This window comes from Clostridium sp. B9 (assembly GCF_050509515.1).
Lineage (GTDB): Bacteria > Bacillota > Clostridia > Clostridiales > Clostridiaceae > Sarcina.
In genome coordinates this window covers 2,933,401-3,164,086 of record NZ_JBNWKA010000003.1, presented here as the reverse complement: position 1 = coordinate 3,164,086, position 230,686 = coordinate 2,933,401, and the positions used below count along the sequence as shown (strand labels likewise).

Here is a 230,686-nt window from a genome sequence, read left to right as displayed (position 1 = left end):
CTATGTCTTATTAGTAGGGGCATCACCTTCAGCATTAAGAGCATTATTTATGATAGGAGTATTGCGTTTTTCAAAAAGACTATTTAAGACTTATGATCCAATGAGTTCAATATCATTTGCTGCGGTAGTTTTAATGATTTTTAGGCCATATAATATTTTTAGTATGGGATTTTTATTGTCTTTTGGAGGGACTTTGGGGATATTGCTTTGCTATAAGCGATTTCTAGAAGGTTTTTACATATTACCACCTAAGATTAACGAATATTTTAGTCTAGGTTTATCAGCTCAAGTATTTATTTATCCAATTTTAGTTTTAGCATTTAATAAGTTTTCTATAAATTTTTTAATATCAACTTTTTTAGTAACACCAATAATAGTATTATTACTACAAATATTATTAATTTCTATATTTCTAGGGAGAAATTTAATTTGGATTACAATAATTCCTATGAAAATAATCTTTGTAGTATTTAGAGGGATTTTAGTTTTATTAGATAATATAGCATGGTTAACTCCATATTTATCACCGGTGTTTGCTGTAGCATATATGCTCATGCTTTTATGCATTTACATGAGTTTAAAAGGATTTACTAAATTTAAAATAGGAGTATATCTAATAATTCCATTATTAATTTTAGATATTCATATTCTAGGAACTAAGATTAGATTTGTTGAAGATAAGTGGAATAAAGGAATAGTTATAGAGAAGGGCTTTAATAAAATTGCTTTGGTGAACAATAATAGTGATTATTTTAGAAAGTATATTATGAGAAATGAGTTTGTAAATAAAGTTATATATTTGAACAAGGATATTGAGTTTGGAATAGGCGAAGATATCTCAATATCTATAGAGGAGAATTTTAATAGTATAACCTTAGTGTCATTAAAAAATGATTATGATATAATTGATTTGATTCAAAAGAAAAGTGCGTATATACTTTAACTTATGTAATAAGTAGCTGGGATTTGAAAGGTTGATATTTTAATGATAGATTTAGAAGTTTTATATGATAATTTAAAAAAAGGAAAAATTGAAAATAGCTATATACTAGTTGGGTTAGATGAACTTTTAATAAAAGAGGGAATAGAGAGTATTATTGACAGTGTTTTAGATGAGAGTTTTAAAGATTTAAACCTAATAAAATTAGATGGGAACAACCTTAATTTTGATGATTTTATGAATGCTTGTGAAACATTACCATTTATGAGTGACAAAAAGGTTGTATTGTTAAATAGAACAAATATATTTAGAGATAAGCAGGATAAAGAAAATGAAAAGTTGTATAAGCAATGTGTGGAATATTTTCAAAATACACCAGAACATTGCGTTTTAATTGCGTATATGACTTTGAAAGATAAGAGAGATAGAGTAAATAGATTAACTAAGCTTAAGAAGTTAGAAAAAAATTGTTGTGTAGTTTCTGTAGAAAAACTTAAAGGAGCTAAATTACAACAAAAAGTAGGAAGAATATTTCAAGAGTATAATAAAAGTATAGGAAAGATTGAATTGAAATATTTCTGTGATTCAGTAGAAAACAACTTTGATATTATTGAAAGAGAAGTTGATAAGATAGTTAACTATGTTGGAGATAGAGAGATAACTAGAAAAGACATAGAATTACTTTTACCTCCAAGATATGAGGATGATATTTTTGATCTAGTTGAATTAATTTCTATTAAAAGAGCTAAGCAAGCAATAGATTTAATGGATGAGCTTATAGGAAGAGGGCAAGATCCTATATTTATATTAAGTCAGATTAGAGAACAATTCCAAAAGTTACATAGGGTTAAAATAAGATTAGCAGAACGATATAAAGTGGAGCAAATTAAAAAAGACTTTTTAGAAGTTAGTAGAATTAATCTGCCAGACTTTGTTATTGAGAAGTTTATAAATCAGAGTAAGAAGTTTACTCCTCAGCAGTTAAATAGGTGTATTAATTTATGTTTATATACTGAAAAAAAATTAAAGAGTAATTCTAATTTAAACAAGAAAACAGAGTTAGAACTTATGATTGTAAGTACGGTAATATAAAAAATCCAGATTAGATAATTCTAATCTGGATTTTTTACTTGAAGAAAAACTTCTAATAAAAGAAAATGGTGTTAGAAATTCTAACACCCATATAATTAAGCCATAGCGTTTAACTTAGCAGCTAATCTTGATTTCTTTCTAGCAGCCATGTTCTTATGAACTACTCCTTTAGAAGCAGACATATCTAAAGCTCTAGCAGCTGCAACGTATAAAGTTGTAGCTTCTGCTTTGTTGTTAGCTCCAACAGCTTCTTCAAACTTCTTTATAGCAGTTTTAAGAGCTGACTTAATCATCTTATTTCTTAAAGTTTTCTTTTCAGTAACTTTTATTCTTTTCTTTGCTGATTTAATATTTGCCATTCTAGTTCACCCCCTTCAACTTTTATAGCGTATCTGCAGTTTTGGGGAATCTGCGTACGAGTTCATTATTAACAAAGGTAATTATAACATCATAAATATATAAGTTCAAGTCTTTTTTCATGTTTATCGACATAATTATTATTTTTAAGGAAATTATATATAATATATTAATTTAAATTAAAAAGAGGTGGAAAAATGTACAATGTAAGAACTGATTTAGCTGTTGAAAGTAGAGAAATGTACAAAAGTAGATACAATAGAGATATAGATGGAGTGGTATTTGAGGAGAAAGTTGTAGATGAAGGAATTAAGGTGACTAATGTAGACATAACCAACATGGAAGGCGCAAAAGCCATGGGAAAACCAGTTGGAAGATATGTGACAATAGATATTCCAGAATACACTCATTATGATGGTGGACTTATGGATGAAGTATCCCATGTTGTAGCAGCATCATTAGAAGAATTAATTAAGTCAAATGAAGAAAAAACAGCTTTAGTTGTTGGACTTGGAAACTGGAATGTAACGCCAGATGCAATAGGACCAAAGGTTGTGGGAAAATTAATGGTAACAAGACATCTTAAAAAAGTTATGCCAGATGCCATAGATGATTCTGTTAGACCAGTTTGTGCTATTGCACCAGGCGTATTGGGGATTACAGGGATTGAGACTGGAGAAATAATAAAATCTTTAGTTGATAAAATAAAGCCGGATTTAGTGGTTTGTATTGATGCATTGGCCTCAAGAAGGTTAGAAAGGGTAGCAAGAACAATACAGATAAGTAATACAGGAATTTCACCAGGGGCAGGAGTTGGAAACCATAGAATGCAAATAAATGAAGAGACCTTAGGGATACCAGTTTTAGCATTAGGAGTGCCAACAGTGGTGGATGCAGCTACTATAGCAAATGATGCTATGGATTTAGTTTTAGATGAAATGATAAAACAATCTGAAGAAGGAAAAGAGTTTTATAACATACTAAATAACATTGATAAAAATGAAAAAGGGGTTATGATAAAAAGTCTTTTAAATCCTTATGTAGGAGATTTAATGGTAACTCCAAAAGAGATTGATGATGTAATAGAATCTGTTTCAAAAATAATAGCTAATGGAATAAATATAGCACTTCAACCTAATATGGTTCTAGAAGATATAAATAAGTTTTTAAATTAGCTTTAGTTTACAAAGAATAAAATTATTAAAAATAAATTTAGAGTAACATAATATTTATTCCCTACTCATATAAATGAAAATATGAGGGAGGGGATGATGTGAGAGGTATTAATAAAAGAGAGATACCCATAGGAATGCTTGTTCTTTTAGTTTTGTTAATTATGTTTATGTTTAGATTCATGCAGATTGCAGCTAGCAAAGATGTAAGAGAGAACTTGTCATATATACAGCTTTTAAATGCAGGTATGCCTGTGGCAAAGGGAAGTTACTATGATGAGGATGCTTATGTAGAAAGTAATATAACTTTGCAAAGTTTAGCTCTTGAGACTTTAAACATAAAACCTTTAGATCCTATAGAGTTAGTTATGAAGGAAATACCTTATTTTGGAGTGGCAAATGAGATTGCTTCAATTGATAGCAATTTAGGGTATGTTTCAGCAGAAGATGTGGATTCCTTTAATTTAAATAGGGAAAGCATAGATGAGCTTTCAGAAGAAGAAAAAAATGAAGTGGCAGAATCTAAGGTTAGTAAAGATAAGAATGTTTATGATTCAAACTTAAAAAGGGAGTTAAATCAGTCTAAGCCAGAGGTGCTTATTTATCATACACATAACTCAGAAGGATATAATGAGGAGAGAACATCAAGTAATGAAGCTCATAATGTTGTTGGAATTGGTAGCCTAGTGACTAAGGAGTTACAAGAAAACTATGGTATATCAGTTATACACGATAAGACAATTCACTCAGCGTCTTATGAGCAATCGTATAATAAATCAAGAGAAACAGTTAAAAAATACACTGATGAGTATGATGATTTTAAAATGGTAATAGATATTCATAGAGATTCAGTTGGAGAGCATAATAAAAAGAATCTTACTGCCAATATAAATGGAGAAAATGTTGCTAAAATTATGTTTGTAACAACTAGGAATAATCAATATTTTAATGATGCAGAAGCATTAGCCTACAGATTTATTGATAAAGCCAATGAGCTTTTTCCTGAGATTTTAAGAAGACAGGAAACCTATAAGTATAATAGGGGACAAAATGCGTTCAACCAAGATTTTAATAAGAATTCAATGCTTATAGAGGTTGGGGCAGAAGTAAATACATCAGCAGAGGCACAAGCTTCAGCTAAGTATATTGCTAGGCTAATAGCAGAAGAAATTAATAGAGAAGATGAATAAAATCAAAGCTTTTTGAACATCCTTATAGATATTAATCTATGGGGGTGTTTTGTTTTGAAAAAAATTATAAGTTTAATAATACCAAGCATAATATTTATAGCAATAATTTCATGGGGCGTAATGGGAGTGAATATAGAGAATACAGAGGCTTTTAATAACAAGGAATATGAAGTAAGTGAACAGATTGATTATGATAAAATAAAAGAAGAGACTGGAATGGACTTAACTGTATTTAGTGAAGATAATACTCCTATAAAAATATATGAAAATAAAGATGAGTTTTATTTGGTATTTAAAGAACATATTTTGAATCTAAATAAGGGTATAATAGGAAGTGTATTAGTAGGTACTTTCAATATTATGAATAACATAATAGATAATATTAATGAATTCATAGGAAACAATATAATAATGTAAAGCAAGTATATTGACAGTTTCCTGTGACATTGTGATATAATGTAACTTGACTTATTCTACAATGTGGGGGTGAAAACTGTTCAAGAACATAAAAAGTTTGGAGAGCAGGTTTAGATATGGATAAAAAGAAGTATATAAGAAACTTTTCAATCGTAGCACACATAGATCACGGTAAATCAACATTAGCAGATAGACTTTTAGAGAAAACTGGGACATTAACTCAAAGAGAAATGGAACAGCAGGTTTTAGATACTATGGAGCTAGAAAAAGAAAGAGGAATAACAATAAAGTCTCAAGCAGCAAGACTTATCTATAAGAGAGAGAACGGCGAAGAATATATATTAAATCTTATAGATACACCAGGTCACGTAGACTTTACATATGAGGTTTCAAGAAGCTTAGCAGCTTGTGAGGGAGCTATACTTGTTGTAGATGCTACTCAAGGAATACAAGCTCAAACTTTAGCTAACTGTTACTTAGCTTTAGACAACGATCTAGAAATAGTTCCTGTTATAAACAAGGTAGACTTAGCAAGTGCAAGACCTGACGAGATAAAACAAGAAATAGAAGATGTTATAGGAATAGAAGCAGAAAATGCTCCTCTAGTATCAGCTAAAACTGGATTAAACATAGAAGATGTTTTAGAAGAAATAGTAGAGAAAGTTCCAGCGCCATCAGGAGATGAAAATGCTCCACTTAAGGCTTTAATCTTCGACTCATACTATGATAGTTACAAAGGTGTTGTATGTCACGTTAGAGTTATGGATGGAGAAGTTAAGCCAGGTACAAAAATAAAATTAATGTCAACAGGAAAAGTTTACGAAGTAGTTGAAACAGGAGTATTTACACCAGCTTTAATGCCTTTAAAAGAAGGATTAAGCGCAGGTGAAGTTGGATACATCACAGCTTCAATCAAAAACGTAAGAGATGCCAGAGTTGGTGATACTGTAACTGAGGCAGCTAGACCTACAGAAGAAGCATTACCAGGATATAAGCCAGCTATACCAATGGTTTACTCAGGTATATACCCAGTTGACGGAGCAAAATACGAAGAATTAAAAGAAGCTTTAGAAAAACTTCAAATAAATGACGCTGCATTATCATTCGAGCCAGAAACTTCAGTAGCTTTAGGATTCGGATTTAGATGTGGATTCTTAGGATTATTACATATGGAAATAATTCAAGAAAGAGTTGAAAGAGAATTCAACTTAGATATAATTACAACTGCACCATCAGTTATATATAAAGTTACTAAAACTAACGGGGAGTCATTTGATTTAACAAACCCAACAAACCTTCCTCCAATGACAGAGATTGATTATATGGAAGAACCAGTTGTTAAGGCATCTATAATAACTCCAACTGATTACACTGGAGCTGTAATGGAATTATGTCAAGACAGAAGAGGTAAATTCATAGATATGCAATATCTAGAGGAAACAAGAGTTGTTATTCACTATGATATTCCACTAAATGAAATAGTTTATGATTTCTTCGATACACTTAAGTCAAAAACTAGAGGGTATGCTTCACTAGATTATGAACTAAAAGGATATGAGAAATCAAATCTTGTTAAGTTAGATATCTTATTAAATGGAGATAATGTAGATGCTTTATCTATGATAGTTCCAGAAGTTAAGGCTTACCAAAGAGGAAGAGGTATAGCTGAAAAACTTAAAGAAATTATACCAAGACACATGTTTGAAATTCCAATTCAAGCGGCTGTAGGTTCAAAAATAATAGCTAGAGAAACAGTTAAAGCTATGAGAAAAGACGTATTAGCTAAATGTTATGGTGGAGATATTTCAAGAAAGAAAAAACTTCTAGAGAAACAAAAAGAAGGTAAGAAGAGAATGAGACAATTAGGAACAGTTGAAGTTCCTCAAGAGGCATTCATGTCAGTATTAAAAGTTGACTAATTCTTTATTATTAAGCAGCTAGGCAATATAAGCCTAGCTGCTTTAATTTTAGCTTTAAATAAAAACTGAAATTAAATTTTGAATTTAGTCATTAAAAAGAACCTAACTCAATATATTTAAAGTAAATAATAAAACTTATGTTGAGAAGGGGAGTTTAGTATATGTTAGAAGCAAAGCTTAGAGATGTTAAAGTTAAATGTAGAAAGTTTAGGAATTCTGGATATGCAACTGGAGTTATAAACAGAAAAAATGGAGATAATGTTTGTATTAGCTTAAAAATTTCTGATTTAGATAAGTTTTTAGTTGATAATGGAGACCATAGCAATCTTGATGTAAAGCTAGGTGAAGAATTAATAAATACTTCAATAATAGAAGTTCAAAGAGATTTATTAGTTCATAATGCTATAAACATAAATTTAAGAGAACTATAAAAAATAAGAGTCATGGGTTTATTCACTCATGACTTTTTTTAGTGTACTATAGAAAAAAGAGTTTGTTTAAATACAGGAGGATAGATATGAAAAAATTATCTTTATATATACATATACCATTTTGTGCTCAGAAGTGTTTTTATTGTGATTTCCCTTCTTTTGCAAGAATGGATCATTTAAGAAAAGACTATATAGAGGCTTTATGTAAAGAAATTAAAGTGTTTAGAGAAAAATATGGAGACAGAGAAATAGAAACCATATTTATTGGTGGAGGAACACCAAGTGTACTTGATGCTAATGAATTAGAAATGTTATTAAAAGAAGTTGAAAAGCTAAATATATCTGATGATGTTGAGTTTTCTATGGAATGTAATCCAGGAAATTTAACAAAGGAAAAGTTAAGGGTAATGAAAGAACATGGAGTTAATAGAATTAGTATGGGACTTCAAGCTAAACAAAATAATTTGTTAAAAGGATTAGGAAGAATTCATGATTATGAGACTTTCAAAGAAAATTATCTTTTAGCAAAAGAAAGTGGATTTACTAATATAAATATTGATTTAATGTTTGGACTCCCAGATCAAAAGGTAAGTGATTGGGAAGACACTTTAAGAGAAATTATATCCTTAGAGCCAGCTCACATATCAGCATATAGTTTGATAATTGAAGAAGGGACAGCATTTTATAAGTTATATGATGATGATAAGTTAGATTTACCTAATGAAGAAGATGAAAGAAAAATGTATCATTTAGCTAAAGAAATTTTAGAGGAAAATGGGTTTAAACAATATGAAATTTCAAATTACGCTAAGAAGGGATTAGAATGTAGACATAATTTAGCCTACTGGAATATGGATGAGTGGATTGGACTAGGTTCAGCAGCAGCTTCATATATAAATGGAAAGAGAGTAAAGAATTATAGCAAGGTATCAGAATACATAGATGCAATAAATAATAATAAGGAAGCAATAGAAGAAATAATAGATAATTCTAAAAATGATAATATGGAAGAGTTTATGTTTATGGGGTTGAGAAAATTAGAGGGAATAAGTGAAAAGGAATTTGAGGAGAGATTTCATATGAATATAAATAAGGTCTATGGTGAAATACTAAATAAGTATGAAAATGAAAATTTATTAGTTAGAGAAAATGGAATGATATATCTTACTGAAAAAGGAATAGAAGTTTCTAATATAATAATGGCTGATTTTTTACTTTAGGCTCTATTTTAAAAAAAGTCTAACAATAGGATATAAGAAAAAAATAAGCATGGTTTAATGTGAAATTATTATGTTAACTTAGGAAATATTTTTAAAATGGTTTATATATAAAATGGTAGAAATTAAAAGTAAATCAAAGAAAAACAAGGATAATTTCAATTAAATCATTATTTTTAGAATAAAATGAAAAAATATGGAATTGACAAAAAACTTCATAAATAATATATTAATAGTGTACTAGTTAGCACTCGTTAATAGTGAGTGCTAATAAAGAGGTGAGATTAGTGATAGATGATAGAAAGCTTCAAATATTGAGAGCTATAATTCAAGACTATATATCTACTGGAGAGCCGGTTGGTTCGAGAACTATCGCTAAAAAGTATAATCTTGGAGTAAGTTCAGCTACAATCAGAAATGAAATGGCTGACTTAGAAGATATGGGATTTCTAGAGCAGCCTCATACTTCGGCAGGAAGAATTCCATCAAGCAGAGGATATAGATTATATGTTGATAGAATGGTTGAATTCGAAAGATTATCTTCTGAAGAGGAATTACTTATAAGGAACTCAATAATAAATGGGACCTTGTACGAAGTGGATAAGATAATCAAACATACTAGTGCTCTTCTATCGGAACTTACAAAAATGACTTGTATAGTTAAGGCTCCATCAGTACATAAGAGTTTTGTAAAATCAGTTCAACTTTTAAAAGTTGATGATGAAAGTATCTTATGTGTTCTAGTAACAGATAATGGAGTTATTAAAAATACAGTTATAAAAGTTAAGAGAGTTCCTTTATCTGAAGAACTTATTAAAATTAGTAAGATAATAACTGAAAGGCTTAAAAACCTTACTATTGAGCAAATAAATCTAGAGGTAATAAGTAATCTCAATAAAGCTTTAGAAGGATATGAAGATATTATAACTGCAGTTCTTACAACTCTTTATGAGAGCTTAAAAGATGATGTTAGTTCAGAGGTATTCTTAGAGGGTGCCGTTAATATATTTAATTATCCTGAATATAATAATATTCATAAAGCCAAGGAGATTTTGGAACTTTTACATGATAAGAAATGTATTTCAGAGCTTATAAGTGATAGTGATGATATGACAATAAAAATAGGTGATGAAATCTTTATGCCAGAGGCTAAGGAATGTTCAATAATATCAGCTGGATATCATGTAGGAGATAAATCATTAGGTACTATAGCTTTAATAGGTCCTAGAAGAATAAATTATTCTAAGGTTTTATCAATCATGACAGAAGTTATGAAAGAGTTAAATGAAACATTAAAGGATAAGTAAAGAAAAAAAGAGAAGAGGTGTAGCTGTTTTATGGAGGATAATAAAGAATTTAACGAAAAGTTAAAAGAAAATATCCAAAAAGATTTTGAGGAAGAAAATCCTACGATTGAAGATGAAGTAGAGGTAGTTTCAGAAGGAATCAAAGAGGATGAAATGGAAGACGAGATTCAAGAAGAAAAAGTATCAGAAGAAAACGTCATTGATTTTGAAGAATTAAAGGCTTTAAAGGAAGAAAATAATATGTTTAAGAGTAAAACTAAGAAATTAGAAAATGAATTAGAGGCCTTAAAAGATAGATTATTAAGAATTTCTGCAGAATATGAAAACTACAGAAAGAGAACAGATAAAGAAAAAGAAAGAATTTACACTGATGCTTGTGAAGATATTTTAATAAAGATGCTTCCAGTATTAGATAATCTTGAAAGAGCTTTAGCAGTAGATGGTTCAGTAGAAGATCTTAAGAAGGGTGTAGAAATGACGGTAAGACAATTTGAAGATGCTTTAGGTAAACTTCAAGTTGAAGAAATTGTTTCTGAAGGAGCTTTTGATCCAGAATTACACCAAGCAATGATGGTTGTAGACCAGGAAGGTTCAGAACCAAATCAAATCGCTCAAGTATTCCAAAAGGGATATAAGAGAGGAGATAAAGTTATCAGACATTCAATGGTAACTGTAACTAGATAATAAATTGCATTTAACAAATTTAAATATAGAAGAAATTGTTAGAGGAGGAATTAACAATGAGTAAAATAATCGGTATAGACTTAGGAACAACAAATTCATGTGTAGCTGTTATGGAAGGTGGAGAACCAGTAGTTATAACTAACTCAGAGGGTGCTAGAACAACTCCATCAGTAGTTTCATTCCAAGCAAATGGAGAAAGATTAGTAGGACAGGTTGCTAAAAGACAAGCAATAACAAACCCAGATAAAACAATAATGTCAATCAAAAGACATATGGGAACTGACTACAAAGTTAATATAGATGGAAAAGATTATACACCACAAGAAATATCAGCAATGATACTTCAAAAATTAAAAGCAGATGCTGAAGCTTACTTAGGAGAGCCAGTAACAGAAGCTGTTATAACAGTTCCAGCTTACTTCAATGATGCTGAAAGACAAGCAACTAAAGATGCTGGTAGAATCGCTGGATTAGACGTTAAGAGAATAATCAACGAGCCAACAGCTGCATCATTAGCTTACGGTTTAGATAAAATGGATAACGCTCATAAAATATTAGTATATGACCTAGGTGGTGGTACTTTCGACGTATCAATCTTAGATTTAGGTGATGGAGTATTTGAAGTTATATCAACAAACGGAGATGCTAGATTAGGTGGGGATGACTTCGACCAAAGAATCATGGATTATATAGCTGAAGACTTCAAATCACAATACGGTGTTGATTTAAGACAAGACAAAATGGCACTTCAAAGATTAAAAGAAGCTGCTGAAAAAGCTAAAATTGAGTTATCATCATCAACTCAAACAATAATCAACTTACCATTCATCACTGCTGATGCAACTGGTCCAAAACATATAGATATGACATTAACAAGAGCTAAATTCAATGAATTAACTCATGATTTAGTTGAAAGAACAATAAATATAATGAAAGAAGCTTTAAAAACAGGTAATGTTTCATTAAATGATATAGATAAAGTAATATTAGTTGGTGGATCAACAAGAATACCTGCAGTTCAAGAAGCAGTTAAAAACTTCACTGGAAAAGAACCTTCAAAAGGAGTTAACCCAGATGAGTGTGTAGCTATGGGTGCTGCTATCCAAGCTGGTGTATTAACTGGAGATGTTAAAGACGTATTATTATTAGACGTTACTCCATTAACATTAGGAATTGAGACTTTAGGAGGAGTTGCAACTCCATTAATCGAAAGAAACTCAACTATCCCAACTAAGAAGAGCCAAATATTCTCAACTGCTGCAGATAATCAAACTTCAGTTGAAATTCACGTAGTACAAGGTGAAAGACAAATGGCTGCTGACAATAAGAGCTTAGGAAGATTCAACTTATCAGGAATTGCTCCAGCTCCAAGAGGAATCCCTCAAATCGAAGTTACTTTCGATATAGATGCTAACGGTATAGTTAAAGTTTCAGCTACTGATAAAGCAACTGGAAAAGAAGCTAATATCACAATTACTGCATCAACTAACTTAAGTGATGCTGAAATAGATAAAGCAGTAAAAGAAGCAGAGCAATTTGCTGAAGAAGATAAGAAAAGAAAAGAGTCAATAGAAGTTAAGAATACTGCTGAGCAAACAGTTTACCAAACTGAAAAAACTTTAAATGAACTTGGAGATAAAGTTTCAGCTGAAGAAAAATCAGAAATAGAAGCTAAAATCGAAGAAGTTAAAAAAGTTAAAGATGGTGACGATATAGAAGCTATCAAAAAAGCTATGGAAGACTTAACTCAAGCATTCTACAAAGTATCAGAAAAATTATACCAACAAAATGGTGGAGCAGAAGGTCAAGGATTCGATCCTAACAACATGGGTGGAGCAAATGCTGGAGCTTCAACAAACAATGATGACAATGTTGTAGATGCTGACTTCGAAGTTCAAGACGATAAATAAGAATTAAAACTATCATAAGACTTAAAGCTTTGATATAATATAAAAGAATTCATAGAGGGAAGGCTCAATAGTCTTCCCTTTTTATAAGTAAACTTATAATAGGTGGTGAAAACTGTGGCTAAAAGAGATTATTATGAAGTGCTTGGTCTTCAAAAGGGTGCTTCTGATGATGAAATAAAAAGAGCTTTTAGAAAAATGGCTATGAAATATCATCCAGATAGAAATCCAGATGATAAGGAAGCAGAAGAAAATTTTAAAGAAGTAAATGAAGCTTACGATGTATTAAAAGACCCAGATAAAAAAGCTAGATATGATCAGTTTGGTCATGCAGGTGTAGACGGAAATGCTGGATTCGGTGGCGGCGGATTTGATGCTGGCGGATTTGATTTCTCAGAAATGGGTGGATTTGGAGATATATTTGAATCATTCTTTGGTGGTGGATTCGGTGGTGGCGGATCAGCTAGAAGAAGAAATGCTCCACAAAGAGGTGCTGATTTAGAGTATAGATTAAATATAACTTTTGAAGAAGCTGTATTTGGTTGTGAAAAAGAAATATCAGTAACTAGAACTGAAAATTGTGAAACTTGTCATGGAACAGGAGCTAAAGCAGGAACTTCTCCTAAGACTTGTCCAAAATGTAGTGGTTCAGGACAAATTAGAGTTCAGAGACAAACTCCACTTGGAAGTTTTGTTTCTACTACAACATGTGATCAATGTGGTGGAACAGGTAAGATAATCGATGATCCATGTCCAGATTGTAAAGGAAAAGGAACTGTTAGAAAGAATAGAAAGATAACAGTTAAAATACCAGCTGGTGTAGATACTGGTAATATAATTCCTTTAAGAGGACAAGGTGAGCATGGTGCTAATAATGGACCAGCAGGAGATTTATATATAAGAATAAATGTTGCTTCATCTAAGATATTTAGAAGAGAAGGATCAGATATATATTATGACTATAAAATAAGCATGGCTAAAGCTGCTTTAGGTGCTGAGATAACTGTACCAACAGTAGATGGTAATGTTAAATATAAAGTTCCAGCAGGTACTCAACCAGGAACTAAGTTCAGATTAAAAGGAAAAGGTGTTCCTCACGTTAATGGTGGTGGAAGAGGAGACCAATACGTTCATATGATAGTAGAGATTCCAAAACACTTAAACAAAGAGCAAGAGGATGCTTTAAAAGAATTCATGAGAGCTTCAGGAGAATCAATTGATAGCACTGAAGAAAAAGATGATGGATTCTTCTCAAAATTCAAAAAGAAAAAATAATGGATTTTAAATACCCTAGTTTTTACTAGGGTATTTTTTGTTTAATGAAAAATATTGAGTTAAATATTTACAAATATATGTACTAATGCTATAATACACATAAGCTTTATGTATTAATGATATAATACATAAATACATTAAAAATTGGTAATTAAATTTAGGGGTGAAAATATGATAGAAGTTACTGGGATTAGCAAGAGTTTTAGAAAAAGAAAAGTCTTAAACGGAGTTTCTTTTAAATTAAATAAAGGAGAAATCACTGCTTTATTAGGGGTTAATGGAGTAGGTAAATCAACTACTTTGAAAATTATTATGGGGCTTATTAAACAGGATAGTGGAAAGGTTCTAATTAATGGAGAAGAGTTAAGTTATAAAAACTTAGATAAATTAGCCTTTGTTCCAGATATTAAAAACACTTTTAGAGGAATGAAAGTTAAAGATAGCTTTGAATATATGGAATCTTTTTATGATAAGTGGGATAGCAATAGAGCTTATAAAATGCTTGAAGATTTTGAACTTAATAAAGATGATAAGTTGGATAAATTATCAAAGGGGAGTTTAGCAAAGGTTAAATTGATTTTAGGGTTTGCACAGAATGCTGATTATATTATTATGGATGAACCTTTCTCAGGAATTGATATTTTTACAAGAGAGGATATTTTAAAGTCATTAATAAGTTACATTAGTGAAGAAAGAGCGATACTTTTAACTACTCACGAAATTGGGGAGATAGAGGGAGTTGCAGATAGGGTTTTACTTCTTAATGAAGGAGAAATAAGAGCTGATTTCTATGTTGAGGATATGAAATGTGAAGAGGGTGTTTCCTTAATTGATAAGATGAGAGAGGTGTTTTTAGATGAATAAGAAAAATAAATTTCTTTCTTTACTTCAGTATGAAGCTAATAGGAATTTCAATGTTATAATTCTTAATACTTTACTTACAATGGTTTTATCAGTAATTCTTTATTTTAGTAAAATTATTGTTTTTATAGAACCGAATACCATAATATCAAATGATGTTATAAGAATGGGGGTAGGTAGATTAGGTATAAATGATGATGATGCATATATTTTCTTTTTAGAAATTTTCTTAGTTATAGTTTTTTCAATATTTATTTGGGCTAGAGAATTTTATTTTGAACATAAAACAAGCTATAGAACATTAAGTTTACCAATTAAAAGATGGAAAATAATTTTAAGTAAGAGTTTAATTATATGGCTTTTCTTTGGAATGTTTTTATTAGGGCAATTTTTAGCTGTTGTTATTGATTGGTTTATCTTAAAAATGAGGGTTATAAGCATAATGGATATAGGGGCAGAGTATTTATGGAAAGCTATTTTTACTAGTTATAGTAGTGGGTGGTTTTCCATGGATATTGTGAATTTAATAGTTATATTTATTATAATATTTGCAACAAGTTTAGTTGGTGGTTTAGTAATTTTATTAAAACAAAGTTTTGGATTCAAAGGAATTTTAATTTGGATTTTATATGGAATAGTTTCAGTAGCTTTATTTTTCTATATTCCTGTAATCAGAATGAATCTTTTTGCAGGCGAGTTTTTAATACTATATACAGTTGGAATTTTAATTTATATTGGGATTACATTTGGAATAAATAATTATTTAATAAATAAAAAGGTTAGTGTTTAGAGAGGAGGGAAAGTAAATGAATAAGAAATTTTCAAATATAATTTTTATAGGATCTTTAGTTATTCTTATCTTACTTATAGGGATAAATACAGCAAATAATTTTAAAAATATAAAAATTAATAATATATATGGTAATAGGTCTGAAATAGGAGATGTTGATATTTCTGTAACAAGGAGAATAGGGAGTTTCTTTGTGAGAAATTATAAGGTTGGAGCGGATTCAGTAAGTTCTGAAACTAAATTTATTGATGAAACTTATAGTGAATTACCTCTTTATGGAAACAAGGATGTTTTAAGAGGAGTTTATACTAATACTTCCAATTCTTATCATGGTGATGATTATTTAGCAGTTGTTGATATTTTAGATTATGACAAAGGAAAAATGAATCTTATTCTTAAAAATAAAAAGACTGGTGAGATTAAAGAAGCAAAAGTTAAAAATCCATATGGGCGAAGAATATTAGGTGTTTATGGAGAAAACAATAAGATTAAAATTTTGATGCCTGAAAATGATTATGATAATTCAAGCCCAATAATTGTTATGGAATATAATTTTGAGACAAAGGACTTTAAAAAGATTGCAAGTCATGGAGTTTACTCTGAAAAAATGGGATTAGAGTATAGAGACGGAGCGAATTATTATATTGGAAAGATGAGCATGACTTATGATGAAAATAAGGGCGTTGAAGAGGGAAAAAACTTTACTATATATAAGGCTAACTTAAAGGAAAATACTTTTAAAGATTATGATGTTAGAAAGATCTTAGAAGAAAATCAAATTGATTTAAAGGGAAAATCTTTAGAATCTTTAGAATGTGATGGGAATTTAATTTATGTAACAATAGCTGAAGCACCTAATTTTGAAGAAATATTTAAAGATGAAAAGAAAATGGCTGAATATGAATATGGAATATCAGAAGAGCCTAGGGTTTATTCTGTAGCCACAATAAATGTGAATGATCTTAAGGTTAATTACTATAAAGATATTATAAATGAGAAGGAAATAGAAGGATATTTAAAGGGACACTTTAAAAATGAAATAGCTTATCCTTTAAATTTAAGAGTTTTGGGGGATAAATTATACTTTGTACCATATGGAATTGAAAGTGATTTAGTAGTTGTTGGAGTTGCGGATTTAAAGAGTGAAAAGCTAGTTTACTTAGGTGAAATGAACAATGTAGTAATGAATGGATTTTATGAAAATAAAAAATAAGAATTGAGGTGGGAAAATGCTTCAGGTTAGGGGTTTAAAAAAGAATTTTAGAAGAAAACAAGTTCTAAATGATGTATCATTTGAGGCTGAAAAAGGGGAGATAACAGCTCTTCTTGGAATAAATGGAGTTGGTAAATCAACAATTTTAAAAATAATAATGGGACTCGTTAAGGAGAATCAAGGAGAGGTTCTTTTTGATGGAGAGAAAAGAACTTATAAGACTTATGAAAAAATAGCTTTTGTACCAGATGTAATAAACACATATGGTGGAATGAGTATAAAGGATTCCTTTGAATATATGGATGAAATATATGAAAGATGGGATATGGATAAGGCTTATGAAATGCTTAAAAAGTTTAAGCTTGATGAAAATGAAAAGATAAATTATCTTTCAAAAGGGAATATAGCAAGGGTTAAAATAATTTTAGGGTTTGCAAGAAATCCAGAGTATATATTATTAGATGAACCTTTTTCAGGAATAGATGTGTTTACAAGAGAGAAGTTTATTGCATCTTTAATTTCTTACATGAATAAAGATACAGGAATTTTATTAACTACACATGAGATAAAAGAAGTTGAAAATGTAGTTGATAAGGTAGTATTTCTAAGTGATGGGAAGATTAAAAGTGAGTTTTATGTAGAGGATATTAAAGCTGATGGATTATCCTTAGTTGATAAAATAAGGGAGGTGCATAAAGGTGGCAAAAAGTAATGGTAAGAGATTTTCCTATCTTTTAAATTCTGAAATATTAAGAGATTTTAAAATAACTTTAGGAACATCTATTGGATTAATGATTATAAATATAATTTGGTTTATATACGAAAGTAATAAATATATAGATAGTGGAGCTTTAGAGAATTTAGCTGAGAATGGCATGAACGGAACAATACTTGGATTTAGTGAGTTTTATGCAAGTAAGGTAGGTACACAAGTTGTTGTAACTTTAATTTTACTTGGATGTTTTTGCTTATATTGTTGTTATTTATGGTTTGGGGAGTTTTGGGGTGAAAATAAAAGTTCATATACACTTTTAAATTTACCTATATCAGAAAAACTTATAGTTTTATATAAATTTTTAGCAGCATTATTTTTTTATGTTGCATTAGTTTTCTTTCAATTGGTTGCAATAGTAGTAAATAAATTTATTTTTTATACAATGTTTCCAAAGGAGCTTGTATTAAAAGAAAGTTTAAGAGAAGTAATAATAAACACTCAATTTATTTTAGGGCATATTATACCAAGAGATTATACTTATGGAATTTTAGTGTTTATAAGTATATTTGCCTTGATTTTAGTAGTATTCTTATTCTCTCTTTTAGAAAGAAGTTTTGGAATACTAGGAGGAATATTAGGGGCTTTAATTGGTGGATCTTTAATATTTATATATGCTATAGCCCCTTCAATACTAATATTGTATGAGTCAGAAAGATTTTTATGGATGATAGGAACAAGTATTATTTATATAATAGTTGGATGGTTTGGTTCAACTTATTTATTAAAAAATAAAGTTCATGTGTAAAGGGGGGAGTAATTTGAAGAGAAAAATGCCACTTATATTAAGTTTAGTATTTATAGTTTTTATAGGAATATGGTCTGGAATAATAATAAAAGCTAGGGAGTCTAATATTAAGTTTACAGATTTATATGGGAATAGAAGTGAATTAGATAATGTTCAGTTTGATTTACAAAAGTCAAAGGGAGTAAGAATAGAGAATCTTGATATAAATAAAAATGGAATAGAAAGTAAAACAACATTAGAGGATGATGTTTTCTTTGGAAGAGATTTTGGAGATGATATCCCGTTAGATAAAGAGTTTTTCAGAGGACTATTCCCAACAAGAGAAACTTTCTTTCAAAATGAAGACATTATGGTAGATATTTCAAATAGGTTATATGAACAAGAACCTAATTTTGAAGTTAGAATTAAAAATAAAAAAGATAATAATTATGAAAAGTTCAAAGTTAAAGTTGATGGAGAGATAACAGATAATTATAGAATTAATGGGATAACTTATAAAGATGGAAAGATAAATATTTTACTGGCAAGTAATTATAAAGAAGATAGTATTAATTTTGGAGAAATTGATGTTAAATCTAAGACTTTCAGAATTTCAAAAACTATTAATTTAGATGAAGTTTATAAAGGAAATAATTCCTATCTTTATAATGAGTTTGATGGTATTTATGATGGTAAAATTTACTTTACTATGAATACTTATCATGAAGATAGTGGAAATAAAGAATTTGGATTAACAGGATTTTTAGAAGTAGATTTAAATAATAAGAGTATTGAAGTTTATAAAATTGATGAATCAGTATTAAATGATATTAAATCAATGAAGAAGCCACAGCAAGTAGGACAAATTGATTTTAAAAATGAAAAAATATATATGCAAATTCTAGGGGAATATGGAGATAGTACATCAGTATTAACATTTAACATGGAAACAAAGAAAGTAACTTTTTATAAAAATCTTATAGAAAGAGAAAGATTTGAAAGATACGATGTAAAATTTTCTAATATTGATAAGGTGTTTATTGAGGGAGATAAAGCTTATTTAAATTTAATTGCTTATAACGAAGAAGATCCAATTTGTTATAAAGGGTATATAGCTGTATTAGATATAAATAGTAAAAATCCAGTTTATATTGGTAAATATGATGATGGGATTTTAGATAATATTAAGATTATAGGAGGTAAGTAAAAATGTTTTTTGAAGTAAATGATAGGGAACCAATTTATCTCCAAATAATAAGGCATGTAAAACAGTCTTTAGTTATAGGAAGTATAAAACCAGGAGAACAAATACCGTCTAGAAGGGAGCTTGCAGAAATGCTAAAAGTAAATCCAAATACAGTTCAGAGGGCTTATAGAGATATGGAAACGATGGGGCTTATAGAAACAGTAAGAAATAAGCCAAGTACAATTACTGAAAATGAAGAAATATTAAAAAACATAAGAAAAGAGCTTGTAGAAGATGCTTTAGATGGATTTATAGAGAGCATGAAAGCAATAAAATTAACTAAAAAAGAAGTTTTAGAGATTATTAGCGAGAGATATTAAAGAAGTAAATAAAAGAAACTATATAAATTGATTACAAGAATTACTACATTTCACTAAGAATTTATAGTCGTTATTCTTTTCATACAATTTATATAGTTTCTTGTTATATTTAGCTGTTTTAAATTTAAAAAAGTAGAGAAATTAAGGGTTAGATGAAAAATAATAAGTTGTAATAAGTAAATTAAGAAGGTGGATTTTGTGTGGAAGAGGGTTATTAATGGGTTATTTTTTATAAGTTTTATTTTCTATGTAGGATTTGTTTTGTGGAATATTTTATTTAAGTATGTTGCTCCTTGGGAGGTTTTTGATGATGGTAGAGAGCTATTTAGGGGAGTTAACTTTATTCCTTTTAATGACATTTTAAATGGTAATTATAATGAAATGGATGTTGTAGGCAATGTTATTTTATTTGTTCCTTTAGGTATTTATATGCCTATGTTATTTAAGAAATTTAGTGTTTATAAAAATATAGGAATTATTGCTTTGGTATCAATATTTTTTGAAGTTAGTCAGTATGTCTTTTCATTAGGAGCAAGTGATATTACTGATATAATTACTAATACTGCTGGAGGGATTTTAGGAGTAGGTATATATTTAGTTATTAAAAAGATTTTCAAAGAGGATAGAAAGGTTAAAAACTTTGTGGCTATTTGTAGCACTTTAGTTATGATACCAGTAGCTTTTTTATTAATTGTACTTTTTTCATATAATTAGACTCCAAATACTTAACATATGGTGAATTTTAGAATGTGAAAAAGTTAATAAACAAGTTAATATTTTATATGAATCGCTTTGAAGAGTTAATAGATGGGAATATTTTAAGTTTAAAATTAGGGGGATTTATTATGGGGTTATTGGTTTCACTGTTTATTGGTAGTATTATATATTCTATTATTTTAATAAAGTATTTTAAGAAGGAGAATATAAAGTATTCTAAATTATTTGTAGGTGGATTATTTATTTTTGTATTATATTTATTCTTAGTTATTGATATTACAGGACCAGGTCATATATTGAGTATGGGAGTAGAGCGGGAAAGGGTAATAAGCTTAGTTCCATTTAAGTTTCAAGATAATATGTTTGGAATGATAGCTAATGCTATATTGTTTATTCCTTTAGGAGTATTTTTACCAAGTCTTTGGAGTAAGTTTGAAAGATGCTTAAATACTTTCTTAGTTGGATTTTTTCTTAGTTTAGCAATAGAATTACTTCAATTACTAAATATGAGAGCAACAGATATAGATGATTTGATAATGAATACTTTAGGAACTGTTATAGGATTTTTCATATATAAATTATTATTTAAAAAGGTAAGCAAAAGATTTGAGGTGAATAGTTCATCAAATAAGTTATGGGTAAAATATAATGGGGAGATATTCATAATTTTAATGTTGGGATTAAGTTTTTTTATAGCACCTTTTGTAGATAATTTATTAATTAAGATTATATTTGGCATTTAGAATAGGGTTAAATAGAAATTAAAGGTAATGTCAATAATAGACTATGACCTTTAATTTTTTTTATGGCATAATAAGGAGTGAGAGTTTAAAGTTATTTTTAATTTTATATTGGTGTAAGAATTTGGAATTTCATAGCTATATAAAATAGTACTTTAAGGAAACATAATATTCTTATAAGCTAGACAGATACTACACTAAAGTGTAAAATAAATTATTAGTCAAAGTAGCAGAAGAAAGGATTGATACATAAATGGAAGGAACTTGGATTGAAGTTAGAGTTATAACTAAAAGTGAGGCGTTAGAACCTATATCAGGAATATTTTACGGATTAGACTGTAAGGGTGTTGCCATAGAGGATCCAAATGATATATTAGGAAGAGAACAAGGACCTTTAACTTGGGACTTTGCAGATATAAACATATTAGAACATAAGGGGAAATTCGCTGTTGTTAAAGGATACTTTACAGAGGAAGATAACATAGAGGAAATTGTAGCTTATGTTAAAGACAAAGTTGCTGAGCTTAAAGAGTCAGGATTAGAAGTTGGAGAAGGAACAGTTGAAGCAGAAAAAATGTTTGAAGAAGACTGGGCTAACAACTGGAAGAAATACTACAAACCAATAAAAATTGGAGAGAAAATAGTTATAAAACCAATTTGGGAAGAGTACGAAACTAAAGGGGAAGAGATGGTAGTTGAATTAGACCCAGGTATGGCTTTTGGTACTGGTGATCATGAAACTACAAGAATGTGTGTAGAAGCTTTAGATAAGTATGTTAAAGCTGATACTACTGTATTTGATATTGGAACAGGTTCAGGAATACTAGCTTTAGTTGCATCAAAACTAGGTGCCAAGCATGTAGTAGGGGTTGACCTAGACCCAGTGGCTGTAGATTCAGCAAAAGAAAATATATCATTCAATAATGTTAATAACATAGAAGTATTATACGGAAATCTTCTTGATGTTGTAGATGGAAAAGCTGATATAGTTGTTGCTAACATAATAGCTGAAGTAATCTGTATATTAGTTGATGATGTTAAAAAAGCATTAAACAAGGAGGGTTTATTCATAACTTCAGGTATAATCCATGAGAGAAGACAAATGGTTATTGATAAATTAGAAAAAGAAGGCTTTGAAGTTATGGAAGCTAACAAAGATGGAGAATGGAACTGTATAGTTGCTAAGTTAAAATAATTTAGTAAGGGAGTATAAAGTTATGCATAAGTTTTTTACGCCAGCTCATATGTTTTCAGATACTCATGCAGTAATAACAGGGGAAGATGTAAAACATATATATAAGGTTTTAAGAGTAAAACCAGGTGAGAAGGTTGTTGTAAATAATCTTCAAAGTGAAGAGTTTTTAGGTGAGGTAGAAGAGGTCAATAAACAAGAGGTTTCTATCAAAATCTTAGAGAAGCTTGATGTTAATAATGAGAGTAATTTAAATATTACTTTATTTCAAGGGATGCCAAAGGCTGCAAAAATGGATTTGATTGTTCAAAAAGGTGTAGAACTTGGTGTTTCTGAAATAATTCCAACAATAACTGACAGAGTAGATGTTAAGTTAAAAGGTGAATTCAAAAAGTTAGATAGATTAAATAAAATAGCTTTAGAAGCTTGTAAGCAAAGTAAGAGGACTGTAATACCTACAGTTAGCGAGCCTATGAGTTTTGAAGATGTTTTAAATAAGATGGATGAGTTAGACCTTATGGTTATTCCTTATGAGAATGCTACTGGATACGGAGTTAGAGCTATGGTTAATTCTATAGATGATAAGAGTAGTATAAAAAATATAGGGATAATGGTTGGACCAGAAGGCGGATTTGAAGAAAGTGAAATAGAAGCCCTAAAAGAAAAAGGAGCTCATATTGTAACTTTAGGACCAAGAATTTTAAGAACTGAGACTGCAGGATTTACTTGCATGTCACTTCTTCAATATGAGCTTGGTGATTTAGGAGGAAATAATTAATGAAAGTTGCATTTGCTACACTAGGATGTAGAGTTAATACATACGAATCAGAGGCTATGACTGAAAAATTCGTTAGAGAAGGATATGAAGTTGTAGATTTCAATGAAATCGCAGACGTATATGTAGTTAATACTTGTAGTGTAACTAATATGGGAGACAAAAAGTCTAGACAAATAGTAGGAAGAGCTAGAAGACAAAATCCAGAGGCTATAATAGCTGTTGTTGGATGTTACGCTCAGATTGCACCACAAGAGGTTTCAGGAATAGAAGGCGTTGATGTTGTTTTAGGTTCAAGAAACAAAGGAGACGTGGTTTATTACGTAAATAAAGCTAAGGATGAAGGAAAGCAACAAGTTAAAGTTGGAGCTGTTTTAAAGAATAAAGTTTTTGAAAATTTAAAAATTGAAGACTATAACGACAAAACAAGAGCTTTCTTAAAAATCCAAGATGGATGTAATAGATTCTGTGCTTATTGTTTAATTCCTTATACAAGAGGAGCTGTTTGTTCAAAGGATCCTAAGAAGGTTCTAGAGGAAGTAAGAAGTTTAGCAGAGCATGGATTTAAAGAAATAATATTATCAGGTATTCACACAGCATCGTATGGTGTTGATTTGGAGGAGAAGGTAACGTTAGTTGATATCTTAGAAGAAATAGAAAAGATTGATGGTATAGAGAGAGTAAGGATAGGTTCAATAGAGCCTAGCTTCTTTACAGAAGATGTTGTCAGAAGAATATTAAATCTTAAGAAGTTATGTCCTCAATTCCATTTATCACTTCAAAGTGGATGTGATGCTACTTTAAAGAGAATGAATAGAAGATATACAGCTAAAGAATATGAAGATATAGTAAATCTTTTAAGAGATAAAATAAAGGATGTTTCAATAACAACTGACGTTATTGTTGGATTCCCAGGGGAAACTGATGAAGAATTTAATGAAACATATGAATTCTTAAAGAGAATTGCACTTACTAAGACTCATGTATTCAAATATAGTCCAAGAAAAGGTACTAGAGCTGAGAATATGCCAAACCAAGTTGATGGAACTAAGAAGGATGAGAGAAGTAAGAAGCTTATAGAGTTAAACAAAATTAATGAAGAAGCTTTTGGGAAAAAATATGTGGGTGAAATATTAGATGTTTTATTTGAAGAGGAAGTAGGAGAAGGTACTGGGGTTTATACAGGTTATACTAGAAACTACATAAAAGTAAATGCTAAAGCAGACTGTAATGTTTCAGGTAAAATATTAAATGTTAAGATTGATTCTTTTGAAGGCGAAATAGCTAAGGGAGAAATAATTTTATAAGTTTTAAAAATATATTAAATTTTATTTGTATTTTCAGATAGTCTTTTAAAATTATTTTAAAGGGCTATCTGAAATTTGTGTTGTTTAAATTTATATTATTTTTAAATATACTTTTATATGTATCAAAATATAAAAGAATTAGTTAAAAAATGAAATTATACTTTGTAAATGAGGTATAATATATAAGAATGGTTTTGGGAGGTGAGAATAATGTCAGATTGTATTTTTTGTAAAATAATTGATGGAGAAATTCCAAGTAAAAAGATTTATGAAGATGATAAAGTTTTAGCTTTTCATGATATAAGTCCAGAAGCTCCAGTACATTTCCTAGTTATACCTAAGAAACATATAGCTAGTTTAAATGAGGTTAATGAAGAAAATGCAGAAGTTTTTGCACATATCTTTAAAACTATTAATAAACTAGTAAAGGAACAAGGAATAGCAGAAGATGGGTACAGAGTTGTTACTAACTGTGGAGAACAGGGAGGCCAAACTGTAGGGCATATCCATTTCCATGTTCTTGGAGGAAGAAATCTACAATGGCCACCAGGCTAAAAAATAGATTTAACTTCTTGACATAAAAGAAATCTATGTTGTATAATATAGCGTGTGTTATTTAGCCCATGGCTGTGAATTACATTAAATAATTTACGCTAGCGGAGGGAGGGATAAAGAATGTCAGAAATCAGAGTAAAAGAAAACGAATCATTAGAGCAAGCATTAAGAAGATTTAAAAGACAATGCGCTAGAGCTGGAGTTCTTTCAGAAGTAAGAAAAAGAGAACACTATGAAAAGCCAAGCGTAAAGAGAAAGAAAAAATCAGAAGCTGCAAGAAAGAGAAAATTCAAATAGTTTTTGGTTTAAATTAATAGAATAATTTCTTTTGAAAGAAGGTATAACAATGCCAACTATTAAAGAAAGACTTCAAGAAGACTGGAAGCAGGCTTTAAAGGCTAAGGATAAATTCAAGGCTGGTGTTTTAAGTACTGCTAAGTCAGCAATACTATTAGTTGAAAAAACTGATGGTGTTAAGCTTGAGGATGAACAGGTTATAGAAATATTAGCAAGAGAAATCAAGCAAAGAAGAGAAGCTGCGCTTGAATTCGAAAAGGGAAATAGACAAGATCTTGTGGATCAAAATAATAGTGAGATTGCAATCTTGTTAGATTACCTTCCTCAGCAGTTAAGTGAAGAAGAAATAAAAGATATAATAAAAACCACAGCTGAAGAAGTGGGTGCAAATAGCATAAAAGACATGGGAAAAGTTATGTCAAAGGTTAGACCACAAACAGTTGGTAGAGCTGATGGTAAACTTGTAAGTCAATTAGTTAAAGAATATTTAAATAAGTAAGAGAGTTCAACTGGACTCTCTTTTATTCTATATTTAGCTAATAAAATATTTATTTCCAATTTTATATGGATTTAAAGAAAAAGGTCATTAGATAGCTTTATAAGCTACTTAGTGACCTTTTTCTTTTTATATTTAAGCATCTATAAAGAATAAAAAAATATAAAATTTCATAGATTAGTATGAAAATATTTTGTGGAGGTATAGATGTGGGAGATAAATTGAGACAGGTAACTAATAAAATTGCAGAAGAATTAGATTTGCCAAAGGAAATAATAAATGGTGAACCTAAAATTGTAGTTTATGGAAAAAATGAAATTGTTATAGAAAATCATAAAGGTATAGAGTCTTTTCAGTCAGATGAAATAAGAATAAATAGTAATTTGGGCATTATAAAAATTAGTGGCTTAAATTTAGAAATAAGATTTATTGGTAGTGAAACAATTGCTTTAACAGGAAAACTTAATAATCTAAGTTTTGGGGAGGCTTAAAATGAATTTAGATTTTTTGAAAAAAGGACAGGTAAAGGTTGAAATAAAGGTTTTTGATACCAATAAGTTGTTGAATGTGCTTTGGAAAAATGGAATAAAAGTAGAAAATGTAAGGAAAATAGATGTAGTTACGGTAACTTTAAATGTTGATTATTCAAATTACGGAAAGCTTAAAACTTATGTTAAAAGATTAAATGGTAAAGTTAAGATTATATCAGCTAAAGGTTTTGTATTCTTTTTAGCAAGGGCAAGAAAATCAGTAAGCATATTTGTAGGAGCTTTAGTTTTTTTTATAGGTCTATATATTTATTCAGATTTTATTTGGAGGATAGATATTGAAACGAAGAAAAATATAGCTCCTTTTGAAATAAGGGAAATGCTTAGTGAATTTAATGTTAAGCCAGGGGTTAAGAAGGATACTGTAAATGTATATGGATTAGAAAGAAAGCTTGAGAATGGGCATGGAGACATAATGTGGGTAAATGCTCGCATAGAAGGCGGAACTCTAAAAATAAAAGTTGAAGAGAAGGTAAGCCCTAAAATAGCTGAAGAAAATGAGAATGAGGCATTAAATAGTATTGTTGCAAAAATGGATGGAGAGATTAAAAGAATATATACTACATCAGGTTCAGCGGCTGTTAAAGAGGGAGATGTAGTTAAGAAGGGAGATGTACTTATTATACCTCAACAAGGTATTGAGGGAGGGGAATATGAGGCTCCAGCAGATGGGGAAGTTTTAGCTAATACTTTTTATGAAAAGTCAGTTGAACTACAAATAGAAGGCAATAAAGAAGAACGAACTAAAAATGAAGATAGTGAAATTTATTTGGAAATAATGGGTAAGAAAATTTATCTTAAAAAGGCTACTAAAGAGTTTGATAAGTATGATAAAATAGAAAGTAAAGGAAAGTTTGTCAATCGAAACATATATTATGAGAAGGTTGATAAAGATATAGTAGAGGATAAGGAAACCATAATAAACAATGCTGTGGAGCTTTTAAGTAATTCAATAAACAAAGAGATAAGCAAGCAAGCGAAAATTGTTGATAAAATAATTACAACAGAGGACATAGGAAATGGAAAAGTAAAGTTGCATGTTCTTTTTGTAGTTGAACAAAATATAGCTTTAAATTATTAGACAAAATTACGACCTAATGAGGAGAAGATGAGTAGTTATGGGGAAATTAAAAGAAAAGGTTCTAGGTATGTTTAAAGATTATAAAAAAATAATCTTATATATCATAACTTTTTTTGTTCTATACTTTACTTTAATGACAGGTATAGTAACTCAAAAATATGATTTGAAAGTTGGAGATATACCTAAATCTGATATTAAGGCTCATAGAGAGATAATTGATGAATCAGCTACAGAGGCTAGGAAAAAAGAGGCTGAGGAAAAAGTTGATAAACAATACTCTTTAAGGACTGATGTCCAGAAACAGAGCGAAGAAAAGATAAGAAGTTTTTTCACTAGTGTAGAGAAGGTAATTGCAGAGGATAAGACAGAGGAAGAAAAAGCAAAACTTATACCTAGAGTACCTTTTAAAATAACTGATGGAGAGGCTGAGGTTATTGCAGGGCTAGATGATGCTGGCGTAAAGAAATTAGAGAGTATATCCATCGAAGCTTTAACAAAGGCATATGAAACGCCTATAGAAGATGGAAATGCACAAGACTTAACTGATGCTAAAAAAATATATACAGACTATATAGCATCAAGTGATTTAAATGATTCTTTAAAGGGAATAGCATTAAAATTTGTTGTTGTTATAGAACCAAACTTTTTCTATGATAAGGAAAAAACTGATGAATTAATAAAAGAGACATTAAAACAGGTTCCGCCTGTTATGATAAAGAAGAATCAAATAGTTGTAAGTGAAGGAGAACCAGTTACAGCGCATCAATTAGAACTTTTAAATACATTAGGGGTTTTAAGCGATTCAAACTCAAGTCTTTATATTTACATTGCTTTAGGATTTTTAGTTGTTATAGTAATGTATCTTCAATACGGATATATAAATAAATATTATCCTAAAATTGATGAGGATTTTTCTAAGATAGTTATGATAAGTATATTAAATGTACTTCCAGTAATACTTGCTAGATTATTTGGTATAATATCAAACTATTTAATACCTTTAGCTTGTATGCCAATGCTTTTAACATTGCTTTTAAATTACAAAATATCATTGGTTACAAGTATGCTTAACGTAATTTTAATAGCAGGTGCGGTAGGATTTAGCCCTAACATAATAGTGTTGGCTGTACTTAATGTTGTTTTAGGTGGAACATTATTAAGAAAAATGCAACAAAGAAATGATATTCTATATTCATCAATAACAGTTGCAGTGTTAAGTTCAATATTAACGTTCTGTGTGGGAACCTTAACAACGAATAACTTTATGGAGATATTAGCTGATAGTACATTTGCAGCAGCTGGAGCTGTGCTTTCAGGTATTCTTACAATAGGGGTATTACCTTTCTTTGAATCAACTTTTGATATAGTTACAAATGCAAAACTATTAGAGTTATCAAACCCTAATAGTCCATTGCTTAAAAAGTTACTTATGGAGGCTCCAGGAACATATCATCATAGTATTTTAGTTGCAAACTTAGCAGAGCTTGCGGCAGAACAAGTAGGTGGAAATCCATTATTAGCAAGAATAGGAGCTTATTATCATGATGTTGGTAAAACTAAGAGACCTTATTTCTTCAGAGAAAACCAAATAGGGAAGAAAAATCCACATGATAGAATGAAGCCAGAAATAAGTAGTAAAATAATTTTATCTCATGTAAAAGATGGGTTAGAATTAGCTAAAGAATATAATCTTCCAGAGACTATACAAGAATTTATAGCAACTCATCATGGAGAAACTTTAGTTAAGTATTTCTATTTAACAGTTAAGAATAATTCTGAAAATCCAGATGATGTTAAAGAGGATGATTTTAAATATCCAGGACCAAAGCCTATGAGCAAAGAACAGGGAATATTAATGCTTGCCGATTCAACAGAAGCAGCAGTTAGATCAATAAATGAACCAACTGAAGAGAAAATTGAAAAAATGGTCAATAATATTATTGATGATAAGTTAGCAACTGGCCAGTTAGATAATTGTGATCTTACAATTAGAGATATAAATAAGATAAAGAAATGTTTCTTAAAAGCTCTAAATGGAATACATCACGAAAGAATAGAATATCCAGATGATAACAATAAAAAGGAGAAAAAATAAATATGATATTCATAGATAACAGACAAGATAAGTTTGATGTTACAGAAGATTTAACTAATAAGCTTGAAGAAGTGATATCATTTGTCTTAAAAGAAGAAGGCGTAAAAGAACAGTGTGAAGTATCACTTGTTTTTGTAGATAATGATGAAATAAGAGAAATAAACAATGAAACTAGAGGAATTGATAAGGCTACTGATGTTTTATCATTCCCTATGATTGATTATCCAGAGGATAAGGTTTATAAAGATGTTTATTTAGAACATGACTTTGATAAGTCTTATTTTGATGGAGATGAATTAATATTAGGTGATATAGTTTTATCATTAGAGAGAACAAAAGAACAAAGTATAGAGTTTAATCACTCATTTGAAAGAGAGGCTTGTTATTTAGTAACTCACTCAGTTCTACATCTTTTAGGTTATGATCACATGGAAGATGAGGAGAAGGTTAGAATGAGAGGAAGAGAAGAGGAATTACTAGGTAAATTAAATATAACAAGAGAGAGCTAAGGTATGATGATATTGGGTTAGGAGAATAATATGAAGGTAAGAAAACTTATAGATAGCTTTAATTATGCAATAGATGGTATAATACATTCTTTAAGAACTCAAAGAAACATGAGAATACATTTTATAGTAGCTTTGATTATATTATCAGCCTGTTTTGTTTATGATATAAGTAAAATAGAGTTTATAATATTAGCTATAACAATTACTATGGTAATATCAGCTGAACTTGTTAATACTGCCATAGAAAGTGCTATAGATTTAAGCACAAACTACTATCATCCTTTAGCGAAGATAGCTAAGAATACTGCAGCTGGTGCTGTATTAGTAACTGCTATAAATGCTGTTTTAGTAGGTTATATTATATTTTGGGATGAACTTAGCAATGTAACTTTTAGAATTATGGATAGAGTAAAGGCTACAGAGCCTTATATAATATTTATAGTTTTAGCAATTGTATGCATAGTTACAGTTGCCGCCAAAGCATATTTTGGAGAAGGAACTCCTTTAAAGGGAGGAATGCCATCAGGGCATAGTGCAATAGCTTTTTCAATAGCTACTGCAATATCATTAATAAGTAAATCGCATATTATAATTATACTTAGTTATTTAATGGCTCTAATAACGGCTCAAAGTAGGGTGGATGCAGAAGTTCACAGTATTTGGGAAGTTATAGCTGGAGCTATATTAGGAATGCTTTTAACAATTTTAATATTTAAAATATTTAGTTGATAAATTTAGTGTCTAAATTTAGAATGGAGGATGAATAAAATGGAAAAGGAACTAATAAAAAAAGCTTTAGAGGCAAGAGAACTAGCATATTGTCCATATTCAAACTTTAAGGTGGGTGCCGCTGTATTATTTGAGGATGGAAATATATACACAGGATGTAATATTGAAAATGCATCATTTGGAGCTACTAACTGTGCAGAAAGAACTGCTATATTCAAAGGAGTTTCAGAAGGAGCTAAAGTTATAAAAGCATTAGCTGTTGTAGGAGACTTAAATTCATACACATACCCATGTGGTATTTGTAGACAGGTAATTGTTGAGTTTGCAGAGAATAAAGATATAAAGATATTCATAATAAAAAGTGAAGATGATTATATAGTAAAAACACTAGATGAAATTTTACCTGGATCTTTTACTAAAGAAGATTTAGAGAAATAGGAGGAAGAATGTTTAAATCAGGATTTATAACAATAGTTGGGAGACCTAATGTAGGTAAATCAACATTAACAAACTTAATAATGGGAGAAAAACTTTCAATAGTTTCTAATAAACCACAGACAACAAGAAATAATATACAAACAATATTAACTGGAGAGGATTATCAAATGATATTCGTTGATACTCCAGGCATACATAAGCCTAAGCATAAATTAGGTGAATATATGGTTAATAGTGCTACAGATTCAATAAAAGATGTAGATTTAGTATTATTTTTAAGTAATCCATGTGATGAAGTTGGAAGAGGAGATAAGTTCATAATAGAACAGCTTAAAAAGCAAAAAGCTCCTGTAATATTTGTTTTAAATAAAGTTGATGAAAGTACTCCAGAGAAAGTTGCTAAGACTTTAGAGCTATTCTCAAAAGAGTATGATTTTGCAGAAATGATACCAGTATCAGCTATGAAGGCAAAAAATACTGATAAGCTTTTAGAGCTTATGATTAAATATTTACCAGAGGGACCAAAGTACTATCCAGAGGATATGATAACTGATGTTCAAGAGAGATTCGTAGTAGCTGAAATAGTTAGAGAAAAAGCTCTTAAGAACTTAAGTCAAGAGGTTCCACATGGTATAGCAGTTGATGTTTTACAGATGAAGCAAGAACCAAGTGGAAAGTACAATATAGAGGTTGATTTAATATGTGAAAAAGCTTCACATAAAGGAATCATCATTGGAAAGAATGGTCAAACACTTAAGAAGATAGGTTCAACAGCTAGATTTGAATTAGAAAGATTCTTAAGAGAAAAAGTAAACATAAAAATTTGGGTAAAAGTTAGAAAAGAGTGGAGAGATAATAACGCTCTGCTAAGAGAATTAGGATATAAAAAGCTTAAGTAGGAGGGATAGCTTCTGGCACTTATAGAGAGTGGTGGAGTTATCATTAAGGCTCAAGATTATAAAGAGAATGATAAATTGCTTTGGATTTTTACCGAGAAAATGGGTAAGGTAACAGCTATAGCTAAGGGTGCTAAAAAGAGTAAAAGTAGACTTTTTTCATTGACGCACCCTTTATGCTATGGCGATTATTTATTATTCAAGGGAAAAGGTTTGTATAGGTTGTCTGAAGGGAAAATAAGAAATTCCTTTCAGACATCTTTGACTGACCTAGAAAAGCTTACTTATACCTCTTATTTATGTGAGCTTATTGATATATCACTACAGGACGAGGAAGAAAATTTTAATTTGTATAGAGAGTTTATAACTTGTTTGTATCTTTTAAATACAGATGCCATAAATTATGAACTTTTAATAAGAGCTTTTGAAATGAAGTTATTAAAGTACACAGGATATGAATTAAGATTTGATAATTGTGTATTTTGCAAAAGTAGATTAAATGCATCCAATTATATCAGTTTAAGATATTTTGGAGGAGTTTGTGATAAATGTCCAAAGGAACATGGGCTTTATATAAACAAAGCAACATATAATGCTCTTAGGTTCTTAAATAATACTTCTTTGGATAAAGTATATAGATTAACATTATCAGATGATATAAAGGCTGAACTTTTTAAGGTTACTAGCTTTATAATATCTTCTGTATATTCAAGAAAACCAAAAAGTTTAGAGATGTTAAAGTTTATAAAGGAGTGATTTAAATGAGTGAAATAACTTTAGAAAAAGTGGATCAGGTTATAGAAAGAACTTATGCCACTTACGCAGAGGCAAAAGAGGCTTTAGAGGCTTGTGATGGCGATGTTGTAAATGCTTTAATATATATTGAAAAGAAAAGAGAAGAAGAGAGTAAAGTTCAAGAAGAGAAAATAGAAGACGAAAAAGCAGAAAGCTTTGAGGATATTAAGAGATTCCTTAAGGATTTAATAGATAAAGGGAATGTAGCTAGAGTGAGAATTCTTAAGGATGATAAGGTTCTAACTGATATTCCTGTAAATGCTGGTATAGCTGCAGGGGCAATGGCATTAATATTCCCAAGCTTTTTAGCTATAGGTGTAGTTGCAGCCATAGCTACTAAGATAACTATAGAAATAACTAAGACAGATGGAAGTGTTGAAGTTGTTAATAAAATAGTTAAGAGTGCAGCTAGTGATTTAAAAGGAAAAGCTTTTGAACTAAAGGACAAAGCTTTTAGTTCAGTAAATGAAATGAAAGAAAAAAGAGAAAATGGAAAAATAAATGAGAGTAAAATAAACAAATTCCATAAGCATAATAAGGTAGAAAACGAAACAAATTTCACTTATACAGTAAATTTTGATGAAGTTGACTAGTAAAAATATGTAAATTAAAGGAAAATGGAATAAAAAGGAAAAAACCGAAGGTATACAAGTGATAATTATCAGATTTGAGTGATTTTTCAGAAAATTTGATATACTAAAAAGATTTATGTTGTGTTACAATTAATATGTAAAAAGAATTTAATTAAAGCAATAAATTCCTTTTTGTTCCTAGTTTATTTAAGGAAGGAGCATTCAAAGTGAAATTAACACCTAGACAGGAAGAAATAGTTAGACTTGTAAAAGAGGGTCAACCTATAACTTCTGAAGCATTAGCTGGAAAGTTAGGGGTTACGAGAGCAGCGTTAAGACCAGATCTTGCAATACTTACAATGATTGGAGTATTAGATGCAAGACCAAAGGTTGGATATGTTTACTCAGATAAACCTTCAAACAGCTTTATTTATGAGAAAATAAAAAATATTAAGGTAAAAGACATTATGTCTAAACCGGTTACAGTTTATGAGGAAACAATGGTTCATGATGCTATTGTTCATCTGTTTTTAAATGACGTAGGAACTATGTTTGTAGAAAATGGAGGGATTTTAACAGGTGCCGTTTCCAGAAAAGACTTTTTAAAAGTAGCTATAGGGGGAACAGATATATACAAAGTTCCTGTTGGTGTTATCATGACAAGAATGCCTAATATAGTATGTGCTGTAGAAGAAGATTGTGCTTTTGACGTAGCAAAAAAAATAATAGAACATGAAATTGACTCCGTACCAGTTGTAAAGAGAATTGAAGAAAATGAGGGAAAAGAGAGATTAGAGATCATAGGAAAAGTGTCTAAGACTAACATAACTAAATTGTTTGTTAAGCTTGGTGAGAATTAAATTATGGTTAAAAAGAAATTTTAAATGGGTAACTATTAGAAAGGAAACTTTCTTTTAGATATAAAAATTCAACTATAGTATTGAACGGAGGAGTATTGAGATGGAGAAAAAGCAGTATGTTTACCTTTTTAGAGAGGGAAACGCAAGTATGAAAAATTTATTAGGTGGAAAAGGTGCTAACTTATCCGAGATGACTATTTTAGGAATACCAGTTCCACAAGGATTCACAGTAACAACTGAAGCATGTAATAAGTATTATGATGATGGCAAAAAAATATCTCAAGAAATAATTGAGGAAATTGAAAATAAAATGGCTGAACTAGAAGAGATAACTGGTAAAAAATTTGGTTCTTTAGAGAAACCATTACTAGTATCAGTAAGATCTGGAGCTAGAGCGTCAATGCCAGGTATGATGGATACAATTCTAAACCTTGGATTAAATGATGAAGCAGTAGAAGCTATGGCTAAGTTAACAAATAATCCAAGATTTGCTTATGATTCATATAGAAGATTTATTCAAATGTTTGCAGATGTTGTAATGGGAGTTGAAAAAAGACTTTTTGAAGATTTATTAGATGAAATGAAAGAAGCAAAAGGTTATAAATTTGATACTGATTTAACAGCAGATGACTTAAAAGAATTAGTAGGCCAATTCAAAGTGCTTTATAAAAAGGAAAAAGGAGAAGAGTTCCCAAGTGAGCCAAGAGAGCAACTTATAGAAGCTATTACAGCTGTATTTAGATCATGGAACAATCCTAGAGCTATCGTTTATAGAAGATTAAATGATATTCCAGGTGAATGGGGTACAGCAGTTAACGTTCAAGAGATGGTATTTGGTAACAAGGGAGAAACTTCAGGAACTGGAGTTGCGTTCTCAAGAAATCCAGCAAATGGAGATAATGAATTATATGGTGAGTATTTAATGAATGCTCAAGGTGAGGATGTTGTTGCAGGAATAAGAACACCTCAACCAATAAGTCATTTAGAAGAGCAAAATGCTGAGATATATAAACAATTTACAGATATAGTTAATACATTAGAGAATCATTATAGAGACATGCAAGACATGGAATTTACAATAGAGGATGGAAAGTTATACTTCCTTCAAACTAGAAATGGTAAGAGAACTGCTCAAGCAGCATTGAAAATAGCTGTTGATCTAGTTGAAGAAGGAATGATAACTAAGGAAGAGGCAATGCTAAAAGTTGAGCCTAAACAATTAGATACATTACTTCACCCAGCTTTCGCTTCAGATGGCTTAAAAGAGGCTACAGTGGTTGCTAAAGGTTTACCAGCATCTCCAGGAGCTGCATGTGGTAAAATAGCATTTACAGCAGAAGAAGCTAAAGAAAGAAAAGCTAATGGTGAAAAGGTTGTATTAGTAAGATTAGAAACTTCACCAGAAGATATAGAAGGTATGATAGCTGCAGAAGGTATATTAACTGTAAGAGGAGGAATGACTTCTCACGCAGCAGTTGTTGCTAGAGGAATGGGTACTTGTTGTGTAGCTGGATGTGGTGAGTTAAAAGTAAATGAAGATGCTAAAACTTTAGAAGTAGATGGTAAGGTTTTAACTTCAGAAGATTACATTTCAATAGATGGTTCAACAGGACATATCTATGCAGAGCAAGTTAAGACAGTTTCACCAGAGATTACTGGACACTTTGCTACTTTCATGGGATGGGCTGATGAAATAAGAAAATTAAAAGTTAGAACTAACGCTGATACACCAAGAGATACTAAGCAAGCAGTTGAGTTTGGTGCTGAAGGTATAGGTTTATGTAGAACAGAGCACATGTTCTTTGCTGAAGACAGAATATTAGCTGTTAGAGAAATGATCTTAGCTAAGACTGAAGAGGCTAGAAGAGTGGCTCTTGATAAACTTCTTCCAATGCAAAGAGAAGACTTCATAGGAATGTATGAGGCACTAGAAGAAAGACCAGCTACTATAAGATTCTTAGATCCACCACTACATGAATTCTTACCAAGTGAGGAAGCTGATATAGATGCATTAGCTAAAGAAATAGGAGTAAGCTCAGATGAAATCAAAGCTGTTGTAGCTGAATTACATGAGTTTAACCCAATGATGGGTCATAGAGGATGCCGTTTAGCAGTATCTTACCCAGAAATAGCTGAAATGCAAACAAGAGCCGTTATAGAGGCTGCTATAGAGGTTAAACAAAATAAAGGATACAATATAGTTCCAGAAATTATGATACCTCTAATAGGTGATATAAAGGAATTAAAGTATGTTAAAAATGTAGTTGTTGAAACTGCTAAGACTGTAATGGATGAAAAAGGTGTTCAATTAGACTATAAAGTTGGTACAATGATTGAAATACCAAGAGCTGCTTTAACTGCTGACAAGATAGCAGAAGAGGCTGAGTTCTTCTCATTTGGTACAAATGACTTAACTCAAATGACATTTGGATTCTCAAGAGATGACGCAGCTAAGTTCTTAAAAGATTACTATGAAAAAGGAATCTATGAGCAAGATCCATTTGCTAAGTTAGACCAAACTGGTGTAGGTGAGCTTATGAAGATTGCTTGTGAAAAGGGTAAAGCAACTAGACCAGATATTAAATTAGGTATATGTGGAGAGCATGGTGGAGATCCTTCATCAGTTGAATTCTGCCACAACTTAGGATTAAATTATGTAAGTTGTTCACCATACAGAGTTCCATTAGCAAGACTTGCAGCTGCACAAGCACAAGTTAAAAATAAAAGATAATAATTAAATTAAAATAAGAAAAGAGTATTCGAATTTCGAATACTCTTTTTGTTTATATATAAACATCATAATCAGTTTTAAGTAAAGCTCTAAGTTCTTCAACAAACTTAACCTGAGCATGAGTATAGTTTGCAACATCTTTTAATGAGTCTATAAACATTGATTTACTACATTTTTTTATATTATTATAATAGTCCTTAGATAATCTCCAATATTTTTGTGGGAATGCTAAATAAGAGAATACATATTTTAAGTCATCCTCTGTGAAGGGAGAAATTTTGTTATATTCTTTAAGTATATTTTTAGTTAAGTTTATATCCCAGTTAGTTGAACTTCTTTTTAAGAGCCGCCTCATAAAATAGCATAAATCATACATAGAGTAGTTTAGTGATGATTTATCAAAGTCAATAACCCAAACATCAGAGTTATCAATTATAATGTTTTTATTTACATAATCACCGTGGCAAAGTGATCTGCTGAGGTTCTTATCATTTATTAATCCAGAAACGAATAAGGCTTCTTCAGCTAAATATAAGTTTTCATCAAATATATTTAGGAATATAGATGAGAATTTATCTTTAGTACGTATTTTGGTTGCAATATTAAATGATGCCAATATTTTATTAAAGTGTTTTAAGGTGGATATGTATATGCTATCAAATCCAGTTTTTATTAAACTACCTTCAATGGCTTTGAAGTTTCTTGAACATGAATGCATTTCAGCTAAGTTTTTAACAGATAGTATGATATGTTCTAAATTATCAAAGTCACATTTCTCTCCTTCAACCCATGGAGATAACATAAAAAGCATACCATCAGCTTTAACGAACCTACCATTGTCCTTTGAAGGAAGCATTTTGGGAAGTTTAACTTCATTTCTAGCAAACCATTCCATAACAGAATATATGAAGAATAGTGGTCCTTCATCATAGTAAACCTTTTTTAAGCAAAACTTAGAATTTCCTTTGCTAATTTTATAAACGGCTCTATTTTTTTCTGTCTTTTTAAATTTTATATTTTCTACAGAGTAGTCTTCTAAATTATACATAGGCAAAACTATATTTTTAACAGTTTTTAAAACTTCATCTGCTTCGTTAAAGTTGTTAGAATGCTTTCCCATGATTGACCTCCTAATAAATTTCCTTAATATAAGCATATTATTTAAAACTTTAGATTATACTTTAAAATATGAAATAGTTTAGCTTATGAGAATAAAGCTTTGAAAAAATAATAATATTTTAGATTATTAGTAAAAATTTATTTTACAAGTTAAATAAAAGATTAATATTATGAAAGGAATTTAAACAGGTACATAGAATATATATAATAGGTGATGCTATGAAAATAAGAGAAAATATTGAAGTCTTTGAAAGAATAAAGTTAAATAAAGTCGCAAAATTTGCTACGGATTCACTTGGAAGAGAAAGATATGAGGAACAAGATGATATAAGGACTTGTTTTATGGTTGACCGAGATAGGATAATCCATAGTAAATCATTTAGAAGATTAAAAAGAAAAACTCAGGTTTTTATAAGAACTTATGGAGATCACTATAGAACTAGACTTATGCATACATTAGAGGTTTCACAGGTTGCAAGGACTATTGGAGTAGCACTTTCATTAAATGAATATTTAATTGAAGCTGTAGCATTAGGTCATGACTTAGGGCATGCAGCATTTGCTCATATTGGAGAGGATGTTTTAAATGATTTTTTACCAGATGGATTTAAACATAATGAGCAGAGTGTGAGAGTTGCTAAGAAAATAGAGAGGGATGGCAGAGGATTAAATTTAACTAGAGAAGTTTTAGACGGAATACTAAATCATAGTGGGTTTTCAAATGTTTCATCAAGTGCGGGAACATTTGAAGGACAAGTTGTTAGGTTTGCTGATAAAATAGCTTATGTAAATCATGATATAGATGATTCTATAAGAGCAGGTATTTTAAAAGAAGAGGATTTACCTAAGGAATTTGTTGATAAATTAGGTCATAGCGGAAGTGCAAGAATAGAAACATTGGTTAAAGATTGTGTTTTTACTACAATGAATAATATGGAGTCAGGAATAATGAAAGTGTCTTTAAGTGAAGAAATAGGAGATGCTTTTGTTCAGCTTAGAAAATTTTTGTTTAAAAATATTTATTTAGGAAAATTATTAGAAGATGAAAGAAAAAAAGCTGAATTTGTTTTAAATAAAGTTATTGATTATTATTATAAGAATTGGAGTGAAATGCCAGAGTTATATAGAAGCATTTGTGAAGATGAGGGAATAGAGCGTGGTGTAGCAGATTATGTAGCTGGTATGACTGATGATTATTGTATAAATGAGTTTAATAAAATTTATATTCCAAAGATTGTGATTTATTAAGTATTTTTGGAATAATTAAAGCTAAATATTGCTAAAATATAATTGTTATAGATTTAGACTTGAAAAATAATAAAAAAAAAGTTATATTTAAAATTTGAGAAGGAATTTATCAATTAGTGTCGAATAATAATTAATTGTCAAAAAATATTAAGAAGGTGAGTATGTTTCTTGCGAATTTCAGAAGAAATCATAGAAAAAGTTAAAGAACAGAATGATATTGTTGATGTTGTTTCTGATGTTGTAAGACTAAAAAGAGCAGGAAGAAACTTTTCTGGCTTATGTCCATTTCATCATGAGAAAAGCCCATCTTTTAGTGTTTCTCCAGATAAACAAATATTTAAATGCTTTGGTTGTGGAGAGGCTGGAAATGTAATAAGCTTTGTTATGAAAACTAAAAACTTAAACTTTGTTGACGCAGTAAAAGAACTAGCGGATAGAGCTAACATAATAATTCAAACAGAGGACGGAAAACAAAGTGAGGCTCAAAAAAAGAAGCAAGTTTTATATAACATAAATAAACAGGCTGCTAGATATTACTTTTCTAACCTACAAAATAACAAGGAAGCCAAAGAATATTTCGTAAGAAGAGGAATAAAAGAAAATATATTAAAAAGCTTTGGTCTTGGATACGCTAAGGAAGGGTGGCAAAATACCATAAACTATCTTAGAAGTCAAGGTTTTAGTAATGCAGCTATTGAGGCTGCTGGATTAGGAATAAAAAGTGAGAAAGGGACTTTTTATGACAGATTTAGAAACAGAGTTATTTTCCCTGTTTTTGACTATAAGGGAGCTGTTATAGGTTTTGGAGGAAGAGTTTTAGATGATTCTAAACCTAAATACTTAAACTCTCCAGAAACAATAGTCTTTCATAAAGGAACTAATCTTTATGCCTTAAATTTTGCTATAAAGCATGGGTTAAAAGAGAGAACATTAATAATAGTTGAAGGATATATGGATTGTATATCACTTCATCAATATGGAATTACTAATGTAGTTGCTTCTTTAGGAACTGCATTAACTGATAATCAAGCTAGATTATTAAAAAGATATGTAGACAGAGTAATAATATCCTATGACGCAGATATTGCTGGGCAAATGGCAACTATACGTGGACTTGAGATATTGCAAAATGCTGGATTAGATGTTAGAGTACTAACAGTGCCAAAAGGCAAAGATCCAGATGAATTTATTAGAGCTAATGGAAAAGAAGCCTTCATAAAATTAATACAGTCTGCAAAAAAACTTATAGATTATAAACTTGGAAGGGCTAGAATAGGCATTGATTTTTCTGATAATAATGGATTGATAAAGTATGCTGAAAGAGTAGTAGAAATTCTGTCAGACTTAAATCCAATAGAGAAAGATGTCTATATAAAGAGAATTTCTGAGGAAACATCTATAAAAGAACAAGCTTTTTATGACTTATTAAATAAAAAGTTAACAAATAACAATAAAAACTATGAAAATGTGAATAATAAGGAAGATTATGGAACAAAATTATATGTAGAGCCTCCTTATGTAAAGTGTGAGCGAAGTGTACTTAGACTTCTTAGTATGAAAGAAAGTCATGACTTAGTTCAAAAGCATTTAGAGGACGATTTAATAACAGAAAATATTAAATCTTTAGCAGATATAATAAATAATTCTATTGAAGAAAATGGATTTGATGGATTAGAAAATCACATAGAAGCTAAATGCGAAGATCCAAAAGTTTTAAAGGAATGGTTAGAAGTAAAGGAGTTACTTATTCTAGATCATTCTTCTAATATAGAAGTTCTTGTTAAGGATTATATAAGCCTTATAAGAAAATATAAACTAGAGCAGGAACAGACTACTGTACTTAAAGAATTAAAAAGATGCGAACAAAACAATATGTTCAAGGAATCACTTGAATTAGTAAAAAGAGCTAAGGAAATAAGTGATAAACTAAAAGAACTAGAAAGGAGTAAGTAGTTTTAATGGCGGAAGGAGGTAATAAAATGAAAGCTAAAACAACAAAAGCGAAGAAAAATGAAGGTAAAGAAGTAAAAGATAAAACAGATAGAATGGTCTTAGTAAAAAGGCTTATAGATAAAGGTAAAAAGAGCGGTTCATTAACTTACAAGGAGATTATGGATGAGCTTGATGAAATAGAATTAACTCCAGACCAAATAGAGAAAATCTACGAGGTGCTTGAGTCAATGGGTATAGAGGTTATAAGTGAAATAGAGCAAGAAGAGGAAGAGGAAGAAGAATTAGATCTTTCAGTTCCAGAAGGAATTGCTATAGATGACCCTGTAAGAATGTATTTAAAAGAAATAGGTAAGGTTCCACTATTATCATCAGAAGATGAAATAGAACTTGCTAAGAAAATAGAAGAAGGAAGCAACTATGCTAAGAAAAAATTAGCAGAAGCTAACTTAAGACTTGTTGTAAGTATAGCTAAGAGATATGTAGGTAGAGGAATGTTATTCCTAGACCTTATACAAGAAGGTAACTTAGGTCTTATAAAGGCAGTTGAAAAATTCGACTATAGAAAAGGATATAAATTCTCAACATATGCTACTTGGTGGATAAGACAGGCGATAACTAGAGCTATTGCTGACCAAGCAAGAACTATAAGAATACCAGTTCACATGGTTGAAACTATAAACAAACTTATAAGAATACAAAGACAATTAGTTCAAGAGTTAGGAAGAGATCCATTACCAGAGGAATTATCTAAGCAAATGGATATGCCTGTTGATAAGGTAAGAGAAATCTTAAAAATAGCTCAAGAGCCAGTTTCATTAGAAACTCCAATAGGTGAAGAGGAAGATTCACACTTAGGTGATTTCATACCTGATGATGATGCGCCAGCTCCAGCAGAAGCTGCTGCTTTCACAATGTTAAAAGAGCAGTTAATCAATGTTTTAGATACTTTAACTCCTAGAGAAGAAAAGGTATTAAGATTAAGATTTGGTTTAGATGATGGAAGAGCTAGAACTCTTGAGGAAGTTGGTAAAGAATTCAACGTAACTAGAGAGAGAATTAGACAGATTGAAGCTAAAGCTCTTAGAAAACTAAGACATCCAAGCAGAAGTAAGAAATTAAAAGATTACTTAGATTAATATATAAATTGAGGTTAGTGTATTATAATGCACTAACCTTTAATTTTTATTTAAATTTATATAGAATACTTTATGTATATAAGTGTAGTGGATTTAAGTTGGAAAACTATCACTGAATATTATTTAGCTTTTGTGTTATAATTATTCTGAGGTGAAGTGGTAAATGACAAAATTTAGGGCTAGAAGAGGTCATGGCGTTTTTGAAGTTATGGCGTATTTCATTGTAGGAAATCTACTATTAGCAATTCTAAATGACATAATGAATGGTTATTTGGAAAGGAATTTAGTAGTATTAGCAGGCATAATCTACAGTACTATATGCATTTATTATATTCTACTTGATTTATCCTTAGTTTATGAAGTTAATGATGATTATTTAGAAATAAACTGTTTTAATGGATTAAAAAAGCTTAGGATAGATTTTAAGGATGTAAATGGATTTTTAGAACAGGATAAATTTATAAATGGATTTAAATTATCCGGTTTTGGGAAGCATAAATATTGTTTTGGTAGATGTGTAGTTCATAATGTAGGGCTTGCACGTATGTTTGTAACTTGTGGGAAGAAAGTTATATATATACACACAGAAGAAATAAGTTATGGCTTATCTCCAGAGGAATTTGAAAAATTCAAAGAGTTAATAATTTCAAAAGGAATAAAAGAAGAAAGCTTTGATGTTAAAGTTAATAATGTTAGAGAAATAATAAAAGAAAAAGGCTTTTATGTTCCTTTTATAATAACAGCAATAATAATATTAGCAATTATTTTAATACCAGTAATACTATATTTAACTGGATATATGCCAGATAATATGCCATTAGACTTTGATTCTCATTTTATTCCTTGTACTTTTGGAAGTGCAAAGGATTTTGTGGGAAGACAGATTGTTTATGGTATTATGAACATGATTTTATTAGTATGTATGTATTATGCAGGACATTTTTGTGCTAAATATGATAAAAAATTAGCTAAGAGATATATTTATATTTCCTTGGCAATAGCACTAGTTTTCTTAGGTTCTCAAATACAAACCTTAATAAACTATTTTTAGAAAGTGGGATAGCATGGAACTAAGTAAAAGATTAAAAAGAATAGCAGAACATGTTGATAAGTGTGAAAGTGTAGCTGATATAGGTACAGATCATGGATATATACCTATATATTTAGTTAAAGAAGGAATTTGTGAGAAGGCGATAGCTTCAGATATAAATAAAGGACCAATAGAAAAAGCTAAAGTTAATGTAGCTTTTGAAGGAGTTTCTGAAAAGGTTAAATGTCTTTTAGGTCCAGGACTTGCTCCACTAAAAGAAGGAGAAGTTAATGGTGTTATATTAGCAGGTATGGGTGGAAACTTAACAAGAGATATACTTTTAGCTGATATGCCTAAAGTAAGAAAATATGATTTCTTAATATTACAACCAGCTCAGAATCCTGAGATTTTAAGAGAGTTTTTATATAAGGGAAACTATGAAATAATAGATGAAGACTTAATAATGGATGAAGGCAGATTTTATGAGTTATTTAAGGTGAAATATAACAAGGATTCAGAAAAATTAATTTTTGAAGATGAATTAGATTATGAAATCAGTCCTATGTTAAGAAAGAAAAAGCATCCTTTATTAAAAGATTACATAGAAGAAAAAATTAATAAATGCGAAACTATATTAAACTTTATAAAAGATGATACAGAAGCAGCTAAAAAGAGAAAAGTTGATTTAGCAGATAAGATAACTAAGCTTAAGGGGATGTTATAATGAAATTAAATGACATTATAAATATAATTGAGAATATTGCCCCAGTTAATTTAAAAGAAGGCTTTGACAATGTAGGTCTTATGGTTGGGGACAGAGAAAAAAATATAACTAAGATTTTATTAGCTTTAGATTGTACTAATGAGGTTATTGAAGAGGCTAAAGAAGTTGGAGCAGAGCTTATATTAACTCATCATCCACTTTTGTTTAGAAAGCCTAGTACAATAACTACAGATACTTTACTTGGTAAAAAAATTATAGAGCTTATAAAAAATGATATAAATCTTTATTCAGCTCACACTAACTGGGATTCTGTTAAAGGTGGGTTAAATGATACTTTGGTTAAAATATTAGGTTTTAATGAAGGAATTATAATGGATAAAAACCAAGTGGATCAAGAAGCTGGAATAGGCAGAGTTGTAGAGTTAAATAAAGAAATGACAGTTCTTGAAGTTATAGATCTTATAAAGGCTTCCTTAGGAGTTAAAAACTTAAGATACTCAGGTGATTTAGATAATACTGTTAAGAGAATTGCCATTGTAAATGGTAGCGGACAAGATTTCTTTGGTGATGCAAAGAAGTTTGGTGCAGATTTAATAATAACAGGAGATACAACATACCATTTTGTTTCAGACTATAATGAAATGGGGTTAAACATTTTAGATATAGGACATTTTAATTCAGAATGGCCTGTACTAATAAGTGTTAGTGAAAAAGTAAAAGAAAAATTAGATTCAGATGTTGAGTTCTTTATATCAAAAGCTTCAAAAGATCCATTTGAATTTGTATAATTATAGTATATAATAGGTATGGTGTAATAAACACCATACCTAAAATTTTATAATGAAAAATCCAATGGTTAAGTTGGTAGAGGTTCGGAACCATCCCTCTATAAAAAACTAGGGACTGTAACTGTATTATAGGATAGTTATACTCTTTAGTATGCCTGTAGTATAGTTTTTTATTATTTTCAAGGAATTTTACAAGGGATAGGAATGTTTTTGGGAGTAATAGCAGTACCTTTTGGTTAAGTTAAATCAAAGGGAGGAATTTAAAATGGATAAGAGAAAGGTGATTATTGATTGTGATCCAGGAATTGATGATGCATTAGCACTAATTCTTGCGCTAAAATCAGAAGATATTGAAGTTGTTGGGATAACAACTGTATCAGGAAATGTAGAAAGTATGCAAGGAGCTAAAAATGCCCTTAAGGTTCTTAAACTTTTAGATAGGTTAGATATACCTGTATATGTGGGAGAAAGTGTTCCTATAAAGAGAGAGCTTGTAACTGCTCAAGATACTCATGGTGATGATGGGCTTGGAGAAACATTTTTACCAGATGTTGATGAAAGTTATATAAGAGAAGGTGCCATAGATTTCATTCTTGATACATTAAAAAAAGATGAGGTTAGTATAATGGCATTAGGGCCTTTGACTAATCTTTGTAAGGCAATAAAAAAGAATTCAGAAGCTTTTCATAAAGTGAAGGAAATAATTTCAATGGGGGGAGCTTATAAGAGTCATGGTAATTGTTCACCAGTTGCAGAGTTTAATTATTGGGTAGACCCACATGGAGCTAAAGAATTTCTTGAAAATTTCCATGGTAAATTTACTATGGTTGGCTTAGATGTTACAAGAGAAATTGTTTTAACACCAAATTTAAGAGAAATGATACATCAATTTAATGATGAAATTGGTGATTTTATATATGATATTACAAGATTTTATGTTGATTTTCATTGGATGCAGGAAAGAACACTTGGTTGTGTTATAAATGATCCATTGGTTATAGAATATTTTATAAACAGAAATCTTTGTGAAGGCTTTGAGGCTTATGTAGATATAGCTTGTGAAGATATATCTATGGGACAAAGTGTTGTAGATGTAGCAAATTTTTATAACAAAAGAAAAAATGTTTTTGTACTTGAAAAAGTTAATAGTAAAGAGTTTATGCTGAGTTTCTTAACTAAGATATTCCCATCTCATAAAAATGATATTGAACTTGTTTTAAATAATGAGAAATATGGAATTATGTAGGGGGTATTAAGATGAGAAGTTCAAAAAGTTTAAAAATATCAATAGTTGGAATAGGAATAGCATTAAATATAATTGGAGCTTTCATAGCTTTAAATTTAAGATTACCTATATATTTAGATTCATTAGGTACAATAATGGCTGGGTTTGTATTAGGGCCTGTTTATGGAGTGATAACTGGAGTTTTAGGAAGTTTAACAAGTGGAATAACATTTGATATATATTCTTTATATTTTGCACCAGTTCAAATCTTTACAGGATTCTTTGCTGGATATTTCTTTAAAAAAGGACTTATGAACGGCAAAAAAATATTTTTAAGTGTACTTATAATGACTCTATTTGTTAGCTTTACTGGTGCAGTAATAACTGCTTATCTTTTTGGAGGAGTAACTTCATCAGGTTCAAGTTATATTATAGTTATATTAAATAATCTAGGGGTTAATCCAGTGGTAAGTGCTTTCATAACTCAGTTTTTAACAGACTATGCGGATAAATTAATAGCTTGTTTAATAATGGTTCAAGTGGTTAGAAGATTACCGAAGAATATTTTATTAAGAACACAAAATAAATAATTGGAGATGAAATGTTTGGATAGATATAATATTATAGATAATAAAAATAATAGAGAAATAGTACTTCTAAAATCTTTTCCTTGTGTATGGGGAAAATGTGCTTTCTGTGACTACATAGAAGATAACTCAAATAACACAGAAGAAATTATTAAGTTAAACAAAGAAGTACTTAGTAATGTAAAAGGAACTTATGGTGTTTTAGAAGTTATAAATTCAGGAAGTGTATTTGAAATTCCAAAAGAGACTTTAGAGGATATAAAGAGAATTGTTAAAGATAAGAATATAAAGAAACTTTTCTTTGAAGCTCATTGGTGTTATAGAAATAGATTGAAGGAAATAGAGGAGTATTTTGAAGTTCCTATAATATTTAAAACTGGAATAGAAACTTTTGATGATGAGTTCAGAAATGAAGTTTTAAATAAGAATGCTAGATTCAAAGATGTAGAGGATATAAAAAAATATTTCAAATCAATATGCTTAATGGTTGGAATAAAGGGACAAACAAAAGAAATGATAAAGAGAGATATGGAAACTCTTTTAAATAACTTTGAATATGGAACAGTAAACATATGGACAGAAAATACAACTAAGTTTAAGAGAGATGAAGAACTTATAAAATGGTTTGAAGAGGAATACTCTTTCTTAAAGAAAAATGACAACAATATAGAAGTATTATTTGAAAATACTGATTTTGGTGTTGGAGATTAATATTCAAAAAAAGCGCTTGTTTTATGAAAAAAAACAGGTGCTTTTTCATATAATAATATATAAACAATACTTAGGGTAGAGATTATGGGATCAAATCATAGAAAAAATTTTAATGATGATTGCTTTAGAGACTTAAAAAATGATTTTAATAGATTGATTCGGAATTTTAAGAGGAATTGTTGCAAAGGTAGAAGAGTTCCAAGAAAAAGATGTCCTAATGACAACATAAAATGGTTTGTTGTTGGAGGAATATTGTCATTATTAGTTATAAGTCAGATAGGTATACCTATAGCATTTTTTGCTGTTGTAATAATACTAATTGCAATGCTTTGGAACAGATGGTAAAAATTTTATTTGAAAAAATAAGTTTAATGTGTTAATATTAATCTTGCGAGTAAGCCAGACAATTGCTGCTAGTCTTTGAACTAGGAGAGGAAAGTCCGAGCTCCATAGGGCAGGATGCTGGATAACGTCCAGTGGAGGTGACTCTAAGGATAGTGCAACAGAAATAAACCGCCTAGCTTGTCTAGGTAAGGGTGGAAAGGTGAGGTAAGAGCTTACCAGGGTATAGGTGACTATACTGCTATGTAAACCCCATTCGGAGCAAGACCAAATAGGAGGACATATAGGGGCTGCCCGTCCCGTCCTCGGGTGTGTCGCTTGAGCCTATCGGCAACGGTAGGCCTAGATAGATGATTGTCAAATACAGAACTCGGCTTATAGACTTATCTCGTTTTTAAAAACACTAGGTTATTTACCTAAGTGTTTTTTTATTTGCAAAAAAGTGTAATTTAAAATGAATGAGATTAGTTTAAAACAGAACTTTAATTTAAAAAATCTTAAAAGTAACATATAGAAAGCAAGAATATACTAGTATTATATTTCCTAAATGACTTTTAACTTACAGTATTAATTTATTCTAATTGGATATATCTAATAAAGGAGATTACAAATTTGAAAGGAATTCGTAATCTAGAAAAATATGAAGATATATCAAAGAGAGATATACTTAATTTTGTAAGATATTAAAAGGAGATGTAAACTAATGAAGAAATTATTTGAGGTTATACAGGTTATATTTTATGTTTTATTTTTAGGATATGATGAAAGAAAATTTAATTTATAAAGATTTATATAAAGTGAATATTTAAAAGCTTATGATGGGATTTCATAAGCTTTTTTCTTGAATTTTGCATAAATAGTATAGATAAATTTCATAAAATTAAGAGATTGTAATTTTATTGTATAAAAAATAATGTATAATAGATAAAGTAATGTTAAAAAAGAGAAAATAAAAGGTTAAGAAAAAAGTGTTTTAGTCATAAATGTAAAATAGATGATTTTTATTAAGGAGGAACAATGGGGAAAGAGAGTAGAACTAAGAGGAGAAGTAAGAGAAAGTGGAAGACGCTAGCAGCTTTTCTAGCTTTTGAGGTAGTATTTACTGCAGTAACAGCACCCTTCGTACTTTTATATGGACCTTTTGAAAATGCTAAAAGAACTTATGTAGGAGCAGCTATGACTAGTTTAAGTCATCAATGGATGGCAACTACATTCTTATCAGAGAAAAAAATAAATGAGATATTAAATTCTAATATAGATGATGGAACAAGTGGGCGTAAAGTAGCTAATGCTAATGTAAACTTACCTACAAAACATGACAAGAGTATAGAACTATATTCTTTTGAAAACTTCAAATATAGTGGGTATTACATAGTTGTAAAAGATCCAACTAGAGTTAAGATTGGCGTATCTAAATACCTAGGAGAAGAGGGACAAACTACTTCTGAGATAGCTAAGGAGTATAATGCAGCTGCAGCTATCAATGGGGGTGCATTTACTGATAAATCAAGTACAGCTAAGTGGACTGGTAATGGAGGAACTCCTGCTGGTATTATTATGTCAGAAGGAAAAGTTATATTCCAAGATGTACCGAATGACAAAAAGGTAGAGTTAGTTGGAATAACTAAGCGTGGAGAAATGATAGCTGGTATGTATTCTGTAGATGAGCTTAAGGCATTAGATGTTCAGGAAGCAGTAAGTTTTGGTCCAGTTTTAGTTAAAGATGGACAACCTACACCTATGAAAGGTGATGGTGGTTGGGGTATAGCTCCAAGAACTGCAATTGGTCAAAGAGCTGATGGATCTATAGTTATGCTAGTTATAGATGGTAGAAGCTTAACAAGTGGGGGAGCAACTTTAAAAGAGTTACAAGAAGTATTAATAAATACTTGTGATGTAGTAACAGCTATAAACCTTGATGGAGGAAAATCTACTACAATGTATTTAAATGGAGAAGTTATAAATAATCCAGCTTCTAATGTAGGTGAGAGATCAATTCCTTCTGCCGTGATAGTAAAGTAAACAAAAGGAGAGTTTTATGAATAAATTAAAATTGTTTTTAAAATGGGCAGCTTTATCTTTAATTCTTCAATGTGCGGTTTTGTTTTTCTTTGATAGATTTTACTTTAGGTTAAATTCTAATGTTAACGTAAAGGCTATAGATATTGCTAGCCAATACACAAAAGAGAACAAAGATGTTAGATTGCCAAGTGATATGACAAATAGTAAGGTATCTTATGATGGTGAATATATAGCATATTTAGATAGTAATGAAGAATTAAAAGTTTATAATACAATGAAAGAATCACATGTAAGAATTAACTTAGACGGAGAAAATGTTGGATACTATCATTGGCTTAAAGATAGAAATAGATTATTATTAACAACATCAACTAGATATAATAATAGTAAAAATACAATTAATTTATATTCAGTAGACGTTGATAGTGATAGAACTAAAAAGGTAGATATAGGCAATATAAGTTCATCTTATGAAGTAACACAAATAACAGCTTCAACGAAAACAGGTGTTATTTATATAATGTTTACTGATAAGGACACTGAAACTTCTTTTGTTAAGAGAATAGATAACAATGATGAGATAACAGATGTTAATTTAGTAACAGAAAAACCAGATAAAATAGAAATAATGCCAAGAGCTGATAGATTAGTATATGATAGCAAAAAAGGTTCTGGAATTTATCTTACTCAGCCATATAAAAAATTAGGTATAAGTGATAGATTTAATGTAAGACTTTTAGGCGTTGATGAAGTTGGTAATATCTATTTTGGAGAAATAGAAGATGGAAAAGTATTTAAAATAGTTTATGGTGATGTTGAAAAACCAATAGATAGTTGGAACAAGATACCTTTAAGTACTCATTTAGATTTAAAAAATATATTCATTGGAGAAGATGGGGAAATATATGTTGTAGATGAGTCACAAAATTTAGTTAAAGATATTAAGAATGCAAAAGAGTACAAGTATGAAGGTCAGTTTATGCAAATGTACTCAAATGGATTCGCAACTATAATCAATGGGGATAAACTTCACAGAACATACTTCAAAGATGTAGAGCAAAAGTAAGCTTAGTTAAAAGATAATTAAGAATAAAAAATAAAAGGCAAAGAAAAGTTAGGTAAATAAACTTTTCTTTGCCTTTTTATTAGTTGTTAGCTCTGTTTTAAGTGAGTGTTGATTTTAAACAAAGCCAAACATTAAAATGCCCAGTTACCATCTACGAATACAGGAACTTCTACATTATCATGAGTTAATCCTGTTATTTTTAGATCTTTAGTTCCTATCATAAAGTCTACATGAGTTAATGAATCATTTGCTCCAGCTTTTTCTAACTCTTCATTAGTCATATTTTCTCCATTTTTCATACATAATGAATATGCTTTACCAAATGCTAAGTGACATGATGCATTTTCATCATATAGAGTATTGAAGAATATTATTCCTGAGTTTGATATTGGTGAGTCATAAGGAACAAGGGCAACTTCGCCTAGGTGTTTAGCACCTTCATCAGTATCTAAAAGATGTTTTAAAGTGTCATATCCTTTTTCAGCAGTGAAGTCTACAACTTTACCATCTTTGAATGTAACTGAGAAGTTATCTACTAGGTTTCCACCGTAGTTTAATGGCTTTGAGCTATAAACTATACCGTTAACTCCATTTTTATGTGGCATTGAGAAAACTTCTTCTGTAGGCATATTAGCTATGAATTCAACTCCATCTTGAGTGTATTCAGCTCCACCAGCCCATAAATGATTTTCTGGTAATTCTATTGTTAAATCAGTTCCAAGTGAATTTTCAAAATGTAATGATTTTAAGTTTTTATCATTTAAGTAATCCATATGAGCCTTTAATGTTTCTTTATGTTTATTCCAAGCTTCTACTGGATCATCAGCATCAACTCTAACTATTTTAAATATTTCATTCCATAATTTATTTACGGCCTCTTCTTCTGATAATTCAGAGAATATTTTTTTAGCCCAAGCTTTTGTTGGGATAGAAACGATTGACCAAGAGTTCTTGTTGCTCATTAAACGTTCGCTAAATTCTCTTAAAGCTGTGCTTGAAGATTTTCTAAATGCAGCTATTTTAGCAGGGTCTATATTTTTTAAAAGTTCTGGGTCAGATGCTGAGATGCTTAGGAAACAAGCTCCTTCTTTAGCGTAGCTTACTCTTGACTCTTTCATCCATTCTGGGAAGTTTTCAAAAACTTCTAATGGTGAGTATTCATATTTTAATTTACTACTTATTTCATCGCTCCATTGAACAACTACATCTTTAGCTCCTTTTTCGTAAGCTGATTTAACAAGCATTCTTGTAAATTCAGCACATTCTACAGGTGAAGATATAACAAGAGTTTGACCTTCTTGAACATTTACTCCTATATGAGTAGCAAGTTTTGCATAATTTTCTAACATGCTTTCAAATTTATTCATAATATCAGACCTTTCTTTACAAATTCTTACTATATATTATAATGCACTAAAATTTATAAAACAATTAATAAGAATTATTATTTTCATAGAAGTCCGTTAAATCTCATAAGAAAATCATAATATAAGTCACCTTTTTCTGAAGTACATCCATAATCAATTAAATAATAATTATCATTTATAAATCCCCATGAACTATGAACATATAAATCTTCTTTAAAAAGAAGAAATTTTTCTCCAAGTTCAGCTATATCTTCTTCAACGGATTCTTCATCTCTAAGGTCTGATAATTTAACAAAGGATTTTTTCTTTATATTGATATGGGTCTCAGCTCTTGGCATGATTAAAAAATTCCTATTATATACTAGGACGGGGCAAAGATATCTTTTAATGTGATAGGGTGAATTTTTAAAAATATATGATTCAACATAATTTTGGTGAAGACCATCTTCCCCTTTAGCAACTTTAACGACTAAGTTTTTATTTAATGCAAAAACTTTTCTTGAAATACCTTCACCAAGAAAAGTGAAATTCCTTTTGAAATCTTTAATTGAAAGAGTATCTAGATAACGGATAAGTATATTTAAATCATTTATATTCATAAATAAATAAACCTCAAAGTGCTTCATTATAGTTTATGAAGCTAGTCTAATAAAAGTTAATTTAAATTTTTCAAAATTTGTAGTATGATTGAGTTTCGGGCATTTAAAATATTTATAATAATTAAATTAAAATGTTATAATGTTTATAGATTATTAAATTATTGAATTATAAAATTTAAGACTAAGGAGCGAACAAAAGTGAAAAATTTTCTTGAAAATTTAATAGAAAATAATAGAGCATATACAGAGCATGGAAAGTTAGCATCATATATTCCAGAGCTAGAGAAAGCAAATAAAGATGATTTAGGTATATATATAGTAACTCTTGATGGAAAAGAGGTGGGGGCAGGAGAGTATGAAAAGAAGTTTACAATCCAGAGTATTTCAAAGGTTATAACTTTAATGCTTGCCATTTTAGATAATGGAAAAGATAGAGTTTTTTCAAGAGTTGGAGTTGAGCCAACAGGAGATAGCTTCAATAGTATTGTAAGTTTAGAGAGAAAACCTTCTAAGAAACCTTTTAACCCAATGGTTAATTCAGGAGCTATATTAACAACTTCTTTAATAGAAGGAGATACTGAAGAGGAGAAATTTGAGAGAATATTAAACTTTACTAGAAAAGTAACAGGAAATGATTCAATTGAATTAAATGAAGAAGTTTATTTATCAGAAAAAGAAACTGGGGATAGAAATAGAGCATTAGCATATTTCATGAAAAGTAACGGTGTTATAGAAGGAAATATAGATGATATTGTAGATTTATATTTCAAACAATGTTCTTTAGAAGTTAACGCTAAAGATTTAGCTAGACTAGGTGCTATGCTTGCAAATGATGGAGTATTACCATGGAACGGAGAAAGAGTAATATCTAGAGAAATATGCAGAATAATAAAGACTATAATGGTTACTTGTGGAATGTATGATGATTCAGGTAAATTTGCTGTACATATTGGTGTTCCAGCTAAAAGTGGAGTTGGTGGAGGAATAATGTCTGCTGTTCCAAGAAGAATGGGAATCGGAATATTTGGGCCAGCTTTAGATGAGAAGGGTAATAGTATAGCAGGAACTCATGTAATGAAGGACTTATCTGAAGAATTAGATTTAAGTATTTTCTAAAATGTGTTAATATAATTAAAACTAATGGAAAGAATTATTAGAGTATAAAAACTTTAATATTGTTATAGAAAATAAATTGGTTATTTAAATAGAATATTTGGAGGAAAAGAATGAAAAGATTATTAATATTGGACGGGAACAGTCTTTTAAATAGAGCATTTTATGCCGTACCTCTTTTGAGCAATAGCGAGGGTACACATACCAATGCCATTTATGGTTTTACAAACATGCTTTTCAAGATGAAAGATGATATAAAGCCTGATTATATAGTTTGTACTTTTGATAAAAAAGCACCTACTTTTAGACATCTAGAGTATGGTGACTATAAGGCGGGAAGAAAAAAAATGCCTCCTGAGCTTGCTGAGCAATTCCCAATAGTTAAGGATATGCTTAAGCTTTTCTCAATTACAACATATGAATTAGACGGTTTTGAAGCAGATGATATAATTGGAAGTTTAGCTAAATTTGCAGAAGAAGAGGGCATAGAAGTATTCATAATGACAGGAGATAAGGATGCTCTTCAATTAGCTTCTAAAAATATAAATGTTTGTATAACTAAGAGAGGAGTTTCTGAAACCGAGGTTTATAACTTTGATAGAATGGTTGAAGACTTTGGCGTTACTCCAACTCAATTTATAGATGTTAAAGGGCTTATGGGAGATAAGTCAGATAATATCCCAGGAGTACCAGGTGTAGGTGAAAAAACAGCGTTTAAACTTATAAAAGAGTATGGATCAGTTGAGGCTGTTTTAGAGAATATAGACAACATAAGTGGTAAAAAGTTAAAAGAAAACCTAACTGAAAATAGCGAACAAGCAATATTCTCAAAAAAATTAGCTACAATAATGACTAATGTTCCGATAGATTTTAATTTAGATGAAATAAAATCTAAGGATGATTACAATAAAGATGAGCTAAAAGCCTTATTTACAAGACTTCAAATGAAATCAGTTTTAGATAAATTATCAGATGGTGAAGAAGAAGAACCAGAGATAGATGTTAAATCTGAAAGTATAGATAATAAGGAAAAATTAGAAGATTTATTAAATAGTATAAAAGATGAAGTATATATTAATTTTACTTATTTAAATAAAGAAAAGTATTCTACTATAGAGATTGATAAAATATTTATAAATTATGATGAAAAGAATTATATAATTAATTTTAAGGAGTTAAGAGAAAATATAGATTCATTAGAATTACTTAAAAAATTCTTTGAGGATGAAAAAATATTAAAGTATGGATATAGCGTAAAAAATGCTCTAACTGCTTTAAGAAAAGTAGGAGTAAATTTAAATGGATTAGCTTTTGATTGTGAATTAGCTGCATATTTAATAGATTCTTCAAAAGGTGATTATGCACTTATGTCATTAATAAACAACTATCTTTCAAAATTCCCTAATGTAAAAGAGGGAGAGGAAGAGATAGTAGAGATATCATTTATGAAAGATTTAACTTCTGTTTTAAAGAAAAAAATAGAAGAAGAAAATATGGAAAAGTTAATGTATGAGATAGAGCTTCCGTTAGAAGTAGTTTTATCTTCTATGGAATCAATAGGATTTAAAGTTAATAAAGATATTTTAGATGAGCTATCTGTTAAGTTTAAAAGAGAGATTGATGAAACACAAAAAACTATATTTGAGCTTGCTGATGAAGAATTTAACATAAATTCTCCAAAACAATTAGGTAAAATATTGTTTGAGAAGTTAGATTTACCGGTTATAAAGAAGACTAAGACTGGATACTCAACAAATGCAGAAGTTTTAGATAAACTAAAAGATAAGCATCCAATAATAGAAAAGATAACTTATTTCAGACAATTATCAAAGATATATTCAACTTATGTTGAAGGATTAAAGGCTGTAATAGATGAGGATGGAGCTATTCACTCAACATTTAATCAAACTGTAACTACTACTGGTAGATTATCATCAACTGAGCCTAACCTTCAGAATATACCAGTTAAATATGAAATGGGTAGAGAGATAAGAAAGGTATTCATACCAAAGAATGAAGGAGATCTTTTAATTTCAGCTGACTACTCACAAATAGAACTTAGAGTATTAGCTCATATATCTGATGATAAAAACATGATAGATGCATTTAATCATCATTCAGATATACACACTAAGACTGCTTCAGAGGTATTTAAGGTTCCGGTAGAAGAGGTTACACCTTTAATGAGAAGCAGAGCTAAGGCTGTAAACTTTGGTATAGTTTATGGAATAAGTGATTTTAGCCTTTCACAAGATTTACACATAACTAGAAAAGAAGCTAAGGAATACATGGATATATACTTTGAAAGATACCCTAAAATTCAAGAATACATTTCAAATGTTATAGAAGAGGCTAAAACAAAAGGATATGTTTTAACTATGTTAAATAGAAGAAGATATATACCAGAAGTAAATGCTTCAAACAAAATAGTTAAAGCTTTAGGAGAAAGACTTGCTATGAATGCTCCAATTCAAGGAACAGCGGCAGACATAATAAAGCTTGCTATGGTAAATGTATATAACAAGATAAGAGAATTAAACTTGAATAGTAGATTAATACTTCAAGTACACGATGAACTTATTATAAATGTAGTTCCAGGTGAACTTGAGCAGGTTAAGAAACTTTTAAAAGAAGAGATGGAAAATACCATTAAGTTAAGTGTTTCATTAGATGTAGATGTTAATATCGGTGAAGATTGGTATAAGTTGAAGTAAGGGGGTATTACACTATGATTAAAGTAGGTCTTACTGGGGGAATATGTTCTGGTAAAAGCACAATATCCTCTATGATAAAGGATACAGGAATACCAGTTTTGGATGCGGATATTATTGCTAGAGAGGTATTAGAAAAATATCCTGATATACTTTTAAGAGTTAGAGCTACTTTTGGAGATCATTTCTTTGATTGGAGAGGAGACTTCAGAAGAAGAGAGTTTGGAAATCACATATTTAGATTTCCTAAAGAGAGATTGAAATATGAGGAAATAATTATGCCTTATATAAAACAAGAAATTGCTATTAAGCTTGAAGAACTTGAAAAGGCTGGAGAAAAAATAGTGGTTGTTGATGGAGCAACCTTAATAGAAAACAATATGCATACAGACATGGATATGCTAGTTTTAGTTTGGGTAGATAAAAATAGTCAAATTGAAAGGATAGGCTTTAGAGATAAGCTAAGTAAGGGCGAAGCTATAAACAGAATAAATTCTCAGTTAAGTCTTGAGACAAAGAAAGAGTATGCTAACTTCATAATTGATAATAGTGGTAATTTAATTAAGACAAAGGAACAGATAGATGATTTATTAGAGTTTTTTACTTTATATCAATAGGAGAGTTATATGAAAAAAATTATAAGGCTGGTAATAATAGCACTAGCCATATACTTATTGTTTTTAGGGAGTGGATATATACTAAGAAGTGTTATATTTCCACTAAAATATATGAATTATGTTGAGAGATATAGTGAACAGTATGATTTAGATCCGTACTTTGTTTTATCTGTAATGAAGGCAGAGAGTAACTTTAATGAAGATGCCAAGTCTAATAAAGATGCTAGAGGTCTTATGCAAATAACAAGCTCTACTGGTAAGTGGATAGCTGAAAAACAAGGAATTGAAGACTTCGACCCTAATTTATTAAATGAGCCTGAAGTTAATATAAGATTTGGATGCTGGTATTTAAATAATCTTTATGGAGAATTTAAAGACTGGGATTTGGTTATTGCAGCATATAATGCTGGTAGAGGAAGAGTTCAAGAGTGGTTAAAGAGTGATGACCATTCTGATGATGGTAAAAATCTTACCTATATTCCTTTTAAAGAAACAGACAAATATGTTAAAAAAGTAAATGTTTATTACAATATATATAAATCACTTTATACTTAAGAAATTTTAATATAGGTTGGATACTCTCCAACCTATATTATTTTTAGGAGGCGATATTTTGAAGAAGTGGTTAATAGCTATAGGAGTAATTATAGTTATAGCTATGGGAGGCTTATATTTAAATAGAGAGTATTTAAAACCTATAAATATCACTGTGAATTGGCAGAACAATTATAATCCACCAGAAGAAGAAAAGTTATTAAGCTTTATAGAAACTGATTTAAGCAAATCAGGATATGGTATTTATACGAATTATTTAGATGAAAGTTCAGAAGGTGATATAACCAAAGGACATTCAGTTTTATCAGAATCTGAAGGAATTATGATGTTATATGCAGTTAATGCAAACAAGAAGGAATTATTTGATGAACATTTTGATATAGTTAAAGAAATGAGACTTAAAAATGGGCTTATAAGTTGGAGAAAAGATGGGAACATTAATTCACCTTCATCAGCTACTATTGATGAACTAAGAATAATAAAGGCATTATTACTTGCAAACAATAGATGGGGTAAATTTTATTATAAATTTTATGCTATAAATATTGCTAATTCTCTTTTAAAACATGCAGAAGAAAATGGGTCTTTAGTAGATTATATAGATGAGTATGGTAAAGGAAAAACAACTACTTTATGCTATTTGGATTTACCAACTATGAAGGTGTTAGGTCAGTTAGATAATAAATGGAATTCAATATATGATAAATCTAATGAAATAATAGAGAATGGTAGAGTTTCTAAAACTATTCCTTTATATAGAAAAATGTTTTATCAAGATACTCAGAAATATGATGATAATAAAAATGTAGATCTACTACTATCAACCATAGTTATTTTAAATAGAGTTGAAGCTGGAGAGAATGAAGAGGCATCAATTAAGTGGATAAAAGAAAAGTTCAAAAAAGATGGGTTCTTAGTAGCAACATATGATGAGAATAGTGGAGAGCCTACATCAACAGTTGAATCCCCATCAATATATGCTAATGTGGCATTAATAGCTAATTATATAGATGATAAAAAGCTTTTTGATGAAGCTATAAATAAATTGAAGTATTATCAGATTAAGGACAAGAAAAGTGTGCTTTATGGAAGTTTTGGAGATACAAAGACTGAAAGTGTATTTTCTTTTGATAATCTAAATGCTTTACTTGCTTTTCAGAAGTATAAAAATGAATAAAGAATATGAGTAATAATTCAATTTAACATTGCATATAAATATATTGTTAAGTGTTTATATGCAGATATGGTGGAACGGCAGACACGGTATCTTGAGGGGGTATTGCTCTAAGGGCGTGCGGGTTCAAATCCCGCTATCTGCACCAAAAAAAGACTAATTTCTTTATTTAAGAGTTAGTCTTTTTTTTGTTTTTATTCTGTATAATATAACAAATACTTTTAAATAAGAGGGATATAGAATGAGTAGAAATTTTGATTATAGCTTACATTACATAAGCGATAATTTAGAGAAGGATCTAAGAGAATGTACCTACTTAGGAGAAGGTCATAATGGAGTTGTTTTTTTGCTTAAAGACAATAGAGCCATTAAGATTTTTAAGTATGATAAGGTATGGAAAGATGAAAGTAGTATTTTAGAGCGTGTCAGTAAATCGAGATTTTTTCCAAAGTTATATGAGACTGGAGAACGGTATATAGTAAGAGAGTTTGTTGATGGTATTTGTATGGATAAGTATTTAAGGAGAAATACGCTTAACAAGAAGCTTTGTGAAGAATTATATCTTATGATTTTAGATTTTGAAAAATTAGGATTTAAAAGGGTGGACATAAGATGTAAGGATATTTATATACAGAGTGATTTTACTTTAAAGATTATAGATCCTAAAAATAATTATAAACGAAAAGTACCTTATCCAAGGCACTTATTAAAGGGGCTATATAAACGAAAGGAGTTAGAAAATTTTCTTGAGTATGTAGGAGAAGTTGATGAAGAAAGAAAGTTATGTTGGGAAAAGAAATTTGATAAATATTTTCAAGAAAAGAACATGTTAATAAAGTTTGAATAGATGGATAATAAATGGTAAATTAATTTAATGCTCATTTAAAGATTATAATTTTAGTAGTATGGTTAATATATAAGAAGTTTTTATACTAAATAGTCTAAAAAGGAGCAGGTTGTTTTGAGAAAGAGTTTTATATTAAAAGATAGTGAAGGATTAGAATTACAGGGATACAGATGGAGTAATGACAAAACTGAATATAAAGCTATAGTTCACATATTACATGGTATGACAGAGGATGCTATTAGATATGATGAGTTTGCAGAAAAACTTGTTGAAAATGGATTTTTAGTTTATGCACACGATCATAGAGGTCATGGATTTACAGCTAAGTCTAAAGATGATTTGGGATATATAGCAGACGATGAAGGCTTTGAATGGATGGTTAAAGATGCTAAAGAATTTATAGAAAAGACAAAAGAATTCCATAAAGGAAAAAAAGTAATATTGTTTGGGCATAGTATGGGTTCTTTCATAAGCCAGAGACTTATACAAGAGCATGGTGAATTAATAGATATTTTAGTTTTATCAGGAACAAATGGAGAACCAGATAAGTTAGCACCCTTAGGGCAGTTAATAGCAAATGCTGAAATTAAATTAAAGGGAAGAAAACACAGTAGTAAGCTTATGGACAAACTTGTTTTTGGAGGGTTTAATAGAAATTTTAAACCATCTAGAACAGGGTATGATTGGCTTTGTAGTGTAAATGAAGAAGTAGATAAATATATAGCTAATGAAAGATATGGATTTATTTGTTCAAGTTCATTTTATTATGATTTATTAAGAGGAATAAGAAGCATACATAAAGAAGAGAATATGAAAAAAATAAATAAGGAAATGCCTGTTTATATATTTGCTGGTGATAGAGATCCGGTCGGAAATTTTGGTAAAGGCATAGTAAATTTAAATGATAAGTTAAAGAGTTTTGGACTTAATGATGTTTCTTATAAGCTATATAAAGATGGAAGACATGAAATGTTGAATGAGTGGAATAAAGAAGAAGTTATGAATGATACAATTAGTTGGTTATTGAAAAAGATATAAAAGATATATATAATTAACTATGATTTAACGGGGGGTTATTAGAAAGTTATTTTGATACAGCCCATTTTCTATTTGGATATAGGGTATAATTAAATCAAGACATGTTATTTAATTTAAGTTTTAGAAAAGTAGGGAATAAGTATGAAAAATGATTATAGAGTTATAGATAATTATATAAGAAACGGAGATAAAGCTCATGATGAGGGGAATTTAATAAAGGCTTTAAATTTCTATTTGAGAGCAGAAGAATTATTAGGTGATGATAAAGATATAGATTTGATAATAAGCATAGCCCTTATGTTTGATGAGATTGGAGATAGTAAGAAAGCTAAGGAGAAATACAAGGAAGCTTTAAAGATAAATCCTTGTGAGGTAAGAGCATATTATGGCTTAGCTGTCATATATGATGAGGCAGAAGAGTATGGTATGGCAATTGATTTATATAGTAAAGCTATAGAGATTAATCCTGTTTATGATAGGGCTTTGTTTTTCTTGGCTAACGCTTTAGATAACTTTGGTGATAAGGATGGAGCTATAGAATATTACAAGAAAACTATTGAAATATGTCCTGAAGATTTTTGGGCTCATATTAACTTAGGCTCTATATATGAAGAGAGAGATATGCTTCAAGATGCCTATAGAATGTTCTCCAAGGCGTTACAAATTGATGGTGAACATTATTTAGCTTTATTTAATATGGGGGTAATATATAAAAGATTAAATATATTTGATAAAGCAAAAGTCTTTTATGAGAAATCTATGAAAAAGAACTTTGGATATCCATACACATTCTTAAATTTAGCTGTAATTTATAAAGAAGAAAGAAATATTAAAAAAGGAATAGAGATATTATCTTTAGGAATTAAATTTAATCCTCAAAATCATTTCTTATTTTATAATAGAAGTTGCTTCAAAGCTTTGTTAGGAGAAGATATAGAGGATGCGGTAGATGATTTAATTAAAGCAGTTGAATATTATCCTGGATTTATGAAGTATATAAATAAAGACAATGATCTAGTTCAAGTTAGAAATAATAATAGATTTAAAGAATTTATAAGAACACTAGAATTTGGTGAATGCTAATTTTAGTGTTCTTTTTTTATAAAACAACAATAAAATACAATATTTACAAAAAATAAATAGAATTATAAAAAAAATATGGTAATGTATAACTGTATGACAAAATAAGGGGGAGAAGTTTTGGATTATATTCAATATAAATATATGTATCTTAAATGGAATAAAACTAGAAATTTAATAAAAAGTTTCTTTATTATAAATATTATTTTGATTATAGTTTATATTTTTAATCCATATGTAGCTTTAAATTTATCTACAGTTATAGAAACTGTATTAATATTTGCAATAACATTTATTAGCACAAGTATATTGAAATTTTCTAATAGATATAGATTTAAAATTATTAGCTTTTGTCTTCTTACAATAGCATTATTAAAGTTTTCTACATTGGTATATTTACTTGCATCATGTTCTGAAACAAAAATATTAGAATATATACAATTGCAAGGTGTTTCTATTGCTTTAATACTTGAAAGTATATATTGTTTTATTATTGTAGCTTATAATAAGAGACCAAGAAAACTTAATGTAGTGATAATTGGTTTTATGGGATTAATAGCATTTATTAGTTCCTTTCTTAGCAATATTTATATTTTTTTTGGGATAACAACAATATTGTTTACAATTATATTATTTCAATTTAGAGATTTTAAACTAATAATAGATAAATCTATAAATTACTTAAAACTATTGGTTATTTTGAATATACTTGTTAATTTTTTAGATTTAATTACTTTTCACTTTGAGATAAGAGGATTACTTTTAATAAGTGATATAATAAAAATCTTTGTTTATATAATTATATATATTGGAGTAGCTGATGTAGTAATAAGAAAACCTTATGATAATTTAAATAAAAAAATTATTGAAAAAAATTCAAAGATTAGAAGACTAAATAAAAGAATGGAAAGTAGCAATAATGCTTTTAAAAGGTTTAATAAGAGGATCAAAGGTAAAGAAAATTATTTTAAAGATTTTATAGAAAATGTACCTAAGCCTATGATAGTTCTAAATATAAATAATTTAAGAATTTTTACTTTTAATAAAGAGTTCACAAAGGAGTTTAAAATAAAAAATAAAAGAGAACTAATAAATAAGAATATATTTGATTTAATTAAGGTTGAAAATAAGGATATGTTTATTTTATCTAAACGAGGAGTAGGGTATGCAGTTTGTAAAGGGGAAGAGAAATTTTGGAACTTAGAAATAATAGCAGATACTAAGGAAAATTTGATAATATCTCTTGAGAATATAAGTGAACTGAAACACGCAGAGAAGATAAAGGGAAACTTAAATAAAAAAGGTTTAGAGGAACAAATAAAAAAAGATTTCTTAGCTAGTATTTCTCACGATTTAAAAACTCCTATTAATGTTATATATACATCAACTCAATTGCAAAAAAAAATATTAGAGTCTAATAGTTTGGAGAGAATTGATTATTATAATCAGGTAAATAAAGAAAATTGCATTACACTTATGAGATTAGCTAACAATTTAATTGATTCATCGAAGATAGACTATGATTATCTTAAACCTAATTTAAAAGTATATAATATTGTAGATTTAGTTGAAGATTCTATAGATAAGCTTTCTGAGTATATAAAGGATAAAGAATTAGCATATATTTTTGATACTAATGAAGAAGAGGTATTCGTTAAATGTGACCAGGAATTTATGCAAAGAATAGTTATAAATTTAATTTCAAACTCCATAAAGCACACAAGACATGGTGGAATATGTGTAAATATAAAAGCTAGCAAAAAGAAGGTTTTTATTGACTTTAGTGATACTGGAGAAGGCATGGAGAAAGATTTTTTAAATAGGGCTTGTGACAAGTATTATAAAGTGGAAAATAGCTTAGGGTTAAAAAATAAAAGTACAGGAATAGGTTTGTATATTGTTAAAAATTTAGTTGAATTACAGAATGGAACTATAAAAATAGATTCAATAAAATATGTAGGAACAAATATAAGGTTAGAGTTTAGTAGGGAGAATACTTGTGAAATATAAGGTTATTGATGAAAATCCGAAATTACAATATTATCTTTTAAGAGTAGTATGTATTGCTATAGTAATTGTAGGAGCTTTTGAGATTTATGAATATAATTATAATTTCTATTATAAGTTACTTAAGGTAACATCAATAATATTAATGGGAACTGCCATATTAATAGGGGAAAGTAGCAGAATTATTAATAAGAAAAATTTAACATCTTATATATGTATAGCTATATTTTGGATTATGATACCTGAAATTTTATTTTTAATTGACGATCTAAATGGAGCATATAGTTTAAAATACTTTTTATCTTATAAGATATTTAGTATTTTAATCCAAAATATTTCTTTTACACTAGCTGTAGATAGTAAGTTGAAAAAAGAGGACTTTAAAGTGTTAAAATATAAACTCTTATCTACAACGATTTTGGTAAATGCTATCTATGTGCTGTTAATATTAAATAGTGAGTTAATTGATTTGGTAATTAATATTTTATATGAGAATGACTTTATATTTTTGTATGTGCTTATAATGTTTTTATTAAATTTTATTATGCTTGCTAGCAAATCAGAAAATACATCAGATAAATTCTTTTATTATACAGCACTATATTTATTATTAAATTCAATTGGAGATTTCATACTTTTAAATAATTTGGATTTAAATATATCATCATATTCTCTAGAATTAGCTTTTGGACTATTGCTTCATTTTATAAGTTATTATATTTTAGCTGAAGGAATAATAAGACTATCATTAAATAAGAGCTTTAATGAAATAAATAAATCAATTCATAAGAAAAGAAATGAATATAAAAAGAATAAAAAATATTTAAATAAAAAATTAAAAGAATTAAAAGAATTAGAGGATATTTTAGTTAAAGAAGAAAGACTTTTTAATAAGGTTATTTCAGAAATAGGAGACTGTTTATTTATGTTTAATAGAAATAAATTGTTTTACCTTAATGATAAAGCATTAGAATTTATTGATATAAAAAGAGGAGAGTCCATATTTTTTGAAGAGATAGATGAGATAAATAAAAGAATAAATAGTAAATTGATTTATGCCAAAGCTAATAGCAATAGTAAAAATAATTATAGTGAGATAATATTTAGAAATAATAATAATGAATTTTTAGAGGGAGAAATTTATACAGTAGAATTCTCAGACATTTATAAGATTATAATTTTAAAAGATGTTACTAATAGAAATAATGCTTTAAGGTTAAATAGTTATTTAAGCAAGAAGTTAGATGAAGAGAATGTAAAAGGAGAGTTTTTTACCAATATATGCCACGAATTAAGAACTCCAATAAATGTTATAAATTCAGCTCTTCAATTAAATGATATAAATATCAAATCGCAAAATATAAAGTCAGTTACAAGAAATAATTTTATAATAAGACAAAATTGTTTAAGGCTTATAAGAACAATAAATAACTTTATAGATGCTAATAGAATATCAGAAGGGCATATTGAAGCTATGGTAACAGTTTATAACATAGTTGAAGTTGTGGAAAATATATTGGAAGCTTCATCAAGTTATATAAGAAAGAAGAATATAAATTTTGTGTTTGATCCAGATTTTGAGGAAATATTTATAGCTTTTGATAGAGATTTCTTAGAGAGAATAGTATTAAATATATTATCAAATTCAGTTAAGTATGGTAAAGAAAATGGGAATATATATGTGAGAATATATTTTGAAGAAAGAGATTTAGTAATATTAGTAGAAAATGATGGTGTATCAATTAGTTATGATGAACAAAAATATATATTTGATAAGTTCACTAAAAATAATAAGTCTTTAAATAGGACCCAAGAAGGTAGTGGATTAGGTCTTTATATAAGTAAGTCACTTATGAAAATGCAAGGCGGTGATTTAAAGCTTAACATTTATGAAGGTGATGGAAATCAATTTAAATTGTATTTTTATAATGTTGATTTATTTAAAGAAAATTCTAGGGATGAACATTATATGGACAATGAAATATATAACATATTAGAAAAGGCCGAAATTGAGTTTTCAGATATTTATGTATAATATATGATTCACAATAAACATATACTTACCTTGAGGGGTGGTGTATATGAATATATTTAAAGTAAATGGCAAGTTTAATTTAGGTGACTTAATAATCAGCATTTTAATAACATTAGGTGGTGGTTTTGTAATTAGTAAATTTATAAGTGGAAGTACAGAGGTGTATGAGTCTTTAAATAAGCCTTGGTTTAGCCCACCAGCATGGGTTTTTTCTATAGTTTGGACAATACTTTACATACTTATGGGGATTGCTGCTTATAGAATTTATCAGAGATATAAAGAAGGTGAAAAGGCTAAGGGGACTTTACTTATTTATGGGTTACAACTTATATTAAACTTTGCTTGGAGTTTTATATTCTTTTATTTTAAATTATATGGACTAGCATTTATTGAATTAATAATTTTATTAATATTAATAATAATTACTACAATAAAATTCTTTAGGTTTGATAAGATTTCTGGATTGCTTATGATTCCATATATAGCTTGGGTTTCTTTTGTAGGAGTTTTAAATTTCTTTATATGGATGTTAAATGAGATGTAAATAAAAATTTTATAAAATTAATTGGCTTATAAATATATTGTGAGTTTAATCATTGAAAATTACTTATTAATCAAAAAAACTCATAATATTTTATAAGCTTTATTTTTTAGGAAACTAATGTTGATAATTTTTGTTTTAGTGCTTAGATTAATATAAAAATAATATTTAGTGATATAATTATTAGTAAGAAATTGAGATGAATTTAAAGGGGGAGAATATATGTTAATTAGAAATGGTAAAATATTTACTTGTAGTAATGATAAGGTTTATGAAAAAGGAGATATTTTAATTAGAGAAGGAAAGATTGAAAAGCTTGGGGAAGATTTAAGTGATTACATAAAGGATGAAGAAATTATTGATGCAGATGGACTAATGATTTTTCCAGGGTTTATAGAGGCGCATTGTCATCTTGGAATTCATGAAGAGGGAAATAAAGGTGCAGGAAATGGGACAAATGAAGCTAGTGACCCAATAACACCTCATATGAGAGCCATAGATGGAATAAATCCTTTAGATGGAGGTTTTGATTCAGCAAGGAAATCTGGTGTTACAACAGCTGTAATAGGACCTGGAAGTGCTAATATTATAGGAGGACAGTTTGCTGCTATAAAAACATCTGGAATTTGCATCGATGATATGGTTTTAAAAGAACCAGTAGCGATGAAGGTTGCTTTTGGAGAAAATCCTAAAAGAGTTTATGGAAATGAAAAAAATAAAATGCCTAAAACGAGAATGGCAATTGCTGCCCTTTTAAGAGAAACATTAACTGAGGCAATTAATTATAGAAATAAAAAAATAGATGCAGAAATAGAAGATAAATATTTTGCTAAAAATTTAAGATATGAAGCATTACTTCCGTTATTAAATGGAGAGATTCCAATGAAATCTCATGCTCATAGAGCAGATGATATTTTAACTGCTATCAGGATAGCTAAAGAATTCAATTTAAAAATAACTTTAGACCACTGTACAGAAGGTCATTTAATAGCTGACTATATTAAAAAGGAAGGATTAAATGCAATTGTTGGTCCTACTTTAAGTTTTAATGGGAAAGCAGAAACTTTAAATAAAACTTTTAAAACTTCTAAAGTTTTAGTGGATAAAGGGGTTAAAGTTGCCATAACTACTGATCATCCTGTGGTTACAATAGATAATTTACCATTATGTGCAGGTATGGCTATGAAAGAAGGTTTAAGCTTTAATGAAGCGTTAAATGCCATAACAATAAATCCTGCTGAGATAATAGGAATAGAGGAGAGAGTAGGAAGCTTAGAAGAAGGTAAGGATGGAGATTTAGTAATATTAAATGGAAGTCCATTTGAAATAGCCACAAAGACTATTTATACTATTATAGATGGAGAAGTGGTTTATAAAGACTAGGAATAAAATTGATTTTATATTATAATAAATAATGTTTTGAAATTATTTTGAGCTTAAAATAATTTAATTTCTACTTATTAGAAGTAAAATGTCATGAATTTAATATGTGATTCTTTTATGATAGAAATTTAAAGAGTAATATGTTTTTTTAGGGATAAATGAATACTCACAGTCTTTATAGGCTGTGAGTTTATTATTTTAATGGCTTGAAATAAGTTTATTTGTCAAAGATACATAATAGGAAGTAAAATCTTTCTTGTAACAAAAGGATAATAATTAGGAGTGATACTTTGAAAAAGGTCATAATTGCAGAGAAACCATCTGTTGCTAGAAATATTGCAGATGCTTTAAATATAAAAAAGAGAAAAGATGGATACTTTGAAGGAGAAAATTATCTTATAACTTGGGCTTTTGGTCATTTACTACAGTTATTTGATGCAAAGGACTATGATGAAAATATGAAGGGTTGGAGAATGGAGAAATTTCCATTTATTCCTGAATCCTTTAAATATAAAATCAAGCAAGATTCTATGAATAGAAATATGATTGATAAAGGTGCTGAAAAGCAGATAAAAATAATAAAAGGTCTTATTGATAGAGATGATGTAGATGGAATAATATCAGCAACTGACTTTGATAGAGAGGGACAGGTTATAGCAGATGAAATATTCCTTTATTTTAAAGAAAAAAAACCTGTTTATAGACTTTTATTAAATGAATGGACACCTACTGAGGTTAAAAAAGGAATGGAACAATTGAAACCTAATGAAGAAATGCAGTCACTTCAGGATGCAGGTATAGGTAGACAGTGGGCAGATTGGATAATAGGAATAAACTTAACTTCAGTAACAACAATTAAATATAAATTAAATGATGGGCAAATCCTTAACATAGGAAGGGTTCTTCTTCCAACTTTAAAGATAATTTATGATAGGGATAAAGAGATAGAGAACTTTAAATCAAGTGCTTATTATAAATTAAATGCTACATTTAAAACTACTCAGAATGAAGAGTTTGATGGAACTTATTATGAAAATAATTCAGAGAAGTTTGAAGATAAGAAAGTTTTAGATGATATAAAAGCTAAACTAAAAGGAAAAAATGCTGAGATAATTGAAAAACAAACTGAAAAGAAAAAAGAATATCCACCATTTTTATTTAATCTTTCAAATCTTCAAGGATATATAACAAGTAAATATAAAGGTTGGACTTCAGACAAAGTTTTAAAGGTTGCCCAATCTTTATATGAAAAGAAGTTTATAACATATCCTAGAACGGGAAGCATAGCTTTAGAGGAAAGTTTAGTTGATAGAACGAGAAATGTTTTAGAGAAGCTTAAAGTTGGATTACCTTATGAAGAGCAAGTAAAATTTGTTCAGAGTAAGAGAGTTTTTGATAATTCAAAGGTAGAGAGCCATAGTGCCATAGTTCCAACTTATATGAAACCAAACAACTTAACTCAAGATGAAAGAATAGTTTATACTGCAGTTAAGAATAGATTTTTAATGCAATTCATGCCAGTAGCTGAATTTGAAGAGACAAAAATAACTTCAAAGGTTAATGATCCAGAGGTTAAGGGGACATTTATCTCAAAAGGGAAGGTTCAGTTAGTAGAAGGATGGAGAGTTGTAGAAAAAATAGATAGTAAAGATACAATACTTCCAATGGTAAATGAGAAGGATATTGTTGATGTGGTTGATAGTAAGGTAAATAAAGTAACTAAGAAACCACCTAAAAAGCATACAGAGAAGACATTACTAAGAGTTATGGAGACCTGTGGTAAGAGTTTTAAAGAAGATTCTGAGGAAGATAGCGAAGAGATGATGGCATCTATACTAAGTGGATTTAGTATAGGAACACCAGCAACTAGAGCTGAAACTATAAAAAAACTTAAGGATGTAGGATATATAACCACAAAGGGTAAGAGTTTAACTTGCACAGATTTAGGAAGAACTATAGTTGAAATATTCCCAGTAAAAGAGCTTCTAGACTTAGAGTATACAGGAAGATTGGAAAAAACTCTATCAGACATAGAAAGAGGGAAGGTTAAAAAGGAAGATTTCTTAGAACTTATAAGAAACTTTACTGTGGAAGGTGTTAAGGCTATAAAGAATGATGATTCAATGGCAAAACATATAAAGGTAGAAGCGCCAGAAGGAGTAGAGGTTTTAGGCACATGTCCGAACTGTGGAAACCCTGTAATAGAAGGAGAAAAGGGGTTTGGATGCGTAAACTGGAAGAATGGATGTAAATATACTATTTGGAAAAATGATAAGTATATAAATTCTTTTGGAAAGCAAGTAACTTCACAAATGGTAAAACTTTTATTAGCAAACGGAAAAGTTGGATTTAGAAATATTAAAAGTAGAAAAGGAAATACCTTTGCAGCATATTTCTTTTATGAAAAAGATGAAGAAAAAGGCTACTTCAAATGGAGAATGGAGTTTATTTAAATGTTAATCTGTGTTTTAATGACGTGTTGATTTTTAGATATATCTTCAGACATAACTTAATTTCGCAAAGAGTTTCTATTGTCTATTCCAGAATAATAGCTAAAGCGAAGAACTCCCTTCGGTCAAACAGCTTCGCTTCTTAATGCTATTATTCTTACATATACAATGAAACTCTAATACTCATTAAGATGGTCTTTCAGCTATATCTAAAAATCAATAATGTCTTAAAACATAGCAAAAGTTTAAAAACAATAAAAAACATATAAAGCTTATGTAGATATTTTCTTCATAATATTTATATGTTTTTTATTATTAGCTTCTCTTTTAAAAGTAATGCTTATTTAAAAGAAAGTTTTGGGGTGAAATTCGAATCTTAAGTAATATTTTAAGGTAGGCAAATTTAAAGTTTTATAAGTTAAAGTATATTATTGATTAAATATAATCAAAAGTGAATTTGTAGGTTATTTTAGAGAGGTCTTTGTCTTTTAGGTCAAAGAACTCTTTTTCTATTGGGAAGAGAATTTTTCTTCCGTGATTAGGTGATAAACCCTGAGGAATTACTACAGTTTTATAAGTCTTGTTTAGAACTTCTTTATCATTAGCATCATGAATTGATAAATTGAAGTTTTCTAAGGTTTCAAATTTAGTATTTTCTGTAGTGTTTAGAAAATAAGCATCTATAAAGAGTGTATCGCCTTCTTTGAATATGTTATTTATTATTAAATTAAGAGTATTTTTTTCTATTGAGAAGGCAGTTATTTCATGAATAAATTCTCTGGATTGAAGTGAACTCTCTTCATTAAATGTTTCTTTAGCTTCAATATTTATTGAAGCTGAGTTTAAGGGGACTGCATTTAAATTTAGTGTTGATGGATTTAAAAGTACTGCTAGTGAAAAGAATGCTAAAATTTTTTTTGACATTTTCATAAATATTCTCCTTAATTATAAGCTTTTTAAACCTCTAGTATAAATGTGGGTTTAACTAAGTTAAACCTTTATAAAATAGAGTAGTTTATTTTTAGTATTTCTATAATTAAAGGAATATAGTCTATAAAAAAGAAAAAACAGTGAAATTTTATCACTGTTTATGCAAGGTTTAATATTAAAGCTGCTATCATATATATTGGTGGGGCTAAGAAAACTGTTATTAATCCAGCGACACCTATTGATAATGAACTCATTGCACCGTGAGTTTCACCAATTTCTAGAGCTTTTGTAGTACCAACTGCATGAGCTGCTGTTCCCATTGAAACACCCATTGCAACTTCATGTTCAATTTTAAGAAGTTTACAAACCATAGGAGCTATTACAGCACCTGTAATACCTGTTATTATGATTGCTATAACTGTTATTGAAGGTATTCCACCAAGTCCACTAGCTACTTCAACCCCTATAGGTGTTGTAACTGATTTTGGAACTAGGGAAGCTATAAGTTCATGATTTACTCCTAGGAAATATCCCATTATAACAACACAACACATTGATGCTAAACTACCAACTATGATACCTGTAATTATAGGAACAAAATGATCTTTTAAAAGTTTTAGTTGTTTATATAATGGAACTGCTAATATTACAGTAGCAGGTCCTAAGAATGCATTTATAAAGTTACCTCCAATATTATAAGTTTCAAATTTAATATGGAATGTAACTAGTACAGCTATTACAATTGCAATGGCTATTAATAGTGGATTGAAAAGTGGGAATTTAGTTTTTTTATAAATGGTCATACCAATTTCGAAGGCGAAAAGGGTTAATAAAATCCCAAATAAGGGGTTGTTAACAATGCTGCTCATTGATTTCATCTCCTAATAATTTTTTTTCTTTTCTTCTTATTAAAGCTTGTACAACTAATCCTGTAACACCTATTACTATAAATGTTGATGCGATACATATGAATAATAATTTTAGAACATTTCCTTCTAATAATCCAACAGATGTCATAAGTCCAACCCCTGCAGGAACAAAGAAAAAGGCTAAATGATCTAAGAAGAATTGAGCAACAGTATCAATAGCTTCTACTTTAACAACTTTAGTACATAGTAAAACTAACAATATTAACATTCCAATAATATTTCCAGGTACACTATGTATAAAACTTTTAGAAATGAACTCGCCTATGAAGTAGATTAAAACAACAATAAGCATCTCTCTTAAAAGCTTCACTAGATAATCACTTCCTTTTTTATTAAAAAAATATAAGGAACATTTTCATGTTCCTTATACATTATAGAATGAATTTACAATTAAAGCTATAATCAAAATTCATAAAAATTAATGATTTATACTTATTAAAGCGTTTTCTATATCATTTTTTGATAGGTTGCTTAGAATAGACTCATCATACTTAAGTGCTTTGTTTAAAAGTTCCTTAGCTTTATATGAATCATCTTTTTCTTTTGATATGATTCCCATAAAATAATATGGTTCAGCAAAGTTTGCACATTCATCAATCAATTCATTAAAATAAAAGCAAGCTTGTTCAATATCGCCGATCCTATAAAATATTTCACCAAGATTTGCTCTGATTATTTGGCTTAAATCATCAATTTTTAACCCTTCTTTGCTTATAGAAATTGCTTTTTCAAAATCTTCATCTTGAATTAGAACATATCCATAAACCTCATAGAAATCAAGAGATTTAAAGTTGTTTTCTTTTAAGTCACTTAGTATTTGAAGAGAAGTCTTTGTTTCTCCAAGTTTCCAGTAAAGTATAGCTTGAAGCAAATCAAGTTGATTAGCATCTTCGGGTAAGAATTTTCTTTTTGAAATTATAGACTTTAGAGTTTCTAAAGCTTCGCTATAAGAGCCTTTCTTTAATTCTAAAAATACATAAGTTTTTATAGCCTTAACATTAGAGTTAGGACAAAGAGCTGCTTTTCTATAATATCCCAAAGCTTCTTTAAGATTATTTGATTTCAGCTCCTTAGCTCCTTTGAACATGTGTATTAAATGCTTATTTACTGTTAACTTAAATACTAAAAATGATATAAGCAGGATGCTCCCCATTAGCAAACTTACTTTAATCATAAAAAAGACTATTCCAATTACTATCAGAAGATTAAGAAGATTTTTAGCCCCTTTTTTATTCATAAAATTATCCCCCTTTTTTTTATTGCTTATTAAGAAGATTATACTATATTTGTAAGTTGGATAATATTGAAATTTTTAAATGTTAAATTAAATTTTAATAAAATTATTATATTATAATAAATGAATGTTGTTCTCTTCACATTTTCTAATCATATCTTGGTCCCACATAGAAGCTTGAACTTCACCAATATGAGCTTTTCTTAAGAAGAACATACATATTCTTGATTGACCGATTCCGCCACCTATAGTGTAAGGTAACTTACCTTCAAGAAGCATTTTATGGAATGGTAAATTTTTTCTATCCTCACAACCAGCTATTTCTAATTGCTTTAAAAGACTTTCTTCATCAACTCTTATACCCATTGATGAAAGTTCAACAGCTTCACCAAAAAGAGGATAGTAGAATAATAAATCACCGTTTAATGTCCAATCATCATAGTCTGGGCTTCTATCATCATGCTTTTCCCCAGAAGCTAATTTACCACCGATACCTATGATGAATACTGCACCATATTCTTTACAAATTGCAGTTTCTCTTTCTTTTCCAGTAAGATCTGGATATTTATCTTCTAGTTCCTGAGAAGTTATGAAAGTTAATTCTTCAGGAAGTAATTTTTCTATATGTGGATACTTTGAAACTATAAAGTCTTCTGAATCTTTGAAAGCTTTATAGATTGATTTTACAGTTGATTTTAAAGTGGCTAAATTTCTTTCTTCTTTTGAGATTATCTTTTCCCAATCCCATTGGTCAACATAAACAGAGTGAATGTTATCTAAATCCTCATCTCTTCTTATGGCGTTCATATCAGTATAAAGTCCCTCACCGTGTTCAAACTCATATCTATGAAGAGCAAGTCTTTTCCATTTAGCAAGAGAGTGAACTATTTGAATATTAAGTTCTGGCATAGCTTTCATATCAAAGCTTACAGGTCTTTCAATTCCATTTAGGTTGTCGTTTAGTCCTGAGCACTCGTTAACAAATAAAGGTGCAGAAACTCTTGTTAGGTTTAAGTTTTCAGCTAATGAATCCTCAAAAAAGTCTTTAAGCTCTTTTATAGCTACCTCAGTTTCTCTAAGTGATAATAGTGGTTTATAATCTTGTGGTATAAATAATTTTTCCATTTAAAACAACTCCTTAAATTAAAATAGTATGGTATGTATTAGTATTTACATTACCGTTTTTAATAATAAATTTTGTTAGGCCCCAAACAAGTTTTTAAAATTAAAAATATTTTTATACGTATAATTTATTTCTTAAGAATTTTTATAATATATAAAAGAGAATATAAAAAAGCCCTCATCCTATAATTAAATAGGACGAAGGCTGAATAATCATAATCTCCGCGGTACCACCTATGTTAGCACAAAAAGCACTCACTTTAATACAGTGCATCTTAACACTGTTCTTCTTTTAACGGAAAGAAACCCGTCTAAGTCTACTGTTCAAAAATAATTTTTGAAGTTCGGTTAGAAGCTCAAGGATGTTTTTCATCAAAGGTATAGTATGAGGCTTACACCGTCCCTCAATCGCTAAAACTCTTTCCTAGGATTACTTCTTCCTATCAATGCTTTGTGCAATTCATTTATTTAATAACTAATATATACTATAATTTATATTTTGTGAAGGGGTTTTTTAAAATTTTTTTAATTTTATGTTATAATGGGTGAAAAAACATACAGTTTTAAAAGTAGATAAAAGGAGAAAATTTATGATAAAAGCAGTTTTATTTGATTTAGATGGAACTTTAATAGATACTAATGAATTGATATTAAAATCATTTCAGCATACATTTAAAGAAATGTTAAATTTAGAACCATCGGAGGAAGAAATAACAATTAATTATGGTAAGCCATTACAAGAAACTTTTAAGGCTTATGATGAAAATAAAATAGAAGAGATGATAGCTTGTTATAGAAAGATAAATATGGAGCTTCATGATAATACATGTAAAGAATTTAGTGGAGTAAAATTTATGTTAGAAACATTAAAAGAACAGGGCATTAAGTTAGCTGTAGTAACTTCTAAGAAGAGAGATATGGCTGAAAGAGGAGCAAGATTAATGGGTATATTCCATTACTTTGATGCTTTTATAACACCAGAGGTTACAGTTAAGCATAAGCCAGAAGGTGAGCCTGTTTTAAAAGCTTGTAGTGAATTAGGGGTTAAGCCAGAGGAGGCTTTAATGGTGGGAGATTCACCTTATGATATTTTAGCAGGAAAAAATGGAGGAGCAAAAACATGTGGCGTTACATATACAGCTTTACCATTAAGTAAATTAGAGGAGAGTAAACCAGATTTTTGGGTGGACAAGCCTCTTGAAATTTTAGACATAGTAAACAAATTAAAGTAGATTATAAATAAAGATTATATTTTAAAATAGAGTTGATTTATAGATATAGATAGTAATAAACACTCACTTAAAATATAATTTAAATAAAAAAAGATTTAGTCTAATTAGACTAAATCTTTTTTTATATTAAAATATATTTCTTCTACGTCTTCTACGTTTTCTTAAGTTAATTGTTCTTATTAAGAATAGAATTAAAACTACTATAAGTATAGCAATTACTAATATTCCTAAGTAGCTTAAGAAGTTTACTTTTATAAGTGTAAATGTGCTTATATCAGCTTTTACAGGATAATCTTTAGTGTAAGCTCTTTGAGCTACAGTAACAGATGCTGATTCTGGATTAGAAGCTATTTGCCAAGCATTCATACCTTTTAAATCTATTGATTTAGAAGTTTCTTTTTCATTTACAGAGTTATCATAGTAATTAATATTTTCAGTAGCAGTGAATGGTATATCTATAGTTTTAGTTGGACCAAACCATCTGAATAATTTGTATTTTACTGGAATAGTATCAACTGTTGTATCAGCTTTTATGAAAGGAACTTCCTCTACATTATAGCTATAGTCGATTATTTTTTTCATATCATTAAATACTGTTTCGTCTTTAGCATCATATTGAGAAGATAAAACTGCACCTACTATTTTTCTTCCGTCTCTCTCGTAAACTGATACTAAACATCTACCAGCTGGAGTAGTGAATCCAGTTTTTCCACCAATATTTCCGTCGATACCAAGTTCTTTATTTCTATTATGTAAAATTACTTTTTTACCATTAACAGTTATTGAACTTTCTTTAAGTCCCATTGTTTCTTGAACCCAAGGATTTTTGAAACCATTTTGAACTATAACGGCTATATCATAAGCTGTTGTGTAGTGATCATCATCATGTAATCCATTTGGAGTAACAAAATGAGTATTTTTTAAACCAAGGTCTTTAACTTTTTGGTTCATCATATCACTAAATTTCTGAGCATTGCCTGCCACACCATCTGCTATTACATATGCAGCATCATTTGCTGAGAACATAAGTAATGCTTTCATTAAATCATTGTCATTCATTTGTTCACCAACAGGAATTGGTCCAAAACTATCATTTAATGTATAGGGTTGTTGAGCCTTAGCATCAGCTGTATAAGGAAGAGAATCATTTTTATTAGCATGTTCAGCAAATAACAGACCAGTCATAACCTTTGTCGTACTAGCTGGATATGCTCTTTCATCAATTCCCTTTGCATAAATAATTTCGCCTGTATCATAATCAAGTGTTACAGCATATTTACCAACTATATCAGGTTGTTGAATCTCAGCAGCTTGTACAGTTGCTTTTGCTGGGGTAAATAATGATACTGATAAAGCAACTAATAATGAACTTAAAAGCTTTTTCTTAAATTTAATCAATTTTCATCTCTCCTAATTTTAAAGTCTCATTAAACTTTTTTAATTATAACATCTATGGGGGATAATAACAATAAAATAAAGTTGGTAAGTGTAATGGTTTAAGTATAGAATTAATAATATATTTCTTATATAATATAAGAATATTTTAAAAGAAATTTAATCTGTAATTAGGATGTGATATATATGGCAGGATTAACTGTAGATGATATTTTAAAGGAGAGTGAGGTGGGTACATTAATTCCACTTCTAGTTGAAGTAGATGATAAAAATGTTCCAATAATTTTTGTTAAAGATTATTTAGATGCTCTATGTGATATAGGAGATAACGTTTTAGTTGGACTAAAGAGTAGTATTATAAGCAATAAAAAAATGGATATATTTCTTATGATGATACGATTTGATAATAAAGAAGAGAATACTTATGATATGTGGTTAAACTACGGTTTTAATTGGCATTTTGAGTTTTTAAATAATCTTATTAATTCTGAAAGAATACTTATAGACTTCAGAGATGAATATAACAATAGAATAAAGACTATTGAAGTTGAAAATACAATAAAATCTGATTTGATTAAATATAGAGATGAATGTGAAAGTATTGTTTTAGTTAAAGATGGGAAAGAAGATAATGTAATAATGATTAATAAGATTAAGAAATATAAAAATTGGAATAATGATGAAGCTTTAGACTTAATGGATGAGGTTTTATCTGATTATGATAGTTTAGAAGACATGTGGGAAAATCTATAGTAAAGTATATAAACACCAATTCTTTGAAATAATAATTTTGAAGGTGGGTGATAAAATGAAAAATAATAAACAGGCTAGAGAAGAGAGAAAAAGAAAAAAAGGTCATGAACCAAACGATGGAACTTTTATATCTTATAAAGATAGTGAAGAGTTCAATATGGATGGTAGTGCAAGATATGGAGCAGAACAGGAAAGTTGTGATGCCTAGATTATAGGTAGTATAGCATAGGGCTGTAACAGCTTTAATCAATAAACTTAAATAACTACTTTTATAATGATACTAAAGGTTAGTTATGAGTAGGAAGTTTATGTTTAGAGAGAGTGATACAGCCCTATGCTTTTTAGTATGTAGAAAATCTTCTTTCACGAGTTTCTATAGCAAGGTCTTTTTCATCTATGTTTGTAACTCTACAAAAACCATTTCCTTTTAAAAGTTGAGATCTAAACTTTCTAAGAGCGTTTTCTTCTCCCTGTGCTTCTATTAAAACTTTACCATCATCAAGGTTTTTAGCATAACCAGTTAGAGAAAGTAGACTAGCTTGATATTTACAAAAGAACCTAAACCCAACCCCTTGAACTTTACCATCAACTAAATATTCTTTTCTTAGCATAAAATAGCACCTCCTTTAATATTATTATAATTAGAATACACATAATTAGTATGTATTTTAAAAATATAAGTGGAAATAATAAATTAATAATGAAGAAATTATGCAAATATCCCTGTTAATGTTTACATAATTAGGAAATTCTATGTATAATATATTTAAGGGAAATAATTTTTAGGAGGAATTTTCATGAGTTTAGAAAAAAGTCTTGTTTTAATAAAACCTGATGCTGTTGAGCGAAATATTATAGGGAAAATATTAGAAGTTTATGAAGGAGCAGGACTAAAGATAAGGGAAATAGAGATGAAGCAGATAACTAAAGAATTTGCTGAAAAGCATTACGAAGAACATAATGGGAAACACTTCTTTGATTCTTTGATAAAGTATATTACAAGAAGTCCATTAGTTGCTTTAGTTGTGGAAGGGGAAGATGCTATTAATAAGGTAAGAACTTTAAATGGTGCAACAAACCCTGAAAATGCGGAGTTCGGTACTATAAGAAGAAGATTTGCTTTAAGTGGTACAGAAAATTCAGTTCATTCATCAGACTCATTAGAAAGTGCAGATAGAGAAATAAAATTATGGTTCCCAACAACTTCATGTGAAGAAATTTGTGGATAATAGAAAATGCATGTGCAAAGCACATGCATTTTTTTAGTAAACACATTTAATTTCTAACCAAGCTTCATCATATTTTCTAAGTATTTTTTCAGGTAAATCAATAAATACTTCAGAGTTTTTTAGTGATTCAGGATCAGGATATGCAACTTTATCATCTCTTATTTCTTCAGGTAATAATTCATAAGCTGCTGTGTTTGGAGTAGAATATCCTATATATTCAACATTTTGTTTTGCGTTTTCTGGCTCGCAAAGGAAGTTTATAAATTTTTCAGCATTTTCTTTGTGCTGAGTATTTTTAGGTATTGCAATAGCATCAAACCACTTATTAGAACCTTCCTTTGGAAGTGCATAAGCTAAATCAGGATTTCTTTCAATCATTGTCACGGCGTCTCCAGACCATGCAACAGCAAGTGATGCCTCACCAGCTACCATTACGTCTTTTACTTGGTCAACCATATAAGCTAAGATTAATCCATCTTTCTTTTGTTTCATAAGCTCTAATTTAGCTTGTTCTATTTGATCAAGGTTTTCTGTATTTAAAGAGTAGCCAAGTTTTTTCTCAGCAACTGCCATAGCATCTCTAACACTATCAGGCATTATTACTTGGTCTTTATACTTTGTATTCCAAAGTATATCCCAGCTGTCTACAGGATCAGTAACTTTTTTAGTATTATATATTATACCAACTGTTCCCCACATGTAAGGTACTGAGTACTCATTTGTTGGATCATAAGCTAAATCTTTAAATTCATTTCCAATATATTTGTAATTAGGAATGTTATCATAATTTATTTTAGCTAACATATCCTCTTTTTTCATTTTTTCTATCATATAGTCTGAAGGGATTATTATATCATAAGATACATTTCCACTTTTTAATTTTTGGTACATTATTTCGTTAGTATCGTAAACGTCGTACTTAACATCTATACCAGTTTCATCTTCAAATTTAGTAATAAGGTCAGGATCTATGTAATCACCCCAGTTATAAACATAAAGAACGTTACTACTATTATCTTGATTTTGAGCATTTTCATCGCTTTTCTTTGCACCACATCCTACGAAGAGTGATGTTGAGATTAAAGCGGTACAAGCTAGTGCTAGGAATTTTTTCATCTTCATATTAACGTTCTCCTTTCACTAAAGATTGTTTTTTATTAGCTATAAGAAGTAATGCAAGAACAACTATAAACATTAATGTTGAAAGAGCATTTATTTCTGGAGAAATACCTCTTCTAGCCATTGAATAAATTTCTATTGAAAGGTTTGAAACTCCAGGTCCTGTAGTGAAGAAACTTATAACAAAATCATCAATTGACATTGTGAAAGCTATTAAGAATCCAGCAGCTATTCCAGGCATTATTTGAGGAATTATAACCTTTCTTAAAGCGTATGATGGTGTAGCTCCTAAGTCTAAAGCGGCATCAGTAAGGTTTGGAGGAAGCTGTCTTAGCTTTGGTAAAACAGATAATATTACATATGGAATATCAAATGTTATATGAGCTAAAAGCATAGTCCAAAATCCTGGCTTAAGACCAAATAGAGTACCGGCAATTGCAAATAAAGTCATTAATGAAATACCAGTAACTATATCGGGATTTAAAACTGGTAAGTAGTTTACATTTAATAATAAGGTTCTAGGACCTCTTTTCATATTGTTAATTCCAATAGCACTTATAGTTCCTATGATAGTTGCTACCACGGAAGCTATTACTGCTATAAGAACTGTATAATAAAGTGCTTCTAATATTCTTTCATTTTGAAGTAGAGAAGTATACCACTCAAAAGTGAAGCCTTCCCAAACAGCCATAGATTTTGAACTGTTAAATGAGAAAATCATAAGAGTTACTATAGGTGTATATAAGAATATGAAAACTATAGCTAAATAAAATTTAGATATAAAGTCACTTAACTTTTTTACCATAGCTGCTTACCTCCTTCTTTACCGTTTCTTTCGTATTTAGACATAAATCCCATTGAGATTAATATTAATATCATCATAAATATTGATAGGGCAGAACCGAAGTTCCAGTTACCTATTGTTGTGAATTGTTGCTCAATAAGGCTACCAACAAGCATATATTTTCCACCACCTAAAAGGTTTGGAATTACGAAGTTTGATACTGCTGGCATAAATACCATTGTTATACCTGAGATTATTCCAGGAATACTAAGTGGTAATATAACTTTTCTGAAAGCTTGAGATTTAGTAGCGCCTAAATCATAAGCTGCATTAACTAAGTTTTTATCTATTTTTATAAGTACTGTGTATATTGGTATAACCATGAATGGTAAGAAGTTATAAACCATTCCAAGTAATATTGCACCATCTGTATAAAGCATTTTTATAGGCCCTATTCCAATGTAACCTAAAAGAGTATTTATAAGACCATCTCTACTTAATATAGCCATCCATGCATATGTTCTAAGTAGGAAGTTCATCCACATTGGAAGTATGAATAAAAGTATTAAAATATTTCTTCTCTTCATAGGAAGTTTAGAAATTATATAGGCGACAGGGTAACCAACTATTAAACATAAAACAGTTGATAAAAGTGCAAGCCAAATTGAACGCACGAATACGCCAAAGTATATTGGCTCAAATAATCTTTGGAAGTTCTCAAAAGAGAACACAAATCTTCCATCAACCTTTGAAGTAAAGCTGAAGAAAACTATTAAAAGTAAAGGTATAACTATAAATAATGCACTCCATACTACATATGGATAAGCTGCAAAGGATAACTTTTTATTAGAATTTTTCATTTTTAAACATCACTCTCTTTTTTCATTATGTGTATGCTTTCAGGATCAAGGTTTAATCCAATTTTAGATCCTACCTCAGCGTGTTTAGTGTTGTGTAATATCCAAGTATATTTTTCATCCTTTACTTCTATTTCGTAGTGAACACCTTTAAAGATAACTGAACTAACAGTTCCGCCTAACATACCTTCTTCATATTTAACCATTTCAAAATCTTCAGGTCTTATTACAACTTCTATTTTTTCATTTTTATCAAAGCCTTTATCTACACAATCAAATGTTTTCCCAGCAAATTCAACTTTATAGTCATCTAACATAACTCCATCAACTATGTTACTTTCACCTATGAATTTAGCAACGAATGAGTTAGCAGGCTCATTATATATGTCTTCTGGAGATCCCATTTGTTGAATTTCCCCTTTGTTCATAACAACTATAGTATCTGACATAGTTAAAGCTTCTTCTTGGTCGTGAGTTACAAATATGAATGTAATACCTAGTTTTTGTTGTATTCTTTTTAATTCAAGTTGCATTCCTTTTCTAAGCTTCATATCTAAAGCTCCAAGAGGTTCATCTAGTAAAAGAACTTTTGGTTCATTAACTAATGCTCTAGCAATTGCAACCCTTTGTTGTTGTCCACCACTTAAAGATTCAATATCTCTTTGTTCATATCCTTCAAGGGCAACAAGTTTAAGCATTTCTTTAACTTTTTCATCTATAACATTTTTAGGTAATTTCTTTAATTTTAATCCAAATGCTATATTCTCATAAACGTTCATGTGAGGGAATAGAGCATATTTTTGGAAGACAGTATTTAGTTGTCTTTCATAAGGTGGTATGTCATTAATAATATTATTTTCAAAGACCACCTGACCATTATCTGCGGTTTCAAAGCCAGCTATTATTTTTAAAGTGGTTGTTTTACCACATCCACTAGGTCCTAAAAGAGTTAGGAATTCATTCTTTTTAATGTTTAAAGAAAGGTTATCTAAAATCGTATTTTTACCATATGATTTAGTGATTCCTTTTAATTCAATAATATTATTATCTTTCAAATTCAACACCTCTGCTTTCTAAATCTTCATAATTAAAATGATGGTGGAGTACTTACCCAAATAACCTTTGCAGAAACTTTCCCTGCGTTTGAGATATAGTGATTTGCTTTTGGTTTGTAGTAGAAACTCTCACCTTTTTTAACTTTTACTTTTTTATCTCCTAGATGAAGGTATATAGTTCCAGATAAAACATATCCAAATTCTTCACCTTCATGAGGTTCTTCTTCTATGTATTGACCACCTGGCTCAAGAGTAATCATTATTGGTTCCATATCATTTTTTTGAGCATTTGGAACAAGCCACATTAGGTTATACTTTAATTCTTCGTTTTCAGTCTCAAACATATCATCCTTAGAGAAGGCAATCTTTTCATTTGTATCCTCGCTAAAGAATTCAGTTAAGTTTGTACCTAATATATCTAATATGTCTATTAAAGTAGCTATTGATGGAGAAGTAAGGTCATTCTCAAGTTGAGAGATAAATCCCTTAGATAATTCACATCTATTTGCTAATTCTTCTTGTGTTAACTGTTTGGCCACTCTGAGACGTCTAATTTTATCTCCTATTTCCAAGTTTCACACCTCTATTTCTTAATTATAAGTTTTACTAAACTTTAAGTTTAAAATTACTAAACAAACAAAAATAATTATAAATACTTTTTAAATAAAAATCAATAAAAATTTTCAAAAATAACATTTAAGTGAAAAATTGCTTAAAAAGAGTAAAGTAGCAACTTACAAGCTCTTATAAGATTGTATAGTTTAGAAAAATTTATTATTTAATTTAGTATAGCTAAACTATTAAAGAATAATTCTTAAATACTTATGAAAAAATTTCACAGTTTGTGGTAATTATGATAAAATACTCTTGAATTAATAAAATGATTGGTGTGATAGTGTGATAGATAATAGAAACTGTTATAGAAGAGAAGGCAGAAAAGTCTATATAAGAACACCTTATTTAGAAGAGTTAAGTTATACTGAAAAGTTATGGGGCGATATGAATAGTATGAAGGATGTTGGTAAAATAATATCCTTTCCAAGATACAAGTGGGATGGTTTTTATAAAAAAATGGTAAGTCCTACTGATGGAAGAAATCTTTATTGTTTAGTATTTGACTATAATGATAATCCAGTAGGAGAGGCTAGCTTTCATGGATATGATTCTGTAACTAAAACAGCAAGATTAAATGTCAGAATAGAAAATGCATATAGAAATTTAGGATATGGAAGCGAAGCAGTACAGCTTATATTAGAGTGTTTTTTCAATGAGTTCGGTGGATTATATATGCTAGACACAGTTTCGATAGAGGGTAATCGTGAGAGGTTAGAAAAAATAGGATTTAAGCTTATGTATAGAAATAAAGATGGTTACTCTTACAGGTTATCAAGAGATGATTTTAAATCTAGTGCAAAAGATTTAAAAGCTAGAACTATAGGAATATTTATATATGAAGACATGATGGCTAGTTCAGTAGTTTCATTTATAGAGATATTTGAAAATATAAATAAGGTATTAGATAAAGAGTTAATAAAAATAGAACTAATAGGTTCACAAAATATAATTAAGAATAGTGGATTATATAGTATTAACTTTAGAAACTTAAAGCACATAAGTGATGTGAACTTAGATGTAATAATAGTTCCGGGAAATAAGACAAATAAGTTTAAGTTTAATGAGGATTTTGATGGACTTTTAAAGAGTATAAATGGATGTGAAATTGTACTTGTTTTAGGAAATGGAATAATACCTTTTATAAAGAATAGATTGTTAAGAGGATTGAAGTCTTATTCATCTAAAGAATGGGAAGACGATGTTAAGGAAGAGTTGGCTTTAACATCCTGTTCAAATGAAAACATAATTGATAATGGTAGATTGATAATGGTTAAGAAGAAGTCTTATGAGGTTGAAGGGATAAAATATATTATAAAGAAACTTTTTGGAGAATCAGTTCTAAATAAGTTGGATTTATAGAGATTTAATAACAAGTTGATTCTGTGATTAGAATCTAAGAATAGGAGTTGTTTATTATATGATAAACATAAAATTGGACCAAGACAAAAGAGGAAATGTAATATTTAGAGCTAATATAGACGAATCTCATAGAGATAACAGAATAATAAAGAGAGCTTTATTTGAAAGTAGAGTAACTAAAGGAAATACGGATTTTAAATATACTATACCAATGAAATACTTTTGGCCTATATTAAACAATGTTGATAAGGAAATTTTAGAGGTGAGTGAAGAGAGTAGAACAGATTTTTTAGAATTCTCTGATGAATATGAAGAGTGTTATTATTATAGTTATAAAGCAACACCAGCATATATGAAAAGATGGAGAGATGAAGGGTGTCCACCTATATCTAGAGTAGAGTTAAACATGGAAACTTTAGAATTGAATAAAAAAGTTGTATTTGAAAGATTAATATAAAAAAGCTTTGAGAAAAAACCTCAAAGCTTTTTTGTTTATGTTATTGCCATTCTTCTACATTTTCTAATCCAGGTATAGAAGAGGCTTTGAATACAGGTTCTTTAATACCTGCGCTTTTTTGTTTTGTGTAATCCTTAAGTGCAAGGAATGCGTATTTTCCAAGGAACAGTATAGTTATAATATTTAATATAGCCATAAGCCCCATGAATAGGTCTGCTAAGTTCCAAACTAAAGCAACCTCTGTAACTGATCCAAATAGAACCATACCAATAACAAGAATTCTATATACGTTTAATATCCATTTTTTTGAGTTCATAAATTCTATATTTGTTTGTCCGTAATAGAAGTTACCAACTATTGAACTGAAAGCGAATAGTAATATACAGATTGCTATGAAATAAGCTCCGAAAGGTCCTATTTGAGAAACAAGAGCTTGTTGAGTTAACTCTATACCAGTTAAGTTTGTGTCAGCGTATGATCCAGATAATAAGATTATAAATGCTGTACATGAACAAATTAACAATGTATCAGTGAAAACTCCTAAAGTTTGAATTAAACCTTGTTTAACTGGGTGAGAAACAGTAGCAGTAGCTGCTGCGTTTGGCGCACTACCCATACCAGCTTCGTTAGAGAATAATCCTCTTTTAATACCTTGCATTACTGCGGCACCAAGTCCACCAGCTGTTAGCTGTTTAATTCCAAAAGCAGATTCAACAATAAGTTTTAAAACTGAAGGTAATTCAGTTATGTTTAAAAGTAAGACAACTATTGCAATTAATATGTAAGCAACTGCTAAGATAGGAACTATAATTTCTGAAACCTTAGCAACTCTATGTATTCCACCAAAAATAACTAAAGCAGTTATAATTGCTAATATTATTCCTATTGTTAATCTTGAAAATCCAAATGCACTATGGAATGCAACACTTACTGTGTTAGCTTGAACAGCATTAAATACAAATCCGAAACATATTGTAATAAGTATTGAGAATAAGATTCCTAACCATCTTTTGCCTAGTCCTTTTTCCATATAGTAAGCAGGACCACCTCTGAAACTATCTTTATCTTTAACTTTATATATTTGAGCTAATGTACTTTCTACAAAACTAGATGCTGAACCTATTAAAGCTATAAGCCACATCCAAAATACTGCTCCAGGTCCACCAACTGCTACTGCTATAGCAACTCCGGCTATATTACCAGTACCAACTCTAGACGCTGTACTTATACAAAAGGCCTGGAATGAAGAAACTCCACCTTTTTCTTTACTTGACTTTCCAAAACCATCTCCTAAAAGACGGAACATTTCTTTGATGTATCTAAATTGTACAAACTTAGTCTTAAAAGAAAATAAAAGACCTGCAGCTATTAATAAAACTATTAGTATATAGCCCCAAAGAAAATCATTAAAACTAACTATTATGTTGTTAAGTATTTCCATAAATTCCTCCTCCTGTAGATATAAAATTTTTCGTTTTACGTAACATTTATAATTAATTTTAATACGAAAGATAATAAATTGCAAGAACTAAAATTTCGTTATTCATAAAATGGGGTTTAAAAGGGAAGCAAATTTTAAGAAATTTGAATAATGAATAATTCGGTTATTCATTAAAAAGCAAGATATAACGTAGGTTAGAGAGTTGCTCTACTATGAATAAAGCCACTATGAAAAACAAATTTCATAGTGGCTTAAATTTAATATTCAATAAAATGCAAGAACACATTCATTTTATTGCGTATTATTATTTTGACCATTTGAATTTGGAGCATTACCATTATTATTATTATTGTTATTGTTATTGTTATTGTTATTGTTATTGTTATTGTTATTGGCATTAGGATTATTATTTTCAGTTCCACCTGGTGTAGTATTTCCATCAGGTTTATTTTGATCAGATAAATCTCCGCCATTATTAGGGTTGTTGTTATTAGTATCTCCAGGATTCTCTGGTTTATTATCAGGTTTGTTTGTATTGTTTTTATCTTTATTGTCTTCTTTGTCTGGTTTTGGTTCTTCTGGAACAGAAGTCATATTATCATATGATCCAGGAGCCATATATTTTGAGTCAGCTGTTTGACCAAGAGCCCAGCTTCTACTTAAAAAGACTCTTTCTACTATAAGGCTAGCAGGAGTTTTATCAGTAGCTAATTTGTTATTTAATTTATTTACTCTTACTTTTACATGATGATTACAGTATTCAGTAGGAGCAGTTCCATCAACAAACCAATCATAGTAAACTCTACTTCCTCTAGGGTCTTGGGCACATAATGATGTTGGTTTTAGACCAGAATCTTTACAAACAGCAACTTTGCTTATTCCACCAGGATTTTCGATTTCCTTGTATTCTAATCCTTTATGAGCAACTTCCATTATTCTTCCGAATAGTGGAGCAGCTGTTTTACCACTGTATGCTTTCATTTCTCTTGGCTGATCGTAGCCAATCCAAACGGCAGCAGAGTAGTATGGTGTTAATCCTGCAAATACAAAATCTCTGTTACCAGTAGTAGTACCTGTTTTACCTGCTACTGGTATGTTTCCAAATTTAGCAGCAGTAGCAGATCCGCTTTCTATTTGATCTTTCATCATATCATATACTATATAAGCAGCCTGAGGACTAAATACTTGAGTTTCCTCAGGTGTAGTACTATCTAATAAGATATTCCCTTGAGAATCTAATACCTTAGTATATAGTTTAGAATCTGTTTTCTTACCGTTATCTCCAAATACTCCAAAAGCAGATGCAAGATGATAAGTGTTGCTACCATCAGGATTATTAGGATCATTTTGGAATTGTCCTAAAGCAGTAGTTGAAATACCTCTAGAATTAGGACCATATGTTATTCCAAGTTTTTCACCATAAGCTATTGAATTAGCAGTACCAACTTCATTTGCAACCTTAATTGCGCCTAAGTTACTAGAGATTTTTAAAGCTTCTCTAAATGTTAAATATCCTTTATAACCTGAATATTCATTTTTAGGCTGATTTTTGTATCCAGTAGAAGCTAGCTGCTTATCTGTTAATGGAGAATCATCTACAACAGAGCCAGCTCCACCAAGTCCTAAATCTATGGCAGGACCATAAACAGTTAAAGGCTTAGTTGTTGATCCTATAGATTTTAAGTCATAGTAAGCTCTGTTATGAGACATTGGAGGTTGTTCTCCTCTTCCTCCTACTAGGGCTTTTACATGACCAGTTCTATAGTCTATTATTGTAGCTGCTGCTTGAAGTTCATAAACTCCATTCTCATTTTCAGCATTTGGATTTTGAGAAATTTTCCAATAGTTATTTTCGTCATCTAAGATTTTTTGAACTTGATCTTGAAGTTCTCTGTCCATAGATGTATAGATTTTTAAACCACCATTTGCTATAAGTTTGTCAACTTCCTCTTGAGTGTACTTGTATTTAGTCATTAAGTCTTCCTTGACCTGAGTAATAGCAGGTCTTGTGAACCATTCAAAATTAGTTCTAGTTAATGTTGTATTAGGTGTAAACTTAATACCATTTGTGTCTATTTCATTTATAGCATTGTTATATTCTTCAGTTGATATATATCCTAGTTCATGCATTTTAAATAAAACTGATTTTGTTCTATTTAAGTATCTAGATTTTCCAGGCTCTTTTTGGTTAACTTCTGAAAGACCATCATAAGTAGTAGGTGCTTGAGTAAGACCACCTAAGTATGCACATTCCACTAAAGTTAAGTCAGAAACATTCTTACTAAAGAATCTTTGTGCAGCAGCACCAACCCCATACTGATATCCACCCATTGGGATTGTATTAAGATATGTTGTAAGAATTTCATCTTTAGAAAGTTCTTTTTCTAATTCTAAAGATAAGTACATTTCTTTTATCTTTCTTTCATAACTAACTTCATTTGTAAGAACTGCATTTTTTATAAGTTGTTGAGTAATCGTTGAAGCTCCTTGTACGGTATTACTTCCAGCTAACTTGTTTTTAAAGTTTGAAACTATAACCCCAAAGATTCTTCTTATATCTATTCCTTTGTGCTCATAAAATCTTTCGTCTTCAATAGCTACAAAAGCGTTTTTTAAGTTATCAGGGATCTCTTCGGATGAAACTACATAACGCTGTTCGCGTGTAATAACATTATCCATGAAGTTTCCTTGATCATCGTAAAGAATGGATGGCTGATTTAGAGATTGTATTGCTTGTATATCTAGTTTGGGAGCAGAGCTTATTATTGAAAGTACATATACTCCAACTATTGTAACAGCAGTTATCCCTAGAAGCAGAATGCTTATAAAGAACCATTTAAAGAATTTCTTTACTTTCGATGGATTTTTATCTGATTTTTTCTTCTGCTTTCTATCTTTATGCTCTCTGTTTTTGTCAGTCATTTTTTCCTCCTAACATAATAAAACTTTCTATTTCTTAAAAAATTACATAACTATATTATTATACATTTAAAGAAATATTATATATTATTATAGCATAATAATATTAAGAGTAAACCAATTTATAGAGGTGTAGCCCTTGTATTGTGTAAATAAACGGAAACGTAAGGAAATAGATATTAAAAAATATTTAATAATGTTCATAGTAACTATTATTACCCTTTTTCTGAGTTTCATATATTGTTTTGATAAAATAATTGCACCTACAGTTTTATTAGTAGCTGATTCTGAAATGAGAGCAAAGACTTTAGATGTAATAAATAAGAATATAGTAGAAGTTTATACTGAAAAGTTTAACTATGAAGATTTAATTGATATTGAAAAAGATGAAACTGGAAATATAGATATGCTAAAGGCAAATACTATAAGGCTTAATGAATTAGCCACTGAAGTTGCTATAAAATCGCAGGAGGATATAAAAGAAATTGGCTCAATAGGAGTTAAGATGCCAATAGGATATATAACTAAAAATAATATTATGTCATATTGGGGACCAAGTATAACTGTGAAAATGGAGCCCATAGGCAGAGTGGAAGTTGAGTATGATTCAGTATTTGAAAGCGCAGGAATAAATCAGACTAGACATAAAATTTTTGTGAATGTAAAAACAGATTTAAAAATAATTTTACCTTTACAATATAAAGAAGTAGAAGTGGTTAATCAGATACCAGTTTCTGATACAGTTATTGTTGGAGATATTCCTAAAAGTATGTGGGGAGGCAATATGCTTTCTGGAACTGGAAATTTAGAATGAGTGAATAGTAGGGGCATAAAAAAAGGAGGATTAACCTCCTTTTTATTAGTTTTCCCAGTTAAATATGTAAGGTATGTTTCTGTAGTGGTCACCATAGTTTAATCCGTAACCAACAACGAATAAATCTTCTATTTCGAAACAACAGTAATCTGGTTTTAAGTCAACTTTTCTTCTTGAAGGTTTGTCTAGAAGAGTACAAGTCTTAACTGACTTAGCACCTAGTGCTTTTACGTGGTTTATAACAAAGTCCATTGTTATACCAGTGTCAATGATGTCATCAACGATTAGAACATCTAATCCTTCGATGTTGTCCGGAATATCATTAACAACTTTAACTACGCCAGTACTTTCCTCTCCATGACCATAGCTTGATGTAGTCATAAATCCTATTTGAGTTTTTGTATCTATTGCTCTAACTAAGTCAGCTGCAAAGATGAAACTTCCTCTTAATAATGATAAAACATAAAGATTTTTGTCTTTGTAGTCTTCAGTTATTTTTTTACCTACAACAGCTGTTTGTGCCTTTATTTCTTCTTCAGAAAGTAATATGTTTCTATTCTTATCTTCCATTGTTTTCTCCCCTAACTATGCCGTATTATTTACAATATTGTATTTATAGTATAAAATTAAATGAAAATTGTCAAGAAACATAATAAATATTACGAGGTGGTAATATATGATACATGGAAATACTGATGGTATCAGAAATTCAGTGCTAAAAGAACTAGAAGAACTTTATAAAATAAATGTACCTAAATATAGCATATGTACAGAAGACATAGTAAATGTTATTTCTAGATTATCTGCTCAGATTGAAAGAGAGATAAGTGTAGGTATAAATAGAAAAGGAAAAGTTATAAGTGTTGCAATAGGAGATTCTTCAAGTGTAGAAATTCCTCTATTAGATATACATGAGAAGAGATTATCAGGGGTTAGAATAATACATACTCATCCAAGTGGTGTTTGTAGACTTTCTGCTTTAGATATATCTGCTCTTATGAAATTAAAATTAGATGCTATTATGGCAATTGCTATAGAAGATGGAAAAGCTAAAGATGCTTCTTTAGGATTTTGTTATGTAGAAAATGAGCTTCTTATAAATGAAGAGTATCCTTATCTAGAATTAGATAAATGTTTAGGTATGAATATCTTAGATAAGATAAATCATATTGAAGAAGTCATTAAAACAAGCAATGTTGAAGAGGATGATAGTGAAAGAGCAATCATAGTTGGATGTGATACTAGAGAGAGTTTAGATGAACTAGAAGAACTTGCTAAAGCTTGTGACATTCCTACATTAGAAAAAGTTTATCAAAATAGAAGCAAAGTAGATGCGGCATTTTATATAGGAAGAGGTAAGGTTTCAGAGATTGCAAATATAAGACAGTTAACTAGAGCTAACTTAGTTATATTTGATGATGAGTTATCAGGGGCACAAGTTAGGAATCTTGAAGCTAACTTAGGTGTTAAGGTAATTGATAGAACTACTCTTATTCTAGAAATATTCTCAAGAAGAGCAAAGACAAGAGAGGCTAAGATACAAGTAGAGCTTGCTCAGTTAAAGTATAGAGCAGCTAGACTTATGGGTCTTGGTACTGTAATGTCTAGAACTGGTGGTGGAATAGGAACAAGAGGACCAGGAGAAAAGAAACTTGAGATAGATAGAAGACATATAAGAGAAAGAATATATGATCTTCAAGCGGAACTTAAAAAGATTAAGAAAATAAGAGAAACTCAAAGAGAAAGAAGAAGTAAAGAAAAAACTTCACAGGTTTCTTTAGTTGGATATACTAATGCTGGTAAATCAACTTTAAGAAATACACTATGTGTAGAGTCAGCATCAACCGTAGCTACTCAGGCTAAGGATAAAGTTTTTGAAGCTGATATGCTTTTTGCTACTTTAGATACAACAACTAGAGCTATAAAATTACCTGATAATAGGGATATAACATTAACAGATACAGTTGGATTTGTTAGTAAATTACCTCATGAATTAGTTGAGGCATTTAAATCAACTTTAGAAGAAGTTATATACTCAGATCTTTTATGTCATGTTGTTGATGCATCATCAGATAATGCGCAAGAAGAAATAATAGCAGTAGAAAAAGTTTTAGGAGAATTAAAGGCTTTAGAGGCTGCAAAAATATTAGTTCTTAATAAGATTGATATGGCAGATGAAGAAAAGCTAGCAGAGTTAGAAGAAAAATATTCTTCAGTCTACAATAAGGTAGTTAAAATTTCTGCTAAAGAAAGAATAAATTTAGATAAATTATTAAATGCTATAAGTGAAGAGTTGCCTTATACTTTAAAAAGTAAGGAATACTTAATTCCATACACAGCTCAGCAAGTTGTAGCATATCTTCATAGAAATGCTAATGTAGGTGAAGAGGAATATAGAGAAGATGGAACTTACATAAAAGCTGAAGTTGATGAAGAAGTAGAAAATAAATGCAGAGAATATGAAATACAATAGTTTTATTTTATAATGTTTAACAAAAGCTAAATTCAATTGAATTTAGCTTTTCTTCTTAAAATTTGTAACATCATAATTTTAATAGAATAAAAGTATAATATTAATGAAATTAATTTTAGGGAGAACTAAATGGAAACTAATTCCACGGATAATAGATCAAGTACAACGAGAGATCGAACTAATGATGGTTCTTCTATAGATATGGATTTATTAGTAGCATCTGCTATTAATTCATCATCTACAACTAGTGGTAATCCTTGTCAAGATGAAATAAATAAACTATACACCCAAACTCAGGACATACTTCTTAAGGCAGCAACAATACAAGCAAGTGCAGCCGCTTTGTCAGTTGGTGAAGAATTCAAGGTTTATTATGATAGAGTTGTTAGACCTACTGTTGATATAGTTTATTTTCTTAGTTTTGCATTGCAAAATACAGCGGCTACAGCGAACCTTTATCAATCCAATGCATATGGTAAAAAAGGTGAAGGAAAAAAAGCTTTAGATTTATCTTATGATATACTAGAACAAATAGAAGTAAGTATGGATTTAGTAAAAGATTCTTTGGAGTGCTTAGTTGAAAAGAGTAAATGCTTATAGATGAAAATTAATAAACTTATGTATAGTCATTAAGGAGGGACCTTTTTTGAGTGAAATAATATTAAAGTATCAAAATTCATTCAAATCTGTTATATCAGATTTACAGAAAAATAATGAGGTGATTGCTGTTACTGCATTCGGAAGTATAATAAATGGAGACATATGGGAAGGGTCTGATATAGATTTATTTGTTATTGTTGATGATAACTTTAAAGGGATAAAAGATATTTATGGAGAAGAACTTGGAGTTTCATTACATTTAAAAATAATATCTAAGAGATTCTTATTGAATTTTTGTCAGGAAGAAATTACAGGTAGCACAATACATAGAAAATTCATATCATCAAAGCTTATTTTTTCTAAAGACCAAGAGATTTCAGATAAATTTACTTCAATTAAATATTATATGGAATCACATAGTGAAAAATGGAATTTAGTTTATTTAGGAGAGCTTTTACAGGATATGAACCTATATAAGAAGTGTCTTCAAAATGAGAATTTCTATTCTGCATTTGAATCACTTATGTATTCTGTAGATAGTTTTAGTAAACTATATCTAAATTATAATGGATATCTTATAACAAAAAGTTCAACAGGTATGCTGATGAAGCTTGATAGTGACTTTGAAAATATGATAAATAGTATATTTAAAATGCCAGATAAAAATGCTTTAGAGAGAGTTCATTATCACATAGAAAGTTTCTTAGAAAGGAACATAAGACGAATTATAAAAGCATTGATAGAATATATGCGTGAGCAAGGAGAATATTTAAGTTCTGAAGAGATAAGGAAATCAGAAGCCTTTAGTGGATTTAAAATAGATTTTGAAGAGATTTTAGGTTATCTTAATAAACGTGATATTGTTAAAAAGTGCGGAAGAGAAAGATTTTCAGATAATGGGGATAAAATAGTTACTGAAAAAGTTTATTTAATTAAAGAAAATTAGAATAAAGGTGAGCTATGAGAAAGTTTAGTGTGGAATTTAAAGAGGGTATATGCAAGTACTTATTAATTTATGAAAAAATAAAATCACTAATAGAAGAGGGTGCGATTGTTGAAGGGGAAAAGCTTCCAACAATAAGATTGCTAGCAGAACACTTGAAGGTTAACAAAGTTACAATTATAAATGCTTATAAAAAGTTATCACAAGAGGGGTTTGCATACCAATTGCAAGGAAGTGGAACTTATGCAAAACATAAAGAAGTTGGTAGAAGTTTTAAACAGGATTATAATGATGTTTTCAGAAAAATAGCATCTGGAGACTTGAAAAATTGGATTGACTTTACTGGAGAAACTACAAGTGCAAACTTCTTCCAAGTTGAAAAGTTAAAAAGTGCTCTAGACAATGTCTTGGTTAGAGATGGAGTGGAAGCCTTAATGTATAGTGACCCTCTTGGATATTTAAATTTAAGAAAAAGTATAAATGATGAGTTTTGGGATGGAAAAAACGACTTGGAAAATATACTTATAATTTCAGGAGCTCAACAGGGAATAGATATAGTAGGTAAGTCCTTAGTACATGTAAATGATAATATAGTTATTGAAAGACCAACTTATGGAGGGGCACTTTTAGTATTTAAGCTTAGAAAGGCAAATATATTAGAAATTCCTATGGAGAAGGATGGACCAAATATAGATAAATTTGAATCATTATTAAAAAGTAATAAAATAAAATGCTTTTATACAATGAGTTATTTTCAAAACCCAACAGGTGTCAGTTGCTCTTTAGAAAAAAAGAAAAAGATTATAGAATTGGCATATAAATATGATTTTTATATATTAGAAGATGATTATCTTTCAGAACTTGTTTATTCAGATAGTTTAGAGTATATACCATATAGAAAGCTAGATTCTGAGAGAGTAATATACATAAAGAGTTTTTCTAAAATATTTCTACCAGGTATAAGAATGGGATATTTAATAGCTCCAGATGAATTTAAGGAGGAGTTCCAAGCTTTAAAGGTAAATACTGATATAGCAACATCAAGTCTTATGCAAAGAGCTTTACAGGATTACATTGAAAAAGGGTATTGGAAGGATCATATAGAAATATTAAATAAGGAATACTCAGAAAGATACAATTACATAAAAAAACTTATTCATGATAAATTAGGGAGTATGGTATCTTTTCAAGAACCAAAGGGCGGACTTAACCTATTCTTAAAAATAAATAAGAACATAGACATAACATCAAAAGAGTTATTCTATAAACTAAAAGATAGACAAACTATAATAACACCAGGAAATATATTCTTTAAAAATCCTAATGACGGAGATAAAAGTTTTAGAATTGGATTTTCACAGATAGATTATAGTAAGATAGAAAAAGGAATAGATAATATATATGATGTTTTAAAAGGTAGGTAGATTAAATGAGTTATATAACTGTAAAAAAAGCAGCTGATGATAGATTCGAAGAGAAAAAATCAGTTTTTATTGGATATGTTAAAAGAGTTACAACAGAAGAGGAAGCTAAGGAATTCGTAGCTGAAATAAACAATAAACATAAAGATGCTAGACATAATTGTTATGCTTATGTTATTGGTGCTAATATGGGAATACAAAGATATAGTGATAATGGTGAACCACAAGGAACAGCAGGTATTCCTATATTAGAAGTAATAAAAAAACAAGGAATAACAGATTGTGCAGTAGTTGTAACTAGATACTTTGGCGGAGTTCTACTTGGAACAGGTGGACTTACTAGAGCATACACTAAAGGGGCAGTAATAGCTATTGAGGCAGCTGGTGTAGTAGAAAAGGTAGAGGGAGCTATGCTTTCTATTGAAATAAATTATGATTTATATGGTAAAATCCAGTATATTTGTGGTCAAAACAATTGGCATATAGAGGATACAGAGTTTACTGACAATGTAACTATTCATATATTAGCTGAAGAATCTATAATTCCTGAAATGGAAAATAGTTTTACAGAGGCTACAAATGGTAAAGCTATTATGAGTAAATCATTAGAAGGAATTTATTTTAAAGAAGGAAATAGACTTTACGAAAGTTTTGATGAATAAGGCTATAAGCCTTTTAGAGAAGTTGAAGAGAAAAAATCTCTATGATATAATATTTAAGTATTATTTTAAGACGTTCAAAGAAATTTAAATAATAGTTCACATATATGTTAGGAGGAGTAAGGATGTCAGGACATTCAAAATGGCATAATATACAGGCTAAAAAAGGTAAGATGGATGCCAGAAGAGGAAAAATATTCACTAAACTAGGAAAAGAGATAGCTGTTGCAGTTAAAGAAGGCGGAGCTAGCTTAGATGGAAACGCAAGATTAAAGGATGCTGTAGCAAAAGCTAAAGCAGCAAATATGCCAAATGATACTATAGACAGAGCTATAAAGAAAGCTTCAGGAGAGGCTGATACAGTAAACTATGAAGCAATCGTTTATGAAGGATATGGTCCATCAGGAGTAGCTGTTATGGTAGAAACTTTAACAGATAACAAAAATAGATCAGCTGGTAACGTAAGAAGTGCTTTCACTAAAGGTGGTGGAAACATGGGTACATCAGGATGTGTTGCTTTCATGTTCCAAAAGAAAGGTGAAATAGTAATAGAAAAAGCTGACTTAGATGAAGATGAAATCATGATGATGGCTTTAGATGCTGGTGCAGAGGACTTTGCAGCAGAAGAAGAAGTGTTTGTAGTAACAACTTCACCAGAAGATTTCGGTACAGTAAGAGAAGCTTTAGAAGCTGAAGGATTAGAATTCTTAGAAGCAGCAGTTAAGATGATACCAGACACTGAAACTGCTATTAACGAAGATGATGCTAAGAAGTTCCAAAAAATGTTAGACTTACTTGAAGATGATGATGATGTTCAAGAGGTTTATCACAATGCTGAATTCCCAGAAGGATGGGAAGAGTAATATCTTAAACTTAGTAATATCAATGTGTTACAAGGTTTTTATATATTATTAATTTTGAATATTTACTATGATATACATTAATTAAGGTTTTTGTAATGGTGTATATATTAAAAGGTTATTTTCTATCTTTAGAGATAGGAGGTAGCCTTTTTTTGTTGTTAAAAGACATATTAGAAGAGTTCTTATTAGAATTAGAAATAAGAAATTATAGTAAAAGAACATTAAAAAGTTATAAAAATAATAATCTTTTATTTTTCACTTATTTAGAAAAAGAATTTGAAATTATAGAAATTGAGGAGGTTAAGTCAATACAAGTAAAGAGCTATATTAAATTTTTAAAAAGTAAGGGAAGAAAAGAAAGTTATATTAATGGAATAATTAAATGTTTTAGAGCTTATTTTAAATATTCAATAGATGAGGAGTACATATCATTGAACCCTATGTTAAAAGTAGGTTGGGTAAGAGAGGGAAAAATGTTAATAAATACATTTAATAATGATGAAGTATATAAAATGATGAAAGTCTATAGTGGCTCAAATTATATGAACATAAGAAATAAATGTATTATGGCATTACTTTTTGATACTGGTATTAGAAATTTAGAATTATGCCAATTAACTAATAAAGATATTAGAGAAAGAAGTATAATTATTAAAAATGGTAAGGGTAACAAACAAAGAAATGTTCCAATAAGTCCATATTTAAAAAAGGTAATTTTAAGATATATAAGGTGTAGAGATAGCTATTTTATGGATAGAAAAATTACAGAAGAAGCACCATTTTTTCTAAGTTATAGATATAAAGCATTAACGATTGAATCAGTCGAAAGAATTGTTAAGATATGTGGAGAAAAAGCTAGTGTTCGTCATGAAATAAGATGTTCACCCCATACGTGTAGACATTATTTTGCACAAGCTCAACTGAAAAATGGATTAGATATATACAGTTTAAGTAGATTGTTGGGACATGAAAATATTGCAATTACAAAGAGGTACTTACAGAGTATTCAAGATTTTGAAATTGTTGAAATGAGTGTTAAAACAAGTCCATTAATGAATTTAAAATAAAAGAAATAGTAGGTACTCACAATACCTACCATCAAAAATTAAATATAGTTTTATAAACTTTGCATATCCTAACTAACTTAATAACTAGATTAAGGATATACCAATCAATCTTAATGGTATTATCTCAAAAAAAGTGAGGATTTGCAAGGCTTTATTTCCTATGCTCTTTTTTAGAATATAGGTTACTTGTATAAGCTTTCTTACAAGTCTAAATAACAAGATAGGTCAGTTGAGCCAATGCAAAAAATCAACAGTATATTATGTTAACTATAGGTTACCCTTATTAATATAGTTAGAGCAATGGTTATAATATACGCTTAGGTGTGTGTCTACCGATATCCATAAAATAAAAGACATGGTGGTAGTTTGGCACTCTAAAGAGTGGGGAAACTGTATCAGAAGTTATAGGACAAGCTTTATAACGTTTGATGATACTTAACTAATAAGGGCAACTGAAACGATGTGAAAAAGAGGATTTATAGTTGAGAGTTCCTTATGACTTCATAATATTTTATGTTGTTCGTAGGGAATAACTCTGCCTTAACTCAGCTCCCCTAAGGATTTATAAGCCTTTGCACTTAGAAATAAATACTTACTTTAATTTAAAAATAGAGTATATTAGAGTTAATAAATAAAGGTGAATAGTGATTGAGAATTTATATTTTAAATAATAGAGGAGTACTAAATATGAAATATATAGTAGCTAGAAAGTTAAATACTATAGGTTGTTATGCCTTTAAGGTAAAAGATATCGATATAGTTGAATTATTTGAGTATTTAACTACAGAAACTTTAGAAAAAAATATAGAAATATTTATAACTAATGCTCTAGAGAGCTATGGAGAATATAAGCCTTATAAGTTTATAGAAAATAAAGAAGAGTTTATAAATAGCATTAAATTTATAGTAGATAAAATAATTATTAAATAATAGATTTCTATTAAAGTATATAAGGTGTGAAAATAATGAAGAGTATAACAGGGCTTTAGACTAATCTAAATTAAATAATATTGAGCCAAAGGACTTTGTAGAAGAGCTTTAAGCTCTTTTTTTTATACTTATTAACAACTAATAAAATATAAAAATTTACAATTTTAACAAAAAGTTGAATTATAAATTCCTTTGTGTTATATTTAACCAAAGAAGCTATTAGGTTGTTATGAAAAATAATATCTATAGCTAATTTGAAGTAATAGTTAGAATAAAATAAAAGGAGGAATAAAAATGAGAAATCCAAATAGAATTAAAAAAATAATGAGTGAAATAGAACAGTTATGGGAGAAAAATAGTGATTGGCGTTTTGGACAACTCCTTAGTAATATAGATTTTGGTAATGGAAAAGATATTTTTTATATAGAAGATAATGTTTTAGAAGAAAAGTTGAAGGAATCTAAAAAGAAATTCGGTATAGAAAGTGATATATTAAAGATAGGAATCGACACAGGTTTTGGTTACGGAGTTTCATACTGGGGAGAAGAAAATAAATTAACAGTTCCATCAGTAATAAAAGAAATAACTAAAAAGGAAGCTTTAGAGCAATCAAAAGAGATAAGAGAAGAGAATATAAGAAATGGAAAAGAACTTATAATTAAATATACAGAGAAGACAGGTGAAGAAGATAAAATAATAGAAATAGAAAGATACTTCTATGTAGGAGATATAACTTTAGAAAAAGACTCAAAGGCTAAGAGAGTGTTAACTACTAAAAGAGTTGGAAACATAAAACACTTAGTTCAAATATTATCATTAATAGGTGTAGCTACAGATGAAGAAGAGATAGAAGTTAATTTAAGCATGGGTCTACCAGTTAAGATGAAAGGTGAAGCCAATGCTTTAAAGAAATGGCTAATCGGAGAATATAAAATAGCTTTCTTAAATAGAGGGAAAGACATAGAAAGAAAGATAACTATAGATAAGGTAGTTGTGTTACCACAGGCTTTAGCACCAGTATTTTCTTTAGAAGAAAAAGATTATATAGGTAAAATGATAGTAAGTGCGGACTTAGGTCACTATACTAATGATATGTGTCTATGGACAGGAAAAGGCACAGATAAAGAATATGACTATTGCGGTGATGGATTTTATGAATGTTATAATGAAATGAGAAAAATATTATTAAATGATACAAATATAATGGAAGTAACCACAACAATAAGAGAAAAAGATATTCAAGAGGCTTTAGAAAATGGTAGGGTTAATTTAATAAATGGAAAAAATGAAGTGGAGTTTCACAGAGAGAAAGTTTTAAAAGACTATGCTATAAGAGTAGTAGAAGATATTATAACTATGTATGAAACTATATTTGACGATATGGACTTCTTATTATTAAGTGGTGGAATAATAGAAAATAAAGATTGTGTAAAGATGATTATAGAAGAAATAGAAAAATATAAAATAAGAATATTAATGCCAGAAGAACCACAATATGCGGTTGCTAAAGGTTTGTATAATTACTTAGTTAGAGTTTTAGAATCTAAAAAGTAATTATAGGACAAGTTATTGAAATTAAAAAAACATATTCTATCTTATATGTGCTAGAACAGTGTTCATTTTGAATACCATTTTGACACTTAATAAAGATTTAAAGTGGCTATATAATCATTAAAGTTTCTAATGATTATTTATATAAAAAATGTTAGTCGCGATTTTAAAAATGTGTGTCACAAAAACTACCGTTTTTATGGCATTTTAGTTACTTAGGTATAATAAAAAATCCTATTAAATTTAGTGTTTTATTAAAAAAACTTATTAAAGACTGGAGCAGAGGGCATTTTGTGACTGACATTTGTGAGTAACATTTTAATTTAGTCTGTATTTTATGTGAAACTAAATAAATTGCTTGTTTTATTGGGTTGTTTAGAGTTATAAGTAATAAATTAATTATCATTTAGTAATCTAATAAATATGTTTAAATAATAGTAAATAGATTTAGTCTTAGGATAAATATAGTTAAGGGTAGATTAAATTATATCAATGTAAAAAGTAATAGATTAAATAAAAGCCAATAGATTCAGTAATATATTAAATGTGTTTTAAATGGAGCTTTAGATAATAGATGCCTAAGGCTTTTTTTATTTGGATAAATAGTACCATCTTCTACAAAATTCTAAGATTAAAAATTGTGAGCGACAGACATTTTTACTAGGGGGGTGGGTATTAAAATTTAATATTTTAAATAAATAGACTTAGAGATTAAATAATATAGTAGGGGTGGAGAGTAGTAAATGGGCGTGTATTTAAAGTAACTAGAGGAAAGTTAAGTGTACTAAAAAGCCTATAAATTCAATAGCTAAATTTTAGAAATTTAGAGCAACTAATAAAATTATATGTATTTAAAATTTAGGTTTTAAGAAAATCAAATAAAAAAGAGAAAAAACGGAGATGATAAGGTGTTTTTTACCTATATGGATTCTTTTATAATTGTCTAAATACACCATTCTAAGTATAATAACCAGTACAATATATAGTAAGGTTGGTGGTATAAAATGGATATATGTGATTTAATTAATATTGTCTGTAATGTTATTAATACTATAATAACTATTAGTGACTTTGTATCAAAAAAATAATAAGTGAAGTGTATCATAAACGAATGTTTTTGATACTATTTTTTTATATACGCAAATAAGCCATTCTAAAAGGATGAGGATGTATCATAAAAGGTATCAAAAACTATTTACATTATGAAACGTTTATGATACGATTTAATTAATCAAATAGATAGGAAGTGGTTAGATGTTAGTTGGATATGCTAGAGTTAGTACAGAGGAGCAGAATTTAGATAGACAAATAGATATGTTAGTTTATTACGGTGTAGATAAGAGGAATATATATCAAGAAAAGATAAGTGGTACTAAGGCTGATAGAGAGCAATTAAATAAGATGGTCGATGAACTTGAAGAGGGTGACACAGTTATAATAGCTGATTTAACCAGAGTAAGTAGAAGTACTAAGGATTTATTAAATATAATAGATAGAATAAAAGATAAGGGAGCAAGTATAAAGAGTATAAAAGATACTTGGTTAGACACTACAAGCGATAACCCATATAATAGCTTTTTATTAACTGTAATGAGTGGATTAAGCCAGTTAGAAAGGGATTTAATAAGTCAAAGAACAAAAGAAGGTTTAGCCAGTGCTAAGGCTAGAGGGAGAAATGGTGGTAGACCATCTAAGAGAAACTCAAAAGCCGATACAGTAGGTTTATTATATAAAGAGGGATATAAGATAGTGGATATAGTTAAACAGACTGGATTAAGTAGAGCCACAGTATATAGAACTTTAAAGGATTTAGGATTAAAAGAGTAGATTAATTTCTACTCTTTTAATTTGTACTGGAGGGGTTAATTTTTAAAGGAGAGGTGGCTTTTTTAGAGTGTTAAGAGGGTGGTTGGTTAATTTATACATTTTAAAATAAAAAAGTATAAAATTAATATTTTATACTTTAAGTTGAGTTATTAACTTACATTAGTTCTAGGTATTAAGAATTTAAATGTATCTTTAACTTTTCTATTTTCACCAAATCCTAAGTAGCAATTATGTTGTACTTCATTATACAATCTAGAATTTTTTAGTTTAGTATATGTATCTTTATCTACGTCGTCAAATTTTATAAGTGTTTTATACGGTTTTGGAGTATTAGTAAAGTTCCTATATTCATTATTAGTTCTTCTTATAGCTCCAGTTATGTCTTTAGTGTAATAATTAGGATTATGTTTTTGTATTATACCCATAATACAAAACATATCTATTATATTTTTGGCAGTTTTATTATTCATACCTATACATTCGTTTATAAATCTATAAGAGAAAAAGGCTTTACCATAAGATTTATTATAATATCTTTTCATAAAAAAGTATAAAACAAATTCATTAGTAGTGAAATCTTTAGTTAAATCTAAGTCATCTTTTTCTATTTTAGTAAATCCCATAAAATCATCGTAGTTTAGTTCATTAATGATTATTTTAATTTTATCTTTTTTCTTTATATTTTCCAAAGGTTTATTTATGGTTATAATTTCCATTTCATTTAAGTATGAAAGTATACCAATTATCTTAGATATATTTTTCTTTATATCTTTAAGTCCATATAATTCATTTAATAGTTCAATATTTGTTGATATATTATTAGAAAACGTAGGCTTGTTTAATAATAATAATATGTACATTTTAATATGTTCTGCTTTATAATCACCATTAAAGATGAAGTTATCTAATTTTATAAACATTATTATCTCCTTTTTGTTTTTGTTATTTTTATAAAAGTAATTTAAAGACAAATTTTATTTGTCGCAAATTACAAACGTATGTCTATCTTATTTATAGTCTATCTTATACGTAGTAAAACGGTACCAATTTAAGTGTACCATTTTACTATGGGTATAGTAATTAGGTATTAAAAAGTGGGTACCATTTTACTACATGGTTAAATTAGTGTATTTTTATATAAAAATTATGATTGAAGTTGTGACTATTTATTCTGTTTGAGAATAGTTTATTTTTTATCTTTTAAGTTATAAGAACATATGAAGAATATAATAGAAGTTACTTTTCTACCTGTTTTAACTTCTTCAAAATCAAAAGATATATCACTTAATTTCATTAATTCTCTTTGAGTTCTAATAATAATATATCTTTTAAAATCTGCATATAGAGGATATATATCTTCAGTTTTTAAAATCTTTCTGAGTTCGTCAACTTCTATTTCTATAAATCCTTTTTTTTCAAATTTATTGCATTTCAACAATTCATAAACTCTAGGAGAATATTTGCTTTTCATACATAAAATATTTGCAGATTTATATTTTGTAAATTTTTCTTTTAATTGCAACATATATGATTTTAATTTTGGACTAAATTCTAATTCTAATAGTTCGTTATCTTCTTCATAAGTTACTGAACTTAACCAAGATATTTGAATAAGTTTATTTTCTTCTTTTATTTCAAAAACTTTTTTCATAAGCTCTTTGGTTATTTTCAGTATATTTGTATATTTGCTTTTAGTTTCAATATCTAAAAGTTCTATAAAATATGATATTTTAAATGTATAAGACTTAAAGTCTTCATCATTAGGTTTGACTGTACTAGCTAAGGCTAAGATAATTTTCTGTTCTTCTAAGCTTAAATCATAATTGGAATTCATAATAAAATAACTTGAATTAGTAACTAAATAATTTTTTTCCATAAAACATCTCCTTAAAAATATATTACCATTTTAATATGAGTATGTAAATAAATACTCATATTAAATAAAGAGTTTATAATTATATTAAGTAAATAAGCCAAATAAGTAATGGAAAACTGATGAGGTTGAAGAGGGTTATAATAATGCTGAATTTCCAGAAAGATGAGAAAAATAATAACATAATCTAAATAATATGAATTAAGTAGAAGCCTCTTAAACTATCGAGCTAATTTTCAAATCCAATTAATAAATAATTTGTTTTGAAAATTAGCCTTTTTATTATGTTAAATGATAATGTTGTTAAGGAATTAAATTCTGAATTGCAGTGAAAATAATATATTAATAAATTATATTAAGTATTTAGAAATTATAGTAAGTATATATTTATTATAACAATTAAGTAATATTATGTTATAATAAATGCGTATTTATAGAAAGTAGAGGATATTAAAGTGGAAAAAAAAATTAGAGTTTACAAAGAATCTGAAAGTGTAGTTTTTATGAAAACAAATGAAGCTTTTGGAGGTTTATCAAATATGGCACCACTATATCCTATTATAATAAATGGGACAGAAGTAGCAACATCAGAAGGTTTATATCAATCTTTTAGATTTACACACATATCAAAAGTTCAGAGATTAATTATTAGAGAAAAAAATCCAATGATAGCAAAACAAATAAGTAGAAATTATAATAACTACACAAGAAGCGATTGGAATTCTATTAGAGTTAATGTTATGAGGTGGTGTTTAAGAGCTAAATTATTATGTAACTTTAACAAATTTAGAAGTTTACTATTGAGTACTGAAGAAAAAAGCATTGTTGAAAAATCATATAAGGATAAATTTTGGGGGGCAATGCCTAATAAAAATGGAGAATTGATTGGAGAAAATGTACTAGGAAGATTATTAATGGAATTAAGAGAAGAGTGTAGAACAATGGGAGAAAATACAGATAAAAAATTTTTAAAACCATTGAGTGTTGAAAAATTCTTGTTCTTAGATAAAAAAATAGAAACATTGGTAATTATCAAAAAGAAAGAGGAAGCGCTTCAAATGAATATGTTAAGAGAAAATTTAGATTAGAGGGTGTATAATTTGATTGAAAGATTGTTAGAAATAATAGAAGATTATAAAATGCCAGAAGGTGCGCATATGAACCAAGCTCATATTGAAAGATGGGTAAATCAATTTGAGGCTAGAGATAGAGATGTAATTTTATCAGAAATGATATATACATTAGAAAAAAATTATTTTTCACGCAATAGGATAAAACAAATGCTAAAAATTTTATTTTCGTATGATAATGTTTGGGGAAAATGTACTAAAAATTTTTTCAAAAATGTAAGCTTTTTAAATATTCAAATAAGAGGTAGAAGTCAAGCTGAACTAATTGAGCTTGTTAGTGAAGCGTTAAATGAGGAGTATCAATTAGACATTACAGAATGTAGTAGTGATAATAGATATGTATATATAGATGATTGTATTTTCACTGGAAGTAGATTGAAATGGGATATTCAAGAAGCGATAACTAGTGAAAAAATTAAAAAAAACAGTGAATTATGGATAATTCATTTGTGCAAATATAAGTCTGGTAGTAATTATGCTTATAAAGAAATTGGAAAAATGTGCAAAGAGAATAACATAAATTGTTATCCAGTTTGGTTTTTAGAAAAACAAAATTATCATAAAAATGAGTATGGTAATTCTCTAGATACTCTATGGCCTAAATATGTTAATTATGAAGATTTAGATAATTATATAAGAGTTAGAAAGGAAAATAGTGAGTGGGCTAATAAAATAGATTTTTTTAGAAATTATAATATGAAAGAAGAAAATTTGTTTTCATGTGCAATGAATAGAGAAGTTGTAGAATCAGCATTTTTAAAGGCTGGAGCAACTATACTAAAAGGTATAAATAATCCTTGTGAATCTATGAGACCTATGGGGTTTTCAAAATTAGAATCAATAGGATTCGGTGCTATGTTTATTACATATAGGAATATTGCAAATAATTGCCCTTTAGCTTTATGGTATGGTGATATACTTAATCAAGGTACTGGAGGGGTATTAGGAAGATGGTATCCACTTTTCCCTAGAAGATGCAATGAAGAAGTATGTTAATCTACATTTAACTTTGATGATATATTTTTAAAGTAATTTTTTACATAATAGTTTATTAGAAATAAAAGTGTATTCAATAATACCAGAATAATTTTTGATAAGTATTTGAAATTCACAATAAGTTTTTATAAAATCAGAGGTAATATTTTGAGTAAGAATATAGATTTAATTTCATATCCTTTTTTAGTGAAGACTTTGTATATGTTGATTATGAAGTTATGACAGACCATTTAAGTTCATTTTTAGGAAGAATTCTTTCTATGAATACACCTTTAGAAGAAGAAACTTTTTGGATTATGAATAGAGTGCTTCATTTAAATGGTTCATTAAATAATGGGACAGAGTATAGAGTGGAAGTTATCATATTTATGGCAAATGATAAGAATAAGTTGATAATAATATTAAATAAATGGTATACTTATTTAATGATATACATTTATAATTTAAAGGAATAGGTATCTTATATTATTATGGTGTATATCTGATTAATAAAAGATAGAATTTAGCTTATAATGTAGTAAATAAGCCAAATAAGTAATGTGAAAACTGATGATGTTCAAGAGGTTTATCACAATGCTGAATTCCCAGAAGGATGGGAAGAGTAATATTATATCTTAAATAGGATATTTATATTTTGTAATATAGACCTTCTTTTATCAATTGATTTGATAGAAGAAGGTTTTTGTTTTATATAAATTAAATAGTGAATAGAGGAGTAATTATGTCTGGAGAATTTATATTAGTTAGATTTATTGGAGAATATGGTGAGGCAATTAAATATTGTGGTAAATCTGAGATTGAGGCTTACAAAGAATTTAAAAAGATTCCAAGGATTTACGAACCAAAAATTCTTAGAGCAGATGTTAAGAGGAGACTAATATTAGGTACACCTTTTATCATGAAATATGACATAATAGAAGTTATAAGGGAATATTAATTATAAAAATAGGGGGATGATCTATGGGGATATTAGCTGTTTTAGCAATTGTAGCTTTTATAGTTGCTGCTATATTTATAGAAGTTTTTTGTACCAATAAAAACTTTTCAGAGTTAATGCTTATTAGTATAGAAATAACTTTAATAGCCGTAGTAGTATTATTATTTAGGGATAATTCTAGTAGTAATTTTAATTTTTATTTAGGGTTATTAGGTGGTAGCATATTTTTGATAGGCTTAACAGTAAATTTATATGGTATTATAAAGCACAGAAATAAAGAAAAATTAAAAGATAATTTTAGCTAGTTTAAAACATAGTATAACAAAAAACAGATAAAAGGTACATATTACCTTTTATCTGTTTTTTATGATGGATGAGATCCACATCCAACATCTATTAATTGTTGGCCACAATCTTGATTTGGACAAGTAAGATTTGGACCAGGTGATATAAATATTAAATAGAAGTTTGTTTATAATTACAAATTTTAATATTTTTATGTAAATGTATTCAAGGGAGCGGGTTTATGTGTTATAAGTTAGTAAAGGGAATTATTAGGAGGAGTTTTATGAGAAGGAAAAGACCAAATATATTATTTTTACTTACAGATGACCAGAGGTTTGATACTATTCATGCTTTAGGTAATAATGATATAAAGACAGATAATTTAGATGAATTAGTTAGAGAGGGAACAAGCTTTACTAATGCACATATACCATCTGGAACATCAGGGGCTGTTTGTATGCCAAGCAGAGCTATGATTCATTCAGGAAGAAAGTTATTTAGCCTTAGTGGATGTGGAGAGGAGATTCCAAAAGAGCATGTTACTTTTGGAGAATGCCTAAGAAATAATGGTTATAATACATACGGAATAGGTAAATGGCACAATGGAACAGAGTCCTATAATAGAAGCTTTAAAGGGGGAACTGATATATTCTTTGGCGGTATGTGGGATCATTGGAATGTACCTGTAAATAAGTTTGATGAAACTGGAGAATACTCAAGTAGATTAAAATTTACTAGAGACTTTTTTAGCACAAATGATGTTATAGAAATGATTGCAGAAAAGATAAAATCAGGACAGCATTCAACAGAGTTATTTTCACAATCAGCTATAGATTTTATAGATAAATATGAGGAAGAAGATCCATTTTTCTTATACGTTTCATTTTTAGCACCACATGATCCAAGAACTACGCATAAGAGATTTCATGATATGTATGATCCAGAAAAAATAAAGCTACCGGAGAATTTTAAAGAAGAACATCCTTTTGATTTTGGAGTTAGAGTTGAAAGAGATGAGTCTTTAGCTAGTTATCCTAGAGATGAGAAGGTTGTACGAAAGCATATAGCAGAATACTATGCTATGATAAGTCACCTTGATTATGAAATAGGAGAAATAATAAATTCTTTAAAGAAAAAAGGTTTATATGAGGATACTATAATAATATTTTCTGGAGATAATGGTTTATCTGTAGGACAGCATGGACTTATGGGGAAACAAAACGTATATGAACATAGTATAAGAGTACCTTTAATATTCTGTGGACCAAATATTCCAAAAGGAAAAGTTGTGGAGGAATTTGCATATCTATTTGATATATACCCAACAGTAGTAGATTTATTAGATATAGAAAAGCCAAAGAGTGTTGAGGGGATAAGTTTGAGTAAGACATTTATTAGTGATGACAAGACAAGGGAATATTTATACTTAGCTTTCACAGATAAAATAAGAGGCGTTAAGAATAAAAAGTATAAGCTGATTGAATATAGAGGAAAAGCTAAAAAGGGACAACTTTTTGATTTAGAAAATGATAAGTATGAGATAAATAATTTATATGATCTTGAAGAGTATAGAGAAGTTGTTGAAAGTTTACAAAAAGAGATGTTTAAATTAAGAGATGAATGGAATGATTTAGGACATCCTTTAGGAAAGAATTATTGGGAAAACTATTGATGATTTAAATGAAATGATCAAGCTATTAATTAAGCTTATGCTAACTCTTAAAGCTTAATTAAGTTAGGTATGAAGAGACAGCTAGAAATCAACCTTAATTAAAACAAAGTCAAAATAAAAAGCAGTAACTTTTAGTGATTGTGGAATATTAACTAAGAGTTACTGCCTTTATATTTTATATAAAAATATAAAATAAAATATTAATCTTTAAATCTTACTTTTTATTAGTTTCCTTTAGTGAGGTTGAAAATGCTGTTATAAGCATAATTAAAAAAATTAAGATAAGTAATAATTCCATAGACCCTCCTTAATTTAAGAAATTAATATTCTAAAGAATAATATAATAGTATTTTAACATACATAATATGGAAAGATATTAACTGGATGTTAAAAAAATTAATTTATATGCTATTAGATTAAATTAAAGTTATAGAAAAAATATGTGTTAATAAAAAATTAACAATTTCAATAGTAAGTAGTATAATTAAATTAATGAAAATGAATTAGGTGGTGTATTATGGTTAAAAGATTGAATGGTAAATTAATAAGAATATCAGAAGATAAGATTAAAATAACTTTAAATAAAAAAGTTAATGGTGATTTATATTATTCAGATAGAATAGATGGAGAATTAAATTATTTGAGAAAGTTAGAGGATGAAAATGAAATAGAATTTGATGATCCAGATAAAGAAAATAGAACCTTCTATTTTATAAAGGATGAAAAAGAAGAATTAATGCTGGCTGAGAGGTTGGTTCCACTTAAAAAGTTTTGTAATTTTAGAGATTTGGGTGGATATGAAGCTAAAGATGGAAGATTAGTAAAATGGGGAATGTTTTATCGTTCAGAAGCTTTAAATAAATTAAAGGGAAAAGATTTAGAGTATTTTAAAACCTTAGGAATAAGAAATATTTTTGATTATAGATCTCCAGAGGAAATTAAATTAAGTCCTGATATTGAAGTTGATGGAGTAAATCATATCACAATATCAGCTATGAAAAATTTAGAAAAACAAAATTTAGATATGGAATCATATTTAAAAGGAATTCTAATGAAATCTGATGATCAGGAAACACCAGAAGAGATTCTTATGGATGGATATGAAGAAATGCCACTTAATAATCCAGCATTTAAGAAGCTTATTGAAACAATAGAAGATCCTCAAAATATGGCTATATTACAACATTGTACATCAGGAAAAGATAGAACAGGTTTAGGATCAGCATTAATATTATTGCTTTTAGGGGTACCAGAAGAAAGGGTAATAGAGGATTATATGCTTAGCAATGAATACAGAAAAGGAGATAATCACAAAATACTACAAATGTATGAAAAGCATATAGCTAATGAAAATATAAAAGAGCTTATAGAGGATATACTTGGAGTTAAAAAGAAGTATATAGAATTGAGTTTGAATAGAATAAAAGAAACATATGGAACATATGAAGTATATTTCTTGAAAGAATATGGCTTAGATAAAGAAAGAGTAAATAAAATAAGAAATCAATATTTATATTAATAACAAAAAGTTGTATCAAATTTATTGATACAACTTTTTTATTGCTATAGTAATGTTGATTTAAGGCATTAATTCATTAAAAAAGAATATATAAAACTAATTTGAAATTATAACATTTTATTGAAAATGTATTAAAATATGTTACAATTAAGACATGTAAAATTAAAAAAATAAGGAGGAGATTGAATGTTTAAGAAACTAGGTAACAAAAAAATTACTGCTTTAATGGTTACTTTTACTATGATAATTAGTTTATGCTTACCAATAAATACAGTAAAAGCTACTGAAATCAAACCAACATCCAATTCAACAAATGTTAATATTGATGAAAACGATAACAAAAAGGTAGATATACAAATTTTAGCTACCTCTGATCTTCATGGTAAATTTATGAACTATGATTATGCTCAAAATACCACTTACGATGGAGGGCTTAATCAAATTTCTACTATAGTGAAAGATGCTAGAAAAGAAAATCCTAATACTATAGTTATTGATAATGGAGATACAATACAAGGAAATTATAATCATATATTTAATGGCAAAGAAAATCCTATGATAATGGCAATGAATTATATCGGATATGATGTATTTTCATTAGGAAATCATGAGTTTAACTTTGGAATGAATAATTTACATAATGTAGTTGGACAAGCAAATGAGAATTTACATGTTCTATGTGGAAATCTTTATAAAGATGGAAAAAGAGTATTTAATCCATACACAATTAAAAATGTTGATGGATTAAAAGTTGCAATAATAGGAGTTGTTACTCCGCATATAATGCAATGGGATTCTGAAAATTTAAAAGGATATAATGCTACTAATCCAACTGAAGAAGTAAAAAAAATCATTGGAGAAATTAAGAATGCAGGTGGAGCAGATGTTTATATAGTTTCTTCTCATGCTAGCTTAAATGGTGAATATGGGGATGGAGATAGTGCTTCAGCAATAGCAGAAGGAAATCCAGAAGTAAGTGTTGTAATAGCTGGACATAGTCATGATACAGTTAAGTCTGAATTAAGAGGAAATGCTATTATTAGTGAACCAGCAAGTAGAGCAAAATATGTTTCTAAATTCAATTTGGAAGTTGAAAAAGGAAAAGATGGAGCAAAGGTTATTAATAAAAGTGCAGATTTAATAAGTGTTAAAGGTGTAGAGGGAGATGCTGAATTAGAAGCAGAACTTAAACCTTTCCATGAGGCAGCGCTTAATGATGCTAATGCAAAAATAGGTGAGCTAACAGGAGGAGATTTAGCTGAACCTAATGAGATAAAAGATATTCCAGAATCTATAGTAAAAGATGAAGGTGTAACTGATTTTGTAAATGAAGTTCAAATGTATAACAGTAGAAAACATCTAAAGTCAAAAGGAATAAATCCTGATGATGTTTATTTAGTATCAGCAGCAGCTTTATTTAGTCCAAGTGCAAATCTTAAAGAAGGACCTATAAGCAAAGCTGATGTATCAAAAATTTATAAATTTGATAATAAGTTATATACTATAAAAACTACTGGAAAACAATTAAAGAAATACATGGCAGAAAACTCAAAATTCTTTAACAAGTATAAAGATGGAGATTTAACTATATCATTTGATGAAAATGTAAGAATGTATAAATATGATATGTTTGACGGTATTAGTTATGATATAAACATAGCTAAAGATCCATCAGAAAGAATAGAAAACTTAAAGTTTGAGAAAGATGGAAAACCTGTTGAAGATACAGATGTAGTTTACTTAGCAGTAAATGACTACAGATATAATTCAGGATTAGCAGCTGGAATAATGGATGAAGGTCAATATGAAAAGGTATACGATACTTTAAATGATGAAATTCCAGCAATAAGAGATTTGATAACTGACTATATTGTTAATACTAAGCATGGAAAAATAACAAGAAATGTTGATAACAATTGGAAGATAGTAGGTAACGATTGGAATCCAGAGCAAAGAGAATTAGCTGTTAAGGTAATAAATGAAGGTAAGGTTAAGATACCTACTTCATCAAATGGAAGAACACCTAATGTTAAATCAGTAACTTGGGATGAAGTATCAAAATTTGCTACAACTACTAAGCCAGAAGAAAATAAGGAAGCAAATATAAAAATAGTTACATTCAATGATTTCCATGGTTCATTACAAGAGTCAGGAAAAAATGTTGGTGCAGCTAAGTTGGTTGGAGAAGTTAAAAAAATAAAGGCTGAAAATCCTAATACAATAGTAGTAAGTGGTGGAGATATGTATCAAGGTAGTGCATTATCTAACCTTTTAAAAGGAGAACCAGTTAGTGCTATGAACAAAGAACTTGGAGTTTCATTCTCAGCAATAGGTAATCATGAATTTGACTGGGGGTATGATTTAATACCAGGATGGGCAAAAGCTGGTGGATTTGAATTCTTAGCATCTAATATTTATGAAAAATCAACAGGAAAACCTGTAGATTGGGCAAAACCATATGGAATTATTGAAAAAGGTGGTAAGAGAATAGGATTTATAGGTCTTTCAACACAAGAAACAGCTTATAAAACAACTCCTGCTAATGTTAAAGATATAGAATTTAGAGATCCTGTTAAAGAAGCTGAAAAGTGGGTTGAATATTTAAGAAATAAAGAAAATGTTGACGCTGTAATAGCTTTAACACATATTTCTAGTGAACAAAATAGAGAAACTGGAGTTATAACAGGATATGAAATTGAACCACTTACAAAAGTTAAAGGTTTAGATGCTATTGTTTCAGCACATAGTCATATGCCTGTAAATGGAGAATTAAATGGAATGCCAATTGTACAAGCTTATAAAAATGGTAGATCTCTTGGAGTATTAGATTTAAAATTTGATAAAGATGGAAAATTAACAGTTGGACATGATCGTATGGATATTTATAAAAATGTAGATAAATTACCAGTAGACAAGCAAATGGAAGAAATATTATCAAAATATGAAGCTGAATTAGCGCCAGTAATGGATGTTAAGGTTACAGATTTAAGTGTAGATCTTCCACATAATAGGGATGCTGGTGTAAGTCCTATGGGAGCAACAGTTACAGAAGCTATAAGAAAAGTAGCTAATGCTGATGTAGCAATAACTAATGGGGGAGGAATAAGAGCACCATTAGAAAAAGGACCTGTTACTGTAGGAGATATGTATACAATACTTCCTTTTGATAACACAATAGTAACTATGGATGTTAAAGGTTCAGATTTAGTACAAGCATTAGAACATGGAATAATGCCAAAAGATTTTGGCTGGGGACAACATGCTGGAGTTAAGTTCTGGTATAATCCAAAAGCTGAGGCTGGACATAGAATAACATCAGTAAGATTACCAGATGGAAGTAAATTAGATCCTAATAAATATTATAAATTAGCAGTAAATGATTTTATGGCATCAGGTGGAGATGGATATGATTTCTCAAAGGCTAAAAATGTAAGTGATACTAATAAACCGATGAGAGATGCTTTATCAGAATACTGGAAAGAAAATGGAATCACTCCAGTTACTAATTTAGCAACATTAATCCAACCTGGTAAGGATGAGACAGAAGTTAAACCTGTAGAACCAGAAAAACCAGTTGTTGATAATGACAACAATGAAGAGGTTGTTAAACCAGAAGTTCCATCAATTGATGAGTCAGAAAATAAAGAAAATGATAATACAGCAAATCAAGATAATTTAGATAAAAATGAAAGTAATAGTGATAAAAATAATAATAAAAATCAAAACTTACCTAACACTGGTATGCCAATAGGAGCAGAAGTATTTGCTGGAATTGGAATAATTGCTATTATCGGAGGAGCTGTTGCTTTAAGAAAGAAAAAAGACAATGTAGCATAGAATAAATTAATAAGCTTAAAGATAGTTACGTACTTTCTTTAAGCTTATTATTTTTTTTGCGTTAGTTTTAAAATTAAAATTTAAGCATAGTATTTATTAAATAATAAATTTTTAGAGTATTGATAAAATTGGTGTGTTATAGAATTAAAGTAAAATAAAGTTAACGGATATTTAACAATAAATTATCAGAAAATATTCGTAATTTAATGTACAATATATATGTATAAAATTTACTTTTATGACATATGTAAAACTAAATGAGGGGGAAAAAGTATGCTTAAACAAATAAGGGAAAAAAAGTTTACAGCGTTAGCAGTTGCTACTTCTATGGCAATAGGTGTAGCTGCACCACTAACAACTGTAAAGGCTACTGAGAATATGACACCGGAAAATCTAGAGGTTAAAGGTGAAGACAGTACTGTAGCTAATGAGGGTGAGGTTAAAATTCAAATTTTAGGGACATCAGACCTTCATGGAAGATTTATGAACTATGATTATGCTCAAAATAAGAAAACTGATGGGGGATTAAATCAAATATCTACTCTAGTTAGTAATGCTAGAACAGAGAATCCTAATACTATAGTTGTAGATAATGGAGATACAATTCAAGGAAACTTCAATCATTTATTTAAAGATGGTCCAAACCCAATGATGGCAGGAATGAATGCTATAGGCTATGATGTCTTTTCCTTAGGAAATCATGAATTCAATTATGGTATGGATAATTTAAATAATGTAGTAAGTCAAGCAAATGAAAATTTAGATGTATTATGTGCAAATCTTTATAAAGATGGAGAAAGAGTTTTTGAAGCTTATACGACTAGAGAGTTTGATGGAATAGAAGTAGCTTTAATAGGGGTTGTAAGCCCTCATATAATGAAGTGGGATTCTGAAAACTTAAAGGGATATGATGCTAAAAGTCCAGCAGATGAAGTTGGATTTGTAATAGATGAAATAGAAAATAGACCTGAGGGTGGTGCTGATGTTTATGCAGTAGTTTCTCATGTTGGATTAGAAGCTGAATATGGTGGAGGAGATAGTGCAAGAGCTATAGCAGAACAAAATCCAGAAGTTTCAGCGATTGTTGCTGGACATAGTCATTCAAATATTCCTCAAGAAATAGTAAACAATGCAGTTATAAGCCAGCCAACAAGTAATGGTCAAATGGTTTCTCAAATAGAATTAACTGTTAAAAAGAATGGTGAAGAAGTTGAAGTTGTAGATAAAAAATCTGAATTGTTAAGCACAAAGGGTGTAGCTGAAGATCAAAAGTTAAATGAATTACTTTCTGATTTTCACAATACAGCCATAGCTGATGCAACTGCGCCAGTTGGACAAATGGTAGGTGGAAATTTAGCAGATGCAGATGAGGTTAAAGGAATTCCACAATCTTTAATGGAAGATCAAGGAATAACTGATTTTATAAATGAAGTTCAATTATATAACAGTAGAAAACACTTAGAAGCAAATAAAATAAATCCAGATGAGGTTTATCACGTTTCAGGAGCAGCTTTATTTAGTGCTACTTCAAATCTTTTTGAAGGAAATATAAGTAAGGCTGATGTTTCTAAGATATATAGATATGATAATAAATTATATACTATAAAGACTACTGGAAAACAATTAAAGAAGTACATGGAAGAAAATGCAGAGTATTATAACACTTATAAAGATGGAGATTTAACAGTATCTTTTAATGAGGATATAAGAATGTATAAGTATGATATGTTTGATGGAGTAAGTTATGAAATAAACATATCTAAAGAGCCAGGAAATAGAATCGAAAACTTAAAGTTTGAAAAAGACGGAAAAGTTGTAGGAGATACAGATGTTGTTTACTTAACAGTAAATGATTATAGATACAATTCAGGATTAGCCGCTGGAATCATGGATGAAGGTGAGCATGAAAAAATCTATGATACAAATAATGACCAAATATCAGATATGAGAGACTTAATAGTTGATTACATCCAAAATGTTAAGGGTGGAAAAGTAACTAAGAACGTTGATAATAACTGGAAGATAACAGGAACTAACTGGGATGCAGAGCAAAGAGCTGAAGCTGTTAGACTTATAAATGAAGGTAAAATAAAATTACCTACATCAGAAGATGGAAGAACTCCAAATGTTAAGTCTGTAACTTGGAATGATGTTTTAGAAGTTTTAGGAGCTAAGGAAGTTGAGATTCCTGTAGTTACTTTCAACGATTTCCATGGATCTTTAGCTGAATCTAAGAGTGATGTTGGAGCAGCTAAGTTAGTTGGAGAAGTTAAGAGAGTTAAAGAGGAAAATCCTAATACAATAGTTGTTACTGGTGGAGACATATATCAAGGTAGTGCTATGTCTAACTTGTTAAAAGGTGAGCCTGTTAGTTATATGTTAAAAGAGATGGGATTAGATTTTGCTGCTGTTGGTAACCATGAGTTTGACTGGGGATATGAGTATATTCCAGATTGGGCTAAGGCTGGAGAGTTTGATTTCTTAGCATCTAATATATATGAAAAAGAAACTGGTGAGCCAGTTGAGTGGGCTAAGCCATATGGAGTTGTTGAAAGAGAAGGAAAGAAAGTTGGATTTATCGGACTTGCTACTCCTGAAACTGCATATAAAACTAAGCCTGATAATGTAGCTCATTTAGAATTTAAAGATCCTGTAGAAGCAACTGAAATTTGGGTAGACCATTTAGAAAATGAAGAGAATGTTGATGCTATAGTTGTTTTAAGTCACTTAGGAAGTGAACAAAATAGAGAAACTGGAGAAATTACTGGAGAAGTAGTTGAGATTGCTGGCATAGAAGGTGTTGATGCTATCGTATCAGCTCATAGCCATCAAAAGGTTGAAGGTGAAGTTAATGGAGTTCCAGTTGTTCAAGCTTATAAAAATGGTAGAAATTTAGGATATGTTAACTTAAAGTTTGATTACAAAGGTGAGTTAGAAGTTACTACTGAGTTAGATGATATTTCAGGTAGAAAAGATTCTCTTCCAGTTGATGAAAATATGAAAAATAAATTAGCTGAGTATGATGAAAAGTTAGGTCCTATAATGGGAGAAAAATTAGCTGATTTAGATGTTGATTTAGCTCATGATAGAGATACAGGTGTGACTCCAATGGGTGCTACTGTGGCTGAGGCTATGAGACAAATAGTTGATGCTGATATAGCTATAACTAATGGTGGAGGAGTAAGAGCACCATTATCAGCTGGCCTGTAACTGTAGGAGACTTATATACTATACTTCCATTTGATAATACTTTAGTTACAATGGAAATGAAGGGTTCAGATATAATTAAAGTTTTAGAGCATGGTATTGAACCTGAGAACTTTGGATGGGGACAACATGCAGGTATTAAGGTTTGGTATACTCCAGGTGCTGAAAGAGGAGAAAAAATAACTTCTGTTAGATTAGCAGATGGAACTAAACTTGAAGAAGATAAGTACTACACTGTTGTAACTAATGATTTCATGGCTGTTGGTGGAGATTCATATGATTTCTCATCTGCTAAAGATGTAAAAGATACAAATTTAGTTATAAGAGATGAAGTAGGAAACCTTTGGAAAGAAAATGGAATAGATGCAATCACAGATTTAGAAAAACTTTTAGTTGCTGGTGAAGATACTACAGTAGACCCAGTGGATCCAGAAGAGCCAGATACAGAATTACCAAACACAGGTATGCCTTTTGGTTCAGGAGCATTTGCTGCTTTAGGAGCATTATTTACATTAGGTGGAGCAACTATATTAAGAAAGAAAAAGAATGATATAGCTTAATTAATTAAATATTAAAAGAAATAGTAGGTAATAAATTTACCTACTATTTTTTATGTTTTGTGTGTATAAAAAAGATGTAAATGTCAATAATCACCAATGAGGTGATTGTATGAATTTAAATAATATAAAAAATAATAAAAATATTAAGAATCTAGTATTTATTCTTTTAGGTATATTAGTTTTCTCAGGAAGTTATATGTTAGCTTATAATTATAATCTTAAAAAAATACAAGAGACTAATGGTAAGTTAGTTGATAATTCAGAAGAGTATGATGATATAGCAAGTGTAGAGGTTTTATTTACAAGAAGAACCTTAGATGACCATGTGGTTGTAGATTATAAAACTACAATTGGAGAAATGGTAAAAAAAGAGGAAGTAAGCGAAAGTGAAGTAGAGGAATTAGTAGCAGCGCTTTCACAAGATGGGTATGAACTTATATCATCAGAAGATGGAGAAATGGTATTTTTAAATAATATGGGTACTTTAGAAGCTGGAAAGTATTATATTGGCGAAAAAGATGGATATATAGCAATGTTTAAAGCTGGAGAAGACGGAAGACCAACTATAGAAAAGCCAGAGGATGTAAGTACGAAAAGAATAGATGATTTACCAGAAGTTGATAGAGAAAAAATAAGTAATTTTGAAAAGAAATACGACACAAGAGAAGAATGTGAAGAGCATATGACAAATTATATAAGTTAATAATAAATAAAAGCTATGTCAGAAGATTTTTGACATAGCTTTTTTATGTTTAGTCTCTATTTTAAGTGAGTGTTGATTTCTAGCTATATCTTCAGATTAAGATGGTCTTTCATCTATATCTAGAAATCAACGCTAGTTTAAAATAGAGACTATATTTAAAATAGGTTGAAACACTAATGAAACAATGGTTTTATAGGCAATTTAATGAATAGTAAATTTTATCTATCTCATTGATAATATTCCTTCTTCATGTTAAAGTATTATATAGATTTAAAGAACTTATTATACATAGGAGCATTAAAATGTACGAATATATAAGAGGGCAATTTCAAGGTATAAATAAAGATTATGTTGTAATAGAATTAAATAATATAGGATATAAAATTTTTACTTCAGGAAATACAATTTCTAATATGCCAAAAGTAGGGGATGAAGTGCTACTTTATTTAGAACAAATAGTTAGAGAAGATTTTATAGGGCTATATGGATTTACAACAAGAGAAGAGTTAGAAATGTTTAAACTTCTTTTATCTATAAATGGGGTTGGAGCAAAGGCTGCATTATCACTTCTATCAATAAGTACTGTAAATAATCTAAAGTACGCTATAATGATGGGTGATGAAAAGCATATAACAAGAGCACCTGGAATAGGTAAGAAGACTGCTCAAAGAATTATATTAGAGCTTAAAGATAAATTAAAGCCAGATGAACTTGTTGGAGAAGAAGCTTCATTAATAGAAGGTCTTGAAGATAACAATGATTATAGCTTCAATATAAATGAAACTTTAGGTGCTTTAGTAGCATTAGGATATACAGAGAAGGAAGCTCAAAAAGCTTTAGAAAAAGTTGATAAGACATTATCATTAGAAAATATGATAAAGGAGTCTTTAAAGCTTTTAATGCGTTAGGAGGTGTAATTAAATGAGTGATAGATTAGTTACCTCTAATGAAATGGCAATAGATTCTGCTAATGAGTATAGTCTGAGACCTGAAAAAATCAATGAATATATTGGTCAAGATAAGGTTAAAGAAAGACTTAACATATTTATAAAAGCTGCTCAAAGAAGAGAAGAGGCATTAGATCACGTAATTTTATATGGTCCACCAGGTTTAGGGAAAACAACTTTGGCTAATATTATAGCTAATGAGATGGGTGGAAATCTTAAAATAACATCTGGTCCTGCTATAGAGAGAGCTGGTGATTTAGCTGCTATATTAACAACGTTAAATGCAAATGATGTTTTATTTATCGATGAAATACACAGACTAAATAGAAGTGTAGAGGAAATACTATATCCTGCAATGGAGGATTATGTACTTGATATAATTATCGGTAAAGGAGCAGCAAGTAAGTCAATAAGATTAGATTTACCTAAATTTACTCTAATAGGTGCAACAACTAGGATAGGAATGCTTAGTTCACCTTTAAGAGATAGATTTGGGGTTTTATGTTCTATGGAGTATTATACTAATGAACAATTAAAAGAGATTATAGTTAGAAGTGCAGAGATTTTAGGCTGTGACATAACTGAGGAGGGGGCCTTTGAGATTGCTAAAAGATCAAGGGGTACACCAAGGATAGCTAATAGACTTTTAAAGAGAGTTAGAGATTTTGCTGAGGTTTTATATGATAATGAAATTACAGAAGTAGCAGCAAAAAAATCCCTAGAGCTTTTAGAAGTTGATGGTGAAGGCTTTGATAGAATTGATAATAAAATTTTAGAAGCTATAATAGATAACTTTAATGGAGGGCCAGTAGGAATAGAAACTCTTGCTTACTTTGTTGGAGAAGAATTAGACACAATAGAAGATGTGTATGAACCATATCTTTTACAAAAAGGATTTATAGTAAGAACTCCAAGAGGAAGAATGGCTACAGATAAGGCCTATAAACATTTAGGAAGAACAAGATTTAATGAGGCTAAAATAGACTCAAAACAGTGTACGTTATTTGAAAAATAAAATAGAGAAGGTGTAATGATGAAAGTAAGTGATTTTTATTTTGATTTACCAGAAGAGCTTATAGCGCAATATCCACTTGAGAAAAGAGATTCTTCAAGATTAATGGTTGTTGATAAGGAAACTGGAGAAATTGAACATAGAAGATTCCATGATATATTAGAATATTTAAAAGAAGGTGATACTTTAGTTTTAAATAACACTAGAGTTTTACCTGCTAGACTTATAGGAGCTAAAGAAGAGACTGGTGGAAAAATAGAATTTCTTCTTCTAAAAAGAATCGAAGGAGATAAGTGGGAATGTTTAGCAAAACCAGGTAGAAGAGCTAAAGTAGGAACAGTTTTCACTTTTGGTGATGGACAGCTTAAGGCTATTGTTAGAGAAATTGGAGAAGAAGGTAACAGAATTATAGAGTTTATGTATGATGGTATCTTTGAGCAAGTTTTAGATGAACTAGGACAAATGCCACTTCCTCCGTATATTCATGAGAAATTAGAAGATAAAGAAAGATACCAAACAGTTTATTCTAAAGAGAAGGGGTCAGCAGCTGCACCAACAGCAGGTTTACACTTCACAGAGGATTTATTAAAAGAAATAAAAGCTAAGGGTGTTAACATAGCATATCTAACTTTACATGTTGGATTAGGAACATTTAGACCAGTAAAGGTTGATGATGTTAATAACCATGTTATGCATTCAGAATATTATCATTTAGATAAAGAAAATGCTGACCTTATAAATAAAACTAAAGAGTCAGGGAATAGAGTGATAGCAGTTGGAACAACATCTACAAGAACTTTAGAGACTATTGGAGATGAAAATGGAAGAGTTAGAGAACAAAGTGGATGGACTGATATATTTATATATCCTGGATATAAGTTCAATATTGTTGATAACTTAATTACAAACTTCCACTTACCAGAATCAACGTTAATAATGCTTGTTTCTGCATTATGTGGCCAAGATACTATAATGAATGCTTACAATGAAGCAGTAAAAGAAAAATACAGATTCTTCTCATTTGGAGATTCAATGTTTATAAAATAAAAAGCAAAGGAAGGACTTTTTTCATGACTAAAAAAAGATATACTCTTTTAAAAAAAGACGGAAAAGCTAGAAGAGGTGAGTTTGTAACTCCTCACGGAACAATTCAAACACCTGTATTCATGAATGTTGGAACAATAGCAGCTATAAAAGGTGCAGTTTCATCAATGGATTTAAAAGACATAAGATGTCAAGTAGAACTTTCAAACACATATCATTTACACTTAAGACCAGGAGATAAGGTTGTTAAGCAAATGGGTGGATTACATAAGTTTATGAATTGGGATAGACCAATATTAACTGATTCAGGTGGATTCCAAGTTTTCTCACTTGCAGGAATGAGAAAAATAAAAGAAGAGGGAGTTTACTTTAACTCTCATATAGATGGAAGAAAGATATTCATGGGACCAGAAGAGAGTATGCAAATACAAAGTAACTTAGGTTCAACAATAGCTATGGCTTTTGATGAATGTATTCCAAATCCATCAACAAGAGAATACGTTGAAAAGTCAGTTGCAAGAACAACAAGATGGCTTGAAAGATGTAAAGTTGAAATGGATAGATTAAACTCATTAGAAGATACAGTGAATAACGAGCAAATGTTATTTGGTATTAACCAAGGTGGAGTTTATGAAGATATAAGAATAGAGCATGCTAAGACTATAACTAAAATGGACTTAGATGGATATGCAATTGGTGGATTAGCAGTTGGTGAAACTCATGAAGAAATGTATAGAATAATAGACGCAGTAGTTCCACATTTACCAGAGGATAAGCCAATATACTTAATGGGAGTTGGTCTTCCATCAAATATATTAGAAGCAGTTGAAAGAGGAGTAGACTTCTTTGATTGCGTATTGCCAGCTAGAAATGGAAGACATGGTCATGTTTTCACTAAAGATGGTAAAATAAACTTAATGAATGCTAAGTTTGAACTAGATGCTAGACCAATAGATGAAGGATGTGACTGTCCTGCATGTAAGCATTACACAAGAGCATATATAAGACACTTATTCAAAGCTAAAGAAATGCTAGCTATGAGATTATGTGTTCTTCACAATCTATATTTCTACAACAAGCTTATGGAGGATATAAGAGCTGCCATAGATGGTGGATACTTTGCTGAATTCAAAGCTAAGAAGTTAGAAGAGTGGAATGGAAGAGCTTAATAATATAAATATTACATAATTTTAGAAAGGGAGTGGCTAAAATGAATTTTCAATCAATAGCAGCAATGGTATTACCTTTTATTTTAATGTTTGGAGTATTTTATTTCTTACTTATCTTACCAGAGAAGAAAAGACAAAAGAAATATAATGCTATGATAGATGAACTAAAAGTTAACGATAAAATCGTAACAAGAGGTGGAATCATCGGTAGAATAGTAAAAATAAAAGATGATAGCGTTATAATAGAAACAAGTCAAGAAAGAACTAAAATGGAGTTTACAAAACAAGGTATAAGTTCAAAAGTTGACTAATATTTAAATAAAAAATAGTCATTTTAATGCATAAAAACATTAAAATGACTATTTTTTTTGCGTAGAGGTATTGAATTTTTTTATATAATGTGAAAAAATAAGGGAGGTAAATCAAATAAAGCTTTCTAAAATAACTTTAAAATTAAACCTTCACATGGTATAATATTAAAGATAGTTTTGATTGGAGGAAGAGTAAATGAAGCGTATAAAAACAGTAAACAAGTCAAGCTTAAAAAAGAGCTTATGTAAGCCAGCAGATTGCAGAGAGTGTGCTAACTCATGCCAATCAGCTTGTAAAACATCAGCTACAGTAGCAAACTTAGCTTGTGAAAATTAATTATAAAATTTTTTAAGTGGCAGTAACTTTTAAAGTTGCTGCCTTAGTTCTTAGTTAGGAGGAAATATTGTGGCATTAATTCATAAATTTATGCAAGGTGGAGAGTATTACGTAGTTGACGTAAACTCAGGAAGTGTTCATATCGTTGATAATCTTATATACGATATGATAGATGATGAAAATAGATTAAGTGGTAAAGAGATTTTAGTTGAAAAGTTAAAAGATAAATATCCAGTTGAAGAAATAGAAGAGGCTTATGAAGACCTACTTCAATTAGTAGAAGAGGAGGCTTTATACTCAGGTGACTTATATGAAGAGGTTGCTAAAGAGAGTGATAAAGCACCATCATACATAAAAGCTTTATGCTTAAATGTTGTGCATGACTGTAACTTAAGATGTAAGTACTGTTTTGCAGATGAGGGAGAATATAAGGGATGTAGAAAGCCAATGAGTGCAGAAGTTGGTAAAAAAGCTATTGATTTCGTATTAGCAAACTCAGGTGGAATAAAGAATATAGAAGTTGATTTATTTGGTGGGGAACCACTAATGGTATTTGATACAATCAAAGAGATAATTGATTATGGAAAGAAAAGAGGAGAAGAAGAAGGTAAGAATGTAAGATTTACAATGACTACTAACGCAACTCTTTTAAATGATGAAAGAATTGATTATATAGATAAAAATATCGGAAATATAATTCTTTCAATTGATGGAAGAAAAGAAGTTAACGATGCAGTTAGAATAAGAGTTGATGGTTCAGGAAGTTATGAAAGAATACTTCCAAACATCAAGAAAATGGTTGAAAAGAGAGATCCAAGTAAACAATATTATGCTAGAGGTACATTTACAAGAAATAACACTGATTTCTTCCAAGATGTAATGGCTCTTGCTAATGAAGGATTTGATGAAATATCAATAGAACCAGTTGTTCTTCCGGATGAACATGAACTATCTTTAAGAAGAGAAGATTTACCAACTATTTTTGGAGAGTATGATAAGTTATACAACGAGATGGAAAGAAGATTAAAAGAGGGAGATAATATCTTTAAATTCTACCACTTTAACATTGATTTAAATGGTGGTCCATGTGTTTATAAGAGAATAGCAGGTTGTGGAGCTGGACATGAGTATATAGCTGTAACTCCAGACGGAGATATATACCCATGTCACCAATTTGTTGGAAATACTGATTTCTTAATGGGAAATATAGAAGATGGAATACTTAAGAAAGAAATTTCATCAGAATTTAAACAAGCACACATTTACAATAAGCCTAAGTGTAAAGAGTGTTGGGCTAGATTCTACTGTAGTGGTGGATGTCAAGCTAACAACTTTAACTTCAATGGTGATATCCATGTTCCATACGAAATAGGATGTGAAATGCAGAAGAAGAGAATAGAATGTGCAATCGCATTAAAATCAAAAACTATGGAAACTGAATAAAAATATAGTATTAACATTTGTTGCCATATATTGACTATATGGCAACAAATTAATATAATTTAGACTATCAGAGAAATTTTTACAGAGGGGGATAACCATGAAATCAAAAGTAGGTAGCTTCATATTATTCTTTATCTCCATAGCAGTAATAAGTTTTTTAGCTCTAGCAGGGTTCAAAGGATTTACTTTGGGGAATTATCAATTTAAAACGTTTAATGAGGTTATAACTAAGGGATTAGATCTACAAGGTGGAGTTTCTGTTCTTATGGAAATTCAAGGTGACAATGTTACTGTAGATCAACTTAATAGAACAAAGGAACTTCTATCTTTAAGGGTTAACAAGGTTGGAGTTTCAGAGACAACAGTAAATACAGAGGGCGACAACAAAATAAGAATTGATATTCCAGGGCAATATGATTCAAAAGCTATAGTTGATTCATTACAAAAAACTGGTGAATTAACTTTTGTAGACCCAGAAGGAAACGTTATTTTAACAGGTAAAGATGTTAAAAAAGCAAGTGCTTATATAGATCCTCAATCAGCTCAACCGGCAATAAAGTTAGAGCTTAATGAAGAAGGAAAACAAAAATTCGCAGAAGCAACAAAAAAGTTTAAAGGTCAAAAAATCGCTATTAAAATGGATGATGAGACTCTAACAGATCCTGTTGTAAATGACATAATAAGTAACGGTGAAGCAATTATATCAGGAGAAAGAAGCATGGAAGATGCAGAAAAAATTTCAGGTATAATAAATGCAGGTGCGTTACCAGTGCCAGTTAAAGCTGTTTCAGTTGAAACTGTAGGAGCTCAATTAGGAGCTGATGCATTACCAAATGCAATGAAGGCTGGAGCTATAGGTGTAGCAATTATATTTATATTCATGATTCTTTACTATAGAGTTCCAGGATTCTTAGCATCTATGTCATTAAGTGTTTATATATTATTAGTTCTTTATACATTCGTATCAGTCGGTGTAACTTTAAGTTTACCAGGTATAGCTGCATTCTTACTAACAGTAGGTATGGCGGTAGATGCCAATGTACTTATATTTGAAAGAATTAAAGAAGAACTTAGAAACGGTAGAAGTGTAAAATCAGCTATGAAAATAGGGGTTAGCAATGCTTTAAGCTCAATTATTGACTCAAATATAACAACTATTATAGCAGGTTTAGTTCTATACTTCTTTGGTTCAGGTCCAGTTAAGGGATTCGCATTAACCTTATTAATAGGTATAGCAATCAGTATGCTTACTGCTATAGTAATTACAAGATTCTTTATGACTTTAGGATTCAACATGGGTATATTAAACAAACCTTCAATGTTTGGTAGAATCAAAGTTAAAGAAGGAGGTAGACATAATGCTTAAAATTGTAGAGAAGAAAAAAATATGGTTTACTATATCGATTCTTATAATTGCTATAGGCTTAGGATTTATGTTTACTAAAGGAATGAACTTTGGAATCGACTTTAAGGGTGGAACTCAAGTTGTAATTGATATGGGTAAAGAGTTCAGCAAAGCAGATGTTGATAAAATAGTAGACGAGTATTCAAAAGATGCAGTTACTAATACTGTAAATGGCACTCAACTTGAAGTAAAGGCTAGAGAATTAGACACAACTCAAGTTGATGAAATGTTCAAAGCTTTACAAGAAAAATATGATTTAAAAGATGATGCACTATTATCTCAAAATGAAATTGGAGCATCAGTAGGTAAAGAATTAACTCAAAATGCAATAATAGCGATTATTATAGCTATTATATGCATGCTTATATATGTAATTATAAGATTTGAATTCTCGTTTGGTGTTGCTGCAATTATAGCACTTTTACACGATGTTTTAATAACTATAAGTGTTTACGCTATTTTTGGTATAACTATAAATACACCATTTATAGCAGCTATACTTACTATAGTAGGTTACTCAATCAACGATACTATAGTTATATTCGATAGAATAAGAGAGAATAGAAAAAAATTAAGAGGGAAGTCACCTGAAGAGGTTGCAGATATAAGTATAACTCAAACTATGTCAAGATCAATAAATACAACACTTACAACATTAGTTACAATAGTTTGTGTTTATATATTTGTTCCAACAGTTAGAGATTTTGCTTTCCCATTAATAGTTGGTATAGCATCAGGAGCTTGTTCATCAATATTTATAGCAAGTCCAATATGGTGTATGATTACTAATCATCAAAAAAAGAAAAAAGCAAGAAATAAATAAAATTTTTAAAAGTATCAGAAGGATGTAATCTTCTGGTACTTTTTTTAGTTTTCCTTTAAAAAATGATAGAATTAAATAAAAAAATGTAAAAAATAATAAAAATAGCTTATGTATACGTATTTATTTGAAAAGTATTTGTCAAAAAGGCAATTTTAAATTATAATATACTTGTTTTCTTAATTTTATGGAGGAGTTAAATTATGCAGAAGGCTTGGAGAAACATATATTGCACTAATTACATATCAGGGTATAGCCCTTTTAATATCAAAAATATGAATAAAGCAATAGAAAGACTAGCATCTGCAGTTAACAATAGAGAAAAGATAGTTGTATATGGCGGATGTGATTTAGATTCTATATGTGCCATATCATCATTAATGCTTATACTTAAGTATTTAAATGCTGATGTTGAATATTGTGTAAGTTCTGATTGTGAAGAGGAGAACTATGACTTAGATGAATATACATTAAAAGAAGATATTGCTTTTTTAGGAGCGGAACTTTTAATAACAGTAGGTTGTGGTCTTGCTGATAAAGAAGTTGAAGATCTTTGTGGATTTTATAATATAGATTTAATTATAATGGAGAATAAGCGTACAAAATGTACTTATGATTCAACTTATATAAACCCAAGTGAAGAGAAATGTTCATATAGATATAAGGATTTAACAAATTCAGGGTTAACTTTTAAGTTAATGCAGGCTATTGCGATATATTATAATATGAAGAGAATAAATAAGTATTTGGATTTAATACTTATAGGAAGTGCTTCAAAGAACATTGAGAATAAAGGTGAAAATGGAATAATATTAAAGGAAGGCATTCAATATTTAAGATATACTAATAGTATCGGATTGAATGCTATTAAGAGTTTCTTTAATATTAGTGACATAAATATAGAAAGTATAAATAAGATAGTTAATGAGATAACTCCAAGAGAGGGTGCTATTAGCAAAAAGGACAATGCTAAGATAATAGTGGAGTTGTTAACTACAAACGATAGAGATAGGGCGGAACAGATAACCAAATATATTTATAATGAAAAGATTAGGTAAGATAGTTAGGTAGTAATTAAAATTTATATATATTTATTAATTTTGGAGGCAAAGCAATGAGTTTAAAGGATAAAATAAGAGTTATAGAAGATTTCCCTAAAAAAGGAATAAGTTTCAAAGACATAACTACTTTAATAGCTGATGGAGAAGGATTAAGAGATTCTGTTGATCAAATGGCAGCATTTTTCAAAGATAAGAATGTTGATGTTGTTGTTGGACCAGAAGCAAGAGGATTTATATTTGGTGTTCCTGTAGCATATGCTTTAGGAGTTGGATTTATTCCAGTAAGAAAACCAGGTAAATTACCTGCTGACACAGTAAAAGTAGAATATGACTTAGAGTATGGAAAAGATGCTTTAGAAATACACAAAGATGCTATAAAGCCAGGAATGAGAGTTGCTATAGTTGACGATCTTTTAGCTACTGGTGGTACAATAGCAGCTGTTGCTAAGTTAGTAGAACAAGCTGGTGGAGAAGTAGCTGGTTTAGCATTTACTATTGAGTTAACAGAGTTAAAAGGAAGAGATAAATTAGAAGGATATGAAATTACATCATTAGTTGATTATGAGGTTTAATATCTTTAGAATTAGTAAAATATCATAATATGATTTTGAAATGGCTGGTTATTAAACCAGCCATTAATTTTATTGGTTTATTTTATTTTTTTGTTATATAATAATATAATATATTAAAAAGAAATCTTAGGTAGGGGAGAATAATCCAGTATGTTAGAAGAACTAATTTCTAAAATAAAAGCTAATGGGAATAATGTTGATATAGATTTAGTTAAAAAGGCATATGATTTAGCTTTTGAAGCACATAAAGAACAAAAAAGAGAATCGGGCGAACCATACATAATTCATCCTATTAGCGTAGCTATGATATTAGCTGATATGGGGATGGATACAAACACTATAGTTGCGGGACTTCTTCACGATGTCATAGAAGATACGGATTATACTTATGATGACATAAGTAATATTTTTAACGTTGAAGTAGCTAACTTAGTAGATGGGGTTACGAAATTAGGTAAAATAAAATATAAGAGTAAGGAAGAACAACAGGCTGATAATGTAAGGAAAATGCTTTTAGCTATGGCTAAAGATATAAGAGTTATAATTATAAAATTAGCTGATAGACTTCATAATATGAGAACTCTTAAATATATGAAGCCTGAAAAACAAAAGGCAAAAGCACAGGAAACATTAGATATTTTTGCTCCTTTAGCTCATAGACTTGGTATGTCTAAAATTAAATGGGAGCTTGAGGATTTATGTTTAAGATACATCCATCCAGAGGAGTACTATGATTTAGTTCATAAGATATCAGAAAAAAGAGTTGAACGTGAAGAGTATATTTCAAGTATAATAGCTGAAATAAAAGAAAAATTAGAAAAAGCTAATATAGACAGTGAAATAGATGGTAGACCAAAACATTTTTATAGTATATATAGAAAGATGGTTAACAAACATAAGAGCATAGATCAAATATTTGACTTAACTGCTATAAGAATATTAGTAAATACAGTTAAGGATTGCTATGCAGTTTTAGGTATAGTACATACAATATATAAACCAATACCAGGTAGATTTAAGGATTATATAGCTATGCCTAAGCCTAATATGTATCAATCATTACATACAACGGTAATAGGTAGTGGTGGTAAGACTTTTGAGATACAAATAAGAACTTTTGAAATGCATAGGACAGCTGAGTATGGAATTGCTGCTCACTGGAAGTATAAAAGTGGAATTACTGGGACAGATTCGAAGGAAATGACTTTTGAAAATAAGCTAACTTGGCTTAGAGATATACTTGAGTGGCAAAAGGAAGCTGTAGATGCTACTGAGTTTATGGAAGGATTTAAACTTGATTTATTCTCAGATGAAATATTTGTGTTTACTCCAAAGGGTGTGGTTATAAATTTACCTGCAGGAGCTACTCCTATTGATTTTGCATATAAGATTCACACAGATATAGGTAATAAGTGCGTTGGAGCAAAGGTTAACGGGAAAATTGTTACTTTAGATTATAAGCTTAAAACAGGTGAAATAGTAGAGATATTAACTTCAGCAGCATCAAAGGGACCAAAGATAGATTGGTTAAGTATTGCAAATAGTAATCAAGCAAGAAGTAAAATAAAACAATGGCTTAGAAAAGCAAGAAGAGATGATAATCTTGAAAAAGGAAAGGATATTTTAGAGAAGGAGTTTAAGAAACAATCTCTAAATTCTTCTGAACTTTTAAAAGGACCTTTATATGATAAGTTAATGAAGAGATATCATTTTAATAATATTGATGAAATGTATATTTCTATAGGAGAAGGTGAACTTTTAGCTTCTACAGTTATTTATAAGTTAAAAGAACCTGAAGTTAAACAACCAACAGAAGCAGAATTAAACAAGAATATTGAAGAACAAATTGCAAGAACTGAAAGACAAACTAAGAAGAAACAAAGTTGTGGAGTTACTGTTAAGGGGCTAAACAATATAATGGTTAGGTTTGCTAGATGCTGTAATCCAGTTCCGGGAGATGATATAGTAGGATATATCACAAAAGGAAGAGGCGTTTCTATTCATAGAAGAGATTGTTCAAACTTTAAGGATATAGTTGAGAGACAAAATGAAAAAGTTGTTGAAGTAAGCTGGGGAACTGAAAAGGGAACTGCATATATAGCAGAGCTTGAGGTTAAAGCTGAAGATAGAATGTGTTTATTATCTGATGTTATGCTTGTTATAACTGACTCTAAGTTAAGTTTGATAGGTGTTAATGCTAAATCAGGCAAACATGGAATGGCTCATATAAATATTCAAATTAAAATAGATAGTATTGAACAATTAAAAGATTTAATGAAAAAGATAAGAAGATTAAAAGGTATTATAGACGTTTATAGAGTTAACAAGTAGAAGGGGATGTAACACGGTGAGAGTTGTAGTTCAAAGAGTTAATAAATCTTCAGTAAGTGTTGATAATGAAGTAGTAGGAAGTATAAACAAAGGATTTAATGTATTGGTTGGAATTGGTAAAGAAGATACAATAGATGATTTAAAATACATAAAAGATAAAGTTTTAAATTTAAGAGTTTTTGAAGATGAAGATGATAAAATGAATCTTTCTCTAAAAGATGTTAAAGGAGAGCTTCTTCTTATATCACAATTTACTCTTTATGGAGATTGTAGAAAAGGAAGAAGACCAAACTTTATGAATGCACTTGGTGGAGATGAGGCTAAGAAGCTTTTTGATGAATTTGTGAATATGTGCAGAGAAGAAGGCTTAAAAGTTGAGACTGGAGTTTTTGGAGCACATATGGTTGTAGATATAGAAAATGATGGACCAGTAACATTAATGATAGATAGTAAAAAGAATTTCTAAACAAATGTTACTATTTTAAGGATAAAGCATTATAATAGATATAGGATTTTAGAAAACACTTATTAATAAGTAAGTTGGAGTTTATGAAGGAGGGATTGATATGATGATAAAAGCAATTCCAGTAGGTATGTATCAAGCCAACTGTTACATTGTTATGGATGAAAATACTAAGGAGTGTGCAATATTAGATCCAGGCGCAGACTCATCAAGAATAGAGAAGGTAATAGAAACTTTAGGAGCAAACCCAAAGATGATATTATTAACACATGGACATTTTGACCATGTTGGAGCTGTTGAAAAATTAGTTGAGAAATATAATATACCTTTTTATATAAATAAAAAAGATGAAGAAATGATAGATAGAAATGTTGATGTTTTTGGGAAAATTCCAAAAGCCAATGGATATTTAAATGAAGACGAAGTTATTAAATTATCAGATGAATATGAAGTTAAATGTATAGAAACACCAGGACATACACCAGGTGGAGTATGTTTACTAATAGGAGATTGTTTATTTACAGGAGATACTTTATTTAGAGAATCAATTGGAAGAAGTGATTTTGAGGGTGGAAATCATGCAACGCTTTTAAATAGTATAAATAAAAAAATTGTGCCATTAGGCGATAATATAGCTGTTTACCCTGGTCATGGACCAAGTTCAACTATAAAACACGAAAGACAAAGAAACCCATTTTTAGCAGGAGATTTTTATGTATATTAAAATATATCTTAACGACTTAAAGTATAGATATGATGTTTATCAAATGTTTAACATCTTCTATACTTTTAAGGAGTTAAAATTTGTAGAAAAAAATGAAGAGAGAGACTATGATGTTCACATATTTGAAGATAAAGTTACTATCTCAAACAAAGAAAATAGTTTCTCATATGAATATGAAGAAGGCTATGGATTTAAAACTGAGCTTAAAAAAGGAATATTTAAATTTTTAGCAGATACACTTAAGGATGAATATCCTTGGGGAACTTTAGTTGGGATAAGACCAAGTAAAATTGCTTTATCTCTTATAAGAGACGGAAAATCAGAAGAAGAGATAATAAAATACTTTGAGGATAATTACATGGCTAGTGAAGAAAAGGCTAAACTTTGTATAGAAGTTGCTGAAAGAGAAGAAAGCTTTGTAAATAAAGACGAAAATTCAATAAGCATATATGTAGGTATGCCTTTCTGTCCAACTAGATGCCTTTATTGTTCATTTGCAGCTAATCCTATAGCTGGGTTTAAAAGAGACGTAAATCCTTATCTAGAGGCATTAAACAAGGAGATATCAGCTATTAGAGATTATGTAGCCCAAAAAGGATTAAAAATAGAGACTGTTTACTTTGGTGGTGGTACTCCAACTTCAGTTAATAATGAACAATTTGAAGATTTAATGAAGCATGTGTATGAAAGCTTTGTTAAAGGAAAAAATGTAAAAGAGTTTACTGTTGAATGTGGAAGACCAGACTCAATAACAGAAGAGAAACTAAATTCTATGAAAAGATATGAAGTTTCCAGAATTTCTATTAATCCTCAAACTATGAATGATAAAACCTTAAAATCTATAGGTAGAGGTCACTTAACAGCTGATGTAGTGGAAAAATTCAATTTGGCAAGAAGCTTAGACTTTGATAACATAAATATGGATATTATTATTGGACTTCCAAATGAAGATATTGAAGAAGTTACTAGAACTTGTTCTTTAATAAAAGAACTTAATCCAGATAGCTTAACAATTCATGGAATGTCTATTAAAAGAGCATCAAGACTATATGAAAATTTAGTTTTAAATCAAAGTATAAAAGTTGCTAATCAAAAGAATCTTAACAAAATGTATGATATGAGCAAAGAGCTAGGTAGAGAACTAGATATGTACCCATACTATATGTACAGACAAAAGAACATGGTTGGTAATATGGAAAACGTAGGTTACTCAAAAGCAGGTAAAGAGTGTGTTTATAACATACAAATGATAGAAGATAAGCAAACCATAATAGCTTTAGGGGCTGATGCAGTTTCAAAGGTTGTTTTCTTAAATGAAGGAAAAAATCGTATAGAGAGATTTGCAAATGTTAAGGACGTAAAAGAATACGTTAAAAGAATTGATGAAATGGTTGAAGGTAAGATAGAATTACTTGAAGCATTATATAAATAAAAATTAAATATTGTAGGAGGAATAGTTTATGGCAATACAAGCTCAAAAAGGTACTAAAGACATGCTACCTAATGACGCTTATAAATGGCATTACATAGAAGAAAAATTAAGAAAAATATCAGCTGAATATGGTATTAGAGAAATAAGAACTCCAATGTTTGAAGCAACTGAACTTTTCAAAAGAGGAGTAGGAGAAACTACTGATGTTGTTCAAAAGGAAATGTACACTTTTGAAGATAAAGGTGGAAGAAGTATAACTCTTAAACCAGAGGGAACAGCTCCTTCAGTTAGAGCATTCATAGAAAATAGTTTATATGCTGATGCTCAACCAACAAAAATGTTCTACTTCACTCCTTGCTTTAGATACGAAAAAGCACAAAAAGGAAGATTAAGACAATTCCATCAATATGGAATAGAAGTATTTGGATCACAAGAGCCTTCAATTGATGCAGAAGTATTATCATTAGTAATGAGAGCATTAACTGAGGACTTTGGAATAAATGGATTAAGCTTAAATATAAACAGTTTAGGATGTCCAAAATGTAGAGCTAAGTTTAACGAAGCTTTAAGACAATACTTACAAGAAAATTATGATGATCTTTGTGAAACTTGTAAAACAAGATTTGAAAAGAATCCAATGAGAATCATAGATTGTAAGGAAAAGAAATGTAAAGCTATAGTTAAGGAAGCTCCTTCAATATTAGATTATATCTGTGATGAGTGTAGTGATCACTTTACTAAGTTAAAAGCTTACTTAGATATAATGGGAATAGAATACAATATAGACCCACAAATAGTAAGAGGATTAGATTATTATAGTAAAACTGTTTTCGAAGTTATAAAAGATGGATTAACAGTTTGTGGTGGTGGAAGATACGATTATCTAGTGGAAGAAATAGATGGACCTCAAACTCCAGCGATGGGATTTGGATTAGGTCTTGAAAGACTTCTTTTAATCTTAGATGAAGAGGGAATTGAGATTCCAGAACCAACTAGATGTGATGTTTATATTGGATCTATGGGAGATAATGCTAAGATGGAAGCTATGAAGTTAGCATTTAACTTAAGAAAAGCCGGAGTTAAGGCTGAAATAGATCATTTAGGAAAGAGTGTTAAAGCTCAAATGAAATATGCTAACAAAATAGGTGCTAAGTTTACTTTTGTTATAGGTGATTCTGAAATAGAAGAAAACAAAGCTAGAATTAAGAGAATGAGCGATGGAGAACAATTCGAAGTCAGCTTAGATATAAATGAAATAGTAAATATAGTTAAAGAGTAGACAGGAGGAGAATTAAAATGGGTGAAGCTTTAAATGGCTTAAAGCGTAACATAATGTGTGGCGACGCTAGAGAAAGTCACATTGGACAAAAAGTAACCGTAATGGGTTGGGTTCAAAGAAATAGAAATCTTGGAGGTCTTCAATTTATAGACTTAAGAGATAGAGAAGGAATTTTACAGGTTGTATTTCACGATAATCTAGGAGAAGAAATCTTAGAAAAAGCAAAATCAATAAGACCTGAGTATTGTATCGCTGTAACAGGTGAAATAGTTAAGAGAGAATCAGTTAATGAAAACATGCCAACAGGAATGGTTGAATTAAATGCTGAGGAATTAAAAATTTTATCTGAGTCAGATACTCCTCCAATATATATTAAAGAAGATTTAGATGCAGCAGAAAGCATAAGATTAAAATATAGATATCTTGATTTAAGAAGACCAGATATGCAAAATATATTCAAGATAAGACATAAAACAACTAAGGCTATAAGAGATTACCTTGATCAAAATGGTTTCTTAGAGATGGAAACACCAATGCTAACAAAGTCAACTCCGGAAGGAGCTAGAGACTATCTTGTACCATCAAGAAACTATCCAGGAATGTTCTATGCATTACCTCAATCACCACAATTATTCAAGCAATTATTAATGGTATCAGGTTTTGATAAGTACTTCCAAATAGTTAAGTGTTTCAGAGATGAGGACTTAAGAGCAAACAGACAACCTGAGTTTACTCAAGTTGACTTAGAAATGTCATTCGTTGAGCAAGATGACGTTATGGCATTAAATGAAGGTTTAATCAAGCACGTATTCAAAGAAGTAGTAGGCGTTGATGTTCAAACTCCAATTAAGAGAATGACATTCAAAGATGCTATGGAGAAATACGGTTCAGATAAACCAGATTTAAGATTTGGTATGGAAATAACAGACTTAAGTGAAGTTGTTAAAGAATGTGGATTCAAAGTATTCACAGATGCTGTTGCTAATGGCGGATCAGTTAGAGGACTATGCCTAGAAGGCGGAGCCTCAATGGGAAGAAAAGATATAGACAGATTAGGAGAATTCGTTAAGACTTTCAAAGCTAAAGGATTAGCATGGATTCAATTAAAAGAAGAAGGTGTTAAATCACCAATAGCTAAGTTCTTCCAAGAAGAGGAATTAAACAAAATAATCGAAACTATGGGAGCTAAAACTGGGGATTTAATACTTATCGTTGCTGATAAGAACTCAGTAGTATTCAAATCTTTAGGAGAGTTAAGATTAGAGCTTTCAAGAAAGTTTGATTTAGTTAAAGATAAGAATGAATTTAACTTCACATGGATAACAGAGTTTGACCTTCTTGAGTACGATGAAGAAGAGGGAAGATACTTCGCAGCTCATCACCCATTCACTATGCCAATGGACGAAGATATTCAATATTTAGATACTGATCCAGGTAGAGTAAGAGCTAAGGCTTATGACTTAGTATTAAATGGAGAAGAACTTGGTGGAGGTTCAGTAAGAATACATGATACTAAACTTCAAGAAAAAATGTTTGAAGTATTAGGATTCACTCAAGAATCAGCTTGGGAAAGATTTGGATTCTTACTAGAAGCGTTCAAGTTTGGACCACCACCACATGCTGGATTAGCATTCGGTCTAGATAGAATGATAATGTTCTTAGCTGGAACTGAAAACATTAAAGATGTTATCACATTCCCTAAAAACCAAAATGCATTCTGTTACTTAACTGAAGCACCTAATATAGCTGATGAAGCTCAATTAAATGAATTAGGGATTGAAGTAATAAAAAAATCTGAAGAAGATAAGGCAGAATAATATAAAAGCAATCTAATTTTGAGATAATAAAATAGCATCTTAAATTTAGATTGCTTTTTATTTGACTTTTTTAGAAAAAATATTGTATATTTAATTATTAACTATGAAATAATAATATACATTAAAAATATTATATAGTAAATCATAATTTAATTAGTATGAGGTGTAAAAGTTGAATGATAATGAAGCTTTAAGAAAAGATATATTAGTAAGATTAAGAAAGATAGAGGGTCAGGTTAAAGGAATTCAAGGGATGGTGGATAAAGATGTTTGTTGCAGAGATGTGTTAACACAAATATCCGCCATAAGAGCCGCTATAAATAAAGTTGGTGTCCTTATGATTGAAAACTATGCAAGAAACTGCATGGGATTAGGTGAGGGCAGCGAAGAGGATATAGCTGCTTTAGAGCAATTAATAAAAACATTAAATAGCTTTGTAAAATAATAGACCACATAAAGTGGCCTATTTTTTTTTATTAAATTTTATATCACTTTTACTTTTTAGTTTCTTAAATAGTAATAGGTTTTTTGAGTTTAATGAACCATGAGTATAATGTTTTTTTCTTGTATAAATTAAACGTGTTATTGTAGAAACAAAAAGTACACCTAAGGCTAAAGAGCCTGCTGATGATATTGTAATTATAGCCTGATTCCAAGTAGACATAGCATCTCCTTGTATTGCTTCGTACATAGTATTATACATACCACTTCCAGGTACTAAAGGAATAAGTGCTGCTACAACTATTGTAGTAACAGGAGTTTTTAAAATCCTTGCACATACTTCGGAGTAGGTGCTTATTACTAAAGAAGCAAAAAACATTGATAGGATTACGCTAAAGCCAAAGGATAAACCTATTTTGTAAATAAACCATCCAAGGGCTCCTCCTATACCTGCAAAAAATAAATTTTTACCGTGAATATTAAATAAAACTCCAAAAGCTATAGTTGCCATGAATGTGGCTAACACTTCTTTTATTAAATCCATTTATATGCCACCTCCAAGTGAAATCCATAGACTCATAACCATACCAGTACCTACAGCTATGGATACTGCTACTAAGAAGGCTTCAGCTGCCCTTATAAGCCCAGAGATTAAGTCGCCAGCTATTGTATCTCTAATAGCATTTGTGATTGAAAGTCCAGGAACAAGAAGCATTATACTACCGATAATCATAGTATCTAAACTGCTACCTACACCTAAATTATAAGCAATTAAAGAGAGTATAGCTGCTATGGCACCACCTAAACTGTTTATAAAGAAAGTATTTATTCCAAGCTTACCAGCTTTAAGTGTTACGAGCTGAACAAACATTCCTACAAAGAAGGAAACTAAACAATCTTCAAGTTTACCGCCAAGAATAGTAGTAAATCCTGCAGCCCCTATAGCAGAGAAGATTAAATTTGTTTTTAAATCATATTTAGGAGAGTTCTGATTTATATCTATTAATTTTTCTAAAACTTCATCAAGAGAAAGTTTTTCTATGTAAATTTGTCTTGAAAGTTCATTTACTAAGTGAATTTTTTGTAAGTTAACAGTTCTACTGGTAACTCTTTTTACTAGGGTGGTTGTATAATTATTCTCATCATATACAGAAACCATTATGCCTGTAGGGGTTACAAAACTGTCTGCATAACGGACACCATAAGCTGCACAAATCTTGCATATAGTCTCTTCAACTCTGTATGTTTCGCCACCACTTTCTAGTATTATTCTTCCTGCAAAAGTTGCAATATGTAATACTTTATCAAAATCCATATTATTCGCCCCTATGTAATTTTATAACTAATAATGTAATTATAACATATGAAAAGTTTAAAGTGCATAAATTTGGATATATAAACTCATATTAGTTTAGGTAAAATATAAACAGATTATTTACTATTGATAAAAATAATTAATAAATTTATAATAGTTAATATATATTTTACGTTTGGGGTGAAGAAAATGAATTTTGAAAATTTACAAAAAGAAGATGTGCAGATTGCAAATCTTGTAGAAAAGGAAAAAGAAAGACAGGAAAATAGTATAGAACTTATAGCTTCAGAAAACTTTGTTAGTAAAGCAGTTATGGAGGCTATGGGATCATATTTAACTAATAAATACGCAGAGGGCTATCCATCAAAAAGATATTATGGAGGTTGTCACGTAGTTGATGAGGTTGAAGATTTAGCAAGAGAAAGAGTAAAAAATTTATTTGGGGCTGAGCATGCTAATGTACAACCACACTCAGGATCACAGGCTAACATGGCAGTTTACTTCTCAATATTAGAGCCAGGTGATACTGTATTAGGAATGGATTTAAGTCATGGAGGACATTTAACTCATGGTTCACCAGTTAACTTCTCAGGAAGACTATTTAACTTTGTGTCATATGGTGTTGATCCAGAGACTGAAATGATAAATTATGAAATAGTAAGAGATTTAGCTAAGAAGCATAATCCTAAGCTAATAGTGGCAGGAGCAAGTGCTTACTCAAGAACAATAGATTTTAAAACTTTAAGAGAGATTGCAGATGAAGTTGGAGCTTATCTTATGGTAGATATAGCTCATATAGCTGGATTAGTAGCAACAGGACTTCATCCATCACCAGTCCCTTATGCTGATTTTGTGACTTCAACAACTCATAAAACTTTAAGAGGACCAAGAGGTGGATTAATACTTTGCAAAGAAAAATTTGCAAAAATAATTGATAAAAATATATTCCCAGGAATTCAAGGTGGTCCATTAATGCATGTGATAGCTGGTAAAGCTGTATGCTTTAAAGAGGCTTTAGAGCCAGAGTTTAAAACTTATATGGAGCAGGTTGTTAAAAATGCAGAAGTTTTAGCAGAAGCCTTAGAATCATATGGATTTAAATTAGTTTCAAATGGAACAGATAACCATTTAATACTTGTTGATTTAACTAATAAAGACATAACAGGTAAGGATGCTGAAATTCTTTTAGATAGTATAGGAATAACTTTAAATAAGAATACAGTTCCTAATGAAACAAGAAGTCCATTTGTAACTAGTGGAGTTAGAATAGGTACTCCTGCTATGACTACAAGAGGATTTAAAGAGGAAGAAATGAAAGAGATAGCTTCTATAATAAACGATGCTATTGAAGGTAGAGAAGGCGATTTAGAGCCGTTAAAAGCTAGAGTAAAAGCTTTATGTGATAAATATCCTTTATATTAATAAGTAAATAATATGATTTTATAAGGCTGTGTTGCAATTAATTTTGTAACACAGCCTTTATTTTTAAATAATAATATAGTAGTGCATGGTAATAATTAAAGGCTCTGTTTTAAGTGAAAGTTGATTTAAGAGAGTATCTAATTTAAAAAAGAAGATTTTTTTGGTATAGTTATATGGAGAATTACAGAAGTTATATTATTAAAGGAAATAGGGGGAGAATTCATAGCAATAGTTATGAAGAATGCTTATGAAGTTTATAGATTTTCATTGTGATACAGCATCACTTATGCTACATGAAAACAAAAGATTAGCAGAAAGTGATCTAAAAGTAGATATTAAGAAGTTGAGAGAAGGCGAGGCTCTAGCACAGTTTTTTGCCTTGTTTATAGATAAAGAATATAGAAGTGATACCTATGAGTATTGTAAAGATATGCTTGGAAATTTTAAGGGAGAATTAAATGAAAACTCAAAGGATATAATGCTTTGTAGAAATATAAATGATTTGAAATTAGCAGAAGAAGATAATAAGATAGGAGCATTTTTAACTATAGAAGGTGGAGATGCTATTTGTGGTGAGGTAGATAAACTTAAGGAATTTAAAAAAGAAGGAGTATCATTAATGACCTTAACTTGGAATTATGTAAATGATCTTGGTTATCCAAATTATGAGTTTAAGTATAAGGACAATGGACTTACCTCAACAGGAATAGAAGTGATAGAAGAGATGAATAGACTAGGGATGCTTATAGATGTATCTCATTTATCAGATGGTGGATTTTATGATGTTATAAAATATTCTAAAGAACCAATAATAGCTTCCCATTCAAATAGTAGAGTACAAACAGGACATAGTAGAAATTTAACAGATCACATGATAAAGGTTTTAGCTAACAATGGAGGGTTAACAGGAATAAACTTCTGTAATGCTTTTTTAATGGAAGAAGGCTGTAATGCTTCAGATTTAGCTTTAATAAAGGATATGGTAAGACATATAAAGCATATAAGAAATGTTGGTGGAATTGATATAATTGGATTAGGATCTGACTTTGATGGAATAGAAAATGAAGTTGAAATAACTGATTCTAGTAAAATGGGATTGCTTTTAAAGGCTCTTGAAAAAGAAGGTTTTAAAGAAGAGGAAATAGAGAAAATATTCTACAAAAATGCTAAGAGAATAATAAAAGACGTATTAAAGTAAAGCTCTGTTTTAAGTTTGTGTTGATTTCTAGCTATATCTTCAGACCTAACTTAATTTCGCGAAGAGTTTCTATTGTATATGAAACTCTAATGCTCATTAAGATGGTCTATCATCTATATCTAGAAATCAACATTACTTTAAAACATAGATTAGAATAATAATACTTAGTAAGTTATTTAAAGGTGTAAAAACTTTATTAGAATATATAGAGAAAAACACATGTTGTTTAAGAAAGAAGGATAATAAGATGGAGAAGAAGTTAGTAGGTAAGGTAGCTTTTGTGACAGGGGCTTCTAAGGGGATAGGAAGAGGTATAGCAATAGAGTTAGGTAAGGCTGGTGCATTTGTATTAGTTGGATTTAATAATGATTATGAAGGAGCTTGTAAGACTGTTAATATGATTAGGGACTTGGGTGGAAATGCTGAGGTCCTAGGTGGAAATATAGCTAAAAAAGATCATAGGGAAAATATGATAACTACTATTGGGATGAATTTTGGAAAGCTTGATATTTTGGTTAATAATGCTGGAATTTCAAAAGTTGGACTTTTCATGGATACTAGTGATGAAGAATTGGATTCAGTAATGAATATAAATCTTATAGGAGTTATGAAACTTACTAGAGATTCTATAGACTTATTGAGAAAAGGAAATAAACCTTCAATAATAAATATTTCTTCTATATGGGGAAATGTTGGAGCTTCTTGTGAAGTTATTTATTCAGCTACTAAAGGAGGAATAAATTTATTCACTAAAGCTTTAGCTAAAGAAATATCACCATGGGGAATTAGAGTAAATGCCATAGCACCAGGAGTTATAAATACAGAGATGAATGCATGGCTTAGTGAGGAAGATAAAAATAGCTTAGAAGAAGAAATACCTATGAGTAGATTTGGAGAAATTGAGGAGATAGGAAAAACAGCAGTGTTTTTAAGCTCAGAAGATTCTTCATACCTAACAGGACAAATAATAACTGTTGATGGTGGTATGTTATAGAAATATACTTTATAAGTTTTACAGACAAGTTTTAAAATGAATTAATGAAGAAATTGTAATATTAAAAATGGACTATATCAAATTGATATAGTCCATTTTTAATTAGCTTAGATAGTTTCATCTTCGCTTATTTCTTTAGATTTTTTTAGAATAAAGTAGAACTTAACTCCATCTTCAGTATTATTTGCTCCAAATTCACTATTATGAAGTTGAAGAAGATTTTTTACTATAGATAAGCCAAGACCGGTACTTCTAGCACCTCTATTTCTAGACATATCACCTCTATAGAATTGATTCCAAATCTTACTTAGTTCTTCTTCAGGTATATGAGAACCAGTGTTTTCAATGGAGAAGTAAATACTATCTTCATCTTTTTCATGAATATCGATTATTATGTCACTTCCAGGTTCAGAATATTTTATTGCGTTAGTAACAAAGTTTGTTATTACTTGCTCAATTTTAAAGTCATCTCCTTCAACATAAAAATCTATTTCTGGAGAGTATTCTCTTATCACGTTTAAATTATTATTATTTATTTCAACAGCATTTTTCATAAGAACTTCCTCTGTAAGATCAGTTAAAGAAAAATCTATTATGTGAAGTTCTATTTTACCGGATTCAAGCTTTGAGAGTTCTAGCATATCCATAACTAATTTATTCATTTTTTCAGCTTCATCAATAATAATATCTAAATAAACATCTCTGTCATTATCATCTACTATGCCATCTTTTATTCCCTCAGCATAGCCAGAAATAATTCCAATTGGGGTTTTAAGTTCATGAGAAGCTCCAGCAATAAAATCTTTTCTAAGTTTTTCAAGCTCTCTTTCCTTTTCTATATCTTCTTCAAGTTTCTTGTTTTTCACTTTTAAGTCATCAAGAGCATTAGAAAGATTTTTAGATAAGAAGTTTAAAGTCTTGGCTAGATTACCTATTTCATCTTCCCTATTAATATCGCACTTTTCAGAGAAATCCATGGCACTCATCTTTTTAGCTGACTTATTTAATTTAACAAGAGGCTTTGTTATTAAGTTTGAGAATACATAGGATAAAATAAGTCCAATCACACCAACTATCAATAAGATATATTTATAGAAATCCTTTATTAAGTCACTGGCTTCTTCTATTGGTTGAAATGGCGTTATTGCTATAACAATAGAGTCATTTCTAGAGTGAAAAGAGAAAGGTGCCATGCATACTATATATTTTGTAGAGTATTTTTTACTATTAAAAATAGTAGTTACTCCAGTATTTGAATTCAAAAGCTGTTTAGCAAAATCAGGTTCACTATAAAGCTCCATGAAAATATCATTTAAATAGTCTTCAGCCTCAGAATTTTTTGAGTCATTTGGATCAGTAAGATATTTAGGAGTACTGTCTATAGAATATATTCCTATTTTGGCATTGTTCTCTAGCTCAAATAAACTTAATGCTGTATATAGGGAACCTGTATTTTTTATATCATAAGCATATAGTGCTCTAAATTTTAGAACCGCATTATTCAAATCAGAACTTTTTCTTTTAAAATAAAATTCTTGAAAAAATGTCATTTGAAATACCATTGTGAATAATGTTAGAAATATTATAATACCAAAGGTAATAATAAATAATCTTTTTGAAATTTTTTTCTTCACTATTTCACCTCAAACTTATATCCGCTTCCTCTTACAGTAGCTATGTAATTAGATTTGTCTAATAGTTTTTCTCTAAGTCTTTTAATGTTAGTATCTACAGTTCTTATATCTCCAAAGTAGTCATAACCCCAAACATTATCTAAAATTTTGTCTCTAGATAAAGCTATACCTTCATTTGATGAAAGATACATAAGTAAGTCATATTCTTTTGGAGATAGAAGAATTTCAGTACCATTTATTCTAACTTCATGTGAAAGTTTATTTATTGTAAGACCATTAAAGTCTAATATATTCTTATCGTCAGGAGTACCTGTTCTTTTTAATAGGGCTTTAGCTTTAGCAAGTAAAACCTTTGGACTAAATGGTTTAGTCATATAATCATCAGCGCCAAGTTCATAACCTAAAAGCTTATCTTCCTCTTGGCTTTTTGCAGTAAGTAATATTATTGGAGTGTTAGAAACTTCCCTAATATTTCTACAAACAGAAAGACCATCTAATTTTGGCATCATTATATCTAAAATAGCTAAATCTACAGCATTTTCAGAAAATATTCTAAGAGCCTCCTCACCGTCAGAAGCCTCTAATATATTAAAACCTTCTTTTCTGAAATAATCTCTTACCAGAAATCTAATACGAATTTCATCTTCAACAATCAATACCGTTTTATTCATATAACCACCAACCTTTAAAAAATATTGTTTTAACTTACTTAATATTATACAATGAAAACTAAGGTTTATATAAATAATTTTAGGGGAGTTTTTAATGAAGAGATGGACTTTTGATGAAAATACTATAATTTTACCCAATGGGTTAAAAGTTATAACAATAAAAAAAGATACTAGAATGGCTTCTATAAATGTTGGAGTTAATATAGGTTCTTTATATGAAGAGGAAAAAGAATTAGGTATGAGCCACTTTGTTGAGCACATGCTTTTTAAGGGAACTAAGAATAGAAATAATGAAGAATTAAATAAAGAATTAGAATTTTTAGGTGGAGATTATAATGCCTATACTGATTATATATCAACAGTATATAGTATAAACTGTCTAGATGAAGAATTTGAAAAGGGAATTGAGCTTTTAGGAGATATGATTTTAAATTCATCCTTTGATGAAAAGGAAATGAAGAAAGAAAAAGGTGTTGTTTTATCAGAAATAAGAAGTGATAAAGATGACATTGAAGATCTAAGCCTAAGTAGAACTCATGAATACGCATTCTCTAAATCATCTCTTAGAAATTCCATAGCGGGCACAGAAAAACATGTTAAAAGTTTTAAAAGAAAACAAGTTTATGATTTTTATAAAAGATATTACACACCTGATAACTGTGTAATAGTAACTGTAAGTGCATTTAGCCATGAACAGATGCAGAAAATAATAATTGATTTCTTTGGTGAATGGGAAGGAACTTGTGGGGAAAAGCCTGAGATAATAAAAGAGAAAAATAAAAATGTTGTAGAGACATCATATAAATCTCAAATAGAGCAAGGGACTGTAACATATCTTTATGCCTTTGAAGAGGTTGAAGAAGGAGATAAACTTCCACTGAAGATTTTAAGCTATAAGCTAGCTGAAAGTTCAAACTCAATATTATTTAGAGAGTTAAGAGAAGAAAGAGGACTAGCGTATGATGTTTATAGTCAAATGGATTTAGATGAAAATGTTAATACAATGAATATTTTTACATCAGTTAGAGAAGAATCAATAGATGAAGTTATGGAAGTCATTGATTCAGCTATTGATGATATCAAAAATAAAGTTATAAACTTTGATGAAGATATGCTTTGTATGATGAAAAAAACTCATAAAACAGGAGTTGTTTCAACACTAGAAGATTGTAGTAGTCTTTGTGGCTATGTTTTAGTTCAGAGTTTAGCTGGTAAGGATATAACTGAGTTTATAGATAGTATGGAAGAGCTAGAAAAAATGACAGTAGATGATATATATAGGGTTTGTAACAAATACCTAAATAATCCTACTATACACATATTAAGACCAATGGAGTAGAAACAATGGGGAAAATAACAAGTATAGAAGTTCAAAAGAAAAATCAGAACAGAGTAAATGTATATGTTGATAATGAATATACATTTGCCTGTGATGCAGAGCTTATTTACAAGCAAGGAATACAAAAAGATTCAGTGATAGATGTAGAAGTCATTACTGAAATTGCAAAAGAAGATAACTTTATAAAATGTAAAAATTCAGCACTTAAAACTGTAGAAAAAACTTATAAAACAGAAAAAGAATTAAGAGATAAACTTATAGATAGAGGGTTTGAAGAGGATACAATAAATAGAGCAATTGATTTTCTAAAGGAGTATAATCTTTTAAATGATGAAAAATATGCAGAAATGTATATAAAAGATAGATTAAGAACTCAAGGAAGAAATAAAATAAAGTATGCTCTTATAAGAAAAGGAATTAGTGAGGAGTTACTTTCAGAAAAACTATCAGAGATTGACAGTGAAGATGAGAGTGATGTTGCTTTTAAATTAGCAGAAAAGAGATTTAATATACTAAAGAAAAAAGAAAGTGATAAATACAAATTATCTCAAAAATTATTTAGATTTCTTATGTCAAAAGGTTACGACTTTGAATGTTGTAATAGAATAGTGAGAAAATTAACTAATAATGAATTAATGGAGTAGATAGGATGAATTTTAACTTAATAGATATAATTATAGTTTGTTCCTTTATACTACCTTTAATTATTTCTTATAAAAGAAAATTTAATATTATAAGAATAAAGCATAGTATTGAGGAGCTTGGAGGATACTTAGCCTTCTTTTTAGCTTTGTATTTAAGTTTTATCTTTATAAAAAAAGTTAATGTAATAGAGAAGGCTTTTTCTATTTTAGTAGTAGAATTTAATTCTTTAATATCAGGATTAAACATTTCACCTCAAGTAATAATTGCATTGATAGTTTTATTCCTAACGTTAATACTATATTTCTTAGTAAGATTTGTGTTCTTATTGTTTAATTTTATAATAGTAAACCCAATCTTAAAATGGCTAAAGAATGCAGAAGCTAAGAGAGGTAAAAAATTTGGAAAGAGAGCGGCCTTAATTTTAAATATACCTAAAGCCATATTTTATATGGTGATAAGTACTCTTGTTATTGTTATATTAGGCAGTAATGGATATTTAGGTAGTAAGATGGAAGAGTTGACAGTAAACTCAAAATCCTATGAAATACTTAAGGACAATGACTATTATGCAGCTCTTACTAGAGAGTATAAATCATTTCATGAGGAATATGAGAGTGCTTTTAGTAGAGGGGTAGAATCTGAGCCTAAGGAAGGTACTGAAAAAAGAGTTGAAAAACAAGTCAATGTAATAAATTTATACAATGGTGTAACTTTAGAGCAAGGAATAAAGTCAAATAAATATATCGATGAAAAAGCTATAGAGTTAACTAAAAATGCTAAAACAGATAAGGAAAAAGCTAAGATTCTATATAAATGGATAAGTGAAAATATAACCTATGATGATGAAAAGGCAAAGAATATAACAGGAGAACCCTCTCAGTATAAGTCAGGAGCTATAGAAGCTTTTGAAAGTAGAAGAGGAATTTGCTTTGATTATTCTTGTCTTTATGTAGCTATGGCTAGAGAAGTTGGTTTGAAGGTTAGAATAATAACAGGAGAAGGCTTTAATGGGAAGGAATGGGGACCACATTCTTGGAATGAAGTTTATCTTAAGGATGAAGATAGATGGATAACTGTTGACCCTACCTTTGGAAAAGCTGGTAACTACTTTGATAGCAGAAAAAACATAGATAGTCATAAAAATGCTGAAATAATAGGCGAGTGGTAAGAAAATAACCAAGCAAATTAATGCTTGGTTATTTTTATATATGTTAAAGGAGTTAGGGGCATTATTTAGTAAGTTTTGAAAGTATTAAATCTATAGCTTTTTCACAGTCGTGATCAGCATTATCTAAAGCCCAAGCTAGATTAAAATATCTTAAAGCTTTTGCGTTGTTATCAGTCATGGAGTAACAATATGCTAAATTGAAAAAATACTTTGAGTCTTGATGAAGCTCAAGAGCTTTAGTAATCATTCCTATAGCTTTTTCATATTGTTTTAATTTTATGTAACAAACACCGGCATTGTAATAACTATGACATTTACATTCGTCATTATCTAAGGCTTTTTTATAATAGTTTATGGCATCACTATAATTTTTGGTATTATAAAGTTCATTACCTTTAGAAAAATTACTCATACTTAGACCTCCTAAAAAATATCTAGTTTAATTATTAACTATTTTTGGAATAATATTCATTAAGGTATAATTTTCAATAAAATTTTTAAAAGTTAATTTATTTCGACTTACTTGACATAGCTTTTGAAAATGGTATAAGATATATCTATAATTTAAATAGTGATATAAACAGTGATAAAGAGGAGTAAAGGTAGGAATAGCTTTTCAGAGAGGAAATCCTAGGTTGTAAGATTTCTAAGCTTGATATCTTGAAGGTAGCTTTTGAGTTTCTTTGGTGAAATTATTAAAGTAATCAAAGACGGCAATTTCAGTCGTTAGTTTTTAGAGAGCCCTTAATTTTGAGGGAAAAAAGGTGGTACCGCGAGTTTTCGTCCTTTTATGGATTGAAGGCTTTTTTTATTGCCTAAAATTCTATTTAAATGGAAAATATAAAAGTTAAAAGACACTTCAAGAGAATTTTCTTGGTGTTTTAAATAAAGATAATAAATACATAAATGTGTTTAAATTTTAAGGAGGTTTGTCTTATGGATAACAAAAATATTTCTACAACGTATAATCCAAAAGAGTTCGAAGAAAGACTTTATAGCAATTGGCAAGAGAAAAAGTATTTTACTCCAGAAGTTGATAAGAGTAAAAAACCTTACACAATAATAATGCCACCACCAAACATAACTGGTAAATTACACTTAGGTCATGCACTTGATAACACACTTCAAGATATGCTTATAAGATTTAAGAGAATGCAAGGATACTGCACTTTATGGTTACCAGGACAAGACCATGCTAGTATAGCAACTGAAGTTAAGGTTGAAAACGAGCTTTTAAAAGAAGGTCTTTACAAGAAAGAAATGGGAAGAGAAGCTTTCTTAGAAAAAGTTTGGGAATGGACAGAGGAGTATAGAGAAAGAATCAGAGAGCAGCTTAAGAAAATGGGATGCTCAGCTGACTTTACAAGAGAAGCTTTCACAATGGATGAAAACTTAAGTAAGGCAGTAAGACATGTATTCGTTAAATTATATAAAGAAGGTTTAATATACCAAGGAAACAGAATAACTAACTGGTGTCCTAAATGTCAAACTGCTTTATCAGATGCTGAGATAGAGTATGAAGAGAAGGAAGGAAACTTCTGGCACATAAAGTATCCAGTAGTTGGTTCAGATGAGTTCTTAGAAATAGCTACAACTAGACCAGAAACTTTACTTGGAGATAGTGCAGTAGCAGTTAACCCTGATGACAAGAGATATGCTCATTTAGTAGGTAAGATGTTAAAATTACCTTTAACAGATAGAGAAATACCTGTAATCGCTGATGACTATGTTGATGTAGAATTCGGAACAGGAGCAGTTAAAATAACTCCAGCTCACGACCCTAACGATTTCGAAGTTGGTAAGAGACATAACTTACCACAAATCAGAGTTATGGATGATAGCGGTGTAATCAACCACTTAGGTGGAAAATATAAAGGCTTAGAGAGATACGAGGCTAGAAAACAAATGGTTGCTGACTTAGAGGAGTTAGGATTATTAGTTAAGATAAAACCTCATACTCACAACGTTGGTACTCATGATAGATGTGGTACTGTAGTTGAGCCAATCATATCAAAACAATGGTATGTAAAAATGCAATCATTAGCAGATCCTGCTATAGAAGTTGTAAGAAACAAGAAAACTAAATTCGTTCCAGAAAGATTTGAGAAGACTTACTTTAACTGGATGGAAAACATTCAAGATTGGTGTATTTCAAGACAGTTATGGTGGGGACATAGAATACCAGTATTCTACTGCCAAGATTGCGGAGAAATCATGGTTGAGTTAGATGACCCAACTAAGTGCTGTAACTGTGGATCAGAGAACATAGAGCAAGATAAAGACGTTCTAGATACATGGTTTAGTTCAGCTTTATGGCCTTTCTCAACTTTAGGATGGCCAGAAAGAACAGATGATTTAGAATTCTTCTATCCAACATCAACATTAGTTACTGGATACGATATAATATTCTTCTGGGTTGCTAGAATGATATTCTCAGGTATCCATAACATGGGAGAAACTCCATTTGATACAGTATTAATCCACGGTATCATAAGAGATGCTCAAGGAAGAAAGATGAGTAAATCATTAGGAAACGGTGTTGACCCATTAGAAGTTATAGATGAGTACGGAGCTGATGCTTTAAGATTCATGTTAGTAACAGGAAACGCTCCAGGAAATGATATAAGATACATCCCTGAGAGAGTTGAAGCTGCAAGAAACTTTGCTAATAAGATTTGGAATGCTTCAAGATTCGTTATGATGAACTTAGACAGAGATCTTATGGATAAATACAAAGACTGCAAAGAGTATAGCTTAGCAGATAAATGGATATTATCAAGAATGAACTCACTAATCAAAGAAGTTACTGAAAACATGGAAAAATATGAGTTAGGAATAGCTCTACAAAAAGTACATGACTTCTTATGGACTGAGTTCTGTGATTACTATATAGAATTAGTTAAGCCAGTATTATATGGTGAAGATGAAAAAGCTAAGGGCGTAGTATTTAATGTACTTTACACTGTATTAAATACAGGATTAAAATTATTACATCCAGTAATGCCTTTCATAACTGAAGAAATATATACTCACTTAAGCACTGAGACTGAGTCAATCACAATTGCTGAGTGGCCAACATATGATGAAGCTTTAGATAACGAAAAAGCTGAGAAGGATATGACATTCATCATGGAAGCTATAAGATCATTAAGAAATTTAAGAGCTGAGATGAACGTACCACCTTCAAGAAAAGCTAAGGTTATGGCTTACGCTTCAGAAGAGGCTAAAGATGCATTCATAAACGGTGGAGCTTACTTAGAGAAGCTTGCATCAGCATCAGAAGTTACTTTCTTAGATAATAAAGATAACTTAGATAATAACTTAGTATCAGTTGTTGTTAAGGGTGGAGAGTTATTCTTACCATTACTTGACTTAGTTGATAAAGAAAAAGAATTAGAAAGATTAAATAAAGAGAAAACTAAACTTGAAGGAGAAATCTTAAGAGTTGAGAAGAAGCTTTCTAATGAAAGATTCGTAAGTAAAGCACCAGAGGCTGTTGTTGCAGAAGAAAAAGCTAAAGGTGTTAAATACAAAGAAATGTTAGAAGCTGTTCTAGAAAGAATAGAAGCTTTACAATAATATTTAGCATGTTATTTATTTTTAACTAGACTTCAGGAATTACTTAATTTCGCAAAGTATTTCTATTATTCTTACATAGATAATGAAACACTAATTGCTCATTAAGATATTCTTTACGTTCTAGTTAAAAATAAATATTAGCTAAATCTTAGGAGTGTGTGGATAATTAACTTTAGGTTAGTTGGATACACACTCTATTATTATATTTAGGAGGGCTATATATGAGTATGAATTATGATGAAGCTATGGAGTATATTGTTACTGCTTCAAGGTTTGGTATGAATTTTGGGCTTGATAGAATTGAGAAGGTTTTGGAGTTTTTAGGGGATCCACATAGGGATACTAAGTTTATACATATTGGAGGAACTAATGGTAAGGGGTCAACTACAGCCATGATAACCTCTGTTTTAAGGGAAGCTGGATATAAGGTTGGAATGTATACATCTCCTTATTTAGAAGAGTTTGAGGAGAGAATACAGATTAATGGGGAAAATATAAAAAAAGAAGATTTAGCATTGCTTATGAATGATGTTAAGAATGCTATTGAGAAAGTTGTTGAGCTTGGGTATGAAAGTCCAACTCAGTTTGAAATAATAACAGCCTTAATGTTTTATTATTTCTCAAAGAAGAAAGTTGATTATGCAGTTTTGGAAGTAGGATTAGGAGGAAGACTTGATGCCACTAATGTTATTAGTCCAGAGTTAGTTATTTTAACATCTATTAGTTTAGATCACATGAATATACTTGGAGGCACAATAGCTGAAATTGCAGGAGAAAAGTGTGGAATAATTAAAGATGGTGTACCTGTTATTTCTTATCCTCAAGATGAAGAGGCATTAGAAGTTATAAGAAATAAAACACAAGAATTAGGCTGTGATTTAGAAGTTGTAGATTTAGAAAATTTAAAAGATATAACTATAGATAAGAAGAAACATGTTCAGAAAATAAAAGCTTTAGTTAAAGAAAAGGCTTTTGAAATAGATTTACCTTTACTTGGAGAACATCAAGTGAAAAATTGCTTAGTTGCATTAAGTGCTTTACAAACTTTGCATGATGTTGGGGTTAATATAAGTGAAGAAAGCATTAAAAGTGGAATTGGTAAGGTTAAGTGGATTGGAAGAATGGAAATTTTAAAAGAAAATCCACTAGTTGTAATAGATGGAGCTCATAATATAGATGGAATTAAAAGTTTAAGAAGAAGTGTAGATAAGTACTTTGATTTTGAAGAGATTACTTTAATACTGGGTATTTTAGGTGATAAGCAAGTAGATGAAATGATTTATGAGATTACTAATGGTGTAGAGAATGTGGTAGTAGTTGAACCTCATAGTGATAGAGCGGAGAATATAGATGAGTTAAAGGAAAAAGTAGAAGCTTTAGGAAAGACAACTTTTAAGTTTAATGAATATAGAGATGCGTATAAGAAGGGGTTAGAACTTGTTGGAGATAAAGATTTACTTTTAATATGTGGTTCTTTATATATGGTTGGAGATATGAGAAAAGCTATAAGAGATAAAAGTGAGCATGAACAATTAAGAACTATTAAGTATTAGGGTAATTTAAATAATTAAGATTTAGCTGCTTAAATAATATTTATAAAATTTGAATTGTTATTAACAAATAGTATATAATTTATTCATAAAATATATTATGGAAGTGGTTAAATATGAAGAGAGATCAAGAGATAAATGGGTTGAAAAATATAGAGTTTAAAATTATATTTCATGGAATTGTTGTTGGTCTTATTGTTGGATTTGTAATTATGATTTATAAGACCATAATAGGATTTGGAATAGAAGGATTTAACAAAATATATGCGTTTACTCGAAATAATCCGTATTATATAATTCCACTATTTCTACTACTTATAGCATTAGGATATATAGTTGGATTAATAGTAAAAAATAATCCTATGATAGCTGGAAGTGGAATACCTCAAGTTGAGGGAGAGTTAAGTGGAAAAATTAGTGTCAATTGGCTAAAAGTATTTAGAGATAAGTTTATTGGCGGGGTTATATGTATGGCCTCAGGACTTTCTCTTGGTAAGGAAGGACCTTCAGTTCAAATAGGAGCATCTATTGGAGAAGGATTTGCAAAAATATTTAAAAAAAGTGATTTTGAAAAAAGGCTTTTGATAACAGGAGGGGCAAGTTCTGGATTAGCGGTTATATTTAATGCTCCATTATCAGGAGCAATATTTGCTTTAGAAGAGGTTCATAGAAGTTTTTCATTACCTGTTATGTTAGCAGCTTTATCAGCATCACTTACTGGAGTTTTTATAGATAATCTTATCTTGGGAAATGAATTCTGTATAAATATTCCTTATAATTATGAATTACCTATTAAATATTACTGGACTCTTATAATTTTAGGAGCTGTATTAGGGATAAGTGGTTATATATTTAATAAAGGGTTATTAAAAACTCAAGATTTCTATGAAAAAACATTAGGGAAAATTCCCGTTCAGTTTAAAACAATAATACCATTTGTTATGACTGGAGTTTTAGCACTAACAATACCTAAGGTAATAGATGGTGGAGATTCATTGATAGAAAGCATAATCAATGGAAATGTGGCAATAAAGATGCTTTTATTGATATTGGTTATAAAGTTCATATTTACTTTCTTTAGTTACTCATCTGGAGTACCAGGAGGTATTTTCTTTCCACTATTAGCTCTAGGTTCAATAGTTGGAGCTATATTTGGAATAGTACTACATAGATATTTTGGAATGGAGAGTACTTTAATATTAAACTTTATAGTATTAGCTATGGCAGCACAATTTGCTTCAATAGTAAAAGCACCAATAACAGGGCTTATGCTTATAACTGAAATGACCGGTACATTTAATCATTTACTACCAGTTGCAATAACAGTTACAGTAGCTTACTTAGTATCTGATGTATTACAAACTAAACCAATATACGAAAGTCTTCTAGAGAGACTATTAAAGAAATTAAACATAAATTTTGACAGAGGAGTTAAGAAAAAAGAAGTTTTTGATTTCGAAGTTAAAATCGGTTCAGAGTTAGAAGGTAAAAAAGTAGAAGAAGTTAAATGGCCTAAAGATAGTCTTATTATAACAATTTTTAGAGGGGCAGAAGAGATAATACCTAATGGAGAGACTACGATTCAATCTGGTGATGTGCTAGAAATAATATTTAGCAAAGAAAAACAGGCAGAATATTATGATGAAATTTCAGAAAAAGCAGACTGTGGTATGTGTTCTAATAAATAAATTTTAATAAAAATATATTTTAGGGGTTATATCTAAACTTAATGATAAAGCTTAAGACAAATGTTTATAAGTTTTGTTATTAAGTATCTTGATATAACCCCATTTTTAGTTTTAACACCATTATTTATATTTGTTTATATTATAAATTATCTGAATTATGATCTTGTAAGCTTTTCTATAATTTCTTTATGAGCAGGATACTTAGAAATTAAATCTTCTCTTTCAAATAATTCAAAGTCTTTAAAATCAAAACCAGGAGCAACCATGCATCCAACTAGCGAAAAACCATCTTTGTTCATTGAAGAACCGAATATGTAGTTTTTTGGAACTAGTACTTGTGGAGATTCTCCATTTTCAATATTTAAGCCTAAGTGCTTTTCTATAAGTTCTCCATTAGGACTTATCATATATATTGTAAGAGCTTCACCAGCATGGAAATACCACATCTCATCTGATTTTAATCTATGAAAATTTGAAACTTCTCCAGTTCTTAACAAGAAATATATGCTAGTCCAAAGAAACCTCTCTTCGTTAATATGTAATGTGTTTTCAGGTAATTTGCTATTAGAGATGAAAGACTCTTTATAGTAGCCACCTTCTGGGTGGGCATTCATATCTAATGATTTGATAAAATAATCAGCTGAATAATTCATATTAATCCTCCTTATAAATAAAATTATGATTTATTGTTTAATCATAAATCATAAGTGGTATAATTACAAATAGAATTCTAAAATATAAATATAATATAAGTAATAAGAGTAGGGGGTATAGACTTGAATGATGAATTAGATTTTTATACAACAGGAGAAGAAATTGCAAATGCAATAACTCATGGAATAGGAGCACTATTAGCTGTTGTTGGAGCAGTATTACTTATAGTTTTTTCCTCTATGAGTGGAGATATTTACAAAATAATAAGCTACACAATTTTTGGTATAACTTTGGTCTTGTTATATTTGGGGTCAACATTATATCATAGTATACCAAATAAAAAGGCTAAGAGAGTTTTTAGGATAATAGACCATTCATCAATATATCTTTTAATAGCAGGAACATATACTCCATATGTTCTAGTTTGTTTAAGAGACAATAAAAAGGCAATGGCTATATTTATTATGATTTGGGTACTTACTATATTAGGAATAGTATTTAAGTCGATGTTTATAAATAAGTTTGAAAAGTTATCGACATTTATTTATATATTTATGGGATGGGCAGTAATCTTCGTTGTTAAAGATCTTTGGGTATCTGTACCGCATATGGCTATATTATGGCTTGCTATTGGTGGGTTGTTTTATACTTTAGGATGCATATTCTTTGTATGGGATAGACTGCCATATAATCATGCTATATGGCACTTGTTTGTTATAGGTGGAAGCGTTAGTCATTTCTTTTCAGTATTATTATACTTGTAAAATATAATTTGCTTTTTTGTAGCATAATTAAAAATACTTAAAGTAAAAAATTAATATAACAAAGATTAAAAGCTATATGAAACCTAGTTTAACTCAGATTTCATATAGCTTTTTATTGTAATAAATTTAATATAAACTTTATTTAATTGTTTTGAGTTGAGCCATTTGATGAAATATTACCATCACCTTCAGGTGTTTGATTACTATTTCCTCCATTTTCAGAAGAGCCCGAATTATTGTTTCCAGAGTTGTTATTAGTTCCTTCATCAGTAGTTGGTGGAGGAGTTACTTCTGGAGCAACAGGCTTTTCAGGTTCAGTTGGTTTTTCTATATCAGGAGTATTCTCTGTACCAGGTTTTGATGGCTCGGGATTGTTACTTCCAGAATTATTTGGTTTTTCTGGAGTAGGCTTATTACTATTAGAGTTATTATTGTTATTTGAACTTGGTTTTTTATTAGATATATTGTTACTACTACTAGGCACATATTCATAGTCAGGGTGAGAGGTATCGTCTTTAATATCATAGTGATTATAATATTTATTAACTATTGATTTAAAGTTGCTTGTATCTGGCTCGTAATTAGGATTATCATTGAAAATAAATTCTTGAAGAGCCTTAGAAGTTTCAACCTTGTCAATTATAAATACCCATCCTTTATTGTCTAATATACCACCATGTGAAATGCTATCTATTGGAACCCTAAATTGTTCAATTTCAAAGTTACAATCTTTACCTACTTGTAACGCTGTGAACCCATAATCCATAGCATTAGTTAAGGAAATATTAGTTTTTACATAAGGGAACAGTTCATTCATTAATGAAACAAGCTTAACGGTAGATGCATCCTTGACTTTTTCAAGAGCAAGCTGAAGAACAAGTCTTTGCCTTTCAGTTCTTTCATATTCACCATTTCCAACCTTACGAATTCTTGCATAAGAAAGAGCTTGGTAACCATTTAGGTTATATGTTCCAGGTTCAGGTAGTAAATCAGATTCAGAACCACCACCATCAAGTATATATTTATTAAGTTCATCTAATTCATAGTCTTTTATAGTAACTTCAACGCCACCTATGGAATCTATGACTTTGACAAAGGCGCTAAAGTCCACGATTACATAGTTATCTAGTTTTATACCAAAGTTATTTTGAATTGTCTCAATTGTTTTTGTAGGACCACCATAAGCAAAAGCATGGTTTAGCTTTTCTTCACCATGGCCATCAATTTCAACAAGCATATCTCTCATTAAAGAGGTTACTTTAAGTTTTTTATGGATATTATCTATTGTAAGTATCATTATAGAGTCAGATCTTGAAACATCTTCACCGGGTCTTGCATCACTACTAAGTAGTAAAATATTAGTTATGCCAGGTACCTCAGTAAAATTAATATTTTCATCTACAACATTAACCTTTGTAGGTTCTTTTTTACCTTCATATGAATGATTATAGAATCGCATTATAAAAAAACTTACTGATGAAATTATTACAGCTAGAATAGCTAATAAAGAAAACAGAAGTATTTTTTGCTTTTTACTAAAATTAAAGTGCTTTTTTTTATCCATAGGTATTTCCTTTCAATTAAAGAATAGTTAGAATTTACATTTAAACGTTTTAATAAAATGTAAAATAAATAGAATTTAATGTAATATCCTGTTGATATTATAATATTATTGTAATTAATAATAACATAATATGGGATATTACACATCACATTTACATGTTTATTAACAATTAGTTTAACAATAAAGGGATATACATAATAGTATATCCCTTTAAATATAAATTTTATGAACCTAAGTTTTGCTTCTTACTTTCAAGTCTATATTCTATAAATTTTTCAGTATAAATCTTAATTAAGGCAATTATAGGAACACTTAAGAACATTCCTAAAACTCCAAATAAGCCACCGCCTGCAGTAACTGCAAATATTATGAATAGTGGTGAAACGCCTACTTGATCTCCTAATATTTTTGGTCCTAAATACCATCCATCGAATTGTTGAAGTATGAATATGAATAAAAGTACCCATATTGCCATAGCTGGATTTACTATAAGTGTTAATATGAATGCTGGTATCATACCTATAAATGGACCGAAATAAGGAATCATATTTGTTAATCCAACTATAAATGCGATTAAAACAGAATATTGAGCTTTCATCAATAATAATCCTATATAACAAAGAACACCAATTATAAGCGAATCTATTATTTTACCAATTATAAATCTACTAAAAATATTATGAGCTTCAGCCATAAAGCTTATGAAAAGTTTTGATGACTTTTCTGATGGCATAACTGCAATAACAATTTTTTTACATCCTGCTAATAAAGTTTCTTTATCCATTAACATGTATATAGATATTATAAATCCAAATACAAATTTAACAACAGATGAAGTAATCTTTATAGTTTGAGTTAGTAAACTTCCAACTACATTAGAAAGTAATGCAGAAGTTTTTGAAATAAATTCTGCCGCAGATGTATTTAAATGGTTTAAATCTAATGGAACCTTTAAGTTTGCCAATGTTTGATTAATCCAATCTTCTGCTGAACTTGCATATTCTGTTAAATTGTTAAAAAGTTCAGATAAACTGCTAAATATTGTTGGAACAATAATTGCAATTAATATGTAAACACAAATTATTACTAGAATATAACTTATTATCAATGAAAGAGCTCTCTTAAGCTTAAATTTTTTCTCTATGAACATCATAAGAGGATTTATTAAGTAAGCTATTCCAAAAGCCCAAAAAAACGGTGTTAAAACAGATAAAAAAGGTTGAATTTCTTCACTAAAAATTATCTTAGCATTTAATATTAATCCAATTGCTATAGTTGAGACTAATATTAATGGGAGCCAATTAAAGTGAAAATTATGTTTCTTAAACAATTGTGTTTTCCCCCTGAAATTATATAAATTTTATATTGTTTTTTTGCTAATAATATATAGAAGGTTTATTAATCTTCTATAAGTGCATGAATTATTTTGTTGTATATATCAGAAGAATTAGTATTCCATTTGTTACAAATAGATTTAGCTTCTGTTTTAGAAGGAACACTTACATTTAAGTCTATTAATATAGTGTTATTTTCTATTGCCTTAAGGTTAACTATGAAAGAACTATCTTCTCCAACAGTATAATCTGCAGAGATACTTAACTCTTTTTTGATTTTTTCAGTATGCTTACGTACATATTCATCTATTAAGCTTAGTTTGTTTGGAGAGATTCTATCTTTGAAGAAAAATAATACCTTATCTCCTTTAGATGTTAAAACTATTATTTCTTTAGAATCATCTTGTTTTTCATACTTTAAGAATTCAGATGATATAAGCTCAGAAACATACTGTTGTAACATGAAATAATTTATAAAGCTATTTTCTAATACTATATCCGTTAGCTGAGTATTAGAAATAGGATATTTTAAGGACTTTATTATATATAAAAGAAGTAGTTTATTTTCGGCTAATTCTAATGTGCTATCATACATTTATGTTTTCCTCCATAACTGTTTTGAAATAATAATCCTATTATACCATATATGTTTTAAGATAATAAAGTTATTTGATTAAGATTAAAATATTAAGGAGTTGATATCATGAAAAATAAATTAAATATTTCAGATTATCTTTGCGTATCTTTCAGATTATTTTTTATTTGTTTAGGAATTATAATTATATCTTTTCAGAATGTTTTAGCAAAGGAAAAGTTGCCAATTCATTCTGTTGAAAGAGAAGATAAAAAAATAAGTCTTACTTTTGATGTGAATTGGGCAGAAAATGATTATCTATATGATATTCTAGATTTACTAGATGAAAATAATGTTAAGGCAACTTTTTTTATAATGGGAAAATGGGTAATTTATCCGGAAGGAAATGATAAAAAACTTTTAGAAATATACAATAGAGGGCATGAAATAGGAAATCATAGTTATGTTCATCCTAATTTTAAAAATATAGGTAGAGAAAGAATAATTGAGGAAGTGAAAAAAACAGAGTCTATAATTAAGGATACTGTGGGAATAAAGACAAAACTTTTTAGGTTTCCAAGCGGTTCTTTTTCAGAAGAAAGTTTAAATTTAGTAAATGATATGGAATATAAGTGTATTCAATGGGATGTTGATAGTGTTGATTGGAAGGGAGTAAGCAAAGAACAGGAATATAATAAAGTAATGAAAAATGTTAAGAGCGGTTCAATACTTCTTTATCATAACAATGGTAAATATACTGTAAACAACTTAAAGGAGATTATTCCTAAGCTTAAAGCAGAGGGTTACCAATTTGTTAAAATAAGCGACATAATATATGCAAATAGTTACGAAATAGATGACAATGGAAAACAAATGTTAATCAATCAGAAACAAAAAAACAGTTGAAATCGTTGAACAAAATGTATTATAATGGAAATAGTTATTAGATATACAGATAAATACAAAAAACATATTAAACTTATATGATTAAACACTAATGGGGAAAGGGGTTTAGGTTAAAATGGATAATTTAATGTTAAACAACAAAATTTATTTAGAAGGAACCGTAGTTTCAGAGCTATCGTTCAGTCACGAAATGTATGGAGAGGGGTTCTATACTTTCGATTTAGAGGTTATGAGGTTAAGTGATTCAAAGGATTTATTAAATATTACTGTTTCAGAAAGATTAATAACAACAATGGATTTAAAAGTTGGAACAGACATAATTGTTGAAGGACAATTAAGAAGTTATAATAAATTCATTGATGGAAATAACAAGCTTATCTTAACAGTATTTGCAAGAAACATAGAATACTGTGAGGAGAGAAGCAAGAATCCTAATGAAATATTCTTAGATGGCTTTATTTGTAAAGAGCCTATTTATAGAACAACTCCGTTTGGAAGAGAAATTGCTGATTTATTATTAGCAGTAAATAGATCTTACAATAAATCAGATTATATTCCAACAATAGCATGGGGAAGAAACTCAAGATTCTGTAAAACATTAGAAGTAGGGGATAACATAAGAATCTGGGGAAGACTTCAAAGTAGAGAATATCAAAAGAAAATATCTGAAACAGAAGTTGTTAAAAAAGTAGCATATGAAGTTTCAATTTCTAAGATGGAAAAGGTAAGTGCTGAAATAGAGCAAACTGATTCTGACGAAGAGATATCTTAATAAATAAAAAAAAGCCATGAGTTTTTCTCATGGCTTTTTTTTATTATTTTCTTAAATCATCTAAGATTTCTGTTTTATCTTTAGTTTTATCATCAACTGATTTAATTACTTTAGCAGGAGTTCCAGCAACAACTACACCAGCAGGTACATCTTCTACTACTACTGAGCCAGCAGCTACTACTGAACCTTTTCCAATTTTAACACCTTCTAATATTACAGCATTAGCTCCTATTAGAACGTCATCTTCTATTATACATGGAGTTTTGCTAGGTGGTTCTAAAACACCAGCAACAACAGCACCAGCACCTAAGTGAACTCTTTTTCCAAGTTGACCTCTAGCACCAACAACAGCATTCATATCTACCATTGTGCTTTCGCCTATTTCAGCACCTATGTTTATAACAGCACCCATCATGATAACAGCGTTATCTCCGATTGATACTCTGTCTCTTATTATTGCGCCAGGTTCTATTCTAGCGTTTATGTTTAATAGGTCTAACATTGGAATAGCTGAGTTTCTTCTGTCATTTTCAAGTCTGAAGTTTTCTATTCTTTCTTTATTTTCAGTTAAGAAAGTTCCAACTTCGTCACTTTCTCCAAATAATACATAGAAATCATTGTTTCCGTAACATTCTATTGAACCGAATTCTACACCTTCTAAGTTTCCTTTAACGTAAACTTTAACAGGAGTTGATTTTTTTACTTCCTTTATGAATCTAGCAATTTCATATGGATCTGTAAAGTTATAACTCATATCAAATTACATCCTTTCTTTATAACATTTTAAGTTTTATATATTTAATAAAATATAACACATAATATAGATTATTATAAACAAAAATGATTATCAATAAAAGAGTAAAGATAAAAAATTATTCTATTTAATAATATTTAGTAAATAGAATGTGTAAATATTTGAAATATATTATAAAATAGAATCTAAAGGAGTGATAAATATGGCAAGACTTAAAGAAGGATATGTTCAAGTATATACTGGGAATGGTAAAGGAAAGACAACAGCTGCCATGGGATTAGCTTTTAGAGCAGCAGGAGATGGGATGGAAGTGAAGGTAGTACAATTCCTTAAATCATGGAAAACAGGTGAATTAGAAGCTGCTAAAAAATTTGACAATTTAGAGATACTTAGATTTGAAAAAGTTAAAGGGTTTACTTGGGAATTAAGTGAAGAACAATTAGCCCAATTAAAAATAGAAGTTAGAGGAGCTTTTGATTTTGTTACTAAATTAGTTGAAGAGAGAGCTTGTGATATTTTAATTTTAGATGAAATAATGGCCTCACTTTCAGCTGGCTTTATATCAGAGGATGAAGTTGTGGAATTAATTGATAAAAAACCTAAAGATATGGAACTAATATTAACAGGAAGAAATGTTCCAGAGAAGATTTTAGACAAAGCTGATTTAGTTACAGAGATGAGAGAAATTAAGCATTATTATAAAAAAGGAGTTCCAGCAAGAGAGGGGATAGAATTCTAATGAATAAAAATGTTATTGGGGTAGAAATATCAGGAATAAGAAAATTTTTTAATGAAGTTGTTAAATATCCTGATGCTATATCTTTAACTTTAGGTCAACCTGACTTTAGTGTTCCAAAGAGAGTTAAAGATGCTATGATAAGGGCTATAGAGGAAGGGAAAACTACATATACTGCTAATGCTGGTATAGTTGAATTAAGAGAAGAAATATCAAATTTATTAAAAAATAACTTTGATATTAATTATAATAAAGATGAAATTATTATAACTGTTGGTGGAAGTGAAGGATTATATGCTGCTATGACTGCTGTTTTAAATCCAGGAGATAAGGTCCTAGTTCCTTCAATTGCTTATCCTGCATACGAAAGCATAAGTAAAATACTTGGATGCGAAGTAATAAATTATGAGTTGAATGAAGACTTTTCTGTGAATATTGATAGTTTAAAAGATGGGATAGCTAAAGGTGGAAAACTTTTAATTCTTTCTTATCCATGTAATCCTACAGGAGCTTTATTAAGTGAAGAAAGTAAGGATGAATTAATTGAGATTATCAGAGAAAATGATATATTAGCCTTAACTGATGAGATATATTCTTCATTATGTTTTGAAGGCGAGTATCAATCAGTAGCTCAATGTGCTGATATAAAAGATAAAATAATATATGTAAGTGGATTTTCAAAGATGTTTTCTATGACTGGCCTTAGAATTGGATATGTAGCTTGTGTAAAAGAGCTATATGATCAAATAATAAAGGTGCATCAATACAATGCTTCTTGTGCCACATCAATAGCTCAATGGGGAGCTTTAGAAGGCCTAAAGTCTTGCATGAGTGAGGTTGAAAGCATGAAGGAATCATTTAAGGAGAGAATGAACTTTACTTATAAGAGATTAGTAGAAATGGGATTAGATGTAGAAAAGCCAAAGGGAGCTTTTTATATTTATCCTAACATAAGTAAATTTGGATTAAGTTCAGAAGAGTTTTGTAAAAAACTTCTTTCAGAAGGTGGAGTTGCCTGTGTGCCAGGGGATGCCTTTGGAAAAGGTGGAGAAGGATACTTAAGAATTTCTTACTGCTATAGTATGAATGAACTGGAAAAGGCTATGGATGCACTAGAAAAATTCATAGATAAATTAGCATAATTGTTAATTAAAAGGTGCTATATCAAAACAACTTTTTGATATAGCACCTTTTTTATTTAAGGATATGTTTAAAATTAGAAATTTAATTGAAGAACATCATCCATTGAGTATTTACCAGCTTTAGTTTTATCAGCCATGTACTCACAAGCTTTTAAAGCGCCTATAGCAAATACTTCTCTTGAAATAGCCTTATGGTTTATTTCTATAACTTCACCGTCACCTGCAAATATAACTTCGTGGTCTCCGATGATTCCGCCACCTCTTACGGTATTTACGCAAATTTCATTTTTTTCTCTCTTAGCAGTTCCTTGTCTTCCGTAGATAAGGTTTGTTTCTTCTTTAAGAGAATCTTGAATTGTGTGAGCTAAAAGTAGAGCAGTTCCACTTGGAGCATCAACTTTTTGATTGTGGTGTCTTTCAACTAGTTCTATATCAAAGTTTTCATAAAGAACTGGAGCAATCTTTTTTAATAAGTTATTTACTAGATTTACACCTATGCTCATGTTAGCAGATCTAAATAGAGGAATTTCTTTTGATGATTCTTCTATTAAAGCTAGATCTTCAGCAGTGTATCCTGTTGAACATATTATAAGAGGCTTTTTAGTTTTCTTTGAAAACTCTACTAAACTTCTTAGAGCATCAGCTCTTGAGAAATCTAATAAAACATCATACTCAACATTACAATCCTCTGGTTTTTCAAAGATTGGGTAAGATCTTTGGACTTGAGTATTTCTATCTATACCAGCAACTATTTCAACGTTAGGAAACTTTGTTTCAGCTAAGTTTGAAATAACGCTACCCATTTTTCCTGAACAACCGCTTAATACAACTTTAACCATTACTTGGACCTCCAATATTTCGATTAGACTGTACTTAGATTTATATGCTTAAAATAAAGAAAATAGTTTTATATTATTTTAAAAACAGTCTAAATAGATTTTGATTTTAAAAAATAAGTATAATCATCTGTAATATCAGATGATTATACTTATTATATAATATATTATTTTATTAAACCATTAACTTTTAGATTTTCTTTTAATATTTCTAAATTAGAATCTTCCATATCACATAGAGGTAATCTTAATGGTCCACAGTTAAATTTCATTAAGTTCATAGCAGTTTTAACTGGGATTGGATTTGTCTCTATAAATAATGAGTTTGCTAATGAAAGATATTTTAGTTGTATTTCACGAGCTTCAATAACTTCTCCTAAGAAATATTTTTCACACATTCTGTGAGTTTCTTCAGGAATAACATTAGCTAAAACAGAAACTACACCAGCTCCACCTAATGAAAGTATAGGGATTATTTGGTCATCATTTCCTGAGTATATATCTATTTTATCACCACATAATTCGGCCATTTTAGCTACTTGAGAAATATCTCCACTAGCTTCCTTGATAGCTACAACGTTCTTAAGCTCAGCAAGTTTAGTAAGCATTAATGGTGAAATGTTCATACCTGTTCTTCCTGGAACATTGTAAAGCATTATTGGAATATTTATAGCATCATTTACAGCTTTGAAATGAGCTTCTAATCCTTTTTGAGAAGTTTTATTATAGTATGGTGTGATTATTAACACCATATCAGCGCCAACTTTTTCAGCATATTGGCTTAGTTCTATTGAAGATTTAGTATTGTTAGTACCAGTTCCAGCTATTACAGGAACTCTTTTGTTCACTACATCAACAGAGAATTTAATAACTTCTTTCTTTTCTTCTAAAGTCATAGTAGAACCTTCACCTGTAGTTCCACAAACTAATATAGCATCAGTTTGATTTTCAATATGCCATTCTAATAATTTTCTTAGCTCCTCGTAATTAACACCATCTTCAGTGAATGGAGTTATTAAAGCTACACAAGAACCTTTAAATAGAGTCATAGTATTACCTCCAAAATTAATTATTTTTCTTTTATAAGTATTTCAGCAATTTGTATTGCATTAAGAGCAGCACCTTTTCTTATATTATCAGCCACAACCCATAGGTTTAGACCATTATCTAAGCTAAAGTCTCTTCTTATTCTTCCAACAAAAACTTCATCTTTACCACTAAGTTCTAATGGTGTTGGGTATTTTAAGTTATCTTTATCGTCGTGAACAATTACTCCTTGTGAAACATTAAATAGATTAACTACGTCTTCAAGTTCAAATGAAGAATTTAATTCAACGTTAATACTTTCACTATGGGAATTTAAAACAGGTACTCTTACAGTTGTAGCTGTTATTCTTAATGAGTCATCATGAAGAATTTTCTTAGTTTCTTCAATCATTTTTATCTCTTCTTTTGTGTATCCATTATCTAAGAATACATCTATATGAGGAATTACATTACCTAATATAGGATAAGGGAACTTTTCTGTTGTTCCTTCTTGTAAATCTAATATACCTTGAATTCCAGCTCCAGAAACCGCTTGGTAAGTTGAATAAACTATTCTCTTGATTCCATATTTATCATGTAATGGCTTTAATGCTACTACAGCTTGAATTGTTGAACAGTTTGGATTAGCTATTATTCCATTGTGCCATTTAACATCTTCTGGGTTAACTTCAGGAACTACTAATGGAACGTTTTTATCCATTCTCCAAGCACTACTGTTATCTATAACAACTGCTCCATGTTTAGAGAAGATAGGAGCGAATTCTAAACTTACACTTCCACCTGCTGAGAATAAAGCGAAGTCTATTTTTTTATTTTCTATGTTAGCCTCACATAATTCTTCAACAACTATTTCTTCATCTTTAAATTTTAATTTTTTACCTGCTGATCTTTTAGATGCAAATAAATATAATTCTTTTACTGGGAAATTTCTTTCTGCTAGGATTTCTAGGAATTTTCTTCCTACATTTCCTGTTGCCCCAACTACTGCTACATTATACACAGTAACCCCTCCTAATTTACATTATAATATAGTCTATTTCTATCTATTGAATATTGTTCTGTAATAAGTTATCCAATTAGGAATAAAACTACTTAAATATTATTTTTCTATATATTAAATATAGTTCAATTTGAAACACTTTATCAAGTGTAATTTATCATTAATTTGAAAGATTTAAGTAAGTTAACTTTCATATCTTTACGTATATGAATATTTAAGCTCCTAGGGGGTAATAATAAATTTAAAATATAATGAAAGTAGGGGAAGAAAAATGAGCAAAACACCATTAAAAAAAATAATAAAAGGAAAACTTAAATCAAACAAACAATTAACTCCAGCAGAGCAATTGAGAGAAAATATGAAATATGAAATCGCAGGTGAATTAGGATTGAGTGAGAAGGTAGACCAATTTGGTTGGGGAGGACTTACAGCAGAAGAAACAGGCAGAATTGGAGGTATGATGACTAAAAGAAAGAAAGCGTTAAAGATACCAAGCAATGATGAAATATTAGGAAGAAAGAAAGCTCCCGTTGACGAAAAATAAAAAAAGTATATAATTTTTAGGTAGAATAACACATGGGGGATTTAAATTATTATGAAAAGTTATAAGATGATGGCAAAAGTTTATGATGAACTTATATACGAAGATGTAAACTATGAGAACATAGCAAACTATGCTTTAGCTAAATGTGATCAGTATTCAGTAACTAAGGAAAGATACTTAGATTTAGCTTGTGGTACAGGTAATGTTGGTATTCATGTAGGAAAATCCTTCAAAGAAAATTATTTTGTTGACCTTTCTCATGAAATGCTTATAGAAGCTGATAAAAAGCTTAGAGAAAATAGAGTTAGAGGAAAAATCGTTTGTCAAGATATGTGTGAATTAGAGTTAAATAGAAAGTTTAACCTAATAACATGTGTTTTAGATTCAACAAATTATATTTTAGATGATGAAAGTGTGGAAAATTATCTAAGAGGAGTATATAATCATTTAGAAGAGGATGGTTTATTTGTATTTGATATAAACTCATACTATAAAATATCAGAGGTATTAGGAAATAATGTATATACTTATGATAGTGAAGAATTATTTTATGCTTGGGAAAACATCTTTGAAGATGAGATAGTAGAAATGAACTTAAATTTCTTCGTAAAAGATGGAGATAAGTATGAAAGATTCACAGAAGTTCATGAAGAGAGAGCTTACAAAGAAAGTGAAATAGAAAGTATTCTTAAGTTAATAGGCTTTAAAATAGAAGAAAAGCATAAGGGTTATACGGAAGAAGATGTGACTGAAGATGCCGAAAGAATAGTTTATATAGTAAGAAAATAACGGAGGGATTAATTATGAGTGATAAATTAATAAGAGCCATTGCTAAAGATGGTATGATAAGAATATTTGCAACAGAGACTACTGAGTTAGTTAATAAAGCATCAAAAATACATGATTGTACACCAACAGCAGCTGCTGCATTAGGAAGAATGTTAACAGCAGGTACTATGATGGGTGCTATGTTAAAATCAGAAAAAGAGGTTGTTACATTACAAATAAATGGTGGTGGAGCTGCTAAAGGTGTTACTGTAACTGCATACTCAGATTGTAGTGTTAAAGGATATATAGGAAACCCACATGTTGATTTACCTTTAAATGTAGAAAATGGTAAATTAAATGTTGGAGAAGCTATTGGTAAAAATGGTGGATTAACAGTAATAAAAGACTTAGGACTAAAAGATCCATATGTAGGACAAGTTCCTATATATAGTGGAGAAATAGCAGAAGACTTTGCTTACTACTTTACAGTATCAGAACAAGTTCCTTCAGCAGTAGCTTTAGGAGTATTAGTTGATAGAGATCATTCAATTAAAAAAGCAGGTGGATTTATAATTCAATTATTACCTGGTGGAGAAGAATTATTAGGTGATTTATTAACTTACAGATTAGAAGAGCTGCCTTCATTAACTACAATGTTATCAGAAGGTAAATCTATAGAAGAAGTTATTGAGATTATATTTGATGGAATGGATTTAAAAATATTAGAAGAAACTAAACCAGAATATAAATGCGATTGCTCAAGAGAAAAAGTAGAAAGAGCTTTAATAAGTATTGGATATAAAGATTTAAAAGAATTATATGATGAAGGAAAAGATGAGGAATTAAAATGTCATTTCTGCAATACATCATATGTATTCACTAAAGAAGATATTGGTAAAATATTAGAAGAAAAAGAACGTAATATTGCTGATGAAGTTTCAGAAGAGATGAAGAAGGCTGAAGAAAAAGAAGCTGAAAAAGAAGCAAAAAAGAAAATTAAGAAAAAATAAAAAAAATAAAAAAAATATATTGACAATTATAAATTAAGTTAATATAATAATATATGTCTTGAGGCTCTCAAGACATTTGGCTCGATAGCTCAGTCGGTAGAGCAGAGGACTGAAAATCCTCGTGTCGCTGGTTCGATTCCTGCTCGAGCCACCAGTATTGCGGGAGTGACTCAATGGTAGAGTGTCACCTTGCCAAGGTGAAAGTTGCGAGTTCGAGTCTCGTCTTCCGCTCCAATACTGCGGGTGTAGTTCAATGGTAGAACACCAGCCTTCCAAGCTGGATACCCGGGTTCGATTCCCGGTACCCGCTCCATGGCGCTATAGCCAAGTGGTAAGGCAGAGGTCTGCAAAACCTTTATTCCCCGGTTCAAATCCGGGTGGCGCCTCCAAAAAGAAACATCTATAAGCTTGCTTATAGATGTTTTTGTTTTATTTAGATTAAAGAAGATAATAGCTTTTCTCCAAATTTAGAGAAGTTTGTTTCTGCAAATACTTTTCTTATAGTTATATTGTAAACTTCCTCATTATCTACTACTGTGTCTTTTAAGAATAATTTTATTATTTGAGTTCCATGATATTTAAACCAAGTTATAACAGCTACAACATCTTTATCTGAAGGTTCTTTAGAAGTCTTCAATTCGTTATCTTCCATAAAAACAATCAAGTCCTTGTGATCTACAGAGTAAAAATCACCGGATGGGCAGGTATATTGAATAAGTTTAACATTATCAATTGCTATCAGTACATCTAAACTTTCTTTAACTCCTAAATCATTTTTAACTTCCTTTTGAAGCTTAACTAATTTCTTCATAATAAAATCCCCCTACAATTAAAATTGATGAACTTATGGTAAAGGTTTACAAAAAATATTGTGAACTATCAATAAAATAAATTAAAAAGCATACAATATAGTAGATTATTACTCACAATATAATATGTTTAATGTTGTGAGAAAATTACATTATATTTATATAAAGATAAACTTATGAGGGGGAATGGAAATGTTTTTAATTCTTATAGTAATTTTAGTAGCAACTTTAATTTGTCTAATGATTAGAGATGCTATTGAGTTGAGAAAAAATAAAAAAAACATAGGTTGTGGATGGAAAGTAACTCCATATGTAAATTCAAAAATAAGTAGCTTCGAAAATAGAATGGATTTAGAAAAATTAAGATTAATAGAATTAATAAAAAATAAATTGCAATTTGATTATGATATTAAAGTTATAGAAAATGATAAAAATAGTTTTTATATTAAAAAAGGAAAAGAATTGAGATTTTTAGAAATTTTTGCAGAAAATGATTTTAAGGAGTTTGAGAAAAAAGAATTTAGATATAAATTTGGAAGAGGAGAAGAATGTGATATTTATAATCTTATTAGAAAAACTGTAAATAATCATATTTGGGATTATAAAGAAGAGAATTTGGGTGGTTACGGTCATAGAATTTATTTGAGTTTTAAGAGTGGGATAATTGTGTTAGATATAAGTAAGACTAATAGTATGATATTCACTGAAAATGGTGAAGGTGGCTTGAATTAAAATTGAATTTATATTTTTGATTAGTAAATGAAAAATTATGGATAAATATAAAGGAAAACTTTATATTTATCTTTTTTATATGTAAAATTACTATAGAGAGGATTTTTGATTATAATATTAAGCGTGGTCTAAGTAGTAATTAGAAATTAAATATATAAATAATAAAAAACTAATAATTTATTTTTTATGTTTTACTATGGAAGGAGTATTAATTATGAAAATAAAAGATATTAAAAAGCTAACTGATTGTAAGTATTTAAATTTATATAAGTTAGATATAGAAAATAAGGCTGGAAATGATAAAGAGTACTTTATAGCTAGTAGAAGAGCAGAAAAAGATTTAGTATGTAAAGTTAATAATCATGATAAGGCAGATGGAGTTATGATTATTCCAATAACTGAGGAGGATGAATTAGTTTTAATAAAGCAATTCAGACCAGCTATAAATGATTACATATATGAGTTCCCAGCAGGACTTATAGATGGTGATGAAAGTGTAGAAGAAGCAGCTACAAGGGAGCTGTTTGAAGAGACAGGATTATTAGCTAGTGAGTGTGAATATTTATTAAAACCAAGCTATACTTCAGTGGGAATGTCAGATGAAGCTGTATCAGTTGTTAAAATGAAAGTTCATGGAACTATATCAACTGAGAATATAGAAGAAAATGAAGAGATAGAAGTTGTAAAACTTCCAATAAAAGAAGCTAAGGAATTTATTAAAAATAATAATGTTTCTGTTAAAACAGCTTTAGTATTAGCTTTTATATAGAATATAATCTTTAATAAAACATAAAAAGAGCTTATAAAGATAAAGTAGAAAACTGATGAGCTAAATATAGTAGTTCTCTACTTTACTTATAAGCTTTTAATGTATTTTAGTTATTAAACAGTTATTTCTTTGGGTACATTAGCCAAAGCTTCAACTACACCTTCTGGAATTTCTCCAGTATGAAGCTTAAGTGCATTTAGAGCAGCTCCTTTTATTGGTGGCAATATAGGTGCTGTCAAATTAAAAGAAGTATAGTTATCTTGAAGATATTTATTTAATGGCTTTAAGATAAAATCTCCTGAGTTAAATACGCTTCCAGAATAAGATATATTTAAAACACCAGTAAATTCAAGTTGGCTAGTTATACCGTTTACCATAAGAAGACATTCTTTAGCTGCTTGCTTGTAGATATCTAAGGCATATTTATCGCCTTTTAGAGCAGCTTCATAGACTAACATTGCAAGTTTAGCGACTTTGGTTCTATCTTGATTATATTCATCTTTTATAAGGAATATTAAATCAAAATCTGTTTTTAAATTTAACTTTTCTTTGAAAATGTCATAAAGAGCAGTTCTTTCCAATCTATAATCTGATTGCTTACCAAATATCTCTACACCTTTTTTAGCAATCCAATAACCTGAGCCCTCATCTCCACAGATATGTCCCCATCCACTAGTTCTAGTAGTTTTTAGGTCAGATGTTATACCAGAAGCTATTGCTCCAGTTCCAAGAATTATACAAATTCCAGGTTGACCAGCTAAAGAACCAGCTAAAGCAACTTCTACATCGTTTCCACAAGAAAATTTACCTTCACCCAAAATTTCTTCAATTATAGAATTCATCTCTATTTTTTCGCTTTCATTTTCTCCATAAGCAGGTAAGCCTAAAAATGAATAGCTAAGATCTTCCTTAGAAATATTAACTTTGTTACAAACCTCAATAATTCCTTTTTCAATTCCTTTTTTGAAACCATCAAATCCTACTTGGTGAATATGACATGTTCCAGCATTATGAGTTGATAAAACTTCCCCTAAATGGTTGATAAGCATAAAGGATGTTTTGGTTCCACCAGCATCAATACCTAAATAAAACATAAGTCTCCCCCTTTTAAAACATAGTTGTAATTACCGTATCAATTTAATTGTACTATACCAATAAATAGGTAATCAATGGAAAACCAAAACTATGAATTAAAGTAAAAAATAATTCAAAAAACATTAAATTTGTTCACTTTAAATTCTAAAATATTGAAATTAATAATGTAACCAAAAAGGTGTCAATTTTAAAAAAGAATATTTATATGCTATTTTATCAACTTTTATTACTATTTTGAGTAAAATATATTGATTATTGAAAATTAAATAGTAAGAATACTTCCTCTATCAACCAATTTATCCTTTGAAAGATATATTGGTTTAACACCATGTTTTTTTAGAAAAGCTATTATGCTGTCACCATAAGCATGTCGTTCTAAATTTCCAAAGAAGGCTAACTCTTTTGGAGAAATTAATCCACAAGTGCCACCAATGAATCCATAGTTTAATCCGGGAAGAGAAATATCACCACTTGGTATTAATAAAACATCAAGGTTAGATTCTTTCAATGAATTATAAATTCCTCTATCAGAAGTTATCAAGGCTTTCTCTGAAACTATAGCAATTGAACATTTAGAATAGCCTTGTTTTATATTTATAATTTTTTTGTCTTTAATTTTTTCAAATAAAACAGGATCAGTAAAATTAGTGTTATGTATAAAAGTTTCTTTTAAATTTACAGCATTTAAATAAACATTATTAGGATATTTCTTTTCAAGTGGTAAAGAGCTCTTTATTATATTGAAGCTCTTAGGAATACTTTCAATTAATTCTTTAGGTGAGTTTTTAGCTATTAACAGTGAATTTTCATCAAGTATATTAATTTGAATATCTGGATGAGCATCTATAGCCTCATATAAATTGGGATGTTTAGGCACCTTAATGATATTTACTCCTAATTTTCTTAAATTATCTTCTTCAGTTTTAGTTATTCTATAATCAACAAAACAAGTTCTCATAACAATCTCCTTAATTTAGTCTATATTTAATTTTACTAAAAAACCAAATAAATTGTCGATTATTAAAGTTAGCTTTTTGAATATTCAAAAAGAATTAATACATACTAAAAGTAAAGAAAGGAGTGAGAAAAATGCTTCTAATGACATTGTGTTGTGAGGATGAAAAAAACTTAATACAAGATATTCAAAGTATTAAGCAGGTTCTAAAAAACAAAGATATTGCAATTGGTATATCAGAAAGTATCTCAAGTGGAACTCACTTCGTTAAAATATACTGTGAAGATAATCAATTTGATGAAAGAAAAAAAGAAATTATAATGCTTTATATAAGCAATGTTATCTATAATGTGATAATAGAACATTATAGGGAGAAGGAAATGCTTCATTATATTAATGAAAACTATTTCTTTTTAAAACATGATGAAATTTTAGAAATTGATTTAACAATAAGTAAAATTTTAAAAGGAGAGAAAAAGGTTTGTAGTGATAAAGATTTTTATTGCTTAAATAAGGTTAACAATATAATAGAAAATATAAAAGAATTTATATTAGAAAATGATTATATAAATATAGAAGGATTTATAACCTTTAGAATGAAAGGGTTATTAAAAGAAATTGAATGTATAATAGATAAAGTTGTAGAAGAATATATGATTGAAAAAGAATATAATGAGTTTATAAAAATTTTAAAATATTTTGTAGACATACAGGACTGTAAATTGGAAGAAGTCAATCTTATAATACACAGGAATGGAGTGTATCAAGTTAAAGACAATCTTGGAGGAGATGTATTTAAGGAGTTTTTAAATGAAATAACAGATATGTCTGAAGAAGGAATAGTAAATGTAGAGGATGTAATTATAAGTGGATTAATAACTAATTCTCCTAAAAAAATAAAAATTTATAATGAGCAAGAGTGTATAAATAAGGAGTTTTTACAAACGATAAAAAGTGTTTTTGGGGAGAGAGTTGAAACACATAAAACTTATAGAGAGACTAAATAATACAAGTTTTGATAAGAAGTTACTTAATAGTAGCTTTTAAATAAATTTAATTTAAAAATTTAGTTGACAATAAAATAAATAAGTGATAAGATAACTGATGTCAAGAAGAAACAGCCGTTTCTCACCTTACAGCGTAAAGCTAGTATGGTCATGAATTTTTATTACTTTTGATTTTGGTAATAGAGGACGGCTTAAAACCGTCCTTTTTTATTTATATATTTGTGTTGGCTAAATTCTATCGGAGGTGAACAAGATTAGTAAAAATTTTGCAATCAATCAAGAAATAAGAGAAAAAGAGGTTAGATTAATTTCTAGCACAGGAGAGCAACTTGGTGTTGTATCTGGAAGAGATGCACAAAGAATGGCAGATGAGGCAGAACTAGATTTAGTTATGATCTCACCTAATGCTAAACCACCAGTTTGCAAAATAATGGATTTCGGTAAATATATTTACGAGCAATCTAAAAAAGAAAAAGAAGCAAAAAAGAAGCAAAAGGTTATCAGTGTTAAAGAGATAAGAGTTAGCCCAACTATAGAAAAGCATGACTTAGAAATTAAGTCAAAAAATGCTAAGAAATTCTTAGAAGCTGGAGACAAAGTCAAGATAACTGTAAGATTTAGAGGTAGAGAAGCTGAACATGCAAGTGTTGTTGGTAAAAAGATATTAGATAACTTCTTATCACAGCTTGAAGAAATATGTACAGTAGAAAGACCAGCTAAATTAGAAGGTAGAAACATGATAATGATTTTAGCTCCTAAAAAAGCTTAACTTGAGAGGAGGATACTTACAATGCCAAAAATGAAAACTCATAGAGGTGCAGCAAAAAGATTCAGAAAGACAGGGACTGGAAAGTTAAAGAGAGCTCACGCTTTCACTAGCCATATCTTAACAAAGAAAAGTGCTAAGAGAAAAAGAAACTTAAGAAAATCTGGATTAGTTTCAACTACACAAGAAAAAGCAATGAAGAAATTATTACCATATCTATAAGATAAAACACGGAGTAGGAGGTCTAGAAAATGGCAAGAGTTAAGAGAGCGGTAAATGCTCGTAAAAATCATAAAAAAGTTTTAAAACTTGCAAAAGGATACTATGGTGGAAAAAGCAAGTTATTCAAAACTGCTAACGAATCAGTAATAAGAGCATTAAGAAATGCTTACGTTGGAAGAAGACTTAAGAAGAGAGACTACAGAAGATTATGGATAGCTAGAATAAACGCAGCTACAAGAATGAATGGTCTTTCATATTCAAGATTCATGAACGGAATGAAATTAGCTGGTGTTGATATAAACAGAAAAATGCTTTCAGAGATAGCTATAAATGATCCAAAAGCATTTGCTGATTTAGTTGAATTAGCTAAAAAGCAAATAAACGCTTAATATCAGATGCGAGTTTATCTCGCATTTTTTTTATATATTTATAAGTTTAATTTTGATCAGAAAGATAAAAATCTGACTAAAATTAAACTTATTATGGTTTAAAATAAATATAAATTACTTTTAATTTCTAAAAATAAGACAACTTTACATATATAAATTTAAAATAAGGTATAATAAAATAGATAGCAAATAAAATAAATAATATTTAATTTAAGTTGGGGGTTTAATTATGTACATTAAACTGACAAAAAAAATAAAATTTAGTGCTGTTCAAATATTATCTTTAGGATTTTTCTTGGTAATATTTATGGGTGCTGTAATATTAAGTCTTCCAATTTCATCAGCTAGTGGGACAGCTACTGATTTTTTAGATAGTTTATTTACATCTACATCCGCTGTTTGTGTTACTGGTCTTATAACTCTAAACACAGCAGAACATTGGAATTATTTTGGTAAGACAGTTATAATAATTTTAATACAAATAGGTGGACTTGGTTTCATGTCCTTCACAACATTATTTGCATTAATGATTAAAAAGAAGATAACTTTAAGAGAGAGACTTCTTATACAAGAAGCAATGAATACATTTGGTATTCAGGGATTGGTTAGAATGATTAGATATATTTTATCATTCACATTCTCAGTAGAAATGTTAGGTGCGTTGTTACTTTCAACACAGTTTATTCCTAAATTAGGTTTTTGGAAGGGTGTTTATTATAGTATATGGCATTCAATTTCAGCTTTTTGTAATGCAGGTTTTGACTTGTTTGGAGATAGTTTAGTTAGATTTTCAGATAATAAGACAATAATACTAACTATTGCCGCATTAATTGTAATAGGTGGTTTAGGATTTACTGTTTGGTCAGAACTATATAACTTCAAAGGTTACAAGAAATTATCTTTACATTCAAAAGTTGTTATAATGATAACTGCTATTCTTTTATTTGGTGGAGCAGTTCTTATGTTAATATTTGAGTATAATAACCCTAATACCCTTCAAAATATGAGTTTTGGAGATAAGTTAACTAATGCATTCTTTGCTTCGGCAACTACAAGAACTGCTGGATTCAACTCAGTTTCAACAACAGATATGACTTTAGCAGGTAAGTTTTTAACTATACTATTAATGTTTATAGGTGGTTCACCTGGATCAACTGCTGGTGGTATTAAAACTGCTACATTTGGTATTGTTGTGCTTACTTTAATATCTATAGTTAGAGGTAGAGAAGATACTGAAGTATTTAAGAAGAGAATATCTAAAGAATTAGTTTATAAAGCATTTGCTGTATTATTCATAGGTTTTGGTATTGTTGTATTGGGAACATTAGTATTAGCTGTAACAGAACCAGGATTTTCTTTAGAATATATTTTATATGAGGTTACATCTGCTTTCGCAACTGTAGGTTTAACTTTAGGGTTAACTCCATATCTTTCAGTAATAGGAAAGATAGTTATAATGATTACAATGTATTTGGGAAGAGTTGGTCCTATGACTGTAGTTTTAGCACTAGCTAACAGAAAGAAACCTAGTGCATATAAATTCCCAGAAGATAAAATATTAATAGGATAAGTTAGGAGTGTAGAACTTATGTCAAGTAAACAATTCGTTATTATAGGATTAGGAAGATTTGGATCATCAGTAGCTAAAACTCTATATGCTTTAGGTCATGATGTTTTAGCAATAGACTCAAATGAAGATTTAGTTCAGGAGATATCAGATAGTGTAACTCATGCTGTTCAAATGGATGCGACAGATGAAAATGCTTTAAGAACATTAGGATTAAGAAACTTTGATGTAGCTGTTGTTACAATAGGAGCTAACATACAAGCAAGTGTAATGGCAACATTATTAGTTAAAGAGATGGGAATAAAATACATCATAGCTAAAGGTAACAGTGATTTACATGCTAAGGTTTTATATAAAATAGGAGCAGACAGAGTAATCTTACCAGAGAAAGATATGGGAGTCAGAGTTGCTCATAACTTAGTATCATCAAGTATATTAGATTATATAGAGTTATCACCAGATTATTCTATAATTGAAATAGAAAGCCCAAAAGAGTGGCATGGTAAGAATATGAAAGAGTTAAGCTTAAGAAGTAGATACGGAATAAACGTAATGGCTATTAAAAGACATAATGAGGTTAATATATCACCAGATGCTGATGACATAATCGAAAAGGATGATATAGTTGTAGCTATAGGTTCTGCAGAAGATTTAACAAAATTAGAAGGAAAGATATTCAGACACTAGTATCTTTCTAGAAAGGATTATTTGCTTTGTTAGAAATAGAAAGTAAAAATAATAACTTATTTAAAGAGATAAAAAAGTTAAAAGAAAAGAAGCATAGAGTTAAAAATAATAAATATCTTATAGAAGGATTAAGATTTGTAGATGAAGCTTTAAAGAGCGGAGTTTCTATAGATTCAATAATCTTTACAGAAAACTTTAAAGAGAAGAATGAAGAGTTCTTTTCTAAAGTTTCAGAGGGTATAAAGCTTATACAAATGAATGAAGCTTTACTAAAGCAACTTTGCTCAACGGAAAATCCTCAAGGGGTTGTTGGTGTTATAAATATGCAAAACAAGGAACTTAAGGATGGAGAATTAGTTGTTTTAGTTGATAAGGTTCAAGACCCAGGAAATATGGGAACAATAATAAGAACTGCTCATGCAGCAGGAGCTTCAGGAATAGTTATGACTAAAGGAACGGTAGATATATATAATGATAAAACATTAAGATCTACTATGGGTTCAATATTCTATATTCCTGTTGTTGAAGATGATTCTTTAGAGTATATTAAATCATTAAAGGAAGATGGTTATAGATTAGTTGTAAGTTCACTTCAAGGAGAGAATAATTTCTTTGAAGAAAATTTACAAGGAAAAATAATGATTGCTGTAGGTAATGAAGGTAACGGAGTTAGTGATGAAGTTTATGAAATTTCTGATATAAAGGTTAAAATTCCTATGCCAGGAAATGCAGAATCATTAAATGTAGCAGTAGCAACTTCGGTAATGATATATGAAAAGATAAGACAATCATTTAATAAATAAGAAAACGTACCATATCAAACTTAATAGTAAAGCTTGCAAATATATTTTAAGAATAATAGTTATAAGTTTTATTAAAAAGTTAATTTGATATGGTACTTTTTTATTTTAATTAATAATTATATTGTAAAAAGAATGTAGTTAAAGCAAAAAACGCTTAAAAGAGTAAAAAAAGAATAAATGCCTTGATTATGCCTATCATTATATGTATAATATATTTTGAATTGAATAGATAAAAACATTGATAGAGAGAGTAAATATAGAACTTTCTTTTCAGGGAAAAAATGCCATAGACTGAAAGCATTTTAAGAAAAGCTATATCGAAGTTCACTCTGGAGTTCTAACTATGAAAGTTTAAAAGTAGTAGTTAGCGGCATTAGTCGTTATTTTAAGTAAGTGAATACTAAAGTTTTTTCATTTAGTATTAATTAGGGTGGTACCACGGATATGAATACCCCGTCCCTTGTGTTATAGGGATGGGGTTTATTTTATTTTCTGATAATATGGGAATACTTAAAAGGTTAGCTAAAAAATATGAGTACAAAACTTAATTAGGTAATATAAGTTTAATTTGCTAATTTTGCTTACACAATAATAGATTAATTAAAATAAGTAAGATTTTTATATTTAGATAAAATCTAGTATATTAACTATACATCAAGAAAGGAGAATGAAAATGCAAGATAAGTTAAATCAAATTAAAGAATTAGCTTTAGTTGAAATTAAGGAAGCTAAGGATAGTACTACAATTGATACAATAAGAGTTAAATATCTTGGTAAAAAAGGAGAGCTTACAACTATATTAAGAGGAATGGGAGCTCTATCAAAAGAAGAGAGACCAGTAGTTGGTAAATTAGCTAACGAGGTAAGAGAGGCTTTAGAAGTAGAATTAGAGGCTATAACTAAAGCTATTAAAGAAGCTGAAAAGCAAGAAAAGTTAAAAAATGAAGTTATAGATATTTCAATGCCTGGAAAAAAACAAACTATAGGTAAAAAACATCCATTAGAGCAAACTCTAGATGAAATGAAAAAAATATTTGTTTCAATGGGATTTGCAATAGAAGATGGTCCAGAGGTTGAGAAAGATTACTACAACTTTGAGGCTTTAAATATACCTAAAAATCACCCAGCTAGAAGTGAGCAAGATACATTCTACATAAATGATAATGTAGTTTTAAGAACTCAAACTTCTCCAGTTCAAGCTAGAGTAATGGAAAAGCAACAACCACCAATAAAAATGATTTCACCTGGTAAGGTATTTAGATCAGATGCAGTTGATGCTACACACTCACCAATATTCTACCAAATGGAAGGTCTTGTTATAGATAAAGATGTAACATTTGCTGACCTTAAAGGAACATTAGAGTTATTCGCTAAGAAAATGTTTGGTGATAAGGTTAAAACTAAGTTTAGACCACACCATTTCCCATTCACTGAGCCATCAGCTGAAATGGATGCTACATGCTTTGTATGTAACGGAAAAGGATGTAAAGTATGTAAAGGAGAAGGTTGGATAGAAATACTAGGTTGTGGTATGGTTCACCCTCAAGTTTTAAGAAACTGTGGAATAGACCCAGAAGTTTATAGTGGATTTGCTTTCGGTTTCGGAGTAGACAGAATGGTTATGCTTAAGTATGGAATAGATGACATAAGATTATTATACGAAAGTGATATGAGATTCTTAAATCAATTCTAAGTTTTAAAATAGGAGGTAAAAAAGATGAAAGTACCATTTAATTGGCTTAAAGATTACGTTGATATAGATATAACAGCAGAAGAGTTAGGCGATGCTTTAACTTTATCAGGTTCAAAAGTAGAAGAGGTTGTAACTGCTGGTGCAGAAATAGAAAATATAGTTACATGTCAAATAGACAAGATAGAGCAGCATCCAGATGCTGAAAAGCTTAAAATTTGTCAAGTAAACATAGGATCAGAAATGATTCAAATAGTAACAGCTGCTGATAATATGAAAGAGCATGATAAGGTTCCTGTAGCTTTACATGGAGCAATATTAGCAGATGGAAGTAAAATCAAAAAAGGTAAATTAAGAGGAGAAGTTTCTAACGGAATGTTCTGTTCAGAGGAAGAGTTAGGAATTGCTGATGGAAAAGAAATCATAGGTCTTATGATCTTACCAGAAGATGCTCCAATAGGTGTTTGTATAAAAGAATATTTAGGTCTTAACAAACAAGTTTTAGATTTCGAAATAACTTCAAATAGACCAGATTGTTTAAGCATAGTAGGAATGGCTAGAGAGACAGCAGCTACTACTAGAAAAACTTACAGAATGCCAAGTACTAAATTCGAAGTTAAATGTGATAAAAACATAAACGACGAAATAAAAGTTACAGTTAATGATGATCTTTGTAACAGATATATGGCTAGGGGAGTTAAAAATGTAAAAGTTGGTCATTCACCAGCTTGGATGCAAGAAAGATTATTAGATGCAGGTGTAAGACCTATAAATAACATAGTTGATATTACTAACTTTGTTATGTTAGAGCTTGGTCAACCAATGCATGCTTTCGATAGAAGAGAGTTAAAATCTTCTCATATAGTAGTTGAGAGAGCTAAAGATGGTGAAAAATTCACTACTTTAGATGAAATAGAAAGAGAATTAACTTCAGATGTTCTTTGTATAAAGGATGGAGAAGAAGTTGTTGCTTTAGCTGGAATCATGGGTGGATTAAACTCAGGCGTTAAAGATGATACTACTGAAATAGTATTTGAATCAGCTAACTTTGATGGAACTAACATAAGAGTTAATTCTAAAAATTTAGGGTTAAGAACTGAGAGTTCATCAAGATTTGAAAAAGATATAGATCCAAACTTAGCTGCTTTAGCTTTAGACAGAGCTTGTGCTTTAATAGAAGAGCTTGGTTGCGGAGAAGTTATGGAAGGAACTATAGATGTTTATAACAAGGTTAAAGAAGAAAAAACTCTTGAAGTAAGCGCTAGCTGGATAAACAAATTCTTAGGAACAGCATTAGAAGCTGAAGAAATGAAGAGATGTTTAGATAGCTTAGATTTAAACACAACTATAAATGGAGATACTTTAGAGATATTAGTACCTACATTTAGAATAGATGTTGATATAAGAGAAGATGTTGCAGAAGAAGTTGCTAGAATCTATGGATATAACAATGTTCCTGCTACATTAATTTCAACTAGTACAGAAAAAGAAGCTAAAGATAAAAAACAATTATTAGATGAAAAAGTTATTGATGCAATGTTAGCTTCAGGATTAAATCAATCAATAAGCTACTCATTCGTAAGTCCAAAGGTATTTGATAAAATTTGTGTGCCAGAGGATAGTGAGCTTAGAAATGTAGTTAAAATAAAGAACCCATTAGGAGAAGATTACAGTGTAATGAGAACATCAACACTTCCTTCAATGATGGAATCTTTAGCTAGAAACTACTCAAGAAGCAACGATGTTGTAAGATTATTTGAATTAGGAAAGACTTACACTCCAAATTCAGATGAAAATGAATTACCAACAGAAACAAATATCTTAACAATAGGTATATATGGACAATGCGACTACTTCGACTTAAAAGGAATAGTTGAAAACTTATTAGATACATTAGGACTTAAGAGTGCTTCATTCAAGAGAATGAGTGAAAACCCAAGCTACCATCCAGGAAAAACAGCTGAGTTAGTTTTAGGAAGAACTTCATTAGGAGTTTTAGGAGAAATACACCCAGATGTTAATGAAAACTATGATATAGATGTTCCTTGTTATGTAGCTGAGTTAAACTTAGATGCTATGTACAACTTCTCAAAAACTGAGAAAGCTTACAAGCCGTTACCTAAGTATCCAGCAATAACTAGAGATATAGCTTTACTTGTTGATGATGCTGTATTAGTACAAGAAATTGAAGAGTCAATAAGAAAATCAGGTGGTCAAATAGTAGAGAAGGTTGAACTATTCGACGTTTATAAAGGTGCTCAAATACCAGAAGGTAAGAAAAGTATTGCTTATGCTATAGCTTATAGAGATCCAAGTAAGACTTTAAAAGATAAAGATATAAATAAAATTCACGATAAAATCTTAAGAGGATTAGAATATAAGTTAGGTGCTCAATTAAGAGAACAATAATAGCTTAAATTATTTAAAATATGTTATGTATATGTTAGAATATACATAACATATTTTTTATTATGGAATTGTTTTAAGTAAATATTGATTTCTATGTATAAAAATTAGTTTAAATAAGTTTCATTTAGTGAAATTTATTTTTTGTTTTATAAATAGAGATTAATAATGATTTAAAGCATAGTTTACAATTTATATTAAGTAAGAGGTGTTTAAGAGAGTATGGCGACTGTTACGGTAACAATAAACGGCGTTGAATATAATTTAAAAGGCCAAGAAGATGGAGAATATTTAAAAAAGGTAGCTGCTTATGTAGAAGAAAAGATTCAAGAGATGGTAAATAAGAATAATAAGTTAAGCGCCTTAGGAGTTCTTTCTTTATCAGCCTTAAATATAGCAGATGAACTTTTAAAAGGAAATGAAGAATACAATCAATTAATAGATTATTATGAAAAAGTAAAAGCTGAGTTAGAGAATTCTAAAAAAGAAGTTGAAGATCTTAAAGCATTAGAAGGAGAAAGTCTTTCTTTAAAAGAAGATGTGGAAAAAATAACATCAGAAAAGATAAGCTTAGAGAATACGATAAGAAATCTAGAATTAGAAAAACAAAATCTGGAAAAAGCTATTAAAGAATCAAAAGATAAATGTGAAAGTTTAAATTCAGAACTTGCGAAGTCAAAGGAAGAATTAAATACAACAAAAGAAAAGCTTAATAATTCAAAAAATGAATCTTCTCAATTAAAGAAGGAAATAGAAAAGTTAAAGCTTGAAAATTCCAATTTAAAATCTTCTAGTAACAAGCTTAGAAGTGAAAATGATAAATTAAGTAAGGAACTTAAGGAATCAAATAGCAAAAATAATGAACTTAATAAGTCATTAAATGATTCAAGAAATAAAGAAAAGAATTTAAATAATGACCTTAATTCTTTAAGAAGTAAAAATGGAAGCTTAGAAAAAGAATTAAGAGAGCAAAGAGAAAAAAATAATGGACTAAGTAGTATAGTTAATGAATCAAAGCAAAAGATAGAGAATTTAACTAAAGAGATTAATAGTTTAAAAGAAAGAAATAAAACTCAAAAAGAAGAAAATGAGAAGCTAGTATTAGAAGGTAAAAACTTAAAGAATAGTTTAGTTGAAGCAGAAAATAAAGTTTCTCAATTAGAAGAGAAAAATAAAAATATAACTAAAGATGCAGAGTCTTTAAAAATTGAATTTGCTGAATCAAGGATTGATAATAAGAAATTAAGAGAAGAAAATTCAAAAACATTAAATGAACTTGAAGCTTTAGGTGAAGAGTGCAGAGAGATTAAGGACAAGCTTCAAGAATTACAAGAGTTGAATAAAAAATTGTCAGTAAATAATGATGTTTTAAAGGCTAATAATAAAGAGTTTGAAAGTAAGATTAAAGCTTTAAGTGATGAAAAAGAAGGATTATCTTCAGAAAGTGAAGAATTAAAAATAAGTTTTAAAGAAATAGAAGAAAAAGCTATTAATTTAGATAAAGATCTTGAGTTACTTAAGGAAAAAAATATAGAGTTATCAAGTATAAATAGTAAGCTTGAATCAGAGAAAGAAAAGCTTGAAGAGAGTGTAAAGTTCTTAAATGAAGAAAAAGAAATAGTTAAAGGTGAATGTGATAACTTTAAAGAACAAGTAGTTCAACTGGAAAAGGATATTGAATTAGCTTTAGAAGAAAAAGAAGCTTTAGGTAAGAAGGTTTCAGAAGAAATGGAAGTTGAAATTCAATCTTTAAAAGAAGAATTAGAAGGTAAAAAAGCAGAGTTTGAAGTTCTTATAGAAGAGGCTAAGAAGTTAAAGAAAGATAAAGGTCTTCTTTTAGCTAAGAATAAGGAGTTAGCATCTGAATTCCGTACAGCGAGATATAAGGTTTTAGACTTAGAAAAGAAATATAATGACGCACAATTTGCTTTAGTAGCTTCTAAGAGTAAAGAAAATGTACTACTAAAAAAGAAGAAATAAGAAGTAAATAATAGAAATTTATATGAGCTACCTTATACTTATTTAATACAAGTATAAGGTAGCTCATATTAGTCTAGTAAAGAGATAATTAGCTTTTACAAGGAACAAGGTTTCTATTTATGAAGTAACAAGCTTCTAATCCAGTTTTCTCTAAAAAATTAGGAATCTTATCAAAATTTCTACCAATATGAGAAATTAAGTGAGAATCTGAACCAAGCGTTATATATTTTCCACCAAGTTCTCTATAGTATGAGTATATTTCAACCATATTATTAAATGAAGTCTCGTTATCTAAACGACTTGTGTTTATTTCAAGAACCTTATTTTTCTTTATAAGAGTTTCAAATATAGCTTTAAACTTAGGCTTAAATTCTTCAAGAAGCATTTCTTTATCTTCATAAATACTATATCTACATGGGTAGTCAATATGCCCTAAAGTATCAAATATATCATAAAACTTTATGCATTTTAGGACATTATCAAGATATTCTCCATAAACTAAATCTTTAGGTCTAGTGTCACTTTTTAAGAATCTAGAAAGTGTAACACCATTTATAGAATGGATTGAGCCTATAAACATATCAAATTTATCTTTGTATTTTTCATAAAAAGCAAAGTTTTCATCTATATTATTCATAGCAAGACCAATTTCAACACCTTGCTGCATATTATGTCCTCTATGCTTTTCATAAGTTTCTAAATAACCATCAATATCAAGTTCAGCAAATTGAGGATGAGTAGTTAGGTTATAATCTAAATGTTCAGTTGTAATTATACCAAGATTTTTTTCTTTAGCTTTTTCTAGTATATTTTTAATTTTTAATACAGAGTCTGCTGAAAATTCTGTATGTATGTGACAATCATAAAACATTAAATGACCTCCAAAATATTTCTATAATTTAATTTTAGCACAATAAAAAAATATAGAAATATGAGAGAAGATTTTTAATTTGAATTCAATATGAAGCTATCTTTATTTAAAGTATTAAAAAGTTAAATTTATGGATTGAATATTATTAAGAAAAATAATTAATTCTAAGGTAGGGAGAGGATATATGGAATTATGGGCTTCAATTGTGTATAATACAAAGTATTGAGTAAATTACTAAGGAAAACCTAGTTATTTGTAGGAGAGATGAATTTTATGGAAAGAATAGAACTACTGGCACCAGCTGGAAGTATGGAAAGTTTAATAGCTGCCATAAATAGAGGTGCTGATGCTATATATTTAGGAGGAAGCAAATTCTCAGCAAGAGCATATGCTTCTAACTTTGACAATGAAACAATGGAAAAAGCTGTTGACTATGCTCATACTTATGGAGTAAAAGTATATGTTACAGTTAATACTTTAATAAAAGAAAATGAATTTCAAGAGGCAATAGATTATATAGGTGTATTATATAGGATTGGTGTAGATGCTTTAATAATTCAAGATGTAGGATTAGCTAAGAGAATAAAAGAAGTTTATCCAGATTTTGAGTTGCATGCATCAACTCAGATGAGCATACATAATGGAGAGGGAGCATTATTCTTTAGAGAAAATGGATTTTATAGAATCGTTTTATCAAGAGAGCTTACTTTAGAAGAGATAAAGCACATATCAAAAGACTTAGGAATTGAAACTGAGATATTTGTTCATGGAGCATTATGTGTTTGCTATTCAGGACAATGCTTAATGAGTAGTTTAATTGGAGGAAGAAGTGGAAATAGAGGAAGATGTGCACAAAGTTGTAGACTTCCATACACTTTAATTAGAGAGAAAGATAATAAAGAAACTAAAGGGTTCCTTTTAAGTCCAAAGGATATATGTACAATTGAAAATGTAGAAGATTTAATAAAAACAGGAACAAGTTCTCTAAAGGTTGAAGGAAGAATGAAAAGACCAGAGTATGTTGCTGGAGTTATAGAATCATATAGAGAAGCTATTGAGAATTCATATAGTAATATCAAAAAATCTCAAGAGGGAAATAAACTTAAACTTAAGAAGTTATTTAATAGAGAAGGTTTTTCTACAGCTTATATGTATAAGAATGTTGGAAAAGATATGATGGCATTTAAAACGCCAAGAAACACAGGGATTTTACTTGGAGAAGTTTTAAAATCAGGTGAAGTTCTTTTAGTTGATGATATTTCATTAAAAGATGGAATAAGAACTAATGATGATGGGTTTACTGTAAGCAAAATACTTATGGGTAATCAAGAAGTAACTGAGGCTAAAAAGGGAGATAAGGTTAAGATATTCCCTAAAAAATATAAGGCTAATGACAAACTTTACAAAACATCAGATACTAAACTTCTAAATGAGTTAAAGGTAGCTTATGAAAATCCATATGAAAGAAAAATAAATCTAAAGGCTTATATGAAATTTAAAGTTAATGAGCCTATGGAACTTACTGTTGAGTATAATGGAAACTACTTTACAAAAGCAGGTGATATGGTTCAAGTTGCAGTTAATAGACCGATGGATAAGGAAAAGGTAGAAAAGAACTTAAGAAAATCAGGAGATATTCCTTATCAAATAGATGATATAGAATATGTAACTTTTGAGGATGGATTCGCAGCAGTTTCTTCAATAAATAACTTAAGAAGAGAAGTGTTAGAAGAAATCAGAAATTCTGAAATACAAAAGTATAAGAGGGTTTTAGAAAAACAGACTAATATAGAATTAAATGAAAAAGTTGGAGAAATGCCAGAAGTATTAGTAGTTGTAAACACTAAAGAACAATTACAGGCTGTTATAAATGGTGGCGTGAAAGATATTGCTTTAGATATATTTGGGAAAAATCAAGGTCAGCTTCATAAAAATGCTATTAAAGAGGCTGATGCTGAAGGAATTAATCTTTACATAAAGGTTCCAACAATAATTAAAGAAGAATTTGATGTTATATGCAAAATAATAGATGAAAACTTAGATTTAGTTAAAGGATTAGTTACTGCTAATACTGGAATAATAAATGTATACAAAGATAAAACAAATATTATAGGTGACTATAAGCTTAATATATTCAATGCTTATGGAATGAAGTTCTATAATGAGCATATGATGGGAAGTTGTCTAAGCTTAGAGTTAAATAAAAAAGAATTAAATAAGATGCTTAAGAAATATTCTAAAGGGGCTCAAATGTTTGTATATGGTAGACCTGAGGTTATGGTCAGTGAATACTGTCCAATAGGAAGTACATTTGGTGGAAAATCTACTACAAGAAATTGTGACAACCAATGTGTAAGTAGTACATTTATATTAAAAGATAGAATGAATCAGGATTTTGTTATAAGAACTGATATATTCTGTAGATCTCACATATACAATACTGTACCTGTTAATTTACTACAAGAAGTTGATGAAATAAAATCTTTAGGAATAAATTCATTTAGATTAGATTTTGTTGATGAAAGTTATGATGAAGTAATGCAGGTTATTGAAGCTTTAAATAAAGAAGAAGCTTTAAGATTAAAGGATTATACTAAGGGTCACTTTAAGAGAGGCGTTGAGTAAAGGGGATTAAAGTATGAACGATAGAGTTTTAAGAGTATTAGAATTTAATAAGATAAAAGAGATTGTTAAAAGCTATGCTGTTACTAAATCAGCAAAAGAGATGGTTTTAGATTTAAAACCATACTCTTCACTTTATGATGTAAAAGAACATCTAGAGGAAACCAATGAAGCTTTAGATATATTAATGAGAAAAGGAAATCCTCCTTTTGAAGGACTTTATGATGTGAAAGAAGCTTTAACAAGAGCAGAAAAAGGTGGAGTTTTAAGCATAGAAGGACTTTTAAGAGTTGGTAATATGCTTAGAGTTACAAGAAGACTTTCAGAATTTCTAGATAGAAAAGAAGAGGAAGAAGAACATAGAATTTTAGAAGGTATGAAAGAAGGCTTTACAATACTTAGAGGAGTAGAAAGTGCTATTTCAAAGGCTATAGTAAGTGAAGAGGAGATAGCAGACTCAGCTAGTGATAAACTTTATAGCATAAGAAGAGCATTAAAGGACAAAAACTCTTCTGTAAGAGATAAGGTTAATGCAATTGTAAGAAGTAATGCTGAATATCTTCAGGATAGTTTATATACAGTAAGAGGGGATAGATATGTTATCCCTGTAAAAGCTGAGTATAAATCAAGGGTTCCTGGTCTTGTTCATGATCAAAGTTCAACTGGAGCTACACTTTTTATAGAACCAACTGCCTTAGTTAACTTAAATAATGAAATAAAAGAGTTAATGCTAAAAGAGAGAGCTGAGATAGAAAGAATTCTATCAGAATTATCAGCTTTAGTTTATAAGAATATAACTGCCATAAAAATCAACTTTAACATAATAGTTGAGTTAGATTTTATATTTGCAAAGGCTAAGTATGGAAGTGACTTAGGCGGAACTATGCCAATAGTAAATGATGAAGGAATTATAGACTTAATGGATGCTAGACACCCATTAATATCAAGAGATGAGGTTGTTTCATCAGATATTTATTTAGGAAGAGAGTTCACAACACTTCTTATAACAGGTCCTAATACTGGGGGTAAGACAGTAACATTAAAAACTACTGGTCTTATAGAACTTATGGGATTAAGTGGACTTTTAATACCTGCAAGTGAAAATTCAAGTATAAGCTTTTTTGAAGAAATTTTTGCTGATATTGGAGATGAGCAAAGTATAGAGCAAAGTTTATCAACATTCTCATCTCATATGACTAACATAGTTAAAATTATGGAGAAGGCAAATGATAAAAGCTTTATACTTTTCGATGAGCTTGGAGCAGGAACTGACCCAACAGAAGGAGCTGCGCTTGCTATTTCAATATTAGAAACATTAAAGGCTAGAGGCTGTAGAATGATGTCTACAACTCACTACAGTGAATTAAAGGGATATGCCTTAAAGACAGAAAATGTTGAGAATGCTTCAGTTGAATTTAGTGTAGAAACATTAAGACCAACTTACAGACTTTTAATTGGAGTTCCAGGTAAATCAAATGCCTTTGAAATTTCAAGAAGACTAGGGCTTAAAGATGAAGTCATAGAGAAGGCTAAAAATGAAATTTCAACAGAATCTCTTCAATTTGAGGATTTAATACAATCACTTCAAGATAAGAGTATAAAGGCCGAAAATGATGCTAGAGAAGCAGCTATTTTAAGAAATGATGCTGAGAAGTATAAGAATAGATACAAAGAAAAATTTGAGAGAATAGAAAGTGTAAGAGATAATGTTTATGCTGAAGCAAGAAGAGATGCTAAGCAAATCTTAGATGCTGCTAAGGAAGAGGCAGATGCTATTCTTAAAAATATGAGAGAGCTAGAAAGAATGGGTATTTCTAGTGATGCAAGAAGAAAGCTAGAGACTGAAAGAGGAAAGCTTAGAGATAAGATAAACGATGCTGAGGCTAGACTTCAAAAGAAAAAGGAAGAGAAAAAAGGGGAAGAACTTAAGAAGATTGAGGTTGGAATGGAAGCATTACTGCCTTCAATAAACCAAAAGGTTATAGTTCTTTCTAAACCAGACAATAAGGGTGAAGTGCAAGTTCAAGCTGGAATAATGAAAATAAATGTTAAGGCTAAGGATTTAAGAGTAGCTAAGGAAACTAAAGAAGAAAAGAAAATCAAGAAGAGAGAAGCAAGATTAAACTTAAAACAAGTTGATCCTTCAGTAGATTTAAGAGGTATGGATTCAGAAGAAGCTTGCTATACTGCTGATAAGTATTTGGATGATGCTTATGTAGCTGGTAGAGGAGAGGTAACTTTAGTTCATGGTAAAGGTACTGGAGTATTAAGAAAAGCAATAAATGAAATGCTTAGAAGACACCCTCATGTTAAGTCACACAGACTTGGAGAGTATGGTGAAGGTGGAACAGGTGTTACGGTTGTAATCTTAAAATAGAATAATTATTTTAAAATAGTATTAGTTTAGATAAGTGAAATAAAAGTTAATTTAAAAGAGTATCTAAATTAAAAAAATAAAGTATTAAGGAGTTTTCCTTTGAGAGATATTAATTTCGTTTAACAATGAGGTTAGTGTTAAATCAATAGGAGAACTCTTTTTTATATACAATTTATTAAAAAAAGAGAAGAGATAATTATGTTATAATCAATTTAAAGTTTGAAAATTATGTAAATGAATATATGGGAGGAAATTAAGTGAAAGGAAAGGGAAATAATAAAAAGAGTAGACTTAGTGAGGGACGAGTTCTATTTTTATTATTAGGAGTGGTTATTATATTCTTATTCCTGTTTGGAAAGTTAATGTATATAACCATGTTTAAGTCCAAGGCTTATAAAGCAATGGCAGAAGAACAATGGACTAATGAAATAAAGATAGATGCTAGAAGAGGGAAGATTTTAGATAGAAATGATAGGGAACTTGCAGTTACTGCAAATGTATTTAGAGTTGATTTGGACTTAATAAGTATAAGGGATTATATTGAAAAAAAAGATATAACTATATATGATGTTTCTAAACCTTTAGCTGAAGTATTAGAGATGGATGAAGAAGATGTTCTTTCAAGATTAGAATTAACATATCCATCAGGAAATCCTGCAAGTTCTGCTACTTTAGTTAGAAGAATTGAAAAGGATAAGGCTGATAAGGTTAAAGAACTTAAAATTAGAGGGGTTATGGTATCTGAAGATACTAAGAGGTATTATCCAAATGAAGAATTTTTGTCACATACCTTAGGTACAACTAATGCTGATGGTCTTGGCTTAAGTGGAATAGAACTTTATTATAATGAAGAGCTTATGGGAATACCAGGTGTAAGAATTGCTGAGGTTTCTGGAAATAGTTCATCAATTCCTTATTCAGAGTTAAGCTTTACTCCACCAGTAGATGGAAAAGATGTCACTTTGACTGTAGATGAAAATATTCAGTATTTTGTTGAAACTATAGCGGAAAGAGCATTGAATGAACATAAAGCAGATTCAGTTAGTATTACAGTTATGAATCCTAATAATGGAGAAATTTTGGGTTTAGTTAATAAACCAGGATTTGACCCTAATAGACCATATGAGGGAAGTGATATTTTTAATGGTAAGGATGAATCAGAAAAACTTCAGAATATGTGGAGAAATACTATAGTTTCAGATGCATTTGAACCAGGATCTATATTTAAGATAATAACAGCAGCAGTAGCTATAGAGGAAGGCTTAGCTGGTGGGGATGAAGTTTATTATTGCGATGGAAAGTTAAATGTTTCAGGAAAAGAAATAAAGTGTTGGAAACCAGGGGGGCATGGTGTACAGAATTTTAATCAAACTTTAGAGAACTCTTGTAATGTAGCATTTATGGAAATGGGTACAAAAATAGGAGCAGAAAAGTTAAATTCTTATATTGAAAAGTTTGGATTTGGAGAAAAATCAGGAGTAGATTTACCAGGGGAGGCAACAGGCATAGTAAAAAATGCTAAGGATGTTACAGATATTGATTTAGCTACTATATCATTTGGACAAACTAACACAGTTAATGGAATTCAATTTATGGCTGCTTTAAATGCTATAGCAAATGGTGGAGATTTAATACAACCACATGTGATGAAGGAGCTAAGTCATACAGATGAAAATGGAACTAAAATAATTAATGAAATTTTTACTCCAGAAATAACAGAAAATATAATAAGTGAGGAAACTATTGTTAGAGTTAAAGATGCTTTAGAGTCAACGGTTAGTAATGGGTCATCAAAAAGTGCTGGTATAGAAGAAATAAAGGTAGCAGGAAAAACAGGTACGGCTGAGAAAGTTGATTCTAAAACAGGAACTTATGGTGCTGGGTATGTAGCGTCATTTGCAGGTTTTGCTCCATATGACAATCCTCAAGTTTCTTTAATAATAATAATAGACAATCCTAAAAATGGACAACATTTTGGTGGAGAAGTTGCTGCACCATATGCTGGAGAATTATTTAATAATATATTTAATTATATTTCATTAAACGAAGGTGATTTAGAGATAAAGACAGAAAGTGTAATTATACCTGATTTAAGAGGCGATAGTATTGAGTCCGTTGAGAAAGAAATTACAGAATTAGGTATTAAGTATGTAATAGAAGGTGATGGAACATTTATAACAGGAATGAATCCAATACCAGGATACTCTATAGAAAAGGGCGATACAATAACACTTTATGCAGGAAGTAGATTTGATAGAAATGATAAGGAACTTATAACACCAGACTTTAGAGAGAAGACAAAGGAAGAGGCTGGTGAGATTTTGAAGGGCTTAGGATTAAAGAGCGAATTTCATGGTGAGGGTACCATAATAAAAGAGCAAAGCATAAGTGTAGGAGAAATAATAAATTCTGGAGATAAGATAAAATTCACTCTAGGAAAATAATATTTGAAGGTAGCTTATTAAGCTACCTTTTTTTGTTTTAACATAAGGATTATAATAAAAAGGTAATTTAATTTAGGAGGGGAAATTATGATTTTGGTTAGTGGATGTTTATGTGGAGTAAATTGCAAATATGATGGTGGAAATAACTTGAATGAAGAAATATTAAATCTTCTTAAAGAGGGAAAAGCAATAATAGTTTGCCCAGAGCAATTAGGTGGACTAACAACACCTAGAGTTCCTAGTGAGATAGTGGGAGGAACAGGTAAAGATGTCTTAGAAGGAAAAGCTAAGGTGATGGGTAAAAATGGGGTTGATGTAACAGACGCTTTTATTAAAGGGGCTTATGAAACATTAAAAATAGCAAAGGAAATAAATCCAGAGTATGTTATTTTAAAAGCGAAAAGTCCATCATGTGGATTTGGAACTATATATGCAGGAAAATTTAATGGAGAGAAGCAAGAAGGAAATGGAGTAACATGTGAGCTACTACTTCAAAATGGATTTAGAGTGAAAACAGAAAATGATTTTTAAAATATAGGAGGAGTTTATATTATGAATAAGGAAATGAGAGATAAAGCTAGAGAATTATATAAAGGGACTTGTAGAGTTTGTAAGGTTTGTAATGGTGTAGCTTGTGCAGGTGAAGTTCCTGGAATGGGAGGAAAGGGAACAGGTGATTCTTTTATAAGAAATATTAAGGCTTTAGAAGAAATTAAACTTAATATGAGAACAATACATGATGCAAAGAATCCTACTACAGACGTTGAACTTTTCGGAAAGAAAATGGATATCCCAGTTTTTGCAGCTCCTATAACAGGAACTATGTTAAATATGGGTGGAGAAGTTTCAGAAAAGGATTATATTGAGGGTGTAGTTAAAGGATGTTTAGATGCCAATATATATCCTATGGTTGGAGATACAGCTGTGGATTTATGCTTAACAACAAATCTAGAAATAATGAAAAAGTATGATGGACAAGGAATTGTATTTATAAAACCTTGGAAAAATGAAGTTGTTATAGAAAAGATAAAAATGGCTGAAGAGTCAGGCGCATATGCAGTAGGAGTAGATATAGATGCGGCTGGATTAATTACATTAGCTATGCATGGAAAACCAGTTGAGCCTAAAAATATAGATGAAATAAAAGAACTAGTAAATTCAACTAAACTACCTTTTATATTAAAGGGTATAATGACACCAGATGAAGCTGAGTTAGCAGCTCAAGCTGGAGTAGATGCTATAGTAGTATCAAATCATGGGGGAAGAGTATTAGATCAAACTCCAGGAGTATGTGAGGTACTACCTGAGATAGCTAAAAGGGTTAAAGGAAAAATAAAAATTTTAGCTGATGGTGGAATTAGAACTGGAGTAGATGTCTTAAAAATGATTGCTTTAGGGGCAGACGGAGTTTTAATAGGAAGACCTTTTGTTACTGCTACTTTTGGTGGTGGAGCAACAGGAGTAAAGGAATATGTTGATGGACTAAAAGGCGAATTAAAATCAGCTATGGTTTTAACTGGATGTAAATCTGTAGAAGATATAAATGATAGAATAATATATAGATAAGATTATTTAAATCAATTTTAAGAATATTATATAAGTGGATTAATAGTAGGAGGGTAACAAATGAATATTTTTGCACATAGAGGATTTAGTGGGAAATATCCTGAAAATACTTTGTTAGCATTTAAAGAGGCGCTTAAACTAGATATAGATGGAATAGAATTGGATGTACATAAGAGTAAAGATGGGAAACTTGTTGTAATTCATGATGAGGATGTAAAAAGAACTTTTCAAGGTAATGGTGAAATTAAAAATCTAAATTATGATGAACTTTTAAAATTAAAGTGCAGCAAAAATGGATTTGAAGAAAATTTAGAATGTAGAATTCCTTTATTAGAAGAAGTTTTAGATTTAATAAAGGATAGAGATATAATTTTAAATATTGAAATAAAAAATGATATTGTAAGTTATGATAATATAGAATTTGATGTTTTAAATCTTATAAAGAAATATGAAGTTAAAAATAAAATATTAATTTCAAGTTTTAATCATAAGGCATTAAGAAGAGTAAAAGAACTTCAAGGTGATATTAATATAGGAGTTTTATATGAAGAAGAAATTCCTAATGTAATTGAATATGCCAAGGAAATAGGTGCCTATGCAATTCATCCATGTAAAAGCTTAATTACAGATGAGATTGTTAAAGAGGCCCATGATAACAATATAAAAGTAAATGTTTATACTGTAAATAAGGAAGCTGATGTCAAGAGACTTAATTCTTGGAATGTAGATGGAATCTTTACAGACTATTCAGATAATGCAGTAGAAATACTTAAGTAATATAAAAAATATGATTTAAAGCAAAAAAAGATATCTAGTTTTAGGTATCTTTTTTTGTATTATATATAAAATTATTTTTGTGGGTTAGATATTAGAATTTTTTTTGCTAATGATTGTGGTGGAAGAGAATTTGTAAATATATTACTAAAAACTATATAGACATTAGCACCTTTTTCTATAACAATTTTATTACTATCATTTTTTTTATTATCATTTTGACATTCCTTTAAAACTTTGGTTTCTTCACCAATTAATGCAATTACTTCTTCTTCATAAACTTGGCAAGATTTAATATATCCTTTAACTCTAACCATTAGGGTTTTTCCATCAGAAGCAGTGGTTACTTCCATCACTTTACCCATAAATATAGGTGGTTTTAATTCTTTTGATGAGATAATTACATTAGAAAAAATAATTATAGCCAAAAGAGAAAAAAGAACTTTTTTGAATCTCATAATAATCCTCCTTAATAAATCTAGTTTAACAAGCTTAGTATCTCGTAATAAATTTTTTATATTCATATCAAATATTTAGCATTACATAAAATTTAAGTTTACATATTTTATAAAATGTAATAAATAGAAAAAAAGTGAATAAATATATAAGGGAAGAATATGTTTTGAGGAGGAGAATATGAAAGGTAAAACTATAAAAGTGGTTTTAGCAACAACTATGGCAATGACACTTTTAACTAGTATAGGACAGGCAACTGTTCTTACCTTAGCTAATACTAAAAATAATATGAGATATGTTACAGAATCGTTCGGAGCAACACCGACTAAGCAACAAGTTGATTATCAAAAGGAAGAATTGACAGCATTTATTCATTTTGGCGTGAATACGTTTACCAATATGGAGTGGGGAGATGGTACAGAAAGCCCAGAAATTTTTAATCCTACGGACTTAGATGCTGAGCAGTGGGTAAAGACATTAGCAGATGCTGGATTTGAGAGAGTTATTTTAACAGCTAAGCACCATGACGGATTCTGTTTATGGGATAGTGCTTATACTGAGCATGATGTGGCAAGTAGCCCATGGAAAAATGGAGAGGGTGATGTTGTAAAAGAAGTATCTGATGCATGTGCTAAATATGGTGTTAAGTTTGGTGTATATCTTTCACCTTGGGATCAGAACTCTGAGCATTATGGAGAGGGTAATGGAGGAGATTATAATGAGTTCTATATGAATCAGCTTAGAGAACTTTTAACTAATTATGGTGATATAGCAGAAGTTTGGATGGATGGAGCTAAGGGGTCAAATGTCGAACAAGATTATAAGTTTGATGAATGGTTTGCACTTATAAAAGAATTACAACCTGATTGTGTAATATTTAGTCCTCAAGGACCAGATGTTAGATGGATAGGTAATGAAAAAGGATATGCAGGTGAACCGTGTTGGTCAACTATTGATATTGAGAAAATGAAGGAAAGAGAAAACCCAACGTATTTAAATAATGGTGAAGAAGGGGGTCCAGATTGGGTTGTAGGAGAATCAGATGTTTCTATAAGACCAGGTTGGTTCTATCATGCATCACAAGATAATGATGTAAAATCATTAGAAAAAATGATGGATATATATTATAAATCAGTTGGAAGAAACTCTGTTTTATTATTGAATGTACCTCCAAATCAAGAAGGGAAATTCCATGAAAATGATGTGAATAGAATAACTGAATTTGGAAATGCCGTTAGAGATATATTTGATGAAGATTTAGCTTTAAATAAGCAGGTCATTGTAGATAGTTTTGTAAATAATGATGAAACTTATGGAGCAGAGAAGATAGTTGATGGAAATTATGATACGTATTGGGCTCCTAATGATGGAAGTAAAACTGGAAGTATAGAAATTGATTTAGGATCACCTACTGAGTTTGATGTTATTTCAATACAAGAGTATATTCCTTTAGGACAAAGAGTAAAGAATTTTAATGTTGAGGTATTACAAGGTGATAATTGGACAGAAGTTTTTGAAGGAGGGACTATTGGGTATAAGAGATTAGTTAGAATAGCACCTACTACTGCACAAAAAATAAGAATAAATATTACTGGAAGCTTAGAGGTTCCCCTAATAAATAATGTTGGAGTTTATAAACAACCAACTAATATAGAATTACCATCCGGGCCTCCAGCTGGCTTAAAAATATTAAATGATGACAACAAGGGAAGTGATATAGAACAATTCAATTTTAGTAATGGATGGTTTTATGAAAATGTACACGATGAAGATTTAGGTGGAGATGCCCATTATTCAACAACTGCTGGTTCAACAGTTAGTGTTAAGTTTAATGGTACTAAATTCTTCTTGTCGGGAACTAAAGACCCTGCTCATGGAATAATGGAGGTTTCTATAGATGGTGGTGAGCCAGTAGAGGTTGATTTATATTCTGCAGAAAGAAAAGCAGGTCAAATTGTTTTTGAAAGTGAAGATTTAAGTGATGGAGAGCATGAAGTAGTAATTAAATGTACTGGAAGAAAGAATTCAAATGCAAGAGGAAATGCTGCTCATATAGACGGTGCTTTAGTTTTAGATAATGATAGCAAGGGTATGGTTGAATTTGAAGAAGTTGATTATGAAGTTAGTGAAGGCATAGGCACGGCAACTTTTAAAGTTGTAAGAAAAGGTGGAAGCAAAGGTAAGCTTGAAGTCAACTATGATACACTAGCTGGAACTGCTTTAAATGGAGTAGATTATCAAACTTGGTCAGGGACTTTAGCATTTAATGAGGGAGAAACAGAAAAAACTTTTGATATCACAATTATAGATGATAAGGAAAAAGAAAGTACTAAGGAATTCTACTTAAAATTAAGTGATCCAATAGGTGGAATTTTAGGATTTACTCAAAAATCTACGGTGTCTATAGTAGATGATGAACAAATAAAAATAGAGACTTCAGAGAGGGGAGAAGACCTTCATCAGTTTAATTTTTCTGATGGATGGAATACTGAGCCAAATGCCGTTTGGACAAATGATATGAATGCAACTTTTTCAATTAAGTTTAAAGGTAAGCAAATTTCCTTAGTTGGAGCTAAAGATCCTAACCACGGAATATATGAGATATCCATAGATGGTGGAGAATGGGCTCAGGTAGATGCTTATGCAGAGAATAGACTTACAGAACAGGTTGTTTATGAAAGCGATGTTCTAGTGAGTGGAGAGCATACTTTAAATCTAAGATTGAAGGGCGAGAATCCACATGGTGGAAGAGCTGATGCTCAAATAAATTATGCATTAGTTGATACTAGTGAGGATGACATAGTTGAACCTGAAAGACCAACAACTGACTTAAATAATGATGGTAAGGTTGATATTGGAGATTTAGCATTAGCATCTAAGCATTTTGGGGAAAGCATACCAGAGTATGATATTAATGCTGATGGTATAGTTGATGAGTTTGAATTAGATGCAATAATGGCTGATATATTAGGAAAATAAATAAAAAAATAAATGCAAGGGAATCTGTATTTAGGGATTTTCTTGTATTAATTATTTTTATAATTATAAATAATAATAAATTTTAAATTAGTTCACTAAGTAATTAGGGGGGAAGAATTTTATGAAGAGAAAATTTTTGAAGAAAATGGCGTTATTAGCTTCTTTAATGCTTGTAGGTCAATCAACTTATGCATTTGCTAAACCTAAAAATTTAGTTAATGTAGAAAAGAATAACTTAATTGAGGACAAAGTTTTTGACAAGTTAGCCTTATGGTATGATGAACCAGCTACTGATTGGGAAAATGAAGCACTTCCGATTGGTAATGGTTATATGGGAGGAATGATCTTTGGAGGAATTGAAACAGAGAGAATTCAGTACAATGAAAAAACTTTATGGTCAGGTGAACCAGGAGCATGGGATGAATATAATGGTGGAAATAAAGAAGGTGCTTGGGAAGCAGTTCAAGAAATAAGAAGAATATTAGCTGAGGGAGGAACCCCATCAAATTCACTTTATCAACAAGTATGTGGGGATCAAAGAGCTTATGGTGCATATCAAAACTTTGGTGATATTTTCTTAGATTTCAATACACAAGGTGGTAATGATGTAACTAATTACAGAAGAGAATTGGATATTGAAAATTCAGTTTCAACAGTTAGTTATACTCAAAATGGAGTTAATTATGAGAGAGAGTATTTTTGTAGCTATCCAGATAATGTAATGGTAATAAAACTTAAATCTGATAAGGCATCATCAATAACTGTTGATGTTAGAAATGAAGGAGCCAACAATGGGAAAAATCTTTCTGTAGAAAATAATCTTTTAACCTTAAGTGGAGAAATACAAGATAATGGAATGAAGTATGAGTCACAAATAAAGGTTATAAACACAGGAGGAACAATAGAAGATGGTACAGATAAAGTTAGTGTTAAAGATGCTGACGAAGTAATTATAATAATGAGTGCGGGAACAGACTATATAAATGATTATCCAACTTATAAAGGAGAAGACCCACATGAATCAGTAACAAACAGAATAAATAATGCTGTAGAACTTGGATATGATGAGTTAAAAGCAAGGCATTCACAAGATTATAAAGAGCTTTTTGATAGAGTTAATTTAAATTTAGGAGAATTGGATTTAAGTAAGCCTACTAATGATATGCTTGATGAATACAAAAAAAATCCTTCAAATAGTTTGGAAACTTTATTTTTCCAATATGGAAGATATCTTTTAATCTCATCATCTAGAGAGGGTAGTTTACCTGCTAACTTACAAGGAGTGTGGAATAATTCAAATAATCCACCTTGGAGTTCTGATTATCATTTTAATGTTAACTTACAAATGAACTATTGGCCAGCTGAGGTAGCAAATTTATCTGAGACAGCAATCCCATTGGTTGAGTATGTAGAAAGTTTAAGGGAACCAGGAAGAGTTACAGCTGAGATGCACTGTGGAATAGAAGGTGCTGTTGAAAATAAGAATGGATGGACTGTAAATACAATGAATAATCCATTTGGTTTTACTGCTATGGGATGGGAATTTGATTGGGGATGGGCTCCAACATCAAATGCATGGATAAGTCAAAACCTTTGGGAGCACTATCAGTTTACAGATGATTTAGATTATTTAAGGGATAATATATATCCAATAATGAAAGAAGCCGCGCAATTTTGGACACAATTCTTAGTTGAATATACTCATAGTGATGGTAAGACATATTTAGTTTCTTCTCCAAGTTATTCACCAGAGCAAGGTCCAAGAACTATTGGTACTACTTTTGACCAAGAACTTATATGGCAATTATTCACGGATACCATAAAGGCTAGTGAAGCTTTAGGAATGGATGAAGAATTTAGAGCAGAGCTTGAAGATAAGAGAGAGCGTCTTTTAAAACCTCAAATAGGTAAATATGGACAAGTACAAGAATGGATAGATGATATAGATGACCCTAATAATAAGCATAGACATATTTCTCATCTTGTAGGTCTTTATCCAGGAACTCAAATAAATCAAAAAGATACACCAGACTTATTTGAGGCTGCTAAGGTTACTATGAATCATAGAGGTGATGGAGGAACAGGATGGTCTAAAGCTAATAAAATAAATCTTTGGGCTAGATTATTAGATGGAGATAGGGCGCATAGATTATTACAAAATCAATTAACAGTTAGTACACTAGATAATTTATTTGATACTCATCCACCTTTCCAAATAGATGGAAATATGGGAGCTGTATCTGGTATGGCAGAAATGTTGTTACAAAGTCATCTAGGTACAATAAGTCCACTTCCAGCATTACCGGCATCATGGGAAGAGGGAAGTTATGAGGGCTTAAAAGCTAGAGGTAATTTTGAAGTTTCAGCTAACTGGAATAATAATTCGCTTAATTTATTAAAAATTAAATCAGGATCAGGAAATGACTGTTATTTAGAATTCCCAGGAATAACTGAGGTTGTTATAACTGATGCAAATGGAAATGAAATAGTTCCAGAAGTTGTTTCAGAGAATGTGGTTAAGTTCAAAACAGAAGTTGGTGGAGAATATACAGTAGAAGGAATACCTATGGAAAAGCCTGTTAAGACAGAAGGTTTAAGGGCTTTAAGAAATGGTGATGACAGTATTAAGTTATCATGGGATAAAACTAAGTATGCTGAAAGCTATGATGTATATAGAAAGGGAAAAGATGACTTTGAGCTTATAGCAGAAAATGTAATAGAGACAGAATATCTTGATGAAAATGCCCCAGCAACTGATGAGTATACTTATGTATATTATATTGTACCTAAAAATTCAGAAGGAATTGGAGAAGCTTCAGAGAAAGTTGCAGTAGAAACTAGTGTTTATTTAAGTGATTTAAATTGGGAAAGTGCTACTACTGGTTATGGAACAATAAATAAAGATGCTAGTTGTGATGGAAACAAAATAACTTTAAGAGAAGAAAGTGGAGAAAGGGTTACTTATGACAAGGGTATAGGAACTCATGCTCACTCAGAGATTATCTATGATATAAGTGGATTAGATTATTATGATTATTTTGAGACATATGTAGGGGTAGACCAAGAGATGGTTGGAACTGCTGCATCAATATCTTTTGAAATTTATTTGGATAATGAAAAGGTATTTGATAGTGGTTTAATGACAGGAGAAACTCCACAAAAGTATGTTAAAGTTCCTATAGCTGGAAAGAATAAGTTGAAATTAGTTGTCAAGGATGGTGGAAATGGAATAGGTTCAGATCATGGAAGTTTTGGAGAACTTAAACTTACTAAAACTCATGCAACAAGTAATGCAGACTTAAAGGGTATAATAATAAATGGAAAGCCTATTGAAGAATTCAATGGTGGACAATATGAATATAGTTATAATCTTGGAAAAGGTGAAAACTTACAAAACTTAGAGGTTGTTGGAGAGGCTATGTCTTCTGGAGCTACTGTTGAAGTAATCAAACCAGAAGAGATTCCAGGAGATTTGGTAATAAGAGTTACATCTCAAGATGAAAGCATAAACAAAGAATATAAAATAACAATAAAACCTTATGTAATTGTTGAAGAGTCTGTATTAGCTAAATATGACTTTGAAAATGCTTCAAATTTAGGAGAAGATAGCTCTGAAAATAAATTTGATGGAACTGTGAATGGAAATATAACTCAAGTTGAATCAGAAGATGGAAAAGCAGCTGATTTTGGTGAAGGTTATATAAGTGTTGAGAGTAATGATCTTTTAAAATTTAGTGATAATTTAATTATAGAAGCTGATGTCTATTTAGAAGAATATACATCTTATTGGCAAAAAATAGTTCAAAAAATAAATAATGCTACAGGTAAAGGGGGATTTTTACTAGATGTATCACCTCAAGGTAAATTAAGATTACATGCAGAGGGATCAATAACTCAATTTATATCAAATAAATCAATACCTTTAAATGAATGGACAAATATAAAAGTTGTATTTGAGCATTCAAAAGGAGGGGCTTCAATTTATATAAATGGAGAACTAGATAAGACTGTAGTACCAACGTCTCCTTTAGAAACTAGTGATTTACCACTTGTTATAGGAGCTGATGCTAATGGAAATGATAAATTAAAAGGAAATTTAAATAATTTAAGCCTATCTTCAGTTACAAGTAGAAATGCTAGTAGTAATGCTTCTTTAAGTAATATATCAATAGATGGAGAAGTTTTAGAGGGATTTGATGCTGATTTACTTGAATATGAAATTGAATTGCCAAGTGGGTCAAATGATGTTCCAAATATAATTGCTATTCCAGAAGATGAAAATGCTGAAGTTGTAATAAATAATGCAGAAAGTATTCCTGGAATTACTGAAGTAACAGTAGTAGCAGAAGATGGTACTAAAAAAGTTTATAAAATTATCTTTAATGTTGAAGAGAATGAAGTTTTAAAAGCTGATTTTAATAAAAATGGAGAAATAGATTTAGGAGACCTAGCTATAGCATCTAAGAATTATGGCTTAGAAAAAGAAGAGTATGATTTAGATGAAGATGGGCTAGTTGGGGAGTATGAAATAGACTTCATATCTAATGAGATATTTAAGTAAAATAAATTAAAAATGTAGAATAAAGGTAGTCCTCTATGAATAAAATATTTATAGAGGACTTTTTTATATCAATAGTTCTTAAAAGGGGGAGAATATTTTGTTAAAAGGAAGTAAGAGAACTTTAGCTTTAGTAGTATTGGGAAGTTTTTTAGCTACTACAGCTCATAATATTTTTATTAATGGACAAGCAGTTGAGGCTAGAGAATATCCAGATAGTGATATGCCAACTGTAGGAGAGGAGTTTACAGGAGAAGAGTGGAATAATAATGCTGAAATTTATCAAATAAATAGAGAAGAGGCACATGCATCATTTGTTTCATTCTCAAATAGTGAATTAGCTTTAGAAGATTCTAAAAAACCCGTTATGGAGAGAGCCTTAAGGAATGATTCAGAATATCATAAGCTATTAAATGGAGAGTGGGATTTCAATATAGTTGATAAACCATCTGATAGACCTAATGAAATTGATGTAAACGGTTTTGATGTTGATGGCTGGACAAAAATTAAAGTTCCTAGCAATTGGCAAACACAAGGACATGATTATCCTATATACACTAATACAACTTATCCATGGACTGGAAGAGAAAATCCACAGCCACCAAATGCTCCAACTAAGTATAATCCAGTTGGAACATATCAAAGAACTTTTACAGTTCCAGAAGGGTGGAAGGAAGGAAGAAGAACTTATATATCATTTAAAGGTGTAGAATCTGCCTTTTACCTCTGGATTAATGGACATAAGGTTGGATATGGTGAAGATAGTTATACTGATGATGACTTTGATATAACTGATTACTTAAAAGAGGGAGAAAATACAGTATCAGTTCAAGTATTTAGGTGGAGTGATGGAAGCTGGTTAGAAGATCAAGATTTTATAAGACTAAGCGGTATTTTTAGAGATGTTTCAATCTATTCTACTCCAGAAGTTAGAATTAGAGATTTTAAAGTTGAAACTGAGTTAGATGAAACATATACTGATGCTAATTTAAAAGTTGATGTTGAACTTACTAACTATCTTAAAAACAATGAAGAATATACTGTTGAAGCTAAACTCTATGATGAAAATTATGAAGAAGTTTTGGATTCACCAATAACTATGAGTACAGATTTTGAGGATGCTACAGACTATAATAGCGAAGCTACTAAAATTAAATTAACTGCTAATGTTGATGTTAAAAATCCTAAAAAATGGTCTGCTGAAGATCCTAATTTATATACTATGGTTATAGCTTTAAAAGATAAGGATGGCAATGAAGTTGAAGCAACTAGTACTAAAATAGGTTTTAAAGAGTTTAAAATTCATGGAGAACAAATGCTTATAAATGGACAACCTATAATGTTTAAAGGGGTTAATAGGCATGAAACAGACCCTACAGATGGAAGAGCTGTTTCTATTGAAAGTATGATTCAGGATATAGAAATAATGAAGGCTAATAATATAAACTCTGTTAGAACTTCGCATTATCCAAATAATACTGCATTTTTAGAATTGTGTGATGAATATGGACTATATTTGATGGGTGAAGCAAATATAGAGTCTCATGGTGTTAGAAGTTATCTCCCAGGAAATATGCCAGAATGGTATGGAGCTTCTTTAGATAGAGTTAAAAATATGGTAGAGAGAGATAAAAATCATGCTTCAATAGTAGTTTGGTCTCTTGGAAACGAAGCTGGTGGAGGAGAAACATTTAATATTTTATCAGATTGGGTTCATGAAAATGATACAACAAGACCTGTTCATTATGAGGGAGATTATAGTGATCCTACAGTTTCTGATATATACAGCCATATGTATTTAAGTCCAAATTCAGTTGAAAATATAGGTAAACAAGGTGGTAAACCATTTATACTTTGCGAATATGCTCATGCCATGGGAAATAGTAATGGAAACTTCTATCAATATATGGATGTGTTTGAAAAGTATGATAACTTACAGGGTGGATTTATATGGGATTGGGTTGATCAATCACTATATAAAGATGTAGAAACAGTAAAGTATTCAGTAGATTCAAGTTCTAATAACTTTAAGGGAGTTCTTAAAGAAGGTGGAGCTATTGAGGGAAAAGATGGACAGGGCTTTAAAGGATACATGACTTTTGCAGAGTCAGATGAGTTAAATATAACAGGTAAAGGAATTACTTTAGAGGCTTGGGTTAAACCAGATGGTGGAACTAGTGATAATGTTTATATTGCAAAAGGAGATACTCAATTTGCAATAAAGGAAACAGCAAACTTCCAACATACAGGAAAACGAGCTATAGAGTTCTTTATCTATGATGCTAATGGAAGTCAGTGGGTAGCAGCTAAGACAATGGAAATACCAAGTGACTGGGCAAATAATTGGCATAAGATAGCAGGAACATTTGATGGCGAAAATGTGAAACTTTATATAGATGGAGAAGAAGTTGCATCAACTAAATATAATGGTTCAATTACATCAAGTAGCTATCCATTAACGATAGGTGGAGATGCCCAAAAGAATAGTAGATGTACTGCTATTATAGATTCTGTTCGTGTATATGATAGAGCTTTAACTATAGAGGAATTAAATGATGAAAGCAGAACTCCAGATGAAAGTACTGTTCTATGGATGGATTTTGAGGAGTGGAAAGAAGAAAGCACTTCACAAGATGGATCAACTAAGTATTTAGCATATGGTGGAGATTGGGGTGATAATCCTAATGATGATAACTTCTGTGCAAATGGTATGATTACTGCTGAACGAGAAGAAAAACCTCAACTTCAAGAAGTTAAATACGGATATCAGAATATAGAAATAAATGATGTTGATGCAGCTAATGGATTAATAGAGATAGAAAATGAATTCTTATTTACAAATCTTAATGAGTACAAGATGGTTTGGGAATTAAAACAGGATGATGAAATAATTCAAAGTGGTGAAATGGTTAATGACATCAATCCATTAGAAAGAACTAATGTAAAGATTGACTTAAATAGACCAGAAAATTTAGATAATGGATCAGAATATTGGTTAAATATAAGATTCGAAACTACTAAAGAAGAGACATGGGCTGAATTAGGACATATCATAGCTACAGAACAAATAAAGGTTGATTTTTCACATGAAAGCAAAGATGTAGTTGATGTTGCATCAATGGATAATATTGATATAGTAAACGATGATGATACAAACTTAACAGTAAGGGGAACAGGATTTGAACTGAATTTTAATAAGGTTAATGGAAATATTGATTCATTTAAAAATGAAGGTAAAGAACTTTTAAGCACTCCAATAGAACCAGATTTCTGGAGAGCTCCTGTTGATAATGATAAAGAAAATGGAATGCCTAATAGAACAAGAACTTGGAAAGATGCAGGTAAAAATAGAACTGTAAATGACGTAACAGTTACTGAGGATGAGAGTGGAAAGTTTGTAACAATAGAAGTAGGAGCAACATTACCAACAACAACTGCTTCAAATTATAAAAATGTAATAAAAGTTTATGGAGATGGAGAAGTTGTAATAACTTCAGAATTAAATCCAGGGGCAGATAACTTACCAGAAATACCAGCTATAGGTATGGAGTTTAATATGCCTTCTGAATTTGAAAATTTAGATTGGTATGGAAGAGGACCTCACGAAAACTATTGGGATAGACAGAAAAGTGCTCATGTAGGGGTGTATAGTTCAACTGTAGAAGATCAATTCTTTAAATATATTGAACCATCAGAAATGGGGAATAAAACAGATATAAGATGGATGACATTAACTAATAATGAGGGAGTAGGATTAATGGTTTCAGGAGATCCATATTTAGAAGCTTCTGCTCTTCATTATACAGAAGAGGAACTTGGTACTAAGAAACATCCTCATGAATTAGTAAAATCAGAGGAGGTAGTTGTTAATGTTAACTATAGACAAATGGGAGTTGGAGGAGATGATAGCTGGGGTGCTAGACCAAAGCCAGAATATACACTTCATTCCAATAAAGATTATATTTATAGAATGGTTATAAGACCTATAAATACAGAATCAGAATCACCTATGGAATTAAATAAATTAGATGCTCCATATGAAATAAAGGGAGAACAAGAAGAATTAAATATTAAGACATTAGTAAGTGAGGCTCCAAAATTACCAGGAAAAACTATAGTTGAGTTGACAGATGGATCTTTAAAAGAAGTTGGAATTCAGTGGGGAGAAATTGATCCTGAATTATATAGTAAAGTAGGTTCATTTAAAGTTGAAGGAACTATAAAAGGTACTGCCAATAAAATTGTAGCTAATGTAACTGTAAGAGAGGTAGCTGATGTTAAAGGAATAAGTATTCAAACTATTCTTGGAAATAAACCGGTTTTACCAAATTCAGTTGAATTAATATATAGTGATGGAGAAAGTACATTTGCTAATGTTACTTGGGATGATATAGCAGAAGAAGATTATTTAAATGAAGGTTCAATTAAAGTTAAAGGAATAGCAGAATCAAATGGAGAAGAAATTGAAGTAATAGCAGATATAGATGTTGCTAGAGGAGATTATGTAAGTGATTTAGAATGGAAGAGTGCAGAACAGGGATGGAGTACACCTAAAAAAGATACAACTGTTGATGGAAACAAAATAACATTAAGTGATGGATTAAAATCCATGACTTTTGAAAAGGGAATTGGTACTCATACAGACTCGACTGTTGTTTACGATATCTCAGGAAAAGATTATGATTATTTCGAAGCGTATTTAGGTTTAGATTTAGAAACAGGTGGAAATAGTGATGGAGCTATATTTAAAGTTTTAGCTGATGGAGTAGAAGTTTATAATAGTGGTGTTCTAAAAGCAGGAGCTAAGGCTGAACATGTAAGATTTGAGATTAAGGGTGCGTCAGAAATAACTTTACAAACACTGAAGAATGGACATGATTGGGAAGACCATACAGATTGGGCTAATGCAATGTTTACTTATGAGGTAGAAGTTGCTGATTCTGAATTAGAGGGAATTATAGAAAATGCACAAGTTATTCATGATGGTGCTACAGAAGGATTTAATGTTGGAGAATACCATTTAGGTGCTAAGAAAGAATTACAAAATGCTATAGATATAGCTAGAGAAGTTTTAAGTAATAGTGAAGCTACAAATGAGGATAGAGAACATGCTAAGAATACATTAGATTCAGCACTAGAAAGATTTGAGAGCTTAAAGGTTGAGAAGTCAACTGGAGATTTCAATGAAAACGGAAACTTTGAAGTTGGTGATTTAGCGATGATTTCTAAGCATTATGGAAAGAATTCAGAAGATAATAGTGATGAGTGGAATGAAATAGAGAAGTTTGATTTAAATAAGGACGGAAAAATAAATCAATACGAATTAGATTTCATAAGCCATAAAGCATTAAATTAATAATAAGTATTAAATTTCTTTAGAGGGGCTATAAAAGTAAGTTGATTTATAAGTTAAGGTTAAAGTATCAGTAACTAGCTTATAAAATAATGGACTTTTAATAGGCCCTCTTTATTTGTTTTTTTATTTTAGGCCGTGGTTTATTGTAAATAAGGTGAATTTTTTATTGAAATTAAGGTGAATAATAAATTTGTTTTTGGAAAGAATACGTAAAAGGAGGGATGATGATAATGGAAAATTTAAATGTAAATCAAAGAGAAAAAAAGACTAGACATTCAAGTAAACAATGTAGAAGGAATGGGTTAATTCCTGGTGTTTTATATGGAAAGGGAATGAATAATTTCTTGTTTGAAATTGGTGAGTTAGAACTTAACCATGCGCTTTCTGTAACAGGAGAGCACGGTCTTTTAAATATAAATTCAACAGATGGTTCAGTAAACACTTTAATAAAAGAGGTTCAAAGAGATCCTGTTAGTAGAAAAGTAATACATATAGATTTAGAAAAAATAGAGGGTAATGAGGAGATAGTAACAAGCATTCCTATAAATTATGTTGGAGAAGGATACATAAATAAAATAGGAGCAGTACTTCAAAAGGATAAGGATAGCATAAAAATAAAATGTTCTCCTTCAAATATGCCTAAGAGCATAGATATAGATGTTGCTATGGCTCAGCCTGGTGATCAATTTAAAGTTTCAGATGTTGAATTTGGTAGTGAAATATCAATAGTTGATGATTTAAATTCAGTTTTAGCTTCTGTAAGTTATGAGCAGAAAATCGTAACTCAAGAAGTTGTAGACCAAGAGGTTGAAGAAAATAGGGCTAAAAAAGAAGCTGGTAAATTAACTTAATAATAATAAATAAAAGATAAAAATGGAATTTTAAGTAATATAATTCCATTTTTATTTTTTTTATTTTCAAATTTTAACATAATGTAGTATAATATCTGTGGAAATAAAATACAGAATCCTTAGTAATAAGATGAAAAGGGGAGCGAGTGCAGTGTTTAGAGAAAGATATGAAGAATGGTTAAACTCATCAACTATTTCAGAGGAAATAAAGACTGAGTTAAGAGACGTAAAAGATGAGAAAGAAATAGAAGATAGATTTTATAAGGAGTTAGACTTTGGAACTGGTGGATTAAGAGGAGTTATTGGTGCTGGAACTAATAGAATGAATATCTATACAGTTGGTAAAGCTACACAAGGTTTTGCTGATTATTTAAACGATAACTATACTGGAGAAAAATCAGTTGCAATAGCTTATGATTCAAGAAATATGTCAAAGGAATTTGCTAAGGCTGCTGCCTTAACTCTTTGTGCAAACGGAGTTAAAGTAAATCTTTTTGAAGCTTTAAGACCAACTCCAATGTTATCATTTGCTGTAAGAGAGTTAGGATGTCAAGGTGGTATAGTAATAACAGCATCACATAATCCAAAACAATATAATGGATATAAAGTTTATGGAGATGATGGATGTCAGTTAACAGATGCTCCAGCTAAAGCTGTTATAGGATATGTTAATAAGGTTACAGACTACGCAAATATAAAAACTATGAGTGAAGAAAAAGCTTTAGAAGAAGGTCTTTTAGTTTATATAGGCGAAGAAATAGATAAAAAATATATAGATGCATTAAAAACTTTAACTATAAGAGAAGAATTAGTTAAGGAACATGCTAAAGATTTAAAAATAATATACACTCCAATTCATGGTTCAGGAAATGTTCCTGTAAGAAGAATATTAAATGAGTTAGGGTATGATAATGTATTTGTGGTTAAAGAACAAGAAATGCCAGATGGAAACTTCCCAACAGCACCATATCCAAACCCAGAAGATCCAAAGGTATTTGAGTTAGCTTTAGAAATGGCTAAAGATATTCAACCTGATATAATATTTGGAACAGATCCAGACTGCGATAGAATAGGTGTTGTTGTTAAGGATAATAAAGGTGAATATCAAGTATTAAGTGGTAACCAAACAGGTATGTTATTAACTAACTACATCTTAAGTTCATTAAAAGAAATGAATAAGTTACCTGAAAATGGAGCAGTTATAAAAACTATAGTTACAACTGAATCAGTAAGAAAAATGGCTGAAGAATATGGAGTAACTTTAATAGATACGCTAACTGGATTCAAGTACATTGGAGAAAAAATAAAAGAGTTTGAAGAAAAAGGTTCAAATGAATACTTATTTGGATTTGAAGAAAGCTATGGATACCTAGCTGGAACTTTTGCTAGAGACAAAGATGCAGTTGTTGCTTCAATGTTAATAGCAGAAATGACTTTATACTATAAAGAACAAGGAAAAACTCTTTATGATGGTTTAATAGAGCTTTACAATAAGTATGGATACTTCAAAGAAAGTCTAGTTTCAATAGAGCTTGCTGGAAAAGAAGGACAAGAGCAAATAGCTAAATGTATAGATGGATTAAGAAATGATTCAGTTAAAGAAATAAATGGTGTTAAAGTTGTTACTTCATTTGATTATAAGTTAAGCAAAGAAGTAGATAATTTAACTGGAGAAGAAAAAGAAGTAAAACTTCCAAAATCAAACGTTCTAAAATATATTTTAGAAGACGATTCATGGTTTGTTGTAAGACCTTCAGGTACAGAGCCTAAAATGAAAATTTACTTATCAGTTAAAGGTTCAAGTTTAGAAGATTCAGTAGAAAAGACTGAAACTTTCAAAAATGCTATAATGGAAGTAATAAATGCTAAATTAAAATAATTAGATTTTTAATAAAAGGGAGAGGTATCATTGATACACTCCCTTTTTTGTTTTTGAAGTGTTATAATATATAACTATACATAGATGAACTAAATTTTATTTTATGGTAGAATATAGTTCGAATTTTATAGGTTATAATTAAATATAGGTTTATAAAATTTTATTTTAGATAGAATTAATAAGGATAATAATTTTAGTTAAGGAGATAGATATATGAGCTTTAATACATTTGCAAAAGAAAAGTTATCACAGCTTTTATTTTTAGAGGTAGATGGAAAAGGATTAATAGAGAGTTTAGGAAAGAATCCAGGGGATATGAATATTAAGGAGCTATATGTACCTGTAGATCCAAGACATTTATCAAAGGATATAAAGAGTGGATATAAGTTAGAATCATTACCAATAAACTACTTAGTTGAAGGTATGTTCTTTGCATTAGGTGGAGATAAAGAGTTTAGATTTAATGAGGATTATAAGAAGTTAATACCATTGATAGATGAGGCTATTCCTTGTGTAAAAACAATAATAGCTGAGAAAGTTAAAGATGAAAATATGGTTGAAGCATTTATGCTTTTAAAAGGATTAAATGAGGTTTGTGATGATACAGATGTTTATGAAAATCTTTTATTAATATGTGAGTCACTAAGAGAAAGAAACAAATCTTATAATGAAACTCAATTAGAGATTTGTGATAAGTGTAAAGCTAATAGAAGTGATTTAGCTCTTCCATATCTTTATTCAGCAATAGCTTATAATGATATGGCACAATATGATAAAGCTTATGTTGATATAAATGAGTATTTAAATAAAGGCGGAGAAAGAAATGAGATAGTTGAAGTTTTATATAATGAAATAAAAGATTCAGCTAACTATGAGGAAGGAAAAGAAGAGCTTATAGAAGAGCCAGAAGAGGCATTAGCTAGACTTATACCTTTAGCAGATAAATTTGAAGACAATGCACTTTTAAGATATTACATAGCTACAGCTTACAGAAGATTAGGAAACTTTGAAAAAGCTATTTACTATTTAAATGAATGTTTAGCTATAGATAGTAGTATAGTTGAGGCTGTAAATGAAATGGGAATAAACTATGCTTCACTTGGAATATATGATGAGGCGGTTAAATATTTAAGAAAAGCATTTGAAACTACAAGAGATATAGAAGTTTGTACTAACTTAATAGTTTCTTACTTAAATGCTGGTATGATCGAAGATGCTAAACAGCATTTAGATATAGCAAAAGCTATAAATAAAGATGATGAAATAGTAAAAGAGATAGAAACATTTATGAAAAACAATAAATTAATTTAATCGTATATATAATTTAGGAGATTAATATGTATAAGGAGTTATTAGGATATAAAATATTTTCAGATAATAAAGTTCAACTATTAGAAGAAATAAAAAGAAAAGATAGGGTGAATATAATATCTGGAAATCCAGAGGTTTTATATAATGGAATAAATAACGATACGCTTAGAAAAAGTTTTACTGAAGATGATGCTTTAATAATTCCAGACGGAGTTGGAACTCTTTTAGCAGCTAAGCTTAACAAAATAGAGATAAATGAAAAAATAGCTGGTATTGAAGTTATGAATATGCTTCTTAAAGAAGCTAAAGAAACTGGATTAAATGTATTCTTGCTTGGAGCAAAGGAAGAAACTCTTGTTCAATGTAAAGAGAAGATTGAACAAGAGTTTAAAGGGATAAATATAGTAGGAACTAACAATGGATTTTTTGATTTGAAAAATTGTAATGATTTAATAAAAAAGATAAATGATTCAAAAGCAGATATATTATTCGTTGCTATGGGAGCACCTAGACAAGAGATTTTTATAGATAAATATAAAGATAAGCTTTGTTGTAAAATATTTATGGGTGTTGGAGGTAGTTTTGATGTTATATCTGGCAATGTAAATAGAGCACCAGAATTTATGATAAATATAGGTATGGAGTGGCTTTATAGAGTTGTAAAAGAACCTTGGAGAATAAAAAGATTAGGAGCTATACCTAAATTTTTATTACTTTCAGTTAAAGAAAGAGGTAAGAAATAATGAAAATTTTATTTGTAGCTTGTTATTCTCCTATGATTAATAACTCAGCCTCAATAGAAACACTTATGTACTTAAACAATCTTTGTAATATTGAAGGAAATGAGGTTCATCTTTTAACAGTAGATTTTCCTGAAAACTCTATTTATTACGATGAAGAAATATTAAAGTTATTGGATGAAAAAGTTAAACTTCATGCTATTGGTGGAGGCTGTTTATTTGATAAAATAATGCCTAAAAAGTCAACTACAAGAGAAGATGTGGAAATTCAAACCAATACAAAGCCTAGCGGAAAGATGAAGTTTATGAGAAAGATAAAGAATAAAATTATCTTTCCTGACATGTATTATAATTGGAGTTTTAAGGCGGCTAAAAATGGAAAAGAGCTTATGAAAAAAGAAAGCTTTGATGTAATATTTTCAATGCATGAACCTCCATCAAGTCATCTTTGTGCCTTGAGAATTAAAAAAAGTTTTAAAGAAGTTCCTTGGGTCTTATATTGGAGTGATCCTTGGCTTAAAGATCCTCAAGAGAGAATATAGGGTTTATAAGAAAGTTTATAGAGGGAAGACAAGAAAAGTCTGTTGTATTAAATGGTGATAGACATATTTTTGTTACTGAGGAAAATAAAAAGGACTTCATAGATAAGTATGGAATTAGCAATGATAATATGTTTATTGTTACTAGAGGATATAATAAAGAAATCTATGAAAAAATAGAAAAAGAAGAAAAACCAGAACTTATAAGAGAAGATAAGATTAATTTGATATATGCTGGAGAAGTATTTAGTAAGATTAGAGACTTAAGACCTTTTATGGCCTCTTTGAAAGAATTGGAAGTTAAGGATAAAGAATTTTTTGATAGACTTAACATAATATTCTTTGGAAATATAGATGATGAGAATATAAAGAATGACTTGAAGAGATTTTCTAATGTTACCGTAAATGGAAGAATAGATTATAAAGAAGCTTTAAGATATATGATTCATGGGGATGTGCTTCTTGTTTTAGGAAATAAAAATTCTAAGCAAATTCCAGCTAAAATATATGATTATTTTGGAACAAAGAACATAATAATGACTATATTAGGAGATGAAAATGACCCTATACAAAGAGTTGTTTCTGGTATAGATAAATGTATTGTTAGCCAAAATATTTCTGAAGATATACTTAGTGGTTTAGAAAAGTGTAAAGTCATGATTGATTCAGGAACTAAGTTTGAAGCTAAAGAAGAGTATGAATGGAGTAGCATAGGTAAAAAGCTAAACAATATACTTAAATGTAGATAGTTTATAGATAAGCAATAATAGCAGGAGGGTTAGACATGAAAAATCAAATAATAAAAGACTTTGTAAAGGACTTAGGATCAAATTCATCAGCACCTGGTGGTGGGGCAGCAGCAGGGCTTGTTGGAGCAGTAGGTGTAGCTTTAACTTCAATGGTTTATAGTTTAACTGTTGGTAAAAAAGCTTACGAAATTCTAAGTGATGAGAATAAAGCTTTATTAGATAAAAATCTTGAGGAAGCTCAAAAGACTTATGATGAAATGCTAGATTTCATGAATAAGGATGAGGAAGCATTTACTGCTTTGATGGATTGTTATAAGCTTCCAAAAGATAGTGATGAAGAGAAGAATATAAGAAGTGAAAAGATAACTGAATGTACAGTAGGCGCTATGATGGTTCCACTTGAGTTAAGTAGAAAATCATTAAGATTCTTTGAAAACATAAAGTTTGCAGTTGAATATGGAAATAAAAATTTGCTTTCAGATGCTGTAGTAAGTGCTATCATGATTAGTGCTTGTATAGATAGTTCTATTGTAAATGTAGAAGTTAACTTAGCGTTCTTAAAAGATGAAGAGTTAATTAAAAATGTAAATGAAGAGATTTTTGAAATAAGAAAAGAAAGTAACAGATTAAAAGAGGAAATTCTATCAAAGAGCAATTTCTTACAAAGCTAAAAAATAAATCTGTATCAAAATAACCTTTTAATAAAACTTACAAATGATATGAAGAGTGTAACTATGGATTCTTAGCTAAATCTAGTAACTCTCGGAATATGTTTGTAAGTTTTATTATTAAGTTTTGATACAGACATATTTTAAAATTTTTCTAATATAATTAAGGCTTTTTTATTGGATTATATCATTTAAAGATTTAAACTCATACCCATCTGATTTAAGCTCTTTTATAAGTTCGTCTAAAATAGCTGTGTTAGTATCTGAAACTGCATGGAGTAAAGCTATTTCACCATTATGAAGCTTATCATATATTTTCTTTTTTGCAACATCTCTATTAGGTTGTTCATCTATTAACCAATCCCTATATGCAAAGCTCCAAAATACTGATGTGTATCCAAGTTCTTCAGTTAATATTATAGAGTTCTCACTATATTTACCCATTGGAGGTCTAAAGAATTTAGGCATTTCTTTGCCAGTAACCTCTTTATATATCTCTTCAACTTCAGTAAATTCTTTTTTAAACTTTTCTTTATCTAATATTTTTGCCATAGAAGGATGATGGGAACTGTGGTTACAAACCAAATGTCCTTCTGCATCCATTCTTTTTATTAAATCAGGATAATCCTTTATGTATGGCCTAGTAACAAAGAATGCTGCCGGAACTTGATTTTCTTTTAATATGTCAAGTATTTTAGCAGTATTACCATTTTCATACCCTTCATCAAAAGTTAGAAAAATTTCTTTTTTTGAAGTATCTCCACAATAAAGAACTTTATGTCTATAAAGATAAGGAGTTTCTTTACTGACCATGTGGAATACCTTCTTCTTTATTATATGAATAATACCAGCCATATTCCTTAGTACATGGATTTGTAGTTTCTTTAGCTAATACATCTATATTTAAAGCAAAAGATAAGAAAATCATTAAAGAAAAAGTTAATGATAGTATTTTCTTAATCATAAAACATCACCTCGAAATTAGTATGTGTTATCATAAAGGATTAATTTGTATTTTTAGGTGGAGAATTAGGAAACATAATACAGTTGTTGAAATATATATTAAGCTAGAGTATAATCATTAAGTATGAATTAAAACAATAGAAAGGGACGGTGTACATAGATGAAATTAGGAATGGTTGGATTACCAAACGTAGGAAAAAGTACATTATTCAATGCCATAACAAAGGCAGGAGCTGAATCAGCAAACTATCCTTTCTGTACAATAGAGCCAAATGTAGGTGTTGTAAGTGTACCAGATAAGAGATTAGACGTTTTAGAAAAAATATATAATACAAAAAGAAAAATATATACTGCAATAGAGTTTTATGATATCGCAGGATTAGTTAAAGGTGCTAGTAAAGGTGAAGGATTAGGAAACAAATTCTTATCACATATAAGAGAAGTTGCTGCTATAGTTCACGTTGTAAGATGTTTTGAAGATGAGAATGTTGTTCACGTTGAAGGTTCAGTAGATCCAATAAGAGATATTGAAACTATAAACTTAGAGCTTATATTTGCAGACTTAGATGTTCTTGAAAGAAGAATGGAAAAGACTATGAAGTTAGTAAGATCAGGTGATAAAACTGCTAAGTTTGAGTTTGCTGTAATGGAAAGATTAAAAGCTCACTTAGAGGATAATAAGCCAGCTAGAACTTTAGAAGCTACTGAAGAAGAAGAAGAATTCGTTAAGAGCTTATTCTTAATAACTTCAAAACCAGTTTTATATGCTTGTAATATATCAGAAGATGATATGATGGAAGGAAACTTAAACAACGAGTTCGTTCAAAAAGTTAGAGCATATGCTGAAACTGAAAACTCAGGAATAATGGTTGTTTGTGCTAAACTTGAAGAAGAATTATCAGGATTAGAGGAAGATGAAAAGGCTGAAATGTTAGCTGAGTACGGATTAGATGAATCAGGTCTTGATAAATTAATTGAAGCAAGTTACAAATTGTTAGGATTAATGAGTTACTTAACTGCTGGAGTACAAGAAGTTAGAGCTTGGACTATAAAGCAAGGAACTAAAGCTCCTCAAGCTGCAGGTAAAATTCACTCAGATATAGAAAGAGGATTCATAAGAGCAGAGGTTGTTTCTTATAATGACTTAGTAGAGTGTGGATCAGAAGCTGCTGCTAAAGAAAAAGGTGTTTACAGACTAGAAGGTAAAGAGTACGTAATGAAAGACGGAGACATAGTAAACTTCAGATTCAACGTATAATTATATAAAATAAAAGGCTTTTAAAAGTTATAAATATATTTTGAGAATTATTGTATTTCTCTAAGAATTTATAGCAATCACTTCAAGAGTTTTACTAAAGCTTCGAAACTAGCTTTGCTTCGAACAGTTTCAGCTTCTTAACGCAAAACTCTTTCCGTGGTTACTTAAATTCTAGAGATCACACAAATATTCTCTTCATATTATTTATAACTTTCTTACTTAAAGCCTTTTTATTTTAATAGGAGAATAAATTAGTTAAGATGATAATAGGATAAATTTTTATCATCAAATTATAACAACATTTTTAGACGAAAAAAGCTATTTGAAGGATGACTTCAAATAGCTTTTTTTATGTATGGCGGGAGTATGTGGGAATCGAACCCACCCATGATGGTATTAGCACCACAACTAGGTGTTGAAGACCTGTAGAGACACCAGCCCCTATCTACTCCCATGATATTTAAAAATTTTACATCATAAATTATATAATGTCAAATTTTTTTATGATTTTTATTGAAAAATATCAATTTAGAGTTAATATTTTTTAAAAAGGAAATTTAAATTTTTCCTAGAATAATGTATAATAATATATATTATACAATGGGAAAATGGTTGCAATGACATGATATTCTAGTGTAAATTAGTAAGAGGCACAATATTTACACAATATTATTTAATAATTAATAAATATGTTTAAGAATATTTATTAATAAAAATAAAAAAGATAAATTTAGTTGTATTAATGATATATAATATGATGTTAATAATCAAAAGATGATAAGTAATAAAAAATAAGGAGTAATTATATGGAATTTAAACATGTTTCGGTTTTACTTGATGAATGTATAGATGCCTTAGCTATTAAAGATGATGGTATATACGTTGATTGCACACTAGGTGGAGCAGGTCATTCAAGTGAAATAGTTAAAAGGCTTTCAGAAAACGGAAGATTAATAGGATTTGATCAAGATAGGGATGCTTTAAAAGCAGCGGGAGAAAGATTAAAAGAGTTTAATAATGTTACATATGTACATAGTAATTTCTATGCAATATATGATGTCTTAAATGATTTAGGAATCGAAGGCGTAGATGGAATTCTTATGGATTTAGGAGTTTCTTCATATCAATTAGATAATGGAGAAAGAGGATTTAGCTATATGCAAGATGCTCCTTTAGATATGAGAATGAATAGAGAAAACAGTTTCTCAGCATATGAAATAGTAAATACATATTCAGAAGATGAATTATTTAGAATAATAAGAGAATATGGGGAAGAAAAATTTGCTAGAAGAATAGCGAGCTTTATTGTTAAAAATAGAGAAGAAAAAAATATAGAAACAACTTTAGAACTAGTTGAAATAATAAAGGCTGCCATACCAGCTAAGGCTAGAAGAGAAGGGCCACACCCAGCTAAAAGAACATTCCAAGCTATTAGAATAGAAGTTAATAAAGAGCTTGAGATAATAAGCAAAACTATTTTAGATGGTGTTAAGAAGCTAAATAAAGGTGGAAGAATGGCAATTATAACATTCCATTCTTTAGAGGATAGAATAGTAAAAACAACATTTAAGGATTTAGCAAACCCATGCACATGTCCAAGTGAGTTTCCAGTATGTGTATGCAATAGAAATCCAGAGATTAAGCTTATAACTAGAAAACCAATAGAAGCTAGTAAGGAAGAACTAGAATTTAATCCAAGAAGTAGAAGTGCTAAATTAAGAATTATAGAGAAATTATAAAAGATAAAACAGTATCATGTTAATAGCGTTTAAGTAGATTTTAAGTAAGGGGAATATAAATAAATTTTTGGAGAGGGATTAAAGATGAATGTAAAAGAGTTTGATTATAACGGAAGTTCTGCACTTAAACCACAAAGAAAAGAACAGACTGTACCGAGTAGGAAAACCTATGACAAGAAAAAGAAAAAAATCGAACAACAGAGAAGAAAAAAGCAAAGAGATAAAAAATTAAGAAAAAGCGTACTTCAAATAGTTTCATTAATACTATTAGTTGGTGGATTAACTATTGCTAGAGATGTTAAGGTATATAAAACTCAACAACAATTAGATGCTATGAATAAGAAAATAAATACTGTTATAACTGAAAATGAGGCATTAAAAGTTGATATTTTAAAAGCAAGCTCTTTAGATAAAATTGAGGAGATTGCTAAGGGAAAATTAAAAATGAAGTTACCAACTAAAGAAGATATGATTAAGTTAGGTGGAGAACAAGCACAAGCTACAGAGGGCAAACAATAGGGTTGTAAATTAGGATGTACTTTTATTATGTTTTTTAAGGGTACATCCATAATTTTTATTGAACTTAATATGGAGGTCTGATGGTGAAGAAAAAAGGTAAGAAGAACAAAGGATTTAATTTTAAAGAATACAAATTGACTAAGTCGGTTAAAATGGGAAGAACTTATGGAGTTATGTTGGTTATATGGGCACTGTTAGCAGCATTAACTTTAAGATTATCATATATAATGATCTTTAAGCATAAAGAATATGGAGCTATGGCTGAAGAACAGTGGAAAAATGAGATTAGGATTGATGCTAAAAGAGGAGATATATTAGCAAGAAATGGCGAGCAGTTAGCAGTAAGTGCTAATGTTTATAGAGTAGATCTAGACCTTAGAACATTAAGAGAGAGTTTATTTAAGGATGATGATTCTGATGATGAGAAAAAGGCTAAATTAAATGAAGCATCAGAAAAGTTAGCAAATGCTTTAGAATTGCCAAAGGAAGATGTTTATGACAGATTAAACTTAAAGTTACCATCAGGTATGCCAGCTACATCTGCTACATTAGCAAGGAAAATAGAGAAAGATAAGGCCGATAAGGTTAAAGCTTTAAAAATAAAAGGGGTAATAGTATCTCAAGATACAAAAAGATATTACCCGGATAATAATTTTCTAGCTCAGGTTCTAGGAAGAGTTAATGAAGATGGTGCTGGACAAAGTGGTATTGAACTTGAATATAATAAAGAACTTTCAGGGTTGCCTGGGATGAGAATATCAGAGGTTGCTAGAAATAGTTATGGTATTCCTTATTCAAACTCTGAGTTTGCTGATCCTGTAGATGGTAAGGATGTTACTTTGACAATAGATGAAACTATTCAGTACTTCGCAGAAAAAGTTGCTGAAAAAGGTGTACAAGAATATAAGGCTGACGGAGTTATGATAACTGTTATGAATCCTCAAACAGGAGAGATTTTAGCAATGGCTAATAAACCAGACTATAATCCTAATGAACCTTATGATGGTTATGAGAAGTTTTCAGGAGATAGTAAATCAGAAAAGTTAGAAAATATGTGGAAAAATCACGTGGTTGCAGATACTTTTGAGCCAGGTTCTATATTTAAGATGGTTACAGCTTCAGCAGCTGTACAAGAAGGAATAGCAGGTGGAAATGAAACATATTATTGTCCAGGAGGAAAACAGGTTGCAGATACATACATAAAATGTTGGAAACCAGAAGGACATGGAGTAGAAACATTTGACCAAATATTGGAGAACTCTTGTAACGTTGGATTCATGGACTTAGGAGAAAAGTTAGGAAAAGAAAAGCTTAATGAATATATAAATAAATTTGGATTTGGTGAGAAAACAGGAGTAGACTTACCTGGAGAAACACAAGGTATAATTTTGCCTAACGATAGAATAGGACCAGTTGAACTTGCTACAATTTCATTTGGTCAAACAGATAGTGCAAGTTCACTTCAAATGATGGCTGCTATGAATACAATAGCTAATGGAGGAACATGGATTCAACCTCATGTTATGAAGGATGTTAGCCATGTAGATAAAGATGGAACAAGAGTTATAGATGAAACTTTTGAGCCTAAGAAGATAAATGATGTAATTAGCCAAAAAACAGCAAGAAGAGTATCAGTAGCCTTAGAGAGAACGGTTCATTATGGTTCACCTAAGAGAGCTTATATTGATGGATATGGAATAGCGGGTAAAACTGGTACTGCTGAGAAGGTTAAAGCTACTGGTGGATATGGTGCTGGATATATAGCATCATTTGCAGGGTTTGCACCATACGATAATCCACAAATTTCAGTGCTTATAGTAGTTGATAATCCTAAAGGAGAATATTTTGGAGGTTTAGTAGCAGCACCATTAGCACATGACTTATTCAGCGACATATTTAATTATATGGAATTAGATAGTTCAAATATCGATAAGGATAAAGGTGCTCAGGTTATTATTCCAGAAGTTAGAGGAATGAAGCTTGAAAAAGCAAAAGAGGTTCTAGATCAGAATAATATAAAATATTCTATAGAAGGTGATGGTACTAAAATAACTAGTATGGCACCAAATCCAGGATATTCAATAAAAGAAGGTAGTGAAATTAAACTTTACACTAAAACTACTTCAAACTATAATAAAGATGTTGTAGTACCAGATTTTAATGGACTATCAATGGAAAAAACAAAAGAGATTCTTAATAAGATTGGATTACAAGGAAACTTTGATGGTGAAGGATATGTAACTAAACAAAGTATTGCTCAAGGTGATGTTGTTAAGAGTGGAACAAAAGTGGATTTTTATTTAGGTAAGAAATAATTAATACTTTAATCACTAGCATGTGAGTAAATTCACATGCTAGTATTTTGTGAATTTAACGCTTATTTAGTGCATAGTATTTAAGGAGTGAAAAAAATGATTCTTAAAAGTTTATTAGAGGGCTTAAATTATGAACTTATAAAGGGTAATGAAGAGTCAGAAATAAAGAATATCAGGTATGATAATAGAAAAATAGAACAAGGGGATATCTTTGTTTGTGTAAAAGGATTTAAAGTAGATGGACATTCCTTTATCGGAGATGCTATTGAAAAGGGTGCTAAGGTAATAATTGTTCAAGATGATGTAGAAATTTTAGAAGACATAACAATAATAAAAGTTGAAGATACAAGAAAAGCTTTAGCTATAATGTCTTCAAACTATTTTGGAAATCCAAAAAATAAGATGAAAATAATAGGAATAACAGGAACTAATGGAAAAACTACTTCTGCATTTATGATTAAGTCAATATTAGAAAAGGCTGGTCATAAAACTGGATTAATAGGAACAATAGCAAACTATATTGGAAATAAAAAAGTAGATGCAGTAAGAACTACACCAGAATCATATGAGCTTCATGAGTTATTTAAAAATATGATTGATGCTGAAGTTGAATATTGTGTAATGGAAGTTTCATCACATTCATTAGATTTAGATAGAGTTTATGGAGTTAAGTTTGAAGAAGGAATATTTACAAACTTAACAAGAGATCATTTAGACTTCCATAAGACTTTTGAGAATTATTATAATGCTAAATTCAAACTTTTTGAAAGAAGTAATCATAGTATTATAAATTTAGATGATGAATATGGTGAAAATATAGTAGCTGATATAGAAAAAAGAAATGTTAATACAAAAACTTTCACATTCTCAGTAGAAAAAGAATCAGATTTTAAAGCTTTTGAGATTAAAAGTCACTCAAATGGTTCAGAATTTAAGGTGAATTTAAATGGCATAGAAGAATTTTCTATAAATATTCCTGGAGAATACAATATTTATAATTCATTAGGATGTATAATATGTGCATATAACTTAGGAATTCCAGTAGAAAAGATTAAGGAAGGATTAAGTGATATTGTAATTCCAGGTAGATGTGAGCTTGTTGCGAAGGAAAAGAATTTACCTTATAGCATAATAATAGATTATGCACATACACCAGATGGATTAGAAAATATATTAAGCACAGTAAAAGCCTTCACTAAAAACAGAATGATATCTGTATTTGGTTGTGGTGGAGATAGAGATAAGGTTAAGCGTCCAGAAATGGGTGAGATAGGCTGTAGATTATCAGATATAGCTATAATAACTTCTGATAATCCAAGAAGTGAGGAACCTATGGCTATAATAGATGACATAATAAAGCCACTTAATTATCATAACTTCCAAGTTGAGGTTAATAGAAAAGAGGCTATAAGAAAGGCTATGGAAATGGCTGTTGAAGGAGATGTTATTGTTATAGCAGGTAAGGGACATGAGACGTATCAAATACTAAAAGATGAAACTATACACTTTGATGAAAGAGAAGTAGTATACGATATTTTAGAAGGCAAGTAGAGGTGTTAGAAGATGCTAGAATTAAGTTTACAAGAGATTGTAAAGGCTACTAAAGGAACTTTATTAAAAGAATCTGAGGTTAGCGAAGTAAAAGCTGTATCAACAGATACTAGAAAAATAGAGGAAGGAACTCTATTTATAGCTTTAAAAGGTGAAAACTTTAATGGTAATAACTATGTTTTAGATGCTTTCAATAAAGGAGCTAAAATTGCTATAATTGATGAGGTTAAATGTAATTTAAGTGAACTAAAAGAGGATGTTTCTCTAATTAAGGTAGAAAACACAGGAAGAGCATTAATGGATTTAGCCAAATTCTACAGAGAGAAGCTAGGCTTAAAAGTTGTGGGAATAACAGGATCAGCAGGTAAGACATCCACTAAAGATTTAGTTGCTGCTGTTTTAAGTGACAAATATAAAGTTTTTAAAACAAAAGGAAACTTTAATAATGAAATTGGATTACCTCTTATGATATTAGAGCTAGATAGTACATATGATGTTGCTATACTAGAAATGGGAATGAGAGGATTAGGTCAAATAAAGGAACTTGCAGAAATTGCATCACCTGATTTAGGTATTATAACTAACATCGGTATTTCTCATATTGAAATATTAAAAAGTAGAGAAAATATCTTAAAGGCAAAAATGGAGATAGCAACATTCTTTGATAAGAATAATACTCTTGTGGTTTGTGGTAATGATGATTTCTTAGGAGCATTACCAGAGGCTGAATATAAAATGGTAAAAACTGGCGTTGGAGAAGGGTTTGAAATAGGAGCTAAAGATATTAGCTTAGATGAACTTTCATCTAGTTTTAAAATTTATGATGGAAATGAAGAAGTAGAATTTTCTTTAGAGATGCCAGGGAAACATAATATAAGTAACCTTATGTTAGGGGTTGCTATAGCAAGAGAATTAGGTGTTTCTTTTGATGAAATGAAAAGAGGATTAAATAATATTGATGCAACATCAATGAGATTAGAGCTTATCAAAAAAGAAGAGTTTTCAATATTAAATGATTGTTATAATTCAAGTCCAGTGGCTGTTATGTCTGCTATAGATGTTATGAAAAACATAGATGGTAAGAGAAGAATAGCAGTTTTAGGAACAATGAGAGAACTTGGACATAAATCAGAAGAAGCTCATGAAGAAATAGGTAAGTATGCAAAGGAAAACGGCATAGACAAAGTTCTTTGTTTCGGAGATTTCTCTGAGAATATTAAAAAAGGATATGGAGACGGATGTACAGTATATTCAGATAAAGATAAGTTAATAACTGAATTGCTTAATATGATAGAAGAAGGGGATATCATATTAGTTAAAGCATCAAGAAGCTTAAAATTCGAAGAAATAACTAAAGCATTATTAGAGAAGTAAATGGAACTAAGGAGGTGAAGCTACTTAAATTTTTAAGTAGTAGAGTTTTATGGAAATTTTAAAGTCGATGATAGACACTAAGATAGTAATGGCTATAGTGGTAAGTTTTGTAATAGCGTCAATACTTGGACCTATTATAATACCGATGCTACATAAGCTTAAATTTGGACAAAACATTAGAGAAGAGGGACCAAAGAGTCACTTAAAGAAAGCAGGAACACCAACTATAGGTGGATTAATATTTATTTTTGCAACTATAATTACAATGTTTATTATGGTTGGTAATCCAACAGATGAAGCTATGGTAGCTTTATATGCTTTCATAGGATTTGGTTTTGTAGGATTCTTAGATGATTTATTAAAGATAATAAAGAAGAAAAATGAAGGTTTAACATCAGGACAAAAGATGATTTTATTATTAATCGTATCAAGCTTCTTAACTTGGTATGCTTATAAATATATAGGAACTAGCATAAATATACCATTTGCAGATTTCCAATTTAACTTAGGTATATTCTATATACCAGCAGCATTATTCTATTTTGCAGGGGTAACAAACGCGGTAAACTTAACAGATGGATTAGATGGATTAGCAACATCAGTTACAGTATTAGTAATGACATTTTTAGCAATACTTAGTTATAATTTAGGACACGTAAGTTTAGCAATATTCTGTGTGGCTTTAGCAGGTGCATTACTTGCTTTCTTAAGATTTAATGCATTTCCAGCTAGAGTATTCATGGGAGATACAGGTTCTCTTGCTTTAGGAGGAGCTGTAGCAATGGTAGCTTTAATATTAAAAATGCCTTTAATACTAGTATTTATAGGAATAATCTATGTAATAGAAACAGTATCTGTTATATTACAGGTTGCTTCATTCAAGCTTACAGGTAAGAGAATTTTCAAAATGGCGCCTATACATCACCATTTTGAACAATTAGGATGGAGTGAAACAAAAATAGTTTCTGTATTCTCTATAATAACAGTAGTATTCTGCTTCATTGCTTTTGCTTCACTTTAGAAAATTCCTAATAGGAGGTTTTTAAATGAAGAAGAAGAAAAAGACTACGAAGTCAAGATTGGGTCAAGTTGATCTTGGACTTTTATATACCATAGTAATTTTGCTTGCTATTGGAGTAGTTATGGTTTATAGTGCAAGTTCATATTTTTCTATGGTTAACTATAGTAATAGTGCTAAGTTTTTTATTCAGCAGTTTATATTTGCGGTTTTAGGACTTGTTGCTATGGGAGTTATATCAAGAATTGATTATCACTATTTGAAGAAATTGACATTGCCCTTAATAATAATAACGCCAATATTATTAGTATTAGTTTATGCATTCCCAGCAATAAAGGGAGCTCAAAGATGGATAAGACTTGGACCTTTATCATTCCAGCCATCAGAGCTTGCAAAGTATGCAGTGGTTATAATACTTGCATATATGATTACAAACAAAGGTGAAAAAATAAAAGCATTTTGGACAGGAATAGTTCCTTGCTTTTTAGTTGGTGGATTCTTTGCAGGGCTTATACTTGCTCAGAAAAACCTTAGTATAGCAGCTGTAACTGGTTTTGTTACTTTCATAATGGTCTTTGTTGCAGGAGCAAGAAAAAGATTTATGTTTGGAGTAATTACACCGGCAATTATAGCAGCAGGGGCATTCTTTACTTTCTTCGAAGATTATAGAAGAAGAAGACTTTTAAACTTTATAAATCCTTGGAAAGATCCAGCTGGTGATGGTTATCAGCTTATACAGTCTTTCTATGCATTAGGTGCAGGGGGAGTTACTGGGCTTGGTATAGGTCAATCAAGACAAAAGACGTTATATATGCCTGAACCTCATAATGACTTTATATTTGCCATAATAGGAGAGGAATTAGGGTTAATAGGATGTTCAGTAATAATTATATTATTTGTTATATTTGTTTATAGAGGAATAAAAATAGCTATGACTGCTAAAGATGAGTATGGTACTTTACTTGCTGTAGGTATAACTTCAATCATTGGTATTCAAGCTATAATAAACATAGCCGTTGTAACTGGTTCAATGCCTGTTACAGGAGTTCCATTACCATTTATAAGTTATGGAGGAACCGCATTGGTATTTAACCTTATGGCTATGGGAATACTTTTAAATATATCAAGACAAAGCAATAAAAAAGTTGATTAAAGGCGTTTTATACGCCTTTATTTTTTTATATAAAAATAGTATTACTTAATATATAGTGTTATTTAACTAATTTTTTGGTTTAGTAAGATTTTCTTAAAAAATTAATGAAAAAACTTTAGTAAAATGATATTATTGATATTGAAATGTAAAAATAAAGTGTTGAGGAGAATTATGGATACGAATATAAATGATTATATATTAAAAAAGAAAAGAAAAAAGACAAGAAAAAAGATTATATTGCTTAGTATAATACTTGTTGTAGTATTAGGTTTAATTCTGATAAAAACACCTTATTTTAACATAAAGAAGGTTGTTGTAAACAATAATAGTGTTATAACAAAAGAAAAAGTAATTGAGGAAAATGCTGTTCTTAATCAGAATATTTTCTTAGTTAATACAGCAGCATTAAAGGATAAAATATTAAGTAATCCTTATATAAAAGATGTGAAAATATCAAGAAAACTTCCAAATGAATTAGTTGTAAATGTTCAAGAGAGAAATGCAACTTTTGTTGTTAATGATGGTACTGACTTTTATGTTCTAAATGAAAATTTAGTAATAATGGAAAAGAAAAAATCTATGGATGGATTACAATTACCGTTGTTAACTGGATTAAAAATAGAAAATAGATTCCTAGGGGAACCTATAAGTAAAGATTCAGAAAGACTTACTGTTTTAAAAGAAATAGGTGAGGCTTTAAATGAAAATAAAATAAAGGTTGATTCTGTAGATGTAACTGATCTTAATAATATAGTTATTAATAAAGGTGAAGTTAAAATACTTTTAGGTGATGAAGAAGGATTAGAAGGAAAGTTAGTTAAAATGGTTAACATATTAAAGGATCCTGCTTGTAACTTTGAAAAAGGTTATATAGATATAAGCTTTAATGGTAATCCTGTAATATACAATGAAAGTAATGATAAATAGGTAAGGAGGAGTGCTTTTTGAAAAAGTTGTCTTCACAAATTATCATTGGAATAGTTTGTGCTATGTTAGGTTTTTTGTTAACTTATCAATTTAAGGTTATAAATAACAAGGAAAAGAGCATAATAGAAAATTACAATCAAAATGATATTGTGGCTGAGATAGATGGTCTTAAAAAAGAAAAAGAAGAACTTCAGAAAAATAACGACTCTTTAAGTAAAAGACTTAAGGAAATGGAGGATGCCGCAGCATCTAAAGGTGATGTAAACAATCAGATAAAAGAACAATTAGATAAGACAAGAATGATATTAGGTGATGAAGAAGTTAAAGGGCCTGGAATAGTGTTAACAATAACACCTAAGTCACCACTACTTACTTCAAAAGATCCTCAATATATAAGTGAACGTGAGATAATTCACATATTAAATTTACTATCATTTTCAGGAGCAGAAGCAATATCAGTAAATGATATTAGGATAACTCCACAAACAGGAATTAAGAATGCTAGTAACTTTATATGGATAGGAAATAATGAGAGAATTTCTACAAGAGATAGCTTAACTATAAAGGTTATTGGGAATCAAGATAATCTTATAAAGGGAATAGACTTCCCAGGAGAGATGGATTATGGAGCATTAGGTGGAAGTTATGATTATAAATATGAAAAGAAAGATAATATCGTAATACCTAAGACTACTCAAAAACTATCCTCAGAATACTTGAATAAGGTTGAATAGGAGGGGTATTAGATGATAGTATTTATTGGATTGCTAGTAGGTATAATTCTTGGAGTAATATTTCCAGGAAGCATACCAGATAAATTTTCACCATATTTATCTATAGCTATAGTTGCTTGTTTAGATTCAGTTTTTGGTGCAGTAAAAGCAAGCTTAAAGAAACAATTTCAAGCTGATGTATTCATATCTGGATTCTTTGGAAATGCTGCATTAGCTGCTTTATTAGCTTATCTTGGAGATAAATTAGGAATACCACTATACTTTGCTGCTGTTATTGTTTTTGGTAGCAGAATATTTAATAACTTTGCTGAAATAAGAAGGATTTTATTAGAAAAAAGCAAAGAACGATAAAGAGGTGGGGCTTTGA

General features: G+C 29.7%; 201 protein-coding genes, 6 tRNA genes, 1 other RNA gene, 3 pseudogenes, 1 riboswitch and 4 other annotated features (2 of these 216 running past the window's edge). Of the genes and pseudogenes, 170 read left to right on the top strand and 41 right to left on the bottom strand.

Annotated features, from left to right (window positions below):
* Window positions 1–943 carry the 3' portion of a ComEC/Rec2 family competence protein gene (locus ACQZHJ_RS14045; RefSeq protein WP_430486179.1) on the top strand. Its footprint begins 713 nt before the window's first position, so the window shows 943 of its 1,656 coding nt (coding positions 714–1,656); its start codon lies beyond the left edge, outside the window; its stop codon occupies window positions 941–943.
* 42 nt (window positions 944–985) lie between these two features.
* A complete protein-coding gene (gene holA, locus ACQZHJ_RS14040) occupies window positions 986–2,032 on the top strand; it encodes a DNA polymerase III subunit delta (protein ID WP_430486178.1) in 1,047 nt (348 codons plus the stop codon).
* A 95-nt stretch (window positions 2,033–2,127) separates the two neighbouring features.
* Here the strand turns inward: holA and rpsT are convergent, their stop codons facing one another.
* Window positions 2,128–2,391, bottom strand: coding sequence for a 30S ribosomal protein S20 (gene rpsT, locus ACQZHJ_RS14035; RefSeq protein WP_430486177.1), 264 nt, complete (start codon window positions 2,389–2,391; stop codon window positions 2,128–2,130).
* A gap of 195 nt (window positions 2,392–2,586) precedes the next feature.
* On the opposite strand from rpsT, the gene gpr reads away from it, so the two are divergent.
* The 36 genes from gpr (at window position 2,587) to ppdK (ending at window position 37,170) form a co-directional block, all read left to right on the top strand.
* Window positions 2,587–3,564 carry a GPR endopeptidase gene (gpr, locus tag ACQZHJ_RS14030; RefSeq protein WP_430486176.1) on the top strand — a complete coding sequence of 326 codons (978 nt, stop codon included), beginning with the start codon at window positions 2,587–2,589 and terminating at the stop codon, window positions 3,562–3,564.
* A 98-nt stretch (window positions 3,565–3,662) separates the two neighbouring features.
* Window positions 3,663–4,751 carry a stage II sporulation protein P gene (locus ACQZHJ_RS14025; protein WP_430486175.1) on the top strand — a complete coding sequence of 363 codons (1,089 nt, stop codon included), beginning with the start codon at window positions 3,663–3,665 and terminating at the stop codon, window positions 4,749–4,751.
* Window positions 4,752–4,805: 54 nt separating this feature from the next.
* Window positions 4,806–5,168: a hypothetical protein gene (locus tag ACQZHJ_RS14020; protein ID WP_430486174.1), complete on the top strand. Its 363-nt coding sequence runs from the start codon at window positions 4,806–4,808 to the stop codon at window positions 5,166–5,168.
* A 116-nt stretch (window positions 5,169–5,284) separates the two neighbouring features.
* Entirely contained in the window at window positions 5,285–7,087 is a 1,803-nt protein-coding gene (gene lepA, locus ACQZHJ_RS14015; protein ID WP_430486173.1) for a translation elongation factor 4, read from the top strand.
* A gap of 161 nt (window positions 7,088–7,248) precedes the next feature.
* Window positions 7,249–7,518, top strand: coding sequence for a hypothetical protein (locus ACQZHJ_RS14010; protein ID WP_430486171.1), 270 nt, complete (start codon window positions 7,249–7,251; stop codon window positions 7,516–7,518).
* Between the two features lie 86 nt (window positions 7,519–7,604).
* Window positions 7,605–8,738 carry a radical SAM family heme chaperone HemW gene (gene hemW / locus ACQZHJ_RS14005; RefSeq protein ID WP_430486170.1) on the top strand — a complete coding sequence of 378 codons (1,134 nt, stop codon included), beginning with the start codon at window positions 7,605–7,607 and terminating at the stop codon, window positions 8,736–8,738.
* Window positions 8,739–9,022: 284 nt separating this feature from the next.
* Window positions 9,023–10,042, top strand: coding sequence for a heat-inducible transcriptional repressor HrcA (hrcA, locus tag ACQZHJ_RS14000; protein WP_430486169.1), 1,020 nt, complete (start codon window positions 9,023–9,025; stop codon window positions 10,040–10,042).
* 30 nt (window positions 10,043–10,072) lie between these two features.
* The gene (grpE, locus tag ACQZHJ_RS13995) at window positions 10,073–10,726 is read left to right on the top strand and encodes a nucleotide exchange factor GrpE (protein ID WP_430486168.1); all 654 of its coding nucleotides are present in this window, start codon (window positions 10,073–10,075) and stop codon (window positions 10,724–10,726) included.
* Between the two features lie 56 nt (window positions 10,727–10,782).
* Window positions 10,783–12,636, top strand: a complete 1,854-nt coding sequence (gene dnaK, locus ACQZHJ_RS13990) for a molecular chaperone DnaK (RefSeq protein ID WP_430486167.1) — start codon at window positions 10,783–10,785, stop codon at window positions 12,634–12,636.
* Window positions 12,637–12,750: 114 nt separating this feature from the next.
* A complete protein-coding gene (gene dnaJ / locus ACQZHJ_RS13985) occupies window positions 12,751–13,908 on the top strand; it encodes a molecular chaperone DnaJ (protein ID WP_430486166.1) in 1,158 nt (385 codons plus the stop codon).
* 171 nt (window positions 13,909–14,079) lie between these two features.
* Window positions 14,080–14,772, top strand: a complete 693-nt coding sequence (locus ACQZHJ_RS13980) for an ABC transporter ATP-binding protein (RefSeq protein WP_430486165.1) — start codon at window positions 14,080–14,082, stop codon at window positions 14,770–14,772.
* A complete protein-coding gene (locus tag ACQZHJ_RS13975) occupies window positions 14,765–15,559 on the top strand; it encodes a hypothetical protein (RefSeq protein ID WP_430486164.1) in 795 nt (264 codons plus the stop codon). The genes ACQZHJ_RS13980 and ACQZHJ_RS13975 overlap by 8 nt, the downstream gene beginning before the upstream one ends.
* Window positions 15,560–15,575: 16 nt before the next feature.
* Complete coding sequence (locus ACQZHJ_RS13970) at window positions 15,576–16,772, top strand: hypothetical protein (RefSeq protein WP_430486163.1); 1,197 nt, start codon at window positions 15,576–15,578, stop codon at window positions 16,770–16,772.
* 16 nt (window positions 16,773–16,788) lie between these two features.
* Window positions 16,789–17,484 carry an ABC transporter ATP-binding protein gene (locus ACQZHJ_RS13965; RefSeq protein WP_430486162.1) on the top strand — a complete coding sequence of 232 codons (696 nt, stop codon included), beginning with the start codon at window positions 16,789–16,791 and terminating at the stop codon, window positions 17,482–17,484.
* On the top strand, window positions 17,471–18,292 hold the full coding sequence (locus tag ACQZHJ_RS13960; protein ID WP_430486161.1) for a hypothetical protein: 822 nt from the start codon (window positions 17,471–17,473) through the stop codon (window positions 18,290–18,292). Before ACQZHJ_RS13965 ends, ACQZHJ_RS13960 begins: the two co-directional genes overlap by 14 nt.
* A 13-nt stretch (window positions 18,293–18,305) precedes the next feature.
* Window positions 18,306–19,478, top strand: a complete 1,173-nt coding sequence (locus tag ACQZHJ_RS13955) for a hypothetical protein (protein ID WP_430486160.1) — start codon at window positions 18,306–18,308, stop codon at window positions 19,476–19,478.
* Window positions 19,479–19,480: 2 nt separating this feature from the next.
* Window positions 19,481–19,837, top strand: coding sequence for a GntR family transcriptional regulator (locus ACQZHJ_RS13950; protein ID WP_430486159.1), 357 nt, complete (start codon window positions 19,481–19,483; stop codon window positions 19,835–19,837).
* A 198-nt stretch (window positions 19,838–20,035) separates the two neighbouring features.
* Window positions 20,036–20,551 carry a VanZ family protein gene (locus tag ACQZHJ_RS13945; protein ID WP_430486158.1) on the top strand — a complete coding sequence of 172 codons (516 nt, stop codon included), beginning with the start codon at window positions 20,036–20,038 and terminating at the stop codon, window positions 20,549–20,551.
* A 131-nt stretch (window positions 20,552–20,682) separates the two neighbouring features.
* On the top strand, window positions 20,683–21,297 hold the full coding sequence (locus ACQZHJ_RS13940) for a VanZ family protein (RefSeq protein WP_430486157.1): 615 nt from the start codon (window positions 20,683–20,685) through the stop codon (window positions 21,295–21,297).
* A 250-nt stretch (window positions 21,298–21,547) separates the two neighbouring features.
* A complete protein-coding gene (prmA, locus tag ACQZHJ_RS13935) occupies window positions 21,548–22,489 on the top strand; it encodes a 50S ribosomal protein L11 methyltransferase (protein ID WP_430486155.1) in 942 nt (313 codons plus the stop codon).
* A gap of 22 nt (window positions 22,490–22,511) precedes the next feature.
* Window positions 22,512–23,264, top strand: a complete 753-nt coding sequence (locus ACQZHJ_RS13930) for a 16S rRNA (uracil(1498)-N(3))-methyltransferase (protein WP_430486154.1) — start codon at window positions 22,512–22,514, stop codon at window positions 23,262–23,264.
* Window positions 23,264–24,568, top strand: coding sequence for a tRNA (N(6)-L-threonylcarbamoyladenosine(37)-C(2))-methylthiotransferase MtaB (gene mtaB / locus ACQZHJ_RS13925; protein WP_430486153.1), 1,305 nt, complete (start codon window positions 23,264–23,266; stop codon window positions 24,566–24,568). The genes ACQZHJ_RS13930 and mtaB overlap by 1 nt, the downstream gene beginning before the upstream one ends.
* 210 nt (window positions 24,569–24,778) lie before the next feature.
* A complete protein-coding gene (locus ACQZHJ_RS13920; protein WP_430486152.1) occupies window positions 24,779–25,123 on the top strand; it encodes a histidine triad nucleotide-binding protein in 345 nt (114 codons plus the stop codon).
* A 120-nt stretch (window positions 25,124–25,243) separates the two neighbouring features.
* Complete coding sequence (gene rpsU, locus ACQZHJ_RS13915; protein WP_003451446.1) at window positions 25,244–25,420, top strand: 30S ribosomal protein S21; 177 nt, start codon at window positions 25,244–25,246, stop codon at window positions 25,418–25,420.
* Window positions 25,421–25,469: 49 nt separating this feature from the next.
* Complete coding sequence (locus ACQZHJ_RS13910) at window positions 25,470–25,919, top strand: GatB/YqeY domain-containing protein (RefSeq protein ID WP_430486151.1); 450 nt, start codon at window positions 25,470–25,472, stop codon at window positions 25,917–25,919.
* Between the two features lie 206 nt (window positions 25,920–26,125).
* Window positions 26,126–26,407, top strand: coding sequence for a sporulation protein YqfC (gene yqfC, locus ACQZHJ_RS13905; protein WP_430486150.1), 282 nt, complete (start codon window positions 26,126–26,128; stop codon window positions 26,405–26,407).
* Window position 26,408: 1 nt separating this feature from the next.
* Window positions 26,409–27,545, top strand: coding sequence for a sporulation protein YqfD (gene yqfD, locus ACQZHJ_RS13900; protein ID WP_430486149.1), 1,137 nt, complete (start codon window positions 26,409–26,411; stop codon window positions 27,543–27,545).
* Between the two features lie 37 nt (window positions 27,546–27,582).
* Window positions 27,583–29,640, top strand: coding sequence for an HD family phosphohydrolase (locus ACQZHJ_RS13895; protein ID WP_430486148.1), 2,058 nt, complete (start codon window positions 27,583–27,585; stop codon window positions 29,638–29,640).
* A 2-nt stretch (window positions 29,641–29,642) separates the two neighbouring features.
* Window positions 29,643–30,149, top strand: a complete 507-nt coding sequence (gene ybeY, locus ACQZHJ_RS13890) for an rRNA maturation RNase YbeY (protein WP_430486147.1) — start codon at window positions 29,643–29,645, stop codon at window positions 30,147–30,149.
* A gap of 30 nt (window positions 30,150–30,179) precedes the next feature.
* Window positions 30,180–30,878 carry a diacylglycerol kinase gene (locus ACQZHJ_RS13885; protein WP_430486146.1) on the top strand — a complete coding sequence of 233 codons (699 nt, stop codon included), beginning with the start codon at window positions 30,180–30,182 and terminating at the stop codon, window positions 30,876–30,878.
* A gap of 39 nt (window positions 30,879–30,917) precedes the next feature.
* Window positions 30,918–31,316 carry a cytidine deaminase gene (locus tag ACQZHJ_RS13880; RefSeq protein WP_430486145.1) on the top strand — a complete coding sequence of 133 codons (399 nt, stop codon included), beginning with the start codon at window positions 30,918–30,920 and terminating at the stop codon, window positions 31,314–31,316.
* 8 nt (window positions 31,317–31,324) lie between these two features.
* Entirely contained in the window at window positions 31,325–32,215 is an 891-nt protein-coding gene (era, locus tag ACQZHJ_RS13875) for a GTPase Era (protein ID WP_430486144.1), read from the top strand.
* A 21-nt stretch (window positions 32,216–32,236) separates the two neighbouring features.
* Entirely contained in the window at window positions 32,237–32,968 is a 732-nt protein-coding gene (gene recO, locus ACQZHJ_RS13870; RefSeq protein ID WP_430486902.1) for a DNA repair protein RecO, read from the top strand.
* A gap of 5 nt (window positions 32,969–32,973) precedes the next feature.
* Window positions 32,974–33,600 (top strand): DUF4342 domain-containing protein, encoded by a 627-nt coding sequence (locus ACQZHJ_RS13865; RefSeq protein WP_430486143.1) that lies wholly within the window; start codon window positions 32,974–32,976, stop codon window positions 33,598–33,600.
* Window positions 33,601–33,806: 206 nt separating this feature from the next.
* Entirely contained in the window at window positions 33,807–34,439 is a 633-nt protein-coding gene (locus tag ACQZHJ_RS13860) for a helix-turn-helix transcriptional regulator (RefSeq protein WP_430486142.1), read from the top strand.
* A 100-nt stretch (window positions 34,440–34,539) separates the two neighbouring features.
* Window positions 34,540–37,170, top strand: a complete 2,631-nt coding sequence (ppdK, locus tag ACQZHJ_RS13855; protein WP_430486141.1) for a pyruvate, phosphate dikinase — start codon at window positions 34,540–34,542, stop codon at window positions 37,168–37,170.
* Window positions 37,171–37,222: 52 nt separating this feature from the next.
* Here ppdK and ACQZHJ_RS13850 read toward each other — a convergent pair whose 3' ends face one another.
* Entirely contained in the window at window positions 37,223–38,290 is a 1,068-nt protein-coding gene (locus tag ACQZHJ_RS13850) for a CotS family spore coat protein (protein ID WP_430486140.1), read from the bottom strand.
* Window positions 38,291–38,508: 218 nt separating this feature from the next.
* On the opposite strand from ACQZHJ_RS13850, the gene ACQZHJ_RS13845 reads away from it, so the two are divergent.
* From ACQZHJ_RS13845 to ACQZHJ_RS13785, 13 genes are all read left to right on the top strand, one after another.
* On the top strand, window positions 38,509–39,537 hold the full coding sequence (locus ACQZHJ_RS13845) for a deoxyguanosinetriphosphate triphosphohydrolase (RefSeq protein WP_430486139.1): 1,029 nt from the start codon (window positions 38,509–38,511) through the stop codon (window positions 39,535–39,537).
* A gap of 168 nt (window positions 39,538–39,705) precedes the next feature.
* A complete protein-coding gene (dnaG, locus tag ACQZHJ_RS13840) occupies window positions 39,706–41,490 on the top strand; it encodes a DNA primase (protein WP_430486138.1) in 1,785 nt (594 codons plus the stop codon).
* Between the two features lie 26 nt (window positions 41,491–41,516).
* On the top strand, window positions 41,517–42,626 hold the full coding sequence (gene rpoD, locus ACQZHJ_RS13835) for an RNA polymerase sigma factor RpoD (protein ID WP_430486137.1): 1,110 nt from the start codon (window positions 41,517–41,519) through the stop codon (window positions 42,624–42,626).
* 163 nt (window positions 42,627–42,789) lie between these two features.
* Window positions 42,790–43,677: a PH domain-containing protein gene (locus tag ACQZHJ_RS13830; protein ID WP_430486136.1), complete on the top strand. Its 888-nt coding sequence runs from the start codon at window positions 42,790–42,792 to the stop codon at window positions 43,675–43,677.
* Window positions 43,678–43,690: 13 nt separating this feature from the next.
* Entirely contained in the window at window positions 43,691–44,380 is a 690-nt protein-coding gene (locus ACQZHJ_RS13825) for a tRNA (adenine(22)-N(1))-methyltransferase (protein WP_430486135.1), read from the top strand.
* Complete coding sequence (locus tag ACQZHJ_RS13820; RefSeq protein ID WP_430486134.1) at window positions 44,380–45,168, top strand: Nif3-like dinuclear metal center hexameric protein; 789 nt, start codon at window positions 44,380–44,382, stop codon at window positions 45,166–45,168. Before ACQZHJ_RS13825 ends, ACQZHJ_RS13820 begins: the two co-directional genes overlap by 1 nt.
* Window positions 45,169–45,241: 73 nt before the next feature.
* Window positions 45,242–45,286, top strand: a riboswitch (PreQ1 riboswitch).
* Window positions 45,287–45,433: 147 nt separating this feature from the next.
* A complete protein-coding gene (locus tag ACQZHJ_RS13815) occupies window positions 45,434–46,414 on the top strand; it encodes a nucleoside hydrolase (protein ID WP_430486133.1) in 981 nt (326 codons plus the stop codon).
* 11 nt (window positions 46,415–46,425) lie between these two features.
* Window positions 46,426–46,983, top strand: a complete 558-nt coding sequence (locus tag ACQZHJ_RS13810) for an ECF transporter S component (protein WP_430486132.1) — start codon at window positions 46,426–46,428, stop codon at window positions 46,981–46,983.
* Window positions 46,984–46,998: 15 nt separating this feature from the next.
* Window positions 46,999–47,691, top strand: coding sequence for a radical SAM protein (locus tag ACQZHJ_RS13805; protein WP_430486131.1), 693 nt, complete (start codon window positions 46,999–47,001; stop codon window positions 47,689–47,691).
* 84 nt (window positions 47,692–47,775) lie between these two features.
* A complete protein-coding gene (locus tag ACQZHJ_RS13800) occupies window positions 47,776–48,036 on the top strand; it encodes a hypothetical protein (RefSeq protein WP_430486130.1) in 261 nt (86 codons plus the stop codon).
* Between the two features lie 46 nt (window positions 48,037–48,082).
* Window positions 48,083–48,428, top strand: an RNA gene (rnpB, locus tag ACQZHJ_RS13795) — RNase P RNA component class A.
* Window positions 48,429–49,050: 622 nt separating this feature from the next.
* Complete coding sequence (locus tag ACQZHJ_RS13790; protein WP_430486129.1) at window positions 49,051–50,055, top strand: phosphodiester glycosidase family protein; 1,005 nt, start codon at window positions 49,051–49,053, stop codon at window positions 50,053–50,055.
* A gap of 16 nt (window positions 50,056–50,071) precedes the next feature.
* Entirely contained in the window at window positions 50,072–51,121 is a 1,050-nt protein-coding gene (locus tag ACQZHJ_RS13785; protein WP_430486128.1) for a hypothetical protein, read from the top strand.
* A 131-nt stretch (window positions 51,122–51,252) separates the two neighbouring features.
* On the opposite strand, the gene ACQZHJ_RS13780 is transcribed toward ACQZHJ_RS13785, so the two are convergent.
* Complete coding sequence (locus ACQZHJ_RS13780) at window positions 51,253–52,488, bottom strand: aminopeptidase (RefSeq protein ID WP_430486127.1); 1,236 nt, start codon at window positions 52,486–52,488, stop codon at window positions 51,253–51,255.
* Between the two features lie 83 nt (window positions 52,489–52,571).
* The gene (locus ACQZHJ_RS13775) at window positions 52,572–53,087 is read right to left on the bottom strand and encodes a hypothetical protein (protein ID WP_430486126.1); all 516 of its coding nucleotides are present in this window, start codon (window positions 53,085–53,087) and stop codon (window positions 52,572–52,574) included.
* Window positions 53,088–53,285: 198 nt separating this feature from the next.
* On the opposite strand from ACQZHJ_RS13775, the gene glsA reads away from it, so the two are divergent.
* The 14 genes from glsA to ACQZHJ_RS13705 all read left to right on the top strand — a co-directional run bounded on the left by glsA (window position 53,286) and on the right by ACQZHJ_RS13705 (window position 70,641).
* Window positions 53,286–54,203 carry a glutaminase A gene (glsA, locus tag ACQZHJ_RS13770; protein WP_430486125.1) on the top strand — a complete coding sequence of 306 codons (918 nt, stop codon included), beginning with the start codon at window positions 53,286–53,288 and terminating at the stop codon, window positions 54,201–54,203.
* Between the two features lie 110 nt (window positions 54,204–54,313).
* Window positions 54,314–56,914 (top strand): DNA polymerase I, encoded by a 2,601-nt coding sequence (gene polA / locus ACQZHJ_RS13765; RefSeq protein ID WP_430486124.1) that lies wholly within the window; start codon window positions 54,314–54,316, stop codon window positions 56,912–56,914.
* 14 nt (window positions 56,915–56,928) lie between these two features.
* Window positions 56,929–57,528 carry a dephospho-CoA kinase gene (gene coaE, locus ACQZHJ_RS13760; protein ID WP_430486123.1) on the top strand — a complete coding sequence of 200 codons (600 nt, stop codon included), beginning with the start codon at window positions 56,929–56,931 and terminating at the stop codon, window positions 57,526–57,528.
* 9 nt (window positions 57,529–57,537) lie between these two features.
* Window positions 57,538–58,083, top strand: coding sequence for a lytic transglycosylase domain-containing protein (locus tag ACQZHJ_RS13755; RefSeq protein ID WP_430486122.1), 546 nt, complete (start codon window positions 57,538–57,540; stop codon window positions 58,081–58,083).
* A 58-nt stretch (window positions 58,084–58,141) separates the two neighbouring features.
* On the top strand, window positions 58,142–59,260 hold the full coding sequence (locus tag ACQZHJ_RS13750) for a glycosyl hydrolase family 8 (protein ID WP_430486121.1): 1,119 nt from the start codon (window positions 58,142–58,144) through the stop codon (window positions 59,258–59,260).
* Between the two features lie 60 nt (window positions 59,261–59,320).
* Window positions 59,321–59,405 (top strand) — tRNA-Leu (locus tag ACQZHJ_RS13745).
* 93 nt (window positions 59,406–59,498) lie between these two features.
* Window positions 59,499–60,104 (top strand): hypothetical protein, encoded by a 606-nt coding sequence (locus tag ACQZHJ_RS13740; protein WP_430486120.1) that lies wholly within the window; start codon window positions 59,499–59,501, stop codon window positions 60,102–60,104.
* Window positions 60,105–60,218: 114 nt separating this feature from the next.
* Window positions 60,219–61,142, top strand: a complete 924-nt coding sequence (locus ACQZHJ_RS13735) for an alpha/beta fold hydrolase (RefSeq protein ID WP_430486119.1) — start codon at window positions 60,219–60,221, stop codon at window positions 61,140–61,142.
* A gap of 141 nt (window positions 61,143–61,283) precedes the next feature.
* The gene (locus ACQZHJ_RS13730) at window positions 61,284–62,225 is read left to right on the top strand and encodes a tetratricopeptide repeat protein (RefSeq protein WP_430486118.1); all 942 of its coding nucleotides are present in this window, start codon (window positions 61,284–61,286) and stop codon (window positions 62,223–62,225) included.
* A 117-nt stretch (window positions 62,226–62,342) separates the two neighbouring features.
* Complete coding sequence (locus tag ACQZHJ_RS13725; protein WP_430486117.1) at window positions 62,343–64,232, top strand: sensor histidine kinase; 1,890 nt, start codon at window positions 62,343–62,345, stop codon at window positions 64,230–64,232.
* Window positions 64,222–66,264 carry a sensor histidine kinase gene (locus ACQZHJ_RS13720; RefSeq protein WP_430486116.1) on the top strand — a complete coding sequence of 681 codons (2,043 nt, stop codon included), beginning with the start codon at window positions 64,222–64,224 and terminating at the stop codon, window positions 66,262–66,264. The genes ACQZHJ_RS13725 and ACQZHJ_RS13720 overlap by 11 nt, the downstream gene beginning before the upstream one ends.
* A gap of 46 nt (window positions 66,265–66,310) precedes the next feature.
* Window positions 66,311–66,808 (top strand): TspO/MBR family protein, encoded by a 498-nt coding sequence (locus tag ACQZHJ_RS13715; protein ID WP_430486115.1) that lies wholly within the window; start codon window positions 66,311–66,313, stop codon window positions 66,806–66,808.
* 219 nt (window positions 66,809–67,027) lie between these two features.
* Window positions 67,028–68,188 carry an amidohydrolase gene (locus tag ACQZHJ_RS13710; protein ID WP_430486114.1) on the top strand — a complete coding sequence of 387 codons (1,161 nt, stop codon included), beginning with the start codon at window positions 67,028–67,030 and terminating at the stop codon, window positions 68,186–68,188.
* Between the two features lie 290 nt (window positions 68,189–68,478).
* Entirely contained in the window at window positions 68,479–70,641 is a 2,163-nt protein-coding gene (locus ACQZHJ_RS13705; RefSeq protein ID WP_430486113.1) for a DNA topoisomerase, read from the top strand.
* A gap of 432 nt (window positions 70,642–71,073) precedes the next feature.
* Here the strand turns inward: ACQZHJ_RS13705 and ACQZHJ_RS13700 are convergent, their stop codons facing one another.
* The 5 genes from ACQZHJ_RS13700 to asnA all read right to left on the bottom strand — a co-directional run bounded on the left by ACQZHJ_RS13700 (window position 71,074) and on the right by asnA (window position 74,856).
* Entirely contained in the window at window positions 71,074–71,568 is a 495-nt protein-coding gene (locus tag ACQZHJ_RS13700; RefSeq protein WP_430486112.1) for a hypothetical protein, read from the bottom strand.
* Window positions 71,569–71,726: 158 nt separating this feature from the next.
* A complete protein-coding gene (locus tag ACQZHJ_RS13695) occupies window positions 71,727–72,437 on the bottom strand; it encodes an LrgB family protein (protein ID WP_430486111.1) in 711 nt (236 codons plus the stop codon).
* A complete protein-coding gene (locus ACQZHJ_RS13690; RefSeq protein WP_430486110.1) occupies window positions 72,421–72,807 on the bottom strand; it encodes a CidA/LrgA family protein in 387 nt (128 codons plus the stop codon). Before ACQZHJ_RS13690 ends, ACQZHJ_RS13695 begins: the two co-directional genes overlap by 17 nt.
* A gap of 108 nt (window positions 72,808–72,915) precedes the next feature.
* Window positions 72,916–73,734, bottom strand: a complete 819-nt coding sequence (locus ACQZHJ_RS13685) for a tetratricopeptide repeat protein (RefSeq protein WP_430486109.1) — start codon at window positions 73,732–73,734, stop codon at window positions 72,916–72,918.
* Window positions 73,735–73,845: 111 nt separating this feature from the next.
* On the bottom strand, window positions 73,846–74,856 hold the full coding sequence (gene asnA / locus ACQZHJ_RS13680; protein WP_430486108.1) for an aspartate--ammonia ligase: 1,011 nt from the start codon (window positions 74,854–74,856) through the stop codon (window positions 73,846–73,848).
* A 188-nt stretch (window positions 74,857–75,044) separates the two neighbouring features.
* Window positions 75,045–75,309, bottom strand: a binding site (T-box leader).
* Between the two features lie 134 nt (window positions 75,310–75,443).
* Between asnA and ppaX the strand changes: the two genes are divergently transcribed.
* A complete protein-coding gene (gene ppaX / locus ACQZHJ_RS13675; RefSeq protein WP_430486107.1) occupies window positions 75,444–76,085 on the top strand; it encodes a pyrophosphatase PpaX in 642 nt (213 codons plus the stop codon).
* Window positions 76,086–76,211: 126 nt separating this feature from the next.
* On the opposite strand, the gene ACQZHJ_RS13670 is transcribed toward ppaX, so the two are convergent.
* Window positions 76,212–77,483 carry a D-alanyl-D-alanine carboxypeptidase family protein gene (locus ACQZHJ_RS13670; protein ID WP_430486106.1) on the bottom strand — a complete coding sequence of 424 codons (1,272 nt, stop codon included), beginning with the start codon at window positions 77,481–77,483 and terminating at the stop codon, window positions 76,212–76,214.
* Between the two features lie 183 nt (window positions 77,484–77,666).
* Between ACQZHJ_RS13670 and ACQZHJ_RS13665 the strand changes: the two genes are divergently transcribed.
* Together ACQZHJ_RS13665 and ACQZHJ_RS13660 are read left to right on the top strand one after the other, a co-directional pair.
* Entirely contained in the window at window positions 77,667–78,233 is a 567-nt protein-coding gene (locus tag ACQZHJ_RS13665) for a hypothetical protein (RefSeq protein ID WP_430486105.1), read from the top strand.
* Between the two features lie 55 nt (window positions 78,234–78,288).
* Window positions 78,289–78,441, top strand: a complete 153-nt coding sequence (locus tag ACQZHJ_RS13660; RefSeq protein ID WP_430486104.1) for a hypothetical protein — start codon at window positions 78,289–78,291, stop codon at window positions 78,439–78,441.
* 133 nt (window positions 78,442–78,574) lie between these two features.
* Here ACQZHJ_RS13660 and ACQZHJ_RS13655 read toward each other — a convergent pair whose 3' ends face one another.
* Window positions 78,575–78,844, bottom strand: coding sequence for an acylphosphatase (locus tag ACQZHJ_RS13655; protein ID WP_430486103.1), 270 nt, complete (start codon window positions 78,842–78,844; stop codon window positions 78,575–78,577).
* Window positions 78,845–79,030: 186 nt separating this feature from the next.
* Between ACQZHJ_RS13655 and ndk the strand changes: the two genes are divergently transcribed.
* Entirely contained in the window at window positions 79,031–79,462 is a 432-nt protein-coding gene (gene ndk, locus ACQZHJ_RS13650; protein WP_430486102.1) for a nucleoside-diphosphate kinase, read from the top strand.
* A gap of 33 nt (window positions 79,463–79,495) precedes the next feature.
* Here ndk and ACQZHJ_RS13645 read toward each other — a convergent pair whose 3' ends face one another.
* Genes ACQZHJ_RS13645 through ACQZHJ_RS13625 form a run of 5 tightly spaced genes read right to left on the bottom strand, consistent with a single transcriptional unit; the run spans window position 79,496 to window position 83,849 of the window.
* Window positions 79,496–80,584, bottom strand: a complete 1,089-nt coding sequence (locus ACQZHJ_RS13645; RefSeq protein ID WP_430486101.1) for an ABC transporter substrate-binding protein — start codon at window positions 80,582–80,584, stop codon at window positions 79,496–79,498.
* A gap of 1 nt (window position 80,585) precedes the next feature.
* Window positions 80,586–81,386 carry an ABC transporter permease gene (locus ACQZHJ_RS13640; RefSeq protein ID WP_430486100.1) on the bottom strand — a complete coding sequence of 267 codons (801 nt, stop codon included), beginning with the start codon at window positions 81,384–81,386 and terminating at the stop codon, window positions 80,586–80,588.
* The gene (locus ACQZHJ_RS13635) at window positions 81,380–82,225 is read right to left on the bottom strand and encodes an ABC transporter permease (RefSeq protein ID WP_430486099.1); all 846 of its coding nucleotides are present in this window, start codon (window positions 82,223–82,225) and stop codon (window positions 81,380–81,382) included. The genes ACQZHJ_RS13640 and ACQZHJ_RS13635 overlap by 7 nt, the downstream gene beginning before the upstream one ends.
* A gap of 2 nt (window positions 82,226–82,227) precedes the next feature.
* Window positions 82,228–83,277, bottom strand: coding sequence for a spermidine/putrescine ABC transporter ATP-binding protein (gene potA / locus ACQZHJ_RS13630; protein WP_430486098.1), 1,050 nt, complete (start codon window positions 83,275–83,277; stop codon window positions 82,228–82,230).
* Window positions 83,278–83,309: 32 nt separating this feature from the next.
* Window positions 83,310–83,849 carry a helix-turn-helix domain-containing protein gene (locus tag ACQZHJ_RS13625; protein WP_430486097.1) on the bottom strand — a complete coding sequence of 180 codons (540 nt, stop codon included), beginning with the start codon at window positions 83,847–83,849 and terminating at the stop codon, window positions 83,310–83,312.
* A gap of 325 nt (window positions 83,850–84,174) precedes the next feature.
* Between ACQZHJ_RS13625 and ACQZHJ_RS13620 the strand changes: the two genes are divergently transcribed.
* Both ACQZHJ_RS13620 and ACQZHJ_RS13615 read left to right on the top strand, forming a co-directional pair.
* Window positions 84,175–85,251: a GNAT family N-acetyltransferase gene (locus ACQZHJ_RS13620; RefSeq protein WP_430486096.1), complete on the top strand. Its 1,077-nt coding sequence runs from the start codon at window positions 84,175–84,177 to the stop codon at window positions 85,249–85,251.
* Between the two features lie 58 nt (window positions 85,252–85,309).
* Window positions 85,310–85,708 (top strand): hypothetical protein, encoded by a 399-nt coding sequence (locus ACQZHJ_RS13615; RefSeq protein ID WP_430486095.1) that lies wholly within the window; start codon window positions 85,310–85,312, stop codon window positions 85,706–85,708.
* 40 nt (window positions 85,709–85,748) lie between these two features.
* Here the strand turns inward: ACQZHJ_RS13615 and ACQZHJ_RS13610 are convergent, their stop codons facing one another.
* Both ACQZHJ_RS13610 and ACQZHJ_RS13605 read right to left on the bottom strand, forming a co-directional pair.
* Entirely contained in the window at window positions 85,749–87,149 is a 1,401-nt protein-coding gene (locus ACQZHJ_RS13610) for an alanine/glycine:cation symporter family protein (protein WP_430486094.1), read from the bottom strand.
* Between the two features lie 291 nt (window positions 87,150–87,440).
* Entirely contained in the window at window positions 87,441–90,071 is a 2,631-nt protein-coding gene (locus ACQZHJ_RS13605; protein WP_430486093.1) for a transglycosylase domain-containing protein, read from the bottom strand.
* A 136-nt stretch (window positions 90,072–90,207) separates the two neighbouring features.
* Between ACQZHJ_RS13605 and yunB the strand changes: the two genes are divergently transcribed.
* The gene (yunB, locus tag ACQZHJ_RS13600) at window positions 90,208–90,882 is read left to right on the top strand and encodes a sporulation protein YunB (protein ID WP_430486092.1); all 675 of its coding nucleotides are present in this window, start codon (window positions 90,208–90,210) and stop codon (window positions 90,880–90,882) included.
* A gap of 45 nt (window positions 90,883–90,927) precedes the next feature.
* Here yunB and hpt read toward each other — a convergent pair whose 3' ends face one another.
* A complete protein-coding gene (hpt, locus tag ACQZHJ_RS13595) occupies window positions 90,928–91,452 on the bottom strand; it encodes a hypoxanthine phosphoribosyltransferase (RefSeq protein ID WP_430486091.1) in 525 nt (174 codons plus the stop codon).
* Window positions 91,453–91,558: 106 nt separating this feature from the next.
* Between hpt and hflX the strand changes: the two genes are divergently transcribed.
* The 10 genes from hflX to ACQZHJ_RS13545 all read left to right on the top strand — a co-directional run bounded on the left by hflX (window position 91,559) and on the right by ACQZHJ_RS13545 (window position 103,216).
* Window positions 91,559–93,355 carry a GTPase HflX gene (hflX, locus tag ACQZHJ_RS13590; protein ID WP_430486090.1) on the top strand — a complete coding sequence of 599 codons (1,797 nt, stop codon included), beginning with the start codon at window positions 91,559–91,561 and terminating at the stop codon, window positions 93,353–93,355.
* A 129-nt stretch (window positions 93,356–93,484) separates the two neighbouring features.
* Window positions 93,485–93,955: a hypothetical protein gene (locus tag ACQZHJ_RS13585; RefSeq protein WP_430486089.1), complete on the top strand. Its 471-nt coding sequence runs from the start codon at window positions 93,485–93,487 to the stop codon at window positions 93,953–93,955.
* Between the two features lie 46 nt (window positions 93,956–94,001).
* A complete protein-coding gene (locus tag ACQZHJ_RS13580) occupies window positions 94,002–94,901 on the top strand; it encodes a nucleotidyltransferase domain-containing protein (protein ID WP_430486088.1) in 900 nt (299 codons plus the stop codon).
* A gap of 14 nt (window positions 94,902–94,915) precedes the next feature.
* Entirely contained in the window at window positions 94,916–96,322 is a 1,407-nt protein-coding gene (locus ACQZHJ_RS13575) for a PLP-dependent aminotransferase family protein (RefSeq protein ID WP_430486087.1), read from the top strand.
* A gap of 5 nt (window positions 96,323–96,327) precedes the next feature.
* Complete coding sequence (locus ACQZHJ_RS13570) at window positions 96,328–96,981, top strand: YigZ family protein (RefSeq protein WP_430486086.1); 654 nt, start codon at window positions 96,328–96,330, stop codon at window positions 96,979–96,981.
* Window positions 96,982–97,103: 122 nt separating this feature from the next.
* Window positions 97,104–97,841 carry a YebC/PmpR family DNA-binding transcriptional regulator gene (locus ACQZHJ_RS13565; RefSeq protein ID WP_430486085.1) on the top strand — a complete coding sequence of 246 codons (738 nt, stop codon included), beginning with the start codon at window positions 97,104–97,106 and terminating at the stop codon, window positions 97,839–97,841.
* A 152-nt stretch (window positions 97,842–97,993) separates the two neighbouring features.
* On the top strand, window positions 97,994–98,908 hold the full coding sequence (locus ACQZHJ_RS13560) for a tyrosine-type recombinase/integrase (RefSeq protein WP_430486083.1): 915 nt from the start codon (window positions 97,994–97,996) through the stop codon (window positions 98,906–98,908).
* A 687-nt stretch (window positions 98,909–99,595) separates the two neighbouring features.
* Window positions 99,596–99,838 carry a DUF6718 family protein gene (locus ACQZHJ_RS13555; RefSeq protein WP_430486081.1) on the top strand — a complete coding sequence of 81 codons (243 nt, stop codon included), beginning with the start codon at window positions 99,596–99,598 and terminating at the stop codon, window positions 99,836–99,838.
* A 294-nt stretch (window positions 99,839–100,132) separates the two neighbouring features.
* Window positions 100,133–101,392 (top strand): hypothetical protein, encoded by a 1,260-nt coding sequence (locus ACQZHJ_RS13550; protein WP_430486079.1) that lies wholly within the window; start codon window positions 100,133–100,135, stop codon window positions 101,390–101,392.
* A gap of 1,251 nt (window positions 101,393–102,643) precedes the next feature.
* The gene (locus tag ACQZHJ_RS13545) at window positions 102,644–103,216 is read left to right on the top strand and encodes a recombinase family protein (RefSeq protein WP_430486078.1); all 573 of its coding nucleotides are present in this window, start codon (window positions 102,644–102,646) and stop codon (window positions 103,214–103,216) included.
* Between the two features lie 149 nt (window positions 103,217–103,365).
* On the opposite strand, the gene ACQZHJ_RS13540 is transcribed toward ACQZHJ_RS13545, so the two are convergent.
* Window positions 103,366–104,136 carry a hypothetical protein gene (locus ACQZHJ_RS13540; RefSeq protein WP_430486076.1) on the bottom strand — a complete coding sequence of 257 codons (771 nt, stop codon included), beginning with the start codon at window positions 104,134–104,136 and terminating at the stop codon, window positions 103,366–103,368.
* Between the two features lie 266 nt (window positions 104,137–104,402).
* Window positions 104,403–105,092 carry a replication initiation protein gene (locus ACQZHJ_RS13535; RefSeq protein ID WP_430486074.1) on the bottom strand — a complete coding sequence of 230 codons (690 nt, stop codon included), beginning with the start codon at window positions 105,090–105,092 and terminating at the stop codon, window positions 104,403–104,405.
* 452 nt (window positions 105,093–105,544) lie between these two features.
* Here ACQZHJ_RS13535 and ACQZHJ_RS13530 point away from each other — a divergent pair, with 452 nt between their 5' ends.
* The 28 genes and pseudogenes from ACQZHJ_RS13530 to ACQZHJ_RS13395 all read left to right on the top strand — a co-directional run bounded on the left by ACQZHJ_RS13530 (window position 105,545) and on the right by ACQZHJ_RS13395 (window position 138,547).
* Window positions 105,545–106,177 (top strand): NADAR family protein, encoded by a 633-nt coding sequence (locus ACQZHJ_RS13530; protein ID WP_430486073.1) that lies wholly within the window; start codon window positions 105,545–105,547, stop codon window positions 106,175–106,177.
* A 12-nt stretch (window positions 106,178–106,189) separates the two neighbouring features.
* Window positions 106,190–107,215 (top strand): phosphoribosyltransferase-like protein, encoded by a 1,026-nt coding sequence (locus ACQZHJ_RS13525; protein WP_430486072.1) that lies wholly within the window; start codon window positions 106,190–106,192, stop codon window positions 107,213–107,215.
* Window positions 107,216–107,433: 218 nt separating this feature from the next.
* Window positions 107,434–107,670, top strand: a complete 237-nt coding sequence (locus tag ACQZHJ_RS13520; RefSeq protein WP_430486071.1) for a hypothetical protein — start codon at window positions 107,434–107,436, stop codon at window positions 107,668–107,670.
* Between the two features lie 266 nt (window positions 107,671–107,936).
* Window positions 107,937–108,152: a hypothetical protein gene (locus tag ACQZHJ_RS13515; RefSeq protein ID WP_430486070.1), complete on the top strand. Its 216-nt coding sequence runs from the start codon at window positions 107,937–107,939 to the stop codon at window positions 108,150–108,152.
* Between the two features lie 23 nt (window positions 108,153–108,175).
* Entirely contained in the window at window positions 108,176–108,457 is a 282-nt protein-coding gene (locus ACQZHJ_RS13510) for a hypothetical protein (protein ID WP_430486069.1), read from the top strand.
* A 263-nt stretch (window positions 108,458–108,720) separates the two neighbouring features.
* Window positions 108,721–110,109 (top strand): sulfatase-like hydrolase/transferase, encoded by a 1,389-nt coding sequence (locus ACQZHJ_RS13505; protein ID WP_430486068.1) that lies wholly within the window; start codon window positions 108,721–108,723, stop codon window positions 110,107–110,109.
* 517 nt (window positions 110,110–110,626) lie between these two features.
* Window positions 110,627–111,628, top strand: a complete 1,002-nt coding sequence (locus ACQZHJ_RS13500; RefSeq protein ID WP_430486067.1) for a tyrosine-protein phosphatase — start codon at window positions 110,627–110,629, stop codon at window positions 111,626–111,628.
* Window positions 111,629–111,814: 186 nt separating this feature from the next.
* Window positions 111,815–115,465: a multifunctional 2',3'-cyclic-nucleotide 2'-phosphodiesterase/3'-nucleotidase/5'-nucleotidase gene (locus tag ACQZHJ_RS13495; protein WP_430486066.1), complete on the top strand. Its 3,651-nt coding sequence runs from the start codon at window positions 111,815–111,817 to the stop codon at window positions 115,463–115,465.
* A 273-nt stretch (window positions 115,466–115,738) separates the two neighbouring features.
* Window positions 115,739–119,232: pseudogene (locus ACQZHJ_RS13490) on the top strand (multifunctional 2',3'-cyclic-nucleotide 2'-phosphodiesterase/3'-nucleotidase/5'-nucleotidase).
* Between the two features lie 109 nt (window positions 119,233–119,341).
* Complete coding sequence (locus ACQZHJ_RS13485) at window positions 119,342–119,935, top strand: hypothetical protein (RefSeq protein WP_430486065.1); 594 nt, start codon at window positions 119,342–119,344, stop codon at window positions 119,933–119,935.
* Between the two features lie 302 nt (window positions 119,936–120,237).
* On the top strand, window positions 120,238–120,843 hold the full coding sequence (gene ruvA, locus ACQZHJ_RS13480; RefSeq protein WP_430486064.1) for a Holliday junction branch migration protein RuvA: 606 nt from the start codon (window positions 120,238–120,240) through the stop codon (window positions 120,841–120,843).
* 13 nt (window positions 120,844–120,856) lie between these two features.
* Window positions 120,857–121,897 carry a Holliday junction branch migration DNA helicase RuvB gene (gene ruvB / locus ACQZHJ_RS13475; protein ID WP_430486063.1) on the top strand — a complete coding sequence of 347 codons (1,041 nt, stop codon included), beginning with the start codon at window positions 120,857–120,859 and terminating at the stop codon, window positions 121,895–121,897.
* A gap of 18 nt (window positions 121,898–121,915) precedes the next feature.
* Window positions 121,916–122,941, top strand: a complete 1,026-nt coding sequence (queA, locus tag ACQZHJ_RS13470) for a tRNA preQ1(34) S-adenosylmethionine ribosyltransferase-isomerase QueA (protein ID WP_430486901.1) — start codon at window positions 121,916–121,918, stop codon at window positions 122,939–122,941.
* 23 nt (window positions 122,942–122,964) lie between these two features.
* Window positions 122,965–124,107: a tRNA guanosine(34) transglycosylase Tgt gene (gene tgt / locus ACQZHJ_RS13465; protein WP_430486062.1), complete on the top strand. Its 1,143-nt coding sequence runs from the start codon at window positions 122,965–122,967 to the stop codon at window positions 124,105–124,107.
* A 41-nt stretch (window positions 124,108–124,148) separates the two neighbouring features.
* Window positions 124,149–124,418 (top strand): preprotein translocase subunit YajC, encoded by a 270-nt coding sequence (gene yajC / locus ACQZHJ_RS13460; RefSeq protein WP_430486061.1) that lies wholly within the window; start codon window positions 124,149–124,151, stop codon window positions 124,416–124,418.
* A gap of 196 nt (window positions 124,419–124,614) precedes the next feature.
* Window positions 124,615–124,755 (top strand): six-cysteine ranthipeptide SCIFF, encoded by a 141-nt coding sequence (gene scfA, locus ACQZHJ_RS13455; protein WP_003451489.1) that lies wholly within the window; start codon window positions 124,615–124,617, stop codon window positions 124,753–124,755.
* A gap of 69 nt (window positions 124,756–124,824) precedes the next feature.
* Window positions 124,825–126,198: a thioether cross-link-forming SCIFF peptide maturase gene (gene scfB, locus ACQZHJ_RS13450; protein WP_430486060.1), complete on the top strand. Its 1,374-nt coding sequence runs from the start codon at window positions 124,825–124,827 to the stop codon at window positions 126,196–126,198.
* 97 nt (window positions 126,199–126,295) lie between these two features.
* A complete protein-coding gene (gene secD, locus ACQZHJ_RS13445; RefSeq protein WP_430486059.1) occupies window positions 126,296–127,564 on the top strand; it encodes a protein translocase subunit SecD in 1,269 nt (422 codons plus the stop codon).
* Window positions 127,557–128,426: a protein translocase subunit SecF gene (gene secF, locus ACQZHJ_RS13440; RefSeq protein ID WP_430486058.1), complete on the top strand. Its 870-nt coding sequence runs from the start codon at window positions 127,557–127,559 to the stop codon at window positions 128,424–128,426. The genes secD and secF overlap by 8 nt, the downstream gene beginning before the upstream one ends.
* A gap of 200 nt (window positions 128,427–128,626) precedes the next feature.
* Window positions 128,627–129,481 carry a DHH family phosphoesterase gene (locus ACQZHJ_RS13435; RefSeq protein ID WP_430486057.1) on the top strand — a complete coding sequence of 285 codons (855 nt, stop codon included), beginning with the start codon at window positions 128,627–128,629 and terminating at the stop codon, window positions 129,479–129,481.
* A 56-nt stretch (window positions 129,482–129,537) separates the two neighbouring features.
* Window positions 129,538–130,056: an adenine phosphoribosyltransferase gene (locus ACQZHJ_RS13430; protein WP_430486056.1), complete on the top strand. Its 519-nt coding sequence runs from the start codon at window positions 129,538–129,540 to the stop codon at window positions 130,054–130,056.
* Window positions 130,057–130,206: 150 nt separating this feature from the next.
* Window positions 130,207–132,387: a RelA/SpoT family protein gene (locus ACQZHJ_RS13425; RefSeq protein WP_430486055.1), complete on the top strand. Its 2,181-nt coding sequence runs from the start codon at window positions 130,207–130,209 to the stop codon at window positions 132,385–132,387.
* 16 nt (window positions 132,388–132,403) lie between these two features.
* Window positions 132,404–132,853, top strand: coding sequence for a D-aminoacyl-tRNA deacylase (dtd, locus tag ACQZHJ_RS13420; protein WP_430486054.1), 450 nt, complete (start codon window positions 132,404–132,406; stop codon window positions 132,851–132,853).
* A 100-nt stretch (window positions 132,854–132,953) separates the two neighbouring features.
* Entirely contained in the window at window positions 132,954–133,574 is a 621-nt protein-coding gene (locus ACQZHJ_RS13415; protein ID WP_430486053.1) for an MBL fold metallo-hydrolase, read from the top strand.
* Window positions 133,564–135,006, top strand: a complete 1,443-nt coding sequence (locus ACQZHJ_RS13410) for a coproporphyrinogen III oxidase (RefSeq protein WP_430486052.1) — start codon at window positions 133,564–133,566, stop codon at window positions 135,004–135,006. Before ACQZHJ_RS13415 ends, ACQZHJ_RS13410 begins: the two co-directional genes overlap by 11 nt.
* Window positions 135,007–135,034: 28 nt before the next feature.
* Complete coding sequence (hisS, locus tag ACQZHJ_RS13405) at window positions 135,035–136,285, top strand: histidine--tRNA ligase (RefSeq protein ID WP_430486051.1); 1,251 nt, start codon at window positions 135,035–135,037, stop codon at window positions 136,283–136,285.
* Window positions 136,286–136,302: 17 nt separating this feature from the next.
* The gene (gene aspS, locus ACQZHJ_RS13400) at window positions 136,303–138,102 is read left to right on the top strand and encodes an aspartate--tRNA ligase (protein WP_430486050.1); all 1,800 of its coding nucleotides are present in this window, start codon (window positions 136,303–136,305) and stop codon (window positions 138,100–138,102) included.
* Between the two features lie 172 nt (window positions 138,103–138,274).
* A complete protein-coding gene (locus ACQZHJ_RS13395) occupies window positions 138,275–138,547 on the top strand; it encodes a metal-sensitive transcriptional regulator (RefSeq protein WP_430486049.1) in 273 nt (90 codons plus the stop codon).
* Between the two features lie 18 nt (window positions 138,548–138,565).
* Here ACQZHJ_RS13395 and ACQZHJ_RS13390 read toward each other — a convergent pair whose 3' ends face one another.
* Entirely contained in the window at window positions 138,566–139,087 is a 522-nt protein-coding gene (locus ACQZHJ_RS13390) for a threonine/serine exporter family protein (RefSeq protein WP_430486048.1), read from the bottom strand.
* On the bottom strand, window positions 139,088–139,858 hold the full coding sequence (locus tag ACQZHJ_RS13385) for a threonine/serine exporter family protein (RefSeq protein ID WP_430486047.1): 771 nt from the start codon (window positions 139,856–139,858) through the stop codon (window positions 139,088–139,090).
* 189 nt (window positions 139,859–140,047) lie between these two features.
* On the opposite strand from ACQZHJ_RS13385, the gene glyA reads away from it, so the two are divergent.
* The 3 genes from glyA (at window position 140,048) to ymfI (ending at window position 143,472) form a co-directional block, all read left to right on the top strand.
* Window positions 140,048–141,280: a serine hydroxymethyltransferase gene (gene glyA, locus ACQZHJ_RS13380; protein ID WP_430486046.1), complete on the top strand. Its 1,233-nt coding sequence runs from the start codon at window positions 140,048–140,050 to the stop codon at window positions 141,278–141,280.
* A 247-nt stretch (window positions 141,281–141,527) separates the two neighbouring features.
* A complete protein-coding gene (locus ACQZHJ_RS13375; RefSeq protein ID WP_430486045.1) occupies window positions 141,528–142,478 on the top strand; it encodes a dipeptidase in 951 nt (316 codons plus the stop codon).
* A 247-nt stretch (window positions 142,479–142,725) separates the two neighbouring features.
* The gene (gene ymfI / locus ACQZHJ_RS13370) at window positions 142,726–143,472 is read left to right on the top strand and encodes an elongation factor P 5-aminopentanone reductase (RefSeq protein WP_430486044.1); all 747 of its coding nucleotides are present in this window, start codon (window positions 142,726–142,728) and stop codon (window positions 143,470–143,472) included.
* A gap of 107 nt (window positions 143,473–143,579) precedes the next feature.
* Here ymfI and ACQZHJ_RS13365 read toward each other — a convergent pair whose 3' ends face one another.
* Both ACQZHJ_RS13365 and ACQZHJ_RS13360 read right to left on the bottom strand, forming a co-directional pair.
* The gene (locus ACQZHJ_RS13365; protein ID WP_430486043.1) at window positions 143,580–145,106 is read right to left on the bottom strand and encodes a HAMP domain-containing sensor histidine kinase; all 1,527 of its coding nucleotides are present in this window, start codon (window positions 145,104–145,106) and stop codon (window positions 143,580–143,582) included.
* On the bottom strand, window positions 145,106–145,777 hold the full coding sequence (locus ACQZHJ_RS13360) for a response regulator transcription factor (RefSeq protein ID WP_430486042.1): 672 nt from the start codon (window positions 145,775–145,777) through the stop codon (window positions 145,106–145,108). Before ACQZHJ_RS13360 ends, ACQZHJ_RS13365 begins: the two co-directional genes overlap by 1 nt.
* Before the next feature lie 94 nt (window positions 145,778–145,871).
* Here ACQZHJ_RS13360 and ACQZHJ_RS13355 point away from each other — a divergent pair, with 94 nt between their 5' ends.
* Genes ACQZHJ_RS13355 through ACQZHJ_RS13345 form a run of 3 tightly spaced genes read left to right on the top strand, consistent with a single transcriptional unit; the run spans window position 145,872 to window position 148,929 of the window.
* Window positions 145,872–147,116 carry a M16 family metallopeptidase gene (locus ACQZHJ_RS13355; RefSeq protein ID WP_430486041.1) on the top strand — a complete coding sequence of 415 codons (1,245 nt, stop codon included), beginning with the start codon at window positions 145,872–145,874 and terminating at the stop codon, window positions 147,114–147,116.
* 5 nt (window positions 147,117–147,121) lie between these two features.
* Window positions 147,122–147,760, top strand: coding sequence for a recombination regulator RecX (gene recX, locus ACQZHJ_RS13350; RefSeq protein WP_430486040.1), 639 nt, complete (start codon window positions 147,122–147,124; stop codon window positions 147,758–147,760).
* Window positions 147,761–147,765: 5 nt separating this feature from the next.
* The gene (locus ACQZHJ_RS13345) at window positions 147,766–148,929 is read left to right on the top strand and encodes a transglutaminase domain-containing protein (RefSeq protein ID WP_430486039.1); all 1,164 of its coding nucleotides are present in this window, start codon (window positions 147,766–147,768) and stop codon (window positions 148,927–148,929) included.
* 61 nt (window positions 148,930–148,990) lie between these two features.
* Here ACQZHJ_RS13345 and ACQZHJ_RS13340 read toward each other — a convergent pair whose 3' ends face one another.
* The gene (locus ACQZHJ_RS13340) at window positions 148,991–149,341 is read right to left on the bottom strand and encodes a tetratricopeptide repeat protein (protein ID WP_430486038.1); all 351 of its coding nucleotides are present in this window, start codon (window positions 149,339–149,341) and stop codon (window positions 148,991–148,993) included.
* A gap of 162 nt (window positions 149,342–149,503) precedes the next feature.
* Window positions 149,504–149,720, top strand: a binding site (T-box leader).
* Between the two features lie 145 nt (window positions 149,721–149,865).
* On the opposite strand from ACQZHJ_RS13340, the gene ACQZHJ_RS13335 reads away from it, so the two are divergent.
* From ACQZHJ_RS13335 to ACQZHJ_RS13325, 3 genes are all read left to right on the top strand, one after another.
* Window positions 149,866–152,508 carry a valine--tRNA ligase gene (locus tag ACQZHJ_RS13335; RefSeq protein WP_430486037.1) on the top strand — a complete coding sequence of 881 codons (2,643 nt, stop codon included), beginning with the start codon at window positions 149,866–149,868 and terminating at the stop codon, window positions 152,506–152,508.
* Between the two features lie 227 nt (window positions 152,509–152,735).
* Window positions 152,736–154,061: a bifunctional folylpolyglutamate synthase/dihydrofolate synthase gene (locus ACQZHJ_RS13330; RefSeq protein WP_430486900.1), complete on the top strand. Its 1,326-nt coding sequence runs from the start codon at window positions 152,736–152,738 to the stop codon at window positions 154,059–154,061.
* Between the two features lie 113 nt (window positions 154,062–154,174).
* Entirely contained in the window at window positions 154,175–155,746 is a 1,572-nt protein-coding gene (locus tag ACQZHJ_RS13325; RefSeq protein ID WP_430486036.1) for a chloride channel protein, read from the top strand.
* Between the two features lie 155 nt (window positions 155,747–155,901).
* On the opposite strand, the gene ACQZHJ_RS13320 is transcribed toward ACQZHJ_RS13325, so the two are convergent.
* The gene (locus ACQZHJ_RS13320; RefSeq protein ID WP_430486035.1) at window positions 155,902–156,399 is read right to left on the bottom strand and encodes a cupin domain-containing protein; all 498 of its coding nucleotides are present in this window, start codon (window positions 156,397–156,399) and stop codon (window positions 155,902–155,904) included.
* Between the two features lie 123 nt (window positions 156,400–156,522).
* Between ACQZHJ_RS13320 and trhA the strand changes: the two genes are divergently transcribed.
* Window positions 156,523–157,164: a PAQR family membrane homeostasis protein TrhA gene (trhA, locus tag ACQZHJ_RS13315; RefSeq protein ID WP_430486034.1), complete on the top strand. Its 642-nt coding sequence runs from the start codon at window positions 156,523–156,525 to the stop codon at window positions 157,162–157,164.
* A gap of 142 nt (window positions 157,165–157,306) precedes the next feature.
* Here the strand turns inward: trhA and ACQZHJ_RS13310 are convergent, their stop codons facing one another.
* From ACQZHJ_RS13310 to ACQZHJ_RS13300, 3 genes are all read right to left on the bottom strand, one after another.
* Window positions 157,307–158,728 carry an LCP family protein gene (locus ACQZHJ_RS13310; RefSeq protein ID WP_430486033.1) on the bottom strand — a complete coding sequence of 474 codons (1,422 nt, stop codon included), beginning with the start codon at window positions 158,726–158,728 and terminating at the stop codon, window positions 157,307–157,309.
* A 223-nt stretch (window positions 158,729–158,951) separates the two neighbouring features.
* A complete protein-coding gene (locus ACQZHJ_RS13305; protein ID WP_430486032.1) occupies window positions 158,952–160,058 on the bottom strand; it encodes an AI-2E family transporter in 1,107 nt (368 codons plus the stop codon).
* Window positions 160,059–160,126: 68 nt separating this feature from the next.
* Window positions 160,127–160,657 carry a DUF4364 family protein gene (locus ACQZHJ_RS13300; protein WP_430486031.1) on the bottom strand — a complete coding sequence of 177 codons (531 nt, stop codon included), beginning with the start codon at window positions 160,655–160,657 and terminating at the stop codon, window positions 160,127–160,129.
* A 108-nt stretch (window positions 160,658–160,765) separates the two neighbouring features.
* Here ACQZHJ_RS13300 and pdaB point away from each other — a divergent pair, with 108 nt between their 5' ends.
* Window positions 160,766–161,542: a polysaccharide deacetylase family sporulation protein PdaB gene (gene pdaB, locus ACQZHJ_RS13295; protein WP_430486030.1), complete on the top strand. Its 777-nt coding sequence runs from the start codon at window positions 160,766–160,768 to the stop codon at window positions 161,540–161,542.
* A gap of 115 nt (window positions 161,543–161,657) precedes the next feature.
* Window positions 161,658–162,314, top strand: a complete 657-nt coding sequence (locus tag ACQZHJ_RS13290) for a single-stranded DNA-binding protein (RefSeq protein WP_430486029.1) — start codon at window positions 161,658–161,660, stop codon at window positions 162,312–162,314.
* Window positions 162,315–162,357: 43 nt separating this feature from the next.
* Here the strand turns inward: ACQZHJ_RS13290 and dapD are convergent, their stop codons facing one another.
* Window positions 162,358–163,068, bottom strand: a complete 711-nt coding sequence (gene dapD / locus ACQZHJ_RS13285) for a 2,3,4,5-tetrahydropyridine-2,6-dicarboxylate N-acetyltransferase (RefSeq protein ID WP_430486028.1) — start codon at window positions 163,066–163,068, stop codon at window positions 162,358–162,360.
* Between the two features lie 202 nt (window positions 163,069–163,270).
* Between dapD and ACQZHJ_RS13280 the strand changes: the two genes are divergently transcribed.
* Both ACQZHJ_RS13280 and ACQZHJ_RS13275 read left to right on the top strand, forming a co-directional pair.
* On the top strand, window positions 163,271–163,807 hold the full coding sequence (locus ACQZHJ_RS13280; RefSeq protein WP_430486027.1) for a cob(I)yrinic acid a,c-diamide adenosyltransferase: 537 nt from the start codon (window positions 163,271–163,273) through the stop codon (window positions 163,805–163,807).
* Window positions 163,807–164,946, top strand: coding sequence for a pyridoxal phosphate-dependent aminotransferase (locus ACQZHJ_RS13275; protein WP_430486026.1), 1,140 nt, complete (start codon window positions 163,807–163,809; stop codon window positions 164,944–164,946). The genes ACQZHJ_RS13280 and ACQZHJ_RS13275 overlap by 1 nt, the downstream gene beginning before the upstream one ends.
* Window positions 164,947–165,020: 74 nt before the next feature.
* Here the strand turns inward: ACQZHJ_RS13275 and dapB are convergent, their stop codons facing one another.
* The 3 genes from dapB to ACQZHJ_RS13260 all read right to left on the bottom strand — a co-directional run bounded on the left by dapB (window position 165,021) and on the right by ACQZHJ_RS13260 (window position 167,829).
* Window positions 165,021–165,785 carry a 4-hydroxy-tetrahydrodipicolinate reductase gene (gene dapB, locus ACQZHJ_RS13270; RefSeq protein ID WP_430486025.1) on the bottom strand — a complete coding sequence of 255 codons (765 nt, stop codon included), beginning with the start codon at window positions 165,783–165,785 and terminating at the stop codon, window positions 165,021–165,023.
* A 164-nt stretch (window positions 165,786–165,949) separates the two neighbouring features.
* Complete coding sequence (dapA, locus tag ACQZHJ_RS13265) at window positions 165,950–166,831, bottom strand: 4-hydroxy-tetrahydrodipicolinate synthase (protein ID WP_430486024.1); 882 nt, start codon at window positions 166,829–166,831, stop codon at window positions 165,950–165,952.
* Window positions 166,832–166,851: 20 nt separating this feature from the next.
* A complete protein-coding gene (locus ACQZHJ_RS13260; RefSeq protein WP_430486023.1) occupies window positions 166,852–167,829 on the bottom strand; it encodes an aspartate-semialdehyde dehydrogenase in 978 nt (325 codons plus the stop codon).
* Window positions 167,830–168,100: 271 nt separating this feature from the next.
* On the opposite strand from ACQZHJ_RS13260, the gene ACQZHJ_RS13255 reads away from it, so the two are divergent.
* The 7 genes from ACQZHJ_RS13255 to ACQZHJ_RS13225 all read left to right on the top strand — a co-directional run bounded on the left by ACQZHJ_RS13255 (window position 168,101) and on the right by ACQZHJ_RS13225 (window position 170,540).
* Window positions 168,101–168,373, top strand: a complete 273-nt coding sequence (locus tag ACQZHJ_RS13255) for a small, acid-soluble spore protein, alpha/beta type (RefSeq protein WP_430486022.1) — start codon at window positions 168,101–168,103, stop codon at window positions 168,371–168,373.
* A gap of 51 nt (window positions 168,374–168,424) precedes the next feature.
* A complete protein-coding gene (locus tag ACQZHJ_RS13250; protein WP_430486021.1) occupies window positions 168,425–169,162 on the top strand; it encodes a class I SAM-dependent DNA methyltransferase in 738 nt (245 codons plus the stop codon).
* A 14-nt stretch (window positions 169,163–169,176) separates the two neighbouring features.
* Window positions 169,177–170,151: an Hsp33 family molecular chaperone HslO gene (gene hslO, locus ACQZHJ_RS13245; RefSeq protein ID WP_430486020.1), complete on the top strand. Its 975-nt coding sequence runs from the start codon at window positions 169,177–169,179 to the stop codon at window positions 170,149–170,151.
* 78 nt (window positions 170,152–170,229) lie between these two features.
* A tRNA-Phe gene (locus ACQZHJ_RS13240) sits at window positions 170,230–170,305 on the top strand.
* A 5-nt stretch (window positions 170,306–170,310) separates the two neighbouring features.
* A tRNA-Gly gene (locus tag ACQZHJ_RS13235) sits at window positions 170,311–170,385 on the top strand.
* 5 nt (window positions 170,386–170,390) lie between these two features.
* Window positions 170,391–170,464 (top strand) — tRNA-Gly (locus ACQZHJ_RS13230).
* Between the two features lies 1 nt (window position 170,465).
* Window positions 170,466–170,540, top strand: a tRNA-Cys gene (locus tag ACQZHJ_RS13225).
* 44 nt (window positions 170,541–170,584) lie between these two features.
* Here the strand turns inward: ACQZHJ_RS13225 and ACQZHJ_RS13220 are convergent.
* Entirely contained in the window at window positions 170,585–170,962 is a 378-nt protein-coding gene (locus ACQZHJ_RS13220; RefSeq protein ID WP_430486019.1) for a hypothetical protein, read from the bottom strand.
* Window positions 170,963–171,152: 190 nt separating this feature from the next.
* Here ACQZHJ_RS13220 and ACQZHJ_RS13215 point away from each other — a divergent pair, with 190 nt between their 5' ends.
* Window positions 171,153–171,692, top strand: a complete 540-nt coding sequence (locus ACQZHJ_RS13215; protein WP_430486018.1) for a hypothetical protein — start codon at window positions 171,153–171,155, stop codon at window positions 171,690–171,692.
* Window positions 171,693–171,906: 214 nt separating this feature from the next.
* Window positions 171,907–172,461 (top strand): NUDIX hydrolase, encoded by a 555-nt coding sequence (locus ACQZHJ_RS13210; RefSeq protein ID WP_430486017.1) that lies wholly within the window; start codon window positions 171,907–171,909, stop codon window positions 172,459–172,461.
* 113 nt (window positions 172,462–172,574) lie between these two features.
* Here the strand turns inward: ACQZHJ_RS13210 and ACQZHJ_RS13205 are convergent, their stop codons facing one another.
* Window positions 172,575–173,555, bottom strand: a complete 981-nt coding sequence (locus ACQZHJ_RS13205; RefSeq protein ID WP_430486016.1) for an N-acetylglucosamine kinase — start codon at window positions 173,553–173,555, stop codon at window positions 172,575–172,577.
* Window positions 173,556–173,818: 263 nt separating this feature from the next.
* Window positions 173,819–174,514: a DUF6873 family GME fold protein gene (locus ACQZHJ_RS13200; protein ID WP_430486015.1), complete on the bottom strand. Its 696-nt coding sequence runs from the start codon at window positions 174,512–174,514 to the stop codon at window positions 173,819–173,821.
* Between the two features lie 131 nt (window positions 174,515–174,645).
* On the opposite strand from ACQZHJ_RS13200, the gene ytxC reads away from it, so the two are divergent.
* The 10 genes from ytxC (at window position 174,646) to zapA (ending at window position 186,028) form a co-directional block, all read left to right on the top strand.
* On the top strand, window positions 174,646–175,518 hold the full coding sequence (gene ytxC, locus ACQZHJ_RS13195; protein ID WP_430486014.1) for a putative sporulation protein YtxC: 873 nt from the start codon (window positions 174,646–174,648) through the stop codon (window positions 175,516–175,518).
* Window positions 175,519–175,614: 96 nt separating this feature from the next.
* Window positions 175,615–175,733, top strand: a sequence feature (ribosomal protein L20 leader region).
* A gap of 29 nt (window positions 175,734–175,762) precedes the next feature.
* On the top strand, window positions 175,763–176,287 hold the full coding sequence (gene infC, locus ACQZHJ_RS13190; RefSeq protein ID WP_430486013.1) for a translation initiation factor IF-3: 525 nt from the start codon (window positions 175,763–175,765) through the stop codon (window positions 176,285–176,287).
* A gap of 21 nt (window positions 176,288–176,308) precedes the next feature.
* Complete coding sequence (gene rpmI, locus ACQZHJ_RS13185) at window positions 176,309–176,506, top strand: 50S ribosomal protein L35 (RefSeq protein ID WP_430486012.1); 198 nt, start codon at window positions 176,309–176,311, stop codon at window positions 176,504–176,506.
* A gap of 29 nt (window positions 176,507–176,535) precedes the next feature.
* Window positions 176,536–176,895 (top strand): 50S ribosomal protein L20, encoded by a 360-nt coding sequence (gene rplT / locus ACQZHJ_RS13180; RefSeq protein ID WP_300348683.1) that lies wholly within the window; start codon window positions 176,536–176,538, stop codon window positions 176,893–176,895.
* 229 nt (window positions 176,896–177,124) lie between these two features.
* Entirely contained in the window at window positions 177,125–178,465 is a 1,341-nt protein-coding gene (locus ACQZHJ_RS13175; RefSeq protein WP_430486011.1) for a TrkH family potassium uptake protein, read from the top strand.
* Window positions 178,466–178,483: 18 nt separating this feature from the next.
* A complete protein-coding gene (locus ACQZHJ_RS13170) occupies window positions 178,484–179,149 on the top strand; it encodes a potassium channel family protein (protein WP_430486010.1) in 666 nt (221 codons plus the stop codon).
* 26 nt (window positions 179,150–179,175) lie between these two features.
* Window positions 179,176–179,952 (top strand): TrmH family RNA methyltransferase, encoded by a 777-nt coding sequence (locus ACQZHJ_RS13165; protein WP_430486009.1) that lies wholly within the window; start codon window positions 179,176–179,178, stop codon window positions 179,950–179,952.
* Window positions 179,953–180,181: 229 nt separating this feature from the next.
* Window positions 180,182–180,416, top strand: a binding site (T-box leader).
* A gap of 209 nt (window positions 180,417–180,625) precedes the next feature.
* Window positions 180,626–181,645, top strand: coding sequence for a phenylalanine--tRNA ligase subunit alpha (gene pheS, locus ACQZHJ_RS13160; protein ID WP_430486008.1), 1,020 nt, complete (start codon window positions 180,626–180,628; stop codon window positions 181,643–181,645).
* A 24-nt stretch (window positions 181,646–181,669) separates the two neighbouring features.
* Complete coding sequence (gene pheT, locus ACQZHJ_RS13155; RefSeq protein ID WP_430486007.1) at window positions 181,670–184,051, top strand: phenylalanine--tRNA ligase subunit beta; 2,382 nt, start codon at window positions 181,670–181,672, stop codon at window positions 184,049–184,051.
* 219 nt (window positions 184,052–184,270) lie between these two features.
* The gene (gene zapA / locus ACQZHJ_RS13150; protein ID WP_430486006.1) at window positions 184,271–186,028 is read left to right on the top strand and encodes a cell division protein ZapA; all 1,758 of its coding nucleotides are present in this window, start codon (window positions 184,271–184,273) and stop codon (window positions 186,026–186,028) included.
* A gap of 88 nt (window positions 186,029–186,116) precedes the next feature.
* Here the strand turns inward: zapA and ACQZHJ_RS13145 are convergent, their stop codons facing one another.
* Window positions 186,117–186,899, bottom strand: a complete 783-nt coding sequence (locus tag ACQZHJ_RS13145) for a histidinol phosphate phosphatase (RefSeq protein ID WP_430486005.1) — start codon at window positions 186,897–186,899, stop codon at window positions 186,117–186,119.
* A gap of 273 nt (window positions 186,900–187,172) precedes the next feature.
* Here ACQZHJ_RS13145 and ACQZHJ_RS13140 point away from each other — a divergent pair, with 273 nt between their 5' ends.
* The 6 genes from ACQZHJ_RS13140 (at window position 187,173) to ACQZHJ_RS13115 (ending at window position 196,685) form a co-directional block, all read left to right on the top strand.
* The gene (locus tag ACQZHJ_RS13140) at window positions 187,173–189,524 is read left to right on the top strand and encodes a DUF3656 domain-containing U32 family peptidase (RefSeq protein ID WP_430486004.1); all 2,352 of its coding nucleotides are present in this window, start codon (window positions 187,173–187,175) and stop codon (window positions 189,522–189,524) included.
* Between the two features lie 13 nt (window positions 189,525–189,537).
* On the top strand, window positions 189,538–191,898 hold the full coding sequence (locus ACQZHJ_RS13135; RefSeq protein WP_430486003.1) for an endonuclease MutS2: 2,361 nt from the start codon (window positions 189,538–189,540) through the stop codon (window positions 191,896–191,898).
* Between the two features lie 257 nt (window positions 191,899–192,155).
* Window positions 192,156–194,342 (top strand): stage V sporulation protein D, encoded by a 2,187-nt coding sequence (locus tag ACQZHJ_RS13130; RefSeq protein WP_430486002.1) that lies wholly within the window; start codon window positions 192,156–192,158, stop codon window positions 194,340–194,342.
* A gap of 87 nt (window positions 194,343–194,429) precedes the next feature.
* Entirely contained in the window at window positions 194,430–194,873 is a 444-nt protein-coding gene (locus ACQZHJ_RS13125) for a DUF523 domain-containing protein (RefSeq protein WP_430486001.1), read from the top strand.
* A gap of 21 nt (window positions 194,874–194,894) precedes the next feature.
* Window positions 194,895–195,908, top strand: coding sequence for an alpha-hydroxy-acid oxidizing protein (locus ACQZHJ_RS13120; RefSeq protein WP_430486000.1), 1,014 nt, complete (start codon window positions 194,895–194,897; stop codon window positions 195,906–195,908).
* A gap of 60 nt (window positions 195,909–195,968) precedes the next feature.
* Window positions 195,969–196,685: a glycerophosphodiester phosphodiesterase gene (locus ACQZHJ_RS13115; RefSeq protein ID WP_430485999.1), complete on the top strand. Its 717-nt coding sequence runs from the start codon at window positions 195,969–195,971 to the stop codon at window positions 196,683–196,685.
* Window positions 196,686–196,756: 71 nt separating this feature from the next.
* On the opposite strand, the gene ACQZHJ_RS13110 is transcribed toward ACQZHJ_RS13115, so the two are convergent.
* The gene (locus ACQZHJ_RS13110) at window positions 196,757–197,140 is read right to left on the bottom strand and encodes a hypothetical protein (RefSeq protein WP_430485998.1); all 384 of its coding nucleotides are present in this window, start codon (window positions 197,138–197,140) and stop codon (window positions 196,757–196,759) included.
* A gap of 178 nt (window positions 197,141–197,318) precedes the next feature.
* On the opposite strand from ACQZHJ_RS13110, the gene ACQZHJ_RS13105 reads away from it, so the two are divergent.
* The 9 genes and pseudogenes from ACQZHJ_RS13105 (at window position 197,319) to ACQZHJ_RS13065 (ending at window position 216,771) form a co-directional block, all read left to right on the top strand.
* On the top strand, window positions 197,319–200,117 hold the full coding sequence (locus ACQZHJ_RS13105; protein WP_430485997.1) for an alpha-L-fucosidase: 2,799 nt from the start codon (window positions 197,319–197,321) through the stop codon (window positions 200,115–200,117).
* A gap of 121 nt (window positions 200,118–200,238) precedes the next feature.
* Window positions 200,239–204,678, top strand: a complete 4,440-nt coding sequence (locus tag ACQZHJ_RS13100) for a glycosyl hydrolase family 95 catalytic domain-containing protein (protein WP_430485996.1) — start codon at window positions 200,239–200,241, stop codon at window positions 204,676–204,678.
* A 97-nt stretch (window positions 204,679–204,775) separates the two neighbouring features.
* Window positions 204,776–210,031 (top strand): glycoside hydrolase family 2 TIM barrel-domain containing protein, encoded by a 5,256-nt coding sequence (locus ACQZHJ_RS13095; RefSeq protein WP_430485995.1) that lies wholly within the window; start codon window positions 204,776–204,778, stop codon window positions 210,029–210,031.
* 230 nt (window positions 210,032–210,261) lie between these two features.
* Window positions 210,262–210,882 carry a 50S ribosomal protein L25 gene (locus ACQZHJ_RS13090; RefSeq protein ID WP_430485994.1) on the top strand — a complete coding sequence of 207 codons (621 nt, stop codon included), beginning with the start codon at window positions 210,262–210,264 and terminating at the stop codon, window positions 210,880–210,882.
* Window positions 210,883–211,033: 151 nt separating this feature from the next.
* Window positions 211,034–212,761, top strand: coding sequence for a phospho-sugar mutase (locus tag ACQZHJ_RS13085; protein WP_430485993.1), 1,728 nt, complete (start codon window positions 211,034–211,036; stop codon window positions 212,759–212,761).
* 213 nt (window positions 212,762–212,974) lie between these two features.
* Entirely contained in the window at window positions 212,975–214,072 is a 1,098-nt protein-coding gene (locus ACQZHJ_RS13080) for a tetratricopeptide repeat protein (protein WP_430485992.1), read from the top strand.
* A 26-nt stretch (window positions 214,073–214,098) separates the two neighbouring features.
* On the top strand, window positions 214,099–214,815 hold the full coding sequence (locus ACQZHJ_RS13075) for a WecB/TagA/CpsF family glycosyltransferase (RefSeq protein ID WP_430485991.1): 717 nt from the start codon (window positions 214,099–214,101) through the stop codon (window positions 214,813–214,815).
* Window positions 214,815–216,100, top strand: a pseudogene (locus tag ACQZHJ_RS13070) (glycosyltransferase). Before ACQZHJ_RS13075 ends, ACQZHJ_RS13070 begins: the two are co-directional and overlap by 1 nt.
* A 35-nt stretch (window positions 216,101–216,135) precedes the next feature.
* Entirely contained in the window at window positions 216,136–216,771 is a 636-nt protein-coding gene (locus tag ACQZHJ_RS13065; protein WP_430485990.1) for a cyclodeaminase/cyclohydrolase family protein, read from the top strand.
* 171 nt (window positions 216,772–216,942) lie between these two features.
* Here ACQZHJ_RS13065 and pdaA read toward each other — a convergent pair.
* A pseudogene (gene pdaA, locus ACQZHJ_RS13060) lies at window positions 216,943–217,732 on the bottom strand (delta-lactam-biosynthetic de-N-acetylase).
* A gap of 159 nt (window positions 217,733–217,891) precedes the next feature.
* On the opposite strand from pdaA, the gene ychF reads away from it, so the two are divergent.
* A complete protein-coding gene (gene ychF, locus ACQZHJ_RS13055; protein ID WP_430485989.1) occupies window positions 217,892–218,989 on the top strand; it encodes a redox-regulated ATPase YchF in 1,098 nt (365 codons plus the stop codon).
* Between the two features lie 356 nt (window positions 218,990–219,345).
* Here the strand turns inward: ychF and ACQZHJ_RS13050 are convergent.
* Window positions 219,346–219,442: transfer RNA gene (locus ACQZHJ_RS13050), tRNA-Sec, on the bottom strand.
* Window positions 219,443–219,795: 353 nt separating this feature from the next.
* Between ACQZHJ_RS13050 and rsmH the strand changes: the two genes are divergently transcribed.
* The 11 genes from rsmH to ACQZHJ_RS12995 all read left to right on the top strand — a co-directional run.
* Window positions 219,796–220,728 (top strand): 16S rRNA (cytosine(1402)-N(4))-methyltransferase RsmH, encoded by a 933-nt coding sequence (gene rsmH, locus ACQZHJ_RS13045; protein ID WP_430485988.1) that lies wholly within the window; start codon window positions 219,796–219,798, stop codon window positions 220,726–220,728.
* Between the two features lie 84 nt (window positions 220,729–220,812).
* The gene (locus ACQZHJ_RS13040) at window positions 220,813–221,247 is read left to right on the top strand and encodes a septum formation initiator family protein (protein WP_430485987.1); all 435 of its coding nucleotides are present in this window, start codon (window positions 220,813–220,815) and stop codon (window positions 221,245–221,247) included.
* An 80-nt stretch (window positions 221,248–221,327) separates the two neighbouring features.
* Window positions 221,328–223,562: a stage V sporulation protein D gene (locus tag ACQZHJ_RS13035; RefSeq protein ID WP_430485986.1), complete on the top strand. Its 2,235-nt coding sequence runs from the start codon at window positions 221,328–221,330 to the stop codon at window positions 223,560–223,562.
* 96 nt (window positions 223,563–223,658) lie between these two features.
* Window positions 223,659–225,113, top strand: coding sequence for a UDP-N-acetylmuramoyl-L-alanyl-D-glutamate--2,6-diaminopimelate ligase (locus tag ACQZHJ_RS13030; RefSeq protein ID WP_430485985.1), 1,455 nt, complete (start codon window positions 223,659–223,661; stop codon window positions 225,111–225,113).
* Between the two features lie 12 nt (window positions 225,114–225,125).
* Entirely contained in the window at window positions 225,126–226,487 is a 1,362-nt protein-coding gene (locus ACQZHJ_RS13025; RefSeq protein ID WP_430485984.1) for a UDP-N-acetylmuramoyl-tripeptide--D-alanyl-D-alanine ligase, read from the top strand.
* 49 nt (window positions 226,488–226,536) lie between these two features.
* Window positions 226,537–227,508, top strand: coding sequence for a phospho-N-acetylmuramoyl-pentapeptide-transferase (gene mraY, locus ACQZHJ_RS13020; RefSeq protein WP_430485983.1), 972 nt, complete (start codon window positions 226,537–226,539; stop codon window positions 227,506–227,508).
* 25 nt (window positions 227,509–227,533) lie between these two features.
* On the top strand, window positions 227,534–228,658 hold the full coding sequence (ftsW, locus tag ACQZHJ_RS13015) for a putative lipid II flippase FtsW (protein ID WP_430485982.1): 1,125 nt from the start codon (window positions 227,534–227,536) through the stop codon (window positions 228,656–228,658).
* 171 nt (window positions 228,659–228,829) lie between these two features.
* On the top strand, window positions 228,830–229,585 hold the full coding sequence (locus ACQZHJ_RS13010; RefSeq protein ID WP_430485981.1) for a cell division protein FtsQ/DivIB: 756 nt from the start codon (window positions 228,830–228,832) through the stop codon (window positions 229,583–229,585).
* Window positions 229,586–229,602: 17 nt separating this feature from the next.
* Window positions 229,603–230,319 carry a DUF881 domain-containing protein gene (locus ACQZHJ_RS13005; protein ID WP_430485980.1) on the top strand — a complete coding sequence of 239 codons (717 nt, stop codon included), beginning with the start codon at window positions 229,603–229,605 and terminating at the stop codon, window positions 230,317–230,319.
* A gap of 12 nt (window positions 230,320–230,331) precedes the next feature.
* Window positions 230,332–230,670, top strand: coding sequence for a small basic family protein (locus ACQZHJ_RS13000; RefSeq protein WP_430485979.1), 339 nt, complete (start codon window positions 230,332–230,334; stop codon window positions 230,668–230,670).
* A gap of 12 nt (window positions 230,671–230,682) precedes the next feature.
* Window positions 230,683–230,686, top strand: partial view of a DUF881 domain-containing protein gene (locus ACQZHJ_RS12995; protein WP_430485978.1) — the 5' portion only. It continues 728 nt past the right edge of the window; the window shows 4 of its 732 coding nt (coding positions 1–4); its start codon is at window positions 230,683–230,685; the stop codon falls past the right edge of the window.

Bases quoted from the DNA above. Each gene is read 5' to 3' on its own strand.
- yajC (WP_430486061.1), top strand. From the start codon at position 124,149: ATGAATTTTCAATCAATAGCAGCAATGGTATTACCTTTTATTTTAATG.
- ACQZHJ_RS13975 (WP_430486164.1), top strand. From the start codon at position 14,765: ATGAATAAGAAAAATAAATTTCTTTCTTTACTTCAGTATGAAGCTAAT.
- ACQZHJ_RS14010 (WP_430486171.1), top strand. From the start codon at position 7,249: ATGTTAGAAGCAAAGCTTAGAGATGTTAAAGTTAAATGTAGAAAGTTT.
- ACQZHJ_RS13250 (WP_430486021.1), top strand. From the start codon at position 168,425: ATGAAAAGTTATAAGATGATGGCAAAAGTTTATGATGAACTTATATAC.
- ACQZHJ_RS13540 (WP_430486076.1), bottom strand. From the start codon at position 104,136: ATGTTTATAAAATTAGATAACTTCATCTTTAATGGTGATTATAAAGCA.
- ACQZHJ_RS13170 (WP_430486010.1), top strand. From the start codon at position 178,484: ATGTCAAGTAAACAATTCGTTATTATAGGATTAGGAAGATTTGGATCA.
- ACQZHJ_RS13115 (WP_430485999.1), top strand. From the start codon at position 195,969: ATGAATATTTTTGCACATAGAGGATTTAGTGGGAAATATCCTGAAAAT.
- ppaX (WP_430486107.1), top strand. From the start codon at position 75,444: ATGATAAAAGCAGTTTTATTTGATTTAGATGGAACTTTAATAGATACT.
- ACQZHJ_RS13390 (WP_430486048.1), bottom strand. From the start codon at position 139,087: ATGGATTTAATAAAAGAAGTGTTAGCCACATTCATGGCAACTATAGCT.
- rpsU (WP_003451446.1), top strand. From the start codon at position 25,244: ATGTCAGAAATCAGAGTAAAAGAAAACGAATCATTAGAGCAAGCATTA.
- secF (WP_430486058.1), top strand. From the start codon at position 127,557: ATGCTTAAAATTGTAGAGAAGAAAAAAATATGGTTTACTATATCGATT.
- ACQZHJ_RS13435 (WP_430486057.1), top strand. From the start codon at position 128,627: ATGCAGAAGGCTTGGAGAAACATATATTGCACTAATTACATATCAGGG.
- ACQZHJ_RS13430 (WP_430486056.1), top strand. From the start codon at position 129,538: ATGAGTTTAAAGGATAAAATAAGAGTTATAGAAGATTTCCCTAAAAAA.
- dapB (WP_430486025.1), bottom strand. From the start codon at position 165,785: ATGGTTAAAGTTGTATTAAGCGGTTGTTCAGGAAAAATGGGTAGCGTT.
- ACQZHJ_RS13280 (WP_430486027.1), top strand. From the start codon at position 163,271: ATGGCAAGACTTAAAGAAGGATATGTTCAAGTATATACTGGGAATGGT.
- ACQZHJ_RS13500 (WP_430486067.1), top strand. From the start codon at position 110,627: ATGGTTAAAAGATTGAATGGTAAATTAATAAGAATATCAGAAGATAAG.
- ACQZHJ_RS13575 (WP_430486087.1), top strand. From the start codon at position 94,916: ATGAGAAAGTTTAGTGTGGAATTTAAAGAGGGTATATGCAAGTACTTA.
- ACQZHJ_RS13215 (WP_430486018.1), top strand. From the start codon at position 171,153: ATGTTTTTAATTCTTATAGTAATTTTAGTAGCAACTTTAATTTGTCTA.
- mtaB (WP_430486153.1), top strand. From the start codon at position 23,264: ATGAAAGTTGCATTTGCTACACTAGGATGTAGAGTTAATACATACGAA.
- ACQZHJ_RS13730 (WP_430486118.1), top strand. From the start codon at position 61,284: ATGAAAAATGATTATAGAGTTATAGATAATTATATAAGAAACGGAGAT.
- ACQZHJ_RS13660 (WP_430486104.1), top strand. From the start codon at position 78,289: ATGAAAAATAATAAACAGGCTAGAGAAGAGAGAAAAAGAAAAAAAGGT.
- ACQZHJ_RS13965 (WP_430486162.1), top strand. From the start codon at position 16,789: ATGCTTCAGGTTAGGGGTTTAAAAAAGAATTTTAGAAGAAAACAAGTT.
- ACQZHJ_RS13410 (WP_430486052.1), top strand. From the start codon at position 133,564: ATGTATATTAAAATATATCTTAACGACTTAAAGTATAGATATGATGTT.
- ychF (WP_430485989.1), top strand. From the start codon at position 217,892: ATGAAATTAGGAATGGTTGGATTACCAAACGTAGGAAAAAGTACATTA.
- ACQZHJ_RS13635 (WP_430486099.1), bottom strand. From the start codon at position 82,225: ATGAAAAATTCTAATAAAAAGTTATCCTTTGCAGCTTATCCATATGTA.
- ndk (WP_430486102.1), top strand. From the start codon at position 79,031: ATGAGTTTAGAAAAAAGTCTTGTTTTAATAAAACCTGATGCTGTTGAG.
- ACQZHJ_RS13550 (WP_430486079.1), top strand. From the start codon at position 100,133: ATGAGAAATCCAAATAGAATTAAAAAAATAATGAGTGAAATAGAACAG.
- ACQZHJ_RS13615 (WP_430486095.1), top strand. From the start codon at position 85,310: ATGATAAACATAAAATTGGACCAAGACAAAAGAGGAAATGTAATATTT.
- ACQZHJ_RS13205 (WP_430486016.1), bottom strand. From the start codon at position 173,555: ATGTTTTATTTAGGTATTGATGCTGGTGGAACCAAAACATCCTTTATG.
- ACQZHJ_RS13255 (WP_430486022.1), top strand. From the start codon at position 168,101: ATGAGCAAAACACCATTAAAAAAAATAATAAAAGGAAAACTTAAATCA.
- ACQZHJ_RS13665 (WP_430486105.1), top strand. From the start codon at position 77,667: ATGGCAGGATTAACTGTAGATGATATTTTAAAGGAGAGTGAGGTGGGT.
- ACQZHJ_RS13780 (WP_430486127.1), bottom strand. From the start codon at position 52,488: ATGAATAAATTTGAAAGCATGTTAGAAAATTATGCAAAACTTGCTACT.
- hemW (WP_430486170.1), top strand. From the start codon at position 7,605: ATGAAAAAATTATCTTTATATATACATATACCATTTTGTGCTCAGAAG.
- ACQZHJ_RS13360 (WP_430486042.1), bottom strand. From the start codon at position 145,777: ATGAATAAAACGGTATTGATTGTTGAAGATGAAATTCGTATTAGATTT.
- ACQZHJ_RS13700 (WP_430486112.1), bottom strand. From the start codon at position 71,568: ATGAAAATGTCAAAAAAAATTTTAGCATTCTTTTCACTAGCAGTACTT.
- ACQZHJ_RS13065 (WP_430485990.1), top strand. From the start codon at position 216,136: ATGAAAAATCAAATAATAAAAGACTTTGTAAAGGACTTAGGATCAAAT.
- pheT (WP_430486007.1), top strand. From the start codon at position 181,670: ATGAAAGTACCATTTAATTGGCTTAAAGATTACGTTGATATAGATATA.
- ftsW (WP_430485982.1), top strand. From the start codon at position 227,534: ATGAAGAAGAAGAAAAAGACTACGAAGTCAAGATTGGGTCAAGTTGAT.
- ppdK (WP_430486141.1), top strand. From the start codon at position 34,540: ATGGAGAAAAAGCAGTATGTTTACCTTTTTAGAGAGGGAAACGCAAGT.
- dnaK (WP_430486167.1), top strand. From the start codon at position 10,783: ATGAGTAAAATAATCGGTATAGACTTAGGAACAACAAATTCATGTGTA.
- ACQZHJ_RS13920 (WP_430486152.1), top strand. From the start codon at position 24,779: ATGTCAGATTGTATTTTTTGTAAAATAATTGATGGAGAAATTCCAAGT.
- ACQZHJ_RS13885 (WP_430486146.1), top strand. From the start codon at position 30,180: ATGAAGGTAAGAAAACTTATAGATAGCTTTAATTATGCAATAGATGGT.
- ACQZHJ_RS13320 (WP_430486035.1), bottom strand. From the start codon at position 156,399: ATGAATTATTCAGCTGATTATTTTATCAAATCATTAGATATGAATGCC.
- ACQZHJ_RS13105 (WP_430485997.1), top strand. From the start codon at position 197,319: ATGAAAGGTAAAACTATAAAAGTGGTTTTAGCAACAACTATGGCAATG.
- yqfD (WP_430486149.1), top strand. From the start codon at position 26,409: ATGAATTTAGATTTTTTGAAAAAAGGACAGGTAAAGGTTGAAATAAAG.
- ACQZHJ_RS13565 (WP_430486085.1), top strand. From the start codon at position 97,104: ATGTCAGGACATTCAAAATGGCATAATATACAGGCTAAAAAAGGTAAG.
- ACQZHJ_RS13495 (WP_430486066.1), top strand. From the start codon at position 111,815: ATGTTTAAGAAACTAGGTAACAAAAAAATTACTGCTTTAATGGTTACT.
- pheS (WP_430486008.1), top strand. From the start codon at position 180,626: ATGCAAGATAAGTTAAATCAAATTAAAGAATTAGCTTTAGTTGAAATT.
- ACQZHJ_RS13775 (WP_430486126.1), bottom strand. From the start codon at position 53,087: ATGAATATAAATGATTTAAATATACTTATCCGTTATCTAGATACTCTT.
- ACQZHJ_RS13570 (WP_430486086.1), top strand. From the start codon at position 96,328: ATGAGTTATATAACTGTAAAAAAAGCAGCTGATGATAGATTCGAAGAG.
- ACQZHJ_RS13645 (WP_430486101.1), bottom strand. From the start codon at position 80,584: ATGAAGATGAAAAAATTCCTAGCACTAGCTTGTACCGCTTTAATCTCA.
- hflX (WP_430486090.1), top strand. From the start codon at position 91,559: ATGATACATGGAAATACTGATGGTATCAGAAATTCAGTGCTAAAAGAA.
- ACQZHJ_RS13785 (WP_430486128.1), top strand. From the start codon at position 50,072: ATGAATAAATTAAAATTGTTTTTAAAATGGGCAGCTTTATCTTTAATT.
- ACQZHJ_RS13035 (WP_430485986.1), top strand. From the start codon at position 221,328: ATGGTGAAGAAAAAAGGTAAGAAGAACAAAGGATTTAATTTTAAAGAA.
- lepA (WP_430486173.1), top strand. From the start codon at position 5,285: ATGGATAAAAAGAAGTATATAAGAAACTTTTCAATCGTAGCACACATA.
- ACQZHJ_RS13740 (WP_430486120.1), top strand. From the start codon at position 59,499: ATGAGTAGAAATTTTGATTATAGCTTACATTACATAAGCGATAATTTA.
- ACQZHJ_RS13140 (WP_430486004.1), top strand. From the start codon at position 187,173: ATGGAAAGAATAGAACTACTGGCACCAGCTGGAAGTATGGAAAGTTTA.
- ACQZHJ_RS13510 (WP_430486069.1), top strand. From the start codon at position 108,176: ATGGGGATATTAGCTGTTTTAGCAATTGTAGCTTTTATAGTTGCTGCT.
- ACQZHJ_RS13685 (WP_430486109.1), bottom strand. From the start codon at position 73,734: ATGAATAAAAAAGGGGCTAAAAATCTTCTTAATCTTCTGATAGTAATT.
- tgt (WP_430486062.1), top strand. From the start codon at position 122,965: ATGACTAAAAAAAGATATACTCTTTTAAAAAAAGACGGAAAAGCTAGA.
- rpoD (WP_430486137.1), top strand. From the start codon at position 41,517: ATGAAAGCTAAAACAACAAAAGCGAAGAAAAATGAAGGTAAAGAAGTA.
- ruvA (WP_430486064.1), top strand. From the start codon at position 120,238: ATGTACGAATATATAAGAGGGCAATTTCAAGGTATAAATAAAGATTAT.
- ACQZHJ_RS13075 (WP_430485991.1), top strand. From the start codon at position 214,099: ATGTATAAGGAGTTATTAGGATATAAAATATTTTCAGATAATAAAGTT.
- aspS (WP_430486050.1), top strand. From the start codon at position 136,303: ATGGGTGAAGCTTTAAATGGCTTAAAGCGTAACATAATGTGTGGCGAC.
- ACQZHJ_RS13345 (WP_430486039.1), top strand. From the start codon at position 147,766: ATGAATTTTAACTTAATAGATATAATTATAGTTTGTTCCTTTATACTA.
- ACQZHJ_RS13425 (WP_430486055.1), top strand. From the start codon at position 130,207: ATGTTAGAAGAACTAATTTCTAAAATAAAAGCTAATGGGAATAATGTT.
- glyA (WP_430486046.1), top strand. From the start codon at position 140,048: ATGAATTTTGAAAATTTACAAAAAGAAGATGTGCAGATTGCAAATCTT.
- ACQZHJ_RS13485 (WP_430486065.1), top strand. From the start codon at position 119,342: ATGAATTTAAATAATATAAAAAATAATAAAAATATTAAGAATCTAGTA.
- ACQZHJ_RS13325 (WP_430486036.1), top strand. From the start codon at position 154,175: ATGAAGAGAGATCAAGAGATAAATGGGTTGAAAAATATAGAGTTTAAA.
- ACQZHJ_RS13330 (WP_430486900.1), top strand. From the start codon at position 152,736: ATGAATTATGATGAAGCTATGGAGTATATTGTTACTGCTTCAAGGTTT.
- prmA (WP_430486155.1), top strand. From the start codon at position 21,548: ATGGAAGGAACTTGGATTGAAGTTAGAGTTATAACTAAAAGTGAGGCG.
- ACQZHJ_RS13535 (WP_430486074.1), bottom strand. From the start codon at position 105,092: ATGGAAAAAAATTATTTAGTTACTAATTCAAGTTATTTTATTATGAAT.
- ACQZHJ_RS13135 (WP_430486003.1), top strand. From the start codon at position 189,538: ATGAACGATAGAGTTTTAAGAGTATTAGAATTTAATAAGATAAAAGAG.
- ACQZHJ_RS13810 (WP_430486132.1), top strand. From the start codon at position 46,426: ATGAGAAGTTCAAAAAGTTTAAAAATATCAATAGTTGGAATAGGAATA.
- coaE (WP_430486123.1), top strand. From the start codon at position 56,929: ATGATTAAAGTAGGTCTTACTGGGGGAATATGTTCTGGTAAAAGCACA.
- ACQZHJ_RS13640 (WP_430486100.1), bottom strand. From the start codon at position 81,386: ATGGTAAAAAAGTTAAGTGACTTTATATCTAAATTTTATTTAGCTATA.
- ACQZHJ_RS13145 (WP_430486005.1), bottom strand. From the start codon at position 186,899: ATGTTTTATGATTGTCACATACATACAGAATTTTCAGCAGACTCTGTA.
- dapD (WP_430486028.1), bottom strand. From the start codon at position 163,068: ATGAGTTATAACTTTACAGATCCATATGAAATTGCTAGATTCATAAAG.
- ACQZHJ_RS13970 (WP_430486163.1), top strand. From the start codon at position 15,576: ATGAATAAGAAATTTTCAAATATAATTTTTATAGGATCTTTAGTTATT.
- ACQZHJ_RS13820 (WP_430486134.1), top strand. From the start codon at position 44,380: ATGAAATTAAATGACATTATAAATATAATTGAGAATATTGCCCCAGTT.
- ACQZHJ_RS13790 (WP_430486129.1), top strand. From the start codon at position 49,051: ATGGGGAAAGAGAGTAGAACTAAGAGGAGAAGTAAGAGAAAGTGGAAG.
- ACQZHJ_RS13940 (WP_430486157.1), top strand. From the start codon at position 20,683: ATGGGGTTATTGGTTTCACTGTTTATTGGTAGTATTATATATTCTATT.
- zapA (WP_430486006.1), top strand. From the start codon at position 184,271: ATGGCGACTGTTACGGTAACAATAAACGGCGTTGAATATAATTTAAAA.
- ACQZHJ_RS13545 (WP_430486078.1), top strand. From the start codon at position 102,644: ATGTTAGTTGGATATGCTAGAGTTAGTACAGAGGAGCAGAATTTAGAT.
- ytxC (WP_430486014.1), top strand. From the start codon at position 174,646: ATGCTTCTAATGACATTGTGTTGTGAGGATGAAAAAAACTTAATACAA.
- gpr (WP_430486176.1), top strand. From the start codon at position 2,587: ATGTACAATGTAAGAACTGATTTAGCTGTTGAAAGTAGAGAAATGTAC.
- ACQZHJ_RS13655 (WP_430486103.1), bottom strand. From the start codon at position 78,844: ATGCTAAGAAAAGAATATTTAGTTGATGGTAAAGTTCAAGGGGTTGGG.
- ACQZHJ_RS13290 (WP_430486029.1), top strand. From the start codon at position 161,658: ATGGATAATTTAATGTTAAACAACAAAATTTATTTAGAAGGAACCGTA.
- ruvB (WP_430486063.1), top strand. From the start codon at position 120,857: ATGAGTGATAGATTAGTTACCTCTAATGAAATGGCAATAGATTCTGCT.
- ACQZHJ_RS13815 (WP_430486133.1), top strand. From the start codon at position 45,434: ATGGATAAGAGAAAGGTGATTATTGATTGTGATCCAGGAATTGATGAT.
- ACQZHJ_RS13210 (WP_430486017.1), top strand. From the start codon at position 171,907: ATGAAAATAAAAGATATTAAAAAGCTAACTGATTGTAAGTATTTAAAT.
- ACQZHJ_RS13090 (WP_430485994.1), top strand. From the start codon at position 210,262: ATGGAAAATTTAAATGTAAATCAAAGAGAAAAAAAGACTAGACATTCA.
- ACQZHJ_RS13505 (WP_430486068.1), top strand. From the start codon at position 108,721: ATGAGAAGGAAAAGACCAAATATATTATTTTTACTTACAGATGACCAG.
- ACQZHJ_RS13310 (WP_430486033.1), bottom strand. From the start codon at position 158,728: ATGGATAAAAAAAAGCACTTTAATTTTAGTAAAAAGCAAAAAATACTT.
- pdaB (WP_430486030.1), top strand. From the start codon at position 160,766: ATGAAAAATAAATTAAATATTTCAGATTATCTTTGCGTATCTTTCAGA.
- rsmH (WP_430485988.1), top strand. From the start codon at position 219,796: ATGGAATTTAAACATGTTTCGGTTTTACTTGATGAATGTATAGATGCC.
- ACQZHJ_RS13110 (WP_430485998.1), bottom strand. From the start codon at position 197,140: ATGAGATTCAAAAAAGTTCTTTTTTCTCTTTTGGCTATAATTATTTTT.
- ACQZHJ_RS13755 (WP_430486122.1), top strand. From the start codon at position 57,538: ATGAAAAAAATTATAAGGCTGGTAATAATAGCACTAGCCATATACTTA.
- secD (WP_430486059.1), top strand. From the start codon at position 126,296: ATGAAATCAAAAGTAGGTAGCTTCATATTATTCTTTATCTCCATAGCA.
- ACQZHJ_RS13355 (WP_430486041.1), top strand. From the start codon at position 145,872: ATGAAGAGATGGACTTTTGATGAAAATACTATAATTTTACCCAATGGG.
- ACQZHJ_RS13715 (WP_430486115.1), top strand. From the start codon at position 66,311: ATGAATATATTTAAAGTAAATGGCAAGTTTAATTTAGGTGACTTAATA.
- ACQZHJ_RS13275 (WP_430486026.1), top strand. From the start codon at position 163,807: ATGAATAAAAATGTTATTGGGGTAGAAATATCAGGAATAAGAAAATTT.
- ACQZHJ_RS13880 (WP_430486145.1), top strand. From the start codon at position 30,918: ATGGAAAAGGAACTAATAAAAAAAGCTTTAGAGGCAAGAGAACTAGCA.
- ACQZHJ_RS13950 (WP_430486159.1), top strand. From the start codon at position 19,481: ATGTTTTTTGAAGTAAATGATAGGGAACCAATTTATCTCCAAATAATA.
- asnA (WP_430486108.1), bottom strand. From the start codon at position 74,856: ATGGAAAAATTATTTATACCACAAGATTATAAACCACTATTATCACTT.
- queA (WP_430486901.1), top strand. From the start codon at position 121,916: ATGAAAGTAAGTGATTTTTATTTTGATTTACCAGAAGAGCTTATAGCG.
- ACQZHJ_RS13865 (WP_430486143.1), top strand. From the start codon at position 32,974: ATGAGTGAAATAACTTTAGAAAAAGTGGATCAGGTTATAGAAAGAACT.
- ACQZHJ_RS13120 (WP_430486000.1), top strand. From the start codon at position 194,895: ATGAATAAGGAAATGAGAGATAAAGCTAGAGAATTATATAAAGGGACT.
- ymfI (WP_430486044.1), top strand. From the start codon at position 142,726: ATGGAGAAGAAGTTAGTAGGTAAGGTAGCTTTTGTGACAGGGGCTTCT.
- ACQZHJ_RS13100 (WP_430485996.1), top strand. From the start codon at position 200,239: ATGAAGAGAAAATTTTTGAAGAAAATGGCGTTATTAGCTTCTTTAATG.
- polA (WP_430486124.1), top strand. From the start codon at position 54,314: ATGAAAAGATTATTAATATTGGACGGGAACAGTCTTTTAAATAGAGCA.
- ACQZHJ_RS13980 (WP_430486165.1), top strand. From the start codon at position 14,080: ATGATAGAAGTTACTGGGATTAGCAAGAGTTTTAGAAAAAGAAAAGTC.
- ACQZHJ_RS13000 (WP_430485979.1), top strand. From the start codon at position 230,332: ATGATAGTATTTATTGGATTGCTAGTAGGTATAATTCTTGGAGTAATA.
- hpt (WP_430486091.1), bottom strand. From the start codon at position 91,452: ATGGAAGATAAGAATAGAAACATATTACTTTCTGAAGAAGAAATAAAG.
- era (WP_430486144.1), top strand. From the start codon at position 31,325: ATGTTTAAATCAGGATTTATAACAATAGTTGGGAGACCTAATGTAGGT.
- rplT (WP_300348683.1), top strand. From the start codon at position 176,536: ATGGCAAGAGTTAAGAGAGCGGTAAATGCTCGTAAAAATCATAAAAAA.
- ACQZHJ_RS13610 (WP_430486094.1), bottom strand. From the start codon at position 87,149: ATGGAAATACTTAACAACATAATAGTTAGTTTTAATGATTTTCTTTGG.
- ACQZHJ_RS13385 (WP_430486047.1), bottom strand. From the start codon at position 139,858: ATGGATTTTGATAAAGTATTACATATTGCAACTTTTGCAGGAAGAATA.
- rpsT (WP_430486177.1), bottom strand. From the start codon at position 2,391: ATGGCAAATATTAAATCAGCAAAGAAAAGAATAAAAGTTACTGAAAAG.
- ACQZHJ_RS13830 (WP_430486136.1), top strand. From the start codon at position 42,790: ATGACAAAATTTAGGGCTAGAAGAGGTCATGGCGTTTTTGAAGTTATG.
- ybeY (WP_430486147.1), top strand. From the start codon at position 29,643: ATGATATTCATAGATAACAGACAAGATAAGTTTGATGTTACAGAAGAT.
- mraY (WP_430485983.1), top strand. From the start codon at position 226,537: ATGGAAATTTTAAAGTCGATGATAGACACTAAGATAGTAATGGCTATA.
- ACQZHJ_RS13520 (WP_430486071.1), top strand. From the start codon at position 107,434: ATGACAGACCATTTAAGTTCATTTTTAGGAAGAATTCTTTCTATGAAT.
- ACQZHJ_RS13340 (WP_430486038.1), bottom strand. From the start codon at position 149,341: ATGAGTAATTTTTCTAAAGGTAATGAACTTTATAATACCAAAAATTAT.
- scfA (WP_003451489.1), top strand. From the start codon at position 124,615: ATGAAGCGTATAAAAACAGTAAACAAGTCAAGCTTAAAAAAGAGCTTA.
- ACQZHJ_RS13555 (WP_430486081.1), top strand. From the start codon at position 99,596: ATGAAATATATAGTAGCTAGAAAGTTAAATACTATAGGTTGTTATGCC.
- ACQZHJ_RS13335 (WP_430486037.1), top strand. From the start codon at position 149,866: ATGGATAACAAAAATATTTCTACAACGTATAATCCAAAAGAGTTCGAA.
- ACQZHJ_RS13125 (WP_430486001.1), top strand. From the start codon at position 194,430: ATGATTTTGGTTAGTGGATGTTTATGTGGAGTAAATTGCAAATATGAT.
- ACQZHJ_RS13710 (WP_430486114.1), top strand. From the start codon at position 67,028: ATGTTAATTAGAAATGGTAAAATATTTACTTGTAGTAATGATAAGGTT.
- ACQZHJ_RS13515 (WP_430486070.1), top strand. From the start codon at position 107,937: ATGTCTGGAGAATTTATATTAGTTAGATTTATTGGAGAATATGGTGAG.
- ACQZHJ_RS13910 (WP_430486151.1), top strand. From the start codon at position 25,470: ATGCCAACTATTAAAGAAAGACTTCAAGAAGACTGGAAGCAGGCTTTA.
- ACQZHJ_RS13025 (WP_430485984.1), top strand. From the start codon at position 225,126: ATGCTAGAATTAAGTTTACAAGAGATTGTAAAGGCTACTAAAGGAACT.
- grpE (WP_430486168.1), top strand. From the start codon at position 10,073: ATGGAGGATAATAAAGAATTTAACGAAAAGTTAAAAGAAAATATCCAA.
- ACQZHJ_RS13010 (WP_430485981.1), top strand. From the start codon at position 228,830: ATGGATACGAATATAAATGATTATATATTAAAAAAGAAAAGAAAAAAG.
- hslO (WP_430486020.1), top strand. From the start codon at position 169,177: ATGAGTGATAAATTAATAAGAGCCATTGCTAAAGATGGTATGATAAGA.
- ACQZHJ_RS13845 (WP_430486139.1), top strand. From the start codon at position 38,509: ATGAAAATAAGAGAAAATATTGAAGTCTTTGAAAGAATAAAGTTAAAT.
- ACQZHJ_RS13850 (WP_430486140.1), bottom strand. From the start codon at position 38,290: ATGGGAAAGCATTCTAACAACTTTAACGAAGCAGATGAAGTTTTAAAA.
- ACQZHJ_RS13030 (WP_430485985.1), top strand. From the start codon at position 223,659: ATGATTCTTAAAAGTTTATTAGAGGGCTTAAATTATGAACTTATAAAG.
- ACQZHJ_RS13175 (WP_430486011.1), top strand. From the start codon at position 177,125: ATGTACATTAAACTGACAAAAAAAATAAAATTTAGTGCTGTTCAAATA.
- ACQZHJ_RS13200 (WP_430486015.1), bottom strand. From the start codon at position 174,514: ATGAGAACTTGTTTTGTTGATTATAGAATAACTAAAACTGAAGAAGAT.
- ACQZHJ_RS13040 (WP_430485987.1), top strand. From the start codon at position 220,813: ATGAATGTAAAAGAGTTTGATTATAACGGAAGTTCTGCACTTAAACCA.
- ACQZHJ_RS13825 (WP_430486135.1), top strand. From the start codon at position 43,691: ATGGAACTAAGTAAAAGATTAAAAAGAATAGCAGAACATGTTGATAAG.
- ACQZHJ_RS13375 (WP_430486045.1), top strand. From the start codon at position 141,528: ATGAAGTTTATAGATTTTCATTGTGATACAGCATCACTTATGCTACAT.
- ACQZHJ_RS13895 (WP_430486148.1), top strand. From the start codon at position 27,583: ATGGGGAAATTAAAAGAAAAGGTTCTAGGTATGTTTAAAGATTATAAA.
- dapA (WP_430486024.1), bottom strand. From the start codon at position 166,831: ATGACTCTATTTAAAGGTTCTTGTGTAGCTTTAATAACTCCATTCACT.
- ACQZHJ_RS13300 (WP_430486031.1), bottom strand. From the start codon at position 160,657: ATGTATGATAGCACATTAGAATTAGCCGAAAATAAACTACTTCTTTTA.
- holA (WP_430486178.1), top strand. From the start codon at position 986: ATGATAGATTTAGAAGTTTTATATGATAATTTAAAAAAAGGAAAAATT.
- recX (WP_430486040.1), top strand. From the start codon at position 147,122: ATGGGGAAAATAACAAGTATAGAAGTTCAAAAGAAAAATCAGAACAGA.
- ACQZHJ_RS13415 (WP_430486053.1), top strand. From the start codon at position 132,954: ATGATGATAAAAGCAATTCCAGTAGGTATGTATCAAGCCAACTGTTAC.
- ACQZHJ_RS13800 (WP_430486130.1), top strand. From the start codon at position 47,776: ATGGGATCAAATCATAGAAAAAATTTTAATGATGATTGCTTTAGAGAC.
- ACQZHJ_RS13605 (WP_430486093.1), bottom strand. From the start codon at position 90,071: ATGACTGACAAAAACAGAGAGCATAAAGATAGAAAGCAGAAGAAAAAA.
- ACQZHJ_RS13930 (WP_430486154.1), top strand. From the start codon at position 22,512: ATGCATAAGTTTTTTACGCCAGCTCATATGTTTTCAGATACTCATGCA.
- ACQZHJ_RS13695 (WP_430486111.1), bottom strand. From the start codon at position 72,437: ATGAGCAGCATTGTTAACAACCCCTTATTTGGGATTTTATTAACCCTT.
- ACQZHJ_RS13585 (WP_430486089.1), top strand. From the start codon at position 93,485: ATGGAAACTAATTCCACGGATAATAGATCAAGTACAACGAGAGATCGA.
- rpmI (WP_430486012.1), top strand. From the start codon at position 176,309: ATGCCAAAAATGAAAACTCATAGAGGTGCAGCAAAAAGATTCAGAAAG.
- hisS (WP_430486051.1), top strand. From the start codon at position 135,035: ATGGCAATACAAGCTCAAAAAGGTACTAAAGACATGCTACCTAATGAC.
- ACQZHJ_RS13080 (WP_430485992.1), top strand. From the start codon at position 212,975: ATGAGCTTTAATACATTTGCAAAAGAAAAGTTATCACAGCTTTTATTT.
- ACQZHJ_RS13220 (WP_430486019.1), bottom strand. From the start codon at position 170,962: ATGAAGAAATTAGTTAAGCTTCAAAAGGAAGTTAAAAATGATTTAGGA.